Source organism: Anaerococcoides asporogena (assembly GCF_029590275.1).
Taxonomy (GTDB): Bacteria; Bacillota; Clostridia; order Clostridiales; family Clostridiaceae; genus JG1575.
Genome location: NZ_CP120965.1, coordinates 230,687 through 461,372, shown reverse-complemented (window position 1 = coordinate 461,372; position 230,686 = coordinate 230,687). Strand labels below are relative to the sequence as shown.

Annotated in this window: 171 protein-coding genes, 14 tRNA genes, 6 rRNA genes, 1 other RNA gene, 2 pseudogenes, 1 riboswitch and 2 other annotated features (2 of these 197 cut by a window edge); of the genes and pseudogenes, 57 read left to right on the top strand and 137 right to left on the bottom strand. The window is 50.3% G+C overall.

All coding sequences use genetic code 11. From position 1 onward, the window contains the following. Window positions 1-825 carry the 5' portion of an SH3 domain-containing protein gene (locus tag P6M73_RS02090; protein ID WP_277854503.1) on the bottom strand. The gene continues 519 nt to the left of window position 1, outside the view, so the window shows 825 of its 1,344 coding nt (coding positions 1-825); the start codon lies at window positions 823-825; the stop codon falls past the left edge of the window. A 727-nt stretch (window positions 826-1,552) separates the two neighbouring features. Then, on the bottom strand, window positions 1,553-2,890 hold the full coding sequence (locus tag P6M73_RS02085) for an SH3 domain-containing protein (protein WP_277854502.1): 1,338 nt from the start codon (window positions 2,888-2,890) through the stop codon (window positions 1,553-1,555). Between the two features lie 641 nt (window positions 2,891-3,531). Here P6M73_RS02085 and P6M73_RS02080 point away from each other — a divergent pair. Further along, window positions 3,532-3,837, top strand: a complete 306-nt coding sequence (locus P6M73_RS02080) for a Tad domain-containing protein (RefSeq protein ID WP_277854501.1) — start codon at window positions 3,532-3,534, stop codon at window positions 3,835-3,837. A gap of 122 nt (window positions 3,838-3,959) precedes the next feature. Here the strand turns inward: P6M73_RS02080 and P6M73_RS02075 are convergent, their stop codons facing one another. Beyond that, complete coding sequence (locus tag P6M73_RS02075; protein ID WP_277854500.1) at window positions 3,960-5,729, bottom strand: IS1634 family transposase; 1,770 nt, start codon at window positions 5,727-5,729, stop codon at window positions 3,960-3,962. A gap of 668 nt (window positions 5,730-6,397) precedes the next feature. Between P6M73_RS02075 and P6M73_RS02070 the strand changes: the two genes are divergently transcribed. From P6M73_RS02070 to P6M73_RS02020, 10 genes and pseudogenes are all read left to right on the top strand, one after another. Then, entirely contained in the window at window positions 6,398-7,258 is an 861-nt protein-coding gene (locus P6M73_RS02070) for a tyrosine-type recombinase/integrase (protein WP_277854499.1), read from the top strand. Further along, window positions 7,258-8,406 (top strand): IS91 family transposase, encoded by a 1,149-nt coding sequence (locus tag P6M73_RS02065; protein WP_277854498.1) that lies wholly within the window; start codon window positions 7,258-7,260, stop codon window positions 8,404-8,406. The genes P6M73_RS02070 and P6M73_RS02065 overlap by 1 nt, the downstream gene beginning before the upstream one ends. 219 nt (window positions 8,407-8,625) lie before the next feature. Then, window positions 8,626-9,306 (top strand): tyrosine-type recombinase/integrase, encoded by a 681-nt coding sequence (locus tag P6M73_RS02060; RefSeq protein ID WP_347276326.1) that lies wholly within the window; start codon window positions 8,626-8,628, stop codon window positions 9,304-9,306. A gap of 75 nt (window positions 9,307-9,381) precedes the next feature. Further along, window positions 9,382-10,980 (top strand): IS1634 family transposase, encoded by a 1,599-nt coding sequence (locus P6M73_RS02055; protein WP_277853047.1) that lies wholly within the window; start codon window positions 9,382-9,384, stop codon window positions 10,978-10,980. A gap of 33 nt (window positions 10,981-11,013) precedes the next feature. Then, the gene (locus tag P6M73_RS02050) at window positions 11,014-11,229 is read left to right on the top strand and encodes a tyrosine-type recombinase/integrase (RefSeq protein ID WP_347276325.1); all 216 of its coding nucleotides are present in this window, start codon (window positions 11,014-11,016) and stop codon (window positions 11,227-11,229) included. Next, window positions 11,229-12,376: pseudogene (locus P6M73_RS16895) on the top strand (IS91 family transposase). Before P6M73_RS02050 ends, P6M73_RS16895 begins: the two are co-directional and overlap by 1 nt. 934 nt (window positions 12,377-13,310) lie before the next feature. Next, entirely contained in the window at window positions 13,311-13,790 is a 480-nt protein-coding gene (locus P6M73_RS02035) for a DUF6431 domain-containing protein (protein WP_277854496.1), read from the top strand. Window positions 13,791-13,850: 60 nt separating this feature from the next. Next, the gene (locus P6M73_RS02030) at window positions 13,851-15,206 is read left to right on the top strand and encodes a DDE-type integrase/transposase/recombinase (protein WP_277854495.1); all 1,356 of its coding nucleotides are present in this window, start codon (window positions 13,851-13,853) and stop codon (window positions 15,204-15,206) included. Beyond that, window positions 15,199-15,543, top strand: coding sequence for an ATP-binding protein (locus tag P6M73_RS02025; RefSeq protein ID WP_277854494.1), 345 nt, complete (start codon window positions 15,199-15,201; stop codon window positions 15,541-15,543). The genes P6M73_RS02030 and P6M73_RS02025 overlap by 8 nt, the downstream gene beginning before the upstream one ends. Beyond that, the gene (locus tag P6M73_RS02020) at window positions 15,543-15,998 is read left to right on the top strand and encodes an ExeA family protein (protein WP_277853080.1); all 456 of its coding nucleotides are present in this window, start codon (window positions 15,543-15,545) and stop codon (window positions 15,996-15,998) included. The genes P6M73_RS02025 and P6M73_RS02020 overlap by 1 nt, the downstream gene beginning before the upstream one ends. Window positions 15,999-16,067: 69 nt before the next feature. Here the strand turns inward: P6M73_RS02020 and tnpB are convergent, their stop codons facing one another. From tnpB to rpoB, 14 genes are all read right to left on the bottom strand, one after another. Then, entirely contained in the window at window positions 16,068-16,454 is a 387-nt protein-coding gene (tnpB, locus tag P6M73_RS16890) for an IS66 family insertion sequence element accessory protein TnpB (RefSeq protein WP_489666481.1), read from the bottom strand. A gap of 302 nt (window positions 16,455-16,756) precedes the next feature. Then, window positions 16,757-17,023 carry a hypothetical protein gene (locus P6M73_RS02015; RefSeq protein WP_277854493.1) on the bottom strand — a complete coding sequence of 89 codons (267 nt, stop codon included), beginning with the start codon at window positions 17,021-17,023 and terminating at the stop codon, window positions 16,757-16,759. A 112-nt stretch (window positions 17,024-17,135) separates the two neighbouring features. Then, window positions 17,136-22,931 carry an InlB B-repeat-containing protein gene (locus tag P6M73_RS02010; RefSeq protein WP_277854492.1) on the bottom strand — a complete coding sequence of 1,932 codons (5,796 nt, stop codon included), beginning with the start codon at window positions 22,929-22,931 and terminating at the stop codon, window positions 17,136-17,138. A 109-nt stretch (window positions 22,932-23,040) separates the two neighbouring features. Then, window positions 23,041-24,771, bottom strand: a complete 1,731-nt coding sequence (locus P6M73_RS02005) for an AMP-binding protein (protein ID WP_277854491.1) — start codon at window positions 24,769-24,771, stop codon at window positions 23,041-23,043. Window positions 24,772-25,456: 685 nt separating this feature from the next. Next, window positions 25,457-26,407, bottom strand: coding sequence for an IS1634 family transposase (locus P6M73_RS02000; protein ID WP_489666463.1), 951 nt, complete (start codon window positions 26,405-26,407; stop codon window positions 25,457-25,459). A gap of 15 nt (window positions 26,408-26,422) precedes the next feature. After that, on the bottom strand, window positions 26,423-26,563 hold the full coding sequence (locus P6M73_RS01995; RefSeq protein ID WP_277854489.1) for a hypothetical protein: 141 nt from the start codon (window positions 26,561-26,563) through the stop codon (window positions 26,423-26,425). Between the two features lie 110 nt (window positions 26,564-26,673). Next, window positions 26,674-27,627 carry a helix-turn-helix domain-containing protein gene (locus P6M73_RS01990; protein ID WP_277854488.1) on the bottom strand — a complete coding sequence of 318 codons (954 nt, stop codon included), beginning with the start codon at window positions 27,625-27,627 and terminating at the stop codon, window positions 26,674-26,676. Between the two features lie 130 nt (window positions 27,628-27,757). Next, window positions 27,758-28,615, bottom strand: coding sequence for an IS91 family transposase (locus P6M73_RS01985; protein ID WP_277854487.1), 858 nt, complete (start codon window positions 28,613-28,615; stop codon window positions 27,758-27,760). A 129-nt stretch (window positions 28,616-28,744) separates the two neighbouring features. After that, on the bottom strand, window positions 28,745-29,938 hold the full coding sequence (gene tuf, locus P6M73_RS01980; protein ID WP_277854486.1) for an elongation factor Tu: 1,194 nt from the start codon (window positions 29,936-29,938) through the stop codon (window positions 28,745-28,747). A gap of 62 nt (window positions 29,939-30,000) precedes the next feature. Beyond that, window positions 30,001-32,076, bottom strand: coding sequence for an elongation factor G (gene fusA / locus P6M73_RS01975; RefSeq protein ID WP_277854485.1), 2,076 nt, complete (start codon window positions 32,074-32,076; stop codon window positions 30,001-30,003). Window positions 32,077-32,129: 53 nt separating this feature from the next. Beyond that, complete coding sequence (rpsG, locus tag P6M73_RS01970; RefSeq protein ID WP_277854484.1) at window positions 32,130-32,600, bottom strand: 30S ribosomal protein S7; 471 nt, start codon at window positions 32,598-32,600, stop codon at window positions 32,130-32,132. Window positions 32,601-32,748: 148 nt separating this feature from the next. Further along, window positions 32,749-33,126: a 30S ribosomal protein S12 gene (gene rpsL, locus P6M73_RS01965; protein ID WP_277854483.1), complete on the bottom strand. Its 378-nt coding sequence runs from the start codon at window positions 33,124-33,126 to the stop codon at window positions 32,749-32,751. A gap of 240 nt (window positions 33,127-33,366) precedes the next feature. Next, a complete protein-coding gene (gene rpoC, locus P6M73_RS01960; protein WP_277854482.1) occupies window positions 33,367-36,951 on the bottom strand; it encodes a DNA-directed RNA polymerase subunit beta' in 3,585 nt (1,194 codons plus the stop codon). Window positions 36,952-36,965: 14 nt separating this feature from the next. Continuing rightward, window positions 36,966-40,658 carry a DNA-directed RNA polymerase subunit beta gene (gene rpoB / locus P6M73_RS01955; protein ID WP_277854481.1) on the bottom strand — a complete coding sequence of 1,231 codons (3,693 nt, stop codon included), beginning with the start codon at window positions 40,656-40,658 and terminating at the stop codon, window positions 36,966-36,968. Between the two features lie 762 nt (window positions 40,659-41,420). Between rpoB and wrbA the strand changes: the two genes are divergently transcribed. Further along, window positions 41,421-42,023 carry an NAD(P)H:quinone oxidoreductase gene (gene wrbA / locus P6M73_RS01950; protein ID WP_277854480.1) on the top strand — a complete coding sequence of 201 codons (603 nt, stop codon included), beginning with the start codon at window positions 41,421-41,423 and terminating at the stop codon, window positions 42,021-42,023. 83 nt (window positions 42,024-42,106) lie between these two features. Here the strand turns inward: wrbA and P6M73_RS01945 are convergent, their stop codons facing one another. From P6M73_RS01945 to nagB, 23 genes are all read right to left on the bottom strand, one after another. Next, entirely contained in the window at window positions 42,107-42,250 is a 144-nt protein-coding gene (locus tag P6M73_RS01945) for a hypothetical protein (protein ID WP_277854479.1), read from the bottom strand. 33 nt (window positions 42,251-42,283) lie between these two features. Then, window positions 42,284-43,687 (bottom strand): ISL3 family transposase, encoded by a 1,404-nt coding sequence (locus P6M73_RS01940; RefSeq protein ID WP_277854478.1) that lies wholly within the window; start codon window positions 43,685-43,687, stop codon window positions 42,284-42,286. A 236-nt stretch (window positions 43,688-43,923) separates the two neighbouring features. After that, a complete protein-coding gene (rplL, locus tag P6M73_RS01935) occupies window positions 43,924-44,292 on the bottom strand; it encodes a 50S ribosomal protein L7/L12 (protein WP_277854477.1) in 369 nt (122 codons plus the stop codon). 70 nt (window positions 44,293-44,362) lie between these two features. Continuing rightward, window positions 44,363-44,893: a 50S ribosomal protein L10 gene (rplJ, locus tag P6M73_RS01930; RefSeq protein WP_277854476.1), complete on the bottom strand. Its 531-nt coding sequence runs from the start codon at window positions 44,891-44,893 to the stop codon at window positions 44,363-44,365. Window positions 44,894-44,915: 22 nt separating this feature from the next. Continuing rightward, window positions 44,916-45,050: a sequence feature (ribosomal protein L10 leader region), on the bottom strand. A 75-nt stretch (window positions 45,051-45,125) separates the two neighbouring features. Next, window positions 45,126-45,809 carry a 50S ribosomal protein L1 gene (rplA, locus tag P6M73_RS01925; protein WP_277854475.1) on the bottom strand — a complete coding sequence of 228 codons (684 nt, stop codon included), beginning with the start codon at window positions 45,807-45,809 and terminating at the stop codon, window positions 45,126-45,128. 65 nt (window positions 45,810-45,874) lie between these two features. Further along, complete coding sequence (rplK, locus tag P6M73_RS01920) at window positions 45,875-46,300, bottom strand: 50S ribosomal protein L11 (RefSeq protein ID WP_277854474.1); 426 nt, start codon at window positions 46,298-46,300, stop codon at window positions 45,875-45,877. Between the two features lie 88 nt (window positions 46,301-46,388). Further along, window positions 46,389-46,919 (bottom strand): transcription termination/antitermination protein NusG, encoded by a 531-nt coding sequence (gene nusG, locus P6M73_RS01915; RefSeq protein WP_489666462.1) that lies wholly within the window; start codon window positions 46,917-46,919, stop codon window positions 46,389-46,391. Window positions 46,920-46,934: 15 nt separating this feature from the next. Beyond that, entirely contained in the window at window positions 46,935-47,132 is a 198-nt protein-coding gene (gene secE, locus P6M73_RS01910) for a preprotein translocase subunit SecE (protein WP_277854473.1), read from the bottom strand. 20 nt (window positions 47,133-47,152) lie between these two features. Further along, window positions 47,153-47,302: a 50S ribosomal protein L33 gene (rpmG, locus tag P6M73_RS01905; protein WP_277854472.1), complete on the bottom strand. Its 150-nt coding sequence runs from the start codon at window positions 47,300-47,302 to the stop codon at window positions 47,153-47,155. 293 nt (window positions 47,303-47,595) lie between these two features. After that, window positions 47,596-48,741 carry a hypothetical protein gene (locus tag P6M73_RS01900; protein ID WP_277854471.1) on the bottom strand — a complete coding sequence of 382 codons (1,146 nt, stop codon included), beginning with the start codon at window positions 48,739-48,741 and terminating at the stop codon, window positions 47,596-47,598. Between the two features lie 118 nt (window positions 48,742-48,859). Continuing rightward, a complete protein-coding gene (gene tuf / locus P6M73_RS01895; protein ID WP_277854470.1) occupies window positions 48,860-50,053 on the bottom strand; it encodes an elongation factor Tu in 1,194 nt (397 codons plus the stop codon). Between the two features lie 28 nt (window positions 50,054-50,081). Beyond that, window positions 50,082-50,157 (bottom strand) — tRNA-Thr (locus P6M73_RS01890). A gap of 258 nt (window positions 50,158-50,415) precedes the next feature. Then, a complete protein-coding gene (gene rlmB, locus P6M73_RS01885; protein ID WP_277854469.1) occupies window positions 50,416-51,291 on the bottom strand; it encodes a 23S rRNA (guanosine(2251)-2'-O)-methyltransferase RlmB in 876 nt (291 codons plus the stop codon). 148 nt (window positions 51,292-51,439) lie between these two features. Continuing rightward, window positions 51,440-51,850: a Mini-ribonuclease 3 gene (locus P6M73_RS01880; protein ID WP_347276310.1), complete on the bottom strand. Its 411-nt coding sequence runs from the start codon at window positions 51,848-51,850 to the stop codon at window positions 51,440-51,442. After that, entirely contained in the window at window positions 51,843-52,424 is a 582-nt protein-coding gene (locus P6M73_RS01875) for a 2'-5' RNA ligase family protein (protein ID WP_277854467.1), read from the bottom strand. Before P6M73_RS01875 ends, P6M73_RS01880 begins: the two co-directional genes overlap by 8 nt. 272 nt (window positions 52,425-52,696) lie before the next feature. Continuing rightward, complete coding sequence (locus P6M73_RS01870; RefSeq protein WP_277854466.1) at window positions 52,697-53,581, bottom strand: DMT family transporter; 885 nt, start codon at window positions 53,579-53,581, stop codon at window positions 52,697-52,699. Window positions 53,582-53,811: 230 nt separating this feature from the next. Next, window positions 53,812-54,414, bottom strand: coding sequence for a 30S ribosomal protein S4 (gene rpsD, locus P6M73_RS01865; RefSeq protein ID WP_277854465.1), 603 nt, complete (start codon window positions 54,412-54,414; stop codon window positions 53,812-53,814). A 205-nt stretch (window positions 54,415-54,619) separates the two neighbouring features. Next, window positions 54,620-55,705 (bottom strand): FAD:protein FMN transferase, encoded by a 1,086-nt coding sequence (locus tag P6M73_RS01860; RefSeq protein WP_277854464.1) that lies wholly within the window; start codon window positions 55,703-55,705, stop codon window positions 54,620-54,622. A gap of 89 nt (window positions 55,706-55,794) precedes the next feature. After that, complete coding sequence (locus P6M73_RS01855; RefSeq protein WP_277854463.1) at window positions 55,795-56,910, bottom strand: hypothetical protein; 1,116 nt, start codon at window positions 56,908-56,910, stop codon at window positions 55,795-55,797. Window positions 56,911-57,178: 268 nt separating this feature from the next. Then, the gene (ispD, locus tag P6M73_RS01850) at window positions 57,179-57,862 is read right to left on the bottom strand and encodes a 2-C-methyl-D-erythritol 4-phosphate cytidylyltransferase (RefSeq protein ID WP_277854462.1); all 684 of its coding nucleotides are present in this window, start codon (window positions 57,860-57,862) and stop codon (window positions 57,179-57,181) included. Window positions 57,863-58,048: 186 nt separating this feature from the next. After that, window positions 58,049-59,149: a PIN/TRAM domain-containing protein gene (locus P6M73_RS01845; protein ID WP_277854461.1), complete on the bottom strand. Its 1,101-nt coding sequence runs from the start codon at window positions 59,147-59,149 to the stop codon at window positions 58,049-58,051. A gap of 232 nt (window positions 59,150-59,381) precedes the next feature. Continuing rightward, window positions 59,382-60,791, bottom strand: a complete 1,410-nt coding sequence (gene radA / locus P6M73_RS01840) for a DNA repair protein RadA (RefSeq protein ID WP_277854460.1) — start codon at window positions 60,789-60,791, stop codon at window positions 59,382-59,384. After that, the gene (gene nagB, locus P6M73_RS01835) at window positions 60,791-61,543 is read right to left on the bottom strand and encodes a glucosamine-6-phosphate deaminase (protein ID WP_277854459.1); all 753 of its coding nucleotides are present in this window, start codon (window positions 61,541-61,543) and stop codon (window positions 60,791-60,793) included. Before nagB ends, radA begins: the two co-directional genes overlap by 1 nt. Before the next feature lie 203 nt (window positions 61,544-61,746). Here nagB and P6M73_RS01830 point away from each other — a divergent pair, with 203 nt between their 5' ends. Continuing rightward, window positions 61,747-62,574 (top strand): HAD family hydrolase, encoded by an 828-nt coding sequence (locus P6M73_RS01830; RefSeq protein ID WP_277854458.1) that lies wholly within the window; start codon window positions 61,747-61,749, stop codon window positions 62,572-62,574. A gap of 54 nt (window positions 62,575-62,628) precedes the next feature. Next, window positions 62,629-63,495: a polyphosphate kinase 2 family protein gene (locus P6M73_RS01825; RefSeq protein WP_277854457.1), complete on the top strand. Its 867-nt coding sequence runs from the start codon at window positions 62,629-62,631 to the stop codon at window positions 63,493-63,495. Window positions 63,496-63,802: 307 nt separating this feature from the next. Here the strand turns inward: P6M73_RS01825 and P6M73_RS01820 are convergent, their stop codons facing one another. The 6 genes from P6M73_RS01820 to P6M73_RS01795 all read right to left on the bottom strand — a co-directional run bounded on the left by P6M73_RS01820 (window position 63,803) and on the right by P6M73_RS01795 (window position 70,282). Next, on the bottom strand, window positions 63,803-66,316 hold the full coding sequence (locus P6M73_RS01820; protein WP_277854456.1) for an ATP-dependent Clp protease ATP-binding subunit: 2,514 nt from the start codon (window positions 66,314-66,316) through the stop codon (window positions 63,803-63,805). 1 nt (window position 66,317) lies between these two features. After that, on the bottom strand, window positions 66,318-67,337 hold the full coding sequence (locus tag P6M73_RS01815; RefSeq protein ID WP_277854455.1) for an ATP--guanido phosphotransferase: 1,020 nt from the start codon (window positions 67,335-67,337) through the stop codon (window positions 66,318-66,320). After that, complete coding sequence (locus P6M73_RS01810; RefSeq protein ID WP_277854454.1) at window positions 67,327-67,713, bottom strand: UvrB/UvrC motif-containing protein; 387 nt, start codon at window positions 67,711-67,713, stop codon at window positions 67,327-67,329. The genes P6M73_RS01815 and P6M73_RS01810 overlap by 11 nt, the downstream gene beginning before the upstream one ends. A 352-nt stretch (window positions 67,714-68,065) precedes the next feature. After that, window positions 68,066-68,995, bottom strand: a complete 930-nt coding sequence (locus P6M73_RS01805; protein ID WP_277854453.1) for a PSP1 domain-containing protein — start codon at window positions 68,993-68,995, stop codon at window positions 68,066-68,068. Continuing rightward, on the bottom strand, window positions 68,995-69,942 hold the full coding sequence (locus P6M73_RS01800; RefSeq protein ID WP_277854452.1) for an AAA family ATPase: 948 nt from the start codon (window positions 69,940-69,942) through the stop codon (window positions 68,995-68,997). The genes P6M73_RS01805 and P6M73_RS01800 overlap by 1 nt, the downstream gene beginning before the upstream one ends. A 10-nt stretch (window positions 69,943-69,952) precedes the next feature. Next, on the bottom strand, window positions 69,953-70,282 hold the full coding sequence (locus P6M73_RS01795) for a cyclic di-AMP receptor DarA (protein ID WP_277854451.1): 330 nt from the start codon (window positions 70,280-70,282) through the stop codon (window positions 69,953-69,955). Window positions 70,283-70,514: 232 nt separating this feature from the next. Between P6M73_RS01795 and rsgA the strand changes: the two genes are divergently transcribed. Continuing rightward, window positions 70,515-71,570: a ribosome small subunit-dependent GTPase A gene (gene rsgA / locus P6M73_RS01790; RefSeq protein ID WP_277854450.1), complete on the top strand. Its 1,056-nt coding sequence runs from the start codon at window positions 70,515-70,517 to the stop codon at window positions 71,568-71,570. A 554-nt stretch (window positions 71,571-72,124) separates the two neighbouring features. Beyond that, a complete protein-coding gene (locus tag P6M73_RS01785; RefSeq protein ID WP_277854449.1) occupies window positions 72,125-73,096 on the top strand; it encodes a TIM barrel protein in 972 nt (323 codons plus the stop codon). A gap of 274 nt (window positions 73,097-73,370) precedes the next feature. On the opposite strand, the gene P6M73_RS01780 is transcribed toward P6M73_RS01785, so the two are convergent. The 3 genes from P6M73_RS01780 to P6M73_RS01770 form a co-directional block, all read right to left on the bottom strand. Continuing rightward, window positions 73,371-74,102, bottom strand: coding sequence for a dTMP kinase (locus P6M73_RS01780; protein ID WP_277854448.1), 732 nt, complete (start codon window positions 74,100-74,102; stop codon window positions 73,371-73,373). Between the two features lie 3 nt (window positions 74,103-74,105). Then, window positions 74,106-75,578 (bottom strand): aminotransferase class I/II-fold pyridoxal phosphate-dependent enzyme, encoded by a 1,473-nt coding sequence (locus tag P6M73_RS01775; RefSeq protein ID WP_277854447.1) that lies wholly within the window; start codon window positions 75,576-75,578, stop codon window positions 74,106-74,108. 74 nt (window positions 75,579-75,652) lie between these two features. Further along, window positions 75,653-76,144, bottom strand: coding sequence for a hypothetical protein (locus tag P6M73_RS01770; RefSeq protein ID WP_277854446.1), 492 nt, complete (start codon window positions 76,142-76,144; stop codon window positions 75,653-75,655). 257 nt (window positions 76,145-76,401) lie between these two features. Between P6M73_RS01770 and P6M73_RS01765 the strand changes: the two genes are divergently transcribed. Then, complete coding sequence (locus tag P6M73_RS01765) at window positions 76,402-77,346, top strand: magnesium transporter CorA family protein (RefSeq protein WP_277854445.1); 945 nt, start codon at window positions 76,402-76,404, stop codon at window positions 77,344-77,346. A 949-nt stretch (window positions 77,347-78,295) separates the two neighbouring features. On the opposite strand, the gene P6M73_RS01760 is transcribed toward P6M73_RS01765, so the two are convergent. From P6M73_RS01760 to P6M73_RS01725, 8 genes are all read right to left on the bottom strand, one after another. Further along, a complete protein-coding gene (locus P6M73_RS01760; RefSeq protein WP_277854444.1) occupies window positions 78,296-82,879 on the bottom strand; it encodes a S8 family serine peptidase in 4,584 nt (1,527 codons plus the stop codon). 1,027 nt (window positions 82,880-83,906) lie between these two features. Further along, window positions 83,907-88,547 (bottom strand): S8 family serine peptidase, encoded by a 4,641-nt coding sequence (locus P6M73_RS01755; RefSeq protein ID WP_277854443.1) that lies wholly within the window; start codon window positions 88,545-88,547, stop codon window positions 83,907-83,909. Between the two features lie 161 nt (window positions 88,548-88,708). After that, entirely contained in the window at window positions 88,709-93,949 is a 5,241-nt protein-coding gene (locus tag P6M73_RS01750) for a S8 family serine peptidase (RefSeq protein WP_277854442.1), read from the bottom strand. 12 nt (window positions 93,950-93,961) lie between these two features. After that, window positions 93,962-98,449 (bottom strand): cell wall-binding repeat-containing protein, encoded by a 4,488-nt coding sequence (locus P6M73_RS01745; RefSeq protein ID WP_277854441.1) that lies wholly within the window; start codon window positions 98,447-98,449, stop codon window positions 93,962-93,964. A gap of 271 nt (window positions 98,450-98,720) precedes the next feature. Continuing rightward, window positions 98,721-99,527 (bottom strand): ExeA family protein, encoded by an 807-nt coding sequence (locus P6M73_RS01740; protein WP_277854440.1) that lies wholly within the window; start codon window positions 99,525-99,527, stop codon window positions 98,721-98,723. Then, window positions 99,524-100,771 (bottom strand): DDE-type integrase/transposase/recombinase, encoded by a 1,248-nt coding sequence (locus P6M73_RS01735; RefSeq protein ID WP_277854439.1) that lies wholly within the window; start codon window positions 100,769-100,771, stop codon window positions 99,524-99,526. Before P6M73_RS01735 ends, P6M73_RS01740 begins: the two co-directional genes overlap by 4 nt. A gap of 81 nt (window positions 100,772-100,852) precedes the next feature. Beyond that, a complete protein-coding gene (locus P6M73_RS01730; RefSeq protein WP_277854438.1) occupies window positions 100,853-101,371 on the bottom strand; it encodes a DUF6431 domain-containing protein in 519 nt (172 codons plus the stop codon). Window positions 101,372-101,492: 121 nt separating this feature from the next. Then, a complete protein-coding gene (locus tag P6M73_RS01725; protein ID WP_277854437.1) occupies window positions 101,493-103,166 on the bottom strand; it encodes a S8 family serine peptidase in 1,674 nt (557 codons plus the stop codon). Window positions 103,167-103,611: 445 nt separating this feature from the next. Here P6M73_RS01725 and P6M73_RS01720 point away from each other — a divergent pair, with 445 nt between their 5' ends. Beyond that, window positions 103,612-104,694 carry an ArsR family transcriptional regulator gene (locus P6M73_RS01720; protein WP_277854436.1) on the top strand — a complete coding sequence of 361 codons (1,083 nt, stop codon included), beginning with the start codon at window positions 103,612-103,614 and terminating at the stop codon, window positions 104,692-104,694. Window positions 104,695-105,112: 418 nt separating this feature from the next. Here P6M73_RS01720 and P6M73_RS01715 read toward each other — a convergent pair. From P6M73_RS01715 to P6M73_RS01700, 4 genes are all read right to left on the bottom strand, one after another. Then, window positions 105,113-105,187 (bottom strand) — tRNA-Cys (locus P6M73_RS01715). 9 nt (window positions 105,188-105,196) lie between these two features. Continuing rightward, window positions 105,197-105,272, bottom strand: a tRNA-Phe gene (locus tag P6M73_RS01710). Window positions 105,273-105,380: 108 nt separating this feature from the next. Next, window positions 105,381-108,262 (bottom strand): 23S ribosomal RNA (locus tag P6M73_RS01705). 341 nt (window positions 108,263-108,603) lie between these two features. Continuing rightward, window positions 108,604-110,105 (bottom strand): 16S ribosomal RNA (locus tag P6M73_RS01700). The 16S and 23S rRNA genes sit together here with 2 tRNA genes alongside, the layout of an rRNA operon. 697 nt (window positions 110,106-110,802) lie before the next feature. Between P6M73_RS01700 and P6M73_RS01695 the strand changes: the two genes are divergently transcribed. Then, a tRNA-Ala gene (locus tag P6M73_RS01695) sits at window positions 110,803-110,878 on the top strand. Window positions 110,879-111,048: 170 nt separating this feature from the next. Here the strand turns inward: P6M73_RS01695 and P6M73_RS01690 are convergent. After that, entirely contained in the window at window positions 111,049-111,966 is a 918-nt protein-coding gene (locus tag P6M73_RS01690) for a C40 family peptidase (RefSeq protein WP_277854435.1), read from the bottom strand. Between the two features lie 502 nt (window positions 111,967-112,468). Between P6M73_RS01690 and P6M73_RS01685 the strand changes: the two genes are divergently transcribed. The 3 genes from P6M73_RS01685 to cls all read left to right on the top strand — a co-directional run bounded on the left by P6M73_RS01685 (window position 112,469) and on the right by cls (window position 114,971). Then, window positions 112,469-112,544 (top strand) — tRNA-Val (locus P6M73_RS01685). A gap of 63 nt (window positions 112,545-112,607) precedes the next feature. Further along, window positions 112,608-113,297 carry a YjjG family noncanonical pyrimidine nucleotidase gene (locus P6M73_RS01680; protein WP_277854434.1) on the top strand — a complete coding sequence of 230 codons (690 nt, stop codon included), beginning with the start codon at window positions 112,608-112,610 and terminating at the stop codon, window positions 113,295-113,297. Window positions 113,298-113,507: 210 nt separating this feature from the next. Then, a complete protein-coding gene (cls, locus tag P6M73_RS01675) occupies window positions 113,508-114,971 on the top strand; it encodes a cardiolipin synthase (RefSeq protein WP_277854433.1) in 1,464 nt (487 codons plus the stop codon). Between the two features lie 210 nt (window positions 114,972-115,181). On the opposite strand, the gene P6M73_RS01670 is transcribed toward cls, so the two are convergent. From P6M73_RS01670 to P6M73_RS01660, 3 genes are read right to left on the bottom strand one after another with little or no spacing between them, the layout of a single operon-like run. After that, complete coding sequence (locus P6M73_RS01670; protein WP_277854432.1) at window positions 115,182-115,889, bottom strand: CpsB/CapC family capsule biosynthesis tyrosine phosphatase; 708 nt, start codon at window positions 115,887-115,889, stop codon at window positions 115,182-115,184. A gap of 29 nt (window positions 115,890-115,918) precedes the next feature. Beyond that, complete coding sequence (locus tag P6M73_RS01665; protein WP_277854431.1) at window positions 115,919-116,662, bottom strand: CpsD/CapB family tyrosine-protein kinase; 744 nt, start codon at window positions 116,660-116,662, stop codon at window positions 115,919-115,921. 1 nt (window position 116,663) lies between these two features. Next, the gene (locus tag P6M73_RS01660) at window positions 116,664-117,377 is read right to left on the bottom strand and encodes a YveK family protein (RefSeq protein ID WP_277854430.1); all 714 of its coding nucleotides are present in this window, start codon (window positions 117,375-117,377) and stop codon (window positions 116,664-116,666) included. A 307-nt stretch (window positions 117,378-117,684) separates the two neighbouring features. Here P6M73_RS01660 and P6M73_RS01655 point away from each other — a divergent pair, with 307 nt between their 5' ends. Together P6M73_RS01655 and P6M73_RS01650 are read left to right on the top strand one after the other, a co-directional pair. After that, window positions 117,685-118,224, top strand: a complete 540-nt coding sequence (locus P6M73_RS01655; protein ID WP_277854429.1) for a transposase — start codon at window positions 117,685-117,687, stop codon at window positions 118,222-118,224. Window positions 118,225-118,446: 222 nt separating this feature from the next. Beyond that, window positions 118,447-119,181 (top strand): transposase, encoded by a 735-nt coding sequence (locus P6M73_RS01650; protein WP_277854428.1) that lies wholly within the window; start codon window positions 118,447-118,449, stop codon window positions 119,179-119,181. 215 nt (window positions 119,182-119,396) lie between these two features. On the opposite strand, the gene P6M73_RS01645 is transcribed toward P6M73_RS01650, so the two are convergent. The 8 genes from P6M73_RS01645 to P6M73_RS01610 form a co-directional block, all read right to left on the bottom strand. After that, window positions 119,397-120,389, bottom strand: coding sequence for an IS5 family transposase (locus P6M73_RS01645; RefSeq protein ID WP_277854427.1), 993 nt, complete (start codon window positions 120,387-120,389; stop codon window positions 119,397-119,399). A 366-nt stretch (window positions 120,390-120,755) separates the two neighbouring features. After that, window positions 120,756-120,831: transfer RNA gene (locus P6M73_RS01640), tRNA-Ala, on the bottom strand. A 6-nt stretch (window positions 120,832-120,837) separates the two neighbouring features. Then, a tRNA-Ile gene (locus tag P6M73_RS01635) sits at window positions 120,838-120,914 on the bottom strand. A 37-nt stretch (window positions 120,915-120,951) separates the two neighbouring features. Next, a 5S ribosomal RNA gene (gene rrf / locus P6M73_RS01630) occupies window positions 120,952-121,069 on the bottom strand. A 75-nt stretch (window positions 121,070-121,144) separates the two neighbouring features. Next, window positions 121,145-124,026, bottom strand: a 23S ribosomal RNA gene (locus P6M73_RS01625). Window positions 124,027-124,204: 178 nt separating this feature from the next. Beyond that, window positions 124,205-124,281: transfer RNA gene (locus P6M73_RS01620), tRNA-Ile, on the bottom strand. 7 nt (window positions 124,282-124,288) lie between these two features. Next, window positions 124,289-124,364: transfer RNA gene (locus tag P6M73_RS01615), tRNA-Ala, on the bottom strand. 138 nt (window positions 124,365-124,502) lie between these two features. Then, window positions 124,503-126,003: ribosomal RNA gene (locus tag P6M73_RS01610) — 16S ribosomal RNA — on the bottom strand. 544 nt (window positions 126,004-126,547) lie between these two features. On the opposite strand from P6M73_RS01610, the gene P6M73_RS01605 reads away from it, so the two are divergent. Further along, window positions 126,548-127,111, top strand: coding sequence for a cob(I)yrinic acid a,c-diamide adenosyltransferase (locus tag P6M73_RS01605; protein WP_277854426.1), 564 nt, complete (start codon window positions 126,548-126,550; stop codon window positions 127,109-127,111). 196 nt (window positions 127,112-127,307) lie between these two features. On the opposite strand, the gene P6M73_RS01600 is transcribed toward P6M73_RS01605, so the two are convergent. The 4 genes from P6M73_RS01600 to rrf (P6M73_RS01585) all read right to left on the bottom strand — a co-directional run bounded on the left by P6M73_RS01600 (window position 127,308) and on the right by rrf (P6M73_RS01585) (window position 129,116). Next, window positions 127,308-128,204, bottom strand: a complete 897-nt coding sequence (locus P6M73_RS01600) for a DMT family transporter (RefSeq protein ID WP_277854425.1) — start codon at window positions 128,202-128,204, stop codon at window positions 127,308-127,310. After that, window positions 128,201-128,809 carry an NUDIX hydrolase gene (locus tag P6M73_RS01595; protein ID WP_277854424.1) on the bottom strand — a complete coding sequence of 203 codons (609 nt, stop codon included), beginning with the start codon at window positions 128,807-128,809 and terminating at the stop codon, window positions 128,201-128,203. The genes P6M73_RS01600 and P6M73_RS01595 overlap by 4 nt, the downstream gene beginning before the upstream one ends. 108 nt (window positions 128,810-128,917) lie before the next feature. Beyond that, a tRNA-Lys gene (locus tag P6M73_RS01590) sits at window positions 128,918-128,993 on the bottom strand. A 5-nt stretch (window positions 128,994-128,998) separates the two neighbouring features. Beyond that, window positions 128,999-129,116 (bottom strand): 5S ribosomal RNA (gene rrf / locus P6M73_RS01585). Window positions 129,117-129,551: 435 nt separating this feature from the next. On the opposite strand from rrf (P6M73_RS01585), the gene P6M73_RS01580 reads away from it, so the two are divergent. Together P6M73_RS01580 and P6M73_RS01575 are read left to right on the top strand one after the other, a co-directional pair. Further along, window positions 129,552-130,655, top strand: a complete 1,104-nt coding sequence (locus tag P6M73_RS01580) for an iron-containing alcohol dehydrogenase family protein (RefSeq protein WP_277854423.1) — start codon at window positions 129,552-129,554, stop codon at window positions 130,653-130,655. A gap of 16 nt (window positions 130,656-130,671) precedes the next feature. Continuing rightward, window positions 130,672-131,277 (top strand): SOS response-associated peptidase, encoded by a 606-nt coding sequence (locus tag P6M73_RS01575; RefSeq protein ID WP_277854422.1) that lies wholly within the window; start codon window positions 130,672-130,674, stop codon window positions 131,275-131,277. A gap of 133 nt (window positions 131,278-131,410) precedes the next feature. On the opposite strand, the gene P6M73_RS01570 is transcribed toward P6M73_RS01575, so the two are convergent. The 4 genes from P6M73_RS01570 to P6M73_RS01555 all read right to left on the bottom strand — a co-directional run bounded on the left by P6M73_RS01570 (window position 131,411) and on the right by P6M73_RS01555 (window position 137,348). Then, window positions 131,411-133,003 (bottom strand): ABC-F family ATP-binding cassette domain-containing protein, encoded by a 1,593-nt coding sequence (locus P6M73_RS01570; RefSeq protein ID WP_277854421.1) that lies wholly within the window; start codon window positions 133,001-133,003, stop codon window positions 131,411-131,413. 537 nt (window positions 133,004-133,540) lie between these two features. After that, a complete protein-coding gene (locus P6M73_RS01565; RefSeq protein WP_277854420.1) occupies window positions 133,541-134,167 on the bottom strand; it encodes a hypothetical protein in 627 nt (208 codons plus the stop codon). Between the two features lie 266 nt (window positions 134,168-134,433). Next, complete coding sequence (locus P6M73_RS01560; protein WP_277854419.1) at window positions 134,434-135,411, bottom strand: GNAT family N-acetyltransferase; 978 nt, start codon at window positions 135,409-135,411, stop codon at window positions 134,434-134,436. 299 nt (window positions 135,412-135,710) lie between these two features. Then, on the bottom strand, window positions 135,711-137,348 hold the full coding sequence (locus P6M73_RS01555; RefSeq protein WP_277853696.1) for an IS1634 family transposase: 1,638 nt from the start codon (window positions 137,346-137,348) through the stop codon (window positions 135,711-135,713). 254 nt (window positions 137,349-137,602) lie between these two features. Here P6M73_RS01555 and P6M73_RS01550 point away from each other — a divergent pair, with 254 nt between their 5' ends. Further along, a complete protein-coding gene (locus P6M73_RS01550) occupies window positions 137,603-138,085 on the top strand; it encodes a DUF1801 domain-containing protein (protein ID WP_277854418.1) in 483 nt (160 codons plus the stop codon). Then, a complete protein-coding gene (locus tag P6M73_RS01545; protein WP_277854417.1) occupies window positions 138,082-139,281 on the top strand; it encodes a class I SAM-dependent methyltransferase in 1,200 nt (399 codons plus the stop codon). The genes P6M73_RS01550 and P6M73_RS01545 overlap by 4 nt, the downstream gene beginning before the upstream one ends. Before the next feature lie 141 nt (window positions 139,282-139,422). Here P6M73_RS01545 and P6M73_RS01540 read toward each other — a convergent pair whose 3' ends face one another. Both P6M73_RS01540 and P6M73_RS01535 read right to left on the bottom strand, forming a co-directional pair. Continuing rightward, a complete protein-coding gene (locus tag P6M73_RS01540; RefSeq protein ID WP_277854416.1) occupies window positions 139,423-140,136 on the bottom strand; it encodes an MgtC/SapB family protein in 714 nt (237 codons plus the stop codon). A gap of 119 nt (window positions 140,137-140,255) precedes the next feature. After that, window positions 140,256-141,284, bottom strand: coding sequence for an NADH:flavin oxidoreductase/NADH oxidase (locus P6M73_RS01535; RefSeq protein ID WP_277854415.1), 1,029 nt, complete (start codon window positions 141,282-141,284; stop codon window positions 140,256-140,258). Window positions 141,285-141,364: 80 nt separating this feature from the next. Between P6M73_RS01535 and P6M73_RS01530 the strand changes: the two genes are divergently transcribed. Next, on the top strand, window positions 141,365-141,553 hold the full coding sequence (locus P6M73_RS01530; RefSeq protein ID WP_277854414.1) for a DUF4250 domain-containing protein: 189 nt from the start codon (window positions 141,365-141,367) through the stop codon (window positions 141,551-141,553). A gap of 171 nt (window positions 141,554-141,724) precedes the next feature. Here P6M73_RS01530 and P6M73_RS01525 read toward each other — a convergent pair whose 3' ends face one another. Genes P6M73_RS01525 through sfsA form a run of 3 tightly spaced genes read right to left on the bottom strand, consistent with a single transcriptional unit; the run spans window position 141,725 to window position 143,421 of the window. Further along, a complete protein-coding gene (locus P6M73_RS01525; protein ID WP_277854413.1) occupies window positions 141,725-142,462 on the bottom strand; it encodes a tRNA threonylcarbamoyladenosine dehydratase in 738 nt (245 codons plus the stop codon). A gap of 4 nt (window positions 142,463-142,466) precedes the next feature. After that, the gene (locus tag P6M73_RS01520) at window positions 142,467-142,718 is read right to left on the bottom strand and encodes a hypothetical protein (protein ID WP_277855813.1); all 252 of its coding nucleotides are present in this window, start codon (window positions 142,716-142,718) and stop codon (window positions 142,467-142,469) included. Window position 142,719: 1 nt separating this feature from the next. Then, window positions 142,720-143,421 (bottom strand): DNA/RNA nuclease SfsA, encoded by a 702-nt coding sequence (sfsA, locus tag P6M73_RS01515; RefSeq protein ID WP_277854412.1) that lies wholly within the window; start codon window positions 143,419-143,421, stop codon window positions 142,720-142,722. A gap of 227 nt (window positions 143,422-143,648) precedes the next feature. Here sfsA and P6M73_RS01510 point away from each other — a divergent pair, with 227 nt between their 5' ends. Continuing rightward, window positions 143,649-144,596 carry a metal ABC transporter substrate-binding protein gene (locus P6M73_RS01510; protein ID WP_277854411.1) on the top strand — a complete coding sequence of 316 codons (948 nt, stop codon included), beginning with the start codon at window positions 143,649-143,651 and terminating at the stop codon, window positions 144,594-144,596. Window positions 144,597-144,705: 109 nt separating this feature from the next. Here P6M73_RS01510 and P6M73_RS01505 read toward each other — a convergent pair. The 17 genes from P6M73_RS01505 to P6M73_RS01425 all read right to left on the bottom strand — a co-directional run bounded on the left by P6M73_RS01505 (window position 144,706) and on the right by P6M73_RS01425 (window position 159,803). Beyond that, window positions 144,706-144,780, bottom strand: a tRNA-Glu gene (locus P6M73_RS01505). Window positions 144,781-145,146: 366 nt separating this feature from the next. Then, window positions 145,147-146,655: a glycine betaine uptake BCCT transporter gene (locus P6M73_RS01500; protein ID WP_277854410.1), complete on the bottom strand. Its 1,509-nt coding sequence runs from the start codon at window positions 146,653-146,655 to the stop codon at window positions 145,147-145,149. A 1-nt stretch (window position 146,656) separates the two neighbouring features. Further along, on the bottom strand, window positions 146,657-147,970 hold the full coding sequence (locus P6M73_RS01495; protein WP_277854409.1) for a glycine/betaine/sarcosine/D-proline family reductase selenoprotein B: 1,314 nt from the start codon (window positions 147,968-147,970) through the stop codon (window positions 146,657-146,659). 12 nt (window positions 147,971-147,982) lie between these two features. After that, window positions 147,983-149,308: a glycine/sarcosine/betaine reductase component B subunit gene (locus tag P6M73_RS01490; RefSeq protein ID WP_277854408.1), complete on the bottom strand. Its 1,326-nt coding sequence runs from the start codon at window positions 149,306-149,308 to the stop codon at window positions 147,983-147,985. A 168-nt stretch (window positions 149,309-149,476) separates the two neighbouring features. After that, the gene (locus tag P6M73_RS01485; protein ID WP_277854407.1) at window positions 149,477-150,157 is read right to left on the bottom strand and encodes a TetR/AcrR family transcriptional regulator; all 681 of its coding nucleotides are present in this window, start codon (window positions 150,155-150,157) and stop codon (window positions 149,477-149,479) included. A gap of 354 nt (window positions 150,158-150,511) precedes the next feature. After that, window positions 150,512-151,321: an amino acid ABC transporter ATP-binding protein gene (locus P6M73_RS01480; RefSeq protein WP_277854406.1), complete on the bottom strand. Its 810-nt coding sequence runs from the start codon at window positions 151,319-151,321 to the stop codon at window positions 150,512-150,514. Between the two features lie 9 nt (window positions 151,322-151,330). Continuing rightward, a complete protein-coding gene (locus P6M73_RS01475; protein ID WP_347276309.1) occupies window positions 151,331-152,026 on the bottom strand; it encodes an amino acid ABC transporter permease in 696 nt (231 codons plus the stop codon). A 16-nt stretch (window positions 152,027-152,042) separates the two neighbouring features. Beyond that, window positions 152,043-152,840 carry an ABC transporter substrate-binding protein gene (locus P6M73_RS01470; RefSeq protein WP_277854405.1) on the bottom strand — a complete coding sequence of 266 codons (798 nt, stop codon included), beginning with the start codon at window positions 152,838-152,840 and terminating at the stop codon, window positions 152,043-152,045. 473 nt (window positions 152,841-153,313) lie between these two features. Then, window positions 153,314-154,678 (bottom strand): sodium-dependent transporter, encoded by a 1,365-nt coding sequence (locus P6M73_RS01465; RefSeq protein ID WP_277854404.1) that lies wholly within the window; start codon window positions 154,676-154,678, stop codon window positions 153,314-153,316. 393 nt (window positions 154,679-155,071) lie between these two features. Continuing rightward, on the bottom strand, window positions 155,072-155,443 hold the full coding sequence (locus tag P6M73_RS01460) for a Rid family detoxifying hydrolase (protein ID WP_277854403.1): 372 nt from the start codon (window positions 155,441-155,443) through the stop codon (window positions 155,072-155,074). A gap of 12 nt (window positions 155,444-155,455) precedes the next feature. Next, window positions 155,456-156,052 (bottom strand): recombination mediator RecR, encoded by a 597-nt coding sequence (gene recR, locus P6M73_RS01455; RefSeq protein ID WP_277854402.1) that lies wholly within the window; start codon window positions 156,050-156,052, stop codon window positions 155,456-155,458. 2 nt (window positions 156,053-156,054) lie between these two features. Then, window positions 156,055-156,396 carry a YbaB/EbfC family nucleoid-associated protein gene (locus P6M73_RS01450; protein ID WP_277854401.1) on the bottom strand — a complete coding sequence of 114 codons (342 nt, stop codon included), beginning with the start codon at window positions 156,394-156,396 and terminating at the stop codon, window positions 156,055-156,057. Between the two features lie 47 nt (window positions 156,397-156,443). Further along, window positions 156,444-158,072 carry a DNA polymerase III subunit gamma/tau gene (gene dnaX, locus P6M73_RS01445; protein ID WP_277854400.1) on the bottom strand — a complete coding sequence of 543 codons (1,629 nt, stop codon included), beginning with the start codon at window positions 158,070-158,072 and terminating at the stop codon, window positions 156,444-156,446. Window positions 158,073-158,187: 115 nt separating this feature from the next. Further along, an RNA gene (ffs, locus tag P6M73_RS01440) (signal recognition particle sRNA large type) lies at window positions 158,188-158,447 on the bottom strand. A 3-nt stretch (window positions 158,448-158,450) separates the two neighbouring features. Further along, window positions 158,451-158,540 (bottom strand) — tRNA-Ser (locus tag P6M73_RS01435). 409 nt (window positions 158,541-158,949) lie between these two features. Then, window positions 158,950-159,450 (bottom strand): YkvA family protein, encoded by a 501-nt coding sequence (locus P6M73_RS01430; RefSeq protein ID WP_277854399.1) that lies wholly within the window; start codon window positions 159,448-159,450, stop codon window positions 158,950-158,952. Between the two features lie 116 nt (window positions 159,451-159,566). Further along, window positions 159,567-159,803 (bottom strand): YdbC family protein, encoded by a 237-nt coding sequence (locus P6M73_RS01425; protein ID WP_277854398.1) that lies wholly within the window; start codon window positions 159,801-159,803, stop codon window positions 159,567-159,569. 328 nt (window positions 159,804-160,131) lie between these two features. Between P6M73_RS01425 and P6M73_RS01420 the strand changes: the two genes are divergently transcribed. From P6M73_RS01420 to P6M73_RS01410, 3 genes are all read left to right on the top strand, one after another. Next, a complete protein-coding gene (locus P6M73_RS01420; protein WP_277854397.1) occupies window positions 160,132-160,854 on the top strand; it encodes a VTT domain-containing protein in 723 nt (240 codons plus the stop codon). An 89-nt stretch (window positions 160,855-160,943) separates the two neighbouring features. Beyond that, the gene (gene lgt, locus P6M73_RS01415) at window positions 160,944-161,774 is read left to right on the top strand and encodes a prolipoprotein diacylglyceryl transferase (protein ID WP_277854396.1); all 831 of its coding nucleotides are present in this window, start codon (window positions 160,944-160,946) and stop codon (window positions 161,772-161,774) included. 43 nt (window positions 161,775-161,817) lie between these two features. After that, window positions 161,818-161,892: transfer RNA gene (locus tag P6M73_RS01410), tRNA-Arg, on the top strand. A gap of 106 nt (window positions 161,893-161,998) precedes the next feature. On the opposite strand, the gene P6M73_RS01405 is transcribed toward P6M73_RS01410, so the two are convergent. Further along, complete coding sequence (locus tag P6M73_RS01405; RefSeq protein WP_277854395.1) at window positions 161,999-162,511, bottom strand: tryptophan transporter; 513 nt, start codon at window positions 162,509-162,511, stop codon at window positions 161,999-162,001. 129 nt (window positions 162,512-162,640) lie between these two features. Beyond that, window positions 162,641-162,883: a binding site (T-box leader), on the bottom strand. Window positions 162,884-163,169: 286 nt separating this feature from the next. Here P6M73_RS01405 and P6M73_RS01400 point away from each other — a divergent pair. The 5 genes and pseudogenes from P6M73_RS01400 (at window position 163,170) to P6M73_RS01380 (ending at window position 169,975) form a co-directional block, all read left to right on the top strand. Further along, a complete protein-coding gene (locus P6M73_RS01400) occupies window positions 163,170-164,261 on the top strand; it encodes an NAD(P)H-dependent flavin oxidoreductase (RefSeq protein ID WP_277854394.1) in 1,092 nt (363 codons plus the stop codon). A gap of 315 nt (window positions 164,262-164,576) precedes the next feature. Continuing rightward, complete coding sequence (locus P6M73_RS01395) at window positions 164,577-166,367, top strand: IS1634 family transposase (RefSeq protein ID WP_277853149.1); 1,791 nt, start codon at window positions 164,577-164,579, stop codon at window positions 166,365-166,367. A 438-nt stretch (window positions 166,368-166,805) separates the two neighbouring features. Beyond that, window positions 166,806-168,496, top strand: a pseudogene (locus P6M73_RS01390) (IS1634 family transposase). Beyond that, window positions 168,496-168,720, top strand: coding sequence for a hypothetical protein (locus tag P6M73_RS01385; RefSeq protein ID WP_277853886.1), 225 nt, complete (start codon window positions 168,496-168,498; stop codon window positions 168,718-168,720). The pseudogene P6M73_RS01390 and the gene P6M73_RS01385 overlap by 1 nt, the downstream one beginning before the upstream one ends. A gap of 163 nt (window positions 168,721-168,883) precedes the next feature. Next, window positions 168,884-169,975 carry a YjiH family protein gene (locus tag P6M73_RS01380; protein ID WP_277854393.1) on the top strand — a complete coding sequence of 364 codons (1,092 nt, stop codon included), beginning with the start codon at window positions 168,884-168,886 and terminating at the stop codon, window positions 169,973-169,975. 557 nt (window positions 169,976-170,532) lie between these two features. Here P6M73_RS01380 and P6M73_RS01375 read toward each other — a convergent pair. The 9 genes from P6M73_RS01375 to P6M73_RS01335 all read right to left on the bottom strand — a co-directional run bounded on the left by P6M73_RS01375 (window position 170,533) and on the right by P6M73_RS01335 (window position 179,602). Next, window positions 170,533-171,573, bottom strand: coding sequence for a polysaccharide deacetylase family protein (locus tag P6M73_RS01375; protein ID WP_277854392.1), 1,041 nt, complete (start codon window positions 171,571-171,573; stop codon window positions 170,533-170,535). Window positions 171,574-171,751: 178 nt separating this feature from the next. Further along, the gene (grdD, locus tag P6M73_RS01370; protein WP_277854391.1) at window positions 171,752-172,921 is read right to left on the bottom strand and encodes a glycine/sarcosine/betaine reductase complex component C subunit alpha; all 1,170 of its coding nucleotides are present in this window, start codon (window positions 172,919-172,921) and stop codon (window positions 171,752-171,754) included. 5 nt (window positions 172,922-172,926) lie between these two features. Beyond that, the gene (gene grdC, locus P6M73_RS01365; protein ID WP_277854390.1) at window positions 172,927-174,465 is read right to left on the bottom strand and encodes a glycine/sarcosine/betaine reductase complex component C subunit beta; all 1,539 of its coding nucleotides are present in this window, start codon (window positions 174,463-174,465) and stop codon (window positions 172,927-172,929) included. A gap of 148 nt (window positions 174,466-174,613) precedes the next feature. Beyond that, on the bottom strand, window positions 174,614-175,921 hold the full coding sequence (gene grdB / locus P6M73_RS01360; RefSeq protein ID WP_277854389.1) for a glycine reductase complex selenoprotein B: 1,308 nt from the start codon (window positions 175,919-175,921) through the stop codon (window positions 174,614-174,616). Between the two features lie 38 nt (window positions 175,922-175,959). Further along, a complete protein-coding gene (gene grdA / locus P6M73_RS01355) occupies window positions 175,960-176,436 on the bottom strand; it encodes a glycine/sarcosine/betaine reductase complex selenoprotein A (protein ID WP_277854388.1) in 477 nt (158 codons plus the stop codon). Window positions 176,437-176,510: 74 nt separating this feature from the next. Then, entirely contained in the window at window positions 176,511-177,797 is a 1,287-nt protein-coding gene (locus P6M73_RS01350) for a glycine/sarcosine/betaine reductase component B subunit (RefSeq protein WP_277854387.1), read from the bottom strand. Between the two features lie 37 nt (window positions 177,798-177,834). Then, window positions 177,835-178,161, bottom strand: coding sequence for a thioredoxin TrxA (trxA, locus tag P6M73_RS01345; RefSeq protein ID WP_277854386.1), 327 nt, complete (start codon window positions 178,159-178,161; stop codon window positions 177,835-177,837). 123 nt (window positions 178,162-178,284) lie between these two features. Then, window positions 178,285-179,223, bottom strand: coding sequence for a thioredoxin-disulfide reductase (gene trxB, locus P6M73_RS01340; protein WP_277854385.1), 939 nt, complete (start codon window positions 179,221-179,223; stop codon window positions 178,285-178,287). Between the two features lie 7 nt (window positions 179,224-179,230). Further along, window positions 179,231-179,602, bottom strand: a complete 372-nt coding sequence (locus tag P6M73_RS01335) for a GrdX family protein (protein WP_277854384.1) — start codon at window positions 179,600-179,602, stop codon at window positions 179,231-179,233. Window positions 179,603-179,708: 106 nt separating this feature from the next. Further along, window positions 179,709-179,820: riboswitch (glycine riboswitch) on the bottom strand. A 443-nt stretch (window positions 179,821-180,263) separates the two neighbouring features. Between P6M73_RS01335 and P6M73_RS01330 the strand changes: the two genes are divergently transcribed. Next, a tRNA-Sec gene (locus P6M73_RS01330) sits at window positions 180,264-180,360 on the top strand. A gap of 1,193 nt (window positions 180,361-181,553) precedes the next feature. Here the strand turns inward: P6M73_RS01330 and P6M73_RS01325 are convergent. The 9 genes from P6M73_RS01325 to selD form a co-directional block, all read right to left on the bottom strand. Beyond that, the gene (locus P6M73_RS01325; RefSeq protein ID WP_277854383.1) at window positions 181,554-183,011 is read right to left on the bottom strand and encodes an aminoacyl-histidine dipeptidase; all 1,458 of its coding nucleotides are present in this window, start codon (window positions 183,009-183,011) and stop codon (window positions 181,554-181,556) included. Between the two features lie 4 nt (window positions 183,012-183,015). Beyond that, window positions 183,016-183,366, bottom strand: coding sequence for a PqqD family protein (locus tag P6M73_RS01320; RefSeq protein WP_277854382.1), 351 nt, complete (start codon window positions 183,364-183,366; stop codon window positions 183,016-183,018). Window positions 183,367-183,397: 31 nt separating this feature from the next. Next, window positions 183,398-185,326, bottom strand: coding sequence for an OPT family oligopeptide transporter (locus P6M73_RS01315; RefSeq protein ID WP_277854381.1), 1,929 nt, complete (start codon window positions 185,324-185,326; stop codon window positions 183,398-183,400). 624 nt (window positions 185,327-185,950) lie between these two features. After that, the gene (selA, locus tag P6M73_RS01310) at window positions 185,951-187,375 is read right to left on the bottom strand and encodes an L-seryl-tRNA(Sec) selenium transferase (protein ID WP_277854380.1); all 1,425 of its coding nucleotides are present in this window, start codon (window positions 187,373-187,375) and stop codon (window positions 185,951-185,953) included. Further along, window positions 187,375-188,532 (bottom strand): aminotransferase class V-fold PLP-dependent enzyme, encoded by a 1,158-nt coding sequence (locus tag P6M73_RS01305; RefSeq protein WP_277854379.1) that lies wholly within the window; start codon window positions 188,530-188,532, stop codon window positions 187,375-187,377. Before P6M73_RS01305 ends, selA begins: the two co-directional genes overlap by 1 nt. A gap of 4 nt (window positions 188,533-188,536) precedes the next feature. After that, window positions 188,537-190,423 (bottom strand): selenocysteine-specific translation elongation factor, encoded by a 1,887-nt coding sequence (gene selB, locus P6M73_RS01300; protein WP_277854378.1) that lies wholly within the window; start codon window positions 190,421-190,423, stop codon window positions 188,537-188,539. After that, window positions 190,423-190,686, bottom strand: a complete 264-nt coding sequence (locus P6M73_RS01295; RefSeq protein ID WP_277854377.1) for a putative Se/S carrier protein — start codon at window positions 190,684-190,686, stop codon at window positions 190,423-190,425. The genes selB and P6M73_RS01295 overlap by 1 nt, the downstream gene beginning before the upstream one ends. Further along, the gene (yedF, locus tag P6M73_RS01290; RefSeq protein ID WP_277854376.1) at window positions 190,686-191,276 is read right to left on the bottom strand and encodes a sulfurtransferase-like selenium metabolism protein YedF; all 591 of its coding nucleotides are present in this window, start codon (window positions 191,274-191,276) and stop codon (window positions 190,686-190,688) included. Before yedF ends, P6M73_RS01295 begins: the two co-directional genes overlap by 1 nt. 103 nt (window positions 191,277-191,379) lie before the next feature. Next, window positions 191,380-192,363 carry a selenide, water dikinase SelD gene (gene selD, locus P6M73_RS01285; protein WP_347276323.1) on the bottom strand — a complete coding sequence of 328 codons (984 nt, stop codon included), beginning with the start codon at window positions 192,361-192,363 and terminating at the stop codon, window positions 191,380-191,382. Between the two features lie 472 nt (window positions 192,364-192,835). Here selD and P6M73_RS01280 point away from each other — a divergent pair, with 472 nt between their 5' ends. From P6M73_RS01280 to P6M73_RS01270, 3 genes are all read left to right on the top strand, one after another. Further along, window positions 192,836-193,144: a winged helix-turn-helix transcriptional regulator gene (locus tag P6M73_RS01280; RefSeq protein WP_277854374.1), complete on the top strand. Its 309-nt coding sequence runs from the start codon at window positions 192,836-192,838 to the stop codon at window positions 193,142-193,144. Between the two features lie 8 nt (window positions 193,145-193,152). Then, window positions 193,153-193,617, top strand: a complete 465-nt coding sequence (locus P6M73_RS01275) for a DUF1893 domain-containing protein (protein WP_277854373.1) — start codon at window positions 193,153-193,155, stop codon at window positions 193,615-193,617. Window positions 193,618-193,946: 329 nt separating this feature from the next. Continuing rightward, window positions 193,947-194,420 carry a GNAT family N-acetyltransferase gene (locus tag P6M73_RS01270; protein ID WP_277854372.1) on the top strand — a complete coding sequence of 158 codons (474 nt, stop codon included), beginning with the start codon at window positions 193,947-193,949 and terminating at the stop codon, window positions 194,418-194,420. Window positions 194,421-194,687: 267 nt separating this feature from the next. Here P6M73_RS01270 and P6M73_RS01265 read toward each other — a convergent pair whose 3' ends face one another. Beyond that, complete coding sequence (locus P6M73_RS01265; RefSeq protein ID WP_277854371.1) at window positions 194,688-195,815, bottom strand: aldo/keto reductase; 1,128 nt, start codon at window positions 195,813-195,815, stop codon at window positions 194,688-194,690. Between the two features lie 315 nt (window positions 195,816-196,130). Here P6M73_RS01265 and lplA point away from each other — a divergent pair, with 315 nt between their 5' ends. From lplA to P6M73_RS01250, 3 genes are all read left to right on the top strand, one after another. Next, entirely contained in the window at window positions 196,131-197,117 is a 987-nt protein-coding gene (gene lplA, locus P6M73_RS01260; protein ID WP_277854370.1) for a lipoate--protein ligase, read from the top strand. Window positions 197,118-197,225: 108 nt separating this feature from the next. Further along, window positions 197,226-198,746 (top strand): NADP-dependent glyceraldehyde-3-phosphate dehydrogenase, encoded by a 1,521-nt coding sequence (locus tag P6M73_RS01255; RefSeq protein ID WP_277854369.1) that lies wholly within the window; start codon window positions 197,226-197,228, stop codon window positions 198,744-198,746. Window positions 198,747-199,063: 317 nt separating this feature from the next. Then, complete coding sequence (locus tag P6M73_RS01250) at window positions 199,064-200,050, top strand: DUF4349 domain-containing protein (protein ID WP_277854368.1); 987 nt, start codon at window positions 199,064-199,066, stop codon at window positions 200,048-200,050. 391 nt (window positions 200,051-200,441) lie between these two features. Here P6M73_RS01250 and clpB read toward each other — a convergent pair whose 3' ends face one another. Then, window positions 200,442-203,048: an ATP-dependent chaperone ClpB gene (gene clpB, locus P6M73_RS01245; protein WP_277854367.1), complete on the bottom strand. Its 2,607-nt coding sequence runs from the start codon at window positions 203,046-203,048 to the stop codon at window positions 200,442-200,444. Window positions 203,049-203,459: 411 nt separating this feature from the next. On the opposite strand from clpB, the gene P6M73_RS01240 reads away from it, so the two are divergent. Further along, the gene (locus P6M73_RS01240; protein WP_277854366.1) at window positions 203,460-204,071 is read left to right on the top strand and encodes a 5-bromo-4-chloroindolyl phosphate hydrolysis family protein; all 612 of its coding nucleotides are present in this window, start codon (window positions 203,460-203,462) and stop codon (window positions 204,069-204,071) included. 117 nt (window positions 204,072-204,188) lie between these two features. Next, the gene (locus tag P6M73_RS01235; protein ID WP_277854365.1) at window positions 204,189-205,469 is read left to right on the top strand and encodes a toxic anion resistance protein; all 1,281 of its coding nucleotides are present in this window, start codon (window positions 204,189-204,191) and stop codon (window positions 205,467-205,469) included. Window positions 205,470-205,693: 224 nt separating this feature from the next. Here P6M73_RS01235 and P6M73_RS01230 read toward each other — a convergent pair whose 3' ends face one another. Together P6M73_RS01230 and P6M73_RS01225 are read right to left on the bottom strand one after the other, a co-directional pair. After that, a complete protein-coding gene (locus P6M73_RS01230; RefSeq protein WP_277854364.1) occupies window positions 205,694-207,130 on the bottom strand; it encodes a S41 family peptidase in 1,437 nt (478 codons plus the stop codon). Window positions 207,131-207,188: 58 nt separating this feature from the next. Then, complete coding sequence (locus tag P6M73_RS01225; protein ID WP_277854363.1) at window positions 207,189-208,073, bottom strand: hypothetical protein; 885 nt, start codon at window positions 208,071-208,073, stop codon at window positions 207,189-207,191. Window positions 208,074-208,442: 369 nt separating this feature from the next. Here P6M73_RS01225 and P6M73_RS01220 point away from each other — a divergent pair, with 369 nt between their 5' ends. Next, window positions 208,443-209,027 carry a MarR family winged helix-turn-helix transcriptional regulator gene (locus tag P6M73_RS01220; RefSeq protein WP_277854362.1) on the top strand — a complete coding sequence of 195 codons (585 nt, stop codon included), beginning with the start codon at window positions 208,443-208,445 and terminating at the stop codon, window positions 209,025-209,027. 435 nt (window positions 209,028-209,462) lie between these two features. On the opposite strand, the gene P6M73_RS01215 is transcribed toward P6M73_RS01220, so the two are convergent. The 9 genes from P6M73_RS01215 to P6M73_RS01175 all read right to left on the bottom strand — a co-directional run bounded on the left by P6M73_RS01215 (window position 209,463) and on the right by P6M73_RS01175 (window position 218,337). Then, window positions 209,463-210,215, bottom strand: coding sequence for a MerR family transcriptional regulator (locus P6M73_RS01215; protein ID WP_277854361.1), 753 nt, complete (start codon window positions 210,213-210,215; stop codon window positions 209,463-209,465). A 197-nt stretch (window positions 210,216-210,412) separates the two neighbouring features. Then, a complete protein-coding gene (locus P6M73_RS01210; RefSeq protein WP_277854360.1) occupies window positions 210,413-211,657 on the bottom strand; it encodes a DUF1015 domain-containing protein in 1,245 nt (414 codons plus the stop codon). A gap of 14 nt (window positions 211,658-211,671) precedes the next feature. After that, entirely contained in the window at window positions 211,672-212,589 is a 918-nt protein-coding gene (locus P6M73_RS01205; RefSeq protein ID WP_277854359.1) for a D-2-hydroxyacid dehydrogenase, read from the bottom strand. 43 nt (window positions 212,590-212,632) lie between these two features. After that, window positions 212,633-213,727, bottom strand: coding sequence for a 3-phosphoserine/phosphohydroxythreonine transaminase (gene serC / locus P6M73_RS01200; RefSeq protein ID WP_277854358.1), 1,095 nt, complete (start codon window positions 213,725-213,727; stop codon window positions 212,633-212,635). A 335-nt stretch (window positions 213,728-214,062) separates the two neighbouring features. Continuing rightward, window positions 214,063-214,563, bottom strand: coding sequence for an ECF transporter S component (locus tag P6M73_RS01195; RefSeq protein WP_277854357.1), 501 nt, complete (start codon window positions 214,561-214,563; stop codon window positions 214,063-214,065). Between the two features lie 308 nt (window positions 214,564-214,871). Then, complete coding sequence (locus P6M73_RS01190; RefSeq protein ID WP_277854356.1) at window positions 214,872-215,642, bottom strand: hypothetical protein; 771 nt, start codon at window positions 215,640-215,642, stop codon at window positions 214,872-214,874. Window positions 215,643-215,882: 240 nt separating this feature from the next. Next, window positions 215,883-217,166, bottom strand: coding sequence for an L-cysteine desulfidase family protein (locus P6M73_RS01185; RefSeq protein ID WP_277854355.1), 1,284 nt, complete (start codon window positions 217,164-217,166; stop codon window positions 215,883-215,885). Window positions 217,167-217,456: 290 nt separating this feature from the next. Continuing rightward, window positions 217,457-217,651 (bottom strand): hypothetical protein, encoded by a 195-nt coding sequence (locus P6M73_RS01180; protein ID WP_277854354.1) that lies wholly within the window; start codon window positions 217,649-217,651, stop codon window positions 217,457-217,459. 146 nt (window positions 217,652-217,797) lie between these two features. Continuing rightward, entirely contained in the window at window positions 217,798-218,337 is a 540-nt protein-coding gene (locus P6M73_RS01175; protein WP_277854353.1) for a guanylate kinase, read from the bottom strand. Window positions 218,338-219,486: 1,149 nt separating this feature from the next. Between P6M73_RS01175 and P6M73_RS01170 the strand changes: the two genes are divergently transcribed. The 4 genes from P6M73_RS01170 (at window position 219,487) to asd (ending at window position 223,090) form a co-directional block, all read left to right on the top strand. Further along, window positions 219,487-219,891 carry a transposase gene (locus P6M73_RS01170; protein ID WP_277854352.1) on the top strand — a complete coding sequence of 135 codons (405 nt, stop codon included), beginning with the start codon at window positions 219,487-219,489 and terminating at the stop codon, window positions 219,889-219,891. A gap of 451 nt (window positions 219,892-220,342) precedes the next feature. Next, window positions 220,343-221,647 (top strand): hemolysin family protein, encoded by a 1,305-nt coding sequence (locus tag P6M73_RS01165; protein ID WP_277854351.1) that lies wholly within the window; start codon window positions 220,343-220,345, stop codon window positions 221,645-221,647. Between the two features lie 32 nt (window positions 221,648-221,679). Next, window positions 221,680-222,219 (top strand): nucleoside deaminase, encoded by a 540-nt coding sequence (locus P6M73_RS01160; protein WP_277854350.1) that lies wholly within the window; start codon window positions 221,680-221,682, stop codon window positions 222,217-222,219. Next, complete coding sequence (gene asd / locus P6M73_RS01155) at window positions 222,200-223,090, top strand: archaetidylserine decarboxylase (RefSeq protein ID WP_277854349.1); 891 nt, start codon at window positions 222,200-222,202, stop codon at window positions 223,088-223,090. The genes P6M73_RS01160 and asd overlap by 20 nt, the downstream gene beginning before the upstream one ends. A gap of 96 nt (window positions 223,091-223,186) precedes the next feature. On the opposite strand, the gene P6M73_RS01150 is transcribed toward asd, so the two are convergent. Both P6M73_RS01150 and P6M73_RS01145 read right to left on the bottom strand, forming a co-directional pair. Continuing rightward, complete coding sequence (locus tag P6M73_RS01150; protein ID WP_277854348.1) at window positions 223,187-223,513, bottom strand: PTS transporter subunit EIIB; 327 nt, start codon at window positions 223,511-223,513, stop codon at window positions 223,187-223,189. A 1-nt stretch (window position 223,514) separates the two neighbouring features. Continuing rightward, window positions 223,515-224,429: an alpha/beta fold hydrolase gene (locus tag P6M73_RS01145; protein WP_277854347.1), complete on the bottom strand. Its 915-nt coding sequence runs from the start codon at window positions 224,427-224,429 to the stop codon at window positions 223,515-223,517. A 247-nt stretch (window positions 224,430-224,676) separates the two neighbouring features. Between P6M73_RS01145 and P6M73_RS01140 the strand changes: the two genes are divergently transcribed. The 4 genes from P6M73_RS01140 to P6M73_RS01125 all read left to right on the top strand — a co-directional run. Next, window positions 224,677-225,027, top strand: a complete 351-nt coding sequence (locus tag P6M73_RS01140) for an FMN-binding protein (RefSeq protein WP_277854346.1) — start codon at window positions 224,677-224,679, stop codon at window positions 225,025-225,027. Between the two features lie 759 nt (window positions 225,028-225,786). Next, a complete protein-coding gene (locus P6M73_RS01135; RefSeq protein WP_277854345.1) occupies window positions 225,787-227,529 on the top strand; it encodes an ABC transporter ATP-binding protein in 1,743 nt (580 codons plus the stop codon). Continuing rightward, window positions 227,526-229,340 carry an ABC transporter ATP-binding protein gene (locus P6M73_RS01130; RefSeq protein ID WP_277854344.1) on the top strand — a complete coding sequence of 605 codons (1,815 nt, stop codon included), beginning with the start codon at window positions 227,526-227,528 and terminating at the stop codon, window positions 229,338-229,340. The genes P6M73_RS01135 and P6M73_RS01130 overlap by 4 nt, the downstream gene beginning before the upstream one ends. Next, window positions 229,309-230,686, top strand: partial view of an ATP-binding cassette domain-containing protein gene (locus tag P6M73_RS01125; protein WP_277854343.1) — the 5' portion only. 161 nt of this gene lie beyond the right edge of the window; only the first 1,378 of its 1,539 coding nucleotides appear in the window; it begins with the start codon at window positions 229,309-229,311; its stop codon lies beyond the right edge, outside the window. The genes P6M73_RS01130 and P6M73_RS01125 overlap by 32 nt, the downstream gene beginning before the upstream one ends.

Here is a 230,686-nt window from a genome sequence, read left to right as displayed (position 1 = left end):
CGTTAATCCATTTTCAAATCCGGCATCAAAGGTCAGATGAACCTTCCCGTCACTGTAACGGTAGTGGGAATCCAGTTCCGGGTAGCCGTAATGATAATCCTGAGGGTACGTATGGGACCACTCCATCTTCGCATTGGAATAGTAAATGATCCAGTCTGGCGGCACGTCAGGCCGCAGAATCGGGAACTTGGCGGGAGTCAGATAATTCTGACTCATCCAGCCCGTCATTCCATAGATCCAGGTTTTTACCCACCCATTGCTGGTTGTCAGTACCGGGATTGGCGTCCCTGAAGGAACCGTCATCAGAATTGAGTATCTGGTAGAAGGACCGGTTCTCAGACGCAGGTTCGTAGTGGTTTTCATTCTGGGCAGGCCGTCAATGGGCTTGGTGTAATTCAGGCTGACCCATCCGATTGTTCCGGACCAGACCGTCTTCACCCACGTTCCGCTTTTTTCATAAAGCGGGATCGGTGTATAGCTCGGAATGGTCCTTAAAATGGTGGCTGTCAACGACGGGGCGGACCTTAAATTCAGAGTGGTTTTCACAACACCCATTCTGGACTGAGCCGTAGGTGCCAGGTATTTTAGACCCGCGTATCCCGAATTGCTGTTATAGCTGGTTTTCGCCCAGTTGCCGGTGGTGCTGAAAATATCAAGCGATGTCCCCTTCGGGATAATGTCCAGTGTCTCAGACGCTGTGGTGGGAGCTTCCCTCAGCCTTAAATCAATCGTCGTCTTCATGACCTGTCCCGCCAGGGTCTGCACCGGCATCAGGCTCAGACTGACCAGCAGCAGGCAGGCGCTGGCTGTTTTAAAGCGTTTCATCAATTCTACCTCCCCGAAGATCAATCTTCGGACGGCAATCGCCGTATCCTGCCAGTCTTTCAATCGAAAGACTGATATTGTTGCGGAGTCCAAGAAAAGTGTGAAATGCAGTGATACTGAAATTGATCCCTTTTCGATCGCGCTGCGCAAATATTTTCAAGTTCAGGAGGCTTGTCGTGATATCCAACTGTATTTTCAAATCTGATGCATCTGGGATGAATCGTACCGATTGAGTTCAGTGATGCCAGCCTGTCTGCTTCTTTATTACATAATGGGTTGTTCAAAATTTGAAATGACGAAAAGGAACATGGGGCGTTGATTGAAGGTTCGAATGATCATACTCCGTGATCCTGGTGTCCGGTTAAACTGGATTCTCTTCTTAGCTTAATTATAAGCTTTCTTCCTGGTGATTTCATTTTAGCCTTTTTCCGAAAGATTGTATTACAATCCCGTATCACTCCTGAAATAGCGCACAGGCCGGCGTTCCTGACAAATCAGTCCCCGAATTTCCACGCCTGATTTCGACAGCTGACCTCTGTCCGGATTCAATTCATGAAAATTTCAAATATCTTCTGGACACCTTATGGATCGAAAGTGTTCCAAGGTGGATGCCTGGTGTGACTTGTGGCTTTGACTTTGACTTTGACTTGTTGGTAATCAATCGAATGGGCACTATAAAAAAAGCTGAAGCAGAGATCGATCTCTGCTTCAGCTTTTTTTAGGTGGTTCAGGGAGTTGCGATGGTCCAGCTCTGAGCGTGGATCCAGTCTATGTATTCCTGCAAAATTTTGATGTTGGTGGAGGAGACGCAATGCAGAAGAACAATGGAACCGGGTTTGGTATCGCGTTTCAATACATGCATGGTGGCTTCCTGTGTCATCTGCTTTTGCGGGTTCCAGTCATCCAGCGCTACCTCCCAGAATTCAGATTGATATCCCATCCACTGCACCAGTGCGAGGGTACGTTCGGAATAAATCCCGGAGGGAGCCCGGTAGAACCAGGTGGAAGGGTAAGAACCTGTCGCATCATGAAACAGCTCTTCCCACCCGACCATGTCATCATAGACGAGTTGAGGTGACTGCTCCATCAGAGCGACACTGTCCGGATGGATGTCGGTATGGTTTCCCACTTCATGGCCTTCGGCCAGCATCCGGCGAACCAGTTCAGGTTCCGTCTTGATAAAGAAGCCCGTAACATAGAAGCGAGCCCGCAGGCCATTGGCCTTCAGTACATCCAGATATTGGGCAGTATATCCATTTTCATATCCGCAGTCAAAGGTCAGATGGACGGCATTGTCCTCATAGCGGTAGGCGCCGCCAAGTTCCGGGAAAGCAGACAGAGTGGCAGTTTTCGTGTAATCCCAGTTTAATTCGTGATTAGAAAAACCGGAAAGGTCCGGCAGGGCTTGCGTCCGGAAACCTGATGTCATGGGCTGGGCCAGATATGACCGGCTGATCCAGCCGATTCGTCCGAAGTACCAGGATTTTACCCAGTTGCCCGATGTGCCCAGAACCGGAATGATGGCGGAACGCGGCACATAACCGATTCGACTGTAGGACGATCCCGGTCCGGTTCGGAAACTGGTCTGAAGCGTTATCTGCAGCTGTGGCATTTCAATCATGGTTTTCGTGTATTTGACCCCCACCCAGCCGATCTTCCCTGACCAGACCGTCTTGATCCAGTTGCCCTGCCGTTCAAATACCGGAATGGGGGTATGCTTTGGAATCTTCAGCAAAGATGCATAGGAAGTACCCGGGCCGCTGCGCAGCCTTAAATCTGTCGTAACTGCGCACATCTCCGTATTGGCTGTCGGTGTAAGATACTTGAGCCCGCTATATCCGGCCTTTCCGGCATAGGCAGTCAGCACCCAGTTCCCCGTGGTTCGGTCAATGTTGATTTCGGTCCCCTTGGGGATCACCCCCAGTTTCGTGGATGTGCTCGATGCTCTGGCTCTTAATGGCAGATCAATCGTGGTTTTCATAACCTGAGCCATGGACTGGACAGGCAGCAGGAGAACCAGGACAAAGACCAGGATCTTAACAGCTGATTTCAGTTTCTGATTCATAAAATTCTCCTTGTCGGGGTATTCTGTGGATCCATGGGCACTGTCAGATCCAGCTGTTTTCATTGTAACGGACAATTCTAAAAAATTCATTATTAATCCGAACAATATGTACTTTTCCAGAAAGAATTTCTGAAATTTCCCATATAAGCATCCATGTAACTGCATCTCGAAATGTGCCGGGTAAACAAATAATGAATTGAGCAAAGAATTCCTCACTTATCCAACAATTAATGGTAGAATTTAATTGTGAAAATAATCATTATTATGCAATTATTATTTCATATCAAATTAATGGACTTTCGTGAAAGGGGGAATTAGGTCAACTCAGTACTTTTGGATGAATTTTCCAAGAAACAGTCGGTATCTCTCCAGTCATTCCTTTCTCAATAGTTATTAAATGCTTGATCCCTCGATCCTCTATTGCCCCACAGAAATATGTGTGGCTTCAGGATCTGTAAACGTGACGGAAGCCGGATCCGAATGGTAGTCGGAGCCCCTCCGTTTCTCTTCGATCCCATCGTCCTTAACGTGAATGCTTTCCGCCGATAAAGAGAACAAAGAGCGGTCCAGTGAGCATCCGATTCCTGAATGCATAGAAGTAAAGGATCAGTTGAAAAATTCGAATCTCACGGGGTTTTACAATGAAGATTGTGAAAAAGATATTGAAAGAAGAGGGTGGCCAGGCCTTAGTTCTGGTTGCTCTCATGATGGTAGTGCTCATAGGTTTTGCGGCGATTGCGGTGGACATCGGGATGGTAACCTGGCAAAAGTCCAATCTGCAGAATGCTGACGATGCAGCTGCGCGCTGTCTTCCGCTTTTACCGTGGACTTCGAGGATGGAATTACCATCACTAAAGGAACGGTCGCCACTATTAAACAGGAAGTTGGTTATATCTATGAGCAAAAAAAGCCCGTGTACATTTTCAGTCTTTCCAGTGATGTCATAAAAAGTGGCAAGTACGCGAAAACAAAATATATGAAGAATAAAGATCCTGAGTTTGGGAGATGAATATGTCAACGCCCTTGAAATCACTCATTTTGATCGATTTCAAGGGCGTTTTTTGTCCTGTTATTTTATGTTCTCTAGCAAATCAAGTTTCGTAATGCTACGGAATTGAGTCAGGGTCATGCTCTTTCTCAAGGGTTTCATTCCCAGGACCCGGTGCAAGTTTAAGTAAGTATTCGATACCTTGATGGGCGTCAGGATGATGTCAGGGAATGTGCCCTGAACCACCACTCTGGGCTCCTCAAGGGTATCCATCAGCACTCCCGCTGAGATCGGGGGCATCTCATGCTCCACCACCAGATACTGAGTGTAGCGGACCATGCATAAGGCAATGAAACACAACACGAAGTGACCTCTGATGTGTTTGTCGGTGTGAACGTACGCCGGTCTTGCCTCTAAGTCGGACTTAAGCACCCGAAAGCTCTCTTCGATCTTCCTCAAGCCATGGTAGCACGTTGTGACCTCTTCGGTGGTCAAGGCCAGATTGTTCGTTATGACTGCGTAATAGCCGTCATATTGCTCGGCCTCTCTGACCTTTTCTTCGCTGATCTTCCAGTCGGAGGTATCCTGTTCCATCTCCAGAAACTGGTTGACGCCCCGCTTGAGCGAGGTTTTCAGCTGGTAGGGCTTATCCATTTTCTTGTTTAATTTATTCAGCATACGCTGCCGATCTGCGTAGTCTTTGCTCGCTCGACTGGAGGTCCAGGTCACGTGGATCTTGACCGGGACGCTCTCCTCTCTCGTCTTACGTGGCCTGCCCGGTTTGCTCCTGGCACTTTCCATTTCTTCCTCAGTCAGAGGCACTTTATACTTGAATTCCTGCGTCACGACTTTTTCTCTCCGCAGAAGCTCACTCGTCTTTGAATCGACGATCTGGGTCCAGCCGGCCTCATCCCACACCAGCTGTTTGAATTCCTTGGAGGAGCGTTTGAGCGAGTAGCTGATGACAAAGTCATTACCTGCTTTGCACAGGTATTCCAGATTCGGTCCGCCGTAGAGTCCGCGATCAGCGATGATGGTGATTTTCTCCATCCGGTAGATTTCGCGAAGACGCTCAACAGCAGTGATCAGGGCGCTCTGATCCATCGTGTTCCCTGGGAAGAGCTCATAGGTTACGGGGATCCCGTTATTATCGATCAGAAGTCCCATGAAGACCTGGACTTCATTGTTTTTGTGATCCTTGGAAAATCCAAACATCCTTAGTTCGCCCCAGCGGGTGCTCTCAAAGGCGTAGGTCGTCACATCGTAATAGCCGCGGTGATGTTCTCGGTTGGTGTTCTTCTCAAAGAACATCGCCAAATGGGAGATGAGCTCGTCCTTTGACTCGGTCAGGACATCCAGCACATCATAGAGCCGGTCAAGTTTCATCTCGGTTAACCCGGCAAAATCCACTTGATCCTTTGCACAGGATAGGATACTGGCTAGATCCATTAAGCGGTGAACCAGCAGATCGAAGATCATGTCCACGACCTCCTGTTGATCCCGTTTACCGACGGTCTTTGCAAGCAGGTGGTCCAGTTTCATTGTCTCCCAAAGCCTCCGGATCAGGCTATGGCCGAAGCGATAGCTTTGGGTGACTTCCGATTCATCCCCTAATTCTTGAGTGGACAAAGATACCGTCAAGGGGGCATTGGACTCTTTTTGTTCAAGCGTGCGCCTGCGCGCTTCTTCTTTTAATTTAGCAATGACATCGGGGTCTTGAGCCAACATCTTCTCGTAGTTGCCCAGGGTCTCAATGACCTTTATCTTTTTACCACCGGTTCCGGGAATCCGTTTGTCTTCCCGAAATTGGATGACTCGATACTTACCGGAACCGGTAATTGCCACGTACATGGGACACCTCCCCGCAGAGATTTTGTTGCTATCATTGAACAAAATCGCTACGCGATAGTTCTTTGTTACAATTTTATACTTATGCCTCTTGGTTTGACAGAGGCTTGTTCGTGCAAAAAAAACAAATAGTAGCTACACCTCCATTTATGGTTTATTGTCGATTCACTACAAACAACAAATAACCAAAGGAGAGCAACTACTATTTGCACGCCTATGTTACCATATTTTAGCCACCACAACAACACAACTTTTTTAATCTGCCCATCCAGGTCTCCACCCAAGGCGCTGATGCCCAATGCATTACTGCGCTTTTTGAAAGGAGTACCTCGATGGATCAATTTATTTTAGAATCTTATTTCTCTCAAATGGAACATTGAACAAAATCGCTACGCGATAGTTCTTTGTTAAAATTTTATACTTATGCCTCTTGGTTTGACAGAGGCTTGTTTGTGCAAAAAAAACAAATAGTAGCTACACCTCCATTTATGGTTTATTGTGGATTCACTACAAACAACAAATAACCAAAGGAGAGCAACTACTATTTGCACGCCTATGTTACCATATTTTAGCCACCACAACAACACAACTTTTTTAATCTGCCCATCCAGGTCTCCACCCAAGGCGCTGATGCCCAATGCATTACTGCGCTTTTTGAAAGGAGTACCTCGATGGATCAATTTATTTTAGAATCTTATTTCTCTCAGATGGAACATTATCTCGAACTCAGGGACCTCTCACCAAATACCAAAAAGAGTTATCAATCCTTCCTCAAATCCTATCTCGAGTGGCTTGATTCAATGGGCATCCAGCCCAAGGACGCATCCTACGAGAATATCAGAACCTATATCCTCTACTTGAAGAAGACAAAGAAGCTTTCCAACCACAGCATCAATGCCCATACCTCTCAAATACGATTTTTCAGGCTCTATCTCCTGAAGCAACCGTGGGACCGGTACGAAGTTCCCGCCATGACGATCAAGTCTTACCTTCCAGAGGTTCTTTCGGTGGATGAGACCATGGCGTTTATCAACTCCATAAACGATTTGCGACTGAAAGCCTGCGTTGCATTACTGTATTCCTCCGGACTCCGGTTGTCTGAGCTTTGTCATTTGCGCTTTGAAGATATCCATTACCAGGATGGCCGAATCTTTATACGGGCTTCGAAAAACCGGTCCGAGCGGTATGCCACGCTCTCTAAAAAAGCGGTACTCATCCTAACAAAATATTATTATCAATATGGGCGACCCAGGGGATGGCTTTTCCCCAACAAAAAAGGGGATGGACCAGTGAAGAGCGCTTTTTTCGGACGTCTCATTTCTCTCCATCTGAAAAGCCTTAACTGGAGCAAGCATGTGACCGCTCACTCATTTCGCCACGCATTTGCCACTCATCTCTATGAGAGTGGGACAGATCTTCTTACCATCCAGAAACTGCTGGGACACAAATCCATAAACAGCACCACCATATACATCCATCTGGCAAGAACCGGGCCTGTCAACTTCAAAAATCCCTTTGATGGTGGTTTGTAATGCACAAAATCCAGCAGGTCTTTGATCAGGGTTACCTTGGTTATCTGGAACAATACGGAATGAACTATGAGTCGAACAAAGTGGCAGAGGCGATCATGAGCTGCAAGACACCGGCTATGGGCGGTAACCAGACCATTTGCCAGGACTGCGGCAAAACCCATTTCCACTACAATTCCTGCAGAAATCGCCATTGCCCCTGCTGCCAATCCCTGAAAAAGGAAAAATGGATCGATGCCCAAAAGGAAGATGTCATTGATGCTCCTTATTTCCACGCGGTCTTCACCGTGCCCGAAGAGTTGAACCCACTGATCTATGCCAACAAACGGGCACTCTACAACCTCCTGTACAGCGCCAGCTCGGAAACTCTGATGGATCTGGCCCGCGACAAAAAGTTTTTAGGTGCGGACATCGGCTTCATCAGTGTCCTTCATACCTGGGGCAGCAACCTGTCGTTTCATCCGCATATTCACGCGATCGTTCTGGGCGGTGGTCTCACCGATGCCGGTCGATTCGTGACTTCAGGCAAGAAATTTCTCTTTCCCATTAAGGTTGTTTCAAAGCTCTTTCGAGGCAAATTCCTGGACGGTCTTAAAAAACTCTCACTCAAAAAGACTCTGGCTTTCCCTGGTGAACTGAGCCTGCTCCAATTTCCTCGCGAATTCAACCAATTCCTGACGAAGCTTTATGCCAAAGAATGGATTCCCTACCTCAAAGAACCGTTCAAATCCGCGGACCAGGTGATTGAGTATTTGGGCCGATATACGCATCGTATCGCCATCAGCAACTCCAGGATCCTTGAGGTCGGCGACAAATCGGTTACTTTTCGGGTGAAGGACTACAAAACCGGTACGAAAAAAACGCTCACTCTTGGGCATGAGGAATTTATCCGAAGATTTCTCATGCATGTTCTCCCAAAGGGATTCGTCAAAATCCGGCATTACGGATTGCTCAGCAACCGAACGAAAGGCAAAAAACTTAAGCTGATCCGGATCCTGATCAAAGGGAAAATCGTCAAACCGGTCTTAAAGGATCTGACGGGAGTTGAACTTCTCAACCGCATATACGGGATCGACGTCAATTGTTGCAGGCATTGTGGAAGTTCAAACATCCGGCGACAAAGTCTCGCCAGTGTCAAAAAGATCGAATGACCATGGGCCCCGATACAAAAAAGCTCCACCCAGGTGGGGCTGCGAAGCATCCCCTTTTTTTCCAACGATGTTCCAATTCCAAAGTTTTACAGAGTGGAGACAGCTCTTTTGCCTGATCCATGAGGCGGTGGGTTTGATTGAATCCCCATAGCCAGATCCAGTTCACGCGATTGTGTCCAATAGGAAAAATTGCTTCGGGTCATCAATGCTTTACTGCATATGATGGCTTTTTATTTTCCCCGAATCAATTCTTTCCTAACTAATTATCTCGAACTCAGAGATCTCTCATCAAATACCAAAAAAAGTTATCGATCCTTCCTCAAATCTTATCTCGAGTGGCTTGACTCCATGGGCATCCAGCCCAAGGACGCATCCTACGAAAATATCAGGACCTACATCCTCTACTTGAAGAAGACAAAGAAGCTTTCCAACCACAGCATCAATGCCCATACCTCTCAAATACGATTTTTCAGGCTCTATCTCCTGAAGCAACCGTGGGACCGGTACGAAGTTCCCGCCATGACGATCAAGTCTTACCTTCCAGAGGTTCTTTCGGTGGATGAAACCATGGCGTTTATCAACTCTATCACTGACCTGCGACTCAAAGCCTGCGTTGCATTACTGTATTCCTCTGGACTCCGGTTGTCTGAGCTTTGTCATTTGCGCTTTGAAGATATCCATTACCAGGATGGCCGAATCTTTATACGGGCTTCGAAAAACCGGTCCGAGCGGTATGCCACGCTCTCTAAAAAAGCGGTACTCATCCTAACAAAATATTATTATCAATATGGGCGACCCAGGGGATGGCTTTTCCCCAAAAAAAAAGGGGATGGACCAGTGAAGAGCGCTTTTTTCCTGGATTCCCGGCGAATTATAACGGGGAATGCTGGAAATCGTTGATATCACTGGATTAGCAGCATAATTTCTCTTGATTTTGCCTCATAAACACGTTATAATTATAACGTGAGGTGGCGCATGAATATCATCGATGTCAAAAACAAGAAAAACGGAGTTATCTACGTCTACGAATCCATCGACTACTGGGACAAAGAGAAGAAACAGTCTCGAAGTAAGCGTGTTTGTATTGGCAAACGTGATGAACAGGGCAATCTGATCCCTTCCAAACGACTCACTCAACCTCCGGTCTCCACTGTGATTAAACCAGGGCCGACTCCATCTACTTCCACTCGGCATGGTTATTTTGGCGCTACGTATCTGTTTGATGCGATCGGGGAGCAGCTGGGCATCACACAAGACTTGAAGGCATGCTTTCCGCAGATTTATAAGAAGATCCTCTCCGTGGCCTACTATTTGATTTTGGAGGACCGCAACTCCCTTCTTCGTTTCCCGAAATGGGATAGGACCCATTTTCATCCACATGGGGCCTGCATCTCTTCCCAACGAAGCAGTGATCTGTTCTCGATGATTACGGAAGAAGCAAAAGAACGTTTCTTTCGCTTGCAGGGCAAGCGCCGGATGGAAAATGAATATTGGGCCTATGATACCACCAGCATTTCGTCCTATTCAGAGTCTCTCAAACAAGTCAAATATGGGATGAACAAGGATCATGATCCGCTTCCCCAGATTAACCTGGCGCTGCTCTTTGGAGAAGACTCAGGCTTGCCGTTCTACTACAGAAAGCTGGCCGGCAACATCAGCGATATCTCGACCCTGAAGAAATTGCTGGCCGACTTAAAGCAACTTGATTTTGGCAAAGTTAAACTGGTCATGGATCGTGGCTTTTACAGTGAAGCCAACATCAATGCCCTTTATCAGAACAACCTGAAATTCCTGATTGCCACCAAAGTATCCCTGAAGTTTGTGCGAAAAGAATTAGACAAAGTCAGAGACAGCATAAAAACAAGGACCAACTACAACTCAATCTATCAGTTATACAGCCATTCCACCGCCATTGAATGGAACTACTCTCAAACAAGACCCCGCAAAGGCGATGTCATCAAGGATACTCGCCGCATGTATCTGCACATCTATTACAGTAGCGAGAAGGCGTTGGAACATGAGAGCCGCTTCAATCTGATGCTGGATCAGTTGGAGGCTGAGCTTACGAGCGGAAATCGAAAACCAGAGAACGAGAAGCAGTACGCCAAATACTTTGAACTGTCAGATACCCCGGTACGTGGAATCAAGATCATTCCCAAACAGGATGCCATCACTCGAGCTGAAAAGGACTATGGCTTTTTCGCGCTGTTAAGTAACGACATCAAGGATCCCATCATAGCCTTGGAGATTTACCGTAACAAAGATCTGGTCGAGAAGGCGTTTGGGAATCTTAAAGAAAGGCTCAATCTGAGGCGAACTGCAGTCTCATCTGAAAGCTCGCTGGACGGAAAGCTGTTTGTCCAATTCATTGCCCTGATTTTTATGTCCCATTTGAAAAAGACGATGGCCGATAAGGGTCTATTCCAAAACTACACCATGCAGGAGCTACTAGACGAACTTGATGTCATAGAAGCATTTGAAAATCCAGGGAAGGCTCTCCAAGTAGGCGAAGTGACCAAGAAGCAGGAAGGCTTGTATACGAACTTGGGAGTAGACCCGCCATCCACGTTATAATTTTTCGGGAATTTAGGTTTTTTCGGACGTCTCATTTCTCTCCATCTGAAAAGCCTTAACTGGAGCAAGCATGTGACCGCTCACTCATTTCGCCACGCATTTGCCACTCATCTCTATGAGAGTGGGACAGATCTTCTTACCATCCAGAAACTGCTGGGACACAAATCCATAAACAGCACCACCATATACATCCATCTGGCAAGAACCGGGCCTGTCAACTTCACAAATCCCTTTGATGGTGGTTTGTAATGCACAAAATCCAGCAGGTCTTTGATCAGGGTTACCTTGGTTATCTGGAACAATACGGTATGAACTATGAGTCGAACAAAGTGGCAGAGGCGATCATGAGCTGCAAGACACCGGCTATGGGCGGTAACCAGACCATTTGCCAGGACTGCGGCAAAACCCATTTCCACTACAATTCCTGCAGAAATCGCCATTGCCCCTGCTGCCAATCCCTGAAAAAGGAAAAATGGATCGATGCCCAAAAGGCAGATGTCATTGATGCTCCTTATTTCCACGCGGTCTTCACCGTGCCCGAAGAGTTGAACCCACTGATCTATGCCAACAAACGGGCACTCTACAACCTCCTGTACAGCGCCAGCTCGGAAACTCTGATGGATCTGGCCCGCGACAAAAGTTTTTAGGTGCGGACATCGGCTTCATCAGTGTCCTTCATACCTGGGGCAGCAACCTGTCGTTTCATCCACATATTCACGCGATCGTTCTGGGCGGTGGTCTCACCGATGCCGGTCGATTCGTGACTTCAGGCAAGAAATTTCTCTTTCCCATTAAGGTTGTTTCAAAGCTCTTTCGAGGCAAATTCCTGGACGGTCTTAAAAAACTCTCACTCAAAAAGACTCTGGCTTTCCCTGGTGAACTGAGCCTGCTCCAATTTCCTCGCGAATTCAACCAATTCCTGACGAAGCTTTATGCCAAAGAATGGATTCCCTACCTCAAAGAACCGTTCAAATCCGCGGACCAGGTGATTGAGTATTTGGGCCGATATACGCATCGTATCGCCATCAGCAACTCCAGGATCCTTGAGGTCGGCGACAAATCGGTTACTTTTCGGGTGAAGGACTACAAAACCGGTACGAAAAAAACGCTCACTCTCGGGCATGAGGAATTTATCCGAAGATTTTTCATGCATGTTCTTCCAAAGGGATTCGTCAAAATCCGGCATTACGGATTGCTTAGCAATCGAACGAAAGGTAAAAAACTTAAGCTGATCCAGACCCTGATCAAAGGGAAAATCATCAAACCGGTCTTAAAGGATCTGACGGGAGTTGAACTTCTCAACCGCATATACGGGATCGACGTCAATTGTTGCAGGCATTGTGGAAGTTCAAACATCCGGCGACAAAGTCTCGCCAGTGTCAAAAAGATCGAATGACCATGGGCCCCGATACAAAAAAAGCTCCACCCAGGTGGGGCTGCGAAGCATCCCCTTTTTTTCCAACGATGTTCCAATTCCAAAGTTTTACAGAGTGGAGACAGCTCTTTTGCCTGATCCACGAGGCGGTGGGTTTGATTGAATCCCCATAGTCAGATCCAGTTCACGCGATTGTGTCCAATAGGAAAAATTGCTTCGGGTCATCAATGCTTTACTGCATATGATGGCTTTTTATTTTCCCCGAATCAATTCTTTCCTAACTAATTATACCACAATATAACAGTATATAACAGGACAATATAATAATCCATTTGAAAACTTAAAAAAGTCTGCAACCCGCTCTGTTGAACGTTTTGCAGATTTGAAATCATGATTTTGTTGGCACTAACTCCCAAACTCAGGATAATTTCCGCCTTGCTGAACCCTTCAAGTTTAGCTTAATTAAGGCTCAATCACTTTTTATGTGGGATTATGATTTTCCCTGTTTACACGGAGAGGTCGACGTGGTAGCCTGACTGGCCGACTAGCCCAGCATTTATGCAGCATAGCGGCAAGGCTGGCGGAACCACGCCGACAGAGGCTCCATGTCAACTTGGGAAAATCCCACAGTTTTTGTGATTGACCCTTAATTAAGTTGAGTTTTTTTTAGTGTTCATGCACTTTTCCATAAGTATATTATACTTGAATCGAGCCAAAAAAAAGCCCTGAGTGTTTATGCCGGAACCAATCGTCCTATAGTAGCCAGCCTTGCCTGTCCGTAAATAGACGGATATAATGTCCATAATAATATTGTGGAGGACAAAAAGAGATCCTCCCTGACTCTATGGTTCGCGCCGAGTCATCAGGGAGGATCCTTACTAAGTTATTAGCATGATCAGTATATCAAAATACGTTTTAGAATGGAATCCCGATCAGGGTGTTTTTTGTTCGGAGTATGGAGAAAAGCATATGTCCCATCTGTCATCAGTCGCTTAAGGTCATTGGCTCCCGCAGGAGATCAGTGATCGACGAGAATGGGGATGTCATGATCCTGGTGCTTCGTCGCCTGCGCTGTACCAACCCCGGTTGCGGGAAGATTCATCACGAACTTCCGGATCTCTTAACTCCCTATAAGCGGCAGACCACAACGATCCTGGAGCAGATCATCACCGGTCACCATGAAGCGGTGCCCGTCGAGAATTCAACCATTCGGCGGGTCCGAGCCTGGTTCAACTCCAGAGCCCACGCTATAGTCGGTGCTCTGCTCAGTACATATGCTACAGTCACTCAGGACTATGGGGTCGACTTTTCCGATCTGCCTCAGTCCATACTCGAGAGGATTTTCTTCTTTGTAGGCGAGCCTGCGGGCTGGCTGAAAAAGGTTGTCCGGATTTTAGTCAACAATCACCGATGGCCACATACCCAGTTGGCATAGGTGTCCAACGAGGAGTCCTTTAAAATCATGTCATCACTCGAAATTGAATGGAGGTATGACATGAAGGACAAGGAAAAAGCACAGGAAATAGCGACGCAACGGGCGATTCTACTGGCGCCCCTTCTTTCCCATGACTTGGACAAGGGGCAGATCCGGGTGCTTAAGGAGCAGATCTGCCGCGAGGCTGGGATTTCCGAGCGGACCTTACGGCGATATCTGAATAGTTATCAGCAGAAGGGATTTTCCGGACTGATACCGCAGGCGAGGGTATCGCAGGATTCAAGAGCCATCCCGGCGCTGGTGTTGGACGAAGCCGTGCGGCTGCGCAAAGAGATCCCGTCCAGAAGTGTGGCTGAGATCATTCGAATCATGGAATGGGAAGGCCTCACCGAAGCTGGCGCGATCAAGCGAAGCAGCCTGCAGGAGAAATTGCAGGAGAAGGGCTACAGCGGGAAGCATATGGCCATCTATGCCGCTGGCGGGGTAGCTACCCGCCGATTTCAAAAACGCACCCGCAACAAACTGTGGCATTCGGATATCAAGTATGGCTGTTACCTGCCGATCGGTCCTGGAAACAAGCCGCAGCAGGTCTATCTGGTGGCGTTTTTGGACGACGCTACCCGGATGATCCTCCATGCCCAGTTCTACTCGAACCTGGAGCAGAGCATCGTTGAGGATTGCTTCCGCAAAGCCATCCTCAAGTGGGGAATTCCAGAGCAGGCATACTTCGACAACGGCCGCCAGTTTAAAAATAAGTGGATGTCCAGAGCCTGCGCAAAGCTTGGCATCCGGCTGATCTTCGCAAAGCCCTACTCTCCGGAAGGCACCGGAAAAATAGAAAAATTCAATCAGAATATCGATCGGTTTCTCGATGAGTATAAATTCGATAACTCGGAACGATCCCTCGAGGTTATGAATGAGCGGTTCTGGATCTGGTTGGAAGAATGCTACCAGAACAAACCGCATACCGCACTCAATGGAACGACCCCGCATCAGGCGTATAATCTGGATCCCAGGCCCTTGAAATATCTGCCAGCGGAGAAGGTCGCCAACGCCTTTTTGCACGCTGAGACCAGAAAAGTCGATAAGAGTGGCTGCATCAGCTTTGGCGGCGCGAAGTATGAAGTTGGGCTACCCTATGTGGCTCGCAGCGTGGAAGTGGTCTATGACCCCAGTAACACCGAGGAACTGAGCATTGAGTATCAGGATGACAAACCCTTTGTGGTGAGAAAGCTGGTCATTGGGGAGCGTGTGACGCCCAAGCCTCAGCTGCCGGAGTTCCTGACTCCAGTCAAGCCAACCTCTTCCCGGTTACTCGATGGTGCCCAAAAGCAGAATCAGAAGCGAAAAGACAAACAGCAGTCTACGGCCATCTCTTTCAAAGACATAAGAAAAGGGGGTGGCAGTGATGTTTGAAGCGTTTTATGGCTTCAAGAAAACTCCATTCTGTCGGGATCTGCCGACTACGGAACTATTCCCTTCCAATACGCTGGAGGAGTCCCTAAGCAGATTATCCTATGTCGCCGAACGGCAACTCTTCTGTGTACTCACCGGAGAGTGCGGCACTGGTAAGACGACCACCATTCGCCGATTCCGCGATCAACTGGATGACACCAGATACACCCTGATCTATCTGGCAGATTCGAAAATGACGCCGAGAAATTTCTACAAAGGGATGCTGGATCAGTTAGGGGCCGAATCAAGATTCTATCGAGGGACGCCAAACGCCAGCTGCATAAAGAGATCGAGTTGATGAAAGGACTCCACAATAAGCGTCCGGTGGTCGTTGTCGATGAGGCGCATCTGCTGGATCGAGAAATGCTTGAAGAGGTACGTTTTCTCCTCAACTTCCGGATGGATGCCGTCAGTCCCATGGCACTGGTTCTGGTGGGCCAGGTCGAGCTATGGGAGAAACTCCAGATGCAGTCCTATACGGCGATCCGGCAACGGATCGACATCCAGTGCAAAATGCAATTGATGGACCACTCACAGGTGAAGGGATACATGAAACGCCACCTGGAATATGCCGGGATCGACCATGAGCTCTTCTCAGATGAGGCTACTGAGGCAATCTATCGATATTCCGGTGGATCCGCCAGGCTAGTCAACCAAGTGTGTACCAGCACCCTGATTTTTGGTTACCAAAGTGGAAAGCGAATCATTGACGACCACATGGTCAAACTGGTCATCAATGGCGAACTGAGCTAAACAAAATGGCAAGTTGAAATTTCTCTCAACTTGCCATTCTTTCCAGCAATTCCCGGACAAGAAATACCATCAACTTCTGGACAAGGAACAATAGCAGTAACACCTGAGAACGCTGAAAAACAGCATTTCTAGGCTCGATTCTATGACTTTTCGTGCTAAAACCTCTGAAAATCCATCTCTTTGATTGATATTCAGGCCATTCATTAACCAATCGTATTGCTCTCTTGAGATGCTCATAACCGGCAGGGTGGACTGTGGCCATTTGAACTTGCCCGATTCCAAACGCTTATACGCTAACCAAAATCCGTTAAAATCCCACTCGATGATTTTGATTTTATTATGCTGCTTGTTACAGAACATAAAGAAGCCGGAAGCCATCGGGTCAAGCTGGAGCTCCAGTTGAATGATGGCGGTTAATCCATCCACGGATTTCCGGAAATCGACAGGTTCGACAATCAGATGGATATCAGATTCAGGCTTGAATCCCCGGTAATTGCTGATGATAAAACACCTCCCACTTACTTGATGTCCTCATTCTCTCACGCGGAGGACATCAGAATAAGATGGGTTCTACAAACCGCTTACTATTCTTGTTCTTATTATTGTGCTTGTTCTCATTCTTTTCCCTTTACAGGTACTGATCATTTTTTAAATCAGGAACTGAAATGAAGGCAAAACGAATCGAGTAGCTAGAAGACAGGGAGCGACCCTGTCTTCTTCGCTCTCACAGAACCGTACGTGCGTTTTCCGCATACAGCTCATGCAGTTTCTACACCGATGTGTGACAGTAATCCAACTCTGACTTTCGTCAGATCATACAATCCCAGTTCATCAAAGTAGCTGTTGGGCATCATCATTTGGATGACGTGGGCTTTCGAGTTCTTCCACCGGCGGACATCCATTTTCTCCTTAAGCAAATGGTGCATCCCCTTTCGTCGAAGTTCTTTATGCATGGCTTTGTAACTCTTCCATTGCTTCATCCGTATCATCCGGAGCATCCTCCGGATCCATTTCATTAGATCCATAGTCAACTCCTTGAGGTTATTAAGAATCAGCGGGCAGGACATTGAGCGCCTGCCTTATCTGGTTATAGTAACTGCCCAGGGGCGTAACATGAGTAAACTTAGTGGTGACTGTTCACTTTTGTAGGATATCAAGAATTTGATTTCTTACTGCGCTGCTGACCGCAAGTTCTCCGCCGACAATTGAAATATTATTAATGATTGAACCGCCAAGGTAGCTGCTAATTTCAGTTGGCAGGGAGTTTTTCTCAACCAGCAGAATCGGTGCATCCTGTTTAACTGCCAGCGGTACTGCTGCCAGTGCATCGGCAAACCCTCTTCCGGTTGATATGATCGCGTTTTGAGAATCAGCGAAATACTGTCCGGCTACGGCAGCTGATGTAGCAAATCTGTTTGATCCGCTGATTCGACTAACGCTGATTCCCATTACAGCCAATTCATCTTCGACTGCCTTGCTGACTGCCTGTTCTCCGCCAATTATCTCGATTTCTTTGATACCAAACTCAACCAATGCCTGTTTTGTCTCGGGTGATAATGACTTAGGCGATGTCAATAATATCGGTATCCCTGCTTTGGCTGCGTCACTGCCTATGGATAGAGCATCCGCAAAATCATAACCATTTACCAGGATTGCTTTCTTCAATTGACCTGAGCTGGCCCTTACTTTTTTTGCAGTTTCAATTGCAGTAAGGAATCTGTTGTCTCCACTGATTCTTTCCACACTGATGCCCTTATTTTGGAGAGTGGTTTCAACTGATGAAGCAATAACCTTCAGCCCTCCGAGGATGATCACTTTACTGGCCCCTAATCTGTTTATTTCGGTCATGGTTTCTGTCGGTATTTTATTGACCTCACATAGTAGAATCGGAGCATTTACCTGCACAGCTAAAGGACCTGCTGAAAGTGCATCAGGAAAGTCTTTTCCCGTTGTAAGTATTACAGTATCCGCCGAATCATTCAGCTGCTTACTGATCAAGGCTGCGGTATCATATCGATTTGCACCGGCTATCACCTCATAGGTGATTGTCTGCTGGGCTGCGGTCCACTGCGCATACAGCGTCAGTCCGCCGGTCGGCATCGTGATGGACGCCTTGTCGGCATAGCCTGTACCGCTGCCGTCTGCCGCGGTGTTCCAGCCGGTGAAGGTGTAACCCGCTTTGGTGAACGTGTTTTCTCTCAGCGTAACAGATGCACCGGTATCGCCTGTTGTATCGGCCATCGTCCCTGAACCGGTGTTGCTGTCATAGGTGATTGTCTGCTGGGCTGCGGTCCACTGCGCATACAGCGTCAGTCCGCCGGCCGGCATCGTGATGGACGCCTTGTCGGCATAGCCTGTACCGCTGCCGTCTGCCGCGGTGTTCCAGCCGGTGAAGGTGTAGCCCGCTTTGGTGAACGTGTTCTCTCTCAGCATAACAGATGCACCGGTATCGCCTGTTGTATCGGCCATCGTCCCTGAACCGGTGTTGCTGTCATAGGTGATTGTCTGCTGGGCTGCGGTCCACTGCGCATACAGCGTCAGTCCGCCGGCCGGCATCGTGATGGACGCCTTGTCGGCATAGCCTGTACCGCTGCCGTCTGCCGCGGTGTTCCAGCCGGTGAAGGTGTAGTCCGCCTTGATGAACGTGTTCTCACTCAGTGTAACAGACGAATCGGTATCGCCTGTTGTATCGGCCATCGTCCCTGAACCGGTGTTGCTGTCATAGGTGATTGTCTGCTGCGCTGCGTCCCACTGCGCATACAGCGTCAGTCCGCCGGCCGGCATCGTGATGGACGCCTTGTCGGCATAGCTTGTCCCGCTGCCGTCTGCCGCGGTGTTCCAGCCGGTGAAGGTGTAACCCGCTTTGGTGAACGTGTTTTCTCTCAGCGTAACAGATGCACCGGTATCGCCTGTTGTATCGGCCATCGTCCCTGAACCGGTGTTGCTGTCATAGGTGATTGTCTGCTGGTCTGCGTCCCACTGTGCATACAGTGTCAGTCCGCCGGCCGGCATCGTGATGGACGCCTTGTCGACATAGCCTGTACCGCTGCCGTCTGCCGCGGTGTTCCAGCCGGTGAAGGTGTAACCCGCTTTGGTGAACGTGTTTTCTCTCAGCGTAACAGATGCACCGGTATCGCCTGTTGTATCGGCCATCGTCCCTGAACCGGTGTTGCTGTCATAGGTGATTGTCTGCTGGTCTGCGTCCCACTGTGCATACAGTGTCAGTCCGCCGGCCGGCATCGTGATGGACGCCTTGTCGGCATAGCTTGTCCCGCTGCCGTCTGCCGCGGTGTTCCAGCCGGTAAAGGTGTAACCCGCTTTGGTGAACGTGTTCTCTCTTAGCATAACAGATGCACCGGTATCGCCTGTTGTATCGGCCATCGTCCCTGAACCGGTGTTGCTGTCATAGATGATTGTCTGCTGGGCTGATGTCTCTCCAGACACAGCGCCGCAACGATTGCAGATATACTGGCTTTGGGCATCATTCCATGCATAATCGTGGCCCAGGGCGGTGCCCTCATCCACCACACGGGTTTCAGGAATGCTGACTCCGGTAATCGATCCGCGCCTCTCAGTGAATCCATCGGTGAGACAGAAGGGCGCAACGGTCACCTCCACGGCACTATCAGCGCCGGCTGCAAGATCCGCTTCGATATTGCTCATCAGCAGGTCTTCCACGAGATTGGCACACCACATAAACTCTACATTGCTGTTTTCGTCCTCATCGCTATAGCCTGTGATGTAATTCGGATTGTAGTTCACCGCTTCCACGCGATAGCTTTTTTCGTTGCTGTCTTTTGTGGACTCAGACAGGTTTGTGCCAATGCTGACCGTCAGGGTCGGATGGTGAATAATACCCTCCCCTGTAACCTCCCACCGATCTTCCAGAGAGATGGCTGCAATGGGCTTGCCGGTCATCGTGCCGATGGCCTTAGCCTGGTCTGAGGTCAGATGGAAAGTCTTTCCGGTAAATCTGCTGCCGTTTTCATTTCCAAAGTCCAACCCATCGGAGAAGTAGGAAACCGTGTTGTACTCCTTGAGCAGAGCGATGGTATAATCCCAATCAGCAATATCCGCTATACTAAGCGAATAAATCTGATTTGCAACATTAAAGTACAACTTCCCGTCGTACACACCGGAGGTGTGGGCAAGATCGGGGTAGATCTCCATAAATTCTGCATCATATGCGACAATGTCTGCATATTCCGCCAGCAACGGCACTTCGGTTTTGTCGTTGATATAGTTGCCATCCTCCCCAAGGATCGGGGTCGTCTTATCACTGTCCAGCCGAGGTTGTCCCAGAGTGCCAAACCCATAGTGGAAAATGGTCTCCGTATAAGGATCCACAAATACATCCCGCTCTGCCGTCATCGGTTCGCCGCCATTCATGGAGAACTCAATCTCCACTTGACGCGCCCAGTTGCTTTCGTTTGCGCTGTCCTGTGTGGCATTGACCGGAGCAGTCATTTTGCGCCGAACCAATCGGTCCGCAAATGAAGGGTCATCGTTGTTAAATATCTCTCCCAAATTCACATCAATGTCATAGTCGCCGCCCTGCCCGTTGTCGAAATCGTTGCCCGACATCGCAGTGTAGGAATTCAGCTCGCCTGCCACATAGTAATAATACGTGCCGTCGCAGTGAATCTCCCCCATTGCGGCAGTGAACCACGATTTCTCGTACTGCGTGTCATCATAAGCTGTTTCGCTACATTCAATTGATGAATCCAAATAGGCGTTAGTTGCATCGTCCGCATCCTGCGCCGCTTCGGGATAGTCCGAGTGATACCAGATCACATGCTCATTACCTGCCTCATCCGTATCAGTCTCGTAGACCGGGGACATGTTCTTGTACTGTACCTGGCCTTGATCGTCGAGATCGAGACGGCGCTGGAAAGTCACGCCGTCATAGGCGGAGTCAACATAGTCGACGTTGCCGTCAAACATGTTCAGTGCGCTGGTGGGGGCAAACAGGAAATAGTTATGGGAGATGTTTCCGTCTGTCTCCACCCGGTACTGCGTCATTACTTCGCAGTAGATATCGTCATAACAGGCATCGATATAATACCACTCTTCCCCCAACTTGACCGCATTGAAGTAGTGGGTCTCGTTGAACCTTCCCTGGCCAAAGCCGGAGTCGGGGCCGGCAACGCTGGTTTCGGCAATATCGGCCCACCAGCGCACCATTACGATGTCGTTTACGTCTGTTTTAAGCCCCATTACCTGTTGCAGCAGCAGATAATAGGTGGCGGCATAACCAAGGCAAATGGCGCCCTCTATGCCAAGTGGTTCGTACAAAAGCGTGCCGAAAGCGGTCATCTGAGAAGGGTCGGAGCCCCCGGAGGTGCCGTCCTTCATGGCAGTGATGATGCCTATGTCAAACTCCGCATTGTTGGCCAGCCAGTCATGAATCGCCAGCATTTTCTGTTCCGTTGTCATGTTTTCATTGATCTGTTGTGCGCAGTCGTAAATTTTCGCGTCCAAAAGAGGCCCGAGCTGCTGCTCATAGGCCATGAATGCCTGCGTCAGCATCGAGATCAGAAAATCAAGGCCGATCTCGGTCTGCATGTCCAATTCGCCGTTTTGATCGGCGTCATAGGCACCGAAGGGAACAAAGGTGTCCGGCTGCATATTGCATAGAGTTTTGAGCGCACCCAGAATTGGTGTGCCGCCGGAGCTGGTATCCTTGGATGTCCAGAAATTGGCGGCCGATCCGAAATGCTGCGGAAACGCACCGTTAAAATCGCACAGCTCGGCATAGTACTGATAAACGGCCAGCTCCGTTGCATTGATGGTCTCCTTATAGACATCGGCAAGCGTTTCGTCATAAGAAGGATAGTTCGCCGGATCCGTAAAAGAAGCCGTCAGAACATGGCTGAAAATGCACGGTCCCAACGCATTAAGCTGATCTATCAATTGCAGGGCTTTTTCGTTGGGGACGCCTCCGTTGTTCTCGAGCTCCGTATTTAGTTCTGCCTGAAGGCCTCCTAAATAGGCGTTATCCACAAAAAGATCTTCCACCTTCAGGCCGTTTGGATAGGTAATGGTGGTTTTATTTCCCACTGTAGATACTGTCCCCTCAGAGGCAGGGAGTATGACCGGCTCCGTATCTGGAACCGGATTGCCGTCGGGCTGCAGGGGGGTGAGCGTAATGCTCTCTAAGTAGAACTCAATCTTGGTCAGGAAGTACCCGTTCTCGTCCGTACTCGCAGCCTGAATTTCGCCACCACGAAACACAAGGCCAACCTGATTCGTCGGATCACCCACATAGCGGTAACTCCAGTTGAATTCTGCCGTCCACCCAGACGCGGCATTTACCTCGGTTTCCGTCACGGTCACTGCGGCCGTTTCGGTTCCGCCCTTGCCGTCGCGGACGGTGTTGTCCACGGTCGGTGCGGTGTCGTCCACGGCTCCAGGCTCTCCCTTGCTGACTGAGGAAAACTCATCCAAACCAGACTTGAAAGAGCTGCGCATTTCGAATTCGATGCCGATGGCAATACCATTATCATCGGTTTTAATCTCCACTATGTCGACCGCGCTGTCCAGCGCAAATTCCTTTAGGGTCATGTTCAGAACTTTTTCGATCGTTACTGCATCCAACCCAAACCTGGCTGTGTCAATCCGCCCGTCCTCATAGTTTGAAAACAAATCAAACAGGATAGAGGTTTTGACCGCTCCAAGCGAAAGACCACTAATCTGCTTCACTTTTAGCCCCAAAGCCTTGTCTGTCTTTGGCTTATAAACCTTGCCTTTGGCAGACAGCTCCGAAATGGTCTTTTCAATCAACTCTTTGGTTGCGCTGTTATACTGGATGTATTGTGTACTTTTTTCTGGCGCCAGACCTGTCGCAAAGGCAGGAACCGTGAGACCAAAAATCAGGAAAAATAACAGCATTACCGATACAAAGCAACGAAACACTGATTTCTTAAAATTCATGTCAATTAACCTCCCTGTTTTTTTGTCCAAAATATTGCTGTGACTGTGTATCCGTTTTCCTACATCTATCTACTCTCCTTTTAACCAGGTATTGCTCTTTAAAATGTAGTTACACATTTGAGAAATCCGTCACGCCCTCGCTGATCATCTTTGATAAGGCAAGGCGGTTTGTCTTAAAGTGAAAGAATGGACGCTCCTTTATTTCAAAGATTTCCACAGGGCACGTCGTGTGGTCTAATTTGCTTTTAATCTCCTGCGCCACATGTTCCAGCGTATACCCCTTCTCAAGTTGGATAAAAAGATACGGTAAAAAACATCCCGGATGCTCGCCATCGGGAACAATAACATAAAACTCGTCCTTGATTCCATCAATTTCTAAATCCGCCACGGCATTTTCCATTGGCAACGATGCCAGATCGCCGCCGTCATAGCGTGGTGACTTTCCTCGGGTCATCACAAAGATAACACCGTCTTCATTCATATAACCAATGTCGCCGGTGTGCAGCCATGTAAGGCCGTCATCGTGCTTTTGAAGTGCCAACTCTGTTGCCTTTGGGTTGTCATAACCAAGCATGTTGGCTGGGCTGGAGAGGCAAATTTCGCCGGGCTGGTTATAGCCAAGTTCGTTTGTCGTGCCGGGCTCAAAAATACCCATCACAGACAGCGGCATAGGGATTCCCACGTTTCCGTTACCCATGGGGTGGGGCGTCATTGGCAGCGTCATATTTGATCCGGACTCGCTGGAACCGTATCCGCTGGTAAATCTGATGCCGCAGTTGTGCTTTTTTAAAAAAGCTTGCACAGTTTTAAACTGTTTGTTGTTAAGTGCCTCACAACCGGCCCCTGCGGAAAGCAGATGCGACAGGTCGTAGTCTTCCGGTACACGGCTGCTGCGCATGATAGTCTCAACGAACATCGGGATCAAAGGCCAACAATTGGGGCGATACCTCATCATCTCCAAGTCGGCGTCACCATCGCTGCAAAATGGATCTAAAATCAACAATTTGTTGGATGCCAAAGGCATCAGCATCATTGCAACCACCACCGCAACCAATGCGGTCGGAAAATGTGTCACGAGCCATGAGGGGCGGAAGTTGTCGTTGGAACCGTAAAAATTCATTTGATGTATGTTTCCAATAATGCTGTGAGCAGAGTGAATCACCTGCTTTGAAGGGCCGGTAGCTCCACTGGTATAAGCCTTAAACAAGGGACGATTGATGTTTCTTGAAGCCTCCACCGTACCCTCAAACTGTTTACCTTGTTCCAAAAAGCAATCCCATGTGAGCGTCTGTGGGCCGTAGGCTGGATACTCTTGATACTGCAAGCCCACATATCTGCGTATATGCTCCGGTACACCTCGTTCACTTATATTTTTGATCGGTGGCAGCAGGATTGCCAAATCGACTCCCGCCACACTGCGAAATTGATTGAACTCCTGTTGGGAAAGAAAGTCATGGGCAAAAATCACAGTGGCTTTGGCCTTGCACACGGCGTCAACATTTTCTTCCACTGTGTTGTCTCTGCACAGTAACGACGCGCCGATTCTTTCGGCCGCCAGAAGCAGATATACGAACTCTGGAACGGCCTTCAAGAATACCGGAATGGTATCTCCTTCCCCAAATCCGATCGCACGAAGGGCGCGGGCTACTGACTCGGCTTGAAAAAACAGCTCTTTCCATGAAATATCGTTCCCGTAATAATGGATTGCTGTAACATCCTCTCCCGGACAATTTTGTCTGAGGTATTCATTTAGTGTACACTCCGGATCAGATAGCCCGTCGATTAAAGCGCTTGGATAGTATTTCATCCAAGGTCGTTCTTTGCTTGGTTTGATTGACATGACTTTTCACTCCCTTTCATAAGTATCCATCGATCTTGCTCCGTATCAATTATCGGCCCCGCTTGTCCCAAACCTCCTTCACCAGGATCTTTTATATTGTTCCAGGCCGTTTTTGCAGGTTTTATTTAGAACTAAGACTTCTTCGAATTGGCTTGTTCCGTAAAATATGGAAGCAGTTCTTCCGGCAAAGATGGATGTCCATTAGGGCTAATTGCATTCCATTTCACGCGTACGCCCAGTCAGTTCTTTATAAGAATAACAATTGCCACTTTTGTATATTTTATACTTCTAAGCCAATATTCGTTAATATCATTATGCACGTTATATTTTTATGGGTCAATCACAAAAACTGTGGGATTTTCCCAAGTTGACATGGAGCCTCTGTCGGCGTGGTTCCGCCAGCCTTGCCGCTAGGCTGCATAAATGCTGGGCTAGTCGGCCAGTCAGGCTACCACGTCGACCTCTCCGTGTAAACAGGGAAAATCATAATCCCACATAAAAAGTGATTGAGCCATTTTTATTTTCAATAGAGTTCATATATTATTACCACTTTATTAAGTGTCTATAGTACCGCAAGAAGTCTGATGTTGAAAACTCGAATTTTAGCCAGATTAAACAAAGAACAAGCATCAAAACGATTGACTGAAATCAAGTCAAATTGTTTGATGCTTGTTTTGTATTAATCCTACGTTCCCAAAATTTGTAACAATGGTGGAGTTATTCCCAACGACTGGAATAGCTCCTTCTGTTTTTTTGTCACTTCACCAATGACTTTGCCGACCTCAGGTGCCTGAAACACTTCAATGAGGTCCACTTCATCCAGTACTCCCTGGAGCGTCCATCGATCGAATAGCTTCGCTTCCTGCATCTTCTTTTTCAAGTGGGACAAGTAGATTAATGCGATAAACCCTACAAATAGCTTGCCATCAAGAGCAAGTTCGGAAGAAACCTGCATTCGTCTGAAGTTTAGGCGATCTTTCAAATTGCCGAATCCTTTCTCTACAATGTCTTTGCTACGGTACAGACAGAGCGCTTCGAAGGGATCGCGAACATCGTTGGACAGCATGGCAAAATAGCCATAGTTGCGAATCTCAGCCTTCATGACGTCTTCCTTTGCCGTTACTTTGATCCCACGCTTGGGTATCTCGACGACATCAAAGTACTTGGCATAATCTTTGGCGTGATAGTCTTTGCGCTCATTATGGGTCAGTTCATAGTAGAGCTGCGTGTATAGTTCATTTTGGTCCGCTCGGTCCTTTGCGGCTTTCTCATCGTTATAGAACAGGTGCAGGTATGTTCGCCGTTTTTCGATCAATACATCGCCCTTTCGATGACGATCCTGCGTATACTCCCATTCGATGGAACGGCAGATCCCATACGTGCCAAATTGAGGATCAAGGTTACTCCAAAGCTGCAGATTGTCACTTTCTTGTTCCAGGACCTCTTTCACGTAGTTCAGATTCAAGCGCAGGCCGATCAGAAACTTCTGATGGCTCTGATAGACCCAGTTGATGTTCTCTTTGCTGTAGAACCCCCGCTCCAGGACCATGTTGACTTTCTGATACCCCATCACATCCGTGATGTTACCGGGGAGTTTGCGGTAATAAAAGGGTAATCCGGATTTCTCGCCAAACAATAGAGCCAGGTTGAACTAAGGCAGTCGGTCACCTTCCTTGTTCGTGCCCATCTTAACCTGCGTCAGGGTGTCTGAGTAACTGGAGATGGAGGTTGTATCAAATGCCCAGTACTCCTTCTCGATTCGACGCTGGCCTTGTTTCTTGAAGAAGTTCATTCGCTGATCTTCTGTGATGCTCTGAAACAGCTCACTGGAGCTGTGAGGCAATATCTTTACCGAAGGGATGGCGATGCAGTCTGTGCCAGTGACTGAACCGGGAGAGAGAATTATTCTCCTCCATAATCCAGGAGGATGACCGGAAAGAGGCGAACGAAATCATCGTGACCCAGGATATCATAGAGCCAGTCGATGTCCTCCAGGACAGACCGGGCGGTGTTCCGTTGCCGCCAGAATGCCAGCAGAAACCGCGGATCAGTGAACACCATGGTCAAGAGACAGGGGCCTCCTTTCGTGCCTTCCAAGGTATCCATCTGTACCACATGGAGGTGGGCGTGGCGCTCCAGGAAGGCCAGGTAGTCCACAAAGGTCCGTCCGATGCGGCAAGCTTTGTCCACTTTGAACTGGTCATGTTTGCTCTTTCTTGGGCGGTAGCGAACCTGATCCGGCAGATCAATGTTCCGGATGGTAAAAACCCCCTGATGGATGTAGTTACGCACCGTTTTTTCGCTGCACATGACCATATCCCGCCCATTGGCCAAGATGTGGTTGAGAGATTGCCCTTTCTGGATGAGAGGAGTGATGTACTCATCGATGGCGGTCACTTCTTCTGCCGAAAGGGCGATGCCACATCTGGATTCCGTGAGGACGGCCTGGTACTCTTTCTGGGCTTCTCTGGCGGAGTACTCCTGTTTCCCGAGGGTGCAGAGATGCTTTCTGGTGCAGGCGTTGCAGACATAGGGAGCAATGGCCAGTTTGGGACAGGTCTCTTTTTCGTATCGGGAGCAATATTTGTGACAGCTGGTACATTGGCGGCAAAGGATCGTATATGGGCATTCGCGACAGGTAGAGCCGCGCTGGCAGTCGGCCCGGTGCAGGCAGTCGTTGAAGGGACGGCCAAGGCCGCCGGTGCGACGAAAGCGGATGCGTCCACCGACCTCCTTGGAAACCGTGGTACAGTCCTTACCGATCGTTCTGCCGATGGCTTTGAAAAACATTCCATTCTTGATCAACTTCTCAATAGTTAAGCGGTCATCAAAGGTGAGATGCTTGTACTTATTCATAACATACCTCCTGTGAATGACAACTGCAGGTGCTTCAGCCGTACCATGAAAATGGGAAGACTGACATCCACTCATAGTTTGGAAAGATTAACTTCAACTGGAGGGTATGTTCACAGTGGATTATAAGTTTTCATTCTGGGTTGATGCGTTTATCCTGACTAATGGATTCCTGAATTTCTTGAGACTGACCGTGACGCGTATACTTAAATGTCACTGTCTTGCCGTCATATGCAACTATTCTTGATTCAGCGATTGCAGGACGCCCAGCATATCGGGCCAGATACTTCGACACAATCCGAAGATCTGTGATTTCGCCTTTGGCATAAACATAAAATCCATTCTTTTTCTGCTTGTATAGCTTGTTTATCAAAGAACGCATCCATCCCGTTGGAAACGACTCTTTCATCAGATCGAGCAACTCTTTTTTCCAGAAACACCATGGTTTCTTGTAATTTAGATACTTTAACGTGCGATCTTCCATAGCTCCCAGACAACGCAAAGACATGATGATATGAACGTGTGGGTTCCACTTCAAGTCCCGGCCAAAAGTGTGAATTACGCTGATGATGCCGGTTTCAAACCGCTGCGTCTGATTCATCTGGTAGATCATTTCCTTCAAAACTTTAGCAGCGCGATCTGAGAGACCCTTTAGCATTCCCCGGTTCTTCCGAAAATAGATTCTGAGTTCCGCCGGGATCGTAAATATCAGATGCTTATGGGGCGCATTGGTCAGTCGGGACTCAAGTTTTTCCGGCCATTTATTCCGATAGAGTTTTCCGCAACTGGAACAGAAACGGCTTTTACAGTTGAATGGAACCAAGACCTCAGAAGTACATTGTGGACAAGTGTATACAGTCCATCCGTTTTCAAACTTGCCGCAATTCAACATCCGTTCCACTTCTTTGTGGACCGATATTCGAATCATTTCGGGGTGCTCAGCAACGAACTGATCCCAGTGTTCCTCGAAAATCTGCTTAATCTTACCCATATAATCACCTGCTGAGTAATTCTTAAAACCATTATAATAAGCGGGTTAAGCTTGTTCCACAAAAGTATAATTTCCTACAACAAAATAAAACAGAGGTCAGCACAGGCTGACCTCTGGGTGTTTTATGTCTTATTCCTTGATCGTGGTTACGACGCCTGAACCTACGGTTCTGCCGCCTTCACGAATTGCGAAACGGAGTCCTTCGTCCATAGCTACCGGTGTGATCAGCTCAACGTTCATGTCGATATGATCCCCAGGCATAACCATTTCCATGCCGTCCGGCAGTTTGATGGATCCTGTTACGTCCGTTGTACGGAAGTAGAACTGCGGCCGGTATCCGTCAAAGAACGGGGTGTGGCGTCCGCCTTCTTCCTTCTTCAGTACGTATACCTGTCCAACAAATTTTCTGTGCGGCTTCACGCTGTTCGGCTTCGCCAGAACCTGACCTCTTTCGATGTCAGCTCTCTGTACGCCTCTGAGCAGGGCTCCGATGTTGTCTCCGGCCTGAGCCTGATCCAGCAGCTTACGGAACATTTCTACGCCGGTGCAGACGGTCTTTGTCTTCTCTTCCTTAAGTCCAACGATTTCAAGTTCATCGCCAACTTTCAGGATTCCGCTTTCCACTCTTCCGGTGGCTACGGTTCCACGACCTGTGATCGTGAACACGTCTTCTACCGGCATCAGGAACGGCTTGTCGGTTGCTCTTTCCGGGGTCGGGATGTAGCTGTCAACAGCGTCCATCAGATCCAGGATCGGCTTGATCTTTTCCGGATCTTCCGGATTGTTCAGAGCTTCCAGAGCGGAGCCGGCGATGATCGGTGTGTCATCTCCCGGGAAATCGTAGTCGTTGAGGATGTCGCGGACTTCCATTTCTACCAGTTCCAGCAGTTCCGGGTCATCTACCATGTCTGCCTTGTTCAGGAAAACAACGATGTAGTTAACGCCTACACGGGAAGCGAGCAGGATGTGCTCTCTGGTCTGGGGCATAACTCCGTCAGCGGCGGAAACAACCAGGATCGCTCCGTCCATCTGAGCCGCTCCGGTGATCATGTTCTTGACATAGTCAGCATGTCCGGGGCAGTCTACGTGTGCGTAGTGACGGTTGTCCGTCTCATACTCAACGTGGGCGGTGTTGATCGTGATTCCTCTTTCTTTTTCTTCCGGTGCCTTATCTATTTCGTCATACTTGGTAGCATTGGCGTATCCCTTCTTGGACAGAACGGTCGTGATGGCCGCGGTCAAAGTGGTCTTGCCATGATCAACGTGACCAATGGTTCCAATGTTAACATGGGGTTTGGTTCTTTCAAATTTCGCTTTTCCCATTATTGATTCCTCCTGTAAGGTTTTCGCTAGTTTTATTGTAGCTGAATCTCAAAAAAATTCAATTAAGAGTCTTTTTTGGCCCGCTTGCCGATGATCTGCTCCTGAACGTTCTTCGGAGCATCCTCATAATGGTCAAATTCCATGGTGTAGACACCACGGCCCTGGGTCCGTGAACGCAGCGCAGTAGCATATCCGAACATTTCTGACAGCGGTACAAAGCCCTTAACGACCTTAGCACCGGCACGGTCATCCATGCCTTCAATTCTTCCGCGGCGTGAGTTCATGTCGCCGATGACATCGCCCATATATTCTTCCGGAACGATGACTTCAACCTTCATCATGGGTTCCATGATGACAGGGTTGGCTTTGGCCATTGCGTTCTTGAACGCCATAGAACCGGCAATCTTAAACGCCATTTCAGAGGAGTCAACATCGTGGTAGGAACCGTCGACCAGACGAACCCCGAAGTTGATCGTCGGGTAGCCAGCCAGGATACCAGTCGCTGAAGCTTCCTTGATACCTGCATCGATGGGGGAAACGAATTCCTTGGGAACGGATCCGCCCACGGTTGCATTTTCAAAGCTGTAGTCGCCTTCCTTGGGGAACAGTTCAATAACGGCATGACCGTACTGACCCTTACCACCGGACTGACGAACATACTTACCTTCTGCCGTGACGGCGTTGCGGATGGTTTCCTTGTAGGCAACCTGCGGCGCGCCGATATTGCATTCGACTTTGAATTCCCGCATCAGACGGTCGACCATGATGTCGAGGTGAAGTTCACCCATACCGGCGATGATTGTCTGACCGGTCTCATGATCGGTGTAGGTCCGGAAAGTCGGATCTTCTTCAGACAGCTTGGACAGGGCAATACCCATTTTTTCCTGGGATGCCTTGGTCTTGGGTTCAATGGCGATATTGATAACGGGTTCCGGGAAGTTCATGGATTCCAGGACAACCGGGTTGGATTCATCGCACAGCGTGTCTCCGGTGGTGGTGTCCTTGAGTCCTACGATCGCCCCGATATCACCGGCTCTGAGTTCTTCAACTTCCTGACGGTGGTTGGCGTGCATCTTAACCAGACGGCCGATTCGCTCCCGCTTGTTCTTGGTGGAGTTCTTGACATAGGATCCGCTGACCATAACGCCGGAGTAAATCCGGGTGAAGGCGAGGCGGCCTACGAAGGGGTCGGTTGCGATTTTGAACGCCAGAGCGGACATCGGAGCTTCGTCCGACGTATCCCGTGTGGTCGGCTCACCGTCTTCATCGGTTCCGGAAACAGCCGGAATGTCGATGGGGGACGGCAGGTAGTCGACAACGGCATCAACCATTTCCTGAACACCCTTGTTTTTGTAGGATGATCCGCAGATAACCGGGATCAGTCCATTGGCAACAACACCCTTACGGATGGCGCGCTTGATTTCCTCAATGGAAACTTCTTCGCCTTCCAGGTATTTTTCCATGATGGCTTCATCGAAATCAGCACAGGCTTCCAGCAGTTTGCCTCTGTATTCCTGAGCTTTTTCCATGTATTCAGCCGGCACGGGACCGACTTCGATCTCCTTGCCCAGGTCATCGAGATGGATCTTAGCTTCCATTTCAATGAGGTCGATGATCCCTCTGAACTTGTCTTCTGCTCCCACCGGCAGCTGGATCGCTACGGCATTGGCTTTCAGACGGTCGTAGATGGTATCGATGGACTTGTAGAAGTCAGCTCCGGTCGCATCCATCTTGTTGATGTATACGATCCGGGGAACGCCGTAGCGGTCAGCCTGGCGCCAGACAGTTTCTGTCTGGGGCTCAACGCCTGACTTGGCGTCCAGAACGGTTACGGTACCGTCCAGAACACGCAGGGAACGCTCAACTTCAATGGTGAAGTCCACGTGTCCCGGAGTGTCGATGATATTGATCTGATGGTCCTTCCAGTAGCAAGTGGTGGCAGCGGAGGTGATAGTGATCCCTCTTTCTTTTTCCTGTGCCATCCAGTCCATCTGGGACTCACCTGAATGTGTTTCACCTAATTTATGAGTTTTTCCTGTATAGAACAGGATTCGTTCCGTCGTAGTGGTCTTTCCGGCGTCAATATGAGCCATGATTCCGATATTACGGAACTTATCTAATGGGTATTCTCTAGCCACGCTGAACCCTCCTCCCGCATGTATTCCTCAAATGGTTTGCAGCAATCATCAAATTAGTATCTGAAGTGCGCAAAAGCCTTGTTGGCTTCAGCCATCTTGTGTGTGTCTTCTCTCTTCTTGACTGCTGCTCCGGTTCCGTTGGCGGCATCGAGGAGTTCGTTGGCAAGCCGTTCTCTGGCATACTTTTCGTTTCTCTTATCCACAGCTACGAGCAACCACCGAATTCCCAGCGTCTGACGTCTTTCCGGACGTACTTCGATGGGGACCTGGTAGTTGGAACCGCCAACTCGTCTGGCTTTGACTTCCAGCTGCGGCATGATGTTGCTCATGGCAGTCTCGAATACTTCCACAGGGTCCTTGCCGGACTTCTGCTGGATGAGCTCAAAGGCTCCGTAAACGATCTTCTGGGCTACGCCCTTCTTGCCTTTTTCCATCACGTTGTTGATCAGCTTGGAAACGACCACTGAGTTGTAAAGGGGATCCGGCAGGACCTCTCTTTTTGCTATAAATCCTTTTCTTGGCATCTTTCTTCCCTCCTTAAAAATTATTTTAGATCATCGGTACTCTACCGGCAGCGAAGGCCGGTCGTAAAATGCTGTGCTTTATTTTCTGAAGTGTCAAAATACACAATCATTACCTAAAACAGAGCAATTTCACATAAGTTGCAAGAACCTATTTTTTCTTAGGTCTCTTTGCTCCGTATTTTGATCTGGACTGTAATCTGTTGTTTACTCCTGCGCAGTCTAAGGTACCTCTGATGATGTGGTATCTTACACCCGGCAAGTCCCTAACTCTTCCGCCTCTGATAAGAACAACTGAGTGTTCCTGCAGATTGTGTCCTTCTCCACCGATATAAGCTGTGACTTCATATCCGTTCGTCAGACGTACTCTGGCTACTTTTCTCAAAGCGGAGTTCGGCTTCTTTGGTGTCTGTGTCTTAACGACGGTGCAAACACCTCTTCTCTGGGGATTTGACTGAAGAGCAGGTGACTTGGATTTGTAATTAACAGTCTCTCTTCCCTTCCTGACCAATTGGTTAATGGTTGGCATTTTTTCACCTCCTGTGATTAATTTGATGCCAGTGCGGCAGTAACGGCAGTGAGTGAACCGGCGAACCGGTACTGATTTTATGAAAAAAATCAACCTCACTTCGCGGACAAAAGCCGAAAGGAAATACTTCCCCTTCGGTTTTGTCGCACAAAGTTGATTTTATCACTGATGTATTGGCAGTGTCAATGCTTCTCGTGGGCTAAACTTTCATTTGCCCGCCGTGACATTTGAAACTTTGGATTACTCCTGGTCGTCCTCATTGAAGTCGAGCAGATCTTCCTCCGACAGTTCACGCGGTTTGGCATGGACATGTTCTTCCACCGGTACCACGTCATCGGTGTTCAGCTTGATGGCGCGGTAGCGGGTCATGCCCGTTCCGGCCGGAATCAGCTTACCAATGATGACATTTTCCTTCAGACCCAGCAGCGGATCGATCTTGCCCTTGATGGCGGCGTCGGTGAGGACGCGGGTCGTTTCCTGGAAGGAAGCGGCCGACAGGAAGGAATCCGTGGCCAGGGAGGCCTTGGTGATTCCGAGCAGGACCTGTTCGCCCTGAGCCGGAACCAGACCGTTTTCTTCGGCAACCCGGTTGGCTTCATCAAAATCGAAGAAGTCTACCAGAGTTCCGGGAAGCAGTTCGGTACCGCCGGCATCGGCGATCTTGATCTTGCGCGTCATCTGACGGACAACGACTTCCAGATGCTTGTCATTGATATCAACACCCTGTCCGCGGTAAACTTTCTGAACTTCGGAGAGGATGTAGCGGCGAACCCCGTCGACTCCCTTGATCCGCATGATGTCATGGGGATTGATGGAACCTTCGGTGAGTTCGTCACCGGCATTGACCACATCGCCGTCAGCGACCGCAATGCGGGAGCCGAACGGAATGTCGTAGCTGGTTTCCACGCCGTCCTCGGAGGTGACATAGATGATCCGTTTCTTCTTGGTCTCTTCAATGCGCACCGTACCGCCATTCTCGGAAACCAGCGCCAGACCTTTCGGCTTGCGGGCTTCGAAGAGTTCTTCGATACGGGGAAGACCCTGAGTAATATCGGATCCGGCGACACCGCCGGTATGGAACGTACGCATCGTCAGCTGGGTACCCGGTTCACCGATGGACTGGGCGGCAATGATGCCGACCGCTTCTCCGATGTTGATCTCACGGGCAGTAGCCATGTTCATGCCGTAGCACTTGGCGCAGACACCGGTCCGGGTCTGGCAGGTAAAGACGGAGCGGATCTTGGCTTCGGTCACGCCGCTCTTGACGATTTCTTCGGCCAGATGGGGATTGATGTATTCATTCTTGGCAACCAGGACTTCGCCGGTCTTGGGATGCAGGATGTCCTGGGCCGGGAACCGGCCGGTGAGACGTTCCTGCAGTCCTTCGATGACTTCGTTGCCGTTCTTGACATCATGAATGATGATACCTTCGTCGGTGCCGCAGTCATCCTCGCGGACGATAACATCCTGGGATACGTCAACCAGACGACGGGTCAGGTAACCGGAATCCGCCGTTTTCAGAGCGGTATCGGCATTACCCTTTCTGGCGCCGTGGGTTGAGATGAAGAATTCCAGCACGTCCAACCCTTCACGGAAGGAGGCCCGGATCGGAATTTCAACGGTCTTACCGGACGGGTTGGCCATCAGGCCGCGCATTCCGGCAAGCTGCTTGATCTGGGATTCGCCGCCTCGGGCTCCGGAGTCCGCCATCATGAAGATGGGGTTGAACTTATCCAGAGACTTCATCAGGGCTTTGGCCACGCCATCGGTGGTTTTGGTCCACTTGTCGATGACGGACTGATAGCGTTCCTCATCGGTGATGAGCCCGCGGTTGTACATGGACTCAATCTTCTTGATGGTCTGATCGGCTTCTTCCAGCAGGATGTGTTTGGCTTCGGGAACCACCATGTCGGAGATGGCAACGGTGACCGCGCCCTGCGTGGAGTAATGGAATCCCTTACTCTTGATCTCATCGAGGATCTTGGAGGTCTCAATGGGACCGTATTTGAGGTAGCATTTATCGATGATCTTGCCCAGGTTCTTCTTGGTGACCAGAAAGTCAATTTCCAGGTTGAACATGGTGGCGGGATCTTCCCGGTCCACAAAGCCCAGATCCTGGGGAATGGATTCATTGAAGATGATCTTGCCCACGGTGGTGTGGATCATAGCAGCCTTCTGCTCCCCGTCCACTTCCCGGTACATCCGGACATTGATCGGCGCCTGCAGATGAATCTGCTGGGTGCCGTAAGCCATCAGGGCTTCTTCCTTATCCTTGAAGAAGCGGCCGTCGCCGAGGGATCCCTCGCGGACCATGGTCAGCCAGTAGGAACCGAGGATCATATCCTGGGTCGGTACGGAGACCGGTTTTCCGTCGGAGGGCTTCAGGATGTTTCCGGCGGCCAGCATCAGGAACCGGGCTTCCGCCTGGGCTTCCATGGTCAGCGGTACGTGAACAGCCATCTGATCCCCGTCAAAGTCGGCGTTATAGGCCGTACAGACCAGGGGATGCAGCTTGATGGCGCGTCCATCCACCAGAATCGGCTGGAAAGCCTGAATTCCAAGACGGTGCAGTGTCGGGGCGCGGTTCAGCAGGACCGGATGATCGGAGATGACATCCTCAAGGATGTCCCAGACCTGGGGGTGAACCCGCTCCACCATGCGCTTGGCACTCTTGATGTTATGGGAGGTGCCGTTTTCCACCAGTTTCTTCATGACGAAGGGCTTGAACAGCTCCAGTGCCATTTCCTTGGGGAGACCGCACTGGTACATTTTCAGTTCCGGTCCGACGACGATAACCGAACGGCCCGAGTAGTCAACTCGTTTTCCCAGCAGATTCTGCCGGAAACGGCCCTGTTTTCCCTTGAGCATATCGGACAGGGACTTGAGGGGGCGGTTGCCGGGGCCGGTCACCGGACGGCCGCGGCGGCCGTTGTCGATGAGAGCGTCCACCGCTTCCTGGAGCATGCGCTTTTCATTGCGGACAATGATGTCCGGAGCGCGCAGGTCCATCAGCTTTTTCAGCCGGTTGTTGCGGTTGATGACGCGGCGGTAGAGATCATTCAGGTCGGAGGTGGCGAAACGGCCGCCGTCGATCTGAACCATGGGCCGGATATCCGGCGGGATCACGGGAATTACGGAAATGACCATCCACTCGGGCCGGTTGCCGGACTTGCGGAAGGATTCGATGACTTCCAGGCGGCGGATGATCCGGATCTTCTTCTGTCCGGTAGCCGTCTTGAGGTCATTGCTCAGTTCTTCCGACTGAGCTTCCAGGTCGATGGCTTCCAGGAGCTTGAGCACAGCCTCAGCGCCCATCTGGGCAACGAAGGAGTTGTAGCCGTACTTGTCTTCCGCTTCGCGGTATTCCTTCTCGGACAGGAGCTGCTTCTTGGCCAGGCCGGTGCCCTTGGGATCCAGTACGACGTAGTTGGCGAAGTACAGGATTTTCTCCAGGGAGCGCGGGCTCATATCCAGGATCAGTCCCATCCGGGACGGGATGCCCTTGAAGTACCAGATATGGGATACGGGTGATGCCAGTTCGATGTGGCCCATCCGTTCCCGGCGAACCTTGGCTTTGGTGACTTCCACGCCGCAGCGGTCGCAGACGATGCCTTTGTAGCGGACTCGCTTGTACTTGCCGCAGTGGCATTCCCAGTCTTTCATGGGTCCGAAGATCCTCTCGCAGAACAGGCCATCCCGTTCCGGCTTGAGGGTTCTGTAGTTGATTGTTTCAGGTTTTTTTACTTCTCCGCGGGACCAGTCTCTGATCTTGTCAGGAGAAGCCAAACCGATTTGCAATGCATCAAAATTATTTAATTCTATCAAGGTCGGACCTCCTGCTAATCCATATCTTCTTCAATCGTCAGTTCAGCATCCTCGTCCGGGTCATCACCGAATAACACTTCGGCTTCTTCCGAATTCTCATCTTCGATGAGTTTGTCTTTCTGGGTAAACTCCAAATTTTCCTTGTGGAATTCCGGGGCGAAGTCAAACATTGGTTCATCTTCCACGGATTCTTTCAGTTCGATCTCTTCATGGTTCTCGTTGAGTACCTTGACATCCAGACACAAAGCCTGGAGTTCCTTGATCAGAACCTTAAAGGATTCCGGGATGCCCGGTTCCGGGATGTTCTCGCCCTTGACGATGGACTCATAGGTCTTGACCCGTCCGACCACGTCATCAGATTTCACGGTCAGGATTTCTTGAAGGGTATGGGCCGAGCCGTAGGCTTCCAGAGCCCAGACTTCCATTTCTCCGAAGCGCTGTCCGCCGAACTGAGCTTTTCCGCCCAGGGGCTGCTGAGTAACCAGTGAGTAGGGGCCGGTGCTCCGGGCGTGGATCTTGTCATCGACCAGATGCGCCAGTTTCAGGATATACATGTAACCGACGGTAACAGGATTGTCGAAGGGTTCGCCGGTGCGGCCGTCAAACAGAACGGTTTTTCCGGAGCGGTCAAAGCCGCCCTCTTCCAGGAGCTCTTCAATGTTTTCATAGGTCGCGCCATCGAAGACCGGAGTGGCAACATGCCAGCCGAGTTTCTTCGCAGCCCAGCCCAGATGAACTTCCAGAACCTGTCCGATGTTCATACGGGAAGGAACGCCCAGCGGATTCAGACAGATCTGAAGCGGGCTTCCGTCCGGCAGGAACGGCATGTCTGCCTCAGGCAGAATCCGGGAGATAACACCCTTGTTGCCGTGGCGTCCGGCCATTTTATCACCGACAGAGATTTTCCGTTTCTGCGCGATGTAGCAGCGGACCAGCATATTGACACCGGCCGGCAGCTCTGCCGCGTTCTCACGGGTGAAGACCTTGACGTCAACGATGATGCCCTGTTCGCCGTGGGGTACCCGCAGCGAGGTATCGCGGACTTCCCGCGCCTTTTCGCCGAAGATGGCACGCAGGAGGCGTTCTTCCGCCGTCAGTTCCGTCTCTCCCTTGGGGGTGACTTTACCGACCAGGATGTCTCCGGTGCGGACTTCCGCTCCGATGCGGATGATGCCGCGTTCGTCGATGTCCTTGAGGGCGTCCTCGCCGACATTGGGGATGTCGCGGGTGATCTCTTCCGGTCCGAGCTTGGTGTCACGGGCCATGGCCTCGTATTCTTCGATATGGATGGAGGTAAAGATGTCATCGCGGACCAGCTCTTCGGAGATCAGCATGGCATCCTCATAGTTGTAGCCTTCCCAGGTCAGGAAGCCAATGCGGATATTCTTGCCCAGAGCGATTTCGCCCAGATCCGTTGATGGTCCGTCAGCCAGAATGTCTCCGACTTTAACAGCGTCACCCTTGGCAACCAGCGGTTTCTGGTTGATGCAGGTTCCCTGGTTGGACCGCTTGAATTTCTGCAGCCGGATGATGTCGAGGCCGCCGTCGTTGGAACGGCGCAGGCGAATCTCAGATGCGGATACATACTCGATGGTTCCGTCGTGTCTGGCCTTGGGCAGAACGCCGGAATCATAAGCTGCCCGGTACTCGATGCCGGTTCCGACAATCGGAGCCTGGGTCTTGAGCAGCGGAACCGCCTGACGCTGCATGTTGGCACCCATCAGGGCACGGGATGCATCATCATTTTCCAGGAAGGGGATCATGGCCGTAGCCACGGAAACCAGCTGTTTCGGGGACACATCGACCAGGTCAACTTCTTCCCGGGGTACCAGGATGACTTCATCGGTGCGGCGCACGGTAACACGGTCATCCAGGAAGTGACCTTCCTGGTCGAGGGGCTCGGTGGCAGGGGCGCACAGGTACAGATCTTCCTCATCGGCCGTGTAGTAGCGGATCTCATCCGTTACGACGCCTCTGGCCTTGTCGACAACGCGGTATGGTGTCTCGACGAAGCCGTATTCGTTGACCCGGGCATAGGAGGCCAGGGATACGATCAGACCGATGTTCGGACCTTCCGGGGTTTCAATCGGGCACATGCGTCCGTAATGGGAATGGTGAACGTCACGCACTTCCATGCCGGCGCGGTCACGGGAGAGACCGCCGGGTCCCAGGGCAGACAGTCTGCGCTTGTTGGTCAGCTCGGACAGCGGATTGGTCTGATCCATGAACTGAGACAGCTGGGAGGATCCGAAGAATTCCTTGATGGCGGCAGCCACCGGCCGGATGTTGATCAGTGCCGATGGGGTGATGTTGTCCTGATCCTGGATGGTCATCCGCTCACGGACCACACGTTCCATCCGGGACAGACCGATGCGGAACTGATTCTGCAGCAGCTCGCCGACGGAACGGATGCGGCGGTGACCGAGATGGTCGATGTCATCCACGACACCGATGTTCATGGGCAGCCCCAGCTCGTAGCTGATGGTCGCGAACATGTCGTCCCGGATGATGTGCTTGGGAGAGAGCTCATGGATATGCTCGCGGATGAGGCGGTGCATTTCCTTGGCTTCCACCTGGCCGACTTCGTCCAGGAATTTCATCAGAGTCGGGTAATGAACGGTTTCCTTATAGAATGAATCGGATTCTTCCAATTCGACGAAACGGTTCAGTGGGACAAAGTGATTGCCGATGACGCGGACGATGCGGTCTTCCACCAGGATATCCACGGAATTGATTCCGTTCTCCATGATGGCGAAGGCCAGATCGCGGTTGATCTTCTGACCTTTTTCAGCCAGGATCTCTCCCGTCACGGGCGATACGACGTCAACGGCGGCCACCTGGTTGATGATGCGGTTGACGATGTTGAGCTTCTTGTTGAATTTATAGCGGCCGACCTTGGACAGGTCATACCGTTTGGGATCAAAGAACAGACCGTTCAGGAGAGCTTCCGCGGAATCTACCGTCGGGGGTTCGCCCGGACGGAGCCGTTTGTAGATCTCAATAAGTCCTTCTTCGCGGGTCTTGGTTGCATCCTTTTCCACCGTCGCCTTGAGGCGTTCATCGTCACCGAAGTAGTTGAAGATCTCCTGATCGGATCCAAAGCCCATGGCCCGGGCCATCACAGTGATGGGGAGCTTGCGGGTCTTGTCGATGCGGATATAGATGATGTCGTTGGAATCCGTCTCGTATTCGAGCCAGGCACCGCGGTTGGGGATGACCGTGGCAGAGAACAGGCTCTTGCCGGATTTATCATAGCTCTGGTTGTAGTAGACACCGGGTGAGCGAACCAGCTGGGAGACGATAACACGTTCCGCACCATTGATGATAAAGGTGCCCTGCTCGGTCATCAGCGGGAATTCACCCATGTAGACTTCCTGTTCCTTGATTTCACCGGTTTCGGTGTTCTCAAGGCGTACGGTAACTTTCAGCGGAGCCGCATAGGTTGCGTCTCGTTCTTTGCATTCTTCGATGGAGTACTTGATGTTGTCCCGGTCCAGATGGAAACCGACGAAACGCAGGATCAGATTGCCGCCGTGATTTGTGATGGCAGAAACGTCCTCGAATACCTCGTCCAGGCCTTCCTTCAGGAACCAGTTGTAAGAATCAAGCTGAATCTCGATGAGATTCGGCATGTTGGCAACTTCTTTGATTCTTGCAAAACTCATTCTTGTTCTTTTTCCCGTTGGGTTAGGAACAGGATGTACCATAAATTCACCCCTTACTTTTTAACTTGTAAATGATTCAATTATCCATTACAATAAAGACAAATAAACCATTATACTACCTTATCGTACCTTGTCAATTCGATACGGGTACAATTTAATATTGTACTATACCAAATCCAGCCGGTCAACTTTTCGGCTTTATTTTTTTGCCATTTTTTGACCTCCAAAAAATCGGAACATTCACCCTCTTCTCGCCTCAACCCGCTCCCATCAAGCTTCTTCCAGAATAAACAGCACTGATCTCAATTTAATCTCCCAACATCTACTCATTCATTTACAAATAATTTACCAATTCTCCACCAAAATAATGACTTCCCAGATAAAATCCAGCCAGCTCGGATCTCCAGACTCCATTTCAACTCTCATCTTCTACTTCCAACTAAAAACTGACTATAAACAGACCAAAGAAGGGATTCAGCTGTTTCATTTCCACCACACATCCAAAAATGACCGAATCGGTCAAAAATCCTGCATCATCTCCTTCCCAAAGGAATCTTAATCCACACCAATCCGAACCATCCATAACAAGAAGAAGCAATCATGCTAATTTTCGTCTCATTAGTTACGTTTCGTAATTATTAATACTTCCTTCATGCTTTGTTCTCAAACAATATTGATATCCATGGTATTATACTTACTAAAGGTTACTAAAGTTAACCACGAAATTAAACCAACAAACCAGAATAATAACTGCAGGAATATCAGAACATAAAAATCAAAAAACAGATGAAAAGGAGATCAGTCATGGAGAACAAAGTTAAATTAGCAATCGTGTACTATTCCTCTACGGGTACCAACCATCAGATGGCGCAATGGGCCAAAGAAGAGGCCGAAAAGAATGGTGCTGAGGTTCGCCTCGTTAAGGTTCAGGAACTCGTACCGGAAGCAGCCTACTCAAAAAATCCCGCATGGAAAGCCCATGCTGACGCAACGGTCGATGTACCGGTGGCAACCAGTGATGATCTGGTCTGGGCTGATGCCATACTCTTCTCCGCACCCTCCCGGTATGGAACGCTGCCGGCGCAGATGAAGTTCTTCATCGATGGTCAGGGAGCCATCTGGGCACAGGGCCTGCTGGTCAACAAAGTTGTTTCCGCCATGTCCTCGGCTCAGAATGTGCACGGCGGCCAGGAAGCCACCATCCTCTCCCTGTATACCAACATGTACCACTGGGGAGCCATCGTCGTATCCCCGGGCTACACCGATCCTGTCCTCTACACCACCGGCGGAAATCCTTACGGGGCTTCCACTCAGGTTGACATGAACGCCAACATCCTAGACAACGTCAAACCGGCTGTTGAAGTTCAGGTCAGAAGAATGCTGGATATTGCGGGTAAGCTGAAATAGTTATTCGGTCTACATAATAGTGAAAGCCAGTCCCGGATCCAATGGATCCGGGACTGGCTTTTGCATTTTTTAGTTGTTTTTCACTAGTCGATGAGGCGAATCCGATACTTCAGCATGTTAAAGACTTCTTCGCTGATTGCGCCGCTGATCGAGGCGTTACCGCCGGCGAACTTAACCTCTTCTTTGGCAATGGCTCGTCCATACAGGGTGGCTCCCTCACCGGACAACAGGATTCCGCCGTTGGGGGCATAAAGATAGGCTCAATCATAAATTCTGTGGGATGGTGGATTCCTTACGTACGTTTTACGACTCATATCGAATAACTTGAGGAAGAAGTATTCATCATCTGGATAGCCATACCCTTGTCGACGTAGTGTCTTAATCTTGTTGTTGATCCCCTCGATTTGACCATTCGAAATACGGTAGGTCGCATAAGCTATAATCCCTTCAAAATGTCTGTCCATCAGGCGCCCAAACCACTGCAGGTGCTCATTCTCCGAGGCATAGCATACTTCCATGACCTCCGTGATCAGACTAGCCATTTCCGGCTCACTGGCGGCCTTGTACGCCTCCGAGAGCATCTCTTTGACGAGGTCAACTGTGAACAGAAGCTGGTTCTCCTGGATGAGCTGGTCGTACTTCTCCTCACTGCCAGGACGACGCGTGATCTCTGCCCTTTGGAAGAGCGTACCGCCCTTGGACAAGGGTTTGCCCTCCGCGGCCTCCCGGTCTTTGCGCTGCAGCGTCTCCCGAGAAGACATCAGGATATAGCGGGTCCTCTTGAGGGACTCAGCAGCTTTGTACTCACCCACCGCCTGAAGACGCCTCTGTTCGTCTTTGCGCACTTCAGCGACCACTTTGTCATTGAAATTCTTGATGATGTGGAAATGGTCGAAGACCGGCTGGATGTGGGGGCACTTTTCCTCAAAGGCTTCTTGGAAGTCTGAGTTCATGTCCGAAGCGACTGCTTCAACACCGTCCATCCACTCGAGACCGACGTGCTCAATGAAGTCATAGACGACCTGCTTGCGCTTGCCATGGGCGATCCAGAGGATATGGCCAGTCTCTATGTCGATGATGTGGGTGGCGTACTGGTGGCCTCGGTGAAGCTTGAATTCGTCGATACTGAGGTACTTTGCCTGCCTCTGGGGCTTGGTGAGCTTGCCATCAAGGGTGTACATTTCCTCCAGGCGTTTCAAGTCGATCGCTTTGACCGTATTCTTGCCTAGACCAGTAATCTCAGCGACCTGTTTGAGATTGTAGGTTCCGATGGCGAGAAGGTCCCTGGTGTACTGCAGGAGGGCTTGTGTGATCCGATGACCTTGTGCCTGAAAGGGCACCTGCTGGACTCTGGTGATCCCGCAGGTTGGGCACAGTAATTGATTCTTGTCGAATTCCAGGGAAGTATAAGTGTGCCCGAAGTTCAGGTGCCAAAGACTACATGAGGACGTATTGTTAATGTGCATGAAGCCCCCGCAGTTGGGGCAGGCGCGATCGGTGTCATCTAGCTTGAGGACTCCATGAAACTGAATCACACTTTTACCGGAAACGGCAGTATGCTGTGAACTATGCGTATTAGTAAACCCAATAAGAGACGAAGGGATGTGCAGATAATTTTGGGAATCAGTGATTGTATTAGCTTGTTCATCCTGTGTATAATTCATTCAGAGCCTCCGCTGTGTTTGGATTTGTACATCCGTCCAGATGCATTTCCATCATAGCGCGGGGCTCGTTCTATTATCAAATGTTATGCCGGTTTGGGGAATGGATCTAGTCGGTCAATCCCACAGAATTTGTGATTGACCCAAAATTAACGATTATAATTTTGGGGATAAACCTTGGATGTGCAAAAAAAGCAATGGCGAAGATCGTGAGATCTTCGCCATGTGTTGCTTGGAAATTACTTAATTTCGACAGTTGCGCCAACTTCAGCAAGCTTGGTCTTGATTTCTTCTGCTTCTTCCTTGGTGACAGCTTCCTTCAGGGGCTTGGGAGCTCCGTCAACGAGGTCCTTAGCTTCCTTCAGTCCGAGTCCGGTGAGTTCTCTGACAACCTTGATAACCTTGATCTTCTGGTCGCCGACAACTGCGAGGATTGCGTCGAATTCAGTCTTTTCTTCTTCAACAGCTGCTGCTGCTGCAGGTGCTGCTGCAACGGCTACGGGAGCTGCTGCGGAAACTCCGAATTCTTCTTCACAAGCCTTAACGAGGTCGTTCAGTTCGAGAACGCTCATACCTTTGATTGCTTCAATGATCTGTTCTTTAGTCATTTTTGATATCCTCCAAAATTTGATTATAGTTTTTTTGATTGGCGTTTGATGATGAAATCATCAGGCGATGTTATTCAGCTTTTTTGTCTGCGAGAGCCTTAACCATGTAAGTAAACCTGGTGGTTGGGGACAATGCATGCAGAACGTAGACAAGATTGGATACTGGGCTCTTGAGGGAACCGAGCAGCTTGGCGATAAGTTCTTCCTTTGACGGCATATCGGCAAGTTCGGTAACCTGAGCTGCATTGTAGACTTTTCCATCCACAAAGCCGCCTTTGATCTCCAGCTTCTTCTTATCAGCGATGAACTTCTTAAGGATTTTAGCTGCTGATGTTTCATCTGCGCCAAAAGCAAAAGCGTTCGGTCCATCCAAATATTGTACGAAGTCCGCGGCATCCTTGTCTTTCATAGCAAGTTCAACCATGGTGTTCTTCAATACTTTATACTGAACGTTATTCTCTCTCATGATCTTTCTCAGTTCAGTATCCGTTTCAACGTTGATACCCTGATAGTTGACCACGATGACAGACTTGGAACTATCAATGAGTTCTCTGATCTCACTGACTACCTGTTCTTTCTTCTCTCTGATCGTGTTTGACAACCTGTACACCTCCTCTTTAAAGTGCGTAACTAAAAAAGGTCTTTTCTGCAAAGACAGCAGAAAAAGACCTTTTCAAACTCGTATGAGTTATATGAAATGATCTCCTCGGCTGGATTTACCTGTTACCGGCTGTCTTTGGAAAATCGATTTAGTTTTGTTTTGAGTGCTTTACAAGGATACCATGAAAGATATTATTCGTCAAATACTTTCTATGGTATTCAGAAAAAGCGATTTAGAACTTGTTCTGGTTAACCTTGATGCCAGGTCCCATGGTGGAAGATACGGAGATGGACTTCACGTACTGTCCCTTTGCTGCTGCAGGCTTAGCCTTAACAATCGCATCCATGACAGCCTTGAAGTTCACGCCCAGCTTTTCCGGTCCGAAAGACTTCTTTCCGATCGGAACGTGGATGATAGCGGTTTTGTCGAGTCTGTACTCAACTTTACCAGCCTTGATTTCTTCCAGAGCCTTGGTTACATCAAAGGTAACGGTTCCGGACTTCGGGTTCGGCATGAGGCCCTTGGGTCCAAGTACACGTCCGAGGCGTCCGATGGCACCCATCATGTCAGGAGTAGCGACAACTACGTCGAAATCGAACCAGTTTTCTTTCTGGATCTTGTCAACGAGGTCCATTTCTCCAACATAATCAGCGCCGGCAGCCTGAGCTTCCGCAGCCTTTTCGCCTTTGGCGAATACCAGGACACGGACAGTCTTACCAGTTCCGTTCGGCAGAACGACAGCTCCTCTGACCTGCTGGTCAGCATGTCTTGGGTCAACACCCAGGCGTACATGGAGCTCGATGGTTTCATCGAACTTGGCCTTGGCAGTCTTAACCGCCAGATCAAGTGCTTCTTCCGGTGTATAGAGTGCAGCGCGGTCTACGAGCTTCGCGCTTTCAAGATAATTCTTTCCCATTTATTCATTTCCTCCTTGTGGTTATAACGGTTTTTTAGCCTCCCACTATATGTGAGTTACTTATTCTATTCCTCGACTGTGACGCCCATGCTTCTGGCAGTTCCGGCGATCATCGCCATAGCTGCTTCTACAGAAGCTGCATTCAAGTCAGGCATCTTAGTCTCTGCGATCTGTCTCAGCTGTTCCTGGGTCAGCTTGGCTACCTTGGTTTTGTTCGGTACGCCTGATCCGGACTCGATTCCTACAGCCTTCTTAATCAGAACGGCAGCAGGGGGAGTCTTCATGATGAAGCTGAAGGATCTGTCCTGGTAGACAGTGATTACTACCGGAATGATGTAACCCATCTGGTTCTTTGTCTTTTCATTGAATTCCTTACAGAATCCCATGATGTTGACGCCGTGCTGTGAAAGTGACGGTCCGACTGGCGGAGCCGGTGTGGCCTTTCCTGCAGGAAGCTGAAGCTTGATCATTCCTGTGACTTTCTTTGCCATACGTATTTCCTCCTATATTGTGGTAATTTCGGCCATCCATTTAGTTTTGATGACCTCCCACTATAAAAGCTGTAAAAAGCTTTATAGACTACCTGATGATTTCTACCTGGTCAAAGTCCATTTCGGCCATGGTTTCCCGGCCAAACATCATGACTTCAACCTTGATCTTACGTTTCTCCTCGTGGATTTCTTTGACGATTCCAGAGAAGTTTTTCATGGGACCGGAAACAATGGTGACCGCTTCCCCCACATTGATGTTCATTTTCGGGCGTACTTCGCGGATGCCCATTGCGCGTACTTCTTCTTCTGAAAGAGGTACGGGACTATTTGACTTAGCGCCAACGAAACCGGTGCAGCCTCTGATGTTACGAACGACGTACCAGGTCTCTTCCGTCATGACCATCTTGACCAGTACGTATCCCGGAAATTTCTTGCGGAGAACTTTCTTTTCGGTACCATCATCTTTGCGTTCTGTGACTTCTTCCAGTGGAACTTCAACCTCTTGGATCAGCGCTTCAAGTCCTCGATTTTCAATTGCTTTTTCAAGGTTAACTTTTACTTTATTCTCATAACCGGAATAAGTATGAACAACATACCATCCTGCTTTACCCATTTCCATTGGATATTCCGTCTCCTATACCTGCAGTACGTACTGCATGACTAAACCGATCAGGAAATCAAATACTCCAGTAAGTAATGCATAGATCAGGACAATGACAGCTACTGCTGCGATCGCCTTCTGAACTTTATCGGAAGTTGGCCATGTTGTCTTTTCGATCTCGCGCTTTACCGCTTTGAGAAAGTTAATGATTCCGCCTTCTTTAGAAGCCATCTCTTCACATCCTTACTTAATTACTTGGTTTCCTTATGCAATGTGTGCTTTTGACAGAACTTGCAGTACTTTTCCATCTCAAGTCTTTCCGGATCGTTCTTCTTGTTCTTCATTGTGTTGTAGTTTCTCTGCTTACATTCTGTGCAAGCCATTGTGATCTTAACTCTCACTCTTCTGCACCTCCAAATCCCATGACTATTTTTAAGGATAAAAATAATATGTCACTTGGACATATCACCAAGTAACTTTATCACACAGTACCTGGTGTGTCAATATTTTTTCCCCAATTTACGCATTTTCCATTATAACACGGATCCTACCCATTTCCTATTATTTTCGGCCAAATGTTTGGGCTAACATTTGGCTGGGGCTCTGCCCCAAGGAATTCCTGACACGAAAAAAATCAATCAGCCAATGCATGCGCAGGCTGCATTGGCTGATTGAACCGAACATAATGTTCAGGCTAATGCAGAAAATCGTCGTTGTCCTGATCATCGCCCGGACGAAGCAACCGGAACGGCAATTCATCAGACAAAAGATCATCATCGGCCAGATCGCCCTCATCAAATGACGAGAAGTCTTCCTCCTCATAGCCAAGTTCCAGGATGGTATGACCTTTCAAACCGTACAGCGGAGTGTTAACAAACAGTTCCTTGTAATACTCATCCCTCCGCTGAGGATTCTCCTCCTTGTACTCCAGTCCGTACTCCTCCTGGAGATAGGATTCGATTTCAAATCCTTTGTCTCCACGCAGAGCGACAATTAATTCATGCATAAGCTCTGATTTTTTTAAAATCTCCTCAAACTCGGGGGTCACCTGGAAGCAGTTCTCGATGTATTGAGCCAGCATCATGATATCCTTGTCACTGATGCCGTAATCCATTTCGATCAGATCCTTCAGCTCGGGAATTGCGTAGTCTTCCTCGAACCCTTCACGATCCTCCAGAATTTCATCCGCATCAATATTCATATATTCGGAACCGATATAGTCAACTCCCCCAAACTCTTCTCTGAAAATATCATGAGACAAATTCAAGGTAATGTAGCTGTACGCCGTTTGGAGCATGTCCTCATCTAGGGGAGACTGTTCGTCCCGCAGGGCAGCATGAATCCGCAGGAGTTCCTTGGGCTCAATCAAGCCGTAGAAATTGATGAGGTTCCAGATTTCACGGGCAATCATCTGCATCGAAAGCGTATTAATGACGTCATCATCCCACTTCAAAAGAATCTCCGGCAAAATCTCCTCTTCGATCAGCAGTTCCGCAAAGGCAAGGGAGGACATCACCGAATCATTCGGCACAGCAACCCGGTATCCATCTTCCTTCAGGTCAGAAATAATCTCACGAATTTCAGCGTTCAGCGCTTCTTTTTTCGACTTGCTTACTTTCTTTCCCAGGTGTGGACCCAGGACATGAAGAAGTACCCCCTGGATGGCAGGATGCAGGATAAAGAGCAGCAGCTCTGGGGTTGAATCCCTCAGTGAGAGAAGAAACTCCACCTTTTTCCCCTTCGCTCTGACCGATTCATCGACTCCCAGCAAATAGGAAGCCTGGTCCGCCCATCCTTTGTCGATTTGTCTGATCAATTGCTTTCTTTTCAGTTCGTCCATGGTTATTTTATTCTCCCCGTCTCATATATACTCTATCTCCATTATCCTACACCATAGGGGGAAATACAAAATAATAAAACAGAGGTCAGCACAGGCTGACCTCTGGGTGTTTTATGTCTTATTCCTTGATCGTGGTTACGACGCCTGAACCTACGGTTCTGCCGCCTTCACGAATCGCGAAACGGAGTCCTTCGTCCATGGCTACCGGTGTGATCAGCTCAACGTTCATGTCGATATGATCCCCAGGCATAACCATTTCCATGCCGTCCGGCAGTTTGATGGATCCTGTTACGTCCGTTGTACGGAAGTAGAACTGCGGCCGGTATCCGTCAAAGAACGGGGTGTGGCGTCCGCCTTCTTCCTTCTTCAGTACGTATACCTGTCCAACAAATTTTCTGTGCGGCTTCACGCTGTTCGGCTTCGCCAGAACCTGACCTCTTTCGATGTCAGCTCTCTGTACGCCTCTGAGCAGTGCTCCGATGTTGTCTCCGGCCTGAGCCTGATCCAGCAGCTTACGGAACATTTCTACGCCGGTGCAGACGGTCTTTGTCTTCTCTTCCTTGAGTCCAACGATTTCAAGTTCATCGCCAACTTTCAGGATTCCGCTTTCCACTCTTCCGGTGGCTACGGTTCCACGACCTGTGATCGTGAACACGTCTTCTACCGGCATCAGGAACGGCTTGTCGGTTGCTCTTTCCGGGGTCGGGATGTAGCTGTCAACAGCGTCCATCAGATCCAGGATCGGCTTGATCTTTTCCGGATCTTCCGGATTGTTCAGAGCTTCCAGAGCGGAGCCGGCGATGATCGGTGTGTCATCTCCCGGGAAATCGTAGTCGCTGAGGATATCGCGAACTTCCATTTCTACCAGTTCCAGCAGTTCCGGGTCATCTACCATGTCTGCCTTGTTCAGGAAAACAACGATGTAGTTAACGCCTACACGGGAAGCAAGCAGGATGTGCTCTCTGGTCTGGGGCATAACTCCGTCAGCGGCGGAAACAACCAGGATCGCTCCGTCCATCTGAGCCGCTCCGGTGATCATGTTCTTGACATAGTCAGCATGTCCGGGGCAGTCAACGTGTGCGTAGTGACGGTTGTCCGTCTCATACTCAACGTGGGCGGTGTTGATCGTGATTCCTCTTTCTTTTTCTTCCGGTGCCTTATCTATTTCGTCATACTTGGTAGCATTGGCGTATCCCTTCTTGGACAGAACGGTCGTGATGGCCGCGGTCAAAGTGGTCTTGCCATGGTCAACGTGACCAATGGTTCCAATGTTAACATGGGGTTTGGTTCTTTCAAATTTCGCTTTTCCCATTATTGTTCCTCCAGTGAATAAATAAAAATGGAGCCCACAAGCGGACTTGAACCGCCGACCTCTGCCTTACCAAGGCAGCACTCTACCGACTGAGCTATGTGGGCATTAAACTGATAGAATAAACTATACCAAAAGCAACCCATCCATGTCAATGAAAACCGGACAATTTCCTTGTTGGCATCTCCTGGTTTCCCAAGCGATCCTATCAATGATATTCAGTTATAAAGGACCCGAAGACTATTATAAGTGAAAGAACTCCGGGACACAATGGATATTTCGCCATTTTCCCGGAATTCTTCTTTTTTAATAAATTTCATCAAAATCCGTAGATTGTCGAATCAACTCAGCATCAATCCATAGGTTTACTTATCGCTTTTCAGGATTCGTCCCTTCATCACTTCATACATTAGAATTCCACCAGCCACTGAAGCGTTCAGTGAATTCAGTTTTCCGACCATAGGAATGGAGACTACCTGGTCACATTTCTCCCGCATGATCCTGGAAATTCCCTTTCCTTCATTGCCGATGACCAGTGCGCAGGGACCAGAGAAGTCCGCTTCATGAGCCAGAACACTTCCTTCCATGTCCGCTCCATAGATAAATACACCCTTCTTTTTCAGTTCTTCGGTCTCCTGAGCCAAATTCGTTACGCGAGCGACAGCCATATTCTCCACTGCACCGGCACTCGTCTTGTATACCGTGGCAGTCACACCCACGCTGCGGCGCTTGGGAATGACAATGCCATGGGCACCGCACAGCTCCGCAGTACGGATAATGGAACCCAGATTATGCGGATCTTCGATTTCATCCAACAGGATAATAAACGGATCTTCCTTCCGTTCTTTGGCAATGCGCAGAATATCGGAAACCTCGGAATAAACGAAGTCCGTCACCCGTACGGCGATCCCCTGATGATTTGCCCGGTCCGTCAGCTGGTCCAGCTTTTTCCGGTCAACAAATTTCACCAGAGCGTTTCGATCCTTGGCCATGCCCAGGATCTTAAGGATTGAACCTTCTTTGTCACCATCGGCGGCGTAGATCACTTCAATGCTGCGATCACTCTTCAGGATCTCGATGACAGCGTTTCTTCCGTATACCAGGTTCTCATCGACCTTGCGCTCCGGTTCCTTGACAATGATCTGCTTTACAATTCTGACGTTCGGGTCCTTCTCTGCCTTCGGCTTGGAATATCTGGAACCTGACTGTTTCTTGGCATCAGTTCTTTTTCCTGTTCTCATTACTGTTTCCTCATTTCGATTATTTCTCGCTTGGTTTGCCGCTTCAATAGAACGACATTTCATTTATTTTTTCTGTGTACTTATCGGTCCTGATCACAAGTACCCCGGTCTGCCACCAAGGATATGCGGCTTGCTAATTCATTTTTCATCACTCAGTCGGCCCGATCATCGCGTGGAAAGCCAAATCCATTACTTCCTGCAGCCGGTCAGATTGAGCTGTAAGGTAGAGATATCCCAAAAGAGCTTCAAACCCGGTGGCCCGTCGATAATCCGCCAGAACGGCATTCCTGGGGACATGGGCACTCTTCTGGTTGCGCCCCCGCTTGAACATGGTAACCTCTTCTTCTGTCAGCGAATCCAGAATTGCTTCCAGCGCATCGCTCTGCGCATCCGCCCGCACGTAGCGAACACAGGTCTGATGTAACACCGATGCTGGATGATTCTTTAATTTCGGGAAGATCCGATCCCGGATGAATCCCTCCCAGACCGTATCGCCAATAAAGGCCAGGTTCAGTGGATTCAGCTGTCGTGCTTCATCAGGGGTCATTTGCTCAATCATGATGTTCTCCATTCTTCAGGGTTTTGTTCAAGGGAATCGTTGCCACTGGACGAACCGCAAATGACTTGTCTCCCTTAATAACGTATTCGTAGATAAGAAGCTTTGACATTCTACCATAAAACGGCTGAAAGTGCTTGGACATGACTTCCACTGCAAGGGGCAGCTGCTCATAGGTAAAAATGATCGAAACATGGGGCGTAAACAGGCCATGGCGGCGGGATGTCTCCTCATAATCACCATGCAGATCATCATACTTTTCATGGAGTCGTTCATACAAATTTCTCAAAGGCCAGGAGAATGCCGGTTCTACAAACAAAACCCCGGGAAATAAGCCCAGATGATTAAACCGCAGGGTAATGGGCTCATACTCCGATGCCACCTGCCCCACCCAGGCTTTGAGTTCCTCCGGCTCCAGATCGAAATAAACCCCCAACGAGAAATGCCAGGGATCATCCTGAAAGAAGCCCAGGGTTTTCAGCTGAGCATCCTGGAGCCTTCCATCCAACTGGTTGAACAGCTTGTTGGTTTCCTCGTCAAACATCCCAAGTACGCACAAGTAATGTCCTTCTTTCAATGAGTTCACCCCCTGTCAGCAATGTCTCATAACAGCAGTGTCAGGTATTCCGAGATCGATGTGTTTTTCTAAATAGCTTCTCTGAGGAAATATATTGGATGGACCATCTCTGGGTGATAATTCCTTGATGTTTGAATTCTTCGATGTTTGAATTCAGAAAGATTGAAGTAAGCAATGTAGAATTCAGCAGTTTACATTTATGGACCGGTCCTTCCTTAATACCGCAACGATCAGAGAATCATCTCCTGATGTATTTTTTTTATAAGGACACCTTACAGAATAAACAATACCGCGATCCCCAGCACGCTGAGGAGAGCTCCGGCGACTTCACGCCAGTCCATCTTCTGCTTCAGGAAAAGAAAGGAGATGGGCAGAACCATAACCGGCGTCACGGCCATCAGAGTGGAGGCGACAGCAGCCAAGGTGTTGGCGATGGCAACCATGGACAGCGTAACGCCGACCACCGTGCCTAAGAATGAGTTGAACAGGGTGACGGCAGCCAGTTTTTGATCGCGGAACACGTTCCAGTCAGGCTGACTGCGAGCCTTCAGATACATCACGAGCATCGCCGCCACGCCGCCGATGAGTCGAATCTGGGTGGTTGTCATGGCATCGATGGCTCCCATGCCCTGTTTTGACAGGATCACGCCCAGGGCCTGACCGACTGCTGCCGCGATGGCAACCAGAATGCCTTTTCCGGAGAAGCGCAGCCGGATTTTACCGCCGCCGCCTTCCATCACAACCAGGAAGAGTCCGAATAAAACCAGAGCCATGCCTAAAAAGACATAGAGTGTAAGGGCTTCCCCGAAAATGATCCAGCCGAAAAATGCCGTAATAATGGGCGCGAGCGAAAAGATCATTAAAGTAACCTTCGCCCCAATCAGCTGATAAGCCTGGAACAGGAAACTGTCCCCCACAGCGAATCCAATGACTCCGGACAGGATCAGCCAGAACCAGGCCGCCGGGGTCACCCCAAGGGGAATCAGACTGCCCCCAGTAAATGGAATAATCAGGCTGATTAAGAGTAATCCGGCCAGTTTCACAAACAGATTCAAGTCATTGGCTTTGATCTGCTGGGTCGTACGCTCTGTGATCACCGCACAGATCGCCCAGGCCATCGCTGCGGCAAGAGCCGATAATTCTCCGATATATTGCATGATAAGTCCGCCTTTAGGTCAATTATTAAAACTGAAAAATACTGTAAATTAATTACTGCGATCCAGGATTCCTTCTTACCGCTCTTAACTCCGCCTGTTATCCCGGAATGTTGTCCAACCTCTTGGTTGATTCCATTATACTTGATAGAGCCTGGCTTGGACTATGTCAGTTTCACTGACAAAAAAAAAGGACACCCCGCATGATACGAGGTATCCTGATTCATTGGATCCTATCTTCTGGAGTAGAATTCAACGATAAGCTGTTCGTTAATTTCGATGGGGAGTTCTTCCCGCTGTGGCAGTCTGGTTACAGTAGCCTTGAAATTAGCAAGATCCTTCTCGATGTAAGGAATCGGTGTTCCCTGGATGCCGTTGAAGTTTTCAGTGAACATTTCGGTTTTGCGGGATTTCTCTCTCAATTCCACAACGTCACCGACCTTCAGGCCGTAGCTCGGGATGTCGATCTTGTTTCCATTGACCAGGAAGTGACCATGGTTGACCATCTGTCTGGCCTGTCTGATGGAATTAGCAAATCCCATACGGTATACCATGTTGTCAAGTCTCAGTTCAAGCATATTCAGAAGCTCAGGACCAGTCTGTCCTTTGGTTCTCATCGCTCTGTCCACATATTTTACGAACTGTTTTTCGAGGACATTGTAGTAAGCTCTCAGTCTCTGCTTTTCAAGAAGCTGAGTTCCGTACTCCGTCAGTTTTTTGTCCGCGCGGGATGAACCCCTGGATTTTTCTGCCCTCTTCATTGCTTTTGGATGACCTGATACGTTCAGACCGAGTCTTCTGGACTGCTTGAACTTAGGTCCCATCATTTTTGCCATTTTTTTCCCTCCGGTATTATAATACTTGCCGCGGTATTAAATAAGGGTAATGCCATCATCAAATATAGCAATTCCTTTTGATGTTGTAAATACCTTTGCCTGATTTCGCGGCCTTTCAATTTGTGAACTTTTTCCAGTTATTTAATCATACCAATTCGATACTGCCTGCAAAGGCAGCGGATGTCTCATCCTTATTCGAAGTTTCCTATTTGAGCATGCCCTTGGCTTTGTCATTCATCTTCATCGTCCCATCCTTAAAGATCCAGGTAACTGCGACATCCAGCTCTTCTGCCAGGGTCACGCCCTGCTCATAGGGCAGGAGGAAGAAGGTGGTGGACAGGAAGTCGGCCTTGCCGGAATCATCGGTGATAACGGTCACCTGGGAGAAGTATTCCCCGGGCTGCCAGGTTTTCGGATCAATCAGATGGTGGTAGCGTTTCCCCTGGTAGGTGAAGAACCGTTCGTAATCACCGGAACTTACTACCGACTGATCGGCATCCAGCCGGAAGACAATGTCCAGGTAGGAATTCGGATTGATCGGATCGGTAACGGCAACGCCCCAGTCCGGCTTTTCCTTCAGCTTGGGCGCTCCGATGGATTTAATGTTGCCTCCGGCAGACATCAGTCCGTTTTCCATGCCCATGGCTTTCAATTCATCCGCTACCAGTTCCGTGGCATATCCTTTGGCCAGGGCACCGACATCGAGCTTCATCTTAGGATCTTCCAGATAGACCGTAGAGGCGGCTTCATCAATGATCACCTTGTCAAAATCGGTATGCAGTCCGGCTTCATCCAGCTCCGCCTGGGTTGGAATAATCATCTCGGATTCAGGAACTTCTTCCCCTGCCGAGGGCATGTTGTGTTCGCGGACATTATGCCAGATCATCGTCACCGCGCCCATGGCGATGTTGGTTTCCCGACCGGTGACATCATACAGCGAACGAGCCTCTTTGATCATATCGATGATTGACCGGTCGACTTTGACCGGCTCAACCCCCGCTTTGTTATTGATGGTTTTTATGTTGTTGATGCCTTCGTATTCATTGTAATAGTCAAACAGCTTATGGTATTTCAGCACCAGCTCCTGAATTTTGGCATAATGCTTCTTCCAGTCGGCCTCAGATTTTTCCCAGGCCATCACGGTAAATACGGTGTTGAATACCTCGACACCCTCCACCGTGATGAAAGTATCCCGGTATTCTTTATATTGGGGCGAGCAGCCGGACAAGGTTCCCACAAAGAGTCCCACAGCCAGGCCCAGCGGAATGATCTTATTCAACCATTTTTTCAAATCAGTGCCTCCTTTGGCTTGAGTTTCCTCCCGAATATAGCAAAAAAAAAGAAAAAAAGAAAGGGGGCGGCTGCCCCCTGTTCATTCTATTATCTTGCGGTTGCGATGGCTTCGTCGAATACGGTGAGGTAATCAGCGACTCCTACGGAAACAGAAGTAGCCAGGTCGCCTTTAACGAGCTTCTTGCCGTCTTTTTCTTCGGATTCGATTCCCTTGATTTCAGCAGCTGTCTTGTTGACAGTCCAGTTCGTCAGAGCCTTCGCCTGCTCGAACCATTCCTTGCCGATCTTGGAAGCTTTCTTCATGCCGTAAGCTTCTCCCAGTTCAACCTTGGAAGGAACTTCAGCAACCTTGTCGGAAGTGATCTTGCCTGCTGCATCGTAAGCGACCTTGGCCTGAACCACGTCGAGAACGGAAGCGGCAACCTTGTCGCCCTTCAGAGCAACAGCGGTCATGGTGGTGTCAATCTGAGCAGCAGCACCCTTGTCTGCAGTCTTACCAGCGGACTTGGCAATGGAGATCTGGACTCCCAGACCAACCTTGTCAGCGCCTTCAGCAACTTCAACAGCGTTCTGCCATGCTTCTTCGACAACTGCGATGTAATCCTGAACCGTGATGGATACGGAAGTAGCCAGATCAGCTTCGTCCGGAACTGCCGGATGAGCGTCGTCTGCACCCTTCTTGGTCTTCATGGCTTTGATTTCTTCAACGGTTTTTCCCTGCATCCAGGCGCCAAGGGCTTCAGCCTGCTGGAACCATTCCTTGCCGATCTTGGAAGCCTTGATCATGCCGTATTCTTCTTTCTTTTCCTGCTTGGTCTTGAGAGCAGCAGCCGGATCGGTCTTCAGGGAACCGTCAGCATTGTATTCTACTTTGGTCTGTGCGTTGTCAATCTTGATGGAAGCAACTTTGCCGTCCTTGTCAAAACCAACTGCAGCGATTACAACGTCAGCCTGAGCTGCACCAGCTTTGTCAGCGGTGAAGTCAGAGGACTTGGCGACGGAAGTCTTTGATCCGAGACCTAACTTAACGATGGATCCGGCGGCAGCAGCCTTCGGTCCTTCAACAGCTCCGGTTGTGGAGGTTGCCTGGGTTCCTGCTGCGGTTGTACCTGCGGCAGTTGTAGTCGTGGTTCCACCGGCACAGGATGCCAGTAAGCTTAAGCTCAGTACAGAAGCTGCTAAAACAGAGATTTTCTTGTTCATTTTACCCTTCCTTTGTGGTTTTTTATGGTTACCTTATTGTTACGGATGTAATTCTACCACAAAGGTTTGTTAAATCAATAGCATGCAATTAAATCTTACGATATCGTATTTTTAACGACCAATTATTAATCATCTCCAAATATTTGCTTTTCCCGATATAGAAATCGTCATCATTTTCGTATTCATTCGATGATAACCTTATCATCCGCAGAACTCTAAAACACGAATAGTCATTGAATCATAAGCATTTTCGTCGATAAATCACAGACTAATCTACGTCCATCATCAGGATCAGACCCAGCTCCAAATCTTCCGCTGTAGTAATTTTCAGGTTGTGATAATCCCCCGGGAATATTTTGACCGATTCCCCCGCCTCCACAAACAGAGCGGTATCATCAGTATAGAGCATTCCCTTGGAGAAGGCACGTTCCATCAGTTCCCGGAGCTTGGCCGTACGAAAAACCTGCGGTGTCTGCAAGGCTCTCAGCTGATCTCTGGGAAGCTCCGCATAAATCAGCCCCTCCTCATCCACTCGCTTGATGGTATCTTTGGGCACAACACCGGGACAGGCCGCTCCCCAGCGTCTGGCCTGCTCAATCCCCTCTGTGATCAGTTCGCTTCGCACAAAGGGCCGGGCGCCGTCATGAATCAGGACCAGCTCCGAATCCTCACCCAGGCAATTAAGCCCATTACGGACGGAATTCATCCGCTCAGCTCCCCCTGCTGCCAGCTGTCGTACCTTCTGAAAGCCGAAACCGGTGAAATACTGCTGATAGTAAGCCAATTCCTCTTCCTTTAATACCAGTATGATTTCATCTACCTCTGGGTGTTCTTCAAAGGCCCGGATGGTATGAAAAAGGACGGGATAACCGTTCAGGTCCAGAAAGACCTTATTGATCGATTTTCCCATCCTTTTACCAGATCCGGCCGCCACAATGATTGTGCTGACCATATCATTTTCTCCTGTTTCACTGAAAAACTTTGTTCATGATTGATTTGACACAGCTGCTACTTAGTTTCTACATGCTACTTACTACATAGTACATACCACTAAATGCTAACTGCTAACTGCTTGCTAAGTTCTTTATGCTCTGCTGAAACACTTCCGTGAATCATGCTGTCCGCCTGAACCCGACGATCAGTCTTTCGGCCGGGCGAATATCATTCGGCCGGCAGCGGTCTGCAGAACCGAGGTCACAATGACATCAATGGTTTCGTTGACATAGCGGCGTCCGTTCTCAATGACGATCATCGTGCCGTCATCCAGATAGCCGATGCCCTGATTCTGTTCCTTGCCGATCTTGGCAACCAGGATGGACAGCTCTTCGCCCGGCAGCAGCACCGGTTTGACTGCATTGGCCAGTTCATTGATGTTGAGCACCGGTACACCCTGAAATTCCGCGACTTTGTTCAAATTATAGTCGTTGGTTACTACTTTGCCGCCGATCTCTTTCGCCAGCTTCAGCAGTTTTACGTCGACCTCCCGGGCTTCCTTGACCTCCCGATCCCAGATCCGGACTTCAATGTCGAGTTCTTTCTGAATCTTGTTCAGGATATCCAGTCCCCGGCGGCCGCGATTCCGCTTCAGGGAATCCGATGAATCGGCGATGTGCCGGAGCTCTTCCAGAACAAAGTTCGGAATCACGAGGGTTCCTTCGACAAAACCAGTCTGGCAGATATCAAAGATCCGGCCATCGATGATGACTGAGGTATCGAGCACTTTGGGCTCGCCGTCAAAATCCGAGCGCTTGGTCGAAGCCCCTTTCCCCTGAGCCAGCTTTCCTGTGCGCAGATTGGAAAACATCTGCGTCAGTTCGTCTCTTTTCTTAATGGCGATGTTAGCGCCGATGAAGAACGCCAGCACATTGACCAACAGAGCCAGGGCTGATCCCACATACCGAATTCCATACAACGCTTTAGTTGCCAGAAGATAGGAAATCGAAAGAGCCAGCAGCCCTCCCACAGCTCCCAGGAAAACTTCCGCCAGTGCCATTTTCTGGAAATTCTTATCCACCGCTTCAACCATTCTTATGATGTATCTGATGAAGATCGGAGAAAGTATAAAAAAGATAAAAGCAAGTAAAAGTGCGAGAATTCCATTGACGGAATATTTAGCGATGACATTCTGCGTTATGCCGATTGGCTTGATAAACTCAAGGCTGAGCAAAAACACTCCCAGAAGCCATCCCGATGCTGCGCCGATCAGGACAAAAATTGCCTTCAGAATATTTTTTAACATAAAGCACCTCCTTCTATTATTTTTGCAGCCCAATCCGCTTCCCCCAAACTTAATTCGGTAACGATTGAACAACATATACATTAATCATACCTTTTTCCAATGAAATTTAAATTAAAGCCATCTAAATATTTTTGTTTATTCATCAAATGTCAGCTCATCGGAGTCTGCTGCATTTGTCAGCAGACTTCCGATTTTTCATATTTTTCTTATTTCAGGTCTCCGTGCAATCTTTTTAAACCGATTCTGAATCCTCTGAATTCCGTTTGCCTCGTTTGGCTGCGCCAAACAGCTCTTCATAAGCTTCTCGAACCGTCGCAACCCGAATCAGACGAATGCCTTCCGGGACTTTGCGAATCTGCTGTCTGGAAGAAATGATGGCATGTTCGAATCCCAGTTTGGCGGCTTCGGCGATGACGCGTTCCGCCTTGGATACGGGCCGCACCTCCCCCGTCAGACCAATTTCACCGACTGCCACGGCCCGTGAAACCTTGATTTCCCTGGTTTTGGCAGAGGAAATAAGCGACAGGGCAAGGCCAAGGTCGGCACCGGTTCCTTCAATATGGAGTCCTCCCACCACATTGACATAGACATCGCTGGCGTAGAACGGCACCCGGACTTTTTTCTCCAGGACGGCCAGCAGCATGTTGAGTCGGGTGGTATCCAGCCCGACCGCAGTGCGCCGCGGCATCACAATTTTGGTTTCCGCCACCAGGGACTGAACCTGCACTAAGATCGGCCGGGTTCCTTCCATGATTCCAATCACCATGGTCCCCTCGCCCGGAGTTTCTTCCAGGAAGAGGCGGGAGGGATCATAAACTTCCATCAATCCTTCTTCCCGCATTTCAAATACCCCGATTTCAGAGGTGGTGCCAAAGCGGTTCTTGACGGTGCGCAGGATGCGCAGATCACCGGTCCGTTCGCCTTCAAAGGACAGAACGGTATCCACCATGTGTTCAAGCACACGCGGGCCAGCCAGATCTCCTGCTTTGGTGACATGGGCTACAATAAACAGGGGGAGCTGGTTGGTCTTGCCCAGGCGCATCAGCTCCGAAGAGCATTCCCGGACCTGCGACACGCTGCCCGGCGCTGAAGTCAGCTGATCCGAGAACAGGGTCTGGATGGAGTCAATGATGCAGAACACTGGATTCAGGGTACGGATATGCTCCTCCACCACTGAAATCTGGGTTTCTGAGACGACGTACAGCTGATCCGTCCGGATATTCAGACGATCCGCACGCATTTTGATCTGTTCCTCCGACTCCTCGCCTGAAACATAGAGAACTTTGCCATACTGATTTGCGATGGAACCGGCACACTGCAGAAGCAGCGTGGATTTTCCGATGCCGGGGTCTCCTGAGATCAGGGTCAGGGATCCTTTGATCAGGCCACCGCCCAGTACCCGGTTCAGCTCCGGCAATCCCGTGTCCAGCCGGGCTTTTTCCGAGGACTCAATCTCCCCCACCAGCCGGGGCATATTCTGAGCGCTAATTCCTTTGGATTTCACCATTTTGGCAGCTTCTTTCGCAACCTTCACTTCTTCGGTGAAGGAATTCCAGCTGTTGCAGTCGGGACAGCGACCCAGCCACTTGGCGGACTCATAACCGCACTGGGCACAGACATAGACTGATTTCTGCTTTGCCATTATTCTGCCTGCCTGACTGTGCGTTCGTCCAGCAGTGCCGCCGCTGCCCGGTCGCACAGTACGATGACGTCCGGATGAACTTTCAGTATGGTGGATGGATTGGAGGGCAGAATGCGGCCGTCCTCCAGTGCCTTCACCGCCTGCTGCTTGCCCTCACCCGTCGCGATCAGCAGGATCCGTTGTGCCCGCAGTATGCCTCCGACGCCCATGGTAATGGCCTGTTTCGGGACATCCATGGGTGAATCAAAGAACCGGGCATTGGATTCAATCGTATCCCGGGTCAATGTCACAACATGAGTCGGCACCGTGAAATCTTCAGCCGGCTCGTTAAACCCGATATGGCCGTTGACCCCGATCCCCAGAACCTGAATCCTGGCCGGCTCCAGCCGGCGGATCAGTTCCTCGTAATGGCGGGCTTCCTCTTCCGGATTGAGGGCATCCCCTCGGGGTACATAGGTATTCTTCTTGTTGATATTGAGATGATCAAACAGGTTGTGGTTCATAAAATGGCGGTAGCTCTGCTCATGGAATTCATCCAGGCCAACATACTCATCCAGATTGATCGTGGTTATCCTGGAAAAATCGAGTCCTTCCTTGCGATGACGCCGGATCAGTTCCTTATACGTCCCCACGGGGCTGGATCCGGTGGCCAGACCCAGGATCCCGGTGGGATGCTGCCGAACGGCGTCTTCCACGAGGTCGGCTGCGGTGTAGGCAATCTGCTCTTTGTTATCTTGAATGATAAATTTCAAATTAAACTCCTTTTCCGACAGATTTTTGTTTTTTTATCATATAAGTGGTGGTTTTTCGTCGAATTCTCTCTCTTTATTATACTATAGTAATTGTCTTGAACTTCTCTTTTCAGGTTTTTTCTGCTCACCGGAATGAGCTTCTTTTTGCGCCGGCCCGCCAGCTCATCTGATATACTGAAGAAAAGACGGATCGGAGGATGCCCATGGACCGAAACAGCCAAAAACTCATTTGCTTTGATCTGGACGGCACGCTGCTGGACCGATCCAAACAGGTTTCTTCGGAGAACCTTGAAATTCTGAGAAGAGTGACCCAGGCCGGGCATATTGTCTCCATCGCCACGGGTCGGCTCTACAAATCAGCCTGTAAAATCCGCCACCTGATCCCTACCCCCGTCGAGCTGATCTGTTCCAACGGGGCAGTGATTGAACGGGACGGGCGAATCATCCGGATGGACCAGATCCCCCCTGATCAGCTGGAAGATCTATATGACCTGACCCATTTCCATAATCTGACACTGTCCTTTGATTCCCTCTACAAGGTCTACCATACCTCACTGGGCTGGGCACTGCGCATGGCCTATTTCAGCAATATCGTCAACAAGGGCAGTCTGACCATCCAGAGTATCCACGTCCGAAGCCGCAATGAATACATGAAATACGCAGGCTTCTACATCAACGGCATCGTCATTTCCAATAATCACCCGGATCGGCTGCAGGCTCTGCGCCGGGATCTGGAAGCCATGGGCCGGTTCAATATCGAATCATCCGCCGCCAGCAATGTCGAAATCATACCGAAATTCTCCAACAAAGGATCCGCCGCTCAAATCCTGGCTCTGTCCCATGGCATTGCCCCAGAGAATATCATCGCCTTCGGCGATGGTGAAAATGATCTGAAACTGATCCAGACCGCCGGCATTGGCTTTGCCATGGGCAACGCCTGCGACCTGCTCAAAGACTCCGCCAACTATGTCATCGGCGACCACACCACCGATGCAATCGCCAAAACCCTGCGGGAACTGCTGGATTTGTAATATCCGTGTCCCTGCACTCCCTGTAACCAATAGATAATTCCAGGAGGGAATCCGATGAAACTGGACAAGTATACTGTGACCTCAGGCGAGAAATTTAAACTGAAAGAGCATGATCCGGGAGACACCGGGGATTACCGCAGCAAAGCGGAGGCAGTACGGGCGATGGCCGACAACATCGAACGAATGAAGGTGCTCCAGGATAAGCTGTATGCTCAGAACGAATATGCTCTGCTGATTATCATTCAGGCCATGGATGCTGCCGGCAAGGACGGTCTGATCGAGCATGTCATGTCCGGAGTCAACCCACAGGGCTGCCAGGTCGTCTCGTTCAAGCAGCCGACCAGTGAAGATCTGGATCATGACTATCTGTGGCGTATTGCCAAAAACCTGCCGGAACGCGGCCGGATCGGGATTTTCAATCGCTCGCATTACGAGGATGTGCTGGTTGTCCGGGTTCATAACCTGATCGAAGGATCCCAGATGCCGGATCGACTGCTCGATCCCTCCATCTGGAAGCAGCGCTTCCGTCAGATCCGAAATTTCGAGACCTACCTGTTTGAGAACGGAATTATCCCCATCAAACTGTTCCTGAATGTATCGAAGGAAGAGCAGCGCCAGCGCTTCCTGGCACGCATCGAAGACCCGGCCAAGAACTGGAAATTCTCCGCCGGTGATGTCGCGGAACGCGGTCACTGGAATGACTACATGGATGCCTTTGAAGATGCTATCCAGCACACCGCCACGAAGGAAGCGCCCTGGCATGTCATCCCGGCCGACAAGAAGTGGTACGCCCGTCTCCTGGCTTCGGAGATCATCGTTGATACGCTGGAGAATCTCCATCTGGAATATCCCCGCCTGAACGAAGCGGAACTGGCCAGTCTGGAAGAATGCCGAACCATGCTGCTCAATGAGAAAAGCTGACACCTGAGCATATTGTCTCAGCGTGGATATTGTACTCAGACCCTTTCGAATCCTAGGTTCGGTTAAAAACACACCGGATCTGAAACTATCCAACCATTCAGCTGCCGCGGCCAGATTGGCCGCGGCAGCTTTGACGTAATTGATTTAATTATTTTTACCGATTCCCCGGAGCAGTGCTCCCAGGCTCTTTCTCTCTGAGAATGAACTGCTGAAGAACAGCCGATGTAAGAACAGCCTTTCTGGAGATCAATCCTCCTGAGGTACAGGCATTCTGAGGTACAGGCATCCTTGGGATCCCCCTCTGGGATCAGGCATCCTGATCGGAGCTGGCTTCCTCTACTTCAAAAGCAGGGATGCGCTCTTCCGGCTGGCGCAGGGAGCGTTCGCCGCTTTTATTGAACTTCAGCTTGCCGTCTTCGATGGCCACGTCGATCTCATCGCCTTTTTTGATCTGACCCATCAGAATCTCTTCAGACAGAGCATCCTCGACGCTCTTGGTGATTTCCCGGCGCAGCGGGCGGGCACCAAAGGCCATGTCGGTGCCTTTCTCCGACAGATGCTGTATGGCCTCATCGGAGAAGGTCAGGTAGATTTCCGAGTCTTCGATGCGTTTGGCCACCTGTTGGGTCATCAGGCGGACAATGTGCTTGAGGTCTTCGGTCCGCAGTGAATGGAACACGATGATATCGTCAATGCGGTTGAGGAATTCCGGCCGGAAATTGCGTTTGAGTTCACTCATGATGTTGTCTTTCATCCGATCATACTCATCCCGGGCGGAATCGCCGATGCCGAAGCCAATGGTCCGTTCCTTCTTCAACAGGTTGGCGCCGACATTGGATGTCATGATCAGTATGGTATTCTTGAAATCAACGGTCTTTCCTTTCCCGTCCGTGAGTCGGCCGTCTTCCAGGATCTGGAGGAGGATGTTGAACACATCGGGGTGAGCCTTCTCGATCTCGTCAAACAGCACGACGCTGTAGGGATTGCGGCGCACCGCTTCCGTAAGCTGACCGCCTTCGTCGTATCCGACGTACCCTGGGGGAGATCCGACCAGGCGCGACACGGTATGCTTCTCCATGTATTCGGACATGTCGATGCGGACCATGTTCTTCTCATCCCCGAACATGACTTCGGCCAGGGCTTTGGATACTTCGGTCTTGCCGACGCCGGTGGGTCCCAGGAAAATGAAGGACCCGATGGGCCGCTTGGGATCCTTGAGCCCGACCCTGGCCCGACGTACCGCGCGGGCGATGGAGTTGATGGCTTCATTCTGCCCGACGACACGTTCGTGGAGCATATCTTCCAGTTTCAGGAGTTTCTGGCTCTCCGATTCGGTCAGGCGCTTGACCGGAATCTTGGTCCAGCGGGATACGACATGGGCAATGTCCTCGGCCGTTACCGTAAGCAGCGAAGAGGTGCCCCGGCCGGATTTCCAGCTGCCTTTCATTTCCTTCAGCTTCTGTTTCAGGTCCTTTTCCTTGTCCCGGAGCTCAATGGCTTTTTCAAATGCCTGAATGTTGACGGCTTCGTCCTTTTCCCGGGTGACTGCTTTGAGTTCTTCCTCCAGTTCCTTGATATCCGGCGGCGCGGTGAGATTCTGAATCCGGACCCGGGCTGCCGCCTCATCCATCAGATCCACTGCCTTGTCTGGCAAAAACCGGTCCTGAATGTAGCGGCTGGAGAGATTCACTGCCGCTTCCAGGGCTTCATCCAGGATCTTGACGCGGTGATGGGCTTCATATTTATCCCGAAGGCCGTGCAGGATCTGGAGTGCTTCCTCATTGGTCGGTTCGCCGACCGTTACCGGCTGAAAGCGCCGTTCCAGGGCGGCATCCTTTTCAAAATGCTTACGATATTCATCGATGGTCGTGGCGCCGATGGCCTGGATCTCTCCCCGGGCCAGCGCCGGCTTAAGGATGTTGGACGCATCAATGGCCCCTTCAGAGGCGCCGGCACCGATGATGGTATGAATCTCATCGATGAAGAGTATGACGTTGCCGGCATTCTTGACCTCTTCCATCACATTCTTGAGGCGTTCCTCAAACTCTCCGCGGTATTTGGCTCCGGCCAGCATGGAACCCATATCCAGAGTCACGACACGCTTGTTCTGGAGCAGCTCCGGGATGTTCCCCTGGATAATTCGCTGCGCCAGCCCTTCCACCACAGCCGTCTTACCAACGCCGGGTTCGCCGATGAGAACCGGATTGTTCTTGATCCGGCGGGACAGGATTTCCAGAATCCGTTCCATTTCCTCAGTGCGCCCGATGACCGGATCCAGCTGGGAATCCCTGGCCATCTTCGTCAGATCTCTGCCGTACTGATCCAGAAGCCGGGTAGTCCCCGGGGCAGACGCGCTGCCCATGGAAGAATCCTCTTCGGGACCGCCGGACAGACCATTATAGAGGTCATTCTTCAGCTGCTCGATGTTGGCTCCGGCAGCGATCATAATCTGATAAGCAATTCCTTCCTGTTCCGTCAGAAGCGAAATCAGGATATGTTCCGGCCCCACATAGCTGTGCTCCAGGCTGTTGGCAATTTCCAACGAGCCGTCGAGCAGCCGCTTTGTTCGCGGGGTCATGGCAATGGCGTTGGTGGGAAGATTCGAAACCGTAGTCCGCTTTCCTACCTGGGACAGAATAAACTGATATACCATATCCGCAGTAATTCCGTATCCTGCCAGCAGATCCCTGGTCAACCCTTCCACGGCAGCCACACCATAGAGCACATGCTCTGAGCCGATGTATCCGTGACCGAGCTTCCTGGACATCTCCTGGGCTTTCATCAGTGCACTTTTGGCACGTTCTGTCAGTCTGTCTAACATATCAGGACAGCCTCCTTTTCATTTCATTTCGCAATATCGTCGCTCGCAGCAGATCCCGGTCCTTTTCCGGCATCAGCTCCGTCAGCCCCAGCTGGCGGTGCAGGTTTCCGGTCTGGACCCGGATGATCATCTCATCCACTGCGGCAGTAGTCAGTTCGTGAATAATTCCAGCTTCAATCCCCAGGCGAACGGTGGATAACCGCTCCAGGGCTTCCTTCGAACTCATCAGTCGAGCCTGGGACAGCACTCCGATGGAGCGGTAGATGCCATCTCTGGTCTCATCTCCCCTGCTTTCGATCAGCTTGGTCTGCTCCGCGGCTTCCATCACGAGGATACTGTCAATGGTTTCCTCGATGTTCTTCAGGATGAATTCTTCCGAGATGCCGAGTGTCACCTCATTGGAAATCTGATAGATGTTCCCCTCGGCCTGGGAGCCTTCGCCATAGATGCCCCGGATGGTCATGCCCATCTGGGCCAGTTTCTGAGCGATCAGCCCGATTCGGTCCTGCATGGTCAGAGCCGGCAGATGAACCATCACCGAGGCCCGCAGCGCTGTCCCCAGATTGGTGGGACAGGCCGTCAGGTAACCCAGCTGGTTGTCAAAGGCCCAGTTCAGCTTTTCTTCAAGTACCGTATCCAGCTGTTCGGCTTCTTCATAGAGTTCTTTGAGCCCTTTGCGGGAAGACATGGTCTGCAGCCGGATATGATCTTCTTCATTGATCATCAGCGATACATCCTCCGTCTGGTTGCAGATGAACGCGCCGATGTCGGCATGGTCAATGAGCTTGGATGAGACCAGATGCTTTTCAAACCAGAACAGAAGATCCAGTCCCCTCTCCTCCCACAGATGCCTCGTCCGGAACCCTTCAGCCAGTGGCTTGGAGACATAGAATGCCTCCTCCACCAGGTGAACCAGCTCTCTGGCGTTTTTCTGATCCAGGCGATGAGGAAACTGATACTGGCTCAGATTTCTGGCCAGCCGAATCCGGGAGGACAGTTTCAGCTTTAATTTATCCGTCATGGGACACCTCCTGATTCAGCAGTTCCGTCAGGGCGTTGATCTCATCGCGCAGCGTCGCTGCCCGTTCGAAATTCTCTGTCAGAACCGCCTCGGACAGATCCTGCCGCAGCAGGGTAATCCGGCGCCGGGACCTGGATTCCGGAGTGGTAGAAGCCGGAAACTTCCCCTCATGCTGGAGCGTAAACTGAACTTTGCGAATGGACGGAATCAGCTGATCCCGAAAAAAGCGATAGCAGACCGGACAGCCCAGCAGACCGGTTCGCCGATATTCTTCAAAGGTTGTGCCGCATCGCGGACACACCTTGCCGAGGGATTCCTGATCCCTTGAATGAAACAGATTATTTTCCAGTCTGACCCCCTCCTTCGCAGTTGGCACCACATACCCACATTATAGTCCCTGGCCTTACAGCCAACTCAGGACCGCCAGTTTATTCACACATTTGTCCCCAAAGATTAATAAACCACTTCAATCAGAACCAACATGAAAACTGCACGTATGTTCTGAAGTTACTTTTAGTATACAATGACCAGTTTAAAATTTCAATTCTGTCTTAATCAGTGAATCCTTTCCGTAGAGATCGGTCAGGTGGAACTCGTTCACGTGGAGATCGTTCACGTGGAGCTGAGTCTGATGAGATTATGAGCGTCTTATTGGGACAGATCGAGTCTTGGGATATGCAAAAGCACTCCGGTCATCGACTGGAGTGCCTGTTTGTGCAAAGTGATTGCTATTCAGCTTGTGGTTCCGGTGACGGTTCTCCGGCTTTTGGGTCTTTCTTGCGGGAAGCAGCTGTTTCCTCCGCGTCCGGTTTTGGTTCCTTCTTACCGGTGGAATTGTCTTCATAGCTTCCCTTAATCATCTCACATTCAGAAATCGGGAAAAACTCAATGACATCTTCGCCTTCGCCAAAGATCTTGACCTTGACCTGTTCCTTGATGGTTTTGTTCATCAGGACTTCGCCCCGACCCATTGGCGTGTTCACGATGCTGCCCTGACGGGGCAGGCGCTTGCGGATTTCTTCGTAAGTGTCCTGTTCGTACTTGAGACAGCACATCAGACGGCCGCAGATGCCGGAAATCTTCGTAGGATTGAGCGACAGATTCTGCTCCTTGGCCATCTTGATCGATACCGAGGTAAAGTCAGCCAGGAACGAAGAGCAGCACAGCGTGCGGCCGCAGGGTCCGATGCCGGATTTCATTTTGGCTTCATCCCGAACCCCGATCTGACGAAGTTCAATCCGGGTCCGGAATACAGACGCCAGATCTTTGACCAGGTCACGGAAGTCCACCCGGCCATCCGCCGTGAAATAGAAGATCACTTTATTCATATCGAAGGTGAATTCGACATCCACCAGTTTCATGTCCAACCCGTGGGCTTCGATTTTTGCCTTGCACACGATCATGGCTTCTTTTTCGCGAGCCTCGTTCCGGCGCGAACGCTCCAGATCCTCCGGGGTGGCCTTGCGCAGGATCGGTTTCAGTTCTCCCCGGACATCCTCCTGGGGAACCAGTTTTTTGGTCAGAGAGACAATGCCCAGTTCCACGCCCCGGGTTGTCTCCACGATTACGGCTTCATCCAGCTCCAGTTCCAGGTCCTTGGGATCAAAATAATAGATCTTCCCGGCCTTTTTGAAGCGGACACCGACTATATTTATCATTAAGTTTCCTCCACTAGTTGAAAAAGCGTATGATCCACCACGGTTTCCCGATTAATGTTGCGTCCAGGCTCCAACAGTCGTCCGGCACTTTCACACACTTCCACGATTCGGTTCAACCTGGCCATTGTATATCGTCCAGCCAGTGTTTTCATCCTCTCCATATTATACAGGAAGATCAGATTTTTGTAATCTTTACCTGTTTTCAGGCAGGCGAGATCCCGGACGGCAAGCAGCATTCCCTCCAGGAAACTTTCCGGTCCCTGTTCCAGGACTGCTTTATTCTGGCGGAGGATCGTCAGGGCGCTGCGGTCCTGCAGCGAGCGGACGGCAGCCAGGTTGGTCAGAAATTCCAGCACCTGGTCAAAGGCTGCCCGCCGGGCCGGATTTTTAATGAACTCATCGGCCTGCCCGGGAATTCCCCGGGCAATGGCGACCGCCTCATCCAGCGAAGGGCCGGACAGGCCGTACTGCTGAATGATGTAGCGTCTCATCTCTTCCCGGGACATTGGAAACAGCCGGTGGATGGCGCAGCGGGATCGAATCGTCGGCAGCAGATTATCCAGCGTTTTGGTCAGAAGAATAAAGAAAACACCGAAAGCCGGCTCTTCGATGGTCTTGAGCAGGGCGTTCTGAGCCTGCGTCGTCATCAGCTCGGCGTTATAGATCACGATGACCTTGCGGCTGCCTTCAAAGGGCATGACATTGGCTTCTCCGATGATGCGGCGCACTTCGTCCACGCCGATGGATTTCCCTTCCGGCCGCACCGGGATCATATCGACATAGTCCCGCACCGCGTCACTGTCCGGCCGCAGGATCAGTCCGGCCAGGCTTTTCGCCATCGGTGATTTGCCGATGCCGTCAGGTCCGACCAGAATATGGGAATGAGCGAGGGTGCCGCTTTTCGAGGCACCCCGCAAACTTTCTCTGATTTGTTCAAAACCAATCACTGGACTCCTCCTACACGCGGACGAAATTCTCCACGTCCACAACGAAGACGGTGGCACCACCTACCTCGATATCGACGGGATAGGGCACATAGACACCGGTGGTGGTAGATAAGGGTGAGGGATTGGAAACGATCTGATGTCTGGTTTTGCAGGTTTCTTCAATGATGGTCAGAACTTCCTGGACTTTTTCGTTCTCAACACCAATCATCATGGTGGTATTGCCGCTTCTCAGGAATCCGCCGGTGGAAGCCAGCTTGGTCACCCGGAATTCTTTGTCGGTCAGTTCATCCAGTAAATCCAATGCATCTTCGTCATTGACGATGGCGATGACAAGTTTCATGTGTTGCCCTCCTTATATGATGAAATCAATCGTTGTGCTGTTAATTTGTTCTTTCATTCATTATAACGCATATTGCGCCCTTTTGGCACGGAGCGCTATAATCAAAAGGAACGAACCCATGGAAGGAGAGATGTTTTATGAGAGAACTTAATTTTGCAGCGAGGTACAGCCAGAACTGACCCTTCCGTCGCTTCACGGAAGGCTCGTGCGGGACTTTTAGTGAAGGAGATTCATGACGAACCATTTAAATGATCTGGGGTTTACGCCCCAATTACTGGAACAGTGGCACGGACAAGGGCAGCCCGGACGGATTTCCGGCGAGACCCACGGCCTGTTCCGAATTTTGACCGCCGACGGCGAAATCACAGGCCGGCTGCCGGGCCGCACCGCCCGGGCACTGGTCGGAACCCTGGACCATCCGGTCACCGGTGACTTTGTTTTGGTGGATGAGGATAACATGATCCGGGACATCGCACCGCGAACCAGTCTCATGACCCGGGGAGACAGCTTTTCAGCCAGTCTGACCGAAGGTCTGGTGGCCAACTGCGACTATGTTTTTGTCGTGATCAGCCTGAACCAGGATTTCCATGAACGGAAAATCCGCCGGTTCCTGATTATGGCAGCCAGCTCGGATTCGACCCCTGTCCTGATCCTGACCAAAGCAGACTTGAACAGCTCCGCGGAGAATGAAGCCTATCTATCGACTGCCAGAGAGCTCTGGCCAGGGACTATTCTGGTCACCCGGCAGGACGAAACCGGCAGCTACCAACCGATCCTTGATCTGCTCCGGGGCGGCAAAACCGGCGCTCTGCTGGGCGCCTCCGGCGTCGGGAAATCCACGCTGATCAACCACCTCCTCGGAAACGAACGAATGAAGGTATCCGGCATCCGCAATTCAGATGATCAGGGCCGACATACTACGACCCATCGGGAGATTATCCTCATCCCAGGCTATGGCTGTCTGATTGACACCCCCGGCCTGAGACGGATTGATCTGATTGACGACGGACAAGCCGTCGAAGCGGTTTATGGCAACATTGCCGCCTGGATGAAGCAATGCCGCTTCACCGACTGCAGTCACACCACCGAACCCGGCTGCGCCGTCCAGGCGGCCATCCAGCGCGGTGACCTCACCGAGGCCGAGCTGGAAGACTTTCGGACCATGCAGAAGGAAGCCATGCTGTATGAACGGAAAATGCGCCAGCGGGAAAAAGAGCGGATTAAACGAACAACCCATCAGAAAACCGCAAAGCCCCGGCAGCGTTCCTGGAACGAGCAGGAATGGTAGACTAACGCAAAAAGCCATCGGTCCTTACAGACCTGATGGTGTCCTGACATGCAAAAACGCCGAGATCCGTCAGCCCCTGGGCATTCGACGGGTTCCGGCGTTTTTTTTATGTCAGGCGGCGACACCCATTCCTCCCTGTATCTTCCGGTATGGGAATTCGACTGTTTCCTTTGGACAATATCCGTTATTCTCTGGTTATTATCCAGATGATTTGGCTTTGTTCTTTGACTTGACCTTCGTCTTTGAACTTTATGTTTGAGCTTCTTCTTCGTCTTTGGTCTCTGAGCTTCATCCCTGATCTTGGTCTGTGAGCTTCATCTCTGAGCATTGTCTTTGAGCATGGTCTTATTGCTTGGTCTTATTGCTTGGTCTTTGCGATATCCCTTTGATTTCTCGTCTTGCTTCTGGTACCGGCAGCAGCGGATGACTGATCTGTTATCAAAGGATTCACAGAAAAATCATTGTCATACCGAACTGATTGGGTTAAGGTAGAAAAGATGTTTTACTTGTTATTTTTATCCCGTACAAACCCTGCCATGAAAGGATAGCTTCCCATGAAGATCATGACCAATTACCCTGTATATCCCAACTGTCTGGACTCCTTCGGTTCCATGGAAGGGCTTCGTGAGGCCTGCACCCGGATGGGACTGGACGGACTGGAAATCATCTGGGGAGATCCGACGATTCCACCACCGCCGTTTGACCAGCAGCTGACCGTGGGTTATCATCTTCCCTTCTGGCATGACTGGGTTGATTTCTGGCGGGGTGATCAGAAAAGGCTCCTGTCCAAATTTGGGACGAGGGAGGCCATCCGGTCATTTTACGGCAGCGAGGATCCGCAGGTTCTCATCCGGCACTATGAGCGCGAAATGGAACGAGCCGCCTCTCTCGGCGCAGAGTATGTGGTGTTCCACGTATCGGATGTATCCCTTGAGGAAGGCTATACCTACCAGTGGCAGCATAGCGACCGGGAAGTCATTGATGCTTCCCTGGAAGTGATCAACGCCCTGGCCGGCAGGCGGCCGTGGCCTTTTGCCATACTGGTGGAAAACCAATGGTGGCCGGGCTTTACTTTTACCAATCCGGATCTGACCGCCTATTTACTGGAAGGAATTCAACACCGGAACAAAGGCATCCTGCTTGACACCGGTCATCTATTGAATACCAACCCGGCACTGCGCGATGAACCGCAGGCGATCCGCTACCTCCATGACATGCTGAACCGCCACGAGCAGATTGTTCCGATGATCCGTGGCATCCACCTGCACCAGTCATTGTCCGGCGAATATGTCCGAACCAATACCGGCTCTCTCCCGCCCGACCTGGCGCAGGATTATTTCCAGCGCTTTGCCCAGACCTATCTCCATGTCCTCCAAATCGACCGGCACGAACCCTGGACCCATCAGGGCATCGGCGAAGTCATCCGCCGGATTGCCCCGGAATGGCTCACGCATGAACTTTCGGCACCCTTTCCCCAGGACCGCGAAGCCGCCGTCCTGCTCCAGAGTCGTGCCCTGGGACGGTGAATTCGAAAGTAGGACTGTGAACGCCTTTGAAAGTCCGGCTAAGTCTGATCCGCCGATATTGAGTCCCGCGGTTTGACTCCCGAAACTCCATCAATTCCAGGCGACATGAAAAACCTCCTGATGCCGGTTTGTGCAGGCCACAAATCAGCGTCAGGAGGTTTTTTTCTTTGATTCATTTCGGATGCTGCGACTGCTTCCGCCATTCCCTGTAGTCTGGCTATAAACGGATTCACCCACCAGGAAAACCGGATGCATCGAGAATCGATTCGACTCGCTACCGGCCCTCACCGGTCGGATCTGTCCGGTCCTGAACCGCTGAACGTTGCAGCCGCTGAATTCGATTCAGTGCCTTTTCAAGAATTTCAGCGCCGATTTCTTCGATGGATCTCATGGTGCCCTCGTGAACGCAGTCGATTTTTTCCCAGTGATATTTCTTTGCCACATAATTGGCGGCATCATAGGATTCCAGGAGGTGTTCCCGGCTGGCTTCATGGATGTCCTGCACTTCGCCGCCGGTGATTTTGTTCTTGCGGGACTGGACGATCTGCTGCTGAAATTCAGGAGGAACATCGAGAAAGAACACCAGATCAGGCACCGGAATGCCATAGAGGCGGAACTCAAAATCATACAGCCATTCCAGGAAACGGTCCCGTTCCGTCAGATCCTGTATCTTCCCGGCCTGATGAACCATATTGGCTGTTGTGTATCGGTCAGCCAGCACAATGCCGCCTTTTTGGTAATGAGCCCGCCAGGCACCGGTCATCCAGGAGGCATAGCGGTCAGCCGCGAAAAAAGTAGAAGCCTGATAGGCTGTGATGTCTTTCGGATCCTGACTGAATTCACCCATCAAATACATCTTCACTAAAACCGATGATCTGGACTCATAATCCGGAAACCGGATCTCCATGACATCATAGCCGGCCTGTTTCAGATTTTTATTCAGAAGATCGGACTGTGTCTGTTTCCCAGAACCGTCAACCCCTTCTATGGCAATCAGTATTCCCATGAACTACTCCTCCACACATTTCAATTGATTCTCAATCAGTCCCAGGATTTCGATGTCGTTTGCCTTTAGCTGCTTCAGGTACCGGATCATGGCTTCGTCAATCACTTCCCCCGGAAGCAGAACCGGAACCCCCGGCGGGTAAGGAATCACCTGTTCCTGCGCGATTCGTCCGCAGGCTTCATCCAGCAGGACGTCCTGTCCCCTGTCCCCCGCCTGCCAGGGCAGGCAATGCTGCCTGGGCCGGGGAATGTGGTCGATGGCTGCTTTTGACCAGACCTGGGACTCCCGTTCTGGCTGGGCGCTGATTTTGCTCAGCAGTTCATCCAGCTTAATCAGACATTCCCTGATCCACTGAATTTCCTCCGGACTGTTGGATGGACTGAGCATCAGCAGAACGGAATGCTGATCGTGCATCTCAGGAAAAATCCCCTGCCCTTCCAAAAACTGTTCCATGAAGTTCCCCTGCTCCGCATGCACCAAAAGCAGCTTCCATGGATCCATTCGATAACCGGTCAGTTCCGGATTGACAGTCAGGGATTGATAGTCCCGGGCCGAAAATACGGGGGGATCGAGATATCGTCCGGCCTCCACCTCCTCCACTGAACTTTCAATAGATTCCATGATGAGGTAGGAGGGGCTGGTTGTCTGAAACATATTGCTGTATTTTTGAATCGCCGGCCGCAAGTCAGGGCGGTTGGAAAGGATCAGCGCCCCCTGATTCAGGCAGGCCAAAGATTTGTGGGTACTGATAACCATGGCGTCACAGGACCGGTAAAAATCGTGAAACTGATCCATTCCGGCCAGGGCGGCTCCGTGAGCCGCATCGAGGATCAGAACCGCGTCGGCCTCATGGACGACCCGGTAAATCGCTTCGATGTCACTGACCAGTCCCTTATAGGAAGGCATGGTTAAAAGGACGCCTTTCGCCTGGGGGTGCTCTTCCAGAGCTTCCCTAATCGCTTTTGAATCCTGCGGCAGGCTGCTGCCCCGGGCGTCCTGTTTGGGCCACAGGTACACCGGCCGTAGTTTTCGGAGGACCAGGGCATTGTACACACTCTTATGGCAGTTGCGCTCCACCAGGATTTCATCCCCCTCTTCAAAAAAACTGAAGACCAGGGTCAGATTGCCTGAAGTCGATCCGTTGACCAGATACCTGGCGTCAGCTACTCCGTAAATCCGGGCGGCTTCCCGTTCAGCTTCCCGCAGGATTCCCTTGGGCTGCTGCAGATTATCCGCGCCTGGCAGCTCCGTCACATCATGTGCTCCGTCAACCGCCAGCCTGCCTTTATGGCCGGGCATGGTGCCGCGAACCTTTATCCTTACGTTGAGCTCATTCAGAGCCTGTTTTATACTTCCCATATCATCACCATGTCCATTATACCGTGAAATGACAAAGCACAGTTCGCCAACCGGGAACTTGTGCTTTGTCATTTTTGATTCTATTTCATTGATGCTTCGAATTTCGCCTCGCTGCATAGAGGCTGTTTCCCTGTGTTACGACTGCATCGGATCAGACTTAACCTGAAATTTGAACTGCTTGTGCCGGCTTTTTAATGCTGCGAAAGGCTAAGCTGCTTCAATTCTTTCTGAATGGCCTTGGCCAGTCGATCACTGGGCCGGATAATTACGGAGCGGTTCTTTTCATTCGCTTTGTAGTTGAGTTCATAGGAATGATGGATCAGGCAAGTTGTATCCTTGCCGATGCAGTTCAGTTTCCGAACGAAGGATACGGGTTGGAACGAGATGATCTGATTCAGATGAATCCGATCCTGCACTTTCTTTCGTCCGGCCCTCACTTCCTGAATGATCAGTTCGTCCTGAACCAGGGAGTATTTCATCTGTTTTTTCGAACTGTGGATGATTCGAACCGTCAATGCCAGAAACAGCACAAAAAGCATTCCATCTACCAGCGTTACCAGCCGGCCTACGGCATTCTGCCGGGTCCAGGAGGATACCATGATCAGCATAAGCGCCAGGGCCAACAGACCCGCGATAAACGGCAGCTTGCGCCGTTGAATTTTTTCCTGATAATAAAGTGACATGTCATTGCTCCTTCTGTCTACCCAATAAGTCGTGTATTGATGTTCAGACAACCAATTATACTTCTTATCCAACAAGTTTCCAACGAGATCTGACGGCAAAATCCGGTCGATTCCCTGTAAATAGCTTGCTGTTAGGCTTATAATAGGGAATAGAGACTCAAGGCTTCTATCTCCGCCCGTTTTGATTGATTATCAGCGTTGACTGATTCTTCGAAACGGTCGGATCGGAAAATGAATGAGAAACGAGGTGAAGATCATTGATCAGAATTTATAAAAGCACATCCATTGAAGACAATAAACTGATCGAGTTGACTGCCATTGAACCAGGCTGCTGGATTAATATTACCGCCCCAAAAGAACAGGAACTGATGCTGGTATCCAAGCGCACCGGAGTTCCCCTGGAATTTATGCGGGCCGCCATGGATGACAATGAGACATCCCGCATCGACTCCGAGGATCAGACCCTGATGTTCCTGGTGGATATTCCATTCACTGAAACGGAGGAAAACTCTCTGACCTATGATACCTACCCTCTGGCGATTATTCATACGGCGGATTATCTAATCACCGTATGCCTGAAAGATTCCAAGATTCTGCAGGATTTCTCCAATGAGAAGATCCGCACTTTCTATACCTTTAAGAAATCCCGCTTCATCCTGCAGATTCTGCAGCGGATTTCAGCCTACTATCTGATCTTTTTGCGCCAGATCGACAAAAAGAGCGTCATGGTGGAAAAACGGCTCTACAAGTCCCTGAAGAACCGGGAACTCATCCATATGCTGTCCCTGCAAAAATCCCTGGTCTATTTCACCACCTCCCTCAAGTCCAACGAGGTGACGCTTGACAAGATGCTGAAACTGGAGCTGATGAAGCGATACGAAGAAGACCACGAACTGCTGGAAGACGTCATCATCGAGAATCGCCAGGCTATCGAAATGGCTACCATCTACGGCGACGTTCTGGCCGGCACCATGGATGCCTTCGCTTCAGTCATCTCCAACAACCTGAATATCGTCATGAAGTTCCTGGCGGCCATCACCATCATGATGACCGTGCCTCAGATCATCTCCGGCTACTTCGGCATGAACACCGGAGGTCTGCCCTTCTCAGAAAGTCCCAACGGGACTCTGATCATCACCGTGATCATGCTGGCAGCCACCGTCTTTACCGGATTGTTCCTTAGCAAGCGGGATATGTTCTAGTACACCACTCCCTTGCTTCGGACAATTTCATATGAAAATCAAAAGCCCCTGAATGAATCGTGACAAGCAAGATTCATTCAGGGGCCTTTTTGTGATTATGTGACTATGGAGACACCATGCTGAATTGAACATGACCAGCCATAATCCTGCCTAGTAACAGGGAGATGTTCCTTTGATCTGCGACAGGCTTTCCATATTTTAATGATTGCACAGTGGATGCAACAGTATATTCTGAGGCCTGTTCTACCTTAATGACTTCGAATAAACCAACTTCTGTACTTTTGTTCTTCATCTGGTGAAAATTTGTCGATCCGTCGTTTTATAATCCATCGATGCTAATATCTTGTCTATTAGATTGTACCGGACAAAGAACATTGACCTGAATTTTGCTCAATTAAAACTCTGTGCTTCGAAGAATTCGCCCAGAGTACTCGGGTCATTCGAACCATCCGGAACAGACTCAGAGGCTGCGAAGCAACCTTGGTGCATACTATTGCCATTAAGTCGACTTGCCATAGAATAATGTCCCTCAGTGGGCGATTCCGTATGAGGCTTTCATGGCTTGCGAGGCGGATCCAAACCAAGTTTCGATGCCATCATTATCCATTTGGACCGGAAGCGAAAAATACCCTGGGAAGATGAATCAGTGCGATGATCTTCCCAGGGTATTTTAAATTGTAAGGGATCAGGGTTAATGGAGGCGCCATCCGGAATTGCACACGGAGTATGGAAGCCTTGCGGGCTTCTGCCTTACTACTTGGCTATGGCGCCATAATTTGCCTCACCAAGAAAGTATACCATGTTACTCTGATTTGTCAAGCGGATCGAAAATCACTATCTGTTGCTGTGAAGCTTCCGAAACGGTTCAAAAATTGACCAGTTAGTTCAGTTGCTCCCCTTCATGAAAAAGGCCCGGAAGCGATGCTTCCGGGTCCTTTAAGATGTTTAGTTAGTTCAGCAGCAGTTCGATTTCTGCTCTGACTGCTTCTGTGATGGCCAGATTGCCGCCCAGAACATAGGCTTTGTTCGGATTGACCGATTCAATGTATGCCTTGGTTTCAGCGTTCAGTTCATCTGCAGGAGTGATCAGGAGCGGAGCGTTGTACTTGTTGCTGAGGCCGGCTGCTGACAGGGCATCGTAGGGCTTGAGGCCATTGGTCACGATGACGCTGGTCGGGTCAGCATAGAACTTATTGGCAATGGCAACAGCCGTTGCGTAGCGGGTAGCTCCTGCCACACGTTCAACCGTGATGCCCTTTGCCTTCAGATCATCTTCAGCCGCAGTTGTCTCGACTTTCGTTCCTCCCAGAAGGATGGCGGATTTAACGCCTTCCAGGGAAGCTTCGATCATGGCATTGGATTTTCCGTCATTCAGAAGGATGCCAACGCCCATCTTACCGGCGGCTGCACCCATGGTGAGTGCGTCAAAAACAGTGGATCCGTTGGCAATGACGGCCTTGTCGGACACTCTGGAGATATCGCGGACTTTTCGGTCAACCTTCACAGAAGTTTCGTAACGGGTGGCACCGCCAAGGCGTTCCACATCCAGACCGAGAGCCTCAACTGCTTCTTCCGTTGCCTGAGAAACCACGAGGTCTCCGCCGATGATCATGGCATTGGTTGCACCAAGGCGCTTGATTTCAGCCGTCAGAGCATTGGTCAGACCAGCTTTTCCAGTCAGCAGAACCGGAGCCTGCAGGCGAATGGACAGCGGTCCGGCCAGCAGAGAGTCAGTTGCGGATTCGCCGCTGACCAGGATGACCCAGTCTGCGCGATCAAAGGCTTTCTTGCTGACTTCGATGGAGGTCAGATAACGGGTGTCGCCTTCAATTCGAACCGCGTTTTCAACTTTTTCCTCACGGACGACCTCGACCGTTTTCTCGGTCTTGTGTCCGAGAGCATCTTCCACTACGAAATTGAACGTATTGACGCCCACTTTCAGAGCAACTTCATGGGACATGGTCTTGGTAACTTTTTCAATCTTCTGGTTAAATCCGTCATAGGTGAAGATTTCTTCATTGTTGAGCTTCAAACGCAGGAAGGGGAGTTCGTCACTCATGGTGACATCAAGAACTGCCTTGTCGGAAGCAGCGTCGCGATCCTGTACCTGGACATCCAGTTCAGGCGCTCCGTTATCAACATAGATCCAGCGGATTAAGGAGTCTTCGGTGCCATCCTTAGCTCTGACAAGGAGCTTCAGGGAGCGGAAACCGGGATCCATCTGGATGGTGGTATCAATTTTCCAGTGCGGTCCAACGTAAATTGGAGGTGCTTCCGGATCATTGGGATTCGGAACCGGACCGTTTTCTACGAATTCACCGACCTGATCGTAAGTCTTGGACTCGGTGATCAGCTGGATCGTATCCATGTACTGAACATCCAGTACGTATGCGGTAACATGGACATCTGTTGTTTCAGAAATTTCAGTAGGTTCAAGCCAGAGCATGAACGGAGAATATTCTTCCTGGGGATAATCCTGAGTCTTAACGGTTGTGACTCCTTCATTCAGCAGATTGTCATAGGCATAAATGTAGAGTTCGAACACTTCATCGCCACGCAGTGCGGCAACATCTACGGAATATTTGTTGTCATCGGTTTTTTCGACTTCAATATCCTTGCTGTTGTCAGTCTGGGAATTGGAAACGATGAACTGAGCTACTCCGACACCGCGATCTTCCGGACCATCGGTGGCTTCAAAGGTCAGTGTGTCGCCTTCCAGTTTGACATTCTTGACAACCGGTGCGCTGTAATCAACCAGAATCGGAACCAGCTTCACCTGGTCAACAGCCTTTTCGTAGTTGATGGTACCTCTCATCTCGTAGAAGTATTTTCCTTCCGGGATGTAGCCATCCTGGAGTTTGCCGTTCCACTCGCCTTCAGCCAGGTTTGTGTAGGGGACAAATCCTGGACGATACAGCAGGGCAACCTTGTTGACGAAGGTGGTTGAACCGATCTTGAAGATCGGAGCCTTGTTCTCATCAAGGATCGAGAAGCTGAATTTCTCTGCGTTGCGCAGGAAGCTCAGCTGCGGGCTGACATCGCCGGTTCCCAGCAAAGTGGAGGCGAAAGTGCCGGGATTGAGTTCGATGCGGTTATTCTTATGCAGGAAGTAGTCATCCTGAACTTCGGAATATCCAAACAGTGCGGAGGATTCGAAGAAGGATGGTCCATCCGGATCTTCGGCCGGATAGGGATAGAAGTTATCCAGGATCTGCGGCTTGTTCCAGTCTCCGTAGAAGCCCATGAAGGGAACGGTGGTGGTTCTGCCGTTGTTGTCGGTCATGACAACAAACCCTTCGATAAACTGCTCGGTTTCGATGGCATCCTCGGAGAAATCAACATGCAGATTGACTGCTTTCTTCGCGCCGCCGGCCAGGGAGAATTCCTTGGTTCCAGTCACGGTTGCTTTGACTTCTCTGGACAGTTCGGTGTAGGAACCATCCTCGATATCATCGGTGATGACATATACTTTCGATGTGTAGGACAGTTCGTCCTGGCCAAAGTTCTCAACCGTCAGGTTCAGGTCAAACGCTTTGTTCGGAACTTCCTTGAGTTCGATTTTTGCTTCTTTGGTGGTCGGGTGGTATGCCAGTGTTCTGGTTTCCACCGCATTTTCCAGGTCCATCAGACCGGCTCCCTGTACTCTCGGGCTGCGGGCAGCACCGCCAAAAAACAGAACTTTTGCGGAGTTCATCATCAGGTTCTTGGTGAGTGAGGATTTATCCAGCTTGGAAAGATCCTTGAACGCTTCGCTGCTGTTGATGTAGCCTTTGACCACGGCAGATCCGCCGGCAACGTGCGGCGTAGCCATGGAGGTACCGGACATCAGACCATAGGTGCCATCATTCTGTGTGGAATTAATGGACTGACCCGGGGCGGAAATTTCCGGCTTCAGGCGCAGATCATTGGTGGGACCCCAGGTGGAGAAGGAAGCCATCTGAATGGTGGGCGTCTCTACCGGAGTAGCGGAGAACTTGATCTTTTTCGCTGCCAGAGCGACTAAGTCGGCACCCGTTGCCTTATCGGCAAACAGGTAGGGGATGGTGGCATTTTCGCCGCCGGCCATGCTGATCAAGTCTCCATCGGAATGGTTATAGATGATCAGAGCGACCGCACCGGCCGCCTGAGCGTTCGCCAGCTTGTCAATGAAGTTCGGTGTACCGCCGCCTCTGGAGACTACGGCAACCTTGCCTGCCACATTAGCTGATGCGTACTCTGCGGGCGAACCGTAGCCGGCAATGGCAAAGTCCATTTCCGTATCACCGAACACATCCACTGGATGTGGGCTAAGTTCAGCGGGCAGTATCGTCTTCTTCTGAGCACCGGCAGTGCTGGTGTACTCAGCAAAGGTTTCTTCCCACTTCTGGGGTGTTTTGTCGGTTGCGGCTACTACAAAGCTTTCCCGGGTAACAGCAGGAGTTGACATCAGACCCTGGTCAGGAATCCAGGAAGCCGCGGTGCGGCCGGTGCCCTCCGTCATGTTGCGGTCATTTCCCGCAGCGATGGCTACTACAACGCCTGAATTTCTGGCATTGACCACAGCCTTGTCCAGAGCGCTTTCAGTCCAGGTGGTGAAGCCGTTGGCTGCTCCCAGGGACAGGTTGAAGGCATCTGCTCCAAGCATGACGCCGTCTTCCATAGCCTTGATGTAGATATCATCAAAGGTGGTGGAGAGGAGCGGGTCATTGGAGAAAACTCTCAGGGCTAGCAGCTGAGCTTCAGGGGCAACGCCCTTGATCTCACCGTTGGCACCGATGGTTCCGGCTACGTGCTGACCGTGGCTTTCGCCCGACTCGTAGATTGTATTGTTCTGGTCATAGTAGTTGTAGGCATAAGGGAACTTTTCACTAATGTATCTGCCTTTCAGATTCATTAATGCGGCGCTGTTCTCCTTGATCTTAGCTTTCTCCGGATTTGTGAGAACAAAATCCGGATGGGAGGTGTCAAATCCGGAGTCGATGACTCCGACGACAAGACCCTCGCCTGTATAATCCAGGTCCCAGGCATACGGTGCGTTCACCGCGCCGACAGACTTGGTCATGAATGGCTCCGGTCTGGAGTATTCATGGGATACATAGACATTAACAACTCCCGGAAGGGACTTGAGGGTTTCCATGTCTTTGCGCAATACTTTGGCACTGGCTCCGTTGAACACCTGACGGAACGTATCTAATTTCTTGAACTCAATTCCCTTGCTGGAAACTGCCTTGAAGAAGGTGGACTGTTCCGCAGCGATTTTGCTCAGTGAACTGGTGCCTGATTTGAATAATGAGACCTTGTTCGGCTGAGTAGCGAATTCTACGATGACACGCAGTTCTTCATTGGGATCAACTTTTTCTGGCTTCTCCCGATCAAGCTCATCCCTGCGATACTTCTCAGCCAGTTTGCTGATACGATCCGCTGCCTGAACTTTTTCAGGGCTTTTCGGAGTTGGATTGGTGGATTCTGCACGTGCAGTGATGGCACCCCCCGGTACCACGATACTGAGTGCAAGGACGGTCGACAAGATTCGTTTGAATAGATTTTTCTTCATCATGACTCCTTGTTTTCTGTAGTGAGTTGTATGAAACGACGGCAGAAAGCAAGCAACAATCGTATTCCGCACAGGCCTACGAAAAACTACCCCTATTCGTTTTGTTGCAGCTTGCCATAAGTTCAGGCGACGGTCTGGGCGGCCAAAGCTATGACCGCATCCGGAATGCGACGGCGGCTCCCACGAACTTGCGCTGTGATACGCGGTGCGACGGGAAAAGAAACAAACAGCTATACCATAAGGACGTTGGATTTGATTATTGCCGCAACCTGAGCCATTGTCAGATTTCCGCAATAAACCGATTCAAGTCCCTCAGGAAACACAGGATGTTGCTGAAGTTCTGCCGAGACCAATTTATGGTTTTAAGGCATTAGAAACGTCATCAACAAATTCATATTTTTCATCGAAAATAAAATCCAATGCCTAAACCAACAACCAGATTCATTTCGCTGTGTAAAATGTTCGATCATTGTCACACCAACAAATCCCGAACTATTAAGTCGATATGAAATAATAATTGGTATGCCCATGAAGTTAGGTTGAGTCCAATGAAATTGTTTACTGGATAGTTTGATGCCCATCAATCGAATCATTCAATCTTGTTCATACTTCATCAGTATACCATGAAGAGCCGCCTTGGAGGTGATTGTTTACTGCAGAGCCAGTTCAGATTTTGTTTTTTTCATAATAGAGTCCAACTATTCTCCCAGGGATTTCTGACACGTCTGTCCCGGGAATGCCTCTCCGATTCCATTCTATTGTCCATATCGCTAAGGCCTTTCTGCGACTCATGCTGGAACTCCTGCTTTGACCATGTTTGTGACTCCTGTGGTGACCGTTTAACAATTGAAGCTATGCCCTTTTATCTCTGTTGATAAAAACCAAGTTTCATTTTTTTGAGATTCAACGATCATTCTGAAATTATGGATCTTCCGATTGAGCCTTTAGCTGGCATGAATTAAGTTGAGCTTTTTACAAGTAGAAAAAACCGGATGAAAACATCCGGTTAATGGTTAATTTTTTGTCTCTATTTCAGGACTTTCTCCACTTCACTGCGAACAATTTCCTGAATGGCCTGTTCACCGCCCAGGAGGTAAACCGCATCAGGATTTGTCAGGTCCAAATACTCTCTCACGGAATTGTGGAGTTCATCCGCGGGTGTAATCAAGAGCGCTGCATCGTAGCGGGCTGCCAGTGCGGTGCCAGCCAATGCGTCAAAGGGTTTGACTCCGTTGGACAGAATGACTGCTTTCGGAGCAGTGTAGAACCGCTTCGCAATAGCTGTCGCTGTTGCATAGCGAGTTTCTCCGCAGACTCGGTCCACCTTAATGTTCCTCTTTGCGAGAAGATCTTCCACTGCCTTTGTTTCCACCTTCTCCCCTCCCAGGAGAATGACGGTCTGAACTTTGGCTAATGCGGTCTCAATACTATTAAGGGTATTTCCATCATTGAGAAGGATGCCCACGCCCATTTTGCCGGCACTGGCCCCCATGCTCAACGCATCAAACACGGTGTAGGCATTGGCAATGACTGCCTTATCGTACACTCTGGATATCGCGCGAACTTTGGCGTCTACCAGCACAGAAGTTTCGAATCGGTCTCTACCACCCAGACGTTCGGTGCGAAGACCGAGATCCTTCAAGCCGGTAGCAATGTCTTCCGAAACCGCAAGGTTTCCTCCTACAATGACTGCGTTGATTGCACCCAGGCGCTTGATTTCGTTCACCAGTTCATTGTTCAGGCCGCTCTTTCCAGCCAGAAGAATCGGTGCTTTCAGCCGCACCGCCAGAGGTCCGGCGAGCAATGAATCCGTCGCGGATTCCCCGCTGACAACTACGACCCAGTTTGAAGATTGAAATGCAGACTGGCTGACTTCGATGGCCGTCTGATATCTGGTGTCACCGGCGATGCGCTTTACCCGTTCTACGGATTCGCTCCGCTCAATGGTTACACTGTGCTCTGTCAGGTTTCCTAAGGCATCCGTCAGCGCAAAGCTGAACTCATTGGCACCCACCTTCAACGGCACTTCATGTTCCATGGTTCGAACTACTTCTTCGATTGATTCGTCGAAACCATCATAGTTGAAAATTTCTTCCTTATTCAGCATCAGGCGCAGTGCCGGCAACGCATCCCGCATGGTAATCTCAAACGTTGCCGTCTCTGAGTTTTTATCCCTGTCTATTACTTTCACATCCAGAACTGGTGCCCCATCATCGACGTAAACCCAGCGAATCAGTGAATTTTCGGTTCCATCCTTAGCTCGCGCCAGAACCTTCAGGGAGCTGCGGCCGGCTTTCATCGGTACAACCGCATCGATCACCCAGACCGGTCCTTCGTAAATGGGTTCTCCCCAAGGATCACTGGGATTGGGAATGGTCTCATTCTCGACATATTCGGCTTCGTAGGGAATCGTTTTGTCCTCTGTAATCAGCTCAATTCGATCCAGTTGCTGAATTCCAAAGACATATCCCTGGACGGTCACATCCGTGGTGCGAGAAACCTGTTCAGGACTGTACATGAAGATCACCGGTCGATTCTCTTCCACAGGCGGTGCCTTTACGTCAACGGTTGTCATTGCACTGTTATAGAGCGTGTCAAACGAGAAGATGTACAATTCGCTGACCTCATCTCCGAGAAGACTGGACACATCAACTCTGTACTCGTTGTTTTCCGTCGGAGTGACACGGAGGTCCGAGTCCGCCTTGGCTTTGGAAGTGGAGACAACAAATTCTCTGACACCGGCACTGCGGTCAGTCGGTCCGTCCGTCGCTTCAAAGTTCAGGAAATTCCCGTCCAGCTTGATATTTTTTACAATCGGTGCACTGTAGTCTATGATGAAGGGAACCAGTTTTACCTGATCCTGTGCATCCTCATAATTGATGCGGCCCCTCATTTCATAGAAATACTTGCCTTCAGGAATCATGCCATCCCGCAGATTGCCTTCCCAGGTTCCCTGACCGAAGGTGCGAGCGGAAGGAGCGCCCCGGTAAATGCTGTTGACCTTGGCTACATTTTTCATGGTTCCGATATTGAAGATCTTGGTCTTGGATTCATCCAGAATGGAGAAACTGAACGTTTCCGCACTTCGGACAAAAGAGAGATGTGGTACGATGATGCCATTTCCGGTCAGTTTGGCTACTTCTGTCCCCGGATTTAAAGCCAGACCGGTGTTCCGATGAAGCTTATACTGCGGGAAGAAGAAACCAGGAGCGATCTCCATCAGATACGATCCAAGCAGAGCGGAATAATTAAAGTAGGGTACACCGTAAGGATCCTGGCCGACTTCATCATTCGATATGAAATTGTCCAGCAGATACGGCTTGTTCCAGTCACCGTAGAATCCCATGAACGGAACGGAACTCTTATTGCCGGCTTCATCCGTCAGAATCACGAACCCTTCGATGAACTGCTCGGTTGAAATCGAATCTTCCGAGAAATCAACATATAGATTCAGGGGCTTCTCTGTTCCGGCGTCTACGGTCAGTGGTTCGCCGCCGGTCAATTTGAACTTAACGTTCCGCGACAGCTCGGTGTAATCGCCCTTGGCATTGATTTCATCCGTCAGCAAAATAACTTGAGTCTGGTAAGTTGCGCTGGTGGACCCGAAGTTGCGAACTGCCAGATTGAGTCCGAAAGCAGGTTTTCTCACTTCCTTCAGTTCAATTTTCGCTTCTCCGGTTTTGGGGTTGGTGATCAGGGCAGTGGTTTCGATGGTCCGTTTGAGATTCATCATGCCTGCACCCTGTACTCTGGGGCTGCGGGCCGCATTTCCCTCAAACAGAATATCAGCGGTATTCATCATTAACACTTTAGCCAGGGAGATTTTTTCCATTTCCGTCAGCTTTTCAAAAGTTTTGCTATGGTTCAAGTAATCCTTGACCACCGCGGTTCCCCCCGCAACGTGCGGAGTGGCCATGGAGGTTCCTGACATTACACCATATTCATTGCCGTTCTGAAGCGAATTGATATTGGATCCGGGAGCGGTAATCTCCGGCTTCAGGCGCAGGTCATTGGTTGAACCCCAGGTGGAAAAATCAGCCATCAGAGTGCTGGGATTCTGGGCTTTCACGCCCTGGAAACTGAGTTTTCGGCTGCCTTCCGGCATGTTTTCCAGCAGCTGGCCTGTGGCAATGTCCGTGAACATATAGGGAATCTTGGCCGATTCCCCGCCCGGCATATTGAGCATGTCGCCATAAGTGTTGTCATAGATCAGGATGGCGGCAGCGCCGGCTGCCTCGGCATTGGCCAGTTTCTCGGTAAACATGAGTTCACCGCGCATTACCAGCGCAATTTTCCCCTGGACATCCACTTTCTCATAATCCTGAGGATATCCATATACAACAGAAACATATTCAAGTTCTTTCCCGCCAAGCACTTCGACCGGATTCGGACTGGAGGCAGCAGGCAGGATATCCCGCTTGGCCGGTCCGGTTGGGAGTTCAACACTGAGGGAGATTTCATCCCAGACGTGGGGAGTCTTTTCACAGGCAGCCACGGCCAGACTTTCCGGTGTCAAGGCCGGGGAAGACATAACCCCCTGATCCGGCATCCATGAAGCAGCTGTTCGAGGCATTTTTTCACCGTTCTCGGTGTGCCGGGTATCTTTGTGGCCATAGACACTGTTCCGGTCGTTTCCGGCGGCGATGGCAACCATTACGCCGGAGTTCCTTGCGTTGGCAACAGCGCGGTCCAGCGACGTCTCCGTCCAGGGAGTAAAGGCGGCGGGAGAACCCAGTGACAAATTCAACGCATCGGCTCCCAGGGTTACTCCGTCATCAATCGCCTTGATGTAGATATCATCAAAAGTGGTCGACATCAGCGGATCATTGGAGAATACCCGCAATGCCAGCAATTGGGCTTCGGGCGCGATTCCCTTTACTGTTCCATTGGCAGCAACGGTGCCTGCCACATGCTGACCGTGACTGACGCCCGCTTCCAGCAGGATATCATTCTGATCATAATAGTTAAAGCCATAGGGGAATTTTTCATTGATGTACTTGCCCGGAAGATTCTTTCCCACCAGATGTTGGGGTTTGAGTTTCCCGTTTTCCGGTACGGTGAGTTTAAAATCCTTGTGTGTCGTATCAAAACCGGAATCAATGATTCCTACGACCAGACCTTCTCCGGTATAACCCAGATTCCAGGCAAAGGGAGCATCCACGGTTTTTCCCGACTCGGCCATCAGGGGCTCCGGCCGTTGATATTCCTGAGAAATCGCAACATGGGACACTCCGCTCAATTTCTCCAGGCGACTGATGTCTTTTCTTTGAACCATGGCACTGGTTCCATTGAAGACATGACGGAAGGTATGAAGTTTCTTGAATTTCATTCCGCTTTGATTCACTTGCCGGAAGAAAGCTTCCTGCTCCCGCCCGATTCGGGATAAGGTACTGAGTCCGCCTTTGGCTTTTGCCACACGATCCGGTTCAGTTTCGAACTCGATGATCACACGGACGGTTTCATTGGGATCGGTTTCCTTGACTTCGGGAAGTTCCATCCCCTTGGTCTGATGTTCCCGGGCAAGTGATTGGGCGCGCTTCACTGCGTAATCCTGATCCGATGCCTGGTCTGGCGCAGATTCCGCCCGGACAGTCAGCGAGCCGCCAGGCAGGATGACCGATAACGCCAGAACCGTTGCCAGGATTCGCTTAAAAACATTCTTTTTCATAGAGTCTCCTTTTCAATGAGAATGAACAGCAGTTGTAGAGTTCCTTGTAATGGTAGAAGTGAGATTCATTGTAATGGCTTTTATGAAGTTCGTTGGGCTGATTCGGAGTGGTTCGGGCAGACCCGAAGGACTGCCCGCCCCGTAATCCGTAAGCTTCAGGCTTAGTTTTTGCTGAGAAGCAGTTTGATTTGAGCTTCTGCCTCTTCTGCAATCGCGGATGGTCCCCCCAGGATCAATACTTCAAACAAGTCGGCGGAAAGACAATCTTTCACCGGCTGCGGAATTTCTGATTTCTGAGTCAGCAGTACGGGCATGGTGTGATTAGCCAGATAAACCGCGCTGGTCAGGGCATCGAGTCCGCGGCTGCCTTCCGCCAGTGCCAGACGCGTCAGGTTTGGCGTGAACTGTCTGGCAATAACAGCAGCAGTGGCATATCTAGTAGCTCCGGCCAGACGAGTCGGCTGATACTGCTTGAGCGCGGACATCACCTGTTCAGACAGTACACTGCTGCCGCCGATGACCCAGGTTTTTTTCCAGGTCCCGGTATTGAGATAATTGCGGATCTGAACGGGAACCTCGTCCTTCTGCGCAAACAGGATCGGAGTGGTACCCTGTCCAGCGTTGCCGCTGACGGCTCCTACGACCAGTGAATCCGCAAACGCATGGCCATTGGTAACAAAGAAACTGTCGTTTCCTGTCAGCTCGTGAATTTTCCGGGCTACCAGAACCGAGGTATCAAACCGGGTCGCTCCGGCCAGGCGTTCGACCTTAAAGTCTTTTGCCAACGCAGTTTCCACCTCTTCGGAGATGGCCAGCTTGCCGCCCAGAATCAATACGTTCTCGGCTTTCAGCCGATTGATCTCCGCCAGAGTTTCCTTTGGAATGTCATTTTTCCCGGTCAGAAGAACCGGTGCGTTCATGGCAACGGACAGGGGTCCAGCCAGAACGGAGTCAGCCAGAATCTCCGACTCGGTCAACAAAACTACCTTGCTGGTGTCAAATGCCTGTTTGGAGATTTCAACGGCAGTGGCATAGCGGTTCAGCCCAAAGATGCGGGTCAGTCTGGGACTGAGGGACCCGTCAATGATGAGGCGTCCCTGGGCAGTTGCACCCGTTTCATAGCCTTCCACTGCAAGGTGGAAATTCACCTGGAATGTTCCACTGAGATTATCTGGAACAGTATAAGTTGCTTCATATTGTCCCGAAGCCACTTCCTGCATCGGAACTCTGAGGTCCCTCTGAGCCGACAGCCCCATAGGAGCGGTCAGCTGGAAGAAGGCGTTCATGCCCGGTGTTCCGCTGAAGGAGAGAACCGTCGCTTCACCCGGTTTCAGTGAAACATCGCTCTGAGGCTTCATCTCCCGAATCTCCAGATGTGGATCCGTCTCAGTCGGACGGTCATATCGGATAGCTACTTTCCTCAGTGTTTTGTTTCCAGCCTGATCCATTGCGCAGATTGCGATTTCATTGTCCCCTTCCTGCAGCTTAAGAGTCTGTTCAAAGGTTTCGCCTGCAAGGGCAATCCGTTTGCCATTGACCTGAATGGATTCGATATGCTCATCCCGAGCCGTACCGCGCAGTGTGATCTGTGAGGATTGCACGGTGATGGCATCCTGTGGCGTTTCAATCTCCACAACCGGTTCGGTCTGGTCCAGCACCAGGGAGTATGGCATGCTCAGATACGACTGGCGATCGGCCATTTCGGACCGGAATCTCAGTTTGGTTGTCGGTTTGTTTAAGGTTGCCCGCCAAGTGAAGGATCCATCCGTTGCTCGAATCTGGTCCACAACGGTCTCCTGATCCAGGATGGTCACGGTCGAACCCGCCGGAGCTGTGCCCTTCAGGTCGATGACATTGTCCTTCGTGTAGGTCAGATAATCCCGGTTGGTCAGTACTGGTGTCTCCAGTGGCGAAGGCAGGCGGTCCCCCTCCGTCATGACAGCCTTAATGGCCGGTGCCAGATCCCATAATTCGAGGGCAGGATCCTCAAACGGAATCAGATCTCCTACCCAGGCGTAGGATCGCCGGGTCGGTGTCGGATCATCGTAAGTCGGCTTGAAGACCAGCGCCGGACTATCCTTTTGCGGATGAACCTGATACGTTCCCAGATAGAAGTCCTCACCCTTTTCCACATACACATCAAGGGCTTCCAGGGAAATTCGGTTGTAATGGCCGATTTCAACGGAAGCTACGAACGGCTCTGCCGCAGGCACAAAATTGCCTTTTTCGTTCTTTACCAGGACGAGAATGCCGATCTCTGACCCCTTCGCTACCGGATGCCGGTCTGTAAAAGCCATTTCCACCGCGCTGACTTTGCCTCGTTCTTCCGCGGTAAAGCGCATCACAAATCCAATTCCAGGATCCAGGAAGGCCAATCCGCGCCACCAGGTCTCAAGTCCCGGATCGCCGTAATTCAATATTTTCTCCTGACCCTGGTATGGGTTCAGTCGGATCTGAATTATATCGTTGTCATCGGCAAATACCTGAATTCTGCTCTCACTGACATCATACCCGGGAGCAAAGACCCGAAGCGTATGAGCACCTTCATAGACATCCGTCAGAGTGCCTTCTCCTGACTCGGAGGACAGGGCTGGTTTGTAATTGGAATCATCCGTCAAACGGATCTGCGCCTCCGGGATGGGTTCGCCCGTCAGGCGATTAGTCACCTTGATTTTGATGTCATCCCGCTGCAGCGGCACCAGAATGAAATTTTCCTCTATGGTCTCATTTGGGCCAAAGGTGATGGAACGCCGCTCGGTTTTGTAACCATAGGCGGATGCTTCCAGCGTCCATTTGCTGGATGACTTCTCCACCGCGTGGCGCATGGTGAATGATCCCAGGGAATCATTGTCTACGATTCGATCGGTTTCCAATACCCGCAGGGTTCCCTGAATGGGAAGGGTATGATCCGGAAATGCCACTGTTGCCTGATTCATCCCATCATCCTGCACGGTGGCAGAAGCTGATAAAGTCGCAGTTGCGTTCACCTTGGTTTCTTTGCCCAGTCGAACATCATCCAGATACAGTCCTGTTGCCATCGAAGATCCGTCCAGATTAATCCGGAACCTGACCGTCAGAGCTTTTTCGAAACCGCAGAAGTCGGACAGGTCAACCTGTGTCTGTTTCCAACCGGTTGTGGTCTTTTCCAGGGATTTGACCGTACTCCAGTTTTTCCCATCCTTTGAAACTTCCACAACAGCCTGAGCTGTCGCCGGGTTGTTCTTGAACACGTAAGCGAAGCTGAGAACCGCCTGTTCCGCGGTCGCAGTTCTCAAGTCCATGGGCGGCACATAAGCGATGAAGTCCCCCTTGGGATACTCCATTCCGGGATCCTTGACTCCACCTTCTTCGCTCGGTGGGGGGGCCGGAACCGGAGTCCGACCCGGGTGAGGTTCCGCTGAATTTTCACCGACATTGGTCCCCAAAACCTGCTTTCCGGAATATGGCGATGGTTCTAAAGAATCCTTCGGCTGGCCGATTTTCCAGGTATTCTCCAATTTCCAGCCGGTGGTGGAATGCTCAAAGTCGTTGAAGTAGCTGCCCGGCAAAATTCCCAGTTTCAAATCCAGCCGCAGAATCTGTGAGTCGAAATGATTTCCGAAATCATTGATTTCAACCAGCAGGTCGACGTAGGGATAAGTTGCCTGGCTGCCCTCCAGCAGGGCTTGATAGTCTCCGTGCTTATCTGTTCCACTGGTTCGTTCCAGCTCTACGCTGTCCCACTGAGCGGAACCGGCTTTTCGAATCTTCAAAGAGGTCTTTGTGATTCCCACATCGTCCTGCAGTGTAAGGGATACTGGTATGGGCTGATTGGCATACAGCTCTTTCGGGTAATTGATGGTCATTTTAGGAGGAGTAAGGTCCGTTCCACCGGTCAGGATACTGCCGGTAATTTTCCCGGTTCCGATCCCAAGGGCTTCCGCTACGGCATCGTAGGCATTAATATTGCCATGACCATAGCCCATATTGGGCGCTGTTGGGAACTGGCGATCCTTCAGCGGGACGGCCGTCTTGCGCAAAATCGCCTCGACTTCTTCAACAGTCAGCGAGGGATTTGCCTGAAGAATAAGAGCAGCGACACCTGCTACATGCGGAGCAGCCATGGAAGTTCCATCCATCGACATGTAGTCTTCGCCCAGCACGCTGGAACGGATGGAAACACCCGGGGCGGCCACGTCTGGCTTAATAACCTTACCCGTCGGATCAAACAGTGAGGGTCCGATATAGGAGAAGCTGCCGCGCTGGTTATTAGCATCCGTTGCCGCAACGGCAAAGGAACCAGGCACATTCGCGGGATTAGAGAGGGATCCGGGCCAGGGGGAAGGTTCGCCCGGACGCTGGTTGCCGGCAGCAAACACAGGCAGAATTCCGGCTTTTCTCCAGGTATCGATTACCTCGTTAAACCATTCATCGGTGTTGGCTCCTCCGCCCCAGGAGTTATTGACGATGCGAGGGGCGTTTTCAGCTTTTCCTCCGGGGGCAAGCATCCATTCTGCCGCACCCAGAAGTCCGGCATCGCTGCCGCCCATGGCGGTCAGAGCCTTCCCGACGATGAGCTGAGCTCCGGGAGCGACACCGATCTGATTGGTGCCATCAGCTTCACTACCCGCTATAATTCCCGAGACATGGGATCCGTGAGGAACCATGGGATCGTCATAGGGCGTGGTTTCGTTGCCCGTGAAGTCCTTAAAGCTCTCCGGCAGAAGCGCCGGATCAAAGGACTGGGTGGATGGATCCCAGGCCTTGAATTTGGTTCTGAGTGCCGGATGCATGGCATTGATTCCAGAGTCTATGACCCCTACCAGTACACCGCTGCCGTCGATTCCAAATTCATCCCAGACTTTATCAGCCTGAACTTTTTTTATATTCCATTCCAGTTCAGCCGGATTGGACTTTGTTCCAGCGGAAGGATTCAGGGGTTCCTCCAGCGGTACGATGCTGTTTTTATAGATTTTTTCGACACTGGGCAGCTCCGCCAGCTCTTTGATCACCTGAGCATCGGCTTTGACCTGTACCGCATTAATGATGTAGAAGGACTGATAGGACTCCACGGCTCCGGCTGACTTTTTCGCTTTTACCAGCGAAAGCAGACCGGCCTGTGATTCCGCCGCCGTCACCTGCAGCTCACTGATCACGGTTTTTCTCTGTTCAATGGGTGACAGTTTTCTTCCCAGCAGATCCTTGCGCTGCAGCAGTGCCCGCTCCAGGTTCGAGGCTTGTTTCATCTTGACGATAACATCCGCGCTTTTTCCCGGCTTCAGCTCATTCAACAGAGCTTTCTCGATCTTATCCTCCCCGGCTGGTACCGAAGCCCGGGCGGGCATCGGCACCATGAGGGTGGAAACGAGAAACGCGGCGGTAAACAATCTTGTAAAAAGTTTCTTTGTATTGCCTTGTACCATTTCTGTTCTCCTTTACTTGATCAGCAGCAGCAGGTAGTTTCCAACATCTTTTGAAATAACCAGCTCTCCACCAGTTAAAATGATTCGCTTCGCATTTGAGGATTGGATATATTTCTCTGTCTCAACCGGGACGGATTCTTTAAGTACCGTCAACAGTGGAACATCGTTGGTTGCGCAGTAAATTCCTGCAACCAGGGCATCAACCGGCGAGGTGCCATTGCTCAACAGCACTGAAGTTCGTCTGCCCATAAAGCGTTCAGCCAGCTTAACCGCCGTTTCATGGCGATTATTACCTTCAATCCGTTCCAGGGCATATCCTCTGGCGTGAATTTCTTCCGCCAGATCATCCGAAATACTGAGCAGACCACCGAGAATAAAGCCTCTGGCCACTGCTTTCAGCTGGGGAATCCGGCCCTCTTTCACCATGACGATGGGTGAGATGCCGTACAGATCGGCCAATCTGACGTTGGCACTGGCAGCGACAGCGTCTGCGTAACGGTCCGGTCCGACGAAGAATGCACTCCTGGAGCCTGTTATATCCAGTACTTCATTGGCAATCAGCCGTGAAGTATCATAGCGGTCAATGCCTCCAATCCGTCTGACTTCATAGGACTCGGCCAGTTTGCCGGCCAGCTCGTCTGATATAACTTTATTTCCGCCGATGATAATTACATTTTTGGCTCCCAGTCGTTCGATTTCCAATCGAGTCATCTCTGGCACCTCGTCTTTTCCGATCAGTAGGACCGGAGCCTGACTGGCCAGAGCCAGGGGACCGGCGAACAATGCATCCGCCAGGGCTGCCCCATTGGCAAGCACGACGGTATCCGCCGAACGATACGTTTTTGCGCTAAGCTGGGCTGCTGTATCAAACCGGTTCTTCCCATTGATTCGCAGGACTTCTCCAGCCGGGTCCGGCTGAATCAGATCCTCATTGAGCACATTGATGCGCCCTGGCGCGGTGGCTTCGGCACGGGCCTGATCCTTCGCAAAGTGAAGTCTGACAACCATGTTCTCAGCAGCCAGATCCATCGGGGCTGTCCACAGTGCTTCATACACGCCTGGTTTCACCTCAGGCAGCGGAATGCTTACCATTCCGGTTGTCTGATTCGGGAGTGTTACCGTATAGGTTGCCAGAGCACCCGGAACTGTTTCGGCGTGAATAACTGCTGATTCTCCTCCACGGAGGGTGACATGAACATCCGGTCGGATCTCGCGGATTTCCAGTCCGGGGACTGGTGCAGAAGAAGTAACTGTGATCAGCTGGCGCGTTCTGTTTCCTGCCAGGTCAAAGGCATCAACCATGATTTCATTGCGGCCGGAGACCAGAACAGCTTCCATCTCGAAGGTTCCTTCTGTGAGCTCGGTCCTGACCCCGTTGATCAGCACGCGATCGATGTTGTCATCTGAAACAGTCCCTTTCACCATAACCTTCAGGTCGTCGACAACATCCAGATTCAACGGCTCGGTAACGTTCAGCACCGGGGCCATCGTATCCAGCACGATCTGATGGACCACAGAAGACTCTGAAGTCTTGCCTGACTTTGTGGTCAATGTGGCATAAATCTCGTTGGATCCCGGTTGCAGTTTAACCGGAAGGCTGAACCGATTCGAGTCCACTTCAACTTCATGAATCATTTGCTTGTTCTGATAGATGCTTACGGTGCCATTTTCTACTGTAGTCCCGCTGAGTGACAAGTTGGCCTCGTTCTTATAACTGATCCGTTCCAGTCCGTCAAACAGAGGTGGGGCGGTTACTTTATCCTTGTATTCGATCTTTGCCCGGATCATGAGAGAACCCGGAAGCTCCAATCCATCAAAGCCATCTAAGGGAACCAGTGACCCGTTCCAGACAAATGACCGGTCCGAGTAAGGGGAGAAGATATCTATGCCAAGAGCCGGATTGTTGCCTCCTCCGTACATCTGCTCCGTTGCGATGTAGAACTCTTCATTGGGCTTTAATTCAACTCCGAGTTTTGTGAGATCAATTTCATTGAATTGACCCCGTTCGATCGTATATGGTTCAAATTCGGCCGCTTTCTCAATTAGTCCTGTGGCCGAATTTTTCTTCAGCACCCCAATTTTGATCTCCGTCCCGTACATATCCTGCCAATCATCCACAAAATACAGGGATGCCGAGGACAAGCGTCCACTGCCCAGGGCGGTAAAGCCCACTGCAAATCCCGATCCCGCCCGATTAAAGGCGATTGTATCGGTTTTCTTTCCATTGTCATAGATGATCCACTCAGGCGAGGTCTGAACTTTATCCAGGATCACCTCTGGCGCAGCTTCTTCCCCCGGCTGGATAACCAGTGTCTGTTCCTTGACTCCGTGACCGGAGGCAATGGCCCGTAGGGTATACGATCCTTCAAGCACCTGAGGCAGGGTGAAGGATCCGTCTGCTCCGGTCTGAACGATCGGAACATTGGAATCTTCCAGCAATCTGACGTATGCATCCGCAATGCCCGTTCCGGACGGATCCACAACCCTTCCATTGACTGAGCCATTCTGCTTCTTCTGAAGGGTGACATTCAGATCAATGGTCTTTGAATCACTGACCGTGAACGTTTTCGTCTGTGTGTGATATCCATACTTGTCAACAATCATGGTGTAGGTTCGAAGATCCGATGCCAGATTCAACCGGTAGTGTCCTACTTCATCGGAGAGCGTGTTGACTCCAGTTTCCTTAATAACGATGCTGGCGCCTTCCAGTGGCAAGGTTCCTTCGGGCAGAACTGCTGCTGTCTCAGCGGTTGGCGCCACGTTGGATGGTTCACTCGACTGCTTTGAACCAGACAGACTCTTTTTCTTGTTGAGGGTCAGCTCTGGCTGTAGTTTAACCGCCTGTGGAACCTGGGCAACTGTATCTGTCACCGGAGCGACCTCTACATCATCAAGGTACCAGCCGTATTCCGGGTAACTCGGGTTCGAGTTGGCAATATGACTGTTCTTGGAATAGAACCGGATTTTGATTGTCTTGCCGGCATATTCAGTCAGGGATGCTTTGAACTCAAACCAAAGCTTCTGTTTTTCCCAGACCATCAGATCTTCCGGTGTGAGTAAATTCTTCCAGGTTTTCCCTCCATCATCGGTTACCTGGACGAAGTTTTCGCCCATGAACTGAGTCGGATCCGGATTCCAGTAGATATCAGTAAGAGATTTGAATGTCAGCTGCGCGCCCTTTGGCGGAATCGTGATCTCCGGCATCTCCAGAGCGTACTCCGAACCTGAAGTGACTCCTTTTTCCAGCTTGGTAGCCCAGACTTTTGAAGGATTGCCCGACACATGTATCGGAGTTCCCCACTCCCAGTCCACAACATTCAGCTCGCCCATTGCCACAGGCAACAGATTCCCGTCATTGTCTTCAAAATCACTGTAATACAGCGGAACAATGGCCTGATTGGTAATGGACTGCGGCGCTGTGGGATCTGATTCATTGCCAAAATGATCCACGGCAGTTATTTGGTAGTAATGCTTCTTACCATTCGCTGCCTTGGTATCAATGTATTCCCGGCCTACGATACTCAAACTTTTAACCGCAGGGAATGTGTGGATGAGTTCCATGGCATCTGCGGACATGCCGCGATAAATCCGATATTCCCGATTGTCATCCTGAGAAGTATTCCAGTTTAGTTTGGGTCCTCGGGCAACCTGAGTAACTTCAAAATCAATCGGTGCGGAGGGCTTGTTCCCGGCATCGGATGTCAGGCTGACGTCATCGATAAAGAACCCTCTTTCCTTGTCTTCCTTGATTTCCATCCGGAACCGGACCGATACATTCGGCTGTCCCTGAAATTCGGATAAGTCGATCTGATCATAAACCCAGAACTGGGCTATGGATTGATAAGTGCGCATCACTTTCCAGGTTTTACCAAGATCCTTTGATGCTTCAACGACCATGGTAAAATCCCGTCCAGGGAGATAGCGGAGATAGTAGCCAACGCTGGGCTGCTTCAGACTGGGATCGGTGAGATCGATGGGCGGCATGGTTGCCGTGCTTACCGTATTCTCGGTTACATCCCAAAGCTGGGATGGCTTTGTTCCGATAACCCGCTCTCCGGACCGGGCGCCCAGATAGCCAGGCATGGACCATGGACTCAGTACATCCTGCTTAAAGTCGCCGGTAAACAGCCATCCTTCCACGTCCTGCTCCAAATCATGGCGATAGGCATCCTTTGGACGCAGGGCCGCATGGATTTCTCGGGTCTGTTCTTCGCTTGTGACATTTCCGACAGAGTCGGTTACATTCCAGCGGAATTTCATGGTGCCCGCCAGAACATCCTCTCCCGCAATGACACCCTCATACCGGACTTCTTTACTTTGTCCGTAAACTTTCTTCAGTGGAATCGTTTTCCATTCGGATTTGCCAGCACTCAAAACTTCCATGCTGACCTCTGAAATTCCATTATCGTCATTGGCGCGCAATGTGACATTGATCACCTGATTCAGGTAGGTACCATACGGAATCTCCACCATGACATCGGGCCGGTTGTTGTTCGCCAAATTATTTGATGGTTCATTCTTCAATTTAATTGATGCTGAATATCTTATCCTTCAGGGTAGTCGTCAAATTAGTTGATGCCGAATCGTCCAGATATTTGATGGACTTTTTTTATTGGCTGATTCCATCAGGGCGCATTCAGGGCCATGGACAATACACCGGCCCTGTCGGGAGTCCTCAAGGCACCGCTATGCGTTGCAGCCTTGACGGCTCCCGGGGCCGGTGTACGATGTCATTAGCCCGAATGCGCCCAGGCTTTGTATTCTGATCTGTTTATCCCAGTTCGGTTTCACTGATCGCCAGCATGACGATGTCGCTGTTGATCTCGTCAACACCCTGGCTATCACCGATGATCAGACAGGCATCACACAGCTTGTTGATGAGCCGGGGCACCCCACCTGCGGTGTTCACGATGGCCTCCAGAGCGGTGTCGGCAAAGATTCCCAGATTGGCTTTGCATTTGCTGAGCTTCTCCTTGATATAGATATTGGATTCTTCTTTGCTCATCCCTTCCATGTGGTAGTTCATGGTGATCCGCTGGCGAAGCGGCTCGTGGGCGACCAGTCGCAGGGTGTTATTCAGGGCGGGCAGTCCGCAAAGGAGGACAACGGCCCGATCTTTTGAGTCCATCTCAAAGTTGAAGATTATCTTCAGATCGTTCAAGATTTCTGTTTTGATGTAGTTGGCCTCATCCAGGACAATGACCGGAACGATGCGTTTTTCCACAGCATATCGGGTGATCTCCTCCTGGATGATCCGGAAATTATCAGCCTTGCGATATCGCGGCACCAAGCCTAACTGCTCGGCAAGATGTCGGTAGAAGTCGTTGGTCGTGACGGTGGATAAGGTGATGTAGACTACCTTATACAGGGATGGATTTAAGGCGTTAGCCCAACTTCTGACGATTGTCGTCTTGCCCTTGCCAGCGGTTCCCGTGATCAGGCCAAACCCCCGCGTCTTGAGCAGCAGATCAAGGCGGTAGTTGACCTCCTTGTATTCGGTCGTCTCGATCACCGTCTCATGCCGGGCATTTTTAAGAAACGGGTTGAATTCCAGTCCAAAGCGGCCAATGTAATTCATGCGTGGGTACCTCCGGTCAGACTGACCTTGTTCCTTTTAATATGGGCGTTATCCTGTTTGTTCAAGAGGCGGATCGGTTCGAGTTCGCCGGTGTGGCGGTTGACCAGAAAGATCTCTCTCATGTCCGGAGAATAGCGCAGCACAATTCGCTGCCAGGAATACCGGTAGTCCACCTCATACTCCTTATTGTCAATGGTGATCACATTATCCGCCGATACGCGGCGCTCGATCTGGAGCAGGAAGCTCTGTTCCAGCTGCTCTTCGGACAGACGCTTGATGAGGGGGCCATCCTCAAAGAAGCGGTCCATGGGGCAGCGATTGTCCAGGGACGAGTGCAAAGACTGATTGTAGCGTTTGACATACTCCAGCAGGGACTGGCGCAGCTCGTCCAACGAGGCGTAGTCGCTCATGTTCAGCCCTGACATCCATTGCTGTTTCATGGTCTTGAACCAGCGTTCCACCTTGGCCTTGCCTACGGGCGTGTAGGGTGGGTTATAGTTGAGCACAAAGCCGACCCGGCCTGCCAACAGGTTCATCTGGTTGTTTCGGTAGGGGCTGCCATTATCCAGCGTCAGAATCTTAGGTTTGCCGTAGCGGCTGATGGCTGACTTAAGAACCGACATGACGTTGATGTAGTTATCGTTAAAGAAGACATCGATGCCGGTGATCATCCGGGACGCATCGTCGATCAGGGCGATGATCCAGACCCGGTGTTTCTTTCCATCTACTTTCAAATGCACCCCGGTGCTGCTGTCGCCATACCACACTTCATTGGCGTGGGACCGTTCATACCGTCTCATTTCAGAGTGCGCTATCCGATCTGTCTCGAGCTTAAGCTGATTGATATACCTTGTGACCGTGGAGAGAGATACCTCTCCCCGTTTGGCGGTACCATTCTCCAGGAGCTTCTGGTGGACGATGGTCGCCGGCAGTCGGGGATACTCCCCTTTGAGATACTTGATCTGCTCGGCCATGTCGGCATCGAGCTTTCGAGAGGTGCCTTTATCGTTGCGCTTTTTCGGCATCAGACCATCAAAGCCATGTTTGCGATAGCTGTAGTACCACCTCTCCAGCGTGACAGCGGAGATGGTGGTGTCGACCCCACTGGGGGTCGTGTAGACCTTGTTTGCGGCGTCTTGAAAAAACGCCTGATTGCTGAGGGCATCCTCGGTGACCCCACTCAGGAGTGGAGCCAGGATCCCATAGCGGAACAGGGCGATTTTTTGTCGTTTGTCATCGTTCATTATGGTATCTCCTATGATAATTTACTGATCATAGCAAGTGTAATGGCGATGAGACGGCTCGTAAATGCAAGTTGTGTGGGTTCAGCAAAACAGCAGATTGGGCGTGCATTTAATCTGCATAAGCTGTCGGCCAAAGGCGCGAAAGCAGGCTGGGACGATATTTTTGTCCAGGGGGATCTGAAACGCGGTCAGCCGGGGCAGCCAATGCCGCTTAAACTGGCGGATGATGTAGCCAATGGCCGATTCGTCAATGACGGGTTGCTCCGCCATGATGGGCTCCATGCTCTCTCCAGAAAGATGTGCCTGAAGGATTTGGATCTGGTCTTTGAGCAGGATCGAGGAATAAGGGACCAGCCAATCGGGAGTCAGCGCGTGGGTCCTGTTACAAGCCTTACAGATGACTCGGTTTATTTTGAGGCGCTGATAGCCCAGCGAGACCTTGATCTTCCGGGTGTAAGAGCCGTGACGGATAAAATCCCCGCATCGACCGCAGGTGCAGTGAAGCTGGTGAAAGGGAATCTGATCAATGAGCTCGTCGTAGGCCTCTTGGTGGTCCCCTTGCGGAATTTGGTTGCTTTTTGGAGGATGAATAGTTATCATGATATCGCACCCCGAATTGGTGTACCCTGAGAAGTTAGTTCTTATCAGAAGAGTAAAAGGCAGATGCGTGCTTTCCAAGGATCGTCTGCCTTTTCGTTTACAGTAAAATAATATATTACCATTAATACAGAACAAGCATCAAACAATTTGACTGGATTTCAGTCAAGTGGTTTGATGCTTGTTCTTTGTTTAATCCGATTAAAATCCGGGATATCAACATCAGATTTCTTGCGGTTCTATACCGGTCAGTATCTTCTCCTGCCACCAGCACATTGCCCTGAATTGTAATGCTTCCTTTGTTCAGTGCCTTGCTTACGGCTGCGTAGGTGTCGACAATGCCATAGCCATAACTCATATTCGGAGAAGTCGGTTCATCTTCGTCTACCCCGGGTTTCGCGGTGGTTTTGATGATTTCCTCAATCTCAGAAACGGTCAGACCTGGATTTGCCTGTCGCAGCAATGCCACAGTCCCGGTAATATGGGGAGCCGCCATGGATGTTCCATCCTTCAGCGCATATCCCTTACCTACAATAGAGGACCGGATGGCCACGCCAGGCGCTGCTATATCCGGTTTGATTCCCTTGACGGGCTGTTCCTTTTCAAAAATGGATGGCCCCTTTTTCGAAAATCCGCCCAACCGATAATTCTTGTTTACGGCGCCGACCGCGAAGGCTTCCTTGTAGTTGGCCGGGTTTTCAATCGAGTAGGCTCCTACCCCATTATCGCCGGGTCGGGCGTTGCCGGCGGCAAAGACAGGGACGATACCGGCGGTGCGCCAGGCCTTCACGATATCCCGGTACCACTCCCGGGTCAGATTTCCGTCAGCCCAGGAACAGTTCACTACATCAGGACGGGCATTGACATCTCCGCCTGGCGCCAGCATCCATTCCCCCGCCCGAATCAGAATAAAATCATCTGTGTTTCCGGTGGAATCAAAGGTTCTGGCTGCGATGTACTTGGCTCCTGGTGCGACACCAACCTGATTCAGGCCGCTTTCTTCCGATCCGAGAATGATTCCGGCCACATGGGTACCATGTGAGAGCTGGGTATCTTCTGGAATCGGCGACTGTTCAATGAAATAAGAGGGAATTGCCTCAAACCAGTTTTTCTCCGGTTCAACAATTGTGTCCGTTGCAGCGTCATATCCCCGCCATTTCCGTTTCAATGCCGGATGACCAAACTCAACGCCGGAGTCGATGATACCCACGGTTGTGCCGGTTCCGTCAATCTGAAAATCGTTCCAGACACCTGGTGAATTCAGCATCTTAACGTTCCAGGAGATATTGGAATCCAGCGGATCCGCTTCCATGGTTTTTACCGGATCGATCATGCGACGCTTTTCATTGAGTCGGATGGTCTCGATGTTGGGATCCTTGGCGAGAGACAGAATGCTTTCCTTTGAGCCCACTACGTGAATCGCGTTGACAATGTAGGCACTTTCATAGGATTTGACATCGCCTCGTTTTTTTGCGGTTTCCAGCAGTCGAATGGCCCCATTTTGAGAAATAGCTGCCGCTTGCCGTAAATCCCCGATATACTGGTGTACCAGCATCTCACGGTTCATAGTCGATGCTGGTTTTGACAATGTCTGTTCAATCGCTGATGTATCCGACTTTTTAAAAAATGCGATTACATCATATTCCTCATGTCCTAATGCAAAGGCGGACTGGACTTTTTGATCCAGTCGCAGATCAGGCTCTGGTACTGCTGCACTTCCAGGTACGGCAAAATACGGTGCCACCATGGTGAAGAGCAGAATACAGCTGGTGATCAGTTTGTTTCCTCTTGTCCTCATAGCTCCCTCCAGATATAATGTTATTTAAAAGTGTCTACTTACATCTATATAAGTCTTCACTTTAATTACTCATAATATATCACTTAATCCCATGAGATGGAAACAGTAATTGGAAATTTTCGATAAGATACAGAGGAGTGCATTATTGATCGCCAGTTACCACGAATCCGCAAATTTATTCTTTTTTAATTATCATTTTAATAACTGTAAGCCTTATGATTCGATGAACCCGCTGTCATGGCGCATCTAAGTGGCGGCTAAATAGGGATCCACCCCGGGAATTCTTACTTATGTTGACTGACTTGATCGGATGCGACATAATTTGAAGAAATACCATTGTGCCCATCAAGAGTTTTGGATACAATGATTTCCAGCGGCAGGCGTTCCCAAAGAATCATCAGTCCGGTTACTGTTGTCTCACGATCAAATGAAAAGAGGTTTCTTGATGAATATTAGTTTTAACCCTCAGGCTGGTATTATTTTTGATATGTTTCGCGCAATGTGGATCATCAACAATGTCGAAGAAGAACTCAATTACAAAAACCGTTTTAATCTTAGTCAATTGAACGAATTCGAAACATTGATCCATGAACTGCCCGCCAAATATTCAAATCTGAAGAAGCTGTTGAGTCCATTTACCCACGGCATTATGAAACCTGAGTTTTTCCTAGATTTGCCATCTCTTTGGAATTCTAGCGAACCGGCTGATTTTCTTGTACAATATGCCAAAGCGCTCAGCAGCAAGCCCCTCTTCTTCTATACAGCTCTGCAAAGTATGCTGAATGTAGCTTCTGCGATTCCGGATCTGTCAGAATCCGACGATGTTAATGAGCAGATCATCCGATATAGTCTGAAACTGATCGATACAACAGAAAAGGGACAATCTTTAACATCGGATGTGAAATGGGATTTATTCACTATGGTTTCAAAACCTGATGATTTTCTCAGCGAATTCCTCAAAATCGCCTACCAGTTCATTCCGAAATACGAAGAAATACTGACGGCGCGAATCCAGAGCACCCACCGTCTGAACACTCAACTGAAAGAACTTCAGAAAAAAAATAAGCTGCCAGAGATTTTATCCGAAGTAAGTCAGCAACTGGACTGGTCTCAATATGAAACCATCTGCCTGACCACATCCGCAACAGTTGGGGCAAGAGTTCTGGCACAGGACGACACCATTTTCGTAATATTAGGCACCTATCAAAGTGAAATTACCTCCTCCAACTTTCATGAAATCCAGCTTCAGAAAACCTTGGAAATCATCCGTTCGATCAGCGATCCGAGCCGATTTTCAATTATTTCCAGTCTGCTCAATGCCCCGGCTGACTCTCAGGAACTTGTATCCAGAACTTCATTGACCAAGGCTAACCTGTTTTACCACATGAATTATCTTCTTGACGCAAAGCTGGTTAACGCTGACAATTCAAGTCATACCAATAAATACGAGCTAGATCTCAATGAACTCTATTATCATCTCAAAATGTTCAGTGAGTATCTAAACTACCATCTGAATATTGTTGAATAAAAAGGACTGAGCTTCTTCAATCTCCTAAGAAGCTCAGTCTTTGTAAATTTTTGTATTTCTTCAATCGGGACAGCTTCAGCAACGGCTTGGGTCCATTAGAAATCCTCCTATTTTCTCACCTCGGTCCAAACACTTTCCCGTCATTAGAACTCTCAGTAGAACCATAATCGATTGAACCGTCGATATATTGAGAGTCACCTGATTTGTGACCAAAAACTGGTCCGGCGAGTTCCCCTATAATGCTGATCCGACCTTGGGGCAACTATACTTGAGGATTTTCTTCACCGGACTGGCAGTTGATCCGGATAGCTCTGACTCCTACCTAATACCCCCAGGCTCATCTGATGGCATTAAAATAAGCATGACTGCCAGTTCGGCAGTCATGCTTAAACAGTCATCTGACTGAAAAATATTTAAATGGAGGCGCCAACCAGATTTGAACTGGTGCGTAGAAGTTTTGCAGACTTCTGCCTTACCACTTGGCTATGGCGCCATCAGAAGATGGTGGCTTCACTCGGAATCGAACCAAGGACACGAGGATTTTCAATCCTCTGCTCTACCAACTGAGCTATGAAGCCATCTTCTGGATATTGTGGAAACTTTCTACCTTTGCAATGAAAAATAAAATTGTTCCCTCAAGACTGCATATAGTTCTTCAAACGTAATTCATCATTTTTAACTTGTTTAAGATCAAGCCCTCGATCGATTAGTATGAGTCAGCTGCATGCATTGCTGCACTTACACCCCTCACCTATCTACCTTGTGTTCTTCAAGGGATCTTACTGGATTACTCCATGGGAAATCTTGTCTCAGGGTGGGCTTCACGCTTAGATGCTTTCAGCGTTTATCCCGTCCCAATATAGCTACCCAGCCATGCCGCTGGCGCGACAACTGGTACACCAGTGATTGGTCCAACCCGGTCCTCTCGTACTAAGGTCAGCTCCCTTCAAATTTCCTACGCCCGCGACGGATAGGGACCGAACTGTCTCACGACGTTCTGAACCCAGCTCGCGTGCCACTTTAATGGGCGAACAGCCCAACCCTTGGGACCTACTTCAGCCCCAGGATGTGACGAGCCGACATCGAGGTGCCAAACCTCCCCGTCGATGTGAACTCTTGGGGGAGATCAGCCTGTTATCCCCGAGGTAGCTTTTATCCGTTGAGCGATGGCCCTCCCACGAGGTACCACCGGATCACTAAGCCCGACTTTCGTCCCTGCTCCACTTGTAGGTGTCGCAGTCAGGCTCCCTTCTGCCTTTACACTCTATGGACGATTTCCGACCGTCCTGAGGGAACCTTTGGGCGCCTCCGTTACTTTTTAGGAGGCGACCGCCCCAGTCAAACTGCCCACCTAGCAATGTCCCGTGACCCGTTTCCTGGTCTCCGGTTAGAATCCCAATATCTACAGGGTGGTATCCCAACGGTGACTCCCCATGACCTGACGATCATGGTTCTTCGTCTCCCACCTATCCTGTACAGTAAATATCGAAACTCAATGCTAAGCTACAGTAAAGCTCTACGGGGTCTTTCCGTCCAATCGCGGGTAGCCAGCATCTTCACTGGCACTACAATTTCGCCGGATTTGTTGTTGAGACAGTGCCCAAGTCATTACGCCATTCGTGCGGGTCAGAACTTACCTGACAAGGAATTTCGCTACCTTAGGACCGTTATAGTTACGGCCGCCGTTTACTGGGGCTTAAGTTCATACCTTCGCTTGCGCTAAGCATTCCCCTTAACCTTCCAGCACCGGGCAGGCGTCAGCCCCTATACTTCAGCTTGCGCTTTTGCAGAGACCTGTGTTTTTGTTAAACAGTTGCTTGGGCCATTTCACTGCGGCCATGTCGCCATGGCACCCTTCTCGCGAACTTACGGGGTTAATTTGCCGAGTTCCTTAACAACAATTCTTCCGATGGTCTTAGGATTCTCTCCTCATCTACCTGTGTCGGTTTGCGGTACGGGCAGCATGTCGCTCCTTAGAGGCTTTTCTTGGCAGCGTGAACTCGGGTATTTTCGTATCTCAGAATATGCCAGAAGGGATTTGCCTCCTCTGACTCCCTCGAATACTTCGACAGGCTCTTCCAACCGCCTGTTACCCTATCCTCCTGCGTCACCCCATCGTGTTAACGCTTCATGCCGGTATCTGAATATCAACAGATTGTCCATCACCTACGCTTCTCAGCCTCGGCTTAGGCCCCGACTAACCCTGAGCGGACGAACCTTCCTCAGGAAACCTTAGATTTTCGACCTGCGGGATTCTCACCCGCATCTCGCTACTTATGCCAACATTCTCACTTCTTAACAGTCCACAGCTCCTTTCGGTACTGCTTCGCCCCGTTAAGAACGCTCCTCTACCGCGTATATTAAAATATACACCCGTAGCTTCGGTGATAGGTTTTAGCCCCGGACATCTTCGGCGCAGGATCTCTCGACTAGTGAGCTATTACGCACTCTTTTAATGAGTGGCTGCTTCTAAGCCAACATCCTAGTTGTCTTAGAAATCCCACATCCTTTTCCACTTAACCTATACTTGGGGACCTTAGCTGACGATCTGGGCTTTTTCCCTTTTGACAATGGCACTTATCTGTCACTGTCTGACTGCCGGATTAAAGTCTTTGGCATTCGGAGTTTGATAAGGTTCGGTAAGCGATATGCCCCCTAGCCCATTCAGTGCTCTACCTCCATGACTCATCATCCAACGCTAGCCCTAAAGCTATTTCGAGGAGAACCAGCTATCTCCGAGTTCGATTGGAATTTCTCCGCTATCCACAGCTCATCCCATGGTTTTTCAACACCAATGTGGTTCGGTCCTCCACGAGATTTTACTCTCGCTTCAACCTGTCCATGGATAGGTCACCCGGTTTCGGGTCTGCAACATGCAACTAGACGCCCTGTTAAGACTCGGTTTCCCTTCGGCTGCGCACCTGAAGTGCTTAACCTTGCTGCATATCACAACTCGTTGGCTCGTTCTACAAAAAGCACGTCATCACACGCTTATGGTGCTCTGACCGGTTGTAGGCACACGGTTTCAGATTCTATTTCACTCCCCTTCCGGGGTTCTTTTCACCTTTCCCTCACGGTACTGCTTCACTATCGGTCATCAGGTAGTATTTAGCCTTGGGAGGTGGTCCTCCCTGCTTCCCACCGGGTTTCACGTGTCCGGTGGTACTCTGGATCACTCTCGGTCCGTCTTCCCTTTTCGCCTACAGGTCTGTCACCTTCTATGGCGCTGTTTCCCAACAGCTTCGGCTAAGGGGCCTCTTCCCTTTCTTGAGTGTCCGCAACCCCAGAGAGCAAGCTCCCTGGTTTGGGCTCTTTCCTTTTCGCTCGCCGCTACTAAGAAAATCGATGTTTCTTTCTCTTCCTCCGGGTACTTAGATGTTTCAGTTCTCCGGGTGTGTCTTCCTATAGAGTATGGATTCCTCTATGGATGCCTTTCGGCGGGTTGCCCCATTCGGTGATCTCAGGATCACTGGCTATGTGCGCCTACCCTGAGCTTATCGCAGCTTATCGCGACCTTCTTCGACTCCTGATGCCAAGGCATTCACCATGCGCCCTTTATAGCTTGATCTTTTTTCAAGTTAATTTTTGGCTCAAGGTTGGAGCTTTCGCTCCCCTTGACGTTTTTGAATTGTTGTCAATAACTTTTCAGTTAATGACTAACTTCTCAACGAAATTGTTTTTCTACAATTTTGCTTTACGTTTTAAGAATATATGCAGTTTTCAAAGAACAATTGAGAAGAAAAAAACGCCCCACCTTCAAGAAGTCATTCTCATTAGCTGGTGTTGCAGCTGTTCTCTCAAGATTAAACAGAATACTTGGATGTACAAATCAGTAATCCTTTTATGGGAGATATCCGTGAATGGATATCCTTTTATCTCATCCATGTTGCCATGGCTGTGACTCCCTAGAAAGGAGGTGATCCAGCCGCAGGTTCTCCTACGGCTACCTTGTTACGACTTCACCCCAATCGCTGACCCTACCTTCGGCCGCTGGCTCTATAAATAGTTACCTCACGGACTTCGGGTATTGCCAACTCTCATGGTGTGACGGGCGGTGTGTACAAGGCCCGGGAACGTATTCACCGCGACATGCTGATTCGCGATTACTAGCAACTCCGACTTCATGCAGGCGAGTTGCAGCCTGCAATCTGAACTGGGGCAGGTTTTATGAGATTTGCTCCTCCTCGCGGGATCGCGTCTCTTTGTACCTGCCATTGTAGCACGTGTGTAGCCCTAGACGTAAGGGGCATGATGATTTGACATCATCCCCACCTTCCTCCCGGTTAACCCGGGCAGTCTTGCCAGAGTGCTCAACTGAATGGTAGCAACTGACAATAGGGGTTGCGCTCGTTGCGGGACTTAACCCAACATCTCACGACACGAGCTGACGACAACCATGCACCACCTGTCTTCCTGCCCCGAAGGGCTTCCCCGGTTAAGGGTAATTCAGGAGATGTCAAGTCTAGGTAAGGTTCTTCGCGTTGCCTCGAATTAAACCACATGCTCCGCTGCTTGTGCGGGCCCCCGTCAATTCCTTTGAGTTTTAATCTTGCGACCGTACTCCCCAGGCGGGGTACTTACTGTGTTTACGACGGCACAGGGGGAGTTGATACCCCTACACCTAGTACCCATCGTTTACGGCGTGGACTACCAGGGTATCTAATCCTGTTTGCTCCCCACGCTTTCATGCCTCAGTGTCAGTTACAGTCCAGAAAGCCGCCTTCGCCACTGGTGTTCTTCCTAATATCTACGCATTTCACCGCTACACTAGGAATTCCGCTTTCCTCTCCTGCACTCAAGTAACCCAGTTTGGAATGCAGTTCCCGGGTTGAGCCCGGGGATTTCACATCCCACTTAAGTTTCCACCTACGCATCCTTTACGCCCAGTAAATCCGGACAACGCTCGCCACCTACGTATTACCGCGGCTGCTGGCACGTAGTTAGCCGTGGCTTGTTTTTTGGGTACCGTCATTATCGTCCCCAATCAAAGAACTTTACGACCCGAAGGCCTTCATCATTCACGCGGCGTTGCTGCATCAGGGTTTCCACATTGTGCAATATTCCCCACTGCTGCCTCCCGTAGGAGTCTGGACCGTGTCTCAGTTCCAATGTGGCCGATCACCCTCTCAGGTCGGCTACGCATCGTCGCCTTGGTGAGCCGTTACCTCTCCAACTAGCTAATGCGCCGCGGGCCCATCTCAAAGCGGATTTCTCCTTTGATACGCTCATAATGCTAAATGCGTATATTATGCGGTATTAATCTTCCTTTCGGAAGGCTATTCCCCTCTCTGAGGCAGGTTACCCACGTGTTACTCACCCGTCCGCCGCTAGGTGTATACACCTCGCTCGACTTGCATGTGTTAGGCACGCCGCCAGCGTTCGTCCTGAGCCAGGATCAAACTCTCATGTTAAAAAGTTTGAACTAGCTTTTAGTCGATTTTTTAGTCTTGTCTGACTACTCAAAATGAATTGCTGGTTTGTTTTACCTTGTATTCTGTTTAATTTTCAAAGAACAGTTTGTTTCGCTGCCGCTTTAGGCGACTTCTATATCTTACCAACTGCACATCGCCTTGTCAACGACTTTTTTCAAAAGATTTCTCGGAGCTTGGCGCATCGTCATTCGATATGATATTGAGCTGTTTTCTTGCCCAGCGGGTACTACCAAGTTTACCCTGTTTTTCTTTGGTTTTCAACAGCAAAGTTGGGCTAATATTAAGCTCTCCTCAGATGCTGCTGTTTCAATCAATCAGTTTCAACGTTTAAAGAATAAAGTGGTGAGATGCGGCATAAGACCTCCATATATAAGATGCACAACTTCCAAGAACCAAGTTCAGTCTGCCTGTCAGAAGTCGTACGAAAGATGAAATAACATTCATTTTACCGTTCGATGTTATCTCCCTCCCTCTTATACTGCCAGCTACACAAAAAATCCAATCTGGCAGCGAGCAATCAACAAAGATATTTTCCGGTCAGCTTCATCATTCAATGCCTCGTTCCTGCTGAGATGGCACTTATTGAAGCAGAATCCATCCAGGATAACTTTTCTATTCAATTTTCTAAAATCCTATTGACAGATTATAACCAATATGGGAAACTAGGATATGTCGCGGGGGCGTAGCTCAATTGGGAGAGCGCTTGAATGGCATTCAAGAGGTAGTGAGTTCGAATCTCATCGTCTCCACCACAAAACTCTGTTCATCTGTTTATGCAGATCAACAGAGTTTTTATTTTTCTATAAATTCAGTTACCAGTCATTCCTCTGGCGCAATGACATCCGACAATTTTATGAACAATAAAAAAATGCAGTGTGAACTGCATTTTTTGAATGTCAATGATGAAGGTGTCTATTGATGGTTAGTCCCAATAGGGTCTAAGGTAACCCTTAATCCGTCCTACACTCTGGTACCAGTCCAAAGATTTAATTTCCACTGTTTTTCCCGGTCTGGGCGAGTGAATCATCTTGTTGTCTCCGATATAGATTCCAACATGTGAAATGCTGTAACCATCGGTCATCACGATGATGTCTCCAGGGCGCCGGTTGGAAGATGAAATCTTGGTGTCGATTCCGTACCATTGCTGGGTTGCAGTTCTCGGGATTCTATATCCCACCCGGCCATATACATACTGAGTCAGGCCGGAACAGTCAAATCCGCCTTCTGACCAGGATTCCCCTGCATAGACATAGGGTGCTCCGATCAGTTTCCTGGCCTCAGCAACCTCGCGATCCCCAATCGTGTTGGATGTGGTGCTGGTCTGAATAACGCTGGATGTGGAGCTGGCGGTGGAACTAACGTAGGGCAGACTGTTGAACAGCGTGCTGGAAATGAACCAGTAGGACTTATACGAAAAGCCTTTCTTGCCATTATGCTCGATATAGACATAGTTTCCGTTCCGTCCCAGGACTTTGACATCAGTACCCTTGTACACATAGCTCACTTTGGTGGATGAGCTGCTGGCACTGGATCTGACATTTACATTCCCTGTAGCCGTAATGGTAGAGCCTTTCCAGTATGAGTTATAGGTGTATCCAATTTTTCCATTATAAGAAATCTTGTAATATCCGTTCTGAATGCCGAGGTACTGAACATTGGTTCCTGCTGCAATATATCCCAGCTTTGAGGAATAATTGTTGCTGGATGCTCTTAGATTAACCCCAGACTTTGCGGTGACTGTAGTAGCTTCAGCAATAACTCCGGTAAGCGGAGCCAGAAAAGTGGAAACCGCAAGTGCTGCAGAAACCATAATCTTTACTTTTAAATTTCTTGTCTTCATATGTTCTCCTGTCTCTTACCTAATAGTATTTTTTATCTACCCTTCAATGATGACAGTCACTATATTACAAAAGGATGACAAATATTGCAAGGAAATGAATCTTTACATCGGCTTTATAATCGATATTTGCTAATGACAGCTGCTCTTTAGTATCTTTTTCATACCCCTAAGCCCTTTTTCGTTATCTATTAGATAGTAACAACTTGCAATTATTATAAGAATTGCTATTATCTAATCATGAATCAAATGCCGTACTTTCTTTATTTCATCTTCACAAATTGGTTCCATTTTGCATTTTTGTTATTGAAAGTTGTAAACGTCCTGTTGATTCCCTCCTTAGATTTAGGAGTTTGTCCTCATAAAAAGTAAATTCCGACTGCATTGGAGGACATTGCGCTCAAAATGGCCTGGGCGCACATTTTTCGGCTGTTTTCTTAAAAAATGAACGAAAAACTATAGCATTTCAAACCCGCATAGTGTATACTCTTTTTATGGAAACTTTGGGACGTTAACTCAGCTGGGAGAGTGTCACCTTGACGTGGTGAAAGTCATAGGTTCGAGTCCTATACGTCCCACCATCCAGAAAAGGAATTTTTAGAAATTCCTTTTTTTTATACCCTTTTTTATCCAGGAGGTCTGTGATGTATAAATTCCTGTTATTCGATTTGGACGATACAATTCTCGATTTTAAGTCAGCCGAAACTCATGCCTTTTCTTCGCTGCTGGAACATCACGGAATTCAAGCAACGCCGCAAAGAATTGATCGTTATTCAGCCATCAACCAGGCATTGTGGCTGCAGCTGGAACGAAAAGAAGTCAAACTGACTGATGTGCTGCACGGACGTTTTGAGCACTTTTTCCGTGAGATCGGGATACAGGTAGACGGCGAAGAAGAAGAAACCCTTTTCCGTTTCCATCTGAATCAACATGCCCAGTTAATTCCTGATTCCAGGCAGCTTCTGGCCGGATGGCATTCCACCTACAAAGTATATGCCGTATCAAACGGCGTACTTCAAACCCAGATGCTTCGACTCAAACTCGCTCAAATTGACCATCTGTTTCATGGCCTGTTCATCTCAGAGACAGTAGGTGTCAATAAACCGGATCCAGCGTTCTTCCGGCATGTGGCGGACTCCATCCCAGACTTCCGTGCCGATCAGGCGATTATTATCGGAGACAGTCTAAGCTCTGACATCCGGGGCGGCAACCGTGCAGGAATTACCACCTGCTGGTTTAATCGATTTGACCTCCCCAATCCAACAGAACCGGATTTAGTTCCTGATCACGTAATCCATAATCTGTCCGAGCTGGATCACATTCTCAAGTCATAAATTCAAAACGGTGAAGTCAGCCTTTGACTTCACCGTCATTTCTTTTGTCGGAACTCTGCTTAATTGAAGGAAGATTGATTCCATCACCCTGTAGCTGAACTCATCTGAAACTCGGGACCGCTTCTTTACAATCTTTTCGCTTTTGCTGTGGGGTTTCTGAATTGTTTCCAATGATATAATGATTTCATCAAGCGATGTGGAGGAACGAAATTGAAAATATTCTCCTATTTAAACTTTTTGTTTTATGCGATCACTTTTGTGATTATGTTCTCCCTGGTTTTCTATAAACGGGAACGCCCGGAGAAAGTTCTGGGCTGGCTCCTTGTGCTGGTTTTCCTCCCACCTGTGGGGCTCCTGCTCTACTTATATATGGGCATAAATTGGCGGGATACTGTACTGAATGAGCGGTATTCGCCTGCTGTCACTGAACTCATCAACAAGTCACTCCGTGATTTTGAGGGTCCCAATGAGGGAGTGGCGCGAATGGTCTCCAACCTGACGGGAACGCCCATGTTCCATTACAACAAAATTAAGCTCTATAAGGATGGAATTGAGAAGTTTGAGGATCTGATCCACGACATCAGCCAGGCGAAGCATCATATTCACATGGAATACTATATTGTAAAATCCGATGAGATCGGACGCCGTGTATTCCTGGCATTAAAAGAACGAGCGCTGGCTGGAGTAAAAGTCCGGGTCATCATGGATAAAATTGGCGGCCGGCCCTTTGATAAGCATCTGAAAAAAGAACTGATGGACGCTGGCGTTGAAATCGTCACTTACACTGCTGCCTTTGCCTTTGTCTCCCGGTTCATTGATATGTCCATCAACTATCGGAATCACCGCAAAATGGCGATCATTGACGGCAGCATCGGCTATATCGGTGGCAACAACATCGGGGATGAGTATGTCTCAAACAGTGACATGGGATACTGGCGAGACACACATATGAGAGTAGAAGGAGATTTTGTTCTGGGAATGCAGGGTTTATTCTTTGATGATTTCTCCGCAGTCCTTCACCGGAATCAGGTCAGTAAGAAATGGGAATACATGAAGCGCAGTGAGATCTACGCCGAAGAGTCCGATCTTTCCAGTTATTTCCAGCCCTCTTCCGTATCGGACGAAACGCCCATGCAAATTATCTATTCCGGTCCGGAATCCGCCCTTTATTCCATTGAACTCCTATTCCTGAAGATGATAACAACTGCCCGTGAAAGAATCTATATTTCCACACCCTACTTCATCCCCAGTGAAGGAACGATGTCAGCCCTGAAGGCAGCCATCCAATCCGGCGTGGATGTTCGAATCATGTTCCCGGCGCAGTTTGATCACCCCATAGTCGGGCACGCCTCCATGACGTATCTGGGAGATTTGATCGAAAATGGAGCTCGGGTATTTATGTATGACAAGAAGGCATTCAGCCATAACAAAGCCGTTGTCTGCGATGGCCGAAGCTTCACTTTGGGCACCGCCAATTTTGATGTCAGATCCTTCTTTTTCAACTACGAGGTGAATGCCGTCGTTTATGATGAGTACTTCGCCGCCAAAATGGAAGGGATGTTTCATGAAGACATGGACCATGCCGAAGAACTGACCCTGGAAAAATATTTAAACCGTCCCAAGCTGACCTTGATGAAAGAAAGCTTCTTCCGGGTCTTCTCACTCCTGTTTTAGTTTCCCGAACAGGGAATCAGGCTGCATCCCCCTCATCCATCAGCCAGATTTGACTGCCCGATAAATCAGCCGGATATTCCAGGCTGATCCAGCTGCCACTTAAACACACATGGATATGAAACTGCCACGGACAAATCCACCGCTACGAAAAAAGACAGGGTCATGAAGTATTTCTCTTCATGACCCTGTTTTTTATAACCTTCACGTTTTCTATTGATCAGAACCATTCATGATTTCACGGCCTAATCGATCTACCGTCAGGAAACGGTCCGAACCCAGCTTCTTCCGGATCACAGAAGCGGCCTCTCCCAAATTTGGCACTCGTGTTCTTACGTTGTGCGAGTCGGATCCCAACAGAAAATGATCTCCCCGTTTCAACTGATCCAGCGCCTGTCGGCGGGATTTTCCGGAAAGGATATACTCACCGTTGATTTGAAACAAAGCGCCCATATCAATCAGATCATTGAGTTTATCAATTGCCACCGGGAAATCCGGATAGCGCTCCACATGAGCCAGGATTGGAGTCAGTCCGTGATTATTGATAATGGAATAAACCTCACTGATGATCCCTGCAGTCCAGATTGAAAACGGCATTTCAATCAATATCGCTTCCGTTCCCTGGATCTTCAGACGATCAAAGTCGGATAGGCGGCTCATCCCGGAAAAGAATGAAACTTCAGCACCCAGCCGGATGTCAGGTACATCCATTCCTTCCACCGCTTCCCGCAGCAGGTCATAGGCTCGCTGACGTCGTGTCAGGAATTCAGAAATGGATTCCTTTGTATGGTAATAATGTGAAGTAGCGACGACTGTCCCGACTCCCTGGTCTTTCAGCATTTTCATCAGCTGAATGGACTCGCCGACATCGCTGCTGCCATCATCCATATGTGGCAGGATATGAGTATGAAAATCTATCATGCGCCTTCCCCCAGGAGTCTGCTGTTATTCTATCGAGCTGCAGATTCCTTATATGAGCGGTAATTTGAATATCTGCGATTTCCTTTGGCATTGACTCCGTTCAGGACAAAGCCCAGGACATTCGCTCCGGCGAACTTCAACTGAGACAGCGCGGGATGAACAGAATCCTGCTGGGTTCGGCTTGCTCGGATGACGAAAATCATGCCCGTAAGCAAGCTTGAAACGATAACCGCATCGGTCACGACACTAACCGGCGGAGTATCCACCAGGATGTAGTCATAGCGATTGGACAAGGATTCAATGAGTTCTTTCATTTTTCTCGAACCAAGCAGTTCCGAGGGATTGGGAGGAATGTCTCCCGACAGCAGCACATCGATGCTGGTAGTCTCCAACTGGACGGTCTGGACGGCTTCCTGTACTGAATTCATGTTAACCAGCACATTGCTTAAGCCCGGTACTGCCTTTACTTTCAGCAGACGGGAAACCTTAGGCTTGCGCAGATCACAGTCAATCAGAAGAACCCTGGATTGCGTTTCGGCAAAGGTGATCGCCAGGTTCAACGCTGTAATGCTCTTCCCTTCCCCTGCATCGGAACTTGTTACTCCGATGACCTTGCATCCTTCTGATGTGGTGGAGAACTGGATATTGGTACGAAGCACTTTCAGCTCTTCCACGATAGAAAATGGTGTTTTCTTTCCCAGGATATGCTGACGCTCTGTTTTAATATTTTGAACGCCGTGGTCTGTTTTGCCACCGAATAATCTGAAAGACATCTTAGATCACCTCGCTGCTCATGGCATAGCCATAGTTGTTGCTGCTTGCATTCTCATAATCAGAGATCGCTCCCAGGATCGGCAGATCCGTGATCCGCTGCAGGTCCTGTTCCGTTTTGATCCGAGTGTCCATCAGTGAGACAAGTAAAATCAGACCGGATGCCAGCATGAAACCGGCCACAAGTCCAATCATTGTGTTGGAGAGGATGTTAGGTGATGTAGGAACATCGGAAAACTTGGCCCGGTCAATGATCTTTACTGATGTACCGGTGACGATATCCGACAGATATTCAGGAGCCGTATCAGCAATTGAATTGGCCAATGCCTGAGCCTCATTCGGATCCTCCGAAGTGACGTTTACCTGAAAAACTTCTGTATTATTCAGGGATCTGGCCGAAATCATTTTATTTAGCTGTCCAGTAGTATAAAGCGAGTTGCTTCGTCCGATTACGTCGGTCAGCAACGTGTCGCTCTGGATAATCGTGATGTATGTATCAACAAGAGACTGAGCTGCCGCGATATCACTGGATGACATATTCGCTTTACTGGTGGTGGAATTGTTGACGTACATCTTTATGGATGATGTATACTTGGGCTTAACGAGAAAACGAGTGAATCCAAATACTACAGCGCCTGAAAGGATGGTAACCAGGATAATAATCCAGATACGATGCCACAGGATCAGAAATAGTTCCTTTAAATCAATTTCTTCCAAATTGGGTGCCTCCAAATGATGATTCGTGAGAAAAAAGAGAATACAGCTTCTGTCTTCTATCTATGAGAGTATGGAATGGATCAGGATCTATTGACCAATACCATCTGGGCACTGACAGACTGCCCTATCTTAAATGGATAAAGAAAAAGGGCAATTTTGAAATATAAGCAAAATGCCCTTTGTAATTAGAGACTGCTGAATGGGTCCGGAACATAGTGTTCAAGCCACTTTTAACTGGTTTCTGGTATAATAAAGTTATAAGTTTTCATTAAATTTCAGCATTTTTGCTCGTATTCAGGAGATTTTTATGGGTTTTAAGAAGAGAAATCGTCAAATTTCGGTGTTTGAATACCCAAGTGGTTTCCATGGGGTCAGCATTGATCCCTCCAATCGATGGGTGAAATTATCCCATCAAATGCCCTGGGATCTCATCGAAGAAATCTATGCCACTAAGTTCAATGGGCCTCGTGGCAACCGGGCATACTCATCCAGACTGGCCTTTGGCGCTCTTTTTCTCAAACAAGCCTTGAATGTCTCTGATGCGGATTTGATTGAGCTGGTTCGTGAAAATCCATATCTTCAGTTTTTCCTTGGATTCGAAGAATTCTCAAGTGAATTGCCCTTTGATACCAGCTTGATGTCTTACTTCAGGCAACGCTTTACAGCTGCAGAAATTTGCCAAATCAATGAAGCTATTATTGCTCAGAATCCCTTAAAGAAACCATCGTCCAATGATGATAGTGATGATGATTCGAGCGGCGGCCATTCGGGGAAAGCGATCCCAAAGACTCTGAGTCGAGCACTTCTTCGGTCAATGACTTGGTACAGACAAACAGCGGTACGTTGATCCTGGATGCTACCTGTGTTCCACAAGACATCCACTTCCCGACGGATATCCGCCTCCTGTATGAGGCGGTCTGTTCAGCCATGCGTCATCTAGAAATAACACGAGGAAAACCCATTACCAAAACTCAGAAGTCATTGTTGAATCATGCCAGACAGGCTTATTTGAGCATCTCCAAATCGAAAAAATACTCCAGCCCAGTTCCGAGAAAAACAGGGTATTCTCTTGAGATTGCTGAAACGCTGCCTGGGATACTTTGACTCACCAGCCATGAACAAACCCATCAGCCCAAAGACGATGGATGCACTCAAGACACTGTCTTTGATTCATGATCAGCAGTTTGAGATGTGGAAGTTAAAAATTAACCGGATCGAACGTCGAATTGTCAGTGTGTCCCAGCCCTGGGTAAGGCCTATCAAGCGGGGCAAGGCATCCGTCAACACCGAGTTTGGTTCGAAAATTGCCCTCTCAACGGTGGATGGGTATGTGCGAATGGAGTATTTTTCGTTTGAAAACTTCAATGAAGCCCTGACCTTGCAAGAGAGTGCTGAGCGTTACAAAGAAAGAACAGGATCATATCCTGAAAGGATCCTGGCAGATAAGATATATCGAAACAAAGCCAACCTGGCATTCTGCAAAAGCAAGAATATCCGAATGAACGGTCCGGCACTTGGCAGACCCCCAAAGGATCCTCAGGTGCGCCAGCAGCAGCGAGCAGCAGAGGTCCAGGAGGCTGGCGATCGCAATATGGTGGAAGCCAAAATCGGAGAAAGCAAACGGAAGTATGGTCTAGACAGAATTATGGAGAGAACACAGCAAGCCACTGAGGTGATGATCTGTGTTAGTTTTGTTGTGATGAATTCCTTCCGCAACCTGAGGAAGCATCTTGCTTCTTTTTTTGACAAAAACCAAGTCTTCAATTTCTACATATCTTTCGAGGTTTATGCAATTGCTTCCTGAAAAGTAGCAATTATTCATAACCCTCTAATTATACTTTGAACATTATTAAGAGTCAAGTCAGCTTAAGATTGGATCTAAGGAAACACTGATTATTTGAGGTTAACGTTTCCCAGTTCGGTCATTATGTTGTTTTTTTGCTCATGGGTGCACAAAAATGCTGGATTTTAGTGCGATTTCAGCCCGTTTTGTGGGCTAACCCCCAATTTCGGGCGCACTTATCCCATGCAGAATTCTTTCGTTCGTTTTGCACGAATACAATTCAACAAATTGGCGCTGGCAAACAAGATGTTGAATCTATTCAAATTTTTGCTGATCCCCCGATAAACTACTTTGGCATAACCAAAGAACCGTTTGACGATCAAAAATGGGTGCTCCACTTTGCTTCGAACGGATGATTTGCGTTGTTCAATTGCCCGGTCCCACTGGATCCCGGGATAGTTCTTATTGGTCTTGATCTTGGAAGGGCGAACATTGCTGCGAAATTCAATAGTAGATAAGTGCGGATCCTCGGTGAATTCTTTTCTTGACTCGACTCCATTATAGCCGGAATCTCCGTAAGCTACTTCATCATCGGGACGAATCAGTTTGTGTGTCTCGTTTATGTCATGGACATTGGCCGCAGTCCCTGTGACTGTATGGACATACCCACTGCCGGCGCAAACTCCGGTATGAACCTTCATCCCAAAGTACCACTGATTGCCTTTCTTTGTCTGGTGCATCTCAGGGTCTCGTTCTCCCGTCTGGTTCTTGGTAGAACTGGGGGCTGCAATAATGGTGGCATCCACGATGGTGCCGCCATGCATCATTAGTCCGGCAGATTCCAAGCGTCTGGTGACATCATGAAAGATCTTCTCCCCCAAGAGATGGCTTTCCATTAAATGGCGAAAGTGAAGAAGCGTGGTTGCGTCAGGCACTTGCTGCGAGATGAAGTCCAGCCGCATGAATTTGCGCATGGCATAACTGTCATAGATGGCGTCTTCCATTGCAACATCGGAGAGGTTAAACCAATTTTGCATCAGGTACATCCGAAGCATTGTTTCAATTTCGATGGGCTTTCTGCCGCGTTTTCCCTGAGGATAGTAGGGGCGAATCATCTCGACCCAATCTTTCCAGGGAATGATAGTTTCCATAGAATCAAGAAACTCTTCTCTCTTTGTAGTCTTGCGGCGATGTGCGTATTCAAAATCACTGAAAGTCTGCTGCTTCATAAGAAAAACCTCGCTGGTAACGTAATACTTAAATTATATCGTGAGAGCGTTCCTCAGAGTTACAGAAAACAGAATTAATCAGCGTTTCCCTAATATTAGGGATTAAATATAGGTATCGCCCTGAAAAAATCCCTGGTTAGTAAATGTACATTAACTATTGTTATCAGACCAATAATACAAAATGCACTTTAATAATAAGTATTTGCTACACTTCAGCGATAACTTCTCAATTCAACCAAAATCGAAAGCTTCATTCATTCTCTGAGCGTTCGCTGAAGATTCAACTGCAGCGATCCGATTCAGTTTCTGATTCTGCCAATAAACAAAGAAGTCATGCAAGAGTGAATGCTCTCACATGACTTTTAGTGGTGGAGATAAAGAGACTCGAACTCTTGACCCCCTGCGTGCAAAACAGGTGCTCTCCCAACTGAGCTATACCCCCATATAATGGTGGACCATCAGGGACTCGAACCCCGGACCGACCGGTTATGAGCCGGCTGCTCTAACCAACTGAGCTAATGATCCATGCAAAATATCCTGATGAAACATCAGGATACTTTTAAACCGGCGTCAACCTACTTTTCCACACAGCTTCCCGTGCAGTATCATCAGCACCATAAGGCTTAACCATCGTGTTCGGGATGGGAACGGGTGTAGCCCTTACAGTCATAAACACCGGATTGGTTTGAGGTTTTATTGTTCCCTCAAGACTGCATATAGTTCTTCAAACGTAATTCATCATTTTTAACTTGTTTAAGATCAAGCCCTCGATCGATTAGTATGAGTCAGCTGCATGCATTGCTGCACTTACACCCCTCACCTATCTACCTTGTGTTCTTCAAGGGATCTTACTGGATTACTCCATGGGAAATCTTGTCTCAGGGTGGGCTTCACGCTTAGATGCTTTCAGCGTTTATCCCGTCCCAATATAGCTACCCAGCCATGCCGCTGGCGCGACAACTGGTACACCAGTGATTGGTCCAACCCGGTCCTCTCGTACTAAGGTCAGCTCCCTTCAAATTTCCTACGCCCGCGACGGATAGGGACCGAACTGTCTCACGACGTTCTGAACCCAGCTCGCGTGCCACTTTAATGGGCGAACAGCCCAACCCTTGGGACCTACTTCAGCCCCAGGATGTGACGAGCCGACATCGAGGTGCCAAACCTCCCCGTCGATGTGAACTCTTGGGGGAGATCAGCCTGTTATCCCCGAGGTAGCTTTTATCCGTTGAGCGATGGCCCTCCCACGAGGTACCACCGGATCACTAAGCCCGACTTTCGTCCCTGCTCCACTTGTAGGTGTCGCAGTCAGGCTCCCTTCTGCCTTTACACTCTATGGACGATTTCCGACCGTCCTGAGGGAACCTTTGGGCGCCTCCGTTACTTTTTAGGAGGCGACCGCCCCAGTCAAACTGCCCACCTAGCAATGTCCCGTGACCCGTTTCCTGGTCTCCGGTTAGAATCCCAATATCTACAGGGTGGTATCCCAACGGTGACTCCCCATGACCTGACGATCATGGTTCTTCGTCTCCCACCTATCCTGTACAGTAAATATCGAAACTCAATGCTAAGCTACAGTAAAGCTCTACGGGGTCTTTCCGTCCAATCGCGGGTAGCCAGCATCTTCACTGGCACTACAATTTCGCCGGATTTGTTGTTGAGACAGTGCCCAAGTCATTACGCCATTCGTGCGGGTCAGAACTTACCTGACAAGGAATTTCGCTACCTTAGGACCGTTATAGTTACGGCCGCCGTTTACTGGGGCTTAAGTTCATACCTTCGCTTGCGCTAAGCATTCCCCTTAACCTTCCAGCACCGGGCAGGCGTCAGCCCCTATACTTCAGCTTGCGCTTTTGCAGAGACCTGTGTTTTTGTTAAACAGTTGCTTGGGCCATTTCACTGCGGCCATGTCGCCATGGCACCCCTTCTCGCGAACTTACGGGGTTAATTTGCCGAGTTCCTTAACAACAATTCTTCCGATGGTCTTAGGATTCTCTCCTCATCTACCTGTGTCGGTTTGCGGTACGGGCAGCATGTCGCTCCTTAGAGGCTTTTCTTGGCAGCGTGAACTCGGGTATTTTCGTATCTCAGAATATGCCAGAAGGGATTTGCCTCCTCTGACTCCCTCGAATACTTCGACAGGCTCTTCCAACCGCCTGTTACCCTATCCTCCTGCGTCACCCCATCGTGTTAACGCTTCATGCCGGTATCTGAATATCAACAGATTGTCCATCACCTACGCTTCTCAGCCTCGGCTTAGGCCCCGACTAACCCTGAGCGGACGAACCTTCCTCAGGAAACCTTAGATTTTCGACCTGCGGGATTCTCACCCGCATCTCGCTACTTATGCCAACATTCTCACTTCTTAACAGTCCACAGCTCCTTTCGGTACTGCTTCGCCCCGTTAAGAACGCTCCTCTACCGCGTATATTAAAATATACACCCGTAGCTTCGGTGATAGGTTTTAGCCCCGGACATCTTCGGCGCAGGATCTCTCGACTAGTGAGCTATTACGCACTCTTTTAATGAGTGGCTGCTTCTAAGCCAACATCCTAGTTGTCTTAGAAATCCCACATCCTTTTCCACTTAACCTATACTTGGGGACCTTAGCTGACGATCTGGGCTTTTTCCCTTTTGACAATGGCACTTATCTGTCACTGTCTGACTGCCGGATTAAAGTCTTTGGCATTCGGAGTTTGATAAGGTTCGGTAAGCGATATGCCCCTAGCCCATTCAGTGCTCTACCTCCATGACTCATCATCCAACGCTAGCCCTAAAGCTATTTCGAGGAGAACCAGCTATCTCCGAGTTCGATTGGAATTTCTCCGCTATCCACAGCTCATCCCATGGTTTTTCAACACCAATGTGGTTCGGTCCTCCACGAGATTTTACTCTCGCTTCAACCTGTCCATGGATAGGTCACCCGGTTTCGGGTCTGCAACATGCAACTAGACGCCCTGTTAAGACTCGGTTTCCCTTCGGCTGCGCACCTGAAGTGCTTAACCTTGCTGCATATCACAACTCGTTGGCTCGTTCTACAAAAAGCACGTCATCACACGCTTATGGTGCTCTGACCGGTTGTAGGCACACGGTTTCAGATTCTATTTCACTCCCCTTCCGGGGTTCTTTTCACCTTTCCCTCACGGTACTGCTTCACTATCGGTCATCAGGTAGTATTTAGCCTTGGGAGGTGGTCCTCCCTGCTTCCCACCGGGTTTCACGTGTCCGGTGGTACTCTGGATCACTCTCGGTCCGTCTTCCCTTTTCGCCTACAGGTCTGTCACCTTCTATGGCGCTGTTTCCCAACAGCTTCGGCTAAGGGGCCTCTTCCCTTTCTTGAGTGTCCGCAACCCCAGAGAGCAAGCTCCCTGGTTTGGGCTCTTTCCTTTTCGCTCGCCGCTACTAAGAAAATCGATGTTTCTTTCTCTTCCTCCGGGTACTTAGATGTTTCAGTTCTCCGGGTGTGTCTTCCTATAGAGTATGGATTCCTCTATGGATGCCTTTCGGCGGGTTGCCCCATTCGGTGATCTCAGGATCACTGGCTATGTGCGCCTACCCTGAGCTTATCGCAGCTTATCGCGACCTTCTTCGACTCCTGATGCCAAGGCATTCACCATGCGCCCTTTATAGCTTGATCTTTTTTCAAGTTAATTTTTGGCTCAAGGTTGGAGCTTTCGCTCCCCTTGACGTTTTTGAATTGTTGTCAATAACTTTTCAGTTAATGACTAACTTCTCAACGAAATTGTTTTTTCTACAATTTTGCTTTACGTTTTAAGAATATATGCAGTTTTCAAAGAACAATTGAGAAAAATAAATGGTGGGTCTAAGTGGACTCGAACCACCGACCTCGTGCTTATCAGGCACGCGCTCTAACCACCTGAGCTATAGACCCTTTTCTGTGGTGGAGATAAAGAGACTCGAACTCTTGACCCCCTGCGTGCAAAACAGGTGCTCTCCCAACTGAGCTATACCCCCACAAACGAGAAAATATTGTTATTCTCTCAAGATTAAACAGAATACTCGGATGTACAAATCAGTAATCCTTTTATGGGAGATATCCGTGAAATGGACATCCTTTATCTCATCCATGTTGCCATGGCTGTGACTCCCTAGAAAGGAGGTGATCCAGCCGCAGGTTCTCCTACGGCTACCTTGTTACGACTTCACCCCAATCGCTGACCCTACCTTCGGCCGCTGGCTCTATAAATAGTTACCTCACGGACTTCGGGTATTGCCAACTCTCATGGTGTGACGGGCGGTGTGTACAAGGCCCGGGAACGTATTCACCGCGACATGCTGATTCGCGATTACTAGCAACTCCGACTTCATGCAGGCGAGTTGCAGCCTGCAATCTGAACTGGGGCAGGTTTTATGAGATTTGCTCCTCCTCGCGGGATCGCGTCTCTTTGTACCTGCCATTGTAGCACGTGTGTAGCCCTAGACGTAAGGGGCATGATGATTTGACATCATCCCCACCTTCCTCCCGGTTAACCCGGGCAGTCTTGCCAGAGTGCTCAACTGAATGGTAGCAACTGACAATAGGGGTTGCGCTCGTTGCGGGACTTAACCCAACATCTCACGACACGAGCTGACGACAACCATGCACCACCTGTCTTCCTGCCCCGAAGGGCTTCCCGGTTAAGGGTAATTCAGGAGATGTCAAGTCTAGGTAAGGTTCTTCGCGTTGCCTCGAATTAAACCACATGCTCCGCTGCTTGTGCGGGCCCCCGTCAATTCCTTTGAGTTTTAATCTTGCGACCGTACTCCCCAGGCGGGGTACTTACTGTGTTTACGACGGCACAGGGGGAGTTGATACCCCTACACCTAGTACCCATCGTTTACGGCGTGGACTACCAGGGTATCTAATCCTGTTTGCTCCCCACGCTTTCATGCCTCAGTGTCAGTTACAGTCCAGAAAGCCGCCTTCGCCACTGGTGTTCTTCCTAATATCTACGCATTTCACCGCTACACTAGGAATTCCGCTTTCCTCTCCTGCACTCAAGTAACCCAGTTTGGAATGCAGTTCCCGGGTTGAGCCCGGGGATTTCACATCCCACTTAAGTTTCCACCTACGCATCCTTTACGCCCAGTAAATCCGGACAACGCTCGCCACCTACGTATTACCGCGGCTGCTGGCACGTAGTTAGCCGTGGCTTGTTTTTTGGGTACCGTCATTATCGTCCCCAATCAAAGAACTTTACGACCCGAAGGCCTTCATCATTCACGCGGCGTTGCTGCATCAGGGTTTCCCCATTGTGCAATATTCCCCACTGCTGCCTCCCGTAGGAGTCTGGACCGTGTCTCAGTTCCAATGTGGCCGATCACCCTCTCAGGTCGGCTACGCATCGTCGCCTTGGTGAGCCGTTACCTCTCCAACTAGCTAATGCGCCGCGGGCCCATCTCAAAGCGGATTTCTCCTTTGATACGCTCATAATGCTAAATGCGTATATTATGCGGTATTAATCTTCCTTTCGGAAGGCTATTCCCCTCTCTGAGGCAGGTTACCCACGTGTTACTCACCCGTCCGCCGCTAGGTGTATACACCTCGCTCGACTTGCATGTGTTAGGCACGCCGCCAGCGTTCGTCCTGAGCCAGGATCAAACTCTCATGTTAAAAGTTTGAACTAGCTTTTAGTCGATTTTTTAGTCTTGTCTGACTACTCAAAATGAATTGCTGGTTTGTTTTACCTTGTATTCTGTTTAATTTTCAAAGAACAGTTTGTTTCGTTGCCGCTTTAGGCGACTTCTATATATTACCAACTGCGCATCGCCTTGTCAACGACTTTTTTAAAGATTTTTAAAGTTTTTGTTGACCGTTTATTTCATTCACTACGGCATCGCAGCGGGTAAGAACTATATTACTACACCGTGGACCAAATTCCAATATTAAATTGGACAAAATCCTCGTTTTTTTTCGAAAATTGCGGCCAGTAAAGACCAGGCAGGCGGCAGCTCCAGTGCAGTCCCTTCCGGAGGATTCGAACTCTCATAGAATCGAGTCTGCGGGATGACCCTGGAACACCGCGAGTGATCACCTCGCACCGGCTTGTCAGGATTGACCAATTGTTCATGATTGTTCATGATTCGTTCTTTGAGTCCTACTGCTGAGTGACTTAGAATAGATTATATGATATTGATTATCAATGGAGGAAACATACATGGAAAGTATTGTAACAAAAACCGGTGATCAGGGCACTACAGGAACTCTGGATGGAGAACGGGTGTCCAAAGGATCTTCTCTTATAGAACTGAATGGCACATTGGATGAACTCAACGCTTATCTCGGAGTCTGCACCTCTTCGCTGAAAAAGACCGATGACTTTGAGCAGAGGAACGACATTATCGAAACCATTGAATGGATCCAGAACGGACTCTATAATCTCGGCACTGAGGTATCCTCTAACTTTACAATTATACGATTCGAAGCCAAGCACCCCGATTCTCTGGAACGCAAACTGGATGAACTTACGGTTAAGATGCCGCCCCAGACAAAGTTCATCCTTTACTCCGGCACTCTGGAGGCGACCGAAATACATGTCGCCCGTTCTCTCGCAAGGCGGGCCGAACGAAGCTTCGTCCGATACCTTGATGAAATCGGCGAAAAGCAGTATCCCCATTCCTACCAGTTCATCAATCGCCTGTCCGATTATCTTTTCACGGTAGCCCGATATCTCAATCAGGAGCTTGGCGGAACAGAAGTCGTCACGATTATCTGGGAATAGCCTCTCTCCCTACCTTTCACAGCGCCGTCCATTCTTCAAAAATAAGGGGCCGGAAACTCAAAGTTTCCGGCCCCTTATTTTTTTGATCTTCCCCGCTCAGACACAATGCCTTATTCCAACCGTTCCAGCCGGCAGGCGCAGATTGGTGACACGAATCCCTCATCCTTGCGCAGAACCACCGAGATGATGTCCTTGGCTATTGCGTCGGAACGGTGATGGCCCGGAGAGCCCGATTCACGATCCAGACACCGGCGATGATGATCACTGAGCCGATCAGACGGATCGGCGTCATGGTTTCTTTCAGCAGAAAGATGGATGCGAAAATCGCCACGATCGGCTGCAGATTGATGTAGGAGTTCAGTCGAACGCCACCCAGACGCTTCAGTGCCCACATATACAGCACATAAGCCAGAATCGAACAGAACAGTACAAGATAGATCAAGTGAAGAAGCGCATCACCTTTGGGAATTCGGATCCCGGTAAACCCCAAAGTCGGCAGCATGAAGACAGCTCCTGAAAAATTCGTGTACAGCGTAATCTCCATCGAATCATAGTCGCCTTTCAGATCGGCCACGAGAGAAGTATACACTGCCCAGGCCACACTCGAGAGCAGGACCATGGCATCCCCGAACAGCGAAAAGGTAAACTGGCTGCTTTTGTCACCCAGCGTAATTAAAACAATGCCTGTCATACTGACAAGAATTCCGGCCATTTCCTTCCAGCCGGTTTTCCGCGCCAGCCGATAATTCTCAAACAGAAGGGTCATTGCCGGAATTGTAGCAACCAGCAAAGCGACATTGGCGGTGGATGTATATTTGACTCCGATATTTTCCAAGGTAAAGTTCAACGCGACTCCCGTCAGTCCCGCCAGAAGAATCTTGACAATGTCTTCCTTGAGTATCCTGATCTTTTTTCGGCGAAGGAGCAGCAGCAGCCACAGGAGGACCGACGCCAGTGTGAACCGATAAAACACCGCCAAGGTCGGCGGGATCTCCTGAATCAGGATTCTGGTTGATAAATAAGACAACCCCCAGAAAAACATAGTTACCAACGCCGCCAGATGCGGCAGAAATTTTCTTATGGTCCTATTCATTCCCGAACATGCTTCCCGGCAGGTGACCAGCGCCATGTTTTTTCAGCCATTTTCAGGACCGTTTCCTCTCCGGAGTAATTCTGAAGCTGTTCCAGCGGGATCCAGGCGGCTCCATCTGTTTCATTGTTGGCATAGAGATCTGCTTTGACTGGAGCCTGCAATAAATACCTCAGATCATAATGAAAATGAGCCGGACCGTCTTTCCCTTCCGGAAACCAGTGCACACTGACATCAAACAACCGCTCATCCAGAATCACAAAATCCGTGATTCCTGTTTCTTCCGCCGCCTCACGAACCGCGCCTGACAAAGGGGATTCAAAAGGTTCGATATGGCCGCCGGGCTGTACCCATTTATTCAGACGACGATGTCTTACCAGTATCGCCGCAGAACGCTGCGGATCGACAACCCAGGCACTGCAGGTAATATGTCCTTCCTGTGAATCCCGTCCGAACAGGTTAAGTTGATTTCCGATAAATTCCAGAACCTGATCCGGTTCACATTCCTCAGGAAAGCGTTCCTTGTAATTTAGAAGCTCATCTCGCAGCGTATTTTTCAATCGTTCATTATACTGAAGGATCCTCGGATCCACATTATCCTGATTCAAAGCTTAATTTCCTCCTTGAAGATGATACGTGACATACTTCTATTCTACTGTAATGGATGAAGAAATGAAAAAAAAGACATTCAATTGCTTGAATGTCTTTTTTTCATCTGGTGGTCGACCAGGGGTTCGAACCCTGGACCCCACGATTAAGAGTCGCGTGCTCTGCCAGCTGAGCTAGTCGACCAGATTAACCGGCGTCAACCTACTTTTCCACACAGCTTCCCGTGCAGTATCATCAGCACCATAAGGCTTAACCATCGTGTTCGGGATGGAAACGGGTGTAGCCCTTACAGTCATAAACACCGGATATCAGTTTTACTGACAAAGACTATTATATGGCCCGGCCTGTCACATGTCAACAACATTTTGAAAAAACCTTTCAGTTTTTTTCAAACTCCATGCAAGCCCGCCAAATCAGTCTCTTCTTTGGACTCTGATCGGTTTCGCTACAGCGGATCTACCCAGAATACATCCGAAAAATACTGGCAAGATTCTGAAGTGAAGGTCCGCTACCGATGAGCGTCCTTGATGATTATGACAGTTTCCCGCTGAAAAATCAAACCCAATCGGACCATTCAGTAAAAAAATTTCCCTGCCTCCTTATTCCTGTTCTTCTTTATACTGCCATAAGGGCGAAGTTGTAAACCTTTAAATAATTCCATGATTCCGTTCGTCTTCTCCGAACTGCAAGACTTCTTATGTTAAAATTGATGTATATCAATAAGATGAGGAGGGCATCTGCTTGGAAAATGATTTTCAGTTCTATTTGCCAACCCGATTGATCCAGGGACCCAACTGCCTGATCAAGCACAGTCACTACTTAAAACGGCTTGGTAAAAAGGCTCTCATTGTCACTGGTGTCAATTCCAGCAAACTGAACGGGTCGTTGGATGATGTCATCACTGCACTGGAAAAAGAAAACATCCGCTATAAAATTTTCGACGGAATTGATGATAACCCCACGATTGAGCTGATTCAGCAGGCATTCAACGAAAATGAACGGGAAGGAATTTCCTTTATTGTCGGCCTGGGAAAAGGTTCACCCATTGATGCAGCCAAGGCAATCGGCGTACTGTTTCGTCATCGCGGGATCTCTGCCCGCGAAGCCTTCAACATGAAGAATCTCCGGTCCATTCCGATTGTTGCCGTTCCAACCACAGCCGGAACCGGCAGTGAAGTGACACCCTATTCCATTGTGACAGACCATCAGCTGAGAACTAAGAAGGACTTTGGTCAGGAAAGTTTCCCGAAACTGGCTTATCTGGATCCCCGCTACATCTATACCGCTGACTTCAACAGCATCCTGCATAATGCCTTTGACGCATTCAGCCACCTGGTGGAAGGATACCTGAATGTCAATGCCAATCTCATGACCGACATCATCGCAGAAAAGGGATTGGCTTTGTTCGGAGAATTGAAGGAAGCTTTCATCCGCAAGAGCCTGAGCCCGGATCAGATCGATCAGCTGCTGATGGCTTCGACCATGGGCGGCATGGTGATATCCCAGACCGGCACCAGTCTCCCGCATGCGCTGGGGTACGTGCTTACCTATGAGAAAAAGATCCCGCATGGATTTGCGACTGCAGCAATTTTCAAGGGCTATCTGGGGCTTTACAGTGATGAGGCGAAACTTTCGCGCATGCTCAGCATTCTGGGCTTTGCGTCAACTGCAGAACTGATGGCATATATTGACCGTATTGTGGACTACCGGCTCGACCTGACCGAAGATGAAATCAGAGTCTACACTCGCAATATGCTGAACAATCAGGGAAAGCTGACCAATCACCCGGATCGAGTGTCCAGAAACCAGATTGCCGATATGTACCAGAAGGCTGTAAAAAAATAACAAAGGAGACATTGCCATGTGTGGCCGATTCCGAATCGAAATCTCCCCCAAGGACATCATCGGATTCTACCGGCTGATTGAGGAAATCGACAAGCGCTACAAACGGTATGAACTGGATCTGAGTTCGCCCGGCCGTGACTATTACCCCGGCAGTGAAGCTCCGGTTCTGACGCCGGAAGGCATCCAGCTCCAGACCTGGGGATTCCCCCTGGAGAAGAAACTGGTCTTCAACGGCCGCGTCGAATCAATTGATGAAAAACCGATGTTTCGATCCCTGGTCCACGACCACCGCTGCGCGGTACCGGCCAGCGCTTTCTACGAGTGGAACAATAAGCGGAAATTTTCCATTTCTACTGAAGCCCCCTTCTTTTTCATGGCCGGTCTGTACCGGACCTGGCAGGAAGAAGGCCAGCCCAAAAGCCGCTTCGTGATCCTCACAACGGATGCCGATCAGCAAATGCAGTCGATTCATCCCCGGATGCCGGTCCTTCTGGAAGAATCCTCCCTCAAGGATTATCTGAATCCGAAACGTCCCTTCAAGGCCATCCAGTCACAGCTTCGCCCCTGGGGTCGAGGTCTCAGAATTGAGCTGGCTCCGGGTGAACAAACATCATTCTTCTAAGAAAACCACAAGAGCAGCCATCGGCTGCTCTTGCGGTTTTTTAGATGAACATATTATAACACCGGCCATTCGGGTGATTGCCGCCGGGTGACGGCAGCCTGGTGATGGCAGCCGGCAGCTGAGTGATTCAACGTTAATTATAAATTTCCTTGGATTCCAGGTACTCATCGTAGGTGCCATGGAAGTCCACTATGCCGGAAGGCGTCAGTTCAATGATTCGGTTCGCAATGGTGTGCACAAACTGATGGTCATAAGACGTGAACAGGATGACTCCCTTGAAATTGATCAGGCCATCGTTGACTGCCGTAATAGATTCAAGATCCAGATGATTGGTTGGCTGATCCAGCATCAGCAGGTTTGCCGAGGACAGCATCATCCGGGAAAGCATGCAGCGAACTTTTTCACCGCCGGAGAGAACCTTGGCCTCTTTCAACGCCTCATCGCCCGAGAACAGCATGCGGCCCAGGAAGCCCCGGATATAGGTTTCGGTCTGATCCTGGGAATACTGGCGCATCCAGTCAACCAGTGAAAGATCGCAATCCTTGAAATAATCCGTATTGTCCTTGGGGAAATAGGCTTGGGTGATGGTAACGCCGAAACGGAAATCCCCTTCATCCGGCTCCATTTCGCCAGCCAGGATCCGGAACAGCGTAGTGATCGAGACATCGGATCCGGTAAAAGCGACCTTCTCGCCTGGAAGAATCGTCAGATTCAGTTTATCCAGAACCTTTTCCCCTTCAATGGTCTTGGAAAGGTCGGTAACAAACAGGATATCATTGCCCGGTTCCCGTTCAGGCTTGAAACCAACGAAAGGATACCGGCGGGAGGTCGTGGGAATATCATTCAGGCTGATTTTATCCAGCAGTTTTTTACGGGATGTTGCCTGTCTTGACTTACTGGCATTGGCACTAAATCGGGCAATAAAGTTCTGCAGGTCACGGATTTTTTCTTCCTTCTTTTTATTCTGGTCCCGCAGCAGCTGCTGAATCAGCTGGCTGGATTCATACCAGAAATCATAGTTGCCCATGTAAATCTTGATTTTCCCGAAATCTACATCACAGATATGGGTACAGACCATATTGAGGAAATGCCGGTCATGGGAAACGACAATCACCGTTCCTTCGAACTCAGCCAAAAAGTTTTCCAGCCAGGTAATCGCCCGGACATCCAGGTTATTGGTTGGCTCATCGAGGATCAGAATGCCGGGTTTCCCGAACAAAGCCTGGGCCAGAAGGACTTTGACCTTTTGATCATCCTCCAGCTCGCTGAGCAGCTTGTCATGCAGGCCTGTATCAACACCAAGTCCCTGGAGCAGCAGTGAAGCTTCTGCCTCCGCTTCCCAGCCGTTCATATCAGCGAACTCCCCCTCCAGGACAGCCGCTCTCATGCCGTCTTCATCGGTGAAATCAGGTTTTGCGTAAATTTCATCCTTCTCCACCATGATGGCATATAATTTTTCATTGCCGCGGATTACGGTTTCCAGCACCCGGTTCTGGTCGAACTCATGATGATCCTGCTTCAGCACGGACATCCGCATGCCGCTTCCCAGACTGACTTCACCGGTATTCGGCTCCAGCTCCCCGGACAGAATCTTCAGAAACGTCGATTTCCCCGCACCGTTGGCTCCAATGACACCATAGCAGTTTCCAGGGGTGAATTTTAAATTGACATCATCAAAGAGCTTTCGCCCTCCATAACGTAAAGAGACATTATTTACAGTAATCATTTCAATCTTCCTTTTCTCTTAGTCACACAATCCGAAATTATAACACAGATTTACAAAAAAATGTTTAACCCGAGGTTTTTTCATTCAATTCTGTTTGTACTGATAACTCGACTTACCTCCGGAATCCGAATTCCTTCCCCCTATAATCCTCATACAATATAGAAATATTAGAATTATGGGCATAAAAACCCGGGAGTCTTTCGACTCCCGGGTCAAGCTTTTAAAAACTGTACCGATCGGTTTCAGGCATTCAGATCCTATCACCGCAAACGCCTTATTTGCCCTAAATGCCATATAGGGCATATAGGACTGTAATGCCTGAATGACTTACATGCCTGTAATGTCCTTAATGCTATATATGTCTTATGTGCCGGTAATGTCCTGTTAGCTGTGTATGCCTTATAGCACTTAATCGATTATGAGGTTCTTAGAACATGCCATGATGCGGTCATGCGGTAAACTTGTTGTGAAGTTAACTGCTTTGTAACATCCGATTGCTCTGTTATTGCCGGTCGCTGGATTTCGCGGCCATGGTCATCAGGCTTTAAAAAAATACTGGGTGACGCGTTCCACTTCCCGGTCCAGATCTTCCAATGAACCATTATTGTCGACTTTCAATTCGCAGCGTTCAATAATTTCCCGGACATCCTTTTCTGTATTATGTGTGCTGTCCGATTTTTCCGCTACTTCCTGTCCATCACGCAGCACCAGACGTTCCATCCGCTTGTGAGCATCCACTTCGATGCCCACCGCCAGGAACCCGCGACTTGTCCAGTAATCATAGTCTTTCCAGGTTCTGCCGCCGACAATCATGGGGATTACATTATGGTCACGCAATATTTTTTCAAATAGTCGGTTGAGATCCTCCCGGTAGGCTTCTTTGGTCAACGTGAAGTCCCCCAGATTTTCTTCCAGCATTTTTGCCAGAGCAAAATGATTCAGGATATCCATGTCAATTTCTCTCAGCTTATCGGCAGCCAGCTGCATGAAGGTTCTCTCGTTGCCAAACCAGGCAGGATCCACGGTACTGACCTTTTTAATGAGTCGAATAATATCGCCCAGTCCGTACTTCTTAAAACGTCCGTCCGCCTCAATAATCCGGTCCGCCAGCGTATCTTTGCCTGATCCCATTTCACCGAATATAATCATGCCGTTGTAGGTCATTTGGTTCCTCCATCTTTCGATTGTATGTTTTCGTATTTTCGTATCGATTGGATCGTTTGGATTCTGATCCTGTTTCTCGATTCATTATATCACAGGAGCCCCTGCACCTTTTCAGGGTTCGCTGCTCTCCTGCAGCACCGGACAGGCACTGCACAAAACCTTGATTAAAACTCATCTGGTTCGGGTTATCTGCAATATCATCGTTTCTTATTTGAATTCTCTTTTGATGAGCTTCATCGTTTTGAAATCCGAGCGGGTCCGCCGGATCAGCGCTGCCTTGCGTTGAGGTCGGCATTCGCCGGGCAGAGCTTCTCCCAGTTTTCCTTGAGCAGATAGTATGTATAATGATCCTGCCACTTCCCGTTGATCTGAAGGTATTTCGGATTCAATCCCAACAGCTCAAAGCCATTATTAAGCAGAACATGCTGCGACCTGACATTATCCAGAAGCGTCGCTGCTTCCAGCCGGTGCAGCCCCATTTCCGTAAAGGCATACTGGCAGATCAGGCCAACCGCTTCGCTCATGAACCCCTGGTTCTGCCGGTCATGGGACAGCGCATAGCCAATCGTCGCGCATTTGAAGGACCCCGGTATGATGTTGGACAGTCGGATTTTGCCGATGAGTTCCATTCCCTGAAAGATTCCGAAATTTATGGTGCTGCCATTCAGATACTGGAGATACCGTTCCGTGAGTTCCTGCTTCTGCCCTTCCAGAGTGAAAAAACTATCCTCCTTATAGGGTTCAAAATCCGCCAGAAACTCCTTGTTTTTGCGATAATAATCGAGGTAGAGCTGAGCATCCTCCGGTCCGACCAGTTTCAGGCAGATCCGTTCGCCCGGCACCTCCAGCAGCTTGGGCTGTCTGACCAGCCGAAACCTTAGGGCTGTCACGCCGAACACGTACTCATCCCGGATTTCCGCATCGCGGTAAACGTGATCCTGCAGGACGCCTTCCAGCATGAATCCGAGCCGGGAAAAGGGGCGGACATTGATATCATCCGATGTGATGATGGAGATCTTGAAATAATCCCCCCGCTTGGTGAATGCCGAATAGATCTTGGTCAGCAGCTCCGTCATTTCCTCATCATCGGCCATGCGCTGAAAACGCAGCCGAAGCAGGACGTGCTTGCGTTGTTTATCTGCTTCCAAAATAAAGAAACGGGCAAACTGTATTCTGTTTTTGTCTGAAATCACATATTCCCGTCCCTGTGAATGCTGTTGTTCCTCAATATGTACCAGTGTCATGACTTCGCCTTCCTCAGAATCCATTGATTTCACGGTCTGATCCTGTTCTTAAAATGTTATCACGAACTTCACCCAATCTCCAATAGGTCTGACCGACTGATTCAGATATAATGGAAGTACCGAAGGATCCCTGACTCCTGCCCGCAATGGCCGGAGGCTCACTCTTGATCCCGCGGCCCCCGCCCTCCATTGGGCTGAAAGCCTGTTCCACGGACACTTATCGTATCTTCCAGAAAAAAAACCTCAAAATTGATTGGTGCCTCTTGCTTTGAGGCACTTTTTCAATTTCCAATGTATGGTCAAAACTTGATTTCCAGCAGTTCCGCAATCTTTCTCTGCTCTTCGCTGAGTTCGGAGATGACTTCGCTCTCCACGCCGCTGAATTCGACGATTTCTTTGCGGATCGATTTGAGAACTTCGATGACATAGTCAAAGGTATATTCTTTGTTTTTTCCCTCAACATCGCTTTCCATCAGCGGTTTGATGCGCTGCTTCATGTTCCACATCAGGTAGTAGGCAAGCATACACACAAAGACATGGCAATCCACTCGGTTATCAGTTTTGTGGAATACCGGTCTGATGTCGAGTTGCACTGTCTTCAGGTTGCGGAAGGCCTGTTCAACATTGATCAGTTTCCGATAGCTCCTGACTACTTCCTCGATCTCCATATCTTCTTTCGGCACACTTGTGAAAATGACATAACAGCCGTCAAACTGCTCTTCTTCCCGGATTTTGGCTTCGTCGAAGGACCAGGAGAAGGTTCCGTCGATGATGGTAGACTGCACGAATTTACCGACTTTGAACTTATTGATAACCTTGCCTACCCGGATCCCCAAGTCGCCATCATCAACTTTGCGCTTGCCTCTGGCGATCTTATCCAGCTCAATACGGGTCTTTTCCAGTAATGCACGGCGAGTCTGCCCCTCATCGGCCGCGCGGGCGTTGTTCTTGCACAAGCCATACCGGATTCCCTTTTCAGGGTCCACCACTTCGACGATATTCTTCTCATCGAACATCGACAGCTGCACATCTTCCCGTTCGCAGAGCTTCTCGATCTGGGAATGGGTCAGGGCTGAAATCGTATGGATTTGGAAGGCTTCCTGGGTTTGGATTTTCTCAAACTGCGCCTTTGTGATCATCCCACGGTCACCCACGAAGATGGCATTCTCAACTCCATACTTTTCTTTGATCTCGAGGATCTTCGCCGATACGGTCGTCTCATCCTTGGTGTTTCCCCGGAAGACCTCGACAGCTATGGGGCACCCATCCTGACTGCAAATAAGGCCGATGACGATTTGTTCATGGCCTCTTTTTTTATCACGGTTGTAGCCGTAGGTGATCATTTTGCTGTTTGAATATTTTCCTTCAAAATAGGTACTGGTGATGTCATAGAGGATTACACTGCGCTGGGTCAGATGCTTTTGTGCCAGTTTCTTCTGGATGATGTCCTTGCGCTCCATGAGACGATCCATGGGGCTGTAGCAGTGATGGTTGACATCGATATTCGTGTCAGTCACACCGCACAGTTCCCACAGCGAGCTGAAAGAGCCCACTCGGGTAAGGGACAGCTTGCTGCCCGCATAGATGACGCGGCCGACTATCATAGCCATAACATCCTGCACCCACGGCTCAGCCGGGCGGGAGTAGATGATCTTGTCGAGTCCGGTGGATCTGGCGATCTGGCGCAATGCAAACGAAGCCCCATACTCCTTGGAGTTGAGGATTTTAAAGTCTGATTTCAAGACGACATTGCCTTGAAAAGCAGCCTGGATGAGTTTCAACGTGGCCAAGGGAACGCCAGTGATCCGGGATAGCGTTTCGTGCTTAATGACACCGTTCTCCCTGTAGGAAGAGCGGATGAGACCATACGGATTTGAACGATGGGTTTGGATCTCTAAATGCAGTCGTGAAGACTTTTTATCACTCGACGATTTCATAAGACACCTCACCATTGAACTGTATAGTATTATTATACACTTATATCGATTACATATCAATGGATTTCGATTAAAATGTATGGCTACATTTTCACAATCAATATGGCTGTAATCATTGGCACACAATGATTACAGCCATTTCCCCTCTGGAAGATACGACTTATCCAGGGGCTCTTTTCAGGATCGCTGCATAATCAGAAAATCCTGCCTCTGCCGATCCGTTCTGAATCTATAAAAAATAAGGAGAGATGAAAATGATCAGCCAGGCTGTTACTCCTGATCAGTACATTGCCGAATTGCCGCCGGAGCGCCAGATCGTCATGATGAAGCTGCGTCAGGTGATTGCGGAACATATTCCGGATGATTTTGAGGAAATGATGCAATATGGCATGATGGGCTGGGTTGTCCCGCTGTCGGTCTACCCGGGAGGATATCACTGCACTCCGGGAGTACCGCTTCCTTTTATGGGCATCGCCGCTCAAAAAAACTTTTACGCCGTTTACCATATGGGGATTTATGGTGAAGAGGACGAACTGATGGAATGGTTTCGGTCAGAGTATGAAACTCGTTACGGCCGAAAACTGGATGCAGGCAAAAGCTGCCTGCGCTTTAAAAAACCAGAGCACATCCCCTATGACCTGATAGCCGAACTGGCAGGAAAAATCACTGCCAGCGACTTCGCGGCCGGCTATGCTAAATTTGATCCGCGCAATCAGCCGGGAAAGAATAAAAAATGAATCAAAAAACCATCCAGAAACTGAACCTGTTTTTTTCCGGGCTCGTCACCCGCTATGCGGAAAACGAAGCCCTCTTTAAAGAGATCCGGTTTTCCTTTAAATCCGGACTGAAATCCTTCCCCGGCAAAGTCGAAGCCCGGGATGGTCTGCGCTACCATTTCAAGGGAGCCGCCGAAACCCTGGGGATGAAAGCCATCCTGGATCGCGTTCTGGCCGAGGCTCCGGCTTATGATTCCCTGAAGCTGATCTACGAGGAACGCGGATCGGTCATGGAGATAGAAGCCGACGACCGGGATGTACGGGTCAAGAACCGTGAAATCACTGCTGAGCCGGCGAAACTTCCGGAAACCTCCCCGTTGCTGAACCGAACCTATCTGATCAACCATCAGAAAGCCCGGGCTCTGCTGACAGAACTCGACATCCTGACCCAGGACGGGAAACTGCGCAATGACAAAATTCGCAAATACAGTCAGATCGACCACTATGTGGAGATTCTGCAGAAGGATCTGGAGAAATTCCGCAATGCCAAGCACACGGTCCATGTCGTCGACTGCGGCTGCGGCAAATCCTACCTGTCCTTTGTCCTGAATTACTACATGACCGAGGTCATGAAAATCAAAACCACCTTCACCGGCATCGACATTTCAGAAAAAGTGATTGAAACATCGCGCCAAATGGCTGATCGCCTTGGTTATCGCAACATGACCTTTATCCAGGGGGATATCCGAACGCTGACAACCAGACAGCGGCCCGACATCGTGATGAGCCTCCATGCCTGCGATACCGCCACGGATCTGGCACTGAACTTCGGAATCCGCAACAAGGCGGATCTGATCATCGCCGTTCCCTGCTGCCATGCTGAAATGAATCGCAAGTTCAGCTATGAGCCGTTTGAATCCATGCTGAAGCACGGAATCCTCAAGCGCCGCTTGGCCGATGTCCTCACCGACGGTGTTCGCTGTCTGCTTCTCGAACAGGAAGGCTACGACACCACCATTATGGAGTATATCTCACCTCTGGAAACTCCGAAGAACCTGATGATCCGGGCCAGTCGGACCGGCCGACGGAGTGATCGGGCGGAGGCTGAAATTCTGAATCTGATCCTTAAGCTGAACTATGCTCCGGCCCTGTACCGATATCTCAATGATCTGGATGATCCGTCGGATGAGACATTCGCAGAGCACGAATCCGAATAAAGCAAAAACCACCGCCCCAGACCGGTCGCCGCCAGATTCAGGCTCTGTACAAGCCCCTGACGACAACCCGGCCGATGGACGGTGGTTTATTCTTTCATATCAGACGGTTCGGCCTCAATTGAAGCAAACCTGAATTGACTGCTAAAAATCATCCCCCAGATCCTGAAGCAGAACCTGCCGGAATGGTCCCATGGAATGGACGGAGCGAAGAAATTCTGCGCAATCCGCTATGTGACGGGCATCGATATGGTACTCAACCAGATACTCGGCAGTTTCCTCTTCCAGCTTAATCTTGGTGTCGGTTCCCAGGATTCTTACATTGCTCTGCCGGAGCAGGTTCTCCACCTGTTTCATCAGCTCATCGGAGCCATCAAAGGCAATGGTGAGCTTTTTCATGTGGGGGAATGAAAAAATCCGTTTGACCACAACCAGGGTGAGCAGTATGACCAGAGCGCCGGCACCGGCGATGACGTAGTACCCCATGCCGGAGGCAATGCCCAGGGCCGCGCAGACCCAGATGGAGGCAGCCGTGGTGAGGCCCTTGATGCTTCGCTTGGTCAGCATGATCGTCCCGGCCCCCAGAAAACCGATGCCGCTGACCACCTGGGCAGTCAGCCGGTGCACACTGAAGTTCAGGACCTGGGAGGCCCCCTCCTGGGTGCCGATGATTTTCAAAACCGCAATAGCCGTTTCCAGTTCAATCAGAGCGAACAGACAAGCACCTACAGCCACAAGGATATGGGTGCGAAACCCAGCATCCCGTCCCTTCTTTTCCCGCTCGTATCCCACCATGCCGCCGGTCAGGATGGCCACACCCAGACGAATGGCAATATCCGCATATGTCAGACTGATCATTGGATGCTCCTTTCGCTTTTATTCCCTGTTTCGGGGTAAGGCATCTCATGGACGGGGTTCGTTGACCCCCGCTGGTCTTTCTCAAAATTCCCGATCATAGCCAGCCCAAGTCCATCGGCCTATTTTCGCTTGCGCAGGAAGGGAAATCCCCGCTGGATGGCATACGGGATCTCCACTTCGCCTTCTGCTTTATTCAAAAGGAAATAAGGATGCCGCAGCAGAACTCGTCCCAGGGAAACCAGATCGGCCCGGCCGCTGTTCAAAATTTCCTCAATCTGCTCCATTTTCGTGATCAGCCCCACCGCGATGGTGGGAACTCCGCACCGGGACCGGATGGCTTCGGAAAGCGGCACCTGGTAGCCGGGGTAGGAGCTGACCTTCGCCTGGGCAACCAGGGCTCCGGAAGACACATGAACCATATCGATCAATGGCTTGAACAGATTTACCAGCTCCACCATTTCTTCCAGATCAATGCCGCCTTCATAATAATCCGTGGCGGAGATCCGGACAATCAGAGGCATCTCCCGCGGAATGACTTCCCGGATATCCCCGATCACTTCCATCAGGAGCCTTGCCCGATTCTCCCGGGATCCGCCGTATTCATCGGTTCGATGATTGGACAATGGGGAGAGGAATTCATGAAGCAGGTAGCCGTGAGCCGCATGGATTTCGATGAGATCATAGCCTGCTTCCACCGCCCGCCGGGCTCCGTCGGTGAACGCTGCCCGGATTCGGCTGATCCCGGCCTGATCCAGGGCGGTCGGAAGCTCATACGTCTCATCAAAGGCGATGGCGGAAGGAGCCAGAATTTCCATGCCGGGAATGGCACATTTGCGGCCGGCATGCGCAAGTTGAATTCCGATCTTCGCACCAAATTCATGCGCAACTTCCACGATTTTCTGATGACCCGGCAGATGTGAATCATTCCAGATCCCCAGATCATGTCCCAGTATGCGGCCTTCCGGCGTTACCGCAGTCGCTTCCACCAGAATCAGCCCCAGTCCCCCAATGGCTGCGTTGCCATAATGGATGACATGGAAATTCCTGACATGACCCTCTTCATCGGCACTGTTCATACACATGGGGGCCATCACAATGCGGTTTCTCAGTTCCAGGGCACCGATGCGGGTTTTTTGAAAACTTAACATGAATTTTCCTCCATACTTTTGCTATCAATGAATATTATAATATACTGAAATTAAAAAACGGGATCGGAAGGTGAATAAATATGGATCTGAAAAACTTTCAAACCATGGATCCGAACATTCTGTACAGCATCGTCAATGCGCGGCTGCGGGTCACCAATTCCTCACTGACTGATTTCTGTGAGGATCAGGCCCTTGATCTGGATCAGTTTTCCAGGTATATGGAACAGCAAGGCTTCGTCTATCACCCGGAGACGAATCAGTTTCGCTGATCCAGCCGGTTTTTGAAATCAGAAGGCATCTCCAGACCACAACATCCTTCCCTCCAGGCCAACGCCTGTTCGTCCTGTTCGTCCTGTTCCCCATGACACTCCCGCCGGGATATCCCGGCTTCTTCCGATCGCACACAAGGAGACTGCGATGAATCGAAAATTGACCGGTCCTTATCGGCCGGTCAATTTTCTTATAACATAGCCGGCCAGCATCATTCCAGCGACCGGCGGCACAAATGCCACGGATCCCGGGGTTTTCCGCTTGGGCTTTAATTCACTCTGAATGGCATCCTGAACGGAGGAAATCATCTCATCCTCCGGCTCCAGCGCTGCTTCTTCCGAATACAGCACATCCAGGGTCGGTACTCCGCGTTTTTTCAGTTCCCGTCTCATGACTTTCGCCAGGGGACAGACGTTCGTTTTATAGATGTCGGTAAAAACTAGCTGGGTTGGATCCAGTTTGTTTCCTGCCCCCATGCTGGAGATCAGAGGAATTCCCTTCTTATGGCACCATTGCGCAACATCCAGCTTCGCAGTGACCGTGTCGATGCAGTCGATCACATAATCCGCATCCGGCGGAATGATGCCGGGCAGTGTATCCATCAGGATGAACTCATCTTTTTCGATGACCTGACACTCCGGGTGTATTGATAAAAGCCGGGCTTTGGCAGCCTGTGTCTTTCTCATCCCGATGGTTTCCATGGTAGCAATGATCTGCCGATTCAAGTTCGAAAGAGTCACCACATCATGATCCGCAATGATCAGCGTGCCAATCCCGCTGCGGACCAATGTCTCCGCGCAGGCTCCACCGACGCCGCCCAGACCAAGCACAACAACCTTGGCGGCTTTGAGCCGATCCATGCCCTGGCTCCCTACCAGCATGCGCGTTCTTGAAAAAATTTCATTCATCGGCTTACTCCATCCGCTTGAAATAAAGCTCCAGCTGAGAATTCAGATCCGTTTCGGAAAGCAGCTCCGGTGCTTCCGTAAAATCAAGGACTGACTCCGTCTCACGGCAATATTTCACTTTGATGCACTGGCCCAGATTTCTGGGGCAGCGCAGGCACAGACAGTCCGTGGCATGGCCTTCGCAGGACTTGCCATACAGCGGGCAGTGCCGGCAGTTTTTCAGAGCGCTGTCCAGTGCTTCGTTTCGTTCATTCATTTTATTCTCCTTCTATTCGAACCGGGATCGCCTGATCCAGGGTCAGTGACTCAGTGGTAGTCCGACAGGTATATGCCGCAACTTCTACCTGATGTTCCATTGCATAACGCAGCGATTCCGCAAAATATGGGTCCATGGCGGCATTCGGGGTAAAGTAACTGGCATTTTCCAGCTGGACCAGAAAGATCAATCCCGCCCCAAACCCGGCATTCCGGGCTTCCACCAGTTCTCTCAGATGACGCGCCCCCCGTTCCGTCACCGCATCGGGAAATGAGACAACGCCATCCCCTTCCAGCGTGACCCCTTTGACTTCCAGATAGTAATCCGGGGCATCCGGCCGGCTCAGCTTAAAGTCAAACCGGGACTTGCCGAAGGTCTTTTCCCGGGTGACCTGGGTATACTCCGCCAGGTGCGGGATTCTTCGCTCCAGCAGGGCTTCTTCCACCACCCGGTTAGGGATCTGCGAATCAAAATTAATCAGCTGGTTCCCTTTCCAGGCACCAATAAGAGAATGAGCGGTCTTTCGCTTTGCTCCGGATTCATACCGGATCAGAGCCCGGCAGCCCGGGATCAGGATCTCGCGCAGGCGACCGGTATTCGGCACATGAACCAGTACCTCTTCTCCTTCCAGCTCGATGTAAGCCTGAAAGCGATTGGGCCGGCGCAGGAACACCACTTCTTTGGTTGGCTTGTCAAAAATCATTTTATCCTCTTCTTTCCGTTGGATATTATATCATTTTTCGATTCATACCGGATATCTCATTCCCTTGTGATCGGAAGAAGGTCATGTCCGCCGACCATAAAGAAAAGACCGGCTGAATCCTGATGCCATATTCTCTTCATGAAAAATTCACCTCTGACAAGTTGACATTGATCCAATCGAATATTAAGATGTAAATGCAAATCATTCGCATTTGTCAGGAGGATCTTATGAAAAAAATATTACCAGGGCTGCTCGCCCTTTTACTCATTGCGGGATGCACCCCCGCTCAGCCCCAGAACCAAACTACGTCCAGTTCCACCACATCCGGTTCCACTGCGTCCGAGTCTGCTGAAAAGATTCAGGTCATGACCTCGATCCACCCCATCGATCAGCTGGTCAAAGCCATTGGCGGAGATCTGGTGGAGACTACGATGTTTGTTAAGCCGGGAGTGGATGCTCACGACTTTGAACCCACGGCGAAGGACATGGCAAAGTTAAAGGAAGCCAAGGTGCTCTTCATTAACGGCCTGGGCATGGAACCATGGGCCACGGACGGTGCCATTACGGGCGCTACCAAGCTCATGGTTTTGGGAGACGGGCTGGATTACATTCCCCTGGACGAAGGCCATGAACATGAAGAGGGTGAAGATCACACCCATGAGGGGGAAGTGGATCCCCATGTCTGGCTGGGTCTGCCCGAGTTAAAACTGATGGCTGCCAATACAGCGACGGCACTGACTCTGATTGCTCCCGAGCATAAGTCCGATTTCGAGGAGAATCTGAAGAAGTTCAATACGGAAGCCGATGCCCTCGCCAATGAATTCCATCCCAAATTCGTCGCCTATCAGGGGAAAGCCTTTGTCACCGGTCATGAGGCCTTCGGTTACCTGACCCGCTCCATCGGTCTGGAGCAAATGGCGGTGGAAGGCCCCTTCGGCGAAGGAGAACCTACCCCTCAGAAAATCAAAGAGCTGGTGGATTTTGTCAAAGAACACCGGATTACCACCATCTTTGTGGAAGAAACCGCCTCTCCCAAAGTCTCCGAAACGCTGGCCCGGGAAACCGGCGCAGAGCTGGTTTCCATCCCCACCCTGGAAACCAGCGGCGAGATCTTTCCCAGCATCCGGGACATCTACCAGAAAGTCCTGACCGCTATGGAGAAGGACAGCAAGTAGCAGCCGGAATCAATTCCTGTGCCCTCACGGGGTAATGACCTAGCTCCTAAAAAAATGAAAGCAATGAAATAATGGAAGCAATCAATTGATTGCTTCCATTTCGTTATTATGGTGACCCCAAGGAGAATCGAACTCCTGATTCCAGCGTGAGAGGCTAGCGTCTTGACCGCTTGACCATGGGGCCGTGGTAACGGAATTTATCATACCACTGTTTGAGCGCATTCGTCAATAGGAAATCTGCAGGGCATGGAACTCCGTGCCCGAACCTTAATTGAAAAAGTAAATTCCATGGCTCACGATCGGCTGTGCAAGTTCCTTTTCTGGATAACTGCCGGAACATCAACATCAACATCAACTGAAAACTGAGACAGCTCAGGCCTTCGGCTGAGTGCAAAGAAATCCTTGGAGGAGTGCATAAAGCCAGCCAAGAACAGATTAAATCATATCCTGAATGAGTAAACCGGCCTGGGAAGTCTTCCCGGGCCGGCTGCTCCTTTATTCATTCAGAACGGTTGTCTCCGGCTTTGACTTTCCGGTGCGTTCTGAAGTGCTAGAGTGTTTCCTCGCGCAGAGCCTTGAACAGAGAGGCAATGGCGAAGAACATGATAAAGATAAAGGGGAAAGCTGCGATAACCGAAGCGGTCTGAAGCGGAACCAGGCCGCCTGCCAGAAGCAGTGAGGTCGCCAGCGCGGACTGAATCAGTCCCCAGGTAATCTTCTTGCTGTTGGAAGGATTGAGGTCTCCGCCTTGGGTGAACATTCCCAGCACAAAGGTGGCTGAGTTGGCCGAGGTAACAAAGAAGGTGATGAGCAGGAAGATGGCGATGAAGGACAGGACCTGTCCCAGCGGATACTGGGAGAAGACTTCGAACAGTGCCGTTTCCGGAACTTTGGCGATTTCCGCCATTTTCTCGAGCCCGATCTTGTTCTTCATATCGATGCCCATGGCACCAAAAATGGCAAACCAGACCATGGAGGTCACGGCGGGGGCCACCGTAACGCCCAGGATGAATTCCTTGAAGGTCCGGCCGCGGGAGATCCGGGCAATAAATGATCCGACAAACGGTGCCCAGGCAATCCACCAGGCCCAGTAGAAGACCGTCCAGCCATTGATCCAGCCATTGTCTCCCAACAGGTTCAGATGGAGTGAATCAGAAATGAAGTTCTGTATATAGGCACCCATCCCTTCCGTGAAGGTGTTCAGTGTAAGGAGCTTGGGTCCGACCAGGAAGCTGGCCACCAGCAGGGCGCCTGCCAGGTACAGGTTGATATCGCCCAACAGCGCGATTCCCTTTTCAATGCCAGCCACCGCCGTCCAGATGAAAATGACGGTGATGATGGCGATGATGATGAGCTGTACCGTCGAATTGTTGGGAATGCCAAAGACCTTGTTCAGGCCTGAATTGATCTGCATCGTGCCCAGTCCCAGGGAGGTGGCAACACCGGCTACAGTGGCAAAGACCGCCAGGATATCGATGAGCTTTCCGATGGGGCCGCGCACGCCTTTTTCTCCGATCAGGGGGACAAAGATGGAGCTGATCAGCCCGGGATAGCCTTTGCGGAACTGGAAGTATCCCAGTGCCAGACCGATGATGGTGTAGTTCGCCCAAGGGTGGAAGCCCCAGTGCTTGAACGAGGCCTGAATGGCAAAGGTTGCCGCTTCATTGGAGCCTGGTTCCAGGCCCATGGGAGCTACCAGATGGGACAGAGGTTCCGCAATGCCCCAGAATACCAGCCCAATTCCCATTCCGGCGCCAAAGAGCATGGCAAACCAGGATTTGGTGGAATAGTCCGGCACCGAGTCATCCGGTCCGAGTTTCAGCTTGCCATACTTGGAGAAGGCGATGCCCAGCGCCACAACGACGAAGGCCAGCATGGCAAAGAGATAGAGCCAGCCGAAATGAACCTGCAGGAACTGGAGTATCGTATCCATGGACTTGCCGAAGGGACCGCTGAACAGCAGCCCTGCGGCAGAAATCGCCAGGACGATAACCAGGGAAACGAAGTATACCGTATTGTCTTGTTTGGGGGCCAGTGAGCCCTGGCGATCCTTTTCCATTTTACTTCACCGCATAGATCTTCTGTTCGGAAATGTCATCCGTCAGAGCTTCAAGGGCAGTCCGGACTCTGGAAAGGCGCAGCTTCCACTGAGCTTCCGCGGAGGTCGCAGGATCTCCGAGCGGATAGGGAATCGAAATGGTAGGTACAATCTTATTTGCGCCCACTGTGGAAGCAACCGGAATCAGGTTGCACATCTGAACAATGGGGAATCCGGCTTTTTCAAGTTCTTTGACCATCGTTGCACCGCAACGTGTGCAGGTGCCTCACGTGCTGGTCATGATGATGGCCGTGACGCCGTCTTCTTTCAGGAATGGAATCATTTCCTTCGCCATGCGGGCAGCTTCATTTTCGGTGGTGCCGGTTCCGACGGTGGAATAGAACCAGGGGTGAAGCCTGCCGATAAAGCCTTCTTTCTCAAAATGCTTCATGGCATCCACGGGCATGATGACATTGGGATCCGCATCAGCGGCAGCCGGGTCAAATCCGGCATGGATGGTTTTAAATTCTCCTCCCTTGAGACGATCCATCTGTGAGATGTCGTATCGTCCCCAGCGGGTTGCGGAAGCGGACTGAATCCGGTCCGGATTGTCCACCGGAACAATTCCGCCGGTGGTAATGAGGGCAACGTTTGCCTTGGTCAGATCCTGAACGGCCGGTGCCACGGGAACGCGTTCCTTCAGGCGGATGGGCAGTTCGGTCTCAAACGCTTCGCCATTGACTTTTTTCAGCAGCATGTCAATGACGCGATCCACAGCGGGACGTCCCTCCGGCAGCCATACCTGGTGACGAATGCCGCGAAGGAAGAAACCGCCTTCCTCCTGAAGAATCTGAGTTTCACCGGCCAGCAGGCGCTTGGCCAGACCGACAATGGCGGAAACGTCATCTTTCATGGAGGCTGCGCTTCTGCCGCCGGGCATGATGTAGAGATCCTGCTTGAACATCTCGACACCCGGATTTTCTTCATGCATGGAAGAAACAGCCATAACGCCATATTTATTCTGGACATGTCTGGCTACGGTTCCGCAGGCCACGCCATAGCGTCCTGCCTGGAATGCCGGCCCAGCCAGCAGGATATCGAAGGATTTGCCCTCCAGCAGAGCGTCGATCTCTGCCAGTGCCGCTTCGGTATTGGATCCCATGTAGTTGTCGCCGCAGATGATGGCGCCGATGATTTGTGCGTCGCTGCCCAGCATGGCTTTATAGGCCAGTGCAGGACCTTTGATGTCTTCACGGAACTGCGGAGCGACATCCGCCATATCTTCCCCGCCAATGCCGGCGAAAAACTGATTCAGGTATAACAGAACTTTTTTCATTTCCCGATCCTCCTAAAATTCTTTCATGGTCTTGGGAGACCATCCGATGATCCGGTCACCGCAGAAGGTACTGTTGTTTTCAATAATGATGCTGCCGTCTTCGCGGACTGTCGGTCCCAGAAGCTCATCGTAGGCCCATCCGCCGGATAATCCGTCGCGGCCGGCTGCTTCCAGCTCACCGATGACATGGTCCATGGCCGGGAGCTCAATCAGCTCCGAGACATTGCCGGTGGAGACAATGGCATCTGCCAGGACATCCAGGGCAACCAGCGGCTGGCTCTTGCCGTCCCGGCCGGTACATTCGTTGGTAAGTCCAACCGTTTTGACGCCGGCTTTTTCCAGCTCAACGAAGCAGGCAATGAAGTCCGCGTCCGGATTGCCGTAGCCTTCTTCCGTAAGGATCGCTCCATCTGCGCCGATAATATTCGCCAGCTTGGCTACTGCCTGTGCGGAACGCTGTTTCTGCTCCAGCGATACGTTCAGGTTGGACATGATCACGCCGAGGAAATTCAGCGTCTTGCCATGTTCTTCGTACAACCGCGTGATCACCGGATTATTCTGGTAATCGAAGGTAGACCACTTGGAGGAACAAGGCATGAAGGAACCGTCAATCATGGCTCCGTCCAGCACTTCGTTGGGGTGTACCAGGCTGGGAATGAAATGGTTTAAATCCCATCCGTAGAGCAGTGCATTGTAGCCCATTTCTTCCATCTGGGACTGGGGCTGCATGACATAGACAATAGCCGGCAGGTTTTCCACTGCTGCTTCCCTCTGACGAACAGAACCCAGTTCATAGGTCACCAGCTCATCTTCCGTTTCCTGGCCCACAGAGAAAGCCAGATACTCGGCAAACCGGTGGGTCGCCCAGCGCAGCGCGTGGTTCTTTTTCTGCTGTTCTCTCTGTTCAAAGAGCTCATCGGTATCACACACCAGGCAGATGTTGATGAGCTGGGAGAAATGAGTCAGCTTGGCGCCTTCTCCGCTCATATCGATAATACCATCTCCGAAGGATCCCCAGTGCATGCCTACGCCCAGAACGGAAACCCCTTTCAGACAGTTCGTCCGGCCAGTGCCGACCTGAACCACATCTCCGGTTACTCCCGGGAAGGCGGGACGTCCGTCGGTCTTAGCGCGTGGCTCGACGGCTTCCTTGACCGGAACGATTCGAGTGGAATCCCCGGGTCTTGCGATTTCGATGTCACACTCGGTGATGTGCTCATCTTCTTTGACGTACTGGATGGCTTCCTCTTTGTTAATTGTGAGAATGCCCTTGCTGAAGAATGTCCGGTCGCCGAATACGACGTCCTGGACCTGGTAGTTGGCCAGCTGTAATTTCATACAATTTCCCTCCTGGAATACAGACGATGTTCGTTGCTAAGGACAGTATACTAAACGTTTTCCCGAAAGTAAACATGTTTATTTTATAAAATAGTTTATTTTTCATTCTCGTTTGCTTCCTGCCAAAAAACAAAAAAACAGCTGCGCCAGCAGCTGAAATTTGTATAGCTAGGATGATTTGAATGATACCGATCGATCCAGGAGCCAGCCAAGAAAGGCCACCAGTTTCTTCCCTTCCCGGATCCGCTTATCCTTATCCCAGTTTGAGACAATGCATTCGGAAAGCTTGCCCCGGAACAGTGCGATCATCATTTCATTGAGCAGCAGCAGTTCCGACTGGGGCAAACGGATCTGATGGGCTTCGATGACCGGTGCCAGTACCGACATGTTCCGGGTTGGCAGGCTGCAGCCCTTCATCATTTCCTGAATATCCACCGTGTGCTCATTGAGCTCCTCCGGAAACATCTTGAAATAAAACTCAAAGAACTCGCACAGGGAATACCGCGGAGTCTTAAAGAACAACGCTTCGTAGATCTTCGGGCGCTCGAAGGAATAAAAGCAGAAGCACTCCCAGATGGCCAGGAATCGCGCCCTTGGTTCCTTGATGGGCTCCACATCATGCTTCAGGCTTTGATGGTAATCCTGGAGATACTTGATCGAGGCAAACCCCACCAGGTAATCCAGATTCTCAAAATAATTGTACAGAGTCGCCGGATTATAGCCGGCCAGCTTGCTGACTTTCCGTACCGTGACAGCTTCAATGCCTTCAGATTCAATGATCTGATGCACGGCCTCCACAAAGTATGACATGGTGCGGATCCGCTGGATGTCCTTATTGCTCAGTTCCAAGGTACTTCTCCCCTTCCGGTCCGGGCAATGCATCACCCGGAGCTCAAATCATCGAGACAGACCCTCCCAACCGTTCGGTCCGCTCCCAGTGATCTGCTTCAATTCTCAACTATTTTAACATAAATCAGCCCCTTTGGAATCCCGGACCATCCGACATCCCTCGAATCTCATGAACAGAGCATGATCGACTTCCACTGACCCGGGCTGGTCGCCTTTCTCTGGTTCTGCTCATGCCAAAGGGACTGGATCGCTCCAATCCCTTCGGTTCTTATTTACTTGGATCTTTTGTCCTCGAATCATTTGTACTTGGATTTGAACTTGGATCAGAAAGTATTCCCTGGGAGTAATCCTGACTTAGTCAATGAACTCTTTCTTCTGGGCACCGGTTGGTTCTTCGGATTTCCGGGTTGACTTCAGGTACTTGGCAAGGAATGTCCTGGTTCTCTCGTTGTCCGGATTGGTGAAAATCTTCTCCGGAACGGCATCCTCGACGATCGCTCCTTTGTCCATGAAGATCACTCGGTCGGAAACGTCCCGCGCAAAGCTCATTTCATGGGTAACCACCACCATGGTCAGTCCGGAATAGGCCAGGTCCTTCATAACCTGAAGAACTTCGCCAACCAGCTCCGGGTCCAGGGCAGACGTCGGTTCATCAAAGAGCATGATTTCGGGTTCCATCGCCAGTGCCCGGGCAATCGCCACCCGCTGCTTCTGGCCGCCGGAAAGTTTGGACGGATACTGGTCCCGCTTCTCCCACAAACCAACTTTCTTGAGCAGGTCTTCTGCCTTCTTCATGGCTTCTTCCTTCGGCATCCCCTTGACGGTCACCGGTGCTTCAATGACATTTCCCATGACGGTCAGATTGGGAAAGAGATTAAACTGCTGGAACACCATGCCGACTTTTGAGATCGCCCGCTTGACTGATTCCTTGTCATAGGGATCCATCTGTTCACCGGCAATAAAAATCTGACCGGATGTCGGGGTCTCCAGGTTATTGAGACAGCGTAGGAAGGTACTCTTTCCGGAACCGGAAGCGCCAATGACGCAAACCGCCTCATTCTTATGGATCTTTACACTGAGATTCTCAAACACGGTCAGGTCGTCAAACTTCTTGGTCAGGTTGACCGTTTCAATCATGACTGGGTTGTTTCTGTATTCAGACATTGCTTCCTCCTAGTACACAGCCAGCTTCTTTTCCAACCGGCCAAACAGGAAGGTCAGAATCGAGGTGAAGAACAGGTAAAATGTGGCTGCGACGGCATAGGCCGGGATCGGATTGAAATCCCGGGAAGTAATCTCGTGCGTCAGCTTCAGAACTTCGGTCAGAGCAATCGCCGCAACCAGCGAGGTATCCTTGAGAAGCGTGATGAATTCGTTGCCCAATGTCGGGAGAATGATCCGGACGGTCTGGGGAATCACTATGCGCTTCATGGTCTGCCAGTGGCTCATACCCAGTGCTTTGGCGGCCTCAAACTGTCCCTTGTCAATGGCCTGGATGCCGCCGCGGATGATCTCCGCCATATAAGCGCCGATATTGAGGGATAACCCAATGACCGCCGCCATGTACGAACTGAGAAAAATATTCATTTTGGGAAGTCCGTAATACAGGAAGTAGAGCTGCACCATCATGGGAGTGCCTCTTAAAAACCAGGTATAGAATGAACCGAGTTTTTTCAGAATCCAGACTTTGGACATTTTCATCTGAGAGACTACCATGCCGATGATGGTACCGAACAGAATGCCAAAGATCGTGAGAGTCAGCGCGACCGGGGCTCCCTTCCACACCTGGGGAAAGTAGTTCAGATAATCCTGAAAGAATTTCAGGATCTGATCTGGCAGAGATGCTGCCGCCGTGTGTAGTATGATCACTGTTTCCTCCTATTTTCTACTTGAAGATATCCATGCCGAACCATTTTTCTGAAAGCTGAGCCATGGTTCCATCCGTCACCATCTCAGCCAGAATTTTATCGATCTCGGCTTTCAGCTTGGGAGAGTCCAATGGGATGGCAATCCCGACCGGACCGGCTTCCATAAGCTCATCCAGCATGACATAGTTTGTAGCATCTGTTTTCATATAGTATGCGCCGACTACGTTATCGGTGACAACGGCATCCACCCGGCCTGCGGAAAGATCCAGGAGCGCTTCGGCCACCAGTTTGTATTTCTGTACGCCGCCCAGATCGGTCCGGGTTGTGGTCCAGTCCTCAGTGGTTGAACCCTGCTGAATTCCCAGCTTCTTGCCGGCCAGATCCGCAAAGCCCTTAATGTCCTGGTTGTCCGGGGAAACGATGATGGACAGTCCGACAGCAGGGATATATGGTTCACTGAACAGAACGCTCTTTTTCCGGGCTTCTGTAATATTCATGGTAGCAGCGATGGTATCAAACCGGTTAGCGGCCAGACCTTCGGTGATTCCGGCAAATTCTGTGGTCACAATTTCCAGCGTGACGCCCATTTTTTCGGCGATGTGCCGCATCATGTCCATGTCAAACCCGACGATTTCCTGTTTATCATTGGTAAATTCCATCGGGGGGTAGGTCGTCTCTGTACCAACCCGGAGTTTACCGGCCTTCTTTACCGCATCGAGCCGGTCTCCGGCTGCAGCGGGTGAGCAGGCAGAAAGACTTGCCAGGACCATAGTGGACGCGATGATCAGGGATGCTGTTTTTAATACTTTTTTCAATTCACTCACCTCTTGTATAATTATGCTAGTCTATAACCTATTATAAGGTTCAATGTCAGATTATAAAGTTAAAATTCCATAAATTCAACAAAATCCTGTATAATTATACATTCGATTTTAAAAATCCTTTACCGTCTGATAATCTTGCATTCCACAGGCTCTGCAGGAATAATATGATAAAATTTAACTACTAATTTCCCAGCTCCACCAGGCAGAAATTGGCCTGTTTTAATTCGGCGGAAACATTGACCGCCTGCCATTTCCCACCGGATTCATACCAACCCGATTTCTGATGCATAGGAACTGCTCCACCAGGCAAAAATTCACACACACAGTTCTCCGGTACTAATGACCTTCGACTCCAGGATTCGGTGATGAAGTCTGTTCGACTTCTCCTTATGAAGGATTAATAATGGCACCTGACATTAGTCAGGTGCCATTTTCCGTTCATAAAGAACCGGTCGGACCGAGAATTACTGGCCGATCAACTTGGCCAAGACTCCGGTCTGCTGCAGGAAGACCAGCGCCATCATCAGAGGAACACCGACCATCATGGACATTTTCCAGAATCCGCCGATGGCGAAATTATTCTTGGAACCAATTTTGATTTCCTTGAAGGCATTGTCATAGCCCCAGACAAAGGTGATGAACAGGGACATGAAGACTCCACCCAGAGGGAGCAGGATGTTGCTGGTCAGGTAGTCGAGGACATCAAAGAAGTTCTGTCCGTCTTTGCTGAAGAAATAAAATTTCTGTTCCCAGGGTCCGTTGGACAGGGAAGCACCGATCCCGATCACGAAGCACAGTCCTGCAAAAATCCATACTGCTTTAGTTCTGGACCACTTCAGGGAATCCATTGCCCAGGATACCGGAACCTCCAGGAGTGAAATCGCCGAGGTTACGGCGGCGAAGAATACCAGGACGAAGAACATCAGTCCAAAGAGATTGCCCAACGGCATGCTGGCAAAAATGTTGGGCAAGGTACCAAACATCAGACCAGGGCCTGCGCCCGGCTCCTGATTGAAGGCGAAAACTGCGGGCATAATCGCGATACCGGCCAGCAGAGCTGCCAGGGTATCAAGGGCTGGAATGGTCAGCGCATTGCTGGGCAGGTCTTCGTGACCTTCCAGGTAGGAGCCGTAGGTAACCAGTGTACCCATGCCAAGCGACAGGGAGAAGAAAACCTGGCCCATCGCCTTCACCAGAACATCCAGATTGAATTTGCTCCAGTTGGGGATCAGGAAGTATTTTAACCCTTCCATAGCACCGGGCAGCGTTAAGGACCGAATCGCGATGATGATAAGGAACAGGAATAACAGGGGCATCATGATTTTGGATGCTTTCTCAATACCGCCGGATACGCCGCCCAAAACGATGAACAGAGTAGCTGCCATGAACAGTCCGTGCCAGATCAGTGGTTCATAGGGGTTCGTGATGAATGATACGAAGTATCCCATCTTATCCGCCTGCTGAACTCCTCCCATGATGTACTGGAAGATGTACTTGATGACCCAGCCGCCTACGACGGAGTAGAACGACAGAATAAGGAATCCAGTCAGTATGCCAATTCCTCCGATAAATCCAAATTTCGGATTGATCTTCTTATAAGCGCCATACTGATTGAGTTTGGTTGCCCGGCCGATGGAAAGTTCGCCCAGCATCATAGTAAAACCTAATAAGATTACGATTCCAAGATACACCAGAACAAATGCGCCGCCGCCGTTGGCTCCGGCCAGATAAGGGAATTTCCACAGATTGCCTAATCCAATGGCTGATCCTGCCGACGCCATAATGAAGCCGAATCTCGACCCCCACGCGCCTCTTGAATTGTTTTCCATACTGCACCTCACTTTTGAAAATAATTCCGTTGGTTACATTCATTATATTCACACTGATTCTTGTTTTAACATTTTTTGAGTAAATGCAAATGGAAATTGATGAAATTAAGTTATGCCGTCCACTTAGTGTTATTCCGTTCATTATTTATCCCATTTTAATGTCATTTATGTCAAATGAGAACATTGATAATCAACATCCAAAATCCAGGACTTTTCATCCTAAACTGATGCTTATCCTTCAAGAGGATGAACGTAACTTATCACGAAACTTACGTAAACTATCCCTTCCGATTCGTTTCATTTTGCCTAATTCAAAATCAAAGTCCTCGTGCTCTGTCAAACCAACTAAAAAAGAACCGTGCGAAAATCGCACGGTTCTTTGTGAAACATTAGTTAAATATGGGCAATCGCTTCAATTTCGATGCGGGCGTCCTTCGGCAGACCGGCCACAGCGAAACAGGAGCGGGCTGGCTGATTCTCGGTAAAGAATTCCGCATAGACTTCGTTCATCGCAGCAAAATCGTTCATATCTCTTAAGAAGACTGTGACTTTGACACACTGTTCCATGGAGGATCCGGCCCCTTCCAGAATGTTCTTCACATTGGTCAGGCAGGCTCTGGTTCCGTCAGGAATGTTTTCCTGCATAACGCCGTCCTTCATGGGCAGCTGTCCGGAGACAAACACCAGGTCACCAATTACATTGGCATGGGAATACGGTCCTACGGCTGCCGGGGCATTGTCTACTAAAATTGCTTTCTTTTTCATTTCAGTACTCCTTTAAATCTCTTTTCGGCCTTCCATGGCCTTTGATAGCGTTACTTCATCGGCATAGTCCAGGTCTCCGCCAACCGGCATACCGGATGCGATGCGGGTTACCTTGATCTCCAGCGGGTGCAGCACCCGGGAAATATACATCGCGGTTGCCTCTCCCTCAATGGTGGGATTGGTGGCTACAATGACTTCCTCAACGGCTCGGTCCATCCGGGCAACCAGTTCCTTGATCCGGATGTCCTGAGGACCTCTGCCCTGCATCGGGGAAATGTTGCCATGCAATACATGGTAGACGCCGTTGTAATCCCTGATCTTTTCGATGCTCATGATGTCTTTGGGCTGTTCCACGACGCAGATTGTGTGATGATCCCGGCTCGGGTTGGAACAGACGGCACAGGGATCCTTCTCCGTGAAATTACCGCAGACGGAACAGAATTTCAGGGTGCCTCGGGCTTTAATCAGCGCTTCGGCAAACTGAGTGACTTCCTCCTGCGGCAGATTCAGTACATGCAGAGTCAGGCGCTGCGCGGTTTTATAGCCGATTCCGGGGAGCTTGGCAAACTCATCGATGAGTTTCTCAATCGCTGCTGGGTAAAAATCCATGATTAAAACATTCCGGGAATGTTCATGCCTCCGGTCAATTCACTCATCAGATTGGCCGCTTCCTCTTCCGCCTGCTTGATCGCTCCGTTTACTGCCAGAACAATCAGATCCTGCAGCATCTCAATATCATCCGGATCAACCACTGACTGATCCAGGGTCACCGAAACCAGTTCTTTTTTCCCGGTCACAACCGCTTTCACCGCGTTGCCGCCGGCAGATCCTTCATAATTCTTGCTTTCCAGTTCTTTCTGCTTTTCTTCCATCTGCTTCTGTGCTTTTTGCACCTGCTTCAGCAGATTATTCATGTTTCCGCCACCCGGGAAACCACCGCCAAATTTGGCCATTTTTCCATTCCTCCGTTGAACTAATCTTTCTAAATTATAGCATAAGGCTACGGGATAATATCAATGTCCGTCAATTCCTGCTCCCGAATGATCTCCTCCAGGGGCCTTTGGCTGGCGAGGCCGCCTTCGGATTTCACTTTCAAATCCAGCTGGATCTTTTCGCCCAGAATCATGGAAATCGTATCTTCCAGTACAAGCCGAAACTCGTTCTTTTCCAGCCGTTTCTTGTTATGACTGTATTTCTCCGGGAATACCAACGTGATCACTCCATTTTTGACCGAAGCGATCTCCCCTTCGAACAGGGAAGCCCGGATCACCATCTGGCGTTTGGCTCGAAGAGCTTCATCGACTTCATTCCAGGCACTGCGCACAGTCTGCAGCGTCAGCTTGGATTCGGGATTTTCCATAATGGCGGTCCGTTCCGGTTCGCTCTTGGCCGGCTCCGGACGGGGAGTTCCCTGACGCTCGACGGCCGCTTCAGGCTTGGCCCGCGCTGCCGGCGAAGCCAGTCCGGCTTCCAGTCCCTCCTTGAGCTTTTCCTCCAGATGATTCAGGCGGGACAGCAGTGAATCCATGCCGTAGTCCATTTCGCCGTTGCAGATCTTAATCAGGGCGAGCTCCAGGTAGATTCGTCCCTGGGAGCTCCGCTTGCTCTGTTCTTCCGCGGTCTGCAGGATGCGGATGACCTTGATGATTTCCTGATCCCGTATCATCAGCGCCTGCTCCTTGTATCGCTCCAGGTCTTCCTGCGCGGCCTCCACCAGTTCGTCCGGATTATTCCGGATGACTTTGGTGATGAGCATATTGCGGAAGTGTTCCAGTAAGTCTCGGGTTATAAAATACGGGTCTTTGCCGCTGTCGGTCATGGTATCTAAAACCATCAGAGCCTTCTCGATGTCTTTTTTCAGGATGACATCGGTCAGTTCAAAGATCTTGGCTTTCCCCATGAGTCCCAGCATACCGATGACGATTCCGTAATCCACTTTCCCATGCCCCATGGAAATGCTCTGATCCAAAATCGACAACGCGTCTCGCATTGCCCCTTCCGATACCCGGGCAATCAGCGCCAGACTTTTATTGTCTGCCAGGATCCCTTTTTCATCGACGATCTGGCGCAGACGCTCTTCGATGTCCGATGCTTTGATGCGCCGAAATTCAAACCGCTGACAGCGGGACAAAATCGTGATCGGAAGCTTCTGCGGATCCGTCGTGGCCAGAATAAATACCGTATTGTCCGGCGGTTCCTCCAGCGTCTTCAGGAACGCGTTGACGGCACCCATCGTCAGCATATGGGCCTCATCCAGGATATAGACTTTGTACTTCCCTTCCTGCGGCGGATACTGCACCTCATCGATGAGATCGCGGATATCATCCACCTTATTATTGGTTGCTGCATCCTGTTCCACAACGTCCAATGACAGGCCGGAATCAATCCGGAGACAGTTCTCACAATGGTTGCAGGGCTCTCCGCCTTCAAGGTTCAGACAGTTTAATGCTTTTGAAAGGATTTTTGCGCAGGTGGTTTTGCCCGTTCCCCGGGTTCCGGAAAACAAATAGGCATGGGCGACCCGCCCGGCGATGATTTCATTTTTCAGAGTCGTAGTGATATGTTCCTGACCGATGACATCTGAAAATACTTTCGGTCTCAGTTCACGATACAGTGCGGTATAGGCCAAATCCAATCCCTCCTTGCTCTTCTTCTATTATACAGGAACTGTTCCCGGCTTATGCTCTTCCTTCCGGAAAATAAAAAAAGCCACTGAAACAGTGACTTTTTTTATATAGGGAACACCGTGCACCCGGCTTCGACCAATACGATTCATTGTCGCCCAGGGTTAGCTCAACCCAGGTTTGCCACGGCACACATAACATTCCGATTTATCGCTGCTACCTTCCGGTCCTGACGAGGTTCACCGGCATATGTTGCGTGGGACCAAGATCTCAACACCACTTCCTGAGTGCAGCATAAATCATACGGCCTCTGCCGGGAATTCGACCCTGCTGTAGCGATCGCAGGTTACAGGGCATCGCTGGTTCCCCATCTAGCACGGTTATGGCGGAGAGGATGGGATTTGAACCCATGATAGAGTTTCCCCTATACACACTTTCCAGGCGTGCTCCTTCGGCCACTCGGACACCTCTCCGTATTTACGTTATCCCAAATGGACAACAAAGAAATTATACTTGAAATCCCGACCCGGTGTCAATGCTTTCTCAAAATTTCTTCCCAGATCCCTGGCATGGTACATCCTCTCCCCCGCCAGAAGTTATCAAGTCCCTACCAATCTCCCATCCTGTCTCTGATCCCCTCAATCCCCGAGAAATTCATTCTCAGATGTGAATCCGCTGGCCTGAATCAAAAACCTGTTCCCTGTTCCAGTCCCTATTCGTGTTCCTGTTCTCTGCTCCTGTCCCTGTTCCTGTTCCCGTTCCCTGTGAATCCATCATTTCTTTTACTTGAAGTCCTGTGAGATAAGAAAGGAACTTCAGACTGCAGACATCTCTTCTGTCGTCTGAAGTTCTATTGGCGTTTCAACCCTGGAGGAAATGGAATCAATCCCCCAGATCGGAATGATCCGTCTCGTCCAGCGTTTCAAATTCCACGTTGATGTAAGATTGAGGAACCTCATATCCCGGCGCGGACAGTGGCTGGTCTGACTTTAAGAGTCGCCAGTTTCGATAATCTTCCAGATCCTGAGTCAGCTGTTTCCACACAAAATTTACGATGAACACATCGTCGATCATTCCAAACCAGGGAATAAAATCCGGAATGGCATCCAGCGGTGAGATCAGATACAGGAAAACACCAACAATGGACAATACGGTTCGAACCGGAAGCCTGCGGTATTCCCCCTTCCGATAGTCATTAAGCATCATCCAGAGAAGCTTCAGGCGATTGGCGATATCCTGCAAGGGACCGCTGCCTTTTCCTTCCATGACTTCTCTGGCATCTTTCAGCATGGACTTGAAACGATCCGGGTTCTTGATGATCTCCTCTGCTTTACCGATCATGTCATTGAATATCTTTATTGACCGGGCTTTACTCACTCGCATATGTTCACCTCACTCGACTGTGATTGCTTCAGTGCCTCAGGCTGATTGGAAATGACAGGCTTCGATCGGGATCTTTGATTTTGAATCCTTGGAGTCAGTTCCACCCTCAGGCGTTCTTATTTCTTATCGTAACGTTCTTTCAGCGCCTTGTATAGAAGTTCTCCTTCCTCATCGGTCAGCGTCACACCTTTTCCCATCTTGCCTTCACCATGGTTCCATTCCCGCAAATCGAGCTTAGGCTGTCTGCCATTCCACGCCACCAGATTTATTTCCTTGGTCCATCCTTTGGCATTTTTTGACAGTACCTGGATGGTTTCGCTGATCTCATAACTGAATTCTTTATCGTCTTTCATGTTTATCACCTCCAGGATAGTATCGTCTCATTCCTAAAAATTAAACAGTATGACCTGGCTTTGCAATCCTTGCAGGATCATAAGTCCGTGGTTTACGGCTAATCCGAAACAGATGTTCAACATCTAAATCAGGGAAGTCAAAGCTGCAACTGACCCAACTGCCGGCAAAAAATCCGTCAACTTCGGGAAGCTACTATCATCGTACTGAACAAAGGTGTCGAAAAGATGAAAGAAATTTGCAGTTTCTTTGAAATTTCCCTTTTTCTTCATTTCTGGCTAATCAAATTTAGCTAAAATGTAGTTACTTATCCAGGAAAGGAGGCGGCTCATGATTCAGTTTATCCGAGAAACCCTAAACTATTTATCCAGTCTTCCGTATCATCTGGATCAACTGTTTTCCCAGGCAGGAATCATCCCCTATCTGATTCTGTGGATTAATCTTTTTTTGGAAACCGGCGGTCTGATCTTCAATTTCCTGCCGGGCAATTCCATTGTACTGGCCAGCTCCGCATTTTCCGCCACCTCCAGGAACGTCCAGATTGAAGTTCTGATCCCGTTGTTTTTATCCGCTACTCTCCTGGGAGATATCACCAGCTTCTATCTGGGCCGGTTTTTCGGCAGGAAATATCAAAAACAGCACCGCTTCCATTTCATCAATCAGGATCACTTTGAGGCGGCCCATGATTACTTTGAGGAAAATGGCCGAAAAACTTTTATTTTCTCCCGTTTCATTCCCATCTTCCGTGGAATCATGCCGTTCGCTGCCGGGTTTACTCAAACCGAGCCATCCCACATCATGCCCTTTCTGACTGCAGGAGTCATATTCTGGAATACAGTATATATATCCGTCGGATACTTCTTTGGAAACCTGCCTGGAATGAAGGATAATTTCAGCCTGCTCATCGGCATGATCATGCTTGTGACCATGATCCCCACCGTGATTCTGGTATCACACGGGTATAAGAAACTAAAAGCTTCCGTTCAAGAAAAACGGCAGAAGCGCGAACCCATCCATGAAACTCCGCCGAATTCCACCGATACGGAAGAATAACAGCCGGAACAGCTGACTTCGAACCGACCGGTTCGCCCACTGCTATGTGCTATAATCAGAAATATGAAAATCACAGGAGGAACATTACTTTGGATCCAGTAGCCTTTCGCTTCTTCGGTATTGACATCATGTGGTATGCCGTACTGATCATGGCCGGTGTCCTTCTAGGACTCCTGGTCGCAAAATTCAATACCACTCGGGCCGACCTGCAGCTCAGCTTCGATGACTTTCTCGATGCGTTCCTGTATGCGTTCCCTTTGGCCATCATCGGCGCCCGACTGTATTACGTCGCCTTCGAATGGTCGAACTATAAAGATCATCTGATTGAAATTCTCAACATCCGTGGAGGCGGCCTGGCCATTCATGGCGGACTGATCGGAGCGGTGGCAGGGGTTATTCTCTACAAAGTGATCAAGAAAAAGCCCACTGCCTATATGCTGTCCCTGGCGGATGCTGCCGCTCCCGGATTGATCCTGGCACAGGCCGTTGGCCGCTGGGGCAACTTCATGAACCAGGAAGCTCACGGCGGACCGGTAACGAAGGAATTCATCCAGCAATTCCCAGCCTTCATTCAAGAGGGCATGTACATCAACGGACAATACTTCCACCCCACCTTCCTGTACGAGTCGACCTGGAACATTCTGATGGGCATTCTGCTGATTGTTTTATTCTGGAAACGGAAGAAACACCATGAAGGAACCATTCTGGCCTGGTACATGATCCTGTACTCCCTGGGACGCTTCTTCATTGAAAGCCTGAGGACAGATTCTCTCTGGGTCGGCGGACTTCGAACCGCTCAGCTCATTTCAGTCATCATGGGCTCCCTCGGAATTTTGTACCTGATCTATCAATACACCCGAAAGCCGAAGGAAATGCCCGCTCCGACAGAGGTCGAAACAGATCCACAGGATGTCAAATAATTTGACGCTCTGCTGGATTTAGTTTAAAATTACTGATGTGTCCGCTCTCATAGTTCAATGGATAGAACAGGCCCCTCCTAAGGGTCAGATACAGGTTCGATCCCTGTTGGGAGTACCAGATCAATCATAATAAGCTGAAACCGGGTGATTACATCACTATCGCGGTTTCAGCTTATTTTTATCTTTATCTCGTCTGTGATATCAATCGACCATTTTGCTGTTCATCAACCTAAGGTATGAATCGGCAGGCGGAGGCGGTCCAAAGCTTTTCCCACAACTGCTGCCAGAATGGTATTGCTGATCATTGCCGGAACAACCACGCCAATCAAAAGAACCGAAAAAGGTGCTGGCAGTTGAAAAAAGACCTGCGCATTGAAAAGAAATATTGAACCACTGATCAACGTCCCGATGGGGGTAATCAGAACCAGCCGGCTGACCGGCCGAAGGTGCCTGACTTGTTGCAGCAGCAGATAGACCATGGGGGCCGTGATCATTTTATCCACCAGGTTTGGGATCTGTCCAAAGGGAAACGTTGTGGTCAGAGCGGTCAGAAGTCCTGCGGCAAGGCCGATCAGGCAGGCGCTCTTCAAATCTTCCATTTGCATCAGCGCCAGAAACATCATTGCCAGAAAGGGATCAGGCTTCATATTGCCCAAGGGAAGCCCTGGCATCATCATATGCAGGAGATACCCCATAGCCAGGAGGAGAGCGGCGGTTACCAGTTTTTTTGTGTTCATCAGAAAATACTCCTTTGTTCGATTATTGGTCCAGTCTGATTCATCATCTTGAGTTTCTGCTGACTTTCAGGTCATCTCCGTTTCCCTCCCTTCGTAGAAAATGAGCATATAAAAAAGAGCTTCATCCCTGAATAGGACGAAGCTCTCTGCTCGCGGTGCCACCTAAATTGGACCCTATGGATCCCACTTTGTCAGATACGGTAAAATATCTTATCCCTTGTATCGGTGGGCATCCGTCAGTTACTACTCTCCTGCGATTTCGGACTGCTTCTATCTGGTCCATTCCTCCGGTCGTCCACTGTCCGTATCCCACCGCCACGGACTCTCTGAAAATAACCTTACTGAAGTACTCTTCCAGTTCAATGAATTGCTTGATTCAATTACCCCTATTATAGCCTCGTGAAATCAAATATTCAAGCAAAAATCCTTCGTAAAAAATAACTTATTTTCAGTCAAGGTGCGGAATCTGGTCATTCGTTCCATCACCTGTCCCCTTCCCGGGTCCTCCAGAATCCGTTGAGTTGAGGCAAAATAGCGGAGTGAAGCACGTCAGATAAAATGACCTGCCAAATTTTCACGCCGACAACAGATGTTTTGATTATCAAACTAAATTGCTATATAATAGGCACTGAACCATGAAATTAAACATATCAGGAGAATGATCATCATCAAAAAATTAAATGAACTACGAATAGGCGATTTGGTTGCGAAAGTTCCGATTCTTCAGGGAGCCATGGGCATCGGGGTATCCCTGTCCGGTCTGGCTGCCGCGGTGGCCAACGCCGGAGGAATCGGCGTCATTTCCGGAGTCCAGACGGGCTTTCGGGAGCCAGATTTCGTTACCAACAATTTTGAGGCGAACCGACGGTCCATCATTGCCCAGATCCGTAAGGCCAGAGAACTGACGGATGGAATCATCGGCATTAATGTCCTGGCTGCCATGAATAACTACAAGGAACTCGTCATGACAGCAATCAACGAAGGGATCGACCTGGTGGTTACCGGTGCCGGACTCCCCCTGGATCTGCCGGAACTGGTCGCTGGCACCAAGACCAAAATCGCTCCCATTGTCTCATCCGGCAAAGCTGCCGGCCTGATTTCAAAAGTCTATGACAAGAAATTCCAGCGGACAGCCGACCTGTTCATTGTGGAGGGGCCGGAAGCCGGCGGTCATTTAGGCTTTAAGAAAGAAGAAATGGAAAGCGGCAGCTACAAGACGCTGGAGCAGTTAATTCCGGAAGTCATCGAAGCGATCCGCCCCTACGAAGAAAAATACGGCATAAAAATACCTGTCATTGCCGCTGGAGGCATCTTCACCGGTCATGACATCGCCAAATTCCTCAAGCTGGGGGCCAGCGGAGTTCAGATGGCAACCCGCTTTGTCGGCACGGAAGAATGCGACGCCCATCTCAACTTCAAAATGGCATACGTCAATGCCAAAAAAGAGGACATCCGACTGATCAGCAGCCCGGTGGGAATGCCCGGACGTGCCATTCAGAACGACTTTACCCGAACCCTTGACCAAGGCCGGATCCGAGTTCGGCGCTGCTATAAATGCCTGGCTCCCTGCGATCCAAAGACCACACCTTATTGCATTTCCGATGCCCTGATGAGTTCAGTTCAGGGAGAGAACGGCCTGGTGTTTGCCGGCAGCAATGCCTACCGTGTCAATGAAATCGTCAAGGTCCAGGATCTTATCAATGAACTTGTCAGTGAAGCGGAACAGGATCTGGCATCAGACCAGCCGTAATAATCCATCCTGACTCCCCCAATCCTTCCCAATCACCCCTATGATTCGGGAACAGAATGAAAGAGAAGTAATCACCTGATCTGCCCAGTTGGTAGGTCAGGTGATTTTTTATTTATCAATTTTCATGGATGACAGCCCGGTTTCATCCCAAATTACCATCCAGCCCCTTGATATTCTGAGTTTTGCAAACAATTATACTAATAACGATCTTCATACTCGTGAAACGCTTGTAATATCTGAGAAAATCAGCTCTTTCCCTCTTGTTATCCCCTCCTGTTATTAGTATAATTATACTAATAACAGGAGGGGATAACAATGGCTCGTCCCACTGATTCTAACAGCCCTTACCGGGTCTCGATCCATCACAATAATGGATACCACTATGCCAGTACACAGCCGGCCAGAGTGAACCCAAAGACCGGAAAACGAGAATACCGCCACGTTTATTGGGGGACGGTAACAGATGATCTTAAGTTCATTCCGGGGAAGAACTATCTTCTGGAGTCAATCGAGGAACGAGGCAAGCTCGTCTTCCCGGAAGGCTGGGATCTAAGTGAAATTGACAAACTGTCAGGACGGCGGAAGACGGGAAGGCCGGTTATTGAAAGTCAGGATGAGAACCGGCTTTACGGCGACATCTGGCTTTTAGAGAAGATTGCGGAGCAGACCGGCCTGAGATTCGACCTCATGAGCACATTTGACGGAGATAAGGAAAAAGTAGATACCCTCATGACACTGGCCCTCTATCTACTTTGTGGACGAGAGACCTATAACCAACTGGCTTCCTGGCAGCGCATAGCAAAAACACCACGGGCAAAGCCACTCTCTTCTCCGTATATTACCAGGTTTACCCAGTCCATTACAGAGCAGGATCGCATGGCGTTCTTGCGTCTGCGGGCACGCCGACTCCACGACAATGAGGTTTGTGCTGTCGATTCCACAAGCTGTTCCAGCTACGGACACTCGCTGGCAGATATCCATTACGGGCGGAACAAAGAACATCTGCCCCTTCCACAAACCCTGGAAGTAGTAGTCTACACCTTGGATGGCCACATGCCAGTCTATTATCGCAGCTTTGCCGGAAACACCCCTGACTCCCGAAGCCTGGCCGTGATCCTGAAGGATTTGAAACAGGCCGGCATGAAACGAATCATCCTGATCACTGACCGGGGGTATGAATCGATCCGCAATCTGGAACTATACATCGACCAGCAGCAACGCATGATCATGGGAACCAAAACCGGCCAGAAACATGTTCGTCAGTTGATCGATGAATTCGGAAACTTCGGCCACCACCCGGAGGGTATGCAAGTGGATCCGGAGGAACGGATCTACTATCTGCAGAAAGATATGGATTACCAGATCGAAGGGCAGCGTGACAACGTCAAGAAAGCAGAAAATCTGAAACTGAACCTGTACTTTGATCCCATCCGCCGAGGCAATGAACTAACGGATCTGGACATTGCTCTGGCAGCTCAGAGAGAAGCCTTGGAAGCGTCCCTTGTGAATAAAATTCCTTTGGACGATGATGAAACGCTGAAACAGGCTTTCCGGTTTTATCGTTTGAAGTACAATGCGAAAACTCGAATCCTGGAGGACTTCAGCCTGGATGAGAATAAGGTCATCCGGTGTCGGCGAGAAGCAGGTTTCTTTGCCAACACGACCCATGGTTTGGACATGGATGCGTTGAGTGCTAATCGGCATTACAGGCTGCGGGATGAACAGGAGAAGTATTTTGCCCTGATGAAAGGGGTCCTGGGAGCCGACCGCCAGCGAACATCAACGGAAACCGGAAAGATTGGTCGTTCCTTTATTCTCTTTGTTGCCCAGATCATGGGCTGTTACCTAAGCCATGTCCGCAAAACAAAGCTGGCTGAACAGTTTCACTCGGTAGCGGATGTGTTAAACGAGATGAGGCCGATTCGCTGTATCGAGCACCCCAACACGAAGGCGTACATTACCCCGTTTGTGGGGAAACAGGTCGACATATGCGAAGCTCTTGGCTTTGAGATCCCTGAGGGATGCGCCCCGGACTACGTGGTGAAAAAGACGAACAAAGGTAAGCGTGGACGTCCACGCAAAAACCCCTTGGTCGTCAAGGATTAATTTCTAGTATAAAACGCTGTAAAACTCAGATTGATATGCTCATCATTATTGTAATATGATTTCTATAGGCAATGCTCATGGCTCCCACTGCGCAAGGTTGTGGACCGGTCAACAGGAGGTGATTTGACACTGAACATGCCATTGCCGAATTCCCATCAAAAATCTGGTATATCAAAAGGAGTGAGCAGGATGAATAACACTAAAAAAAGTTACAGTTCAACCGACATTTTACTATTCTTACTTTTCTCAGCCATCGGTATTTTCATGTTCTTTGTCCCTGTGTTTTTTACCTTAACTTCCTGAATTAATAACACTAAAGAAATTTCATCGTCAAAAAAAGTTGATCAAAGCCCATGAATACAGTCTTTAATGGTTGTACTCATGGGACTTTTGTTATACAATATTTAGTATTAAATAACACTAAAGGAAGTACCCGAAATGTATCTTGATTGTGTCGTTGATGTACCTGATATTCCAGGGAAAATAACTCATCAGAAAAAGAAAAATGCGGTCTATATCGACTTCGAATACGAGCGGATCTATTATCCGGAGCGAAAGTATACCATCCCTAAACGAGTCACCATCGGCAAACAGGATCCGGACAATCCGGAGCGAATGGTACCCAACGAGAATTTTTTGAAGTATTTTCCCGAAGTTGAACTTCCGGTCCAAAAGAGTACAATTCGTCGAAGCTATACCCTCAAGGTTGGGGCATTCATTGTCCTGCAGCAGATCGTTGAAGCCTACAAACTGCCTGAGCTGCTGGGCCGATACTTTAACTTTCCTGATCTGGGCCTGTTTTTGGATCTGGCGATCTATTCGATCATCTGCGAAAACAACGCCTCTCAGTATTATCCCGACTATGCTTACAACCATCCCCTGTTCACGGAAAACATGCATATGTACAGTGATTCCAAGATCTCCGGCTTCCTAAGCCAGATGAGTGATGAGCAAAGTATGGGGTTCTTGAATGACTGGAATGCAGCCAGAGACCATCGAGAGAAAATCTATATTTCGTATGATTCCACGAATAAGAATTGCCAGGCTGGAGATCTTGAGCTGGTGGAGTTCGGACACCCGAAAGTCGATCTGGGCTGTCCCATCTTCAATTACGCGATTGCCTATGACACCAGCAATCAGGTCCCACTATTCTATGAGGAATATCCCGGCAGTATTGTAGATGTTTCCCAACTGCAGTACATGCTTGATCGTGCCTATGCCTATGGCTATCGCAAAATCGGGTTTATTCTTGACCGGGGCTACTTCAGTCGCCAGAACATTGAGTACATGGATCAATATGGCTATGACTTTGTCATGATGCTCAAAGGGAGAGCCAAGCTGGTCAATGAACTGATCATGGCGCATCGGGGGAGCTTCGAAGAGAGTTGGAATCGTAGGGTGAAAGCCTATGATGTATCGGGCATTACCGTCCGGCATAAGCTCTATGAGTCCGATCGAAACGACCGCTATTTCCATCTGTTTCACAGCGATGAAAAGCAAACCTGGGAACGCTCTGCATTGAAAGCAAAGGTCGAGCGCATGGCTGCTCTCATGGCTCCTTATCAGGGGAAAGTGATGAGTGTGCCGGAGAGCTACAATCAATATTTTGAGGTCTTCTATGATCAGGATGGGACCTTCCTCGCCCTTAAAGAGAAGGAAGCCGTGATTGAACGCGAGCTGAAGCTTTGCGGATATTTCGTCATTGTGACCTCAAAAAGATGACCGCCGAGGAAGCGATCACCTTGTATAAGGGGCGTGATGTATCGGAAAAGTTATTCCGTGGAAGCAAGTCCTATCTGGGCAACAAGAGTCTTCGGGTCCACTCCAACGAATCAGTATCGGCTAAAATCTTTATTGAGTTCGTTGCCACAATCATTCGAAGCCGTCTGTACACTCTACTGAAAGCGGAGATGGTAAACAACGACCGTAAAGCCAATTACATGACGGTTCCAGCCGCGCTGCGGGAACTGGAAAAGATTGAGATGACGAGGATGGGAGATGGCAACTATCGCTTAAGCCACGCGGTGACAGCCACGCAGAAAGCAATCCTGAAGGCCGTCAGACTGGATGTGGCAAACATAAAGACCAAGGCAAATCAAATCAATGAACGGTTGAGAGGAGAACTATAATGCCAAGAGGACCCAAGATCCTGATTGATGAGAAAATAAGGAAATCCGAGGCTGCCCTGGCCAAAGCCAAGGCCAAATATGACGCGGAAGCGGCTGTACTGAAGGAACTGCTCCAAAAGAGACAGGCAATGAGAGACCGGGAATTAATGGAGGCGATCGCGAAAAGCAAGCGCTCCTTTGAGGAGATTCTGGACTACATCAAAAGGGATTCAGATGCAGATTAATTGGGTCAATTCGATCTTTAGTGGGAAAATTTCAGGAAGTTAAGGTTTTAACAACACCAGCAGTATTCCCCTGGACCACATAGTCACCGCCATCAAGAAGATTCCCAACTACAATCTGATCTTTGGTCTGATCATGGTCATCGCCGGCGTCGTTTATTCGACCATGAAAAAAAGCTGGGCTAAATCAACCTCCGCCATGATTTTTTATATTCTGAAACTGGTTGCCCTGGTTTTCGCCTTCCTGTTTGTCACAAAAATGGGACCGGCTGCCATTCATGAAAAAAATATGCTGCCCCTCATCTGGAACAGCATACTGGTATCCGTCGCCACCATCGTTCCCATCGGATCAATTTTCCTGGGATTCATTACTGAGTTCGGTCTGATGGAATTTATCGGCGTCTATATGGAAAAAATCATGCGTCCGATCTGGCGCACTCCGGGCCGCTCGGCCGTTGACGCCGTCGCTTCCTTCGTGGGCAGCTACTCCCTGGCTCTGTTGATCACCAACCGGGTTTATCAGGAAAAACGCTACACAACGAAAGAAGCCGCTATCATCGCCACTGGTTTTTCCACCGTTTCCGCCACTTTTATGATCATCGTGGCCAAGACGCTGGGCATTATGGATCGATGGGTCTTTTACTTCATTTTGACCGCCGTCGTAACCTTTGTGGTCACAGCGATCACTACGCACATTTATCCCCTGTCAAAAAAGCCTGATACTTACATCGATGGCTCACCGGCAGTAAAAGAAGAACAGAAACCCATCACCTTCAGCCGCGCGATGGGCGAAGCTATGGATGTTTTCCATCAATCACCCAGCGTCGGCAAAGTCATGATGAACAACTTCATCGACGGCTTCAAAATGGCTCTGAATATTGCCCCGTCACTGCTTGGTGTTGGCATGCTCGGTCTTCTGATCGCCAGATATACTCCGATCTTCGACATCATCGGCTATATTTTCGTTCCCTTTACCTATCTGACCATGACGCCAGAACCCTTCCTGACCGCACAGGCTCTGGCTACCAGCATCGCTGAAATGCTTCTGCCCGCTGCCTTTGTGGTGGATGCTCCGCTCATGACCCGGATGCTGGTCGCTGTTGTCAGCGTATCCGAAATCCTGTTCTTCTCAGCCTCCATCCCCTGCATGATGGCAACAGACATTCCCCTGACGATGAAGGATTACATCATTCTCTGGGTGGAACGGGTTATTCTCTCCATTCTGGTCACTGCCCCCATCCTGTTGATTCTCCTCTAAAAGGAAGAATGAGAACAGGTTTCATGTCTGCAATGACAGACTGCCGCCCCCGGGCTGCAGTCTGTTTTTTTCTGGTCTCAATGAACCCTAAATAACGATCCAGTCAATGACCGGTTTCCAGTTGCCCTGATGATTTATTCGACCTGATGACCTGATGACCTGATGACCTGACAACCCGTTGAGGAGCCCTCTGGTGCGATTTCAGACTCTGCGGCCTGGTTTATGGGCGAATCCCGACAAGATACCCCACTGCCCGCCAGAAGGCCTGGTATGTGATGACAAAGAGACACATCGCCATTATGATTCCTAATGTAAATTGAAGTTTGATTTTCATATTCATCGCAGGGGACATTGAATCCCGCCCTGCTGTCCCTCCTTTTCCTTTGTTTGTTGGTTTGATTCAAGTATAGGAACTTGTCGGGACAAAAATCGAACATATTTTCTCGTAAACACACGTTCGGAAAAATATTTAAAAAAATATTCTGAGGCTCTGCAAACTACAGAACCTCAGAATATGAGTCGAATCTGTTGGTGATGAATTTCTGCCTCTGACCCGTTTAGGGGACCAGGGAGAAATCATAGCCCCTGCCCCGCATGTCATCGATGAACTCCGGCAGAAGCTCTGAATTCGTCTTGAATGGGTGAAGCAGAACGACGTCGCCAGAGCTGATGAATTTATAGAGCTTTTCCTTTGCGGTCTCGACACTGGGCTGGTTGTTTTCATCGTAATCGGCATAAGCCGCTCCCCAGAAGATAATGTCATAGCCCATATCTTCGAGAATGGTCATTCCACGTTTGCTGAATACGCCTTCCGGCGCGCGGTAGAGGTGACTGGTACGGCCGGTAGCTTCCTGATAGGCAGCCTCCCACTTTTTCGTATTCTCGACCAGTGGGTCCTCACTGGTTTCGGCTAATTTCACCATGTTGATGTGCTTGGTGGAATGATTGCCGACTTTATGGCCTTCATCCAGCATCCGCCGGACTTTTCCGGGATTTTCTTTGATATACTCCGTCGTGACGAAGAAGGTTACTTTGACACCCTTATCCCGCAGGGTATCCAGAATGACATTGGTATAGCCCATCTCGTATCCCAGATCCATGGTCAGATAGAGTTTGCCGGAACTGTAATTCCAGTGTCCGGAAAAGTCTGTCACCCAGCTGGTGGGATAGCCGTAGCTCCACTCGTATCGTTTATTGGAAATATCGGCATACGCACCGGTGGCACCGGAAGTGGTCGTTTTTGTGGATGTGGTAGTGGCGGGCTTGGTCGCAGGCTTTGTTGCCGGCTTGGTGGCGGGTTTAGTGGCTGGCTTGGTGGCTGGCTTGGTGGCTGGCTTGGTAGTCGGTATGGTGGCCGGGATGGTAGCAGGGACTGTCACAGGGACTGTCACCGGCTGAGTTTCGATTGCTGTGGTCGCCGGCGAAGTTTCCGGCAGGGTCTGGCTGGACTGTGTACCAGGCTTGGTGGCAGCTGTGGTGGCAGTGGACCCGGCGGTAGTAACCCCGGGCTGTGATTCTGCCGGCCGGCTGGTTGGCAGATTGATATTGCATCCGGCCAGAATCATAGCACTCAGGCCAAGGGAAATCAGACCAGTCATTTGATAAGCTCGTTTTCTCATATAGTCACCCTACCTTTCGATGATTACTACTATATCAAAAAAAGGGCGATTTGTAGTTACAAAAAAAGAAAGTCAGCGAAGCGATGGTATGAACATCACATTCGCTGACTGCTTGTCTAAAAAGAATGCAGACCGCAGTCTGCATTCTTGTGGGATATTAACAGATGGAAGACTCAGCTGCCAGGAATCCGGCTTTCGCCAGAAGTCCGGTGGATTCAGCCACTTTATCTTCAGGAACCAGCAGAACAGGTCCGGTGCAGCCCATTCCGGATTCGGCATAGATGCCGCCGGCCCAGACAACCTTCACTGCGTCTTCAAGTTCCATAATGTCGATGCCGGAGATGCTTCCGGTTACCGGCACTTTATTGGGCGCCTTGATTTCAGCAGCTTCCTTCTTCTCCGCTTTCTTGTCATCCTTCTTAACCAGGCTCAGCCAGTTCATGGCGTTGAGCTTCTTGAATTCTGCCTCAGCGAGCTTGTTGATGCCGCCGTGAACCACATCATAGCCATACTTGATGGCATTGGCGATTACCGGGGTACCGGATGCTCTGGACAGAATCAGGACATTGCGGTCGTAGCCTTCGCCGATTCCCGGGCCATAGGCTGAACCGGTTGTCTCGTATTTTCCACCGGAGGTGAAGGAAGAGAACAACTTGATCAGCAGATTGCCGGTCAGGGTATCGGTTACGACAACATCAACCGCGCCCATCAGCAGGTCATTGCCCCGCAGAACGGCTCCGCCGTCGGCGCGCTCGGATTCACCGAACTCAATGTCATAGCCCTTGGCTTTGAGGTTTTTCAGAACGATTTCCACCGCTCTGGCACCATCCACGTTGAGAATACCAACTTTTGGCTTCTCTACGCCGGCAGCCTTGGCTGCGATGATGCCATAGATGGCGTTCTTGACCATGCCTTCTACCCGGTGGGCAGAGGAGGTTCCGGTCGTGGTTGCGATATAGACTTCACGTCCGTTGGCAGGTGCTACGACTTTTCCAACGGTGGAAACACCGATGGGGAAGTTGTAGTGCATGGTGACGCAGGCTTCGATGTTCTTGGAGTCCAGCGCCTCTTCCATGACTTTGTACTGCTCATCTTCGTTGTTGGCTTCCAGTGTTTCCAGCCCGGTATCATTCTTGGGTCCGATCAGAACCACATCGATCTGCGGGAACTGCTTCTTCGCCAGGAGAGCGCCCTGAAGCAGAGCCTTCTCGCCGTGCTCAGAACCTAAGGTGGTCAGACCGATCCGGTGACCTCCCAGACTCTTGCCTTTTTCCAGGGCGTCCGCTATTTCAAGGAACGTCTTGGAGATTAATTTTCTCTCATCCATATGTTTTAAACCTCTTCGGACAGGCTTTCTGCCAGCTTTCTCATGGCGTCTGCAATGAGGCTCTTGACCTTGGATTCATCCATGGAGGATCCGGTTTCGGCAGGAGCTGCCCCTTCATTCTTTTCCATGATGAAGGAAACACCATCAAACAGGTTAGTCATGCGGCCGAGGAACAGAGATCCCTTACCAATAACCATTACCTTGTTCAGGTTGCCTTCTTTCAGTTCGTCGATGGCGTATCCAATGATCGGCACACCGGACGGAATGTGTCCCTGAGTCGGTGCAAAACCGGGAACACCATGCTTCACGATAAAGTCATTGAGGAAGGATTTCTCCATCTCGCCGCGCTTTACGCCAAGGGCTCCGATCATTTTGTAGTTGGCGGTCGGAACATCTCCAGCGCCGGCCGGCTTGGTGATATCCGGATTCTGCATTTCTGCGGAATACTTGTCGATGTCGGTGATCTTCAGACCAGCCTTATCCAGAGCGTTGGTTACCAGGGAGGTAATAACAGCCTGGGGTGAGGATCCGGTGCCTACGGTGTGGCGTCCGGTAGCGGTCAGGTTGACAACGGGGGAAACTCCGTCATCCTGGCTGACCAGAACGGCGAATCCGCCGAGAACGTCTTCCAGAACCGGGAGACCCTTCTTGACATGATCCTTGGCATTCATTCCAAGCTTTGCGGTAGCTCCGCCGGCAACAACGAGAACGTTGGTGTAGGTTCCGGAAGCAACCAGGGCGGCAGCGTGGATCAGGGAATGAGTCGGAGCTGCACAGAATCCTCTGGTGTCGGATCCGGTGGCGTTGACCATTCCGGCTTTTTCAGCGATGGCTTTGGCGAAGTTGCCGCCGCCTCTCTGGTTCATGTCGCCGCAGGCTTCTTCGGAGCACTCGATGACATATTCTACGTCTTCAGGATTCAGGCCGCTCTTGAGGAACAGCTCGCGGGCAGCGATGATTCCGGAAGCCTTCACGACGAGGTTCTCAAAAATGATATGTGCAGTCAGGTTGCTGTCAATGTCGTGTGCACGCTTGATGACACCAATGACTTTGCCTTCATGGATCAGCGGTTCGCCGTGGTCGGCAACCATCTTGTCGATGTCGGCCTGATCTGCGCCGTCCTTCAGGTCAGCCAGGTCAGTTGCATTATATAATGGGCTTTGTTCCATTTTTTTCTTCACATCAGCCGTGAATTCCCTGTTGAGGAATACCAGGTCAAATGCATCGGATACTTTCATCATGGCGATGAATTCATCCTGCGGAACAATCGAACCGTATTTTCCTTCTCTTGTGCCTTCCACCGGAGTGTTGCACCAGGGTTCTGCCAGGTCGCGCAGTGCTTCCGGCTTCATGTTCCCGATGTATACCTGGTTGGGGGCATAGTTGATTACATCTTCATAGGATCTGATCTTGGATTCCACCGTCTTGAGGAATTCTGAATCAGGGCTTGTAACTTTTTCGGTCAGAACCGTCGTGCCGTTGTGCACGATCATATCAGGTGTATGGACAAGGATATAGCTTGCGCTTTTCAATACAGGTCTCATTAAGTTACCTCCAAGTTAGTCGGTTGACTAAAAATTATAACATTTGATTATTTATACAATTCTTTTTGAAATCGTGGCTGCACGAACAAATCGTGCAGCCATGGTTTCAATCACCAGCTGCTTAATGAGGCCGCCAGTATATTTGGAATTAGTCTTCGAATACAGTCTGCTCGGTAACTTCTGTCTCGAGAGCCTTGAGAGCCTTCTCGACCAGCTTGCGCCGCAGAACCTTTTCAGCTTCCGGAGTCAGGGCCGGGTTTCCAAGCGGATGCGGGATCGCAACCGTCGGGATAATCCGGTTAGCACCAACCGTCAGGGAGATCGGAACGACCGTACACATGTGAACGACCGGGATGCCAGCTCTTTCAATTTCTTTAACCATTGTTGCACCGCAACGTGTACAGGTGCCTCACGTACTGGTCAGGATAACTGCGTCCACTCCGTCTGCTTTCAGTTTCTGGCTGAATTCAGCGGCAAAAGCCTTGGAGGAAGCAACGGCTGTTCCGTTTCCAACGGTGGTGTAGAAGTATTTGTAGAGCTCGCCGATCTTGCCTTCCTTTTCCAGGTCGCGCAGAACGTCAACCGGCAGTACGCGGTCTGGAACGTCATTGGCGTAGGTCGGGTCATATCCGCCGTGAGCGGTTTCCCATTCACCCTTCTTCAGGCTGTCAAATCCGGTGATGTCATACTCGCCGTACTTGGAAGCGGAGGATGATTCGATGTGATCCGGGTTACCAAAAGGAACGGTTCCGCCGGAGGTAACCAGAGCGATCTTCGCCTTGGTGATGTCCTTAACGGCCGGATTGGGATCAACGCGGTCGAATTCAGGCATCGGATATTCGGTAACGAACTCTTCGCCCTTCATCTTCTTAATCAGCATGTCAACGGCCCGCTTGGAACCTCTTTCAGAAACAAACTGATTGACACGGACTCCCTTGGAGAAGAATCCATCGGCTTCCGGGTGCAGTTCTGCGCCGGAAACATACTTCTTTGCGAACTCTACAACTGCGGGAAGAGCTTTTCTCATACCGGCAGCGGAGTCAGAAGTCTTAACGATGTATACCTTCTTGCGGAATACGTCAACACCCGGGTTTTCTTCGTACATGGCGGCAAAGGCTTTCACCTTGAGCTTCGCTTCGACATCGGATGCAACGGTGGCAGAAGCCATACCATAACGTCCGGCATTGAAGGAAGGTCCGCAGATCACGAGATCCGGATTGAATGAGTTGATCATGTTCAGCACTTCTTCTCTGGCTGTATCAAGATTTTCATTGAAGTAGGAGTCTCCGCAGACAACTGCGCCGGCTACTTCATAATCTTCGCCTAACAGCTTGGACAGCTGCTGGGTTACAGGGGGGAGATTTTCCAGAATCTGAGGTGCAACGTCTGCTTTATCTTCTCCACCGATGCCGGCAAAGAACTGGTTCAGATAGTGTACTACTTTGAGTTTACTCATGTTCGTACAATTCCTCCTTATTCGTATTTCGATTTAAATTAGTCTTGGAACTTGGTGTACTGTTCGCGGATGCCCTTCATTTCAGCAATGATCTCGTCTACTTCGAGAACCATTTCCATCATGCCGATCTGTTCTTCATAAACATCAGCATTGACTTCATCCTTGAATTCAGGTTCAACACAATGGTAAACTCTCAGCCCAAGGCTAACTCCAGCCAGGGGGCCTGCAAATGTGGGGTCACCAGCTGTAACTGTTTCCGCTGCCAGACCGGCAGCTTCGGCTTCTGATGCACCAATGAGAACCACGACATTCTCGGGACCGAATTTTTCGGTTGCTTCGAGAACTCTCTTCTGGTTTTCAAGGTCCATAGCGCCTGCAGCTGTTCAGACGAAACACTCAGTTGACGCAAAGACAACTTCGCAGTCAATATCTTTTAAACACTCGGTGATAGCTGGTGCCGGAACACCGTCTCTATCTCCGATTACGATGATTTTCTTACCATCATAACGGCTCATAAATATTTCTCCTTCGATTTGATTTATTTTGGTCGATGATTGGGACAAGTCCCGTTTGGTTTGAATAAGGGGAATTACTTGGTTCTTGCGGTCAGTTTGTTGTATCCGACTTCAGAAGTAGCACCGGTGATGAACTGAATCTCACCTTCAATGGTTCCGTCTCCTCTGAGGGATTCATTGTGTCCGCCGGCGATGGTATTGACGAAGTTGATGTGTCCGATGACACGGTCAAGTTTCGGCAGAACGATCGGCTGGTTGGCGTTTCCGCCGGTGACGCAGGCATTCGCGATCGGATCAGCATCGGCCAGAGACTGGGAAGCTCCGTCCTGTCCGGCATATTCGTCGGTGACGATGACGGTCTTGATGCCCTTCTTCTCGATTTTCTTGCAGTTCATGATGAGGTCAGCGTCCGGGTTGCCGAAGCCTTCTTCAGAAATGATGACTGCATCAACGCCGAGCCATTCAACGAGCTTGGCGACCATGTTGGAATGTCTTTCCTTGTCAGCCAGATAAACGTTCTCGTTGGTGATGACAACTCCCATGAAGTTGTAGTCTTTTCCATGTCTTTCATAAAGATCGTGGATGATGGGGTTGTTCATGTGAACATAGGTGGGGTTCTTGTCGCAGGCTGATACGCAGTTTCCGGACACGATGGCTCCATCCATGACTTCGGTCGGATAAATGAAGGTCGGGATGATCTTCTTGGCATCTACGCCGTAGACGTAGGTGTCATGCAGCAGGCCCTGGGTCTGAAGCATGTAGACATAAGCAACCTTCGGGAGTTCCGGATACTGAGCGGCCTGTTCGAAGATCGGCTTGGTCTCGTATACGTTGACTTCATCGGGCTCGATGTTGCGGCCGGCTTCAGCAAGATATCTTGCGGCACGGTAGCCGAGCAGACGAACTGCCTCTTCATGGTCATGCTGCAGGAGTCCTTCGATGGGTTCTGCGACAACAACCAGGTTCAGGGTCTTGGAGAACGGGGTGTAGTCCGCTCCGATTCCGGTCATATCGATGATTCCTTCCTGGAATCCGACGATCTTACCGGTGGTAACAACAGCTGCCCCTTTCAGGACATGAGTGCGGCCTTCTCCGACCTGATCAACCTTGGAAAGGAATCCCGGGAAAATGCCACCGTTTCCGGCAACTTTTACTCTGGGCTCGATCACGTCCTTGACAGGAGTGATGCGGATGCTTTCGCCTGGTTTGGCGATGTCGAGGTCAACGGAGGCAATTTTGTCGTCGGTGTTGATTTCCTTGATCATCTCATCCTTGTTGATGTAGAGAACGGAATTTTCCACCTTAGTCGTGTCTGCGAACTGGATATCCTTAATCAGGATGTTTCCGATTTCTAGACGCATAGTTTATCCCCTTTCTTTTCTTTATTTGCAGCTTTTATTAAGCTTGGGCTGCATACTTTTTGATCATATTTTCGATGTTTTCGATGGTTGCGTCATCTTTGGTCAGTTCTTCAATCTTCTCACCGTCGCGGTAGATCGCTAAAGTGGGCAGACCGAGTACTTTCTGACCGATGGCAACGCGTCTGGCTTTGGTGGTATCCATGTTGGTGAACTTCATGGTTCCTGCATACTTTTCAGCCAGTTTTTCAACATCCGGCATAAGAGCTTTGCAGGGTTCACAGGATTGGCTCCAAAAATCGACGAAAACTAATCCCTTTGCTTCGAGTACTTCCGGCTGGAAGGTATCTTTGTCCAGTGCTAGCATTTCTCATCCTCCTTTAATAATAGGTGTGTTAATGGTAACAAAGTGTTGTGAATAACACGCAAACTTCGGGGGAACCTTACGGTTCCGATGATGGGTGAAGCATTCGGCACAGTGCCGCTGCTCCTACTCCATGTGTTCGATGTATTTTTCGGCCTGTACGGCAGCGATGGCTCCGTCAGCGGTAGCCGTGACAACCTGACGAAGACTCTTCACTCTGGCATCACCGGCGGCGTAAACGCCAGGCACGTTGGTTTCCATGTTGTCGTTGGTCTTGAGGTATCCACCCTCCATGTCCAGCGTTCCCGCGAACATTTCAGCCTGGGGCAGGTATCCGGTGAATACAAAGCAGCCGAAGGTTCCGTCTTCCTCATCCGCTTCGACTTCAGAGATTTCTCCGGTCTTGACGTTCTTGAAGACGATCTTTTCAAGGATTCCGTCGCCCTTCAGCTCTTCCACCACGGTGTTCCAGAGGAAACCGATTTTGTCGTTGCTGAATGCCTTTTCCTGAATGGATTTAGCAGCTCTGAGCTCTTCCCGGCGATGAACGATGGTCACCTTGCGGGCAAACTTGGTCAGGTACATGGCTTCTTCTACCGCTGTATCCCCTCCGCCGATGACATAGACTTCCAAATCCTGGAAGAAGTCAGCGTCGCAGGTTGCGCAGTAGGAAACGCCCTTGCCGGTCAGTTCCTTTTCGCCCGGGCAGCCGATTTTTCTCGGGTTCGCTCCGGTGGCCACGATGACGGCCTTGCCTTCGTATGTATTATGTTTTCCTTTGAGGATCTTGGTGGTTCCGGAAAAATCAAAACCGGTGATATCGTCGAACACTTTTTCTGCTCCGAACTCATCGCACTGTTCCAGCATTCTGGCGATCAGGCTTGGTCCGGTGGCTTCGTGCACGGATCCGGGATAGTTGGCCACTTCGTCGGTGATGACGATCTGTCCGCCCATCTTCTGTTTTTCAATGATCAGGGTCTTCATTCTGGCTCTGGCGCCGTACAATCCAGCGGCCAGACCTGCAGGTCCCCCACCGATAATGATGAGGTCATAAACAACTGACATACTCTACCTACCTTCTTAATGCATTTTTTATCAGATCAAAGTCAACCACCATGAAATCTTCTCTTACCTGTTCCGTCCACTGTGGCATGGCTTTGTTCTTCTCAAATTTAATATAGGTCGCTATGGCCTGTTCAATGAGCCAGAGGGAGTCGATGTCGTGCAGCGAATCCTTTCCAATGGCGACCGACTTATACGGAGTCTCGTTGGGCTTGACGCTGCCGGAGAGCGGGTGCGTCAGCAATACCTGCCCCAGATGAATTTCATCTCTGGCCCGTTTCAGAACATCCATGTAGCCAAGGACATCCAGATACTCCAGTTCAATGTCATCCTGGCCCACAAAGAAATCACGGACCATCGGATTATTTGTAATAAGTTTCATTGGGTACTCCTGTCTTCTCCGGAAATAAGCCCGGATTCATTCAAAATGTGCGCAAAAATAGAATAAGGGGAAACACTGCCGTGTTTCCCCAGTTAAATCAAGGTTCTGTCCAGCAGGAATATTGGTACCTGAGAATTTCATCCATTGATCTTGGCAGATCACGACTTGTCCCTTCGGTGTCCCTGATCTTTCAAGGGATACTCTCTTCCAGCTTTCTTCCAGAAATATTTGGTTTTTTACCGCATGCCGGTGAAGCCACCGTACGGGGTTCATTTATGGGATGGAACGTCTAAAATCTCGCCCCCATAAATTACCATGCTTATAATACCACACTTTGACTTTTTTTTGATAATCTTTTTCGAAGAATTCCAACTCAAATTTGAAGTTTCACAAAGTATTGATTTTATCATCGCGAATCTGTTCTTTTGGCAAAAAATACTTGGATTGCTAAAAATCTATAAGATTGCGGCTGGAATTTTTACAAGAACCAAAAGATTCCTGTGTTTCAGGTAGATAATTTGTTCTGACCTGCAAAAAAATTCATCAAATCAAAGTCTGGCAATGCGCCTGCATGCAATTCATCTTCCGGAACTGGAGTCATTCGTTTGTTTGTTTCAAAGTATTGACTAACAGGAAATTCTGGTTTACAATCACAAAGCATGGGGGTGGATGAGTTCTGGTGTGCTCTCTGGTCTTCAAAACCTGTATGAGGGGTTAGGAGCCTCTCGGGTGGGTTCGATTCCCACACACTCCCGCCAGTTTAAATGAACAGCTGCAGCTGATCGGTCAAAAACCGTCAGACTGCGGCTTTTTTATTTGATTCTGACCGGATCTGTTTCAATTCCATCGCAAATAAATAGTACAAACTTATTATAGCACGTTTACACCGTTTTATCCTGATCATGTTGTGAATTTAGCAAGGATTTAGGCCATTGTTCCACACTCAAAATCCCGTTTTATTATCAAATCATATATTTTAAACAACCACCATCAGATGGCCAAATCACTTGCATGCAATTAAATTGCGACAGCCAGAATCAAGGAATGGCATAATTCAAGCTCTTCCACCGATTCAGTGTTTGGAATCAGCCAATACAGCCATTTCCTGAAGCCAGCACCCATTTTGTGAACCTGCCCTTGATCAATTCAGGTTCCATGATCAGTTTTACCTCGAAATCGATCCATCGGAACGTCAGGGAAAAAGCCCGCATGGATTCAACCCGATTCCAGCTGGGCAGGAGGAGCTGATTCGCTTTGCCCGGGATCCTAATATCAGAGTTAATTGGGACAGCACAGCTGCACGGCAGATGACACACTTGTCCCCTGCTGGGAGAGGAATATTGACAGAATAATATCGTGATTTTTGATAACGTTTAGATAATCAATCCGAGAAATATCCAAATAATTCGCCCGTTTTTTTGATGAAAGAAGACCTCCATTCAGCCTTAAGGCAAGCGCACGCTGGATGTTTTATCAAATGACTCATCCGCAATCCTTTCATTGCACTGGACACTGGACTTCGAACAATGGAGGCCTAAATCCAGACATTGGAAGCTGGACACTGGCTCCGGACACCGGACACTGATTTACTTTGAAAGAAATGCCGAATGGATGATCTGAACGGAATACTGAAGTACCCCTTTCACCTCAAGTTCGAATAAGATACGGTCTGACTGAGACATGGAAACACTCCTTTGCAATGTGGTATAGCAACTGATTGCACAGCGAGTCCCATGTCTCATTTCATTATTGCTCTTCAAATTGAAACCGGTGATTTCACCATCGCCGTACTTTGTGATGTTCAGGAAATTCTGCGCCTCTTTTTTTCCACAAGCAATCCAACTGGACGGGGCGAAAAAAAAGAGGGCACGAATCGACTGTGATCGACTCGTGCCCTTTCGAAGGGGGATTAGCGATCAGCACCGGGGGGGGGGGTGGGCTGATCCGTGTTTTAGTTATTCAGTTTTGCCAGAACGTTTCTGAGGTATTCCCAGGTGCGTTCCACGGATGAAATGCTCATGCACTCCTGAGGGGTGTGAACATCGTAGAGATTGGGTCCGAAGGAGATGAGGTCGATGTTTCCATCATACTTCTCACTGAGCAGACCGCACTCCAGTCCGGCATGGATCGCAGTGATTTCGGGTTCAGCCTGGTACATGTCACGATAGACTGCCACAAAGGCATCGCGCAGTTCTGAAGACGGATCATACTGCCACTCCGGATAGACCGAGGCGTATTCAATGCTGGCTCCGGTGAGTTCTGCGATGATTTCCAGCTCTTCGGCCACTGCCATCTTATGGGAGCGAACGGAGCTGCGGACTGCGCTTTCAAAGGTAATCCGGTCTGCTTCCGTAATAACCACGCCCAGGTTGTTGGAGGTCTGAACCAGGCCGGCAATTGCCATGCTCATGTTGATCACGCCGGCTGGAATCAGCCGCAGGATCGCGATGGCGCGATGTGTGGTGCTCTTGGTGAACACACCGCTGACACCTTCCGCCGCGGTTTCCAGGGTGATTTTCAGGCCTTCGTCCACCCCCTGAAGCTCATTGGCCAGAACGGCCGTCCAGGTCTGGATCCGTTCCTTAACTGCTTCCACTTCAGCGGGGAGAAGCATCAGGATCGCGGAGGCGCTGCGGGGGATCGCATTATGCTTGGATCCGCCGTTCAGGGCCGCCAGGCGGAGTTCGCCGTTTTTCTCAAGGTCGAACAGAATCCGGCCCATGAGCTTATTGGCGCTGCCGCGCTGCTTGTTAATTTCCATGCCGGAATGACCGCCCAGCAGGCCGTCGATCTTCAGCTCCATGGCGACAGCCTCAGCTGCTGGAGTTTCCCGTTCAACGGGCAGGCTGATCGTAGCTCCGATTCCGCCGGCACAGCTGACAAGAAGCTTGCCTTCTTCCTCGGCATCAATGTTGATCAGACGCCGGCCAGCCAGATGGGATGGATCCAGGGCAAAGGCTCCGTCCATTCCGGTTTCTTCGGATGTGGTGACCAGAAGCTCGATGGGAGGATGCGCCATATCATTGGAATCCAGCAGCGCCAGGCCGTAGCTGACGGCGATTCCGTTGTCAGCGCCCAGGGTCGTGCGGTCTGCATGGATCTTGTCTCCCTCCACGACGAGAGTAATGGGATCCTTCAGGAAATCGTGCTCCTTGTCTGCTTCTTTTTCACAGACCATGTCCATGTGTCCCTGCAGGATGACCGGTCTGGCATTCTCATAGCCGGCCGTTTCGGGCTTTTTGATGATGACGTTCAGTGCTTTATCCTGGATGACTTCCAGTCCCCGCTCCTTGGCAAATTGGACGAGCCAGTCGCTGATGGCCTGCTCATTGCCTGATCCACGGGGGATCTGGTTCATTTCCTCAAAAAAACGAAACACAGCGGGACATTTGGTGTTGTTGAAATCCATAAGATTACCCCTTTCGATTGTTTGATGCATGAGTCGAGTCCGTTACGGGTTCGATCATGCCCAGATTTTTCTCAAGATGTGACAGATAGGCAGCAAGACGTTCCTGCAGCGGCTCAGCCGCTTCGCCGTAGCGCTCTTTCAGAGACAGGGCGATCTGCTCCAAGGTTGCGGCTCCATCGAGCCGGCTGATGATGAAACTTCCGTACTCGTCCAGCTCCAGATGCTTCTCCCTGGGTATTTTAAACCCCACGGCACGCGCCCAGCGCTGAATCATATGATCCTGAGGCGTGCTCAGGGTGACAATGCCTTCCTCATTTTGGGTGACCCGGATGGGGTCTACAATTTTGTAAACCACATCCGGGCCCATTGACTTATTTGACACGTTATTACTTACCAGACTTGCGGGCTCCGGCATTCATCAGAGTCACCACCGTCAGACCAATCAGCACCGCCAGAAGGATCCAGGCCATGTTGTTGGAAGCGGCGAAACCGGTGATATCGGGGAGTTTCAGCACTCCGGTAACCTGAAGGATGATACCGATCAGACCGATGATGGAGCTTCCTGCGACCAGACCGGCAGACAGGCTGATTCCGTTGGAAATCTTGGCTTCCTTGTCGGCAGTCGTCTTCGCTGTCATTTCGATGAACTGGCGGATCAGAGCTCCGATCAGGATGATGGAGGTGGTGGCGATGGGGAGGTAGAATCCGATGGCAACCGTCATGACCGGAAGTTTCAGCAGGTAGAAGAAAATTCCCATGACGATACCGGTGATGATCATGCCCCAGGGCAGACGTCCGGAGATGATGCCTTCGGTCAGGGTTGCCATCAGGTTAGCCTGCGGCAGAGCAAACTGCATCTGATCTCCGGTAAGAACCAGCTGATCAGCCAGCAGCATGATGGTTCCAACGACGGTTACAACACCGACAATGGAAGCAATTGCGAGGTACTTGGACATTTCGTTGCGGCTTCCACCGAGAACCATGCTGACTTTCTGAGACTGGGTATAGCCTCCGGCCATGGCGATGGCGGTCACGATGAAGGAACCGAACAGGAGCAGGGATTTGTTGTTTTCAGGTGAAGTCCAGCCAAAGCCGAGGAACAGGAGGGTGACCAGAACCAGGGAGGCGATGGTCATTCCGGATACCGGCAGGTTGGAGGTTCCAACGGTTCCGGTCAGACGTCCGGAAACGATGGCGAACAGCATAGCCAGGACAACCGAGAGCACAGAAGCGAGCAGAGCCATCATGACGTTGCCGCCTGAAATCAGGAATCCGGCAATGAAGGAGATGATGAAACCAGCCAGCAGGATGATCCGGCCGACACCGGCGCCTTCTTCGCTGCCTGCGGCAGAAGTCTTGGCTCCCAGTGTCTTCTTGATGGAGGTAATGATGGTGGGGATGAGCTTGATCGCGCCGATCAGACCACCGGACAGCATCATACCGGCTCCGATGTAACGGAGGTAGCTGCCTGCGATGTTTCCAACCTTCATGGCATTGATGGCAACGCCCGGGTTGTTCCAGACGGTGACTCCGTCAGCGGCAAAGGAGGAGAAGTAACCGATCAGCGGCAGTACAGCGAAGTTAGCCAGGATGGATCCGGCGAACATCATCAGGGATACTTCCATTCCAACGATGTATCCGATACCCAGGAGCATCGGGCTGACTTCAACTTCCATCCGCCATTTGTAGAATGTCTCATTGACGTAGGAAATGACATTATTTACCTTGTTGAGGAAGGAGCTGGTTACCAGAGTAATCAGACCGCCGATTCCAAAACCGATTCCCATATACTTGATGGATTCGCCCATTCCTTCGGAAGCGACCAGCGTCTCGGAAATCGCCATGGATTCCGGATACATCAGCTTGCCGTGTTCTTCCACGAGCAGGTAGTCATGAACCAGAGTGGATACCCCGATTCCGAACAGGACACCGGCAGCGCCAACGGCAATGCCTTCAATGAAGCTGATCTTTCCGCCGATCAGAAGAACGGCCGGCAGAACGAAGATCAATCCGGAAGCGACTGATTCACCACCGGCAGACATACCCTGAAGAAGGTTCTTACCAAGAATTCCCTTCTGCTTGGCAAAAGCAGCGATGATGGCAGATCCAAGGATGGATCCCGGGATTCCGGCTGCGACGGTCAGACCCGACTTCATTCCGGAGTAAGCGGTGGATGCGGCAAACAGAACGGCAAGGATGATTCCGGCAATCATGACAATGAGATTGCCACCTTTTTTATCGCCTGATGTGATATACGGAACATAGTCTTTTCCGTTAATACCGCCATAGGCTTCTTTTGATAATTTGTTGTCCATACAAACCTCCTGTAAAAATAATGTCGATGAACAACTGGAGTATATCACCAGTTCTAACTCAAGTTAATTGCATACAATCATGAAACTGGCAATTGTAATATACAGATCGAACATTTCGTACTCGAGTCGAAAACACTTTGATAATGAAATAACGATTTGAAGTTCCGTCATTTGTCGAACAATCGTCATATCCACTGCTGCAGGAAGCGAAATATCCTTGTGATGAGCCATATCCCCCAATCAGGAACGTGAAACCGGGTTACCTCAACCAGTTGGGCACGATTACATTGCTTCATTGTTTTTTATCAGATAAATAAATGAATTTCAAAAAATGCAGAAACTTTTTTACGTAACTTCACCCCTTCTATTTTTATATTCATTTTTAACCCTCGATTTTCTCAGGATTTAATTTAAATTTAATAAACCAAAGCAAATAATTTTAACGAACTTATAATTCAGTCAGGTTTTTTACCGGTTGTTAACGGTCTCACCGCGATCCGGTCAATTGCTGAACGATTCACTCGATTGGCCTGCAAAATGGCCGTTTCTTCCGAACAATTCCCCGAAAATGCCGAAGAAGACCGAATTCTGTGACGAATCCGGTCTTCTTCGGCCGATATTGCCTTATTCGGCAGATGCTCTGCCATTGTCCTTCAGAGCCAGCTTGACGGCATCCACGATTTTCTCCATGTCGCCTTCCAGGAAGGTGCGGACATCCAGCTCATACCGCTCCTTGTGAATCTTGCCGATGACATGGTACTTTCCCAGCCGCATCCGACGTTCAAAGTCATTGAGACTCATGTTCATGGGCACGATGGTGACGGCCCGCGAGGGCAGCCGCTCCTGCGGCAGCGAGCCGCCGCCGACCTGGGACTGACAGTCCACAACATCCAGGTGACAGGTTTTCACCTTGCGCAGCAGGTTCCGGTAGAGTACTTCGGCCCGGTGAGCCAGTTCCTCCAGCGTCAGGGTCAGCATCCGCATGGTGGGAATGGCAGCCATGGCGCGGTCTTCATCCAGGTACAGCCGAAGCGTTGCCTCCAGAGCCGAAATAGTCATCTTATCCACCCGCAGGGCCCGGGTCAGCTGATTTTTCTTCATGGCCTGAATGTACTTCTTCCTGCCCACAATGATGCCAGCCTGAGGCCCGCCCAGCAGCTTGTCCCCGGAGAAGGTCACCACATCGACACCTTTGGCCAGGGTATCGCGCACCGTCGGTTCATACTCCAGGCCATACTTTGACAGATCCACAAACAGACCGGAGCCCAGATCCTCCACCACCGGAATGTCGTGCTTGCGCCCCAGCTCCGCCAGGTCGCGGCCGTCAACGGTTTCGGTAAAACCGATGATGTGGTAGTTCGATGTGTGGACTTTCAGCAGGATGCCCGTTTCTTCGCAGATGGCTTCCTCATAGTCATACAGGTGGGTTTTGTTGGTGGTACCGACTTCCCGCAGGAAACCGCCCGACATTTTCAGAACTTCCGGAACACGGAAGGAGCCGCCGATTTCCACCAGCTCCCCGCGGGAGATAATCGCTTCCCGTCCCTGAACCATGGTGTTGAGAGCCAGCATGACGGCAGCGGCATTGTTATTGACCACCAGGACATCCTCCGCGCCGGTCAGTTCCTTGATGGTGGACTCGAGATGGGTATAGCGCGAGCCGCGCTGTCCGCTCTTGAGGTCATACTCCAGATTGTTGTAGGAGAAAGCGGCGTCCAGCAGCGCATCCCGGACGACTTCGGGCAGCAGGGAGCGCCCAAGGTTGGTGTGAATGACGATTCCGGTTCCGTTGATGACTTTCTTCAGTGAGGTTTCATGTTCGGCGAGGATGCGAGACAACACCTTTTCGACAATCTCGTCTTCATCATAGGGAATGAAGTCCGGATCATCCTTGCGTGCGAGGTACTCCTCGCGCAGTGCAGTGAGGGCATCCCGAACGGAATTCTTGATTCGCACCGCCGGGATCGATTCATTAAGTGCCGCCAGTTTCTCATGTTTGAACAGTTCATCAACGGACGGAAGCAGTCTCATGATATTTACTTTTGCCATTATGTAGTTCCTCCCGTCATGGTTGACAAGTCTTTGAGGGCCGCTACGGCCTCATGGATTTCTTCGATGGTATTGAATGGGGAAAAGGAAAAGCGCACGATCCCCTGTTCCCTGGTTCCCAGGGCTTCATGAAGGCGGGGGGCGCAGTGGGCGCCGGGGCGCACGGCAATGCCGTAGTCTTCATTGAGCAGCGCCGCCACTTCCGATGAGGGCAGATCGCCCAGATTCAGCCCGATGACCGGCGCCCGTCCGGGCATGTCCGGATCGCCGTAGAGGCGCAGATTCGGAATGTCCCGAACCCCCTCCAGGAATGCTCCGGTCAGGCGGTTCAGCCTGGCCCGAATGTCTGCCAGACCCGTTGTCCGCAGATATTCGATGCCGGCGGTCAGACCGGCCGCCCCCGGGGTATTGAGTGTGCCGGACTCCAGGACATCCGGCAGAGTGACCGGGTGTTCCCGGTCAAAGGAATGAGCCCCCGATCCGCCGGAAAATACCGGCCGGAAAGCCAGGTCCCGGCCCACCGCCACCAGGCCGGTACCCTGCGGTCCGTACAGTGATTTATGACCGGTGGCGACCAGGACGTCGATCCCCAGCTGTTTCATGTTCAGATCAAAAACCCCGGCTGCCTGCGAGGCATCCACGATGAAGAGCAAGCCGTGAGTCCGGCAGAATCGGGCCAGCCGGGGAAGATCCGTCGGGTTCCCGGTGACATTGGAGGCCGCCGTGGCCACGACTGCCTTGGTGTTCTTGCGCAGATACCGCTCGAAATCGTCATAGACAAGGTGTGCCCGCGCGTCAATGCCAACCAGATCCAGCTCCATCCCCTGGGCTTCCAGCTGATAGAGGGGACGCAGCACCGAATTATGTTCCGTCACCGTTGATATGACGTGGTCGCCGCTGCCCAGCAGTCCCTTCAGAACGCGGTTCAGACCGTCCGTGGCGTTCGCGGTCAGCGCGATTCGCAGCGGGTCATCCACCCCCAGCAGTTCAGCGGCGGCTTCCCGGCAGCGGTAAATGACCCGGAACGCCGCCAGAGCATAATCATGGGCACCGCGGGCCGGATTGCCCAGATGGCCGCTGGCAATGGCTTCATAAACCGCCCGGGCCACTTCTTCCGGCTTATGCGCCGTCGTCGCTGCGTTATCCAGATAGATCATGGGATCAGACTTCCTTTCCGGTGAGAATTCGGACTTCGCCCTGGCGCTGGGTCAGACCGATCTTATCAAAATAATCCAGCAGAGCCACGGCATATTTGCGGGAAGTGCCCAGCAGGTCGCGGAAGTCAGCCAGGGCGATGGAGCCATGGGCCTTGGCGTGTTCCTGCAGCAGGGCGAGAGCTGCCTCGTAGTGCCGGCGGTGAATGACGATGTCCTGATCCAGGCGCACCAGGCAATCCTCCATGGAGTCGATGACAGCCAGACATTTCTTGTCCGGGCACAGCTCCTTCAGGGACGGCGGGGCATAGGCACCGTCGAGCAGTGCCGTTTCCAGCTCATCCCGCAGTTTTTTCTGTTCCTTCGTATATACCACCTCAAAGTTCGGAGCCTTGGCCAGACTGCCGAATACCCGGATGGTCCCCTCTTCAACCAGGCGCTCCAGGATCAGATCGTAGGGCTTGCCCTTAGCAACGAATTTAATCCGGGACTTGAGTTCCTCCCGCGGCATGCCGGCCTTGAGGGGGGATTTCTGATGGTAGTCGTTCAGAATCCGCAGGAATTCCTTGCGCATTTCTTCGAGCCGGTCCGAACCGATATAGAGTCCGCCCAGCTGCAGCACGCTGCCGGTGGTTTTCATGGCGGACAGCTTGTCCTGAAGATCTGACTTGTCGGCCTGGATGTTGTCCAGAATCTCCTTTTCAGAAACCAGGGGCTGGTCCGAGTTCATCAGAAAATCCTGGATCACGGCATCCACATCATTGGTGCCGCGCAGCTCCAGTCCGCGCAGAATGGTTTCGTCAAACCGGCCATGCTTGACGGTGGCCGGATCCAGGATCTGGCCGCCACCCAGGGTCACCATGGGGGAATAGGCCCGCAGAATGATCCGGTCTCCTGGCTTGGCGGCGATTTCTTCTTCCAGACGCAGCTGGATGAAGCCCTCCCCGCCGGCCGGAATTTCCTCGGTTCCCAGGGGAACGGCCCGGGCCATGATTTCATCGGTTCCCATATAGACCCGAACCCGGTCCCAGAGCTTGAGCGGCCGCTTGTAATCGGGCAGCACCCGGATTCTGGCATCCACGATATAGGATTTGGATAAATTGCCTTCGGTGGTCAGGATGTCGCCGCGCTGCAGATCCGTCACTTTCACCCCGGACAGGTTCAGCGCCGTGCGCTGACCGGCCTGGGCCAGATCCACATTCTTTTCGTGAACCTGAATGTTGCGGATTTTCACCGGGATTCCGGCCGGGTACACCATCAGATCCTGATCGGTTCGAATAGTTCCCTCCAGCAGGGTACCGGTCACCACTGTGCCAAACCCCTTGACGGAGAAAATGCGGTCGATGTTGAGCCGCGGTTCCGCCGTCAGATTCATGGGCCGGATCCGGTCCGCCAGCCGGTCAATGTTGTTGACCAGTTCCGGCAGTCCCCGGCCTGACAGTGAATCCACCCGGACGATGGAGGCGGTTTCGATGGGGGTTCCCTCAAACTGCTCCCGGATATCATCCTCCATCAGGTCGAGCATTTCATCCTCCACCAGATCGGCTTTGGACAGGACGACGATGTAGTCTTCAATTCCCAGCAGGTTCAGGATATTGACATGTTCGCGGGTCTGCGGCATGACGCCCTCATTGGCGTCGATGACCAGGAGGATCATGTTGATGCCCTGGGCTCCCGCCAGCATGTTCTTGATAAAGCGCTCATGTCCCGGAACATCAATGATGCCTACCCGCCGGCCGGAAGGCAGGTCGAAATAGGCAAAGCCAAGGTTGATGGACATGCCGCGCTGGATTTCCTCTTCGGTGGTATCCGTGGCGATGCCGGTCAGCGCCTTGATCAGGGTAGATTTGCCGTGATCAATGTGTCCGGCGGTGCCAATGATGATATTTGCCATTATGGTTCCAACCTTTCGACGGTTCGCTTGCTGCCGTCACGCAGTAACTGATAAAGATCCACGGTTACCCCGGCTTCCGCCAGAACAGCCGCCACCTTTGCCTGGTCTTCGATCAGGGCGCGCAGCGCCAGGCCGCAGCCGGCTGAGACCTCCGGCGGCACAGGAATCAGGCGGGCCGGGATTTCGTGCCGGGTCATCAGGGTTTCCGCCTTCATCGCGTCATGAGTCGAGGCAAAGGCCGCAATCAGATAAACCTGAGCCATCAGGGGGTTACCGTATGGTGGGTGCGCATGATCTCAACAATGCGGTACATGTTGGTCACACTGCCCACCGCCAGAGTTTCTTTCAGCCCGTAAAAATCAAGGCAAAGACCGCAGCTGAGAATCTCCACGCCGGCACTCTGCAGCGCCCGGAGGTCTTCCAGACTGGCGGAGCCCTCTACCGTCAGGCGAACGCCGGCGTTATAGAACAGAATCATGCGGGGCATTTCATCCTGCTCCGCCAGGGCATAAAGGAAACTGCCGATCAGTTTCTTCCCGAGCACGGAGTCCCCAATGCCCATCTCATCGGATCCCACCGCTACCACATACCCGTTTCCGGGGGCAGTCTGAGATACGGTTTTGACCGGTTCCTCCCCGACTCCCCCGATCTGGACGCGGTATTCGGATGCCGAGATCTGCTCCACCGAGTGGCTCAGTTTCATCTGGTCGGCCATTTTCGACAGATTCTGGGTCGCGATCAGATTGTCCACCAGGACGCTGACACCGTCTTTTCCTTCTTCGCTTTTCAGCGCTTTCTTCGTTTCAATCACCGGCAGGGGACAAACCTTGCCCATTGCATTAATTTCTTTCATACGGTCTCCTTATTGCTGAAATTTTCTTTATAGGTAGTTACCGCTGCCCCTCCGCGTAAGAGGGGTCCTCGCAGTAAAGAGCTTCTCCCACCCAGGCCGGACACTATCGGACCACGATCTCCCGCTGGGGATCTTGCGACCGGGGGATGACCCGTCCGATCACTGCCGGTTCAAAGGGGAGTCCTGCCGTCTTTGTACGGATCGACTCCCAGGCTGCTTCGGTCATGGAGTAGAGCAGTCCGCCGGAGGTCTGAGGATCAAACAGGAGCTCCTCGGTTGCAAAGTCCGCCGGTTCAAAGGTCATGAATTCTGTCATGAAGTTCCGGTTTTTCTGGGCTCCGGCTGTGGTCAGAAACTCTGAGGCGCAGCGGGCCGCGTCCGGCAGAACCGGGAGGGCGGACCGATCCAGAAGCGCACTGAAGCGGCCTCCGAGCATCTCGTGGAGATGACCGGCCAGGCCAAAACCCGTCACATCGGTGCAGGCATGGGGACGAGCCGGGACGAAGACCTCGGACGCATAGCGGTTTAACGTCGTCATGGAACGAACTGCTTCCCGGAAGGCCTCCTCGCTGGTCTCACCGACGGAGGCGGCGGTTGAAATCAGACCGGTGCCCAGGGGTTTGGTCAGGACCAGTACATCCCCTTCCTGAACGCCATTGTTCGCCAGAACGGAATCGGGGTGGACGATGCCGGTTACGGACAGCCCGTATTTGGCCGGGGTATCATGAATCGAATGCCCGCCGCACAGTATGCCGCCGGCCTCCTGAACTTTTTCCGCACCGCCGCGGAGGATTTCCCCCAGGACTGCCAGATCCATCCGCTCGGGAAAGGCAACGATATTCATGGCGGTCAGAACCCGGCCGCCCATGGCCCAGACATCCGACAGCGCATTCGTCGCGGCAATCTTGCCAAACAGATAAGGATCGCTGACCATGGACGGAAAAAAATCCAGCGTCTGGATCAGCGCGGTTTCATCATTTAATTTATAGACTGCTGCATCATCACTGGAATCATATCCCACCAGAAGGTTGGGATCATAATTCACCGGCAGTTGAGAAACCAGCTGTGACAGAGCACCTGCTCCGATCTTGGAATCTCAGCCGCCACAGAATGTCAGCTGGCCGATGCCTGTATCATTCATTGAATCAACTCATTTCAGAATTTTCTAACACTTGGAACAGTGTTGATCTCCATTCATTATAGCATCGAAGGAAACTCTTTAACACTTTGTCCCTGAATCAAGGGAAATCCTTGCCACTTATTCAGAACCATCCGTTTCAGTCTCAATACTGGCTGATCGAACAATCAGAAGGGCTTCAACGGCTCCCCAGTCTTCCAGGCAGGCTGCCATGAACCGGGGCAATCTTTAAAGAAGCACTCTTGGAAAACAGACCAGCTCCATTAGACAGCCGGACTCCCGATCACCGGACCGGCTCCAGATCACAGGACGAGCTCCGTTGCAATTACTTCCTTCTTATGGTAATTTATTCTCATAAGGTTATTTAAGGTAATTCTTGAAGCATCCGCCGAACATCACATCCCAAAGAAAGGTGATCCCAATGAACGAATTTCATATGTGTCCAAAATACGAAAAGCTGGCGACATTCCTTGGAAAACGCTGGACCGGACTGATCCTTCGGGTTCTCCTGGAGGGAGAATGCCGCTTCAGTGAGGTCCTCGAGAATGTCAATGGACTCTCATCCCGCCTCCTGACCGAACGTCTCAAGGAAATGGAACAATTAGGTCTGGTCATCCGGGAAGTCCGGAACGAATACCCCATAAAAGTCGAATACCGGCTCACGGAGAAAGGCAAGGCCCTGGAACCCGTGATCCACGAAATGCAAACCTACGCTGAAAAATGGATCTAGGAGAAACCATGGAACTGACATACCGGGAAGAGAGACACAAATTTCTTGAACAACATCTGAGCCTGCTGGACGAGCGAAACAAAACCTGTATTCTGATGAATCACGGAACCATCATTTATGAATCCGATGCCCTGGGCGTTAAGCCGCTGCGCGAACTGCGCCGGATGAGCTTCACCCGCAAGGAAGGCGATCAGCTTACCCTCATTGATCGGGTCATTGGCAAAGGTGCGCTGATGCTGGCCCAGCTGTTGGGCATCGACGCCATCTATACGCCCCTGACCAGCGAAAATGCCATCGCTTATAATCGCCTTAGCCGCATCCCCCTGTTCTATATGGAGCGGGTGCCCATGATTGAAAACCGAACCCGAACGGAAATGTGCCCCATTGAACGTTCTGTCCTTCATACCACCGACCCGGTGGAAGGCGAGCGCTGCATCGAGGATGCCATCGCGATCCTCATGAAGAATGCATAACCCGTGAAGGTCCATCCGTCGGAACAGCGAAACGAATTCCAGGGACTGGCGCTGCCTGCTCCCGATGAATATAAGCAGCTCCGGGACATTCCCGGAGCTGTTTTATTCACAGAAAAATTTCAGGCCGGTATCTGCCCAGAGCGTAAACAGAGCCAGTCGAATCATTATGATCCGACGGAATGGGATGGCTCGATCGATAAGCATTCGATGACTGATCCATACGGAAAAGATGACTGATCCATACGGATGAGTTCACCGGATCCTGCGATTGGGACCCGGGAAGGAACCTTTGCTCCGAGCAACTTTAACATCATCTGAGGGAGAAAAGTATGAGAATAGAACAAGGTGAGGTTGTAATCCGCAGTGCAACTGTCGATGATGCCATCCGCAATATTCTGCAATGGGAAGGCAAATTGAGCCAGCTCTGCCTGATTGAGATTCAGGGAAAACAGGCAGGGGAGCTGAGCTACCGCGTGAAGGATGACGGAACCGCCTGGCCCGGGTGGAAAATCTGTGTCTCTGACTATCAAAATCAAGGTTATGGAACAAAAATTATTTTAATGCTTTTCGATTTTCTATTCAGCGATAAAACGATCAATTCCAGGTTCCCGATCGAAAAAATAATATGGGATACGGATTTTGAGAATAAACGGGCTCAAACTGTCTATGAGAATAAAATTAAAGCCAGAAAGATTGGGATCCGGGAGAATGCATGGAAAGATCAGTCAGGAACCTGGCGAAGTGCGGTTGACTATGAAATTTCGAGGGACGATTTCATCGCCTTGCATCGGGAGAGAGTCTGATCCGGATCAGTTCGAAACAGCCAGGTCGGGCTTGCACCATCGAACTTCCGGATATCTCCCATTGCTGCTGCGGTCAAAGACCGCCATCTAACGACCTGACAAGCTGTCACATATCCAACAAAGAGAGGACCTGATGCAGGTTCCTCTCTTTGTTTTCAGCATATTTCATTGGACGTCTGATCCATTGGTCTGAGTGCAGCTTGCTTCCGCAGCTACTTGCTCCGGTTATAACTTGCTCCGGTCATAACTTACTCCGGCTGCAACTTGCTATTGCGGGGTTCCCTCAAACAGAGCTGCCACTTTCTTCATGTCTTCAATAATCTCAATCCCCTGGGGACACTGTGGTTCACAGGCTCCGCAGGCCTGGCAGTGGGAGGCCCGCTCCTCTTCCGACAGTTCGAAATACCTGGCTTTGGCTCCTTCAAAATCTTCGTAGACCGCGCCGGTATTCCAGATGCGGAAATTGGCCGGGATCTTGAGCCCGAAAGGACACGGCATGCAGTAGCCGCAGGCAGTGCACTGGTTGTTGAGCCGGGCCTTGTATTCACGAGTCACATTCAGGATCGCTGCTTTTTCGGCTTCATCCAGGGGCTGGAACGTCCGGAAGGTATTGAGGTTGTCCTCCAGCTGTTCCATGGTGGTCATGCCCGACAGGATGATCTTGACATTGGGATGGGAGCCGACAAAGCGGAACGCCCAGGATGCCACGGAATCTTTGGGCCGCAGCGTCCGGAAAAAAGCTTCCATGGCCGCTGGCAGCTTCGCCAGGGATCCGCCTTTGACGGGTTCCATGACGATCACAGGAATTCCTAAGGACTCCGCCAGCTCCAGACCGCGCAGTCCGGCCTGAATTTCAGTATCGACATAATTGAACTGGATCTGGCAGAAATCCCAGGCGTGGTGACGGATAATCTCTTCAAAGACATCGAATTCATCATGGAAGGAAAAGCCCAGAAACCGGATCTTGCCCTCCGCCTTCAGCGCTTCCAGCTCCTCAATCATCTGATGCTGCAGAACACTTTGCCAGCGTTCCTTACTCAGAGCGTGAAGCAGGTAGAAATCAATGTGATCGGTCCGAAGACGGCGCAGCTGTTCTTCCAGATAATAGCGCACGTCCTCTCTCTTTTCGACCTTCCAGACCGGCAGTTTGGTCGCCAGATAATAGGAATCCCGATCATGCTTTTGCAGGGCACGACCGACAAATTCTTCGCTGCGCTCCTCATGGTAGGGCCAGGCCGTATCAATATAGGTTACGCCACCGGCGATCGCGGTGTCGAGGAGCTTCTGTGCCTCTTCTTCATTGATGGAACGGTCCTCCAGGGTCGGAAACCGCATGCAGCCATACCCCAGCTTGGAAGGCTCCACGCCGAGTGATTCAATCTTGCTTGTGATCATTATTAATCCCCTTTCCACGATCTGCTCTGACGATGCAGGTTCTATTCTGACTATAATTGTAGCATTATTTCTGCATCCCAAAGAAAAACTGTCCCCTGAAACCGGTCGTTTCTGCGAATTTCTGTAATACATTGCCTCTTGTCTCAACAGTTTTTCTGAACCACACCAGCTCGATTCAGACTTCCTGGTTCTCCGGATTGATGCAGTCCTGCCGGTCGCAGCCGCACCTGGGCAGTATATCTTCCGGCATTATGCTTTGACCGATATGATAAAATGTAATTATCAGTCCATCAAACCAACGAAGAGGAGCCGACTATGAAATACATCAAGACAGACTATCGGATACCGGCCTACAACATGGCCATGGAAGACCTGATCATGAACTATCTGCCCATGGACGATTATCTGACTTTCTATATCCACGATCCTTCCATCATCATCGGACAGCATCAGAATACACTGGAGGAGATCAATGAGGAGTATGTGCGGGAAAAAGGCATTCATGTCCAGCGCCGTCTGTCCGGCGGCGGAGCCGTTTACCATGACCACGGCAATCTGAACTTTTCCTTCATCGTCCGGGGATCCCGGGAGAATGTCAATGACTTCAACGTCCTGACCCAGCCGGTTATCAAGACCCTGGCCAAACTCGGCATTCAGGCAGAACTGTCCGGCCGCAATGACATCCTCATCGATGGCCGCAAGTTCTCCGGCAACGCGCAGTACTTCCACAACGGCAAGCTGCTCCAGCACGGAACGATCCTGTTCAACTCCGAAATGCAGGAACTGGGCAAAGCGCTGAAAGTCAAGCCTTTGAAAATTCAGAGCAAGGGCGTCAAGTCCGTCCAGTCCAGAGTCACGAACATCATCGAATATCTGGAAGATAAATCCCTGACCATCGAGCAGTTCCAGGATCTCCTGCTCAAAACCATCGGAGAGATCTATCCCTTGGAAGAATACGAACTGACCGCTGAAGAGAAAGCCATCCATGAGCGGCTGGTCCGGGAAAAGTTCCTGACCTGGGAATGGAACTACGGCAAATCCCCTGCCTTCAACGTTTCCAAAACTGAAAAATTCCCCTTCGGCATCGTGGATGCCAGAATTGACGTTAAGGACGGCGTGATCTCCAACATCAAGCTGTATGGGGATTACTTTGTCCGGGAAGATATCGCTACCCTGGAAAACCACCTCAAGAATGTCAAATATACCAAGGAAGATCTCCTGGCAGCCCTGCAGATCGTCAACATGCAGGACTATTTCAACCAGATGACTCCCGAGGAATTTTCGGATTTCCTGACAAACTAATAAGCCATTCAATCACGATTCATCCCTGGCTCGATGTGAATCCCAGGCAGAATCAAATACAGAAACTATTGCAGATACTTTTCATGTAATCCCTCAAGGAGGCAAGCTATGCTGAATGAACTTCATGTCAATCAGATCTACCGGAACTTGCTGCATGGTCAGTGGGTTGAATCGACTTCGGGCAAGACCATCGCGGTCCGATCCCCGGTAGATGACTCCGTTGTAGGACATATCCAGGCAATGACTCAGAGTGAAGTAGATCAGGCCATTGCTGATACGAAAGTCGCACTGAAAACCTGGGCGCTGCGGCCCATGTCCGAACGGGCCGATATCCTGTACCGGGCAGCGGATCTGCTGGAAGAGAATGCCGATGAAATCGCCCGGATTATGGCGATGGAAATCGGAAAGACCCTGCCCTCCTCTCAGAATGAGGTGATCCGGTCAGCGGAATTTATCCGCTTTACCGCCGACGCCGGTCAGAACATTGAGGGTGAAACCATCTCCGGCGACAAATTCCCCGGCGGATCCATGAACAAACTGTCCATTGTCACGGCTTCGCCCATCGGTACGGTACTGGCCATCTCCCCGTTCAATTACCCGGTCAACCTGACGGTATCCAAGGTTGCTCCCGCTCTGATCGGAGGCAATGCCTGCATCATGAAGCCGCCGACGCAAGGGGCCATCAGCGCCCTGTGTCTGGCTGAAATGTTCCGTCAGGCCGGTCTGCCGGATGGAGTCCTGAATACCGTTACCGGCAAAAGCTCGGAGATCGGCGACTATCTGACGACTCACCCGGGGATCAATTTCATCAATTTCACCGGTTCCACCAAGACCGGCCGCCATATATCCGGCCTGGCCGGTATGGTCCCGCAGATTCTCGAACTGGGCGGCAAAGACCCCGCCATCGTGCTGGAGGACGCGGACCTGAAAAAAACCGCCCAGCTGATCACCGTCGGTGCCTACTCCTATTCTGGTCAGCGCTGTACCGCCGTCAAGCGGGTTCTGGCCGTGGGCTCCATCGGCGATGAACTGGCCCGATATCTGACCCTTGAAGTGGAGGCCTTGAAAAGCGGCCATCCCATGGAGGAAGGCGTCACCATCACGCCGCTGATCAGCAGCGAAGCCGCGGATTATGTCCAGGGCCTTATCGACGATGCCCTGGCCAAGGGAGCAGTCCTCTTAAGTGGAAACCGCCGGGAAGGCAACCTGCTCTACCCCACCCTCCTGGATCAGGTCACGCCAGACATGCGCATCGCCTGGGAAGAGCCCTTCGGTCCGGTTCTGCCCATCCTGCGGGTCTCCTCCGCCGAGGAGGCCATCCGTCTGGCCAATGAGAGCCAGTACGGCCTTCAGGCTTCCGTCTTCACCAATCATATCGACAAGGCCTTTACCATTGCCAACCGCCTGGAAGTCGGCACCGTTCAGATCAACAACAAACCGGAACGCGGACCGGACCACTTCCCCTTCCTGGGAGTCAAAGACTCCGGCATGGGAACTCAAGGCATCCGATATGCGATTGAAGCCATGACCCGACCCAAGGCCATCGTCGTGACGATCCGCCCCGAGCTGGTCAACCCCGTAGAAGATACGCCGGTTACCGAAGGACAGGGGGAGTCCGAAATATCCTGACCCCGCCCCTCAGCAAGAAAACTGCAAACTGCCCCGGCCAGCTGGCCGGGGCAGTTTGCTCAGATTATCCAGAAAGTCGAACCCTTCTGACGGGGCTTTTGTCCGTCGTTTCTCAGTCAGTGCGGAGCCCTTCCCATCTAAGCGAAGAACTGATTGAATTCGTCTTGCATACGTATTGAATACGCATTGATTCCGCAAATTTATTGAAGATCCCGCAGGTATTTCCCATCCTTTGTAGTTATGTTGTAATCCATTTGGCGGACAGTAGCATATAATACAGCTATAATCATCGAATAATGATGCCGGGAGGTTATATCATGAAGCCAAAAACCACACGGGCCATTGCGGCCGTCCTCCTCTTTTTCAGCCTTTTGACCGGCTGCAGCGCCATCAATGACCGCCTGAACGTCTCCAGTGACACCAGCGGCGAAGGCGGTGTGACGGCACCGACCGATCAGGGCCTGAAACCGGATTTTGTTCCGCCAGACTACAATAATAACGACAAGACCGTCGAGCTGGGCAATGAACAGAAGCTCGTGAAAACAGCAACCATCGCCATGACCGCAAAGAACATCCAGACTGCCCAGACCGAGATCGACCTGATCGCCAAACGCTACAGCGGCTATGTCTACTACATGCAGCAGTCCCAGACCAGTGAAAAGCGTTACCTGACCATCACCATCAAAGTCGCCACCGCCAACTTTGACACCGCCATCGAAGAAATCAAGAAACTGGGAACCACCAGTAATGTAACCCTGGATGTGGCCGATGTTACTACTCAGTTTATCGATACGGAAGCCCGGATTAAAACACTGAAGATCAAGGAAGAAACCCTCATCGGGATTCTGGCCAAGGCTACCGAAATCCAGGATATCCTGGCCATTGAGAGTTCTCTGCAGCAGACTCGACAGGAAATTGAATCCTACGAAGGTCAGCTCAATGCTCTGAAAAACTCCACCCAGTTCTCCCGCATCACGGTCCAGGTCTCCGATGAAACCGGACTGGCCACCACCGAAGAGCCCGAGTCCGCCTGGGATCGATTCAGAAATAACTTCAGCAAGGGGCTGCGTTACTGGGCAGATACCGCCGTCGATGTTATCTCCGGCATCATTTTCCTTCTGCCGGTCCTGCTCCCTCTGGCCGTGATCCTCTTTATTGCCCGAAAAGTGGTTCGCCGCAATCCCAACCATTGGAGCAACCGCATCGGACCCGACGGAACCCCGCTGTATCACAGGACACCAAACCGGACAGCCCAACAATCCCCACCCGCCGACCCGGACCAGACCCCGAAATCCAAATCCTGATGAGTCACCGGATCAGACAATCTCTGCCCCCTCGCGTTCGGCAGCGCTTGCTTTCAATAATAATGCTCTTCCTTAATAAGACGAATCTTCCTTTCCATCAATCAAGCTTCGAATCACGGAGCTCAGAACACACAGACCAGACAAGAACAGCCAGACAAGAACAGCCAGACCGCTCAGACACTGAACCCAGGTTCGGTGTCTTTTTTTGTCTTCAATTGCTCAACTGCCATTTTCGCTTCTGGGATCCTGATCAAAGCTTTGGGGGGTTTGGACCCCCGGGCTGGTATGGTCTGTTGATTTCCTGATATGGAAAACCGGCCCTGATTGGTTCAGAGCCGGTTGGGGGAATAGGCTTGTTGTCATTTTTAAAGTCGGAACCGATTTCTGCGGACTACTGAATGGGGGTCCGTTCCTGGACCTCCATGGTCAGGGTCCCGTCTTTCACCGTGAAGAGAATATCCTTGTTCTGATCCACTTCTCCCGAGATAATGGCCCGGGCGAGGAGGGTTTCTACGCTTCCCTGCAGGTAGCGGCGCAGAGGCCGGGCTCCGTATACCGGATTATACCCCTCCTTCACGATGAGGTCTCTGGCCTGGGGCGAGAGCTTCAGCGTGATGTTCTTGTCCTCCAGGCGCCGGCCGATCTCGGCGAGCATCAGGTCCATGATCCGGCTGATCTCCGGCATGGTCAGCGGCTTGTACATGACGATTTCATCCAGCCGGTTGAGGAATTCCGGCCGGAAGGAAGCGTGCAGTTCTGCCATGACCTGCTGGGTAGCCTCCGGTCTCAGATTGCCGATGGCGTCCATTCCCTCAATAAGGTATTGGGACCCGATGTTGGAGGTCAGAATGATGATCGTGTTCTTGAAATCAACGGTTCGACCCTGGGAGTCGGTAATGCGCCCATCGTCCAGCACCTGCAGCAGAATATTGAAGACATCGCGGTGCGCTTTCTCGATTTCGTCAAACAGGATCACGGAATAGGGTTTGCGCCGGACGGCTTCCGTGAGCTGACCGCCTTCTTCGTAGCCGATGTATCCGGGAGGGGCCCCGATGAGCCGGGCCACGGTGTGCTTCTCCATATACTCGGACATGTCGATCCGAACCATATTGGTCTCGGAATCAAACAGCACTTCGGCCAGTGTTTTGGCCAGCTCCGTCTTTCCGACGCCCGTCGGACCCAGGAACAGGAATGAACCAATCGGTCGTTTGGGATCTTTGATCCCGGCCCGGGACCGCAGGATTGCTTCGGTAACCTTGGCCACCGCTTCATCCTGGCCGATGACCCGCTGATGCAGGATTTCCTCCAGCTGCAGAAGTTTTTGCCGTTCGCCTTCCAGCATCCGGGAAACCGGGATGCCGGTCCAGCGGGATACAATTTTCGCGATTTCCTCCGGGGTCACTTTCTCCCGAAGCAGCGTGGCGGCTTCCTTGGAACTAGTCTCCTGCTGAGCCTGCTCCAGCTTCTGTATGGCCTGGGGCAGCCGGCCGTACTTGAGCTCCGCTGCTTTGTTCAGATCGTAGGCGCGTTCCGCCTCTGCGATCTGGAAGTTTATCTGCTCAATCTCTTCCTTCAGGTCATTGACCCGGTCGATGGAGGACTTTTCTTCTTCCCACTTCGCCTTCAGCCGTTTGAACTCCTCCTTCTGGTCAGAGATCTCCTTCTGCAGTTCCTTCAGCCGGCGCTGGGAACCTTCATCGGTTTCCTTGCGCACGGAGGCTTCCTCAATTTCCAGGACCATGATATCGCGCCGGATGGCATCCAGTTCCGTCGGCATCGAGTTCAGCTCAGTCTTGATCAGCGCGCAGGCCTCGTCCACCAGATCGATGGCTTTGTCGGGCAGAAACCGGTCGCTGATGTAGCGGTTGGACAGGACCGCGGCCTCAATCAGAGCCGTGTCCATGATGGTCACTCCATGAAAGATCTCATACCGTTCCTTCAGTCCGCGCAGAATGGCAATCGTCTCCTCCACGGTGGGCTCATCGATCATGACCGGCTGGAAGCGCCGCTCCAGCGCGGAATCCTTCTCAATGTATTCCCGGTATTCATCCAGGGTCGTAGCGCCAATGCAGCGCAGCTCGCCCCGAGCCAGCATGGGCTTGAGCATATTGCCCGCATCCATGGAGCCCTCGGTCTTGCCGGCACCTACGATGTTGTGGATTTCATCGATAAACAGGATAATGGAGCCCTGAGCCTGCCGAATTTCATCCAGAATCGCCTTGAGCCGTTCTTCAAATTCACCCCGGTATTTGGAACCGGCGAGCAGACTGCCGATGTTCAGCGAAAAAATGCGGACTTCTTTCAGATTTTCCGGAACATCGCCTTTGATGATTCGTTGAGCCATGCCTTCCACCACTGCGGTTTTGCCGACGCCAGGCTCGCCGATGAGGACCGGGTTATTCTTAGTCTTGCGGGATAGAATCCGGATGGCGTGCCGGATTTCCTCATCGCGGCCAATGACCGGATCCAGTTTGTTCTGCCGGGCCAGCTCCGTCAGATCGGTGGAAAAGCGCTGAAGCGCTTCATAGGTTGATTCCGGGTCGTCCGTCGTCACCCGCTGGCTGCCCCGGACTTCCTTGAGCTGCATCATGAACTTGTCCAGCGCCAGGTCATACTTGGCAAACACCGACTTGACGTCCTGTGCATACGTGGAGAACAGCGCCATCAGGATATGCTCCACGCTGACGTACTGATCCCCCATTTTTTTGGCGTGGTTTTCCGCTTCCAGCATGATCTTGTTCGATCCCTGGGAGATCCCTGGCTGACTTTGGCCTGACACTTTGGGCTTGCGGTCAATCATGGCTTTGACGTCCCGCTGGAAATTGGGCGTCGAAATTCCCATTTTCCGGAAAATGTTATTGATCAGGCTGTCCTCATCCTTGACCAGCCCCCAGAGCAGATGAATATCTTCAATCTGCGAATTGCCGTTTTCAACGCAGCTGTTCAGCGCGTTATTCAAAACACCGATGGTATTCTTGGTATATTTTTCGTAATCCATTGTTTCACCTCACGAAAAGTTCACATGAATTTCTCCATGTGTCAGACTGTATCATGTCTACCTTAATTTTGTCGCTAAATATATTATATCACTTCTTCGGAACGTGTGTTCTTTTTAATCGATTTTTAATCCTTTTGGGGGCAACCAGTCACAACACATCCGCAACCGAACCACCACCCCTGCATCACACGATTTTTCAGCTCTGCGGTTGACCCTCCCCTTTGTCCATTCCACCGTGTTTTAATCCTGCTTTCAATCTTTGTTCATCATTGTGTGCTAAAATTTATTTCATAATATGCCGCAGCCCGGAGCTCTCCCAGAGAGAGCATCCGAAGCAGCCGGCTGTCTCTTCTCAGTCAGATTCCCTATTGCATCAGCTGACCGCACAAATCATCGAAAAGGAAGGAACCCATGAACCGTCAAATGAAAACCCTGTTCGGGGTGCTCGTGCCCCCGCTGCTCGTTTTTGTCCTCACCTTGTTCATCCTGCGGATTGATCTCGCCAGTACGCTGCTTTTGACCTCTGTCACGCTCCTGGTTACTCTGATCTCAGCCCGCGCCCGCCGGAACCAGTACCCCACTCTGGACGCGATCGACGGAAAAATGGAAGCTGAGCTGAACGCCTTAATGAAACAGGGTCAGACCGATATGGACCAGGTCCTGTTTGTTGCAAAGCACGTCAAGTCCAAACCGGTGGCCGACAACGCCATGGAACTGTACCGACTTGGCGAGAAGATCATGGAATACCTGAAGCGAAACCCCCATAAGATCACAAAGGCACGCCGCTTCTTCGGATATTACCTTGATACGGCCAGAGACATTCTGTCCAAGTATCATGAATTTGAGATCACCGGAATCCAGTCCCAGGAAGTGGACAACATCGAGGTCAAGACCTCCGGTGCGCTCCTCACCCTGCAGGATGCCTTTAAAAAGCAGTATATTCAGTTAGCCAGCAATGAACTGATCGATATCGAAGCGGACATTGATCTGCTGCAAAAAACCAATCCGCCGGATCAGCCGTAAGCCTGATCCAGTCGAGATCCTGATCCACTCTGAATCCAGACTCAGCCTGACGCCTTACCGTCCCCGGACCGAGATATCAATTCATGCCATAAATCCACAATTCAGGAGGAAGAAACCATGCCAGACGAAATCACCTTGCAAAGCTTAGCCAAAAGCAGTGCCAAGGCCCAAACTGCCCAAGTCGAAAAAGAACAGGAAATTGCCAAGCTGACCCAGCAGGTCGAGCGCATTACCCCGGCTGAACGGGAAAAGATCGAAGAGATCAAGAACAACATTGACCTGATGGATTCTCAGATGACCGAGCAGTATGGTGTCAGCGCTCAGAAAAACATTGCTCAGTTCTCTGAAACCATCCTCGCTCAGATCAAGAGCAAGGATGCCGGCTATGTCGGCGATATCATGGTGGACCTGATGACGAAAGTCCGGGATGCCGATGTCGACGGCGAAGATGACAGCTTCCTGAAAAAAATCCCGTTCCTGAACAAACTGACCAATAATACCGAGAAGTACATGGCTCGCTTCCAGACACTGGAAACCCAGATCGACAAAATCGAATCCGAACTGGACAAAGCCCGCATGGGACTGCTCAAGGATATCGGCGTCCTGGACAACCTCTATCAGAAGAACGTCGAATATTTCAATGATCTCCAGCTGTACATTTTTGCCGGCGAGGAAAAATTGAAGGATCTGCGGGATGTCACGCTCCCCCGCCTGCGTCAGGAAGCGCTGGAATCCAACGATTCCATGGCCAGCCAGCTGATCAACGACTTTGAGAACACGGTCAACCGGTTTGAAAAGAAAGTCCACGACCTGAAACTGTCCAAAACTTTGGCAATTCAGACCGCCCCCCAGATCAAGCTGATCCAGAACAACGACAAGGCCCTGGTCGACAAGATCCAGACCGCCATCCTCAACACCATCCCCCTGTGGAAATCCCAGGTGGTCATCGCACTGTCCCTGTCCAAGCAAAAAGCCGGACTCGAAATGCAGCGCAGCGTCACGACAACGACCAATGAGCTGCTGCGGAAGAATTCAGAGATGCTGAAAACCAATACGATTGAAGTGGCCAAGGAATCCGAACGCGGCATCGTGGAACTGGAAACCTTGAAGAAAGTGAACGACGACCTCATTACCACCATTGATGAAACCCTGAAGATTCAGAAAGAAGGACAGGCCCGCCGTCTGGCTGCCGAACAGGAACTCCTCAAGATCGAAGATACCTTGAAGCAGAGCCTGCTGAAATCCGTCACGGGCGGCCCCACCACCCAGGCTGAACCCGCTGTGGAAAAACAGGGATCCTATCCAGGCTCCAAAACGGACAGCTACGATACCTCCCGGGTTGAGTCCCTGCTCAATAAGAAGGTAGTCGACGCCGAGATTACTGAAGAAGATAAGTAAGCCGAATAGTCCATATTCCGCCAGATCCTGACCAGGTTCCTGTCTGCTCCCGCCGGACAGACAAAGGATCCCTGAATCAGGTAGGGACGGCAAGATCTGTGGATCAATCAAACACAGGTCTTCGAAATAAAACGGATGATCTTCAAATAAAACGGATGACAGGCTGAAAGCGAAAGCTTTCAGCCTGTCTTATTGTTGCGTCCCTTGATCTGACAGCACCTGCTTCAGGGTTCGGGCTGAATTTTCCGGATGGACTGTTTCAGGGCATATTCCAGTTCTTCCCCATTTTCACGCGCTACATCAATGGTTGTTCCGCGATCATGGTTGGGGGAACCGTCTTTGTTGAATCCGTAAGCCATCTGAATCTGGAAGACGATCCCGGAATAAGGGAGCGGCATCCGGTAGAAGCCGAACGTCTGGGCGATGCCATCCCCCCGGTTCTGCTTCCCGACCAGCTCGGCCAGATCCAGCTGCTTCAAGTAGAAGCTGAACAAATCTGCGCTGCCATAGACCTGACTGTCTGTGAGCAGGTAAATCTTTCCCTTAAAATTGACCGGATCCCGGGGTGTGACAACATCCCGGATTCTGACATAGTCGCCCAGCTGCTGACGATCGTCATAAATCACCTGATTCATTGAAACGGGACTTTGCGGTGTTCCATCCAGTGCAAGATTCGCCGCCGAAGTTCGACTGCCCCGGCTGGCATCATAAAGCAGACGACCCGCTTCGAAAGAGAACTGGGTCAGCAGCTCCTGCCGCATGGCTTTACCCGGCGCTGTCCGACGAAAGGCGATATAGGTCTGGATTCTTGCCGGAACTTTCACCAGGCGGGCTACAATCTCATCCCGCCAGGGGGATATGTCCAGACTATGGTTTCCGCGAACATCGATGATCAGGGTATCGAACTTGTAGAGACTGGACAGAAAATCTTTTACTCCTAGAACCGTCCCATCCGGAGCCGTACCACGAATCTGGAAGGAGGCTATTTTCAGGTAGGCGGTTTTCCCGTCTTCCGCCACGCCCGTGGAAACGACTTCCTCGCGTTCAAACAGGTCGCTGTGGTATTCCAGCCCGGATTTATTTTCAAACCGCTGGAGCAGCTGCTGGTTGTTCAGCAGAACTTGCGGCTTATTCCGATACCCGTTGTAAGTTTCCCAGATGACTTCCTGAGGAAGAACTGACTTTGCCTGCTCCAGGCTTTCCAAAGCGGGCAGGCCCTCCAGGACTTTTCCGGGATGCAGCACCCTGGTGTAAAGGGGCTGATAGGCTTCACTTACTTTCTTTAAAAAACGGTAATACTGATCCATGGACTGGATCTGATCCAGTTCGATCATCCACTGATCCAGGTCCTTCATCGGACTGGCATCATTCAGACGGGCATTGGAGATCTGGTCGGTTCCGGCCAGCTCCAGATGACGCAGGAGATAATACAGTTCAAATCTCATCTGATCATGGGTCAGGTCTGCCAGATTCGATACATAATGTTCCACCGGCTTTCCCGCTTCGAAGGCTTCATCCAGCTCTCGAATCCTGGCGGCGATGACCGGATCCAGAGACCAGCGTTCAAATTTCGTCATGACGTCCAATCCGCAGCCGGTCGTCAGTACGATGACGCATGCCAGCAGGATCACTATTCTCTTCCACTGATTCCATTGATTCATGCTTCTCTTCTCACTTCCCCTGATGGTGAACTGCGGCATCAGCACCGGGATTCGACCATTACGGCTGGCTGGTTCCGGAGCCGGGTTTGGTCTGGCCCGGAGTCTTTGGAACTGAAACGTCGACCGGCAGGTTCTGGTCACTGGTTGAAATCGACCCATTATCGGTGTAGCCGGCGATCCGGTGCTTGAAAGTGTAATTCAGAGTGTCCAGATAGCCTGTCCGCTCGTTGATCATGGCTTCCAGATACAGATTGCCCTCATAGGCATCTTCCTCGGTCTTGCGATACCCGAGATCTTCCATAATATTTCGGATCAGACCGGAATCCTGGGTTGCCAGCTTGACATAGTAAGTGCCGTCCTCCAGGCTGGCCGAATATGTCTCCAGCAGCCGGGTGAGCAAGGCGTCCAGATCGAAGATCGGTGCTTCCTTAACCTGGGCCAGGGAGTATGTGGTCACGGTACCCTTGTGGTCGACCGTATACTCACTCTCTGTGCGATACCAGGTCGTTATTGAGGTATCCACCCCTTCTGATTCTTCCCGGCTGCCCATGGCGGTCTGTACTTTACCATTCAGATCATAATTTGCCGCAAAGGTGATCTTTCCGGTTTTCATCGGATAATTGCTCTCCACCGACCATAATTGGGTGATCCGTTCGCTGCGCAGTCCCTGTCGGGCTGCCTGGTATTTGGACAGTGCCTGAGCGGCATGAGAAGGCGGAGCCGGAACCGAGGTGTTAGAAGATTGGGAACTTCCCTGCGAAGTATTGGAAGGACCCGCCTGGGAAGCGTTTGACGGCTGGGATCCGGCCGTCGTGGCCTGACCGGTACCGGGAACGATGCTTAATGGTCCGCCCTGACATCCGGTCAGGCTGACCATTGCCGTGATCAGGACAATGGTCCCAGTCATTCTGATTTGATTCTTAAAGAAGCCCGATTGGCGCATGTTCTTTCTCTCACTTTCGATGCAGTCTACCTTCAGTTTACCTGCCGTCACCCTCGAAATCAATCCAACATTGCATTCTGCCGGAAAAAGCCTGGCGGACAGATCGCTGTCTGCCGGTTTGAACCGCTGCCAAAAATCAGTCTTACGTGGCCCAAAAATGAATATTCAGACTTCTCGCCTTTTGGCGTCAATCCGCCGTTTCACGTGGTATAACATATATTATTTTAATACTGTTCACGAAACTTCTTTTGTTTTTCTCTTTTGAATTGAGTATGATATATATAACAAAACAATGATATGAATACTCATGAATCAAGAGGCTGCATCGGATGGTTCCAAACAGTCTCTTAACCGAGGAGTGTGGAAAATATGAGCAAGAACTATCCCCAAGTTACCTCCTACCTGTATGATCTGATGATCATCCTGCACAAGAAAATTTTCAATCCCCTGGTGATTTCCAAGGCGATCCACCTGACCCCTGCACAATTTTCGGTCCTGTTCTATCTGAGACGGCGAGACAATTCCTCAGTAACTGACGTTGCCAAATATCTGAAGATTTCCAAACCGAATATGACTCCGATCCTGGATGCCCTGATCAAGAAAGGCTATCTGAAACGGACCCGGGATGAGAAGGATCGGCGTGTGATTCGACTCCACCTGACCGCCTCCGGCAAACACTTCTATGAGAATTTGAAGGCGGCCAATACCCACATCGTCGAAGATCTGTTCAGCGAATACAGCGAAGAGGATCTGGAACAGATCATGTTCCATTCCTCCCACCTGCTTAATCTGATCAAGAACGTCTCCGAGCTGATGAGAGATGAGGACTTTAACTATGAGCCAGGCAAAGAGTTTGAATTGCCCGAGGAAACATTTGAAGATCTCCCCCTCACGGAGGAAGAAAATTCTGAATCAGACCCCAATGAAGAGGATGATTCAGAGCCGAATCCTTAATTCGAACCATGCTGATCTCCGCACCGACTGCAGCAAATGAACGAGAGCACCCCGCTCTCGTTCATTTCTTTGCCCGGAATTACCATGATTAATACGATCTTCCATGATTGACCCTGGCTAGGATTGATTGACCCTGGCTAATGTGATTCCTCTGACTGATTTGGGTTTCGCCTTAACTAACCAGGTTTGTGGTTTTTTTGCATAACACACCGTCGCATGAACTGCCTGACGGAAATCAAAACAAGTCCGATCCGTAACAGCGGATTGGACTTGTTTTGATGGTTCATTATAGTTTGAACCTTCTGTCGTGATATTGGACTATTGGTATTTCTGGGTTGATGCTTCTGGGTTGATGATTCCGGGTTGATGATTCCGGGTTGATCTCTCTGTATCGCCGCTTCTGGGTTGATGCTTCAGGCTGCTGTTTATATAAGCCTATTTGAGGTAATGATCGGAATAGTTTGCCATGGCGTCACGCATAAACCTGGCTGTCCCTTCTCCCCAAAGATCCAGGTTTCGGGTAAAGCGTTCATCGTCAATATACATCTGACCAAGACCCTTGAATACTTCTTTATTATAGAAACTGCCAATTTCCTTGTTAAGGAAGTGATAGAATCGCTCCGTCAATCGAACTGCCTCCTCTCCGGTCGGATCGCTGTGCCGAAGCTGCGCGAAGCCGGCGAACATTTCATTCATCTGATCCTGCATTGTTCCCAACTGGGCGTCCGTCTTTGCTCCGATTCTGGCATTGGCCTCGTCTACTTTCTCATTGCCCCATTTCTCCCGGGCCTCTTCCTCATAGCGATTGTTTCTGAAATTCATTCCTTTGAATTTGTCTTCCTTTTTCATGGTTATTCCCTCCTCCAGTTCCTCAATGGATGAATCAATGGTCTTCAGCAGCTGAACCAGCTCATCCATTCGCCGGCTGGTCAGCTGTCGCTGCAATTTCAGGGCATCTAGACGCTGATAAGCCGATGCCCCGATCATGGTTCCGATTTCCTTCAGCTCGAAACCGAGGGAGCGGAACAGGAGGATTTCCTGCAGACGGTCGATGGTTTGCGCCGTATAGATCCGATACCCGTTCCCTGGATGCTTTGCCGCAGGCAATAGTCCGATCCGGTCATAGTATTGGAGCGTCCGTACGCTGACACCTGCCAGACGAGACATTTCGTTGATTTTCAATTCCAAGCCGCTCTTCCTTTCCCTTTGTTTCGGTTGACTTCATTTATCACATTAAACTATTACCTAACGTCATAGTCAATCCTTTCAACTCAGTTTTTTCATTTTTTTGAAGCCTGAGCCGGAAATCGTAATTTACAAAATCTAAAAAAGCAGACTCCGGTCATCACAATGGAGTCTGCTTTGCTGTTTATTAATTTACCGGTCTAGTCCAGTTCGTGCAGGAACAGTCCGGAGCGGAGCTTAGGTTCAAACCAGGTGGATTTTGGCGGCATGACCCGTCCGGAATCGGCGATCTTCATCAGGTCTTCGATATCGGTTGGATACAGCGCGATGGCAGCGGCGAAGCCGTCTTCGTTCACGCGTTTTTCCAGCTCGCCCAGTCCGCGGATTCCTCCGACGAAGTCGATGCGCTCTGAAGTCCGCTGATCCTTGATGTCAAAAATCGGAGCGAGTACATTCTCAGACAGAACGGAAACATCGAGGGATTTCAGAACATCAGTGTCCTGCAGAATCTCGGGTTTCGCGGTGAGCTTGTACCATTTGCCGGGAAGATACAGTCCGTAGGTGTGTTTCTTTTCGGGGCGGTACTGGCCTTCTCCCTTATATTCTTCCACTTCAAACTTTTCAGACAGCTTGGCCAGAAGTTCTTCTTCGGTCATTCCGTTCAGGTCCTTGAGAATCCGGTTGTAATCCATGATTTTCAGCTGGTTGGACGGGAATATGACGGAAAGGAAGTAGTTGAACTCTTCTTCGCCAGTGTAGCTTGGATTGGCATCCCGTCTCATCTTGCCGACTTTAACGGCAGAAGCTGCCCGGTGATGGCCGTCAGCAATATAGAGGGCAGGAATTTCATCAAAGGCCTTCTGGATGGTTTCGATGGCGCTGTCTTCGTCGACAACCCAAACGGTGTGCCGAACGCCGTCTTCCGCTGTGAAGTCATATTCCGGAGTTTTCGCGGTCCATTCATTCACCAGAGCGGAAATTTCTGCTTTCTCCGGGTAAGTCAGGAAGATGGGTCCGGTGTTGGCGTTGGTGGTATCCACGTGGCGGATCCGGTCTCTTTCCTTGGCTTCCCGGGTGAATTCATGCTTCTTGATCCGGTCTTCCATGTAGTCATCCACGGAAGCAGCTCCGACAATTCCCGTTTCCTCAATATCACCCATGATCAGGCGATAGATATAGAAATTCGGCTTGCCATCCCGGATGAAGGTTCCTTCTTCCAGGAACTTGTCGATGTTGGCTTTTGCCTTGGCGTAGACCTGATCATCATACTGATCCATCTCACGCGGCAGGTCAATTTCAGCTTTGTCCACATGCAGGAATGAGTAAGGATTGTCCTTTACCATCTCACGGGCTTCATCGGAATCCATGACATCATAAGGAAGTGCAGCCACTTTGTCAGCTCGCTCCTTGGAAGGACGAACCGCTTTAAAAGGTCTTACTTTCATTAATTACTCCTCCCTTATTCTTTTGAAAAGAAGTCTTCTATAATCTGAACAATTTCTCCGCCGATTCTGGTCTGAGCTTCCTTGGTGGCTGCTCCGATGTGGGGAGTCATGGAGATTTTGGCATGCTTGGTAATTTTTTCGTTCTTGGTCGGTTCTTCCTTGAAAACATCCAAAGCGGCGGCAGATACTTTTCCGGAATCCAGCGCTTCAACCAAGGCATCCTCGTCAATGAGTCCGCCTCTGGCGGTGTTGATCAGGAATACGCCATCCTTCATCATTTCGATTTCATCCTTGCCGATGAGATAATCCTTGTCTTTCTGCTTGGGGATATGCAGGGAAATGAAATCGGAATTCTTGATCAATGTCTCCAGATCAACAAAGCGAGCGGTTTCTTCTTCTGCCTCTGCTCCTGAACGCTTGTTGTAGACAACATTCATGCCCAGAACTTCAGCGCGCTTTGCGACTTCCTTGGCGATCCGGCCAAAACCGATCAGACCTAAGGTCTTGCCAGCCAGCTCGATGCCTTCGTATTTCTTCTTGTTCCACTCGCCATTGCGCATGGTAGCGTTGGCAATTCCAATGAACCGGGCCATGGAGAACATATGGCCGATGGTCAGCTCCGCGACAGAAGCGGAGGAGGCAGCCGGAGTGTTGGTGACTTTGATCCCCTTTTCTTCTGCGTAGGGCTTGTCGATGTTGTCAATTCCAACACCGCCGCGGATTACCAGCTTGAGCCGTCCGGTTTCAGCCGCGGCGTCAATGATGTCCTTTTTCACTTTTGTGGCAGAACGAACGACCATGACATCGACATCTTTCACGGCAGTCTTTAACTCTTCCGGTTCGTAGAATTTTTCGATGACTTCGTAGCCAAGAGATTTCAGTTTATCAACGGCAGATGCTTCCATTCCGTCCGTTGCCAGGATTCTGATCATTTATAATTTCCTCCAGTTTTTACTGTATTATTTGGGGCAAGTCTTAGACAGGATTGTTTTCCTTGAATTTCTTCATGAAATCAACCAGGTATTCCACACCTTCCACCGGCATGGCATTGTAGATGGATGCGCGGATTCCGCCGGCAGACCGGTGACCCTTGAGGTTGCTCATACCGGCAGCAGCCGATTCCTTGACGAACTTGGCCTCCAGCTCTTCATTGGGAAGACGGAATACGACATTCATCTTGGATCTGGATGCCTCGTCATTGGGGTTCTTATAATAACCTTCAGACTGTTCGATGTAGTCGTAAATCATCTGGCTGCGCTTGACAGCGAGTTCATTCATGCCTGCGGTTCCGCCATTGGCTTCCACCCAGTCAAGAACCAGTCCCAGTACATAGATCGCCCATGTGTTGGGGGTGTTGTACATGGAATCATTCTCTGCCATGGTCTTGTATTCAAGCATGACGGGAGTTCCTGGCTGAGGTTCGCCGATCAGATCTTCGCGGATAATGACAACAGCCAATCCGGCAGGTCCCATGTTTTTCTGAGCGCCCGCATAAATCAGGCCGAATTTGGATACATCGACCGGCTCGGACAGGATGCAGGATGACATGTCGCAAACCAGCGGTACATTGCCGGTTTCCGGAATATAATCCCACTTGGTTCCATAAATGGTGTTGTTGTCGCAGTAGTGAACATAATCCGCATCCGGGGACAGCTTGAGTTCTTCCTGGCGCGGAATCCGTATGAAGCCCTCGGCTTTGCCGGAGAAGGCTACATTGATTTCCCCGTACTTTTCAGCTTCCTGCTTCGCTTTGCCTGAGAAAGAGCCGGTGACAATGTAGTCAGCCTTCTTGTTCTTGGTCAAAAGATTCATCGGAATCTGGGCAAACTGCATCGTAGCGCCGCCCTGCAGGAACAATACCTTATAATTGTCCGGAACAGCAAATACTTTTCTGAATTTGGCTTCGGTTTCCTTGAAAATCTGGTCGTAAACCTTGGAGCGGTGTGACATTTCCATGACACCCATTCCGGATGCGTTATAGTTGGTCATTTCCTTGGCAGCAGTTTCAAGTACCTCTAAGGGCAATTCAGAGGGGCCGGCTGAGAAATTAAAAATTCTCTTGTTTTCCATATTCATTCTCCTTCCATGTTCGAGTTTTGTTATATGAATAAAAAGTACTTTTACGTGAAAAGTACTGATACCGTTTTAATTATAGCCTAATTTCGCCGTTTTTTTTAGTCACTTTCCCGAAATGAAGGAACCTGTTTGTAATTATTTCATTTTATCGGGTCATCGGTCAGGAAATGCGGAATCCCTGCCTGAAAACGTTCTATTTTTGTTATTAATTAAAAACTAATTGTTCTGACAACTTGGAGCGAAACCCGAATTTTGCTAGTTGGAGTTTGCATTGAGATATCGTCGAAGCATAAAAATAAGCCTGCCGATCCGCGATCGCAGGCTTATTTTTATCTCTGACGAGACTGGTACCGCTGACGCAGCAGCACGATGGATGGGAAAAGCACCGCTCCGATGACAACGCCGGACGCCCCCTGCAGCAGATTCGCAGGCAGTTGGGGGATTGCTCCGTTGAACCCGTACATGAATGCTTCGGTCACAAAATAACCGGCAACCATGAGAAGTTCCACCAGGATAAAGATCCCGATCGCACCCTTGACCTGATGAACTTTCTGCAGAAACAAACCGGCCAGAAAACCCACCAGTCCCTTGATCAGAAACGTCGGCAGCGCATAGCTGGTATAAGCCAGCATGACATCCGCCATGGCAGAGCCGATGGCAGCCGGAAGCCAGGCGGCCGGACCCAGCAGGGTTGCACCCGCCAGGATCATACCATCCCCCAGATGGATGTAGCCAATGGGCATGGTAATCTTCAGCAGATAGGTCGCTACAAAAATCAGGGCAGCAAACAGCCCTAAATGAGTCAACTTTGAAACGGATTGGACTTTCATGTGAAATAACCTCCTGTATAACAAATCTACAGTGATTGTATCAGTGCAAAGCCCGTTTTAAAATGGCTCCCGCAAGAAACTGTACTGGTCGGTCCCGGCAGCCCACCACCCGGAGACTGTCCTGTCTCCAGGCTTTGTCAATGTGTCCTCTGCCCGATCCCATGGTTGATCTTCTGACACAAGGAAAGCCCGAACGGGAGGGGATCCGTTCGGGCATTGAGTCAATTTAAGAATTTTCGGATTTTCCAGGCTTGGGGGCCCAGGCATCAGTCTACGGTTGTACGCAGTGTATCGCTTCTGTTGCTAACTTAGTTGCCGTTAGGGTTGGAATTTCCATTTGAATTGGTATTTCCGTTATTGCTTCCGGGATTCACGGTTCCGTTCTGAAAGCCGCGGCCCCGATTATTCATCCGTCCGCCCAATCCAGGCATTCTGCCACGGCCATTGCCCTGCGGATTGTTATACATCATGCCGCCGCGCCCCTGGCCGGTCTTCAGCTGATCAAGGATCGCCTTGGCTGCCTCATCCGTCTGCGCATTCTTCAGGTCTTCCATCTGTTCCGCCATCCAGCTGTCTTCCCAGCGTCCTTCGAACAGGTTCCAGTCATCGGCTTCCGTTCCCAGAATGGCCTTGATCTTCTTCTGCGTCGGAGCCAGCTTGGTCTGGATCTCTTCATGCACACCGGTGATGGAATCCCATGCAGCCAGAACATCAGTCTTGCTGCCGGCATCAATCGCGGTTCTGAGCGCTTCATGCAAAGTGTTCAGCTGAGCCTGATAGTCAACCTTAATGTTCTGCGCTTCTGCCCGGAGCAGATTCAATTCTTTTTGCTGTTCTGCCGTCAGATCGGAATTGAAGCCGAATCCTCCGCCGAAACAGCCTCCGCCCATGCGGCCAAAGCCTTTCATCATACCGAAGAAGCCTCTGCCGAATCGGGAGGACGGTGTCTGCTCGGTCTGAGTCGATGGCTGAGTGGATGGTTGGGTATTGGTGTCATCCGCCATGGCCCGGAGGCCAAAGCCAGCACCTGCAACCAATCCCGCGGCCAGTACGAAGCTAACAATTTGTCTTTTGTTCATTTGTCATTTCTCCTTGTTTATGTGTTGGATCAGAATGAGATCTGATTCCGTCGTTATTGGGGTAATGTTCCTTTGTTCTATGGTTTCATTATGAGGCATCCGAATCCTGAATACTATCGCCAAACCTGGGCTAAATTGTGGCAAAATAGTGGGATCCAGCAGAATGACCGCCGAGGAGGTCATTCTGCTGGATCCCATTGTGTCCGGTTCAGCCGCCGAACGAAGGATTCATTTTTTACTCTATTCAGCCTTTGATGAGACATCCTCGGTTTTATCCAGCATAATGTTCAGCACTTCAATATCCGTCTGCTTCATACCTTTGGCCGCAAAACGGCCAATGCTCCGGATGGTCTCTTCTATATCCTCTTTCAGGAGTCCCTCGCCGGCTTTGAAGCTGCGATTGGTTTTGGCCATCTCAAATCCGGTAATGCCGGCATCCACGGCCGAGGCGATCTTGGCGGCACAGGAAGGTTTGGCACCATCACAGACCATGCCGGAATCGATCATCAGGGCGTTGGCCACCGTCTGATAAATCAGATCCCGGTTGGACGAGTCGTGGAGATAAGCAATGCCGGCTCCTGCTGCGGCCCCCGCGCTGGTCACGCCGCAGAAGGCAGACAGTCGGCCGATGTAGCGCTTGATATGGAGGGCCGTTAAATTCGACACGAGCAGAGCCCGCATTGTTTTTTCCTGATCCGCTCCCATTTCCCGGGCATATTCCATGACGGGCAGCGAGCAAGTGATGCCCTGGTTGCCGGAACCGGCATTGATGACCACCGGCAGGGCACAGCCGCTCATTCTGGCATCGGATCCGGCAGCGGCTTTCGCCCGGGCCCGGGTGCGGATGTCATTGTTTCCGGACAGAAGAATCTTTCCGATGGATGATCCAAAATCCTGGGTCAGGCCAGCCTGGGCAATGGCTGCGTTAAGCTTCATCTGATTATCCAGCTCGGTCCGGATTTCTTCCAGGCCCACGGTGTCGGCATAATCCAGGATCGCCTTCATGCTCAGGTCATCGTAAAGATTCTTCTCCGATTCCCGGCCCAACACCTGGGCTTCCATGAATTCCTCACCGTTTAAGGAGATCCGGACAATGTTGTTGTGCTGGTTCATAATCTCCACAATCACCTTATTGCCTCTGGCATCTTCCATATGGATCTCAATATTCAGGTTGGGAACGCCTTCCTTCAGATGCACCCGGATGACGTTGTCCGCGATGAGCTGTCTAGCCGTCTCCAGATCCGTCTCGGTTACACCTGAGAGAACCTCGAGCCCCAGATCCGCTTTGCCGCCGACGATTCCCAAAGCAACCGCGGAATCAATCCCCTTCATTCCCTGGGAATTCGGTACTGTGACGCCCATAACATTTTTAATAATATTTCCACTGCAATAGGCATCTACCGATGCCGGTATGGATCCAAGCACCGCCCTTGCCCTGGCACTGGCCAATGCCACAGCAATGGGCTCGGTACACCCCAGAGCGCAAATAAGTTCATCCTTGAGGATCTGAGAAAATTTATGCATGTACTGCCTCCGTTTTTCGTTTCATTCCGCACCATGTTGACATTCTTTTCACTCATATTATCCACGAACTACCCTGAAAAGACAACCATTCCACAAGAACCAATCAACCATAAAAACCGGGCCGTTACGAAACATCGCAACGGCTCGGCGGGCTTTCTGAGAAATCGCATATTGGATTGGAATGGGGCTTTGATTTGCTGTCATCCATATTTTCTTGGTTCGTGGCATCCATGCGCCAACGGTTTTCGCGAAATATTCCACGCGTGCCCATCGATGAGTCCCTGTATTCCCTAATTTTCCTGTCTTTTTTTGCGATCCTTGCGTTTGACAAAGGAATACAACAGTAATATGACCCCAATCGTCAGCACGGCGGATATAAAATAAATGACAATTTCCGGTTTCCGGAGCTTGTCCTCAATCTCAATCAACAGAATCGAAAGAAAGATCAGGAATAATCCAATTGTTATTCCGTATTGCTTTTCCATCAAATGGATCACTCCTTTTCTCAATTATTTAGCTTTAACTAAATTATACGGAGAAAAAGTGTGAATGTGGTGGATGGCCTGTGAAGGAACTATGGCTATTCATTGAAATTCCCACTGCCTAGTGACGAAACCTTTTTTGAAAACGTCTAAAGGATGCCTTCGCGCTTGAGCACTTCCAATCCCTGGTTTTTCAGATTCTTCAAACTGCCGTGGTTGTAGATAATATAGTCGGCAAACCGGTGGTTTAAATCCTCCCTGGTCTGCCGGTGGTGAGCCAGCCGCCGCCGGATGTTTTCCACCGAATCGCCCCGCCGGGCCATCCGCTTCTTGATCAGAGTACGCGATACCTTCAGATAAAGAACAATGGTGTCTTCCGGATACAGCTCCTTGAAACGCTTGACTCCGTTGATATCCAGCGAGGCATAGGCACTCTGCCCGTCGCCGACCTTCGCCTCTACCTCTGCCCGGGTTACGCCGTAATAATGACCGGAATATAAGGATTCCTCAATGCGGTCCGCTGCCAGAAATTCCTCTTCCGTCACAAAATAATAGCTGATCCCATCGATCTCGCCTTCCCGCGGGGGGCGAGTCGTGGTGGAGACAATTTCCTTCAGCCCCAGTTCGCCAAAGTAGTTGCCCAAGGTGGTTTTCCCTGAACCGGAAGGTCCATTGATGATGATGATCATGTTGTTCACTCCCGCTAAAATTATTATTCCATTGCAGCCCGCCCTGTCTGTTCTCTATGCAATGCAATGATCAAACTGAATGGACCATTCAGTCTTTGCTTCATTATATCATTGCGCCTGCCCAACCGGGTGGCTTGATTCATTATCGCCAGGCATTCCTTCATTCCCCTCGAAGATCAACAAAGAGCCTTCCTTGAATTATTTAAAGGCTGCATTATTTTAAAAAAATGATAATTACTTTGAAAGATCCCAAAGCTCTTCTGTCATTGTGCCTTCCAAACAAAGCAATATCGAAACGCTTCAGTGAAATTAACACTGATCGCACGCTGCGGTAACGTGAACGAACTGTTCCTATACATTGCCAACCCCCTCATCGCCTTGTAAAGTGGACTTGATAGACTTAGTAAGCAATGATAGGAGAATACCAAGATGAGTCCCATGGAAGACCTGCGCAGTTTACTCGACGAATTGAACTACCTGGAGGATCCGGCCATTGGGAGCTTCCGCTGTTCAGCTATGGCTTTATAAGCTCACGTTAAAAATTATGGGTATAAACCTAACTTTTCTGTTAGCTACCCATTAGGAATTAGTATTTCGGGAAGTTTTGCAGCAAATTATCAAACGAATAATGTGCAAGATTCTTCGTGTTAAATTAAATGAATAAGATATTTATCGCTCTTTTTTAACAGTTATTATTTTTAGTGTACTACTAATGTCATCGTGGAACGATGGCGGATCCGGATCATTTATTTCTTCTCACATAAACACATTTGCTTTAATTTACTTAATATTGGATTCCAGAGAAAAACGAAAGTTAGCTACTACTGCCAGAGTTAACTCTAAAAAGTTGTTGTTTTTTAAGTAAGATTGTGAAATCATACCCGGAAGCGCATATTTGGAATCGAGACAGAACCTACATATACAAGCTTTTCACAAAAGAGTACACAAGCAAAAAAGTGGACGGATAGAAAGAACTGCGCCAGCGGCAAGTTCTGATCTACTGGATCAAAAATGAGCGGATATGGCCGTCAAAAAACGTGCAGAGAATTTGAAAAAAGCAGCTCAAAGCTGCAGTAACAATGCCTCTGGAATCAATAAGATGCTCAGGAATACGTTCTAGAGGAAATCGTTGATCTCGAGACAGACGAAGTGGAAGGAACCAAGAAGACGATCCGTTCGGTAAAATTCGAAAAAGCGGAGAATGATGCCCTATTTGACGGATATTTCTCTGCAATCACCAACGAGATGGATTATGATGCTTCAATGATCCGAGAGGTTTACAGCGGTCCTTGGCGGATCGAGGAGTCATTTCCAATTATAAAATCTGATCTGGAAGCTCGATCAGTCTATGTCAACACACAGGAGCATATCCAGGCACAATTCCTGATCGGTTTTGTAGCTTTGCTAATGGTTCGAGTGATCCAGAATGCCATGGGGAAGGATGCACTGTCTGTCGAACGAATCGCCAGAGCGCTGAATGCTGCCACCTGTAAAGTGAAACAAGGCGGTATCGTTGAACTGGACGACATCGGAGGAAGTCAGTGTTTTGTATAAGAGAAAACCCTTACGGCAAAAACGTTGAGACATTGGTATTTTCCGATGAGGATGAAATTGCTCAAGACGATATGATAATTCAAAAGACCTTTGCCAGCAACAAGTATGATGTCGAAATCAGACAGGAAGCTTTCAAGCGATTCCTGAAGGGGCAAAAATACAGCTGTAGCACTACAGCATCAAAAGCTTAATAAAAGGACAGAAGCCTTGCAAACACTAAGTTTGCTGCTCTCTGTGCTTTTTAAACTGTAAAAGTCGGGTCGCGATGGCTCTGCCCTTCGATCGGATCGCCCTAATTTTCGATGGTGATGGCGGGAGTTATACCCACCATCGGAGAACAAGGCTCTGGCCATTGCAAATCCGTTGGATTTCATCAGCTGCTGTCAAAATATGGTATAATGATAACGTATTTATTTTATTTTTCACACGATTGAACAGGAGTTGATGATTTTTGGGTGATCCCAGCAGTTCGGGGCAAGCGATTCTGCTTGCTGTTGTACTTGCACTGATTCTTATTTCCGCCTTTATTTCACTGGCTGAAACCGCCTTTCTGAACATGTCCAAGGGAAAACTGCGTTATCTGGTGGACGAAGAAGTCCGCGGAGCAGATAAGCTCAGCATTCTGCTGGAGGACCAGGAAAGTGTTTACCGGACCATGATTGTAGGGAATTCCATCTTCAATGTTGCTGCCTCCGCACTGGGCACCGCATGGTTTATCCGTCAGAAACCGACTGGCCACACGACCTACGATCTGCTGATCGGCATTGCGGTCATGACAGTGGTGGTTCTCATCATCGGTGAAATCCTGCCTGAATCCATCGGCCGGCGGCATCCCGAGAAAGTCTCGTTATTCTCCATGGGGCTGACGAAGGTTTTCCTGTTTATACTGCGCCCCTTTGTGGTGATCTTCTATGGGATCTCAGGCTTAATCCTGCGTCTGTTTGGAATTAAGCGCCGGCCCGAGGAAACGGGAATGACAAAGGAAGAGTTCAGGAACATCGTGGATGGCTCGGTGGAAGAGGGTCTGCTGGATCTGGAAGAAAAAGAGATCATCGAAAATGTCACGGAATTTGGGATCCTTCGTGTCAGCGACATCATGACTCAGCGCTACGACATGGTGGCACTGGATCTGGATAAGCCTTACGACGAAGTGGTGGATATCATCCGACGGGAGAAATATTCCCGCATCCCGGTGTATCGGGACAACACCGACGACATCGTAGGCATTCTCAACGTGAAAGACCTGATGTTCACTCAGAACAGTCCGGGGTTTTCCCTGCTGGACTATGTCCGCCCGGCATTCTTCACCTATGAATTCAAGCTGGTGCAGGAACTGTTCCGCGAAATGCGGCGGGAGCGCACCCACATCGCGGTGGTTCTGGATGAATACGGCGGAACCGTCGGCATCGTCACCATCGAGGACTTCCTGGAAGCCATTGTCGGGGAGATCGACGACGAGTATGACGATGAGCCGGAAAGCGCCATTGATAAAGTCAGTGATTCCGCCTATGAAATGGACGGCATGATGAAACTGACCGATATTAATGATGAACTGGGCTTTGAGATCGAATCGGAAGATGTCGATACGATTGGCGGCTTTATCATTGAACTGCTGGGGAACTTCCCCGAAGAAGGCCAGATCATCCCTTGGGAGAATCTGGAGTTCACCGTCACCGAAACGGAAAAGAATCGGGTCAACCGCGTACGGATCAAAGTCCTGTCGGAAATGACCACGGAAAATAAAGCAAAGGATTAAGGGGACCGGCCGGTCCCTTTTTCAATCAGAGGATGAAGACTACACCAAACCAAACACCAGGATCAACTAAAGATCAAACACTGACCGATGCTGACCACCAGTCATTCATGACTGAGGCTCTGGCCCAGGCGCAACTGGCGCTGGAGCAGGGTGAAATCCCGGTGGGCTGTGTCATTGTCCGCGATGGGGCAGTTATCGGACGGGGTCATAACGAAAAAGAAGGGCGCAAGGACCCCAGCGCCCATGCTGAGGTGCTGGCCATCCAGGATGCTGCCCGCCGCATCGGCGACTGGCGCCTGAACGGCTGCGTGCTCTATGTAACCCTGGAACCCTGTCCCATGTGCGCCTCACTGATTACCCAGTCGCGCATCCGGGAAGTTCATGTGGCACTGCATGAAGTCCAGTCCGGGGCACTGGGTACTGTGCTGGATCTGACCCATGACCCCTTAAACCATATCCAGCTGCGGGTAAAGTGGGATTACCGCTCTGAAGCCGAAGCTCTGCTCGATGAATTCTTCCAGAGCAAAAAACGAAAACCGGGAGGAACTGGCGATGAGTCTGAGCGTCTTTGATCCGGACCGCGGAACCTGCTTTAGGGAAGCGGTCTCCGGGGAAGGGTTTCTCAAATACCTCTACACAACCGGCTCCGGCCGCCTCACCCTGGAAGCCCTGGTCAAGCGAAAACTGTTCCAAACCATCGCCGGAGCTTACTGCAGCAGCCGCTGGTCCAGATCTTCCATTGAAGGTTTTGCTGCTCAGTATGGCATCAACCTCCATGAAGCAGTGATCCCCCAGGACGGGTTTCGCCATTTCAACGATTTTTTTGCCCGGCGTCTCAAGCCGGGAACCCGGCCCTTTGATCCGGCGCCCCATGTCCTGATTTGCCCGGCTGATGGACGGGTCCGGGTGGAAACCGCCCTTGATCCGTCGTTGCTGCTGCAGATCAAGGGAATGACCTATCCCATGGATGAACTGATCGGTGAGGATGCCTCTCCCTGGCGAGGCGGCACCCTGTTTACGATCCGGCTCAATCCGACGGATTATCACCGGTATCATTACCCGACCACCGGGGTCGATCTGGGATCCCGAACCTTCCCGGGAGCGTACTATTCGGTCAATCCGATGGCGCTGGCGAGGATTCCCCATCTCTACCTGAAGAATCATCGTCAGGTGACCAAACTGGCAACAGACCGCTTCGGAACCGTCCTGTTCATTGAAGTGGGTGCCACCTCGGTCGGCTCCATCCACAACAGCCACGGTGAGGGTCCTTTTGCCAAAGGGGATGAAAAGGGCTGGTTTGAATTCGGCGGATCCACCATCCTGCTGATTATCCCGCCTCTGCCCCAGGGATCTCTGAAGATCCGCGAGGATCTGCTCCGGCAGTCTGAACTGGGCATTGAAACCCTGCTTCGAATGGGCTCTTCTCTGGCACAGATCGAATGACAAAACCTCCGGTCCACACATGGATCGGAGGTTTCACTTTGTTCGATCAATGAAAATAATGAAGAGAAGTACAAGTCCTGAAATCAACGAGTCCGATTATTTGCGATCCCCTTGAAAGCGGTTGCGGATCCGGTCAAACCATCTGGTTTTTTCCTGTGTTGCCGACGTTGAGTCAACCATATGTACCAGTTCATTGTAGATTTTCAGAGTCAGGCCGGCTTCCGGAATAATATAGTAGAGATTGTCGGCCTCTATGATACCGATGATTCCGTTAAGCCGCTTGATGTTTTCTTCCCGCACCAGAGATGCGTTCTTCAGGGTGAACCGAAGCTTGGTGCTGCAGCGCTTCAGACCGGTTACATTCTGTTTCCCGCCAATGCTGTCGAGCAAGGCCTGTGCGATCTCCCTGGCTGATAACGACATGTTACATCCGCTCCTTTGTAGAAATCTTTAAAAATTCCAGCAGATCCACCATCGTTTCCTGCCGGGTGATCTCCCAGAACAGGTCATGGCGGGCGCCTTCGTAAAAGCGCAGATAGATTAAAGGCAGACCGGCACCGCTCAGGGACCTGGCCAGTTTGGCCGCTCCCTTGCCAAAGTTACCGATCCGGTCCTGTGTACCTGAAATAATAAGGATCGGCAGATTTTTTGACAGTCTGGCCAGCTCATCCTTGCGATACCAGACCGAAAGTCCTTTAGCGAGGCTCTTCATGAATTCGTGATCCACCGGAAAACCGCACCGCGGATCTTCCTCATACCGGGCCGCCTCGATGGGATCACTGGTCCGCCAGTCGGTTCGGGCCAGATGAATGCCCGAAGCAAACCCTTTGAGAATCATCTGGTACAGAGCCCGTTCGGCTCCTTTTCGTTTCTTCAGGTGGCTCAGCAGCGTATTGGAAGCCAGGTGCGCCCGCTCCAGAAGAATGGGATTGCGGTCGTTGGTTCCGGACAGAATCAGTCCGTCCCAGCGCGTCTTATCCAGTTCTGCCGCCCGCAGCGCAAGAAAAGATCCCATGGAATGTCCCAGTAAAATCACCGGAACATCCGGCAGTTCCTTCGCAATTGCCTCCCGGACTGCATGAATTCCGCCCAGCAGCAAACTCATGGCATCGCCGGACACGCTTCCCAAACTGGGTCCGGTGCTGCCGTGACCAGGATGGTCATGACCCCAGACTTCATAGCCGTAATCATTTAAAAATGAGGCCAGTTCCTCGTATCGTCCCATATGTTCTGAAATGCTGTGGATAATCTGGACCACTGCCTTGGGCTGACCCGCTTCGTATTGCCAGCGGTATGTTGCAAGGGGCAATTCCCCTAAATTTACTTCCACTTTCATCATTTGATCACTCCTGTCCTCTATTATACTGGACAGTTATGAATTAGTTTTATGTTATTTATCGTCATCAAAACTTAATGTTTTGCGAAAAACATTTCTATATTGCTTCGGAGCCCTCAGTGCGCCATTTCCCGAGAAATTCTCCTTAAGACCGCAACAGATCCTGTAATTGTATCGTTCAATTCAATTGCATTCAATCTCATTTATTGTTAAAATCATGCTATCCTTAACAAATGTTCGGAGGTTAATAATGAAGAAAATCATAAGTGCAGTTTTACTCGGCGCAATGCTCACCGCTTGCAGCCCGGCCACTCCTGCCGGACCCCAGACCAAAGAAGTTACCGTAAAGGGAATGTACGACGGACTGAAAGTCAAAGTCACCGCTACGGCAGATAAGATCGAAAAGGTTGAGGTTGTTGCCAACAACGAGACTCCAGAAGTTGCTGGCGAGGCTCTGAAGAGCATTCCCGCCAAGATCATGGAAACCAATAAGATAACTGTTGACGCAGTTTCAGGTGCAACCATGACTTCCACCGGAATCAAGACTGCGGTCGAGCAGGCTCTGACCGAAATGAAGCTGGATGTTACCAAGTTCAAATAAGTCAAAAAAAATCAGCCGCAGGGCTGATTTTTTTCTTCTCCGCTCTCTTTCCTGTTTTCTTCCCTGTAATCTTCGTTTCCTTCCTCCCTGCTTTCTTTCTTGTTATCTTCTTTTCCTTCTTCCTTGTAATCTTCCTTGCTTTCTTCCCTGAGCCGTGGAGTCATGCACTGGTATACCGCGGGGTTCAAATCAGTGCGAGGGTAAGGAATTTGGACTTTGTTTTTGTGCAGAGTTGAATTAAATCCGATTCACAGGATTGAGGAACCAGAATCCGTACGGCGATCAAAAAATTTTTCTGGAACAGACTCGATCTGCAGTCCAGTGGTTTCTGCCGTTGGCCCAACATTAGTTTGCTTTGGGGCAGAGTGATTCGACAAGGAATTATACGAAAGTTGGGTTATAATGCCGGGTTGAATTTTCGTTATTGAACCGGTTTCGCTTTACAAATCAAAAAAAGTGCGATTTAATGATAAGTGTGAGTGAGTAACACTCTGGAGGTAATAACATGATTTCAATGATGGAGACCAGAATTAATCTGTAAACGACAAAACCCGGGCACGATATGCCTTTTTTGTCATGCAGAAAATTCGGGAGACATCGCTGTGATCCTTGTTATGCACCTCGCTTTATTTTTTGTGCAATAAAGCTATCGTTTGCATCTGACATGGTCATGGGAACTCCCATGGCCTTTTTTGCATGCCTGGAGATCCGTGCCAGCCCTTTTTATCCAAAATTTGACAGTCAAGGAGGACAGTATTCGTGAAAATTAACCTGAAAGACTACATCGCACTGTTAAAAAAATACCTGGTTAAGGAAAAGAAAGGCTTGCTCGCGCTCTTTCTGATCCTGATCCTCAATGTTCTGGTTGAAACCGCCAAGCCGCGTTTGCTGGGCGAATTCATCGACCAGGTCGTAACGGATGTTCCGCTGGCCAGTATCTATGGCCTGGCCGTCCTGTTCCTGGTTCTGACGGCTACCAAGCAGGGGATCGGCATTGCCATCGCCTGGCTGACCCAGAACATCGGGTGGCGGGCCACCAACGGCCTGCGCATTGATCTGACAAGCCACACCATGGACCTGGATATGGCCTTCCACAAGCGCTTTACTCCCGGTCAGCTGGTGGAACGGGTGGACGGGGACATCAACTCCCTGTTCGGCTTCTTCACCACCTTCATCACCGGAATCGTCATGAACCTGTTCATGATGGCCGGCGTCTTTGTCTACTTCTTCTTCATCGACTGGCGCTTTGCCCTGCTGTACATGGGTGCGACCATCCTGGTCTACCTGTACATGATCGTCATGGGCAAGAAGATCGATGAGACCTCCGAACACCTGAGAGAGGAAGAATCGAACCTCTACGGCATCATCGGAGAAGCAATCACCTCCGTTGAAGACATCCGCACCCTGGATGCCCGACCTCATCTGATGAACCGGATGAACGCAGTGCTCCGACGCCTGTTCAAATGGTTCAAGCGTGATTTCATGTTCGGCTTCGGTGCCTGGGGCTATGACGAGGCCGTCCTGTGGGGCGTTGAATTCATCGTCGTCCTCTTGATGGCAAAGATGGTATTTGCCGGGGAACTCTCCATCGGTACCGCCTACCTGATCAACCGGCTGGGCGAACTGATCATCATGCCGATCCTGAACCTTCGGGAAGAACTGATGTACATGCAGAAAACCGATGCCTCCATCCGCCGGATCCGGGAAATCCTGTCCGAAAAGCGGGATTTATCCTCCGGCACCGAAACGGTGACGGCCAATACGGGCGGCATCGAACTGGACCATGTTCATTTCTCCTATGAGGACAATGAAAAGGTCATCGACAATGTCACTCTGCGCCTGGAGAAAAACAAAATTCTTGGGCTCCTGGGACGGACCGGCTCCGGCAAAACGACCCTGGCCCGCCTGATCGTGAAGCTGTACGATCCCAGCGAAGGCACCGTTTATCTGGACGGCACCGACGCCCGCCGCCTGTCGGACGAGACGCTGCGCCGCAAGATCTCCTACGTTACCCAGGAAGTTCAGCTGTTTAATACTTCGGTGCGCGATAACCTGACCCTGTACGATCCTTCGGTCACGGATGAAAAGATCATGGCCACCATTGACCGCATCGGCATTCGCGACTGGTTCAACAAGCTCCCCGAGGGACTTGATACCAAAATTTCGACGGAAGCCCCCTTCCTGTCCACCGGCGAACTCCAGCTCCTGACCTTCATCCGCGTCTTTTTAAAGGAACCGGAAATCGTCATTCTGGATGAGGCCACCTCACGGCTGGATCCCATCACTGAAAAATATCTGGAGAAGGCCTTGAACACCCTGCTGGAAAACCGGACCGCCATCATCATCGCCCACCGTCTGAAAACTGTTCTGCGGGCCGATGAAATCATGATCCTGGAAGATGGCCGTATCCTGGAGCAGGGCGCTACAGCTCAGCTGACCCAGGATCCTGACTCTCACTTTGCCAGACTGCTTCAGCGCGGCCTGGAGGAGGTACTTATATGATAAAATCAAACACCCGATCCAATACCGGAAATATGATCCGGGGAATCCGCATCTTCATCAAGCAGCTGCCCCAGGTCAAGGGCATTTATCTGATCAACCTGTTTGGCTGGACGCTGCTCTATGTCACGATGCTGGTTCCCGGCCTCATGTACCGCAATTTCTTTACCTATCTGGAAACCGGCGAAGCCTATGACCGCGGCCGGGTCCTTGGCATCATGCTGCCCCAGATGCTCAACGCCCTGCTTCGCATCAGTCTGATCATCGGAGTCGGCTATTTTCTGGCGCTGCTTCTGTTCAAGGCCAATTACGGCATGAAGCAGAACCTGCTGGACATGATCCTGACGGAACGCCCGGAAAAGAACAAATTCTCCATGGGTGAGGCCATCAACTCCATCAAGGAGGATCCGATGCATGTCACCTTCGCCCTGGACAATTCACTGGATTTCTTCGGCAAGCTCATGTACAACATCGTGGTCTTCTTCATTCTGCTGGCGGTGGACGCCCAGCTGACCATCCTGCTCTTCCTGCCCCTCATCGGCATTGCCTGGGTGGCCAACGTCATGAGCAACCGCATCATCAACAACCGGAAAAAGTCCCGCAAAGGCTCCGCTCTGGTTTCATCCCTGCTGGGTGACCTGTTCAACAATATACAGGCCATCAAAGTGAACGGCGCGGAGCGAAGCGTCATCGCCCGCCTGCTGGAATATGGCGAGATCCGCCGGAAAGCCATGGTGAAGGACAGCCTGATTCAGGAACTGCTGTGGAACATCTCCAACAATATTTCCGGAGTAGGCACGGCCCTGATCCTCATCGCCGCAGCCGGAAAAATCCGAGCCGGCACCTTCTCCACCGCCGACTTTGTCATCTTCAACTACTACATCTGGAATGTCATCTCCTTCTTTGAATGGGTCGGACGCCAGGCCGCCCGCTTCCAGCAGAGCACGGTCTCCCTGGACCGCATGCTGGAAATGACCGGACAAAGCGATGACCGCTTCCTGTTCGATGTCAACCGGTTCAACCTGAAAAATCCTCCCTCGCCCATTACCGAACAGCCCCTGGCAGAACCTTTGAAGGTCCTGAGCGTGAAAAACCTGACTTCCACCTATGGGGGGGAGAATGGCGTAAGTGATATTTCCTTCGACCTCCCGGCCGGAGAGTTTCTGGTTATTACCGGACGCATCGGTTCCGGCAAATCCACTCTCCTGAAAACTCTGCTCGGGGTCAAATCAAAAGATTCCGGTGAGGTGCTGTGGAACGGACAAGCTCTGCCCATCGAACAGGGCGTCATTCCCCCACAGTTCAGTTACACCTCCCAGACCCCGTCGCTCTTCTCGGAATCCATTAAGGACAATATTCTGCTTGGCCATGAGCGTCGGCCGGAGGTTCTGGAACGAGCGTTCGCGGACTCCGTTCTTAATGAGGACCTGCAGCAGTTTGAGCAGAATGCTGACACCCTCATCGGCACCAAGGGCGTCAAACTGTCCGGCGGACAGAAACAGCGCGTCGCCATTGCCCGCATGCTGGCCCATGAAGCGGAAGTCTTCGTCCTGGATGATGTTTCCTCGGCACTGGATGTCGACACGGAGCTGAAACTCTGGGAGCGCATCGGTCAGCGCCATAAAACCCGCATCGCCGTATCCAATCGGCATGTCTGCCTGAAGAACGCTGATAAAGTACTGGTTCTCAAGGACGGTAAAATGGAAGCCTACGGCCCGCCTGCACAACTCTTATCCACATCACCTGAACTGAAAGCGATCTGGGGCGAGGAGGTGGTACCCCATGATGGAACTCCGACACCTGAACGTCCATAAACCGGACGGCACAGAGCTGATCAGCGACATCAGCTTCACCATCAATCCCGGAGACCGCATCGCCATCATCGGCGAGGAGGGCAACGGAAAATCAACCCTGCTCCGAATTCTGCTGGATCCCGCCGGCGGCAGTGATTATTTTACCGTCACCGGGGAGATCCTGCATGATGATGTGATTACGGGCTATTTGCCGCAGCATCTTCCGGCCGAATGGTTCGATGCCATTCCCGCTGACTTTCTGCTGAAAAACACACCGGACCAGATCCTGCAGCCGGAAGACTACAATCGGCTGACCCTGTTCCATGAACTGGCAGATTCCCTGCATCTACCCACCGCCTTCCTGACCCAGGACCTGCCCATGGCAAAACTGTCCGGCGGGGAGCGGGTCAAGCTGCAGCTGCTGAAACTCATGGGCACCCCGGCCGGGCTGCTGCTGCTGGATGAGCCCACCAACGACCTGGACCTGGCAACCCTCATATTTCTGGAGGAGTTCATTCTGCGCCAGAAAATGCCGGTGGTCTTTGTCAGTCATGACGAAACTCTGCTGGAACGCTGTGCCAACCGGATTCTCCATCTGGAGCAGGTCAACCTGAAAACCAAACGCCGATTCACCGATTACCGCGGCACTTACCGGACCTATGTGGAAGAGCGCCTGCAGGGATACGAAAAAACCCTGCAGCTGGCCCGGAAGGAAAAAGTCGAGTACCTGGAAAAGAAACGACGGCTCAATGACATCATGAATGCTGTTCACCACGCTCAAAACGCCATTTCCCGGCAGGATCCCGCCGGCGGCCGGCTCCTCAAAAAGAAAATGCATGCGGTGAAGTCCATGGAACGACGATTTGAAAAAGAAAGCTACACCAAAGTGGATCACCCGGAGGAAGCCATCGATGTCTTCTTCCCGCCAACCGACCTGCCCCCGGCCAAGCGAATCCTGGAATGGAATCAGGCCACCCTGGAACTGCCCCAGCGGACGCTCCTGGTGCCCTTTGACCTGACCATCCTGGCCCGCGATAAAGTAGTCTTCACCGGAAACAACGGGACCGGCAAGTCCCTGCTCCTGGCAAAAATCTATGAAGACCTGACCCGGCGCGGCGATCTCAACATCGGCTACATGCCCCAGGATTATATGAAAGGCCTGGAAGGCTTCCCCACCGGCCTTGATTTTCTGGCACCTTCCGGCCACAAGCTGGACAAGGAACGCGCCCGCGAACTCATGGGTGCCATGAAATTTACCCGGGAGGAAATGCTCCGGCCGCCGGCCGAACTGTCCGACGGACAAAAAGCCAAACTGTTCATCCTCCATTTCATCAAAGAAGGCAAACAACTCCTCATCCTGGATGAAC

What these genes read in the sequence shown, in the direction of transcription:
- P6M73_RS01130 (WP_277854344.1), top strand. Translation starts at nt 227,526, where the DNA reads ATGATAAAATCAAACACCCGATCCAATACCGGAAATATGATCCGGGGA.
- P6M73_RS01760 (WP_277854444.1), bottom strand. Translation starts at nt 82,879, where the DNA reads ATGAAGAAAAATCTATTCAAACGAATCTTGTCGACCGTCCTTGCACTC.
- P6M73_RS01870 (WP_277854466.1), bottom strand. Translation starts at nt 53,581, where the DNA reads ATGCAATATATCGGAGAATTATCGGCTCTTGCCGCAGCGATGGCCTGG.
- P6M73_RS01720 (WP_277854436.1), top strand. Translation starts at nt 103,612, where the DNA reads ATGAATATTAGTTTTAACCCTCAGGCTGGTATTATTTTTGATATGTTT.
- P6M73_RS01750 (WP_277854442.1), bottom strand. Translation starts at nt 93,949, where the DNA reads ATGGTACAAGGCAATACAAAGAAACTTTTTACAAGATTGTTTACCGCC.
- P6M73_RS01605 (WP_277854426.1), top strand. Translation starts at nt 126,548, where the DNA reads ATGGAAAGTATTGTAACAAAAACCGGTGATCAGGGCACTACAGGAACT.
- grdC (WP_277854390.1), bottom strand. Translation starts at nt 174,465, where the DNA reads ATGAGACCTGTATTGAAAAGCGCAAGCTATATCCTTGTCCATACACCT.
- P6M73_RS01820 (WP_277854456.1), bottom strand. Translation starts at nt 66,316, where the DNA reads ATGTTAGACAGACTGACAGAACGTGCCAAAAGTGCACTGATGAAAGCC.
- P6M73_RS01210 (WP_277854360.1), bottom strand. Translation starts at nt 211,657, where the DNA reads ATGAAAGTAAGACCTTTTAAAGCGGTTCGTCCTTCCAAGGAGCGAGCT.
- P6M73_RS01725 (WP_277854437.1), bottom strand. Translation starts at nt 103,166, where the DNA reads ATGAGGACAAGAGGAAACAAACTGATCACCAGCTGTATTCTGCTCTTC.
- P6M73_RS01560 (WP_277854419.1), bottom strand. Translation starts at nt 135,411, where the DNA reads ATGACACTGGTACATATTGAGGAACAACAGCATTCACAGGGACGGGAA.
- P6M73_RS01265 (WP_277854371.1), bottom strand. Translation starts at nt 195,815, where the DNA reads ATGATCACAAGCAAGATTGAATCACTCGGCGTGGAGCCTTCCAAGCTG.
- P6M73_RS01780 (WP_277854448.1), bottom strand. Translation starts at nt 74,102, where the DNA reads ATGGGAATACTGATTGCCATAGAAGGGGTTGACGGTTCTGGGAAACAG.
- P6M73_RS02030 (WP_277854495.1), top strand. Translation starts at nt 13,851, where the DNA reads ATGAAGGACAAGGAAAAAGCACAGGAAATAGCGACGCAACGGGCGATT.
- P6M73_RS02005 (WP_277854491.1), bottom strand. Translation starts at nt 24,771, where the DNA reads ATGTCAATCAAACCAAGCAAAGAACGACCTTGGATGAAATACTATCCA.
- P6M73_RS02060 (WP_347276326.1), top strand. Translation starts at nt 8,626, where the DNA reads ATGATGGCTTTTTATTTTCCCCGAATCAATTCTTTCCTAACTAATTAT.
- P6M73_RS01565 (WP_277854420.1), bottom strand. Translation starts at nt 134,167, where the DNA reads ATGACCTACAACGGCATGATTATATTCGGTGAAATGGGATCAGGCAAA.
- tuf (WP_277854486.1), bottom strand. Translation starts at nt 29,938, where the DNA reads ATGGGAAAAGCGAAATTTGAAAGAACCAAACCCCATGTTAACATTGGA.
- P6M73_RS01490 (WP_277854408.1), bottom strand. Translation starts at nt 149,308, where the DNA reads ATGAAATTACAGCTGGCCAACTACCAGGTCCAGGACGTCGTATTCGGC.
- P6M73_RS01855 (WP_277854463.1), bottom strand. Translation starts at nt 56,910, where the DNA reads ATGAACAAGAAAATCTCTGTTTTAGCAGCTTCTGTACTGAGCTTAAGC.
- tuf (WP_277854470.1), bottom strand. Translation starts at nt 50,053, where the DNA reads ATGGGAAAAGCGAAATTTGAAAGAACCAAACCCCATGTTAACATTGGA.
- P6M73_RS01655 (WP_277854429.1), top strand. Translation starts at nt 117,685, where the DNA reads ATGGGTTTTAAGAAGAGAAATCGTCAAATTTCGGTGTTTGAATACCCA.
- P6M73_RS01400 (WP_277854394.1), top strand. Translation starts at nt 163,170, where the DNA reads ATGATCATCATCAAAAAATTAAATGAACTACGAATAGGCGATTTGGTT.
- P6M73_RS01325 (WP_277854383.1), bottom strand. Translation starts at nt 183,011, where the DNA reads ATGGATTTCAACAACACCAAATGTCCCGCTGTGTTTCGTTTTTTTGAG.
- P6M73_RS02035 (WP_277854496.1), top strand. Translation starts at nt 13,311, where the DNA reads ATGGAGAAAAGCATATGTCCCATCTGTCATCAGTCGCTTAAGGTCATT.
- P6M73_RS01250 (WP_277854368.1), top strand. Translation starts at nt 199,064, where the DNA reads ATGAAGCCAAAAACCACACGGGCCATTGCGGCCGTCCTCCTCTTTTTC.
- selB (WP_277854378.1), bottom strand. Translation starts at nt 190,423, where the DNA reads ATGGCAAATATCATCATTGGCACCGCCGGACACATTGATCACGGCAAA.
- P6M73_RS01145 (WP_277854347.1), bottom strand. Translation starts at nt 224,429, where the DNA reads ATGATGAAAGTGGAAGTAAATTTAGGGGAATTGCCCCTTGCAACATAC.
- P6M73_RS01430 (WP_277854399.1), bottom strand. Translation starts at nt 159,450, where the DNA reads ATGCGAGTGAGTAAAGCCCGGTCAATAAAGATATTCAATGACATGATC.
- P6M73_RS02075 (WP_277854500.1), bottom strand. Translation starts at nt 5,729, where the DNA reads ATGTACGTGGCAATTACCGGTTCCGGTAAGTATCGAGTCATCCAATTT.
- P6M73_RS01315 (WP_277854381.1), bottom strand. Translation starts at nt 185,326, where the DNA reads ATGGACAACAAATTATCAAAAGAAGCCTATGGCGGTATTAACGGAAAA.
- P6M73_RS01735 (WP_277854439.1), bottom strand. Translation starts at nt 100,771, where the DNA reads ATGAACGATGACAAACGACAAAAAATCGCCCTGTTCCGCTATGGGATC.
- P6M73_RS02085 (WP_277854502.1), bottom strand. Translation starts at nt 2,890, where the DNA reads ATGAATCAGAAACTGAAATCAGCTGTTAAGATCCTGGTCTTTGTCCTG.
- rplK (WP_277854474.1), bottom strand. Translation starts at nt 46,300, where the DNA reads ATGGCAAAGAAAGTCACAGGAATGATCAAGCTTCAGCTTCCTGCAGGA.
- P6M73_RS01575 (WP_277854422.1), top strand. Translation starts at nt 130,672, where the DNA reads ATGTGTGGCCGATTCCGAATCGAAATCTCCCCCAAGGACATCATCGGA.
- secE (WP_277854473.1), bottom strand. Translation starts at nt 47,132, where the DNA reads ATGGCTTCTAAAGAAGGCGGAATCATTAACTTTCTCAAAGCGGTAAAG.
- P6M73_RS01350 (WP_277854387.1), bottom strand. Translation starts at nt 177,797, where the DNA reads ATGCGTCTAGAAATCGGAAACATCCTGATTAAGGATATCCAGTTCGCA.
- P6M73_RS01690 (WP_277854435.1), bottom strand. Translation starts at nt 111,966, where the DNA reads ATGAAGACAAGAAATTTAAAAGTAAAGATTATGGTTTCTGCAGCACTT.
- P6M73_RS01395 (WP_277853149.1), top strand. Translation starts at nt 164,577, where the DNA reads ATGGCTCGTCCCACTGATTCTAACAGCCCTTACCGGGTCTCGATCCAT.
- P6M73_RS02070 (WP_277854499.1), top strand. Translation starts at nt 6,398, where the DNA reads ATGGATCAATTTATTTTAGAATCTTATTTCTCTCAGATGGAACATTAT.
- P6M73_RS01940 (WP_277854478.1), bottom strand. Translation starts at nt 43,687, where the DNA reads ATGAATTATACACAGGATGAACAAGCTAATACAATCACTGATTCCCAA.
- rpoB (WP_277854481.1), bottom strand. Translation starts at nt 40,658, where the DNA reads ATGGTACATCCTGTTCCTAACCCAACGGGAAAAAGAACAAGAATGAGT.
- P6M73_RS01150 (WP_277854348.1), bottom strand. Translation starts at nt 223,513, where the DNA reads ATGTCGTTATCAGCCAGGGAGATCGCACAGGCCTTGCTCGACAGCATT.
- rpsL (WP_277854483.1), bottom strand. Translation starts at nt 33,126, where the DNA reads ATGCCAACCATTAACCAATTGGTCAGGAAGGGAAGAGAGACTGTTAAT.
- P6M73_RS01275 (WP_277854373.1), top strand. Translation starts at nt 193,153, where the DNA reads ATGGAACTGACATACCGGGAAGAGAGACACAAATTTCTTGAACAACAT.
- P6M73_RS01160 (WP_277854350.1), top strand. Translation starts at nt 221,680, where the DNA reads ATGAAGACTACACCAAACCAAACACCAGGATCAACTAAAGATCAAACA.
- P6M73_RS01180 (WP_277854354.1), bottom strand. Translation starts at nt 217,651, where the DNA reads ATGGAAAAGCAATACGGAATAACAATTGGATTATTCCTGATCTTTCTT.
- recR (WP_277854402.1), bottom strand. Translation starts at nt 156,052, where the DNA reads ATGGATTTTTACCCAGCAGCGATTGAGAAACTCATCGATGAGTTTGCC.
- P6M73_RS01465 (WP_277854404.1), bottom strand. Translation starts at nt 154,678, where the DNA reads ATGGAAAACAATTCAAGAGGCGCGTGGGGGTCGAGATTCGGCTTCATT.
- P6M73_RS01140 (WP_277854346.1), top strand. Translation starts at nt 224,677, where the DNA reads ATGAAGAAAATCATAAGTGCAGTTTTACTCGGCGCAATGCTCACCGCT.
- yedF (WP_277854376.1), bottom strand. Translation starts at nt 191,276, where the DNA reads ATGAAAGAAATTAATGCAATGGGCAAGGTTTGTCCCCTGCCGGTGATT.
- P6M73_RS01730 (WP_277854438.1), bottom strand. Translation starts at nt 101,371, where the DNA reads ATGATAACTATTCATCCTCCAAAAAGCAACCAAATTCCGCAAGGGGAC.
- P6M73_RS01335 (WP_277854384.1), bottom strand. Translation starts at nt 179,602, where the DNA reads ATGAAACTTATTACAAATAATCCGATGGTCCGTGATTTCTTTGTGGGC.
- P6M73_RS02015 (WP_277854493.1), bottom strand. Translation starts at nt 17,023, where the DNA reads ATGGATCTAATGAAATGGATCCGGAGGATGCTCCGGATGATACGGATG.
- P6M73_RS01755 (WP_277854443.1), bottom strand. Translation starts at nt 88,547, where the DNA reads ATGAAAAAGAATGTTTTTAAGCGAATCCTGGCAACGGTTCTGGCGTTA.
- P6M73_RS01825 (WP_277854457.1), top strand. Translation starts at nt 62,629, where the DNA reads ATGAAACTGGACAAGTATACTGTGACCTCAGGCGAGAAATTTAAACTG.
- P6M73_RS01665 (WP_277854431.1), bottom strand. Translation starts at nt 116,662, where the DNA reads ATGTCTTTCAGATTATTCGGTGGCAAAACAGACCACGGCGTTCAAAAT.
- rplL (WP_277854477.1), bottom strand. Translation starts at nt 44,292, where the DNA reads ATGACTAAAGAACAGATCATTGAAGCAATCAAAGGTATGAGCGTTCTC.
- trxA (WP_277854386.1), bottom strand. Translation starts at nt 178,161, where the DNA reads ATGCTAGCACTGGACAAAGATACCTTCCAGCCGGAAGTACTCGAAGCA.
- P6M73_RS01405 (WP_277854395.1), bottom strand. Translation starts at nt 162,511, where the DNA reads ATGAACACAAAAAAACTGGTAACCGCCGCTCTCCTCCTGGCTATGGGG.
- P6M73_RS01240 (WP_277854366.1), top strand. Translation starts at nt 203,460, where the DNA reads ATGAACCGTCAAATGAAAACCCTGTTCGGGGTGCTCGTGCCCCCGCTG.
- P6M73_RS01670 (WP_277854432.1), bottom strand. Translation starts at nt 115,889, where the DNA reads ATGATAGATTTTCATACTCATATCCTGCCACATATGGATGATGGCAGC.
- P6M73_RS01520 (WP_277855813.1), bottom strand. Translation starts at nt 142,718, where the DNA reads ATGAATGAACGAAACGAAGCACTGGACAGCGCTCTGAAAAACTGCCGG.
- grdD (WP_277854391.1), bottom strand. Translation starts at nt 172,921, where the DNA reads ATGGATGAGAGAAAATTAATCTCCAAGACGTTCCTTGAAATAGCGGAC.
- P6M73_RS01205 (WP_277854359.1), bottom strand. Translation starts at nt 212,589, where the DNA reads ATGATCAGAATCCTGGCAACGGACGGAATGGAAGCATCTGCCGTTGAT.
- sfsA (WP_277854412.1), bottom strand. Translation starts at nt 143,421, where the DNA reads ATGATTTTTGACAAGCCAACCAAAGAAGTGGTGTTCCTGCGCCGGCCC.
- rpsD (WP_277854465.1), bottom strand. Translation starts at nt 54,414, where the DNA reads ATGGCAAAAATGATGGGACCTAAGTTCAAGCAGTCCAGAAGACTCGGT.
- P6M73_RS01235 (WP_277854365.1), top strand. Translation starts at nt 204,189, where the DNA reads ATGCCAGACGAAATCACCTTGCAAAGCTTAGCCAAAAGCAGTGCCAAG.
- P6M73_RS01795 (WP_277854451.1), bottom strand. Translation starts at nt 70,282, where the DNA reads ATGAAACTTGTCATCGCCATCGTCAATGACGAAGATGCATTGGATTTA.
- P6M73_RS01600 (WP_277854425.1), bottom strand. Translation starts at nt 128,204, where the DNA reads ATGAATAGGACCATAAGAAAATTTCTGCCGCATCTGGCGGCGTTGGTA.
- asd (WP_277854349.1), top strand. Translation starts at nt 222,200, where the DNA reads ATGAGTCTGAGCGTCTTTGATCCGGACCGCGGAACCTGCTTTAGGGAA.
- P6M73_RS01270 (WP_277854372.1), top strand. Translation starts at nt 193,947, where the DNA reads ATGAGAATAGAACAAGGTGAGGTTGTAATCCGCAGTGCAACTGTCGAT.
- P6M73_RS01900 (WP_277854471.1), bottom strand. Translation starts at nt 48,741, where the DNA reads ATGGACGAACTGAAAAGAAAGCAATTGATCAGACAAATCGACAAAGGA.
- P6M73_RS01190 (WP_277854356.1), bottom strand. Translation starts at nt 215,642, where the DNA reads ATGAACAAAAGACAAATTGTTAGCTTCGTACTGGCCGCGGGATTGGTT.
- P6M73_RS01845 (WP_277854461.1), bottom strand. Translation starts at nt 59,149, where the DNA reads ATGTTAAAAAATATTCTGAAGGCAATTTTTGTCCTGATCGGCGCAGCA.
- P6M73_RS01785 (WP_277854449.1), top strand. Translation starts at nt 72,125, where the DNA reads ATGAAGATCATGACCAATTACCCTGTATATCCCAACTGTCTGGACTCC.
- P6M73_RS01460 (WP_277854403.1), bottom strand. Translation starts at nt 155,443, where the DNA reads ATGAAAAAGAAAGCAATTTTAGTAGACAATGCCCCGGCAGCCGTAGGA.
- serC (WP_277854358.1), bottom strand. Translation starts at nt 213,727, where the DNA reads ATGGAAAACAAGAGAATTTTTAATTTCTCAGCCGGCCCCTCTGAATTG.
- P6M73_RS01680 (WP_277854434.1), top strand. Translation starts at nt 112,608, where the DNA reads ATGTATAAATTCCTGTTATTCGATTTGGACGATACAATTCTCGATTTT.
- P6M73_RS01380 (WP_277854393.1), top strand. Translation starts at nt 168,884, where the DNA reads ATGAAAAAAAGCTGGGCTAAATCAACCTCCGCCATGATTTTTTATATT.
- trxB (WP_277854385.1), bottom strand. Translation starts at nt 179,223, where the DNA reads ATGTCAGTTGTTTATGACCTCATCATTATCGGTGGGGGACCTGCAGGT.
- P6M73_RS01830 (WP_277854458.1), top strand. Translation starts at nt 61,747, where the DNA reads ATGGACCGAAACAGCCAAAAACTCATTTGCTTTGATCTGGACGGCACG.
- P6M73_RS01425 (WP_277854398.1), bottom strand. Translation starts at nt 159,803, where the DNA reads ATGAAAGACGATAAAGAATTCAGTTATGAGATCAGCGAAACCATCCAG.
- P6M73_RS01775 (WP_277854447.1), bottom strand. Translation starts at nt 75,578, where the DNA reads ATGCAGCGAGGCGAAATTCGAAGCATCAATGAAATAGAATCAAAAATG.
- P6M73_RS01570 (WP_277854421.1), bottom strand. Translation starts at nt 133,003, where the DNA reads ATGATTACTGTAAATAATGTCTCTTTACGTTATGGAGGGCGAAAGCTC.
- P6M73_RS01220 (WP_277854362.1), top strand. Translation starts at nt 208,443, where the DNA reads ATGAGCAAGAACTATCCCCAAGTTACCTCCTACCTGTATGATCTGATG.
- wrbA (WP_277854480.1), top strand. Translation starts at nt 41,421, where the DNA reads ATGGAGAACAAAGTTAAATTAGCAATCGTGTACTATTCCTCTACGGGT.
- P6M73_RS01305 (WP_277854379.1), bottom strand. Translation starts at nt 188,532, where the DNA reads ATGATCTATCTGGATAACGCAGCGACGACGGCGCATAAGCCGGAAGAA.
- P6M73_RS01805 (WP_277854453.1), bottom strand. Translation starts at nt 68,995, where the DNA reads ATGATAAATATAGTCGGTGTCCGCTTCAAAAAGGCCGGGAAGATCTAT.
- rlmB (WP_277854469.1), bottom strand. Translation starts at nt 51,291, where the DNA reads ATGAGAACAGGAAAAAGAACTGATGCCAAGAAACAGTCAGGTTCCAGA.
- lplA (WP_277854370.1), top strand. Translation starts at nt 196,131, where the DNA reads ATGAAATACATCAAGACAGACTATCGGATACCGGCCTACAACATGGCC.
- P6M73_RS02025 (WP_277854494.1), top strand. Translation starts at nt 15,199, where the DNA reads ATGTTTGAAGCGTTTTATGGCTTCAAGAAAACTCCATTCTGTCGGGAT.
- P6M73_RS01530 (WP_277854414.1), top strand. Translation starts at nt 141,365, where the DNA reads ATGGATCTGAAAAACTTTCAAACCATGGATCCGAACATTCTGTACAGC.
- P6M73_RS01985 (WP_277854487.1), bottom strand. Translation starts at nt 28,615, where the DNA reads ATGGGTAAGATTAAGCAGATTTTCGAGGAACACTGGGATCAGTTCGTT.
- P6M73_RS01195 (WP_277854357.1), bottom strand. Translation starts at nt 214,563, where the DNA reads ATGAAAGTCCAATCCGTTTCAAAGTTGACTCATTTAGGGCTGTTTGCT.
- radA (WP_277854460.1), bottom strand. Translation starts at nt 60,791, where the DNA reads ATGGCAAAGCAGAAATCAGTCTATGTCTGTGCCCAGTGCGGTTATGAG.
- P6M73_RS02020 (WP_277853080.1), top strand. Translation starts at nt 15,543, where the DNA reads ATGAAAGGACTCCACAATAAGCGTCCGGTGGTCGTTGTCGATGAGGCG.
- P6M73_RS01555 (WP_277853696.1), bottom strand. Translation starts at nt 137,348, where the DNA reads ATGAAATCGTCGAGTGATAAAAAGTCTTCACGACTGCATTTAGAGATC.
- P6M73_RS01540 (WP_277854416.1), bottom strand. Translation starts at nt 140,136, where the DNA reads ATGATCAGTCTGACATATGCGGATATTGCCATTCGTCTGGGTGTGGCC.
- P6M73_RS01480 (WP_277854406.1), bottom strand. Translation starts at nt 151,321, where the DNA reads ATGTCTGAATACAGAAACAACCCAGTCATGATTGAAACGGTCAACCTG.
- P6M73_RS01770 (WP_277854446.1), bottom strand. Translation starts at nt 76,144, where the DNA reads ATGTCACTTTATTATCAGGAAAAAATTCAACGGCGCAAGCTGCCGTTT.
- selA (WP_277854380.1), bottom strand. Translation starts at nt 187,375, where the DNA reads ATGGCAAAAGTAAATATCATGAGACTGCTTCCGTCCGTTGATGAACTG.
- P6M73_RS01550 (WP_277854418.1), top strand. Translation starts at nt 137,603, where the DNA reads ATGATCAGCCAGGCTGTTACTCCTGATCAGTACATTGCCGAATTGCCG.
- nusG (WP_489666462.1), bottom strand. Translation starts at nt 46,919, where the DNA reads ATGGAAATGGGTAAAGCAGGATGGTATGTTGTTCATACTTATTCCGGT.
- P6M73_RS01175 (WP_277854353.1), bottom strand. Translation starts at nt 218,337, where the DNA reads ATGATCATCATCATCAATGGACCTTCCGGTTCAGGGAAAACCACCTTG.
- P6M73_RS01420 (WP_277854397.1), top strand. Translation starts at nt 160,132, where the DNA reads ATGATTCAGTTTATCCGAGAAACCCTAAACTATTTATCCAGTCTTCCG.
- rsgA (WP_277854450.1), top strand. Translation starts at nt 70,515, where the DNA reads ATGACGAACCATTTAAATGATCTGGGGTTTACGCCCCAATTACTGGAA.
- ispD (WP_277854462.1), bottom strand. Translation starts at nt 57,862, where the DNA reads ATGGTCAGCACAATCATTGTGGCGGCCGGATCTGGTAAAAGGATGGGA.
- P6M73_RS02055 (WP_277853047.1), top strand. Translation starts at nt 9,382, where the DNA reads ATGAATATCATCGATGTCAAAAACAAGAAAAACGGAGTTATCTACGTC.
- rpsG (WP_277854484.1), bottom strand. Translation starts at nt 32,600, where the DNA reads ATGCCAAGAAAAGGATTTATAGCAAAAAGAGAGGTCCTGCCGGATCCC.
- P6M73_RS01295 (WP_277854377.1), bottom strand. Translation starts at nt 190,686, where the DNA reads ATGGCTCAGGTTTATCTGATTGCGGCCTTTGCCTCGACTCATGACGCG.
- P6M73_RS01510 (WP_277854411.1), top strand. Translation starts at nt 143,649, where the DNA reads ATGAAAAAAATATTACCAGGGCTGCTCGCCCTTTTACTCATTGCGGGA.
- P6M73_RS01525 (WP_277854413.1), bottom strand. Translation starts at nt 142,462, where the DNA reads ATGAATGAAATTTTTTCAAGAACGCGCATGCTGGTAGGGAGCCAGGGC.
- P6M73_RS01995 (WP_277854489.1), bottom strand. Translation starts at nt 26,563, where the DNA reads ATGAACTTCTTCAAGAAACAAGGCCAGCGTCGAATCGAGAAGGAGTAC.
- P6M73_RS01740 (WP_277854440.1), bottom strand. Translation starts at nt 99,527, where the DNA reads ATGAATTACATTGGCCGCTTTGGACTGGAATTCAACCCGTTTCTTAAA.
- P6M73_RS01645 (WP_277854427.1), bottom strand. Translation starts at nt 120,389, where the DNA reads ATGAAGCAGCAGACTTTCAGTGATTTTGAATACGCACATCGCCGCAAG.
- P6M73_RS01545 (WP_277854417.1), top strand. Translation starts at nt 138,082, where the DNA reads ATGAATCAAAAAACCATCCAGAAACTGAACCTGTTTTTTTCCGGGCTC.
- P6M73_RS01450 (WP_277854401.1), bottom strand. Translation starts at nt 156,396, where the DNA reads ATGGCCAAATTTGGCGGTGGTTTCCCGGGTGGCGGAAACATGAATAAT.
- P6M73_RS01255 (WP_277854369.1), top strand. Translation starts at nt 197,226, where the DNA reads ATGCTGAATGAACTTCATGTCAATCAGATCTACCGGAACTTGCTGCAT.
- clpB (WP_277854367.1), bottom strand. Translation starts at nt 203,048, where the DNA reads ATGGATTACGAAAAATATACCAAGAATACCATCGGTGTTTTGAATAAC.
- P6M73_RS01230 (WP_277854364.1), bottom strand. Translation starts at nt 207,130, where the DNA reads ATGAATCAATGGAATCAGTGGAAGAGAATAGTGATCCTGCTGGCATGC.
- P6M73_RS01815 (WP_277854455.1), bottom strand. Translation starts at nt 67,337, where the DNA reads ATGACGGATAAATTAAAGCTGAAACTGTCCTCCCGGATTCGGCTGGCC.
- P6M73_RS01535 (WP_277854415.1), bottom strand. Translation starts at nt 141,284, where the DNA reads ATGTTAAGTTTTCAAAAAACCCGCATCGGTGCCCTGGAACTGAGAAAC.
- rplA (WP_277854475.1), bottom strand. Translation starts at nt 45,809, where the DNA reads ATGGGAAAGAATTATCTTGAAAGCGCGAAGCTCGTAGACCGCGCTGCA.
- P6M73_RS01500 (WP_277854410.1), bottom strand. Translation starts at nt 146,655, where the DNA reads ATGGAAAAGGATCGCCAGGGCTCACTGGCCCCCAAACAAGACAATACG.
- P6M73_RS02010 (WP_277854492.1), bottom strand. Translation starts at nt 22,931, where the DNA reads ATGAATTTTAAGAAATCAGTGTTTCGTTGCTTTGTATCGGTAATGCTG.
- P6M73_RS01185 (WP_277854355.1), bottom strand. Translation starts at nt 217,166, where the DNA reads ATGCATAAATTTTCTCAGATCCTCAAGGATGAACTTATTTGCGCTCTG.
- P6M73_RS01990 (WP_277854488.1), bottom strand. Translation starts at nt 27,627, where the DNA reads ATGAATAAGTACAAGCATCTCACCTTTGATGACCGCTTAACTATTGAG.
- P6M73_RS01375 (WP_277854392.1), bottom strand. Translation starts at nt 171,573, where the DNA reads ATGACTGGTCTGATTTCCCTTGGCCTGAGTGCTATGATTCTGGCCGGA.
- P6M73_RS02080 (WP_277854501.1), top strand. Translation starts at nt 3,532, where the DNA reads ATGAAGATTGTGAAAAAGATATTGAAAGAAGAGGGTGGCCAGGCCTTA.
- P6M73_RS01280 (WP_277854374.1), top strand. Translation starts at nt 192,836, where the DNA reads ATGAACGAATTTCATATGTGTCCAAAATACGAAAAGCTGGCGACATTC.
- P6M73_RS02065 (WP_277854498.1), top strand. Translation starts at nt 7,258, where the DNA reads ATGCACAAAATCCAGCAGGTCTTTGATCAGGGTTACCTTGGTTATCTG.
- P6M73_RS01385 (WP_277853886.1), top strand. Translation starts at nt 168,496, where the DNA reads ATGCCAAGAGGACCCAAGATCCTGATTGATGAGAAAATAAGGAAATCC.
- P6M73_RS01880 (WP_347276310.1), bottom strand. Translation starts at nt 51,850, where the DNA reads ATGATTGAGCAAATGACCCCTGATGAAGCACGACAGCTGAATCCACTG.
- P6M73_RS01225 (WP_277854363.1), bottom strand. Translation starts at nt 208,073, where the DNA reads ATGCGCCAATCGGGCTTCTTTAAGAATCAAATCAGAATGACTGGGACC.